We start from the raw sequence: 222,216 nt of genomic DNA, 5'->3' as shown, positions 1-222,216 counted from the left end.
GCAGCGCCGTCAGCGACTCCCCGACGGGCAGCCCGTTCTCGTCGCGGTGCGCGTACGGGAGCGTGATCGCGATGTGCTGGTCGAAGAGCGGATAGTCGACCGGCCGCAGCGGATAGCGGGCGGTGGCGACCAGCGGCGCGCCGGCCGCCGTCTGGCCCTCCAGCAGCGCCCACTGCTCCTGTTCGTAGCCGGAGGCCAGGTCGGCCACCACGGCGGGCAGGTGTACGGCGGCGACCGAGTCGATCGGCTGGAACGTCGCCGGGGTGATCTCGCCCACCCAGCGGGCCACATCGTCCTCGCCCAGCAGCCAGTCGAGGGCCAGCAGCGTGGTCTCCAGCCGGGTCTCCTCGTCGAGCTGGCCGAAGATCGGGTGGTAGGCGGCCACGTCCACGCGCGGCGAGTTGGGCGGCACCCGCAGCCCCAGCATCAGCTTGTCGAAGGCGAACTCGAAGCCGCCCACGTCGATCGTCAGCTCCAGCGCCTGCGGGTTGACCTGGCGCGACGGATGGAACTCCCACAGCAGGTCGGCGGGCGGCGCCCCCTTGACCAGGCGGTGCGCCAGCGAGCGCAGCTCGGCGTCGCCGGCGGCGGTCACGACCAGCGCGTGCGCCGCGTCCCTGCCGGGAGCCACCTCCCAGACCAGGCCGGGATGCACCGCGGCCACGGCCGGGGCGATCTTCTCCCACAGCAGCTCGGCGTCACCGGCGGCCACCAGCGAGTCGAGCTCCGGCCTGGTCTCCTCCCACCACGCCCAGAACGGCGCGATGCCGTCACTCGGCTCGATGGGCTCTTCGTCGTCGTCCTTGCGCCCGAACAGTCGCATGGCCTGAATACTCCCAGACGCGGAGCCCGGTTGTGCAGATGGCCGAGCAGGCTTGGCGGGACAGTACGCTGGAATGGTCATGGGATTGCGTGTGCTTGCCGCCATGTCGGGCGGCGTCGACTCCGCCGTGGCCGCCGCCCGGATCGCCGAGGCCGGTCACGACGTCACTGGTGTGCATCTGGCCTTGTCGGCCAACCCCCAATCCCACCGTACGGGGGCCAGGGGCTGCTGTACGGTCGAGGACTCCCGCGACGCGCGGCGCGCCGCCGACGTGATCGGCATCCCGTTCTACATCTGGGACATGGCCGAGCGCTTCCAGCGCGACGTGGTCGAGGACTTCGTGGCCGAATACGCGGCGGGCCGCACGCCCAACCCGTGCCTGCGGTGCAACGAGAAGATCAAGTTCTCGGCGGTGCTCGACCGGGCGCTCGCGCTGGGCTTCGACGCGGTCGCCACCGGCCACCACGCCAGGCTGGTCGACGGCGTGCTGTCGAGGAGCGCCGACCAGGGCAAGGACCAGTCCTACGTGCTGGGCGTGCTCACCCGCGAGCAGCTCGGCCACGCGATCTTCCCGTTGGGCGACTCGACCAAGGCCGAGGTACGCGAGGAGGCCGCCAGGCGCGGCCTGACGGTCGCCGACAAGCCCGACAGCCACGACATCTGCTTCATCGCCGACGGCGACACCCGCGGCTTCCTGGCCAAGCGGCTCGGCTCGGCCGAAGGGCCGATCGTCGACCAGGAGGGCGAGGTCGTCGGCAACCACCACGGCGCCCACGGCTTCACGATCGGCCAGCGCAAGGGCCTGCACATCGACCGGCCCGCCGCTGACGGCAGGCCGCGCTACGTGCTGTCGATCGAGCCGGTGTCCAACACGGTCACGGTGGGGCCGCGCTCGGCGCTGGAGGTCACCTCGATCACCTGCGGCCGGCCGGTCTGGAACGGGCCGACGGCCTCGACGGCCTCGCCGGGCGAGCTGAGGGTGCAACTGCGGGCCCACGGCGAGGTCTACGGGTGCCACTTCGAGGAGGTCGGCGACGGGCTGCGCATCACGCTCGACCGCCCCGCCACGGGGGTCGCGGCGGGGCAGGCGGCGGTGCTCTATTCGGGCGAGACCGTGATCGGCTCGGCCACCATCGCCTCGGCCGGCTGATCTAAAAGCAGCCCGGCTGATCTAAAGCAGCTCAGCTGATCTCAGGGCAGGTCGACCGACTCGCCGACCTTGAGCCGCCGCATGTCGGCGTGCTGCTTGTCGGACTCCAGCTTCAGGTAGTTGTCGATCAGGCTGAGGCCGATGTCGTTGAGCAGCCCGTCATGCGTGGAGAACGCCCTGGCCGGCCGGATCGTCCGCAGGTAGTCGACCATCTCCAGGAGCTTCAGCCAAGGGGCGTTCGTCGGCACCAGGAGGGTGGGCACCTCGACGCCCGGCACCGTCAGCGCGTCACCGGGGTAGAAGACCTCGTCATCGAGCATGAAGCCGACATTCTGCGCGATCGGCACGTCAGGGTGATTCTTGGCATGCCACTCGCCGAACACCTTCACCTCGAACCCCGCCGCGGTGAAGTCGTCGCCATGCCGTACGATCTGCACCTTCCCCGGAACCTCCGTCAACTGGGCGGCGACCGCCTCGCAGGTCCAGATCTCCAGGTCGGAAGAGGCGGCCTTGAGCCGCTCGACGTCGACGTGGTCCATGTGCTCGTGGGTGATGAGCACCGCGCCGGCACCGTCGAGGACGGGGCCCTCGGTGAAGGCGCCAGGGTCGACGACGAGGACGTTGCCGTCCTTCTCCAGCCGCACGCACGCGTGGCCGTATTTGGTCAGCTTCATATTCGAGAGCCTACGCTTGGCCCATGTCGATGTTCGAAGCCACCGGGGTTGGGTCGCATCCGGGTGAGGATCATTTCGAGGCCCTCCGAGTGGTATTCGGTGAGTTGCCCGGCCTGCCGTACCTGCCCGAGTTGCCAGGCCGCGGCGTGGGCGCCGACCTGGTGGGGCGGACGGCGGCGCTGCTCGTGGACCTGCCGGTGGAGGTGCAGCCGTCGGGCTGGCGGCTGTCCGACCGGCCCGGTCGCGACCACCATCGGGCGGTCGACCATCTCAGGCGTGATCTCGACGGCCTGGAGGAGGTCGGACACGACTACGCGGGGCCGCTCAAGCTGCAGGTCTGCGGGCCGTGGACGCTGGCGGGCGCCATCGAGCTCAAGTACGGCGACAAGATGCTCTCCGACGCCGGAGCCGTACGCGACCTGACCGCCTCGCTCGCTCAAGGCGTCGCCGACCACGTCGCGGAGGTGCGGCGGCGGCTGCCCGGGGTCACCGAGATCGTCCTGCAGCTCGACGAGCCCGGCCTGCCCGGCGTGCTCGCGGGTACCGTGCCGACCGCCTCGGGCTTCGGGCGGCTGGCCGCCGTGGAGGGCTCGCGGGTGGCGGAGTCGCTGCGCCTGTTCGGCGACCCGATCGTGCACTGCTGCGCGCCGTCGGTGCCGCTCCGCCTCCTTCGTACGGCCGGTGTCCGCGGCGTCTCGGTGGACGCCTCCCTGCTCAGCCGCAGGGACGACGACGCCGTGGGGGAGGCGCTGGAGGCGGGGCTGCTGCTGTTCCTCGGGGTGGTGCCGGGGACCGACACCCGGTTGCCCGATACCGGCGTCGTCGCCAGGCCGGCGGTGGATCTGTGGCGGCGGCTCGGGTTCCCGCCCGACAAGCTGGCCGGGCAGGTCGTGCTGACCCCGGCCTGCGGGCTCGCCGGAGCCTCTCCCGGCTACGCGCGGGCCGCCCTGGCCGCCTGCCGCAAGGGTGCCCAGGTGCTGCGTGACGATCCGGCAAGCGGGCTGCAAGCCGGATGAGTAGCCTCACGTTCATGATTTTTCGCACTGTGGCGGTCGGCGTCACGCTCCTGATCGCGTCCGCGTCGATCGCCGCTCCGGCCGCGGCCGCCGCCAACCCGGAGATCTGGAACTGGGGCTCCATCTACTCCTCCGACAAGGCGGGCAAGGCCAAGGGCAAGGTCGTCCTCGACCGGCCGGGGTTCGTGGTGAACGGCAAGCTTTACGACTTCCCCGGGCGGAGCGGGTGCTCGTGGCTGAAGTTCCGGTGGGTCAAGGATGACGGTGGCAGGGGCGCCAAGACGTTCCGCAATTGCTCGGGGACCAAGCCGCTGACGTTCTCCTTCCCGACCGGTTACATGCTCTCGATCGAGGGCCGGGTCTGCCGCGGCACGGCCGTGAAGGTCACCGGCAAGTGCTCGGGATGGGACGGCGTCTGGTCCCAGGGCGGCTGACCTCCGCCTCGGGCGTTGTGGAAGGTGCCCGTTGTCGGTGCTCGGCGATAGCGTTTGCCTAGGGTGTTTGACGGAAGGAGACCCTGGTGAGCGAGCCAAGCGTCGATGGCGTGCCCGTGGCCGCGCGTGAGCGGCACGCCGAGGTGAGCGAGCTGGTGGAAGAAGCCCGCTATCGCTATTACGTGCTCGACCGGCCCACGGTCAGCGACGCTCAGTTCGACGAGTGGTTCAACGAACTGCTCGCGCTGGAGGCGGCGCATCCGGGTCTCCAGACGCCCGACTCGCCGACGCAGAAGGTCGGCGCGCCGGTGGCCGGCGACTTCGCCAAGGTCGACCACCTGGCGCCGATGGAGAGCCTCGACAACGCCTTCGACCCGGCCGGGATGGCCGCGTGGCAGGCGCGGGCCGAGCGGCTGGCCGAGGGCGAGCCAGGCCCGTACCTCTGCGAGCTCAAGATCGACGGGCTGGCCATCGCGCTGGTCTACCGCGACGGCCGCCTGGAGCGCGGCGCGACCAGGGGCGACGGCCGGACGGGCGACGACGTGACGCCCAACGTACGCACCATCGAGGGCGTGCCCCACCGGCTCAAGGGAGCCGACGTCCCCAGCCTGATCGAGGTCCGGGGCGAGGTCTACATGCCGGTCGCGGAGTTCGGGCGGCTCAACGAGCAGCTGGTCGCGCAGGGGATCGCCCCCTTCGCCAACCCGCGCAACGCCTCGGCCGGCTCGCTGCGCCAGAAGGATCCGCGGATCTCCGCCCAGCGCCCGCTGCGCATGATCGTGCACGGTGTCGGCGTCTGGGAGGGCGCGGCCGAGCCCAAGGCGCAGTCCGAGGTCTACGAGCGGCTGCGCGAGTTCGGTCTGCCGGTCAGTGACCTCTACCAGGTGGTCGGCGGCCCCGCCGAGGTCGACGCCTTCATCGAGCACTACCGCGTGCACCGCCACGACCCGCCCTATGAGATCGACGGCGTGGTGGTCAAGGTCGACGACTTCAGCACCCAGCGCGAGCTCGGCTCCACCTCGCGGGCGCCGCGCTGGGCGATCGCCTACAAATACCCGCCAGAAGAGGTCAACACCAAGCTGCTCGACATCCAGGTGGGCGTCGGCCGCACGGGCCGCGTCACGCCGTTCGGTGTGATGGAGCCGATCAGCGTCGCCGGTTCCACGGTGGAGCGCGCCACGCTGCACAACGCCGCGGTGGTGGCCGCCAAGGGCGTGCTCATCGGTGACACCGTCGTGCTGCGCAAGGCGGGCGACGTCATCCCCGAGATCCTCAGCCCGGTCACCGACCTGCGTGACGGGTCCGAGCGGCCGTTCGTCATGCCGACCCACTGCCCCGAGTGCGGCACGGAGCTGGCCTACGAGCAGGAGGGCGACGCCGACCTGCGCTGCCCCAACGCCCGCGGCTGCCCCGCGCAGATCCGCGAGCGGTTGTTCTTCGCGGCCAGGCGCAGCGCGTTCGACATTGACGGGCTCGGCTACGTCGCGGCGACCGCGCTCAGCCAGCCGTTGCCGCCGCAGGAACCGGTCGTACGCACAGAGGCCGACCTGTTCGATCTGACGCTCGACCAGCTGATCCCGATCAAGTCGGTGGTCCGCGACAAGGACAGCGGCCTGCCCAAGATCGATCCGAAGACGGGCGAGCAGAAGGTCGTCTCGTTCTTCTCCAACATCAACGGCGAGCCCAGCCAGAACGCCCACAAGCTCATCGAGGAGTTGGCGCGGGCCAAGCAGGCGCCGCTGGCCAATGTCCTGGTCGCGCTGTCCATCCGCCATGTCGGGCCGCCCACGGCCCGCGACCTGGCCGCCGCCCTGCGCTCGATCGACGCCGTCATGGCGGCCTCGGAGGAAGAGCTGGCGGCCATCAAGGGCATCGGGCCGCGGGTGGCCGCCACGATCCGCGCCTGGTTCGAGGTCGACTGGCATCGCGAGATCATCACCCGCTGGCGGGCCGCGGGCGTCCGCATGGAGGACGAGCCCGCTCCCGAGAAGGGGCCGCAGACGCTCGAGGGCCTCACCTTCGTGGTGACGGGCACGCTGCCGGGCTTCACCCGCGACTCCGCCGCCGAGGCGCTCAGCGATCGGGGCGGCAAGGTCGCGAGCTCGGTGTCGAAGAAGACCTCGTTCCTGGTGGCGGGCGACAACGCCGGGTCCAAGTACGACAAGGCGGTCAGCCTGGGCGTGCCGATCCTCGACGGCGAAGGCTTCGGGGTGCTCCTCGCCGAAGGGCCGGAGGCGGCTTCGCGGGTGGCCGTCACTCCCCAGCCGTAGATCATATACGCACTGTTGATGGCGGGTATACTAAGAGTGATTTCGGGGTATATGTCCGAAGGATAAGTGACGGAACGTACGCGGTTGGTTTCGCGAAGTGGGGTGAAGGTCGTACCCTCCCATAGTGACCTAATGGGGGTTCTGTTACTGATGGCTGACCCAACCGACACCCGCGACACAGGGCCACGCGCCGGGACGCCTCTGTGGGCGTTCCTCGTTGGCATCACCGTGATCGGCTCCACCGCGCTGGCCGTGGCCATGCTCAGACTCGACCCGGCCGGCCTGGCGGAGCTCGCCCGTACACCCTTGTTCTGGGTGCTGACCGCGCTCGTGGTGCTGGGCGAGCTCAGGCCCGTCATGGTCTCCTCGGCGACCGCCGTCGGCGGCACGTACCCCTCCACCATGTTCACCTTCGCCGTGCTCCTGCACTTCGGCCTGCCCGTGGCGGTGCTGATGCAGGCGGTGGCCGTGGTCATGAACGGCATCGTCACCCGCAAGGCGTGGCATCGGGTGATGTTCAACATCGCCCAGTCGACGCTCGCGCTGACCTCCGCCGCCGTCGTGCTCGGCCTGTTCGGCATCGTGCCGAGCCCGGCCGCGCCGTGGGTGCCCAGGGGCGCCGACCTGCTGGCGATCTTCCTGGCCGGCATCGCCTACTTCACCGTCAGGGCCGCGCTGGTGAGCGGCGCGGTGGCGCTGCACGAGCGCCGGTCGATCACCCGCGTACTGAAGGCCAGTCTCGGCCCGCAGAGCCTCGTGTACGCCGCGCTGCTCGGCCTGGCGCCCCTGGTCGTCGTCGTGATGACCCATTCGCCCACTCTCGTACCGCTGTTCGTGGCGCCCCTGGCGGCGGTCTACTTCACCGCCACCCTGTCGATGCGCCGCGACCACCAGGCCATGCACGACGAGCTGACCGGCCTGCCCAACCGCAAGATGCTGATCGTGAGCACCGAGGAGGCGCTCGCCGAGGCCCGCCAGGACGAGCGGGTCGGCCTGTTCCTGCTCGACCTCGACCGGTTCAAGGAGGTCAACGACACGATGGGCCACCCGGTCGGTGACCGGCTGCTGCAGATGGTCGCCCACCGGCTCACCCATTCCGTACGCCCCGGCGACGTCGTGGCCAGGCTGGGCGGTGACGAGTTCGCCGTACTCCTGCCCTCGATCAGGGACGCCCACGCGGCCCGCGAGGTGGCCGCCCGGCTGCGCGCGGCGCTCACCGAGCCGGTACGCCTGGAGGGCATGTCGTTCGACCTGGACGGCTCGGTCGGCATCGCGCTCTACCCCGACCACGCCCCCGACTTCGAGCTGCTGCTCCAGCGCGCCGACGTGGCCATGTACCTCGCCAAAGAGGGCCGCACCGGCGTGGAGCTCTACCAGCCCGACAAGGACCGCAACTCGCCCGAACGGCTCAACCTCCTCGGCGACCTGCGGCGGGCCGTGGACAACCGCGAGCTCAGGCTGCACTACCAGCCCAAGGTCGGCATGGCCACCGGCGCCGTACACGGCATGGAGGCCCTGCTGCGCTGGCATCACCCGGTGCACGGCCAGATCCCGCCGTCGGAGTTCATCCCGCTGGCCGAGCAGTCCTACCTCATGCGCCAGCTCACCGAATACGTCATCGAGGCGGCCCTGGAACAGGCCGCCCGCTGGTGGCACAGCGGCCTGCGGGTGCAGGTCTCGGTCAACATCTCCGCCCGCGACCTGCTCGACTCGGCCCTGCCCGAGCAGCTGGAGGCGGGGCTGGCCAAGCTCCGGCTGCCGCCGTCGGCGATCCAGCTGGAGGTCACCGAGCGCATCCTGATGGGCGACCAGGCCTACACGCACGAGACGATCAAGGCGCTGGCCGTGCTCGGCGTGCCGCTGTCCCTCGACGACTTCGGCACCGGCTACTCCTCGCTGATCAGGCTGCAGCGGCTGGCGGTGTCGGAGGTCAAGATCGACGCGTCGTTCGTACGGCGCATCGCCGAGTCCGACGACGACTACCGGATCGTGCGCTCCATCGTCGACCTGGTCCGCTCGCTCGGCCTGAGTTCGGTCGCCGAGGGCGTCGAATCCGACGACGTGGCCATCCGCCTCACCGAGATGGGCTGCGACATGGGTCAGGGCTGGCTGTTCCACAAGCCCATGCCGCCCGCCGAGGCCACGGTCTGGCTGCGCGAACACATCGAGACCCAGCCGGAGATCGAGTACGGCTACCGCTCCGGGGTCACCCAGACCGCGTGACCCGGCGCAGCGGCCGCCGCGAGGGTGGAACCCCTGTGGCGAGGGTTAATGGGTTCGGTGCCGCTCCGTCAAGGCCCCTAGGATGACAGTGTCCCAACTCCATCCACGAAACGGGTTACACGACTCATGTCCGCCATAACCCGCGACGAGGTCGCACACCTGGCCCGGTTGTCCAGGCTGGCCCTCACCGACGACGAACTCGACCACTACGCCACGCAGCTCGATGCCATCATCGAGTCGGTCGCGAAAGTGGCAGAGGTCGCCGCCGAGGACGTTCCGCCTTCGTCGCACGCGCTTCCGCTGACCAATGTCTTCCGCGCCGACGAGGTGCGACAGTCCCTGACGCCCGAGCAAGCGCTGTCCGGCGCGCCGGCCGTCGAGGACGACCGCTTCCGGGTGCCGCGCATCCTTGGGGAGGAGGCATGAGCCTGATCCACAAGACCGCCGCCGAGCTGGGCGCGCTGATCGCCGGTGGCGAGGTCACGGCCGTCGAGGTGGCCGAGGCGCATCTCGACCGCATGGCCGAGGTCGAGCCCAAGATCAACGCGTTCCTGCACGTCGATCGCGAGACCACCGTCGAGCAGGCCAGGGCCGTCGACGCCCGGCTGGGCGCCGGTGAGCGGCTCGGCCCGCTGGCCGGGGTGCCGATCGCGCACAAGGACATCTTCGCCACCTCCGACATGCCGACGACGGCCGCGTCCAAGATCCTCGAAGGCTGGCGCCCGCCGTACGACGCGACCGTCACCAGCCGCCTGCGCGCGGCCGGGCTGGTCATCCTCGGCAAGACGAACCTCGACGAGTTCGCCATGGGCTCCTCCACGGAGAACTCCGCCTACGGCCCCACGCGCAACCCATGGGACCTGTCCAGGATCCCCGGCGGGTCGTCCGGTGGTTCCAGCGCCGCCGTCGCCGCGTACGAGGCTCCGCTGTCCACCGGCACCGACACCGGCGGCTCGATCCGGCAGCCCGCGTCCGTGACCGGCATCGTGGGCATGAAGCCCACCTACGGCGGTTCGTCGCGTTACGGCCTGATCGCGTTCGCCAGCTCGCTCGACACGCCGGGCCCGTTCGCCCGCAACGTGCTCGACGCGGCGCTGCTGCACGAGGCGTTCTCCGGGCACGACCCGATGGACTCCACCTCGATCGACGCGCCCGTGCCGTCCGTGGTCGAGGCCGCCCGGCAGGCCGACATCTCCGGCATGCGCGTCGGCGTGGTCAAGGAGTTCGGCGGCGACGGCTACCAGCCGGGCGTGCTGGCCCGCTTCCACGAGGCCGTCGAGCTGCTCGAATCGCTCGGCGCCAAGGTCGTCGAGGTCTCCTGCCCGTCGTTCTCGACCGCGCTGCCCGCCTACTACCTGATCGCGCCGTCGGAGTGCTCCTCCAACCTGGCGCGCTTCGACGCCATGCGCTACGGCCTGCGCGTCGGCGACGACGGCACTCGCAGCGCCGAGGAGGTCATGGCGCTGACCAGGGCCGCCGGCTTCGGGCCCGAGGTCAAGCGGCGCATCATGCTCGGCACCTACGCGCTGTCGAGCGGCTACTACGACGCCTACTACGGCCAGGCGCAGAAGGTCCGCACGGTCATCTCGCGCGAGTTCGAGGCCGCCTACCACCAGGTGGACGTGCTGGTATCGCCGACGACGCCGACGACGGCGTTCCCGATCGGCGAGCGCGCCGACGACCCGATGGCCATGTACCTCGCCGACCTGTGCACGATCCCGTCCAACCTGTCGGGCAACGCGGCCATCTCGGTCCCGTGCGGCCTGGCCGACGAGGACGCGCTGCCGGTCGGCCTGCAGATCATGGCCCCGGTGCTGGGCGACGACCGCTGCTACCGGGTCGGTGCCGCGGTCGAGCAGGCCCTGGAAAGCCGCTGGGGCGGCAGCCTGCTGTCCAAGGCGCCGGCGCTGTAGGGAATTTTGATTTTGTAGGGAGAGGGGACGGCGGCGTGCTCACGCGCATCGAGATCGACGGGTTCAAGTCCTTCCTGGACTTCGAGCTCGACGTGCCGCCGTTCCTTGCCCTGGTCGGTCCGAATTCGAGTGGTAAGTCCAACCTGCTGGACGCGTTTGGCTTCGCCCGTGCGGCGCTCGTGGCAGGCAGGCCAGGGCTGAGCACGTCAAACGACCCGCTGCCCGCAGTACCCCGTGGTAAGCCGCAGGAGTTGTTTCACCGGCCGGTGGGGTCTGCTTCCGTCTCCAGGTTCACGATTGGCGTGGAAGCAGACATGCGGGCGTCGGATGGGCGAGATAAGACCTATGCCAGTGTCACGGCGAGCAAGGAGCCCGCTGACTGGGCTCTGACGGCGGTGCCTGGGTGGTCCGACAAGATCTGGCCGCAGGAAGCAAGATCTTGGCACTTCCATCTGCCTGACTTGGCGGCCATCCGGAAGCCGGTTACGGCGCTCGACCGCGGGCCGCTGGCGGAGAATGGCGCAAATCTGGCCGCTGTGCTGGGCCGGATGTCCCTCACCGGTGAGCTCGGCGAGCTGATGGTCGACCTGGCGGCGCTTCTACCTGATGTGACGGGCGTCCGCCCGGTGCTCGACGAGCGGCAGCAGGAGTGGTCCTTCGACATCCTCGTGGACCGAGAGCCGATGCCTGGCAGGCTCGCGTCAGACGGCACGCTCAGGGTGCTCGCCCTGCTCGCGGCCCTCTATGACCGGACATCTTCGGGTCCGCTGATGGTGGAGGAGATCGAGAACGGCCTCTATCCGAGCAGGCTCGGGGAGCTTTTGATGAGGATCGCTCAGCGAGTCGGTGCCATTGCGAGCCCCTGGCAGCAGGTGATCCTCACCAGCCATTCGCCCGTGGTCGTCTCCACTTTGTACCGGACCGCCCCGGAATCGCTTGTCTTCCTGGAGGCGGCCTGGCGTGCCGGAGGTGGTCACCCGCGATCTCGGTTGACCCTCGCCAAGCCTGTTCGTGCTGAGGGCGAGCCGGGTACCTTCACATCTCCTCGCCAGGTTCGCTCCTATCTGAGCGCCGTTGAGCAGGCTGCATGAGCCGTCTCCTCATACCTGGGCTCGTCGTGGCGGGCGACATCGGTGAGCGAATGCGAGATCTGAGGCGCTGGGGAGCCGTGGATTCCTCTGTGCGCCTGATTGATAGCGTGAAATGCGACGATCTGAACTAAGGACTTCATCATGACTGTCGGTACGCACATGCCGTACGACGAAGCCCTCGCCCGGTTCGAGCCGGTGCTCGGGCTGGAGACGCACGTCGAGCTCGGCACCGCGTCGAAGATGTTCTGCGGGTGCAAGACGACCTTCGGGGCCCCGCCCAACACTCAGGTCTGCCCGACCTGTCTGGCGTTTCCCGGCTCGCTGCCGACGGCCAACGCCGTCGCGATCGAGTCGACGATCCGCATCGGCCTGGCGCTGAACTGCTCGATCGCCGAGTGGTGCAGGTTCGCCCGGAAGAACTACTTCTATCCGGACATGCCGAAGAACTACCAGATCTCCCAGTACGACGAGCCGCTCTGCTTCGACGGCTACCTCGACGTCGAGGTCGACGGCCGGACCGTGCGCGTCGAGATCGAGCGGGTGCACCTGGAGGAGGACACCGGCAAGTCCACCCACGTGGGCGGGGCGACCGGCCGCATCCAGGGCGCCGACTACTCGATCGTCGACTACAACCGCGCCGGCATCCCGCTGGTGGAGATCGTCACCAAGCCGATCGAGGGCACCGAGAGCCTGGCGCCCGACGTGGCCAAGGCCTACGCGACCGAGCTGCGCGAGATCATGCGCACGCTGGGCGTCTCCGACGTGCGCATGGAAGAGGGCTCGATGCGCTGCGACGTCAACGTCTCGCTCATGCCCCGCGGCTCGTCCGAGTGGGGCACCCGTACCGAGACCAAGAACGTCAACTCGCTGCGCAGCGTCGAGCGTTCCGTGCGGAGCGAGATCGAGCGGCAGGCGGCGATCCTCGCCGACGGCGGCCGGATCATCCAGGAGACCAGGCACTTCCACGAGGACACCGGCGTCACCACGCCCGGCAGGTCCAAGGAGGAGGCGCAGGACTACCGCTACTTCCCCGAGCCCGACCTGGTACCGATCGCGCCCGACCCGGCATGGGTGGCCACGCTGAAGGACGCGCTGCCCGAGCTGCCGTCCGTCCGGCGCAAGCGGCTGCAGGCAGAGTGGGGGGTGTCCGACCTCGACATGCAGGCCATGCACAACGCCGACGCGTTCGACCTGGTCGAGGCCACGGTCGCGGCGGGCGCGCCGGCCGCCGACGCGCGCAAGTGGTGGATGGGCGAGCTGGCGCGGCGCGCCAACGAGTCCGCTGTGGCCCTGGCGGACCTGCCCATCACGCCCGCGCAGATCGCCCGCGTCACAGAGCTGGTGGCCTCGGGGGCGCTCAATGACAAGCTGGCGCGCGAGGTGCTCGAAGGCGTGCTGGCCGGAGAAGGCTCGCCCGACGAGGTGGTCGAGCGGCGTGGCCTGAAGATCGTCAACGACGAGGGCGAGCTGTCGGCGATCGTCGACCAGGTCCTCGCCGCCAACGCCGACGCGGCCGAGAAGGTCCGCTCCGGGAAGATCGCCGCGGCCGGTGCGCTGGTGGGCGGCGTGATGAAGGCCAGCCGCGGCAAGGCCGACGCCGCTCGGGCCCGCGAGCTGATCCTGGAGAAGCTGGGCGTCTCCGAGTAGGGCGATCCGCTCGACTCAGGCCCCGTCACCGAGTGAGGTGGCGGGGCCTCTTTGGTGATACGCCAAGGAGAGCCGTTGGCCGGTCAAACGGTCAGATAGCGCCGCTCGGGGTCATCCCGGGGGTGGGCCGCTCAGGGGTCAGCGGTCAGGCGGGGCCAATGGGCGGTCGGCGTCGTTGGGGGCTGAGGTGGTCGTCACCAGGGCGAGCAGGCGGTCGATGAGGCCTTCGTCGTCGGGGGACTGCTCACTGGCCCAGCCGATCGCGTTGGCCAGCCGGAGGAGGTCCGTGATGTCCAACCCCTCGGGTGCGGAGCCGGCGCGGCGGGCGTGGTCGAGCAGCGCGGCGCCGGTGGCGGTGATCTCCTCGTGGCAGGCCGCCAGGGCACCGTCCGCGGGCCAGGAGGCCAGCTGCGTCGCGACCAGTCCGCGCATGGCCGTCGCGTGTACGGCCACCGCCCGCAGCCACGCCCTCAGCGCCGCATCCGCCGATGCCCCGGAAATCGCCGACGCCCCGGATGGCGCTGAGGCCTCGGATGGCGCCGAGGCCCCGGATGGCGCTGAGATCCCGGATGGCGCTGGCGCCCTGGACGGTGCCGACGCCCCGGACGATGTCGATGTCTCGGGAAGCGCGGACGCCTCGGAGAGCAGTGCCTGCCCCTGCGCGCAGAGCGCCGCCACGTCGTCTCTGATCACTGCCACCAGCAGGTCCTGCAGCGTCGGGAAATGCCGGTAGAGGGTGCCCGGCCCTACCTCGGCCTGTTGCGCCACCTGGTTGAGCGAGGCGTCGGGGCCGTGCTCGGTGAAGACGGCCCTGGCCACTCGTACGATCCGCTCGCGGTTGCGCAGCGCGTCGGCCCGCATCATCAGACGCTCCCTGGTTGCTAAGTGGAGAGGTTCTCCCTATCGTATCGAACCGGAGAAGTTCTCCGTTAATGGGGAGTTGAACACGTGAAGATCGGAATCGCCGTCGGCGACGTACGCGGTCCCGCGACGCTGGAGGAGCTGACCGAGCAGGTCAGGACCGCCGCCGAGCTCGGTTACAGCACCGCCTGGGCAAGCCAGGCGCTCGGCTGGGACGCGCTCACCGCGCTGACCGCCGTGGGCGGGCGGGTGCCGGGCATCCCGCTCGGTACGGCCGTCGTCCCGGTGCCGCAACGCCATCCGCTGGTGCTGGCCGGTCAGGCGCTCAGCGTTCAGGCCGCCACGGGTAACCGCCTCACGCTCGGGATCGGCGCGGGGATCGCGATGATGGTCGAGTCGATGTACGGCCTGCCCGCCGACCAGCCCGTACGGCGGATGCGCGAATACTTGTCCGTGCTGAGACCCCTCCTACGGGGCGAAACCGTGGCGCACCACGGCGAGCTGCTCACGGCCTCGGGCACGGCCGCCGTGCCCGGCGCGGAGCCGCCTCAGGTGCTGCTGGCGGCGATGGGTCCGGCCATGCTGTCGCTGGCAGGAGAGCTCGCCGATGGCGTGGTGACGTGGATGACCGGCCCGCGCACGCTGGCCGGGCACATCGTGCCGTCCGTCACCAAGGCGGCCGCGTCGGCTGGACGCGCCGCGCCGCGGGTGATCGCCGGGCTGGTGGTGTGCGTGACGGACGACGAGGCCGGAGTGCGCGGGCGCGTCGCGGAGCAGTTCGCGCTGGCGGGTCAGGTGCCGGAGTATCGCGCCATGCTCGACCGCGAGGGCGTGGCCGGACCGCAGGACGTGGTCATCGTGGGCGACGAGGCGGCGGTGGCCGAGGGGATCGGCAGGCTGGCGGACGCGGGCGTCACGGAGTATCTCGCCGCTCCGTTCGGCACTCCTGAGGAACAGCGCCGCACCATCGAGGCGGTCGCCGCCCTCGCCACGGGGACCTAGGACGGGGGCCACGAACTCTTAAGCGCCCTGCTGATCAAGGATCGGTGGGGCGCGCGTTCCCTGTCCTGGCCACAGCCCTCCGGCGTAACCTGGCAGTGGATACGGAACGAATCGAGAGTAGCCCTGATGCTCGACGACCTCGAAGGGAAGCGCACAGGCGAGCGGATCCAGACGATCCGGGAACGCAAAGGGATGAGCCGGTCTGTACTGGCCGGGCTTGTCGGCTACTCCGCGGAGTGGCTCAAGGGCATTGAGTCCGGCCGACGCCTGCCGCCCCGCCTGCCTGTGCTTATTCGCCTTGCCGAAGTGCTCGCCGTGGGCGACGTCGCCGTCCTCGCCGGAAGCGACATGGACCTCGGGGGGAACACCACCATCCCCATCAGCGCGTTCGCCCGGATACCGCACGAGGCGGTGCCCGCTATCCGCGAGGCCATCCGGGCACCCCAACTCACAGTCGACCAGCAGCCGCTCCCGGTCGCGATCCTGCGGACCCGTACGGCGGACGCCTGGCAGGTGTGGCACACCTCCCGCACCCACCGCACCGACGTGGGCCGGGTCCTGCCGTCCCTCGTCCGCGACGTGCGCGCATCCGCCCGCCAGACGGAAGGCCAGGAACGGCGCGACGCCCACGCCGTGCTCGTTGACCTGTGGGCGCTCGTACAGCACGTCATCGTGTGGGCGAGCGAGCCAGAGCTGATCTGGGTTGTCGCCGACCGGGCCATGGCCGCCGCCCAGGAGGCCGACCAGCCCGCCGCGCTGGCCGGGGCCGCCTGGACGTACGCCATAGTGCAACGCTCCGGAGGCGACACCGACGCAGCCCTCACGCTCGCCCTTGACGCGGCCGACCTGCTCCGCGACCGGCTCGACGACGGCGACGAGCATCGCGCCCTATACGGTGCGCTGCAACTGCACGCCGCCACCACCGCGGCTCGCGCCGGCCGTGAGGGCGACGCCTGGCGGTTCTGGGACGAGGCCGCCGCCGTCGCCCGCCGTCTGCCCGCCGGCTACCACCATCCGTGGACCCAATTCGGCGACTCGAATGTCGCCTTGCATGCTGTGTCGATCGGCGCCGACCTGACCAAGTCTGCCAGCGCGAAGGACCGCGCCGAGCAGATCGACGCCGACAGCATCCCTTCCCGCGAGCGGCGGGCCCGGCTCCACGTCGAGATCGCGCGCACCTACCACCAGCGGCGCGACTGGTCGTCCATGCTCGACTGGCTGCAACAGGCGTACGCCATCTCGCACGACTCGGTGCATTTCAGCCCGACCGGCCGCTTGATGGCCTCCGACGCGGTCGACCAGGGCGGCCCGCTGATCGAGCGTCGGGCCCGAGGTTTCGCCCAGGGGCTCGGACTGCCCCTGTAGAGCAGGGGTGCAGAGTGCACCCCTGCAACGAGGGGTGCGGACAGCACCGGTGCCCGATCTTGGCGCGCATACGGTGCGTGCATGACGGAAGTCCCCAGTCTGATAGTCGATAAGGGCGGGTTGGTCGGAGGAGCAATGACCGACGACGAGCTACTCACCCTCCTTCGCGCCACCAGCGAGAGCGCCCGAGATGTCATGGCACAGGCGGCGCTCCTGCAGGACTTGAGAGGCCGCCAGCTCTTGGTGCTGCGCAGCACCTACCCCGGATGGGACATCGACTTCGAGCGCGACTCGACCGGCCAGTTGTGGTGGACCGCCGAGCTGTACAAGGCCGTCACCCTCGAAATGGTGGCGGCCGGGGTTGTGCAGTGCGTCCGGCAACCGGATGCGATTGCGCTTGCGGCGACGCTCGCCTGGCAGTCGGCTCTCGTGCACAACTGCCGAGCACACAACATGTTCGGCACATGAGCTGCCTGGCCCGCTGCGCATCCCCCGTGGTGGCGGGTCGGGTTGGTGGCCCCGCGTTGTCGGTCGCGGTCCTCCGGGGCTGTGACCGTCGAGGCGAGCGCGGGGCCGCCCCAACACGTCCGGAGGAGCGCAGCCTCCGGGCTGGCCGGGGCCTACGCTGTGTCGCCTCGCGCGGCCCCGGCCTTAACTCAGTGGCCCTAGCTGATGCAGAACTCGTTGCCCTCCGGGTCGAGCAGGGTGATCGCGTAGTAGTCAGGCAGGCCCTCCACCACGAGCACCTTCGACAGCGTCGCCCCCAGCCCGACCAGGCGTTCGGCCTCGGCGTCGAGCTGGGCACGGCGGACCTCCACCGGCCGGTCCCCGGAGGTGACGGACAGGTCGAGGTGGAGGCGGTTTTTTAGCACCTTGCCCTCGGGCACCTTCTGGAACCACAGCCGTGGGCCCACACCGGCCGGGTCGATGACCGAGTCATAGCCGCCGTCGCCCGTCAGCTCCTCCTCGGGCAGCCCCCGGGAGCGCCAGTAGTCCTGCCAGGTGGTGAAGCCCTGCGGGGGCTCCTCCAGCTGGTAGCGGAGCGCCTCGGCCCAGAACCGGGCCAGTTTGTCGGGGTCGGCGCAGTCGAACGACACCTGTATCTTCACGGCCATGCCTGCCATGATGCCCGGCTGGCACGACATAAACGGGGCCCCACCGGTTCGGACAGGCCGGTGGAGCCCCAGAGGAAATCCCACAGGGCCGCCGCCTAGTCCTCCTCCCGGGACGCGGGCGTGGCCGGTTCGACGTGGCGCCGTTCCATCAGCTTCCTGAACAGTGGCGCGAGCAGGGCGGCCAGGGAGAGCAGCAGGAGGATCACCGCGATGGGGCTGCGCACCAGCGCTGTCACGTCGCCCCCGCCGATGGCCAGCGCTCGGCGCAGCTGGATCTCCGCCATCGGCCCCAGGATCAGGCCGATGACCGCCGGGGCGACCGGCAGGCCGAAGCGCCGCATCGCGTATCCCAGCAGGCCCAGCAGGAAGAGCGCGACCAGGTCCACCACCGAGCCGTTCAGCGCGTACACGCCGAGCGCGGCGAACAGCACGATCCCCGCGTACAGGTACGGCCGGGGGATGCGCAGCACGCGAGCCCACAGCGGCGCCAGCGGCAGGTTCAGCACCAGGAGCATGGTGTTGCCGATGAACAGCGACGCGATCATGCCCCACACCAGGGCCGGGTTGTGGTCGAACAGCTGCGGACCGGGCTGCAGGCCGTACTGCTGGAAGGCGGCCAGCAGGATCGCGGCCGTCGCGGACGTGGGCAGGCCCAGCGTCAGAAGTGGCACCAGGGTTCCGGCGGCCGAGGCGTTGTTGGCGGCCTCGGGGCCGGCGACGCCCTCGATGGCGCCCTTGCCGAACTCCTCCTTGGCGACGCCGCGCGCCAGCCGCTTCTCGGCCGCGTACGACAGGAAGGTCGGGATCTCGGCGCCGCCGCCGGGCAGCGCGCCGAACGGGAAGCCGAACGCGGTGCCGCGCAGCCAGGGCAGCCATGAGCGGCGCCAGTCGGTACGTCCCATCCAGGCCCGCCCGACCGGTACCACCTCGGGCAGCGAGTGGCGCAGCCGCGAGGCCACGTACAGGGCCTCGCCCAGCGCGAACAGCCCGACGGCCACGACCACCACGTCCACGCCGTCGAGCAGCTGGTCCAGGCCGAGCGTGAGCCGTGCCTGGCCGGTCTGCTGGTCGATGCCGATCAGCCCGATCACCAGGCCGAAGCCGAGCGAGGCCAGTCCGCGCACGACCGAGCGCGACAGCACCGACGACACGGCGGTGAAGGCCAGGATCGCCAGCGCGAAGTAGTCCTCGGGCCCGAACGAGATGGCGAAGCTCACCACCGCGGGGGCCGCCACGACCAGCAGCGCGGTCGCGATCGTGCCCGCCACGAACGAGCCGATGGCCGCCGTGGCCAGCGCCTGCGCCGCCCGCCCGCGCCGGGCCATCTTGTTGCCCTCCAGCGCGGTGATCATCGAGGACGACTCACCGGGGGTGTTGAGCAGGATGGAGGTGGTCGAGCCGCCGTACATGCCGCCGTAGTAGATCCCGGCGAACATGATGAACGCGCTGGTCGGCGGCACGGTGAAGGTGATGGGCAGGAGCAGCGCCACGGTCATGGCGGGCCCGATGCCGGGCAGTACGCCGACGAGGGTGCCGAGGGTGACGCCGATGAGCGCGTACATGAGGTTGATCGGCGTCAGCGCGCCGGCGAAGCCGTCGAGCAGCAGCTGGAACGATTCCACCTAGATCACCCCCCGCAGCAGCCCGCCCGGCAGCGACACGCCCAGGCCCTTGACGAACAGCAGGTACGTGGCGATCCCCAGGACCACCCCGACACCCGCCGCGCGCAGCTTGTGCTCCGCGCCGAGCACCACCGAGAGCCCGAAGAACAGCAGGCTCGCGGCGATGATCCAGCCGAGCACGTTCAGCACCGCGGTGAACGCCAGGAAGATCCCGCTCACCAGTCCGACACTGCGCCAGTCGGCGGGGGCGTCCACGTCGACGTCCTCGCTCTCCTCGGGGTCGCCGCTGCCGCCCCTGAGCACGTCGGCCACATAGAACAGGCCGATGGCGATCATGGAGCAGCCCACCAGCATCGGGAAGAAGCGCGGCCCGATGCCGAGCTGCGAGGCGGCGGCGGACACGTCGAGCGTCCCGAGCACGACGAACACGCCGAGCGCCAGCACGATGACGGCCAACCCCAGCTCGGGCCGCCACCGCCAGCGCTGCTTCTGGCCAGTGTTGTCAGCGGACATCAGGAGACGACACCCAGCTCGGCGATGATGCCCTTGACCTTGGCCTGCTCGGCGTTGAGGTAGTCGGCGAACTGCTGACCGGTCTGGAAGGAGTCGATCCAGCCGTTCTTGGCCACCGCGTCCTTCCACACCTGCGAGTCGTGCATCTTGGTCACCTGGTCGGTCAGCGACTTCTTGGCCGCCTCGTCGAGCCCGCCGGGCGCCACGAAGCCGCGCCAGTTGGTCAGCTCCACGTCCAGGCCGGACTCCTTGAGCGTGGGCGCGTCGAGGTCGGGCAGCCGCTGGGCCGAGGTCACGGCCAGCGCGCGCAGCTTGCCGGACTTCACGTGCTCGGCGAACTCACCGACGCCCGAGATGCCCGCGCTCACCTTGTTGCCGAGCAGCTCGTTCAGTGCCTCGCCGCCGCCGGAGTGGGCGATGTAGTTGACCTGCTTCGGGTCCACGCCCGCGGCCTTGGCCATCAGCCCGGCCGCGATGTGGTCGGTGCCGCCGGCCGAGCCGCCGGAGATGGACACCTTCTTCGGGTCGGCCTTCCAGGCGGCGACCAGGTCGGCCACCGACTTGAACGGGGAGGCCGCCGGGACCACGATGATCTCGTACTCCTCGGTCAGCTTGGCGATCGGCGTCGTCTGGGCCAGCGTGACCTTGGACTTGTTCTGCTCGATCGCGCCCACCATGACCAGGCCCATGGTCATCAGCAGGTTGCCGTTGCCCTTCTCGCCCGCCAGCTGGGCCAGGCCGATCGTGCCGCCCGCGCCGGGCACGTTGAAGACCTCGACCTTGCGCTTCGGGTCGACGGACTTGAGCGCCTGCTCGGCCGTACGGGAGGTCTGGTCCCAGCCGCCGCCCGGTGAGGCGGGAGCCATGATGCGCAGCGCGCCCGTGCCTCCGCCGTCAGAACCAGAGCCGGCGCCGCAGCCGGACACCGCGGCGACGGAGAGCGCCGCGACGGCGGCGAGTATGCGGAGACGCATGATCACTCCAAAGGGGGGATTTCACGTTACGGAATACTGGATGGTGAAGTCCGTTGCCGATGGAGTCGACCCTTTTCACGATAGCCGTCATATAGGTCGTATTGGTCGCAACCCCCCTCGCACCCCCTCGCAACCCCCCTGTGACCTCGGCATGTTTCCATGGTGCGGTGAGACGGGTACGTGACGCCTCCCTCGGAACCCAGCTGTTCGTGCTCCAGATGGTCATCGTGCTGCTAGCCGTCGGAGGCACCGGAGGCGTGTGGGCCGAGCACACGCGCGCGCAACTGGACTCGCTGCACCAGCAGCGGGCGCTGGCGATCGCCCAATCCGTGGCGGGCCTGCCTCAGGTCCGGGCCGCGTTCAACGTCAAGGATCCGCAAAATGTGCTGCAGCCGCTCGCGCTGAGCGTCCAGCAGTCGACCGGCGCCGATTATGTGGTCATCGCCAACCGCGAGCAGACGCGGTACGCCCACCCCAACGCCGCGCTGATCGGCAAGCGGCTGTCCACCGACGGCACTACGGTGCTGAACACCGGCAAGAGCTGGGTCGGCACCGAAACCGGCACGATAGGCACCACGGTCAGGGGCAAGGCCCCGATCTTCGACGAGTACGGCGACGTCATCGGCCTGGTCTCCGTCGGCGTGCTCCAGACCACGGTCACCGGCCAGCTGGCGGGCGCGCTGCCGCCCCTGGTGTGGACCGCGCTGGCCGTACTGCTGTCCGGTCTGGCCGCCGCGGCGCTGATCACCGCGCGGGTGCGCCGGCAGACGTTCGGCCTGGAGCCGCGCGAGATCGCCGCGCTGCTGGAGCAGCGCGAGGGCGTGTTGCACGGGGTTAAGGAGGGCGTGCTGGCGCTCGACCTCGCGGGCCGGGTGACGCTCGTCAACGACTCCGCCCGCGAACTGCTCGGCGAGGTGGGCGAGGACCTCACCCAGATGCCGGTCTCCGAGCGGATGCGCGACGTGCTCGGCGGCGCCGACCCGGGGGAGGACCGGATCGTGCTGCACGGCGAGCGGGTGCTGGTACTCAACCGCACGCCGATCTCCGTACGTGGCCAGCACCGCGGCTGGGTGGTCACCCTCAGGGATCGCACCGAGCTGGTCCGGCTGGCTCGCGAGCTGGACGACACCAGCAGTGCCACGGGGGCGCTCAGGGCGCAGGCGCACGAGTTCGCCAACCGTATGCACACCGTCGTCGGCCTGCTCGAACTGGGCGAGCACGAGGCCGCGATCGGTTTCATCACCAGCACCACCCGCGGCACGTACATCACCGACCTGCGCGAGCGCGTCCAGTGCCCGACGCTGGCCGCGCTGCTGCTGGCCAAGTCGGCGGAGGCGGCCGAGCGCGGCGTCCTGCTGGTCCTGTCCGAGGACTCCGCCGTGGAGCAGGGCGCGCTGGGCGATCCGCAGGACGCGGTCCTGGTGGTCGGCAACCTGGTGGCCAACGCGATCGACGCGCTCGACGGGGCCACGGGCACGATCGAGGTGTCGGTGCTGACCGACGCCGACGGGCTGCACGTCCGGGTCGGGGACTCCGGTCCCGGTATCGCTCCGGACCTGGTCGAAGAGGTGTTCAGGGAGGGGTTCACCACCAAGGCCGCCCATTCGGGGCCACGCGGGCTCGGCCTGGCGCTGACCCGGCAGGCGTGCCTGCGCAGGGGCGGCTGGGTGAAGGTGGGCAACGCGGACGGCGCGGTGTTCACGGCCCTGCTGCCGGCCTCGGTTCGCGAGCGGGTGCGATGAGCGAGATCCGGGTGCTGGTCGTGGACGACGACTTCATGGTGGCGCGCATCCACAGCGGCTACGTGGCGCGGGTGCCCGGCTTCCGGGTGGTGGCCGCCGCGCACACCGGGGCCGCCGCGCTCGCCATGGCCGCCGAGCTCCGGCCGGACCTCGTCCTGCTCGACATCTACCTACCTGACATGTCGGGACTTGAAGTGCTCAAGGCGCTGCAGGACGTGGACGTCCTCATGATCAGCGCCGCCCGCGACGTGTCCACGGTCAGGGAGGCGATGCGCGGCGGCGCGGTCAACTATTTGATCAAGCCGTTCACCGCCGCCGCGCTGACCGAGCGGCTCCAGCAGTACGTCGACACCCGCAAGCAGCTCACCGCCATCGGCGCGGAGGCCCGCCAGGACGACGTCGACCGGCTCTTCGGCACGCAGCCCGTCGCGGCGCCGCTGCCCAAGGGCCTGTCGTCGGCGACGTGCGCGCTGGTCGCCGACACCCTCCGGACTTGTGGCCGCGACCTGTCGGCGGCCGAGGCCGCCTCGCTCGCGGGGCTGTCCCGCGTCAGCGCCCGCCGTTACCTCGAATACCTCTGCGTCGCCGGGCATGCCGAACTCAGGCCCCGGTACGGTACGGCCGGACGCCCCGAACATCGCTACCGGTGGCTAGGTTGACACACTTCCGTAGTCATTTCTCGTGACATATCCCAATGCGCGTGCCTTACTGTTGCCTGAGGATGTGGCTGCGGAGCGGGAGGAGATTGAGGCGTGCGTAACGCCGGACCGATCGAATCGCCGACCGACCCTTTCGCTTCAGTGCCTCTGCCCATGTCAGGCGGTAGCAAGAAGCCACGGGTCGAGGGCTTGCCCCCGGGAGTTTCCCGTGACATCTTCGGGCCGCCCGGTCAGCCGGAACCCCGGCCGGCGACTCCGAGCGTTGCGAACGGGTCCAATGGGCAGAACGGTCAGAACGGCAGCGGCGCTCTGCCGCCGGTGGCGCCTCCGCCCCAGCCGTGGCCGGTGAACGAGGGGCGCCGGCAGGAACCGCCCGCCCCCGTGTTCGGCGCTTCCGGCTCCGAGCGGCTGCCCGCCTTCATCGACCCGGAGCCGCCCCGCCGCCGTCGCCTCCTGCCCGCGTTGGTGCTGCTCGTGGTGATCCTGGCCGTGCTGGCGTACCTCGTACCGGCCGTGCTCATGTCGGGGTCCGTACTGCGGGGCACGCGCGTGGCCGGGGTGGACATCGGCGGGCTCACCGTGACGCAGGCGGCGGACAAGCTCCGCACCGAGCTCGCGGCCAAGATGAACAAGCCCGTCGTCGTCGACATCGCCGGGCGCAAGGAGACCATCCAGGCCGACGAGGCCGGCCTTGAGCTTGACGTGGTGAGCACGATCGGGCAGGCGCCCAGCGGCTTCCCCGGCCCGGTCGAGGTGTGGAAGGGGCTCACCGGCACCACCGAGCTCCAGCCGAAGATGACCATCGACTCCTCTCAGCTGGCCAGGACCGTCGAGGGCCTGGCGGAGACCTATGACAAGAAGCCGCGTGACGGCCGGGTGGCCTTCAAGAACGGGCAGCCGGTCTCGTCGGAGCCGCGCGACGGCGTGGTGATCGACCGGACGGACGCCGTCCGCGTGATCACCGACGCCTTCCTGCGCGGCCGCGACTCCGCCGTCCTCACGCTCAGGCCAGCCAAGCCCGTCACCACGCCGACCGCCCTCAAGCAGGCCGAGGCCGCCGCCAAGCGGGCCGTCGCCGCGCCCCTCACGCTGAAGCTCGGCGCCAAGCAGGCCCAGCTGCTCCCGGCCGTGATCGCCGCCAACCTGACCTTCGTCTCCGACGACGAGGGCGGGCTGACCCCGCAGTTCAACGCGGCCGCGGCGCTCTCCTCGGTGGAGAGCAAGCTCGTCGACGCGGCGCAGGCGCCGCAGGACGCCACCTACCAGATCGTCAACGGCAAGCCGGTGCTGGTCCCCGCCCGCCGCGGCAGGGGGATCGACGCCAAGCAGCTGGCCCGCGACGTGGCCAAGGTGGTCAGCGGCAACGGCGCGCGGACCATCCCCGTGACCCTGTCGGTGGTCCCGCCGAAGGTGACCACCGAAGAGGTGACAGGGCTCGGCATCAAGACGAACATCGCCGAGTTCACCACGACCTTCGACTGCTGCCTGCCCCGCGTGACGAACATCCAGCGGATGGCGGCCCAGGTCGACGGCTACCTGGTGAAGCCGGGGGAGACGTTCTCGCTCAACGAGGCCGTGGGCGAGCGCACCGTCGAGGGCGGCTACGTCCAGGCGGGGCAGATCGTCGGCGGCCGGATGGTGTCCATCGTGGGCGGCGGTGTCTCGCAGTTCGCCACCACGATGTACAACGCGGCCTTCTTCGGCGGGTTCGACGACGTCTCCCACACGCCGATGGACTACCACGCCGCCCGCTACCCGGCCGGTCGTGACGCCGCCCTGCTGTACCCGGACCTGGACCTCAAGTGGCGCAACGACTCCGACTTCGGCGTGCTGATCAAGACGGCGTCGACCGGGACCTCGGTCTCCGTGCAGCTGTGGAGCAGCAAGCGGTACGACAAGATCGACGCTGTCGAGTCGGAGAAGCGGGACTTCACCCCGTTCCGTCGCGAGACCAGCTCCGCCCCCGGATGCATGGCCACGGTCGGGGAGCAGGGCTTCACGATCGACGTGACCCGCGTGTTCATCAAGGACGGCAAGGAAGTCAAGCGGGACAAGAAGCTGACCACGAAGTACCGGCCGCAGGCGCAGACCACGTGCGTCGCTGGTAACTAGCGCGGTGGATACCCCCTTCGGGGGAGCGGACGAAGGCGGTCCGTCGTTGCTGCGGGTTGGCGGCTAGGAGCGGCTTGGGTTCACGGACAGGATGCGGTCGTCGCCGTCCCTGGGGTCGCCGCGGCCGTCCTTGTTGCTGGTGGACAGCCACAGCGTGCCGTCGGGGGCCGTGGCCAGGCCGCGGAGCCGGCCGTACGTGTCGGTGAAGTGGGCGACCGGCGTGCCGGGCGAGCCGTCCTGACTGAGGGGGATCTGCCACAGGCGCTCCCCGCGCAGCGCGGCCACCCAGAGGGAGCCCGCCGCGTAGGCCGCGCCCGACGGTGAGGCCTCCGACGTGGGCCAGGTGATGATCGGGTTGACGAACCTCGGGTCGTCGCCCTTGCCCTCCACCTCGGGCCAGCCGTAGTTGGCGCCCGGCTTGATGAGGTTGACCTCGTCGAAGGCGTTCTGGCCGAACTCCGAGGCGTACAACCGGCCCGCCGGGTCCCAGGCCAGACCCTGGACGTTGCGGTGGCCGAGGCTGTAGACGAGCGTGCCGAACGGGTTGCCGGGCGCGGGGGCGCCGTCCACCGTCATGCGCAGGATCTTGCCGCCGAGGGAGTCGCGCCGCTGGGCGAGCTGCCGGTCGCCCGTCTCGCCCGTGGTGGCGTATAGGAAGCCGTCGGGCCCGAACGCCAGCCGGCCGCCGTTGTGGATGGCGCCCTTGGGGATGCCGCGCAGGATCACCTTCGGGTCGGACACGGTGTCGCCGGTGAAGCGGTAGCGGACGATCCGGTTGTCGTCGGCGGCGGTGAAGTAGACGAAGACCTGATCGCCCTTGACCGCCACGCCCATCAGCCCGCCCTCGCCGTCCGGGGTGACCCCGTCGATGCGGCCCACCTCGGTGACCTTGCCCGCCGGCGTCACGCGCAGCAGCCTGGCCGTGTCGCGCTCGGTCACCAGCGCGTCGCCGCCGGGGACGAAGGCGATCCCCCACGGCACCGCCAGATCACGCGCCACCGTCTTCGGCGCACCGGGCGGCGGCGCGGCGGCGACGGCCGCGTCCGGCACCGCCCCTCCGGCGCCGGAGCAGGCGGTCAGCACAGCGGTCAGCAGGGCGAGCGGCATCAGGGTCATGAGCTTTCTCATGTGTTCCATACTTCCTCCCTAGCCGTAAGGTTCTCGGCATGAAGATCTGGGTCCCGTCTGATGCCGTTGCCGGGGTTTTGACCGATCTGCCCGGGGTGGAATGCGATATTTATGACGGTACGGGGCCAGTTCCCGATGGCGTAGGCCAGGTGGAGGTGTGGATCCCGCCGCTGATCACCGTTCCGGACGTGCCGGGCCTGCTGGCCGCGATGACCTCGCTGCGTCTCGTACAGACCGTGAGCGCGGGCGTGGAACCGTACCGGCCCCACATGCCGGACGGCGCGGTGCTGTGCAACGCGCGCGGCGTGCACGACGCCGGGACCGCCGAGTGGGCCGTCGGCGCGATGATCGCGGTGCTGCGGGAGTTCCCGGGGTTCGTCGACGCGCAGCGTCAGGGGGAGTGGACCTACCACCACACGGACGTACTGGCCGACTCCACCGTGCTGATCGTGGGCTACGGCTCCATCGGGGCGGCGCTGGAGCGGCGGCTCGGCGGCTTCGAGGTCGAGGTCGTCCGGGTGGCCAGGAGCGCGCGTGACGGCGTGCACCCCCTCGACGAGCTGCCCGCGCTGCTCCCGGCCGCCGATGTCGTGGTGCTGCTCGTGCCCGCCACGTCGGAGACCGCCGGGATGGTCGACGCCGGGTTCCTGGCCCGGATGAAGGACGGCGCGGTGCTGGTCAACGCGGCGCGTGGCGGGGTCGTCGACACCGACGCCCTCGTCGCGGAGCTGAAGACCGGCCGGCTGCGCGCGGCCCTGGACGTGACCGCCCCCGAACCCCTGCCGGCGGGCCATCCCCTGTGGAGCGCGCCCGGCTTGCTGATCACCCCGCACATCGCAGGCAGCACCCCCGCGTCCGGGCGGCGCATGCTGCGCCTGATGCGCTCGCAGCTCCTCCGCTACCTGTCCGGTGAGCAGCTGAACAACATCATCACCGACACGTATTGAGAGGATTCCGGAACGTGGCTGGCCCGTGACCTTCGGTGCGTACGGTTGCCTCTAACCGAGGATTCCTGACTCGCTGTCAAGTGAATCTTCGGGGCAATTGGTCTGTGTGGTTATCAGATCGGTGACGACATCGCCGTTGTCACCACCCGCACACCCGCAAACGCACACACTGGCGATGTGATCGACCGGACTTCGGCGATCACTGGACAGTGTTCGAGACGGGATGGGCTAACGACTGTGATCCGCTGGCGTGATCCACGGGCACCGCTGACCGCCGCAGCGGCGTTCGGTGCGGCGGGGTTCGCGGCTGCGCTCCTTGCGGGCGGCCCGGCTCTGCTCACCGGCGCGATCTCCGGACTCCTCGCGGCGCTGCTCGCCGCGGTCTCCCTGCTCGTCGCCTCGGTCAAATTGGACGAGCACCGCTCGACCGCGCTGGGCGCTCGCTGGATGGGCAGCGGCGCCATCGTCTGGGCCGCCGGAGTCGGGGTGCGTCCGATCGCCGACACCTCCAGCGTCGCGGTGAGTTTCGCGGACCTGCTCGTGCTGCTCGGCGTGGTGCTCACCGCGGGCGGCGTCCTCATCGCGGCCCGGCGCAGGCTGCCCGCCACCGTGGTGCTGCGCCACGTCACCGGCGCCTACCTGTGCGCCGCCTCACTCTTCGTGATCGCCTGGGTGGTGGCGCTGCGGCAGGTCTACGCCGAGGCCGCAGACCCGGCGATGTTCACCTTCGCCATGCTGCCACCGATGATCGCGCTGCTGGTGACCTGCGCCGTGATCCCCTCCGTGATCACCAGCAGGACCGCGGCCTGGCCCCTCGGGCTCGCGGGCACCGGCGTGCTCGCCACCACCTCGATCGCCGGGGTGGCTGCCGCGACCGCGCGCCTCACCGGCGGAGTGCCGCCGACGTGGAGCATCATGATCACGCCCGTGGCGTTCCTGCTCCTGGCCGCCATGCCCTGGGGGCCGCGCCCCGCCGAGCCGCAGGCCCGCGCGAGCGGCAGCGGCATCGGCAACCTGATCGCGACGGTGCCGATGGCGCTGGTCGCGATCGCGACCTGCACGCTGCTCGTGCACCTGGTGGGCGGCCAGCCGCAGACACCGGTCACCGGCGTCGTCGTGCTCATCGCCTCGGTGGTCCTGCTCCTGGTCGTACGACTGTTCGTGCTCGCCGCCGCCAACATCCGGCTGCGCAGGAAGGTCTCGCTCGGCGACCGGCAGCTCAGGGAGCTGGCCGAGAGCACCGGCGACGTGGTGTTCATCTGCGACTACGACGGCCTCATGTACGAGATCGGCGCCGGGATGCAGGTGACCTACGGCTACCGCCCCGAAGACCTCGTCGGCGGGTCGATCTTCGACTACATCCACCCAGAAGACGTCCCCGGCATCCAGGCCGCGCTGAACGCGATGGGCCTCGACGACGAGGGCGCCACGTCCGGCGCCTGCCTGATCGCCTGCCGCGTACGCGCGGCCGACGGCACCTGGCGGCCCACCGAGTCCGTCGCCACCCGCCACGTGGGCGGTGAGGACCAGCTGCTGGTGACCACCCGGGACGTGAGCGACGAGGAGGCCCTGCGCAACCAGGTCGCCCACCTGACCTTCCACGACGGCGTCACCGGGCTGCCCAACCGCTCCTACTTCGAGGAGCGCACGCGCGAGGTGCTGTCCGGCCGGATGTCCGGTCACGTGGCGGTGATCTTCCTCGACCTCGACGGGTTCACCTCGGTCAACGACTCCGTCGGCCATGCCAGCGGCGACTACCTGCTCGGGCAGGCCGCGCGCCGGCTGCGCGGGGCCGTACGCCCCGACGACACGCTCGCCCGGTGGGGCGGCGACGAGTTCGCGGTGCTGCTGGAGACCGGCGGTGAGGCGCAACTGGCGGTCGATCTGGCCGAGCGGTTGGTCAGGGCGGTCTCGCAGGAGCCGTTCCGGGTGGCCGACCGCGACGTGGCGCTGACCGCGAGCGTGGGGGTGGCCTTCGCCGAGGAGGACATGCCCTCCGGGGATCTCATCCGCAACGCCGACGTGGCCATGGCCAGGGCCAAGGAGCTGGGCGGGCGCCGGGTGGAGGTGTTCGCCGCGCAGATGCACGCCGACGTGGTGCGCAGGCTGGAGTTGGCGGCCGACCTGCAGCGGGCGCTGATCGAGCACCAGTTCGCCATCGAATACCAGCCGGTCGTCGACCTGGCCACCTCCCGGGTGACCGCGGTGGAGGCGCTGGTGCGGTGGTGGCGCGGCTCGGAGTTCGTCCCGCCGGACCAGTTCCTCGGCCCGGCCGAGGACACCGGCCTGATCGTGCCGCTGGGCGAGTGGATCCTGCACGAGGCGTGCCGCGAGGTGGCCGCCTGGCGGGCCTCCTCCTGGGACATCGGGCTGTCGCTCAACCTGTCGGCCCGCCAGATCACCGCGCCGCGCTTCGTCGAGACGGTCGAGGAGGCGCTCGCCGAGAGTGGGCTGCCCGCCTCCGCCCTCACCCTTGAGGTGATCGAGGAGATGCTCGTCGAGGACGCCGAGGAGACGGTCAAGCGGCTGTCCGAGCTGCGCGCTCTGGGCGTACGTCTGGCCATCGACGACTTCGGCACCGGCTACGCCTCGCTGGCGTTCCTCAGGCAGCTCCCGGTCGACATGATCAAGATCGACCCGTCGTTCGTGTCCGGGCTGGGCCGCGACGAGACCCTGACCCTGCTCACCCGCACGATCGTCCGGCTCGGCCATGACCTGGGCCTCATCGTGGTGGCCGAGGGCATCGAACGCCCCGAGCAGCTCGAACTCCTGCGGGAAATGGGCTGCACCAGGGGCCAGGGTTTCCTGGTGGCACGCCCGATGGCGGCTCGCGGAGTGGACTCGCTGATGAGGACCAGTCTCACGGTTTGAGACATCTGTCCCAAGAAGTTGACATCAGGGCCCGCACAGGGGCTAAGGTGTGGCCATGCTTCGCAGTGAGATCCTCGTAGTACTTCGCCGGCGCGCAGGCCGATAGCGAAGCACTACAGCCTGCGCGCCGCCCCACTCCCACCCTCGGGTGGATGGGGCATTTTTTATGTCCTTAAGGTGTAGCCACGCAAGGAACGAGCCGATGACCGAACGGATGACAGGTGCACAGGCCCTGGTCAGGGCGCTGGAGCACGTGGGAGTCGACACTGTGTTCGGGATCCCCGGCGGCGCCATCCTGCCCGCCTACGATCCCCTGTACGACTCGACCAAGGTCCGGCACGTGCTCGTACGGCACGAGCAGGGCGCGGGCCACGCGGCCGAGGGATACGCGCAGGCCACGGGCAGGGTCGGGGTCTGCATGGCGACCAGCGGACCGGGTGCGACGAACCTGGTCACGCCCATCGCCGACGCCTACATGGACTCGGTGCCGATCGTGGCGATCACCGGCCAGGTGGCCAGCGCGGCGATCGGCACGGACGCCTTCCAGGAAGCCGACATCTCCGGCATCACCATGCCGATCACCAAGCACAACTTCCTGGTCACCGATGCGCTGGACATCCCCCGCACGATCATGGAGGCCTTCCACATCGCCTCCACGGGCCGTCCCGGTCCGGTGCTGGTCGACATCTCCAAGGACGCGCTGCAGGCCGACACCACCTTCAGCTGGCCGCCGACCATGCAGCTGCCCGGCTACCGGCCGGTGACCAGGCCGCACTCCAAGCAGATCCGCGAGGCCGCGAAGCTGATCGCCGAGGCCAGGCGCCCGGTGCTCTACGTGGGCGGCGGCGTGCACAAGGCGGGCGCCTCGCCCGAACTCCTCAGGCTGGCCGAGCTCGCCAACATCCCGGTCGTCACCACGCTGATGGCGCGCGGAACGTTCCCCGACAGCCATCCCCAGCACATGGGGATGCCGGGCATGCACGGCAGCGTCACGGCCGTCGGCGCGCTGCAGAAGTCCGACCTGCTCATCGGCCTGGGCGTGCGCTTCGACGACCGGGTGACGGGCCAGCTCTCGACGTTCGCGCCGCACGCGAAGGTCGTCCACGCCGACATCGACCCGGCGGAGATCTCCAAGAACCGCCACGCGGACGTGCCGATCGTGGGCGACTGCAAGGAGGTCATCACCGACCTGATCGCCGCCGTCGAGGCCAGTGGCCAGCAAGGCGACTACGCCGCCTGGTGGAAGCTGCTCAACAGTATGAAGGAGACCTACCCGCTCGGCTACGAGGAGTTCGAGGACGGGTCGCTGGCCCCCCAATACGTCATGGAGCGGCTCAGCGCCATCGCCGGGCCCGACACCTACTACGTGGCGGGCGTGGGGCAGCACCAGATGTGGGCCTCGCAGTTCATCGACTACGAGAACCCCGGCACGTTCATCAACTCCGGCGGCCTCGGCACGATGGGATTCGCCGTGCCGGCCGCGATGGGCGCCAAGATGGGGCAGCCGGGCAGCACGGTGTGGGCCATCGACGGCGACGGCTGCTTCCAGATGACCAACCAGGAGCTCGCCACCTGCGCCCTGGAGGGGGTGCCCATCAAGGTCGCGGTCATCAACAACGGTAACCTCGGCATGGTCCGCCAATGGCAGACGCTCTTCTACGACGAGCGCTACTCCAACACCAACCTCCAGACGACGCGCCGCATCCCTGACTTCGTCAAGCTGGCGGAAGCCTATGGTTGTGTCGGTCTGCGCTGCGAGCGGCCGGAGGACGTCGACGAGACCATCAAGAAGGCCATGGAGATCAACGACGTGCCCGTCGTGGTCGACTTCGTGGTCCACCAGGACGCGATGGTCTGGCCGATGGTCGCGGCGGGCACGAGCAACGACAGCATCAAGATCGCCCGTGACATGGCGCCGAAGTGGGAGAGCGAAGAATGAGCAGGCATACGCTTTCTGTGCTTGTCGAGAACAAGCCGGGCGTCCTCGCGCGCGTGTCCGCGCTGTTCAGCAGGCGCGGCTTCAACATCGACTCGCTGGCCGTCGGGCAGACCGAGCACGACGACATCTCACGCATGACCATCGTCGTGAGCGTCGAGGAGCTGCCGCTGGAGCAGGTCACCAAGCAGCTCAACAAGCTGGTGAACGTCCTCAAGATCGTCGAGCTCGACCCGACCCAGTCCGTGCAGCGCGAGCTCATGCTGGTCAAGGTCAAGGCCGACGCCGACAGCCGCTCGCACGTGCTGGAGCTCGTCCAGCTCTTCCGCGCCCGCTGCATCGACGTGGCGGCCGACGCCGTGACCATCGAGGTCACCGGCACTCCGGACAAGCTCGAGGCCTTCGTCAAGGTGCTCGAACCGTTCGGGATCAAGGAGCTCGTCCAATCGGGCATGGTGGCCATCGGCCGCGGCGCCCGTTCCATCACCGACCGGTCCCTCAGGGCACTGGACCGTACCGCCTGAAAGGTTTATGCAAGTGACCGAGATTTACTACGACGACCAGGCCGACCTCTCGATCATCCAGGGGCGTCACGTGGCCGTGCTGGGGTACGGCAGCCAGGGCCACGCCCACGCGCTCTCCCTGCGTGACTCGGGTGTCGACGTGCGCGTCGGCCTGCCGGAGGGCTCCAAGAGCCGGGAGAAGGCCGAGAACGACGGTCTGCGTGTCCTGACGCCTTCGGAGGCGGTCGAGGAGGCCAACCTCACGATGATCCTGGCGCCGGACCACATCCAGCGCCACCTGTACGCCGAGCATGTCGCGCCGAACCTCGTCGAGGGTGACGCGCTGTTCTTCGGCCACGGCCTGAACATCCGCTACGGCCTCATCGAGGCCCCCGAGGGCGTCGACGTCTGCATGGTCGCCCCCAAGGGTCCCGGTCACCTGGTGCGCCGTCAGTTCGAGGCCGGGCGCGGCGTGCCGGTTCTCGTGGCGGTGGAGAAGGACGCCTCGGGCAAGGCGCTGGACCTGGCTCTGTCGTACGCCAAGGGCATCGGTGGCACCCGGGCCGGGGCGCTGCGCACCACCTTCACCGAGGAGACCGAGACCGACCTGTTCGGTGAGCAGGCCGTGCTGTGCGGCGGCGTGTCGGAGCTCATCAAGGCCGGGTTCGAGACGCTGATCGAGGCCGGCTACCAGCCCGAGGTCGCCTACTTCGAGTGCCTGCACGAGATGAAGCTGATCGTCGACCTCATGTACGAGGGCGGCATCTCCAAGATGTACTGGTCCGTCTCCGACACGGCGGAGTACGGCGGCTACACCCGTGGCCCGCGCGTCATCACCGACGAGACCCGCGCCGAGATGCGCCGCATCCTGGGCGAGATCCAGGACGGCACCTTCGCCCGGCAGCTGGTGGAGGAGTTCGACGGCGGTCAGAAGGAGTTCACGCGTCACCGCGAGGAGCTGGCCGAGAACCCGATCGAGAAGACCGGCGCCAAGCTGCGCCCGATGATGAGCTGGCTCAAGGCCTGACAAGCTCGCTTTCCGAGCCCGTGGCGCGCTGGCGCCACGGGCTCGGCCTGTGCTTGGCCGGAAGTCGGTGAGAAGAGTTACGGAAGCCTTCTCTGCGACGCTCTTCGCATAACCGAGCGAAGGCGGGTTCTCCATGCGGAACAAGGTCATGAGCGTGGTGGTCTCAGCGGCCGCCCTGACTATGGCGGCGACACTCTGCACCAGCGTGTCCGCGAGCGCGGATGTCGCGACGACCAAGGTCGGCTACATCAGGAGCATCCACAGAACCCTCGCGGAGTGCGAGAAAGCAGGCTACAAGTACTCCGGGGACCACGAATACTGGGACTGCGATTGGGACAGCCCGTTCTGGGCGCTCTGGGTCCTGAAGTAGACGCGCCGGACCTTTCTTTGTGTCATGCGGGAGAGGGCGGCCGCAAGGGCGATAGCTGCCGAGATTGACTAGATCACTTGATATGTCTTGCCGCTCACTCGGCTCGTTCGCCCCTGGGATGATCTTCGTGCATTGCCCCAGTGGTGAAAGGGAGTCAAGAATGCGTGTACGGACTGCAATAGCGGGCGCGGGAATCGCCGTCCTGGCGGTCGTCGGACTCGGCTTGCCCGCACAAGCGGCCGACTGGGTGTCCTACGGGCAGTTCCCCACTAAGAAGAAGTGTGTCGACGCAGGCCAGCAGTATGTGCGTGAGAACTTCAACGCGTACAAGTGCACCGAGATACCCGGCGCCTGGGTCCTCTGGCTCAAGTAGGCCCGAGTGCCGGTCCCCTGCTCGCCGGGGACCGGCACTCGTTCGCCGCCGGTCGGCAAGGCAGGCGCCTGTCAGCAAGGCAGGCGCAGGTCAATAGGGTAGGCACATGTCGCCGCTCCGGACCCGCATGGCCGCTCGCGATCTGACAGAGCCGCATCGTGTCTCGAGCCCGCTCGAGCTGCTCTTCGATCTCACCTTCGTCGCCGCGGCGTCGCAGATCGTGGGCCGGCTCGCCCACGCCACCGAGCAGGGGCACGGCCTCGAAGCGGTCGGGCCCTTCCTCATGGTCTTCTTCGCCATCTGGTGGGCGTGGATGAACTTCACCTGGTTCGCCTCCGCGTACGACACCGATGACGTGCCGTACCGCGTCATGACGCTCCTGCAGATGGCCGGCGTGCTGGTGCTCGCGGCCGGGGTGCCCGCGGCGTTCGAGGGCGACTTCACCGTCGTGACGATCGGCTACCTCGTCATGCGCGTCGGGCTCGTCAGCCTGTGGCTGCGCGCGGCGGTCGCGCACCCCGAGGGACGGGCGACGGCGCTGCGCTACGCGATCGGCATCTCGTTCGTTCAGGTGCTCTGGGTGTCCAAGCTCGCGCTGCCGGGGGGCGGGCCGGTCTGGTTGTTCATCGTGTGCGCGGTCCTCGACCTCGCGGTGCCGCCGATCGCGGAGCGTACGGGCTCGACGAGCTGGCACCCGCACCACATCGCCGAGCGCTACGGGCTGTTCACCATCATCCTGCTCGGCGAGAGCGTGCTCGCGGCGACGAACGCGGTGCAGGGCGCGGTCGCCCACGGGCTGAGCGTCGAACTCGTCGTCATCGCGATGACCGGCCTGGTCATCCTTTTCGCGCTGTGGTGGATCTACTTCTCCGAGCCGGCCGGCGACGGGCTTGAGGAGCGACGGGAACAGTCCTTCGTCTGGGGATACGGGCACTATCTGATCTTCGCGGCGCTGGCCGCGCTCGGCGCGGGTCTCGAGGTCGCGGTGGCGTCGGCAGGGGAGGGGGAGCACCACATCGCGGCGGGTGCGAAGGCCGTGGTGGCCTCGGTCGCGATCCCGGTCGTCGTCATGCTCGTCCTGCTGTGGGCGCTGCATGCCCCCTTGGTGAGCAGGACCGTCGTGCGGCCGGAGGCGATCGGCGTGGCGGCGGTGCTCGTGGTGCTCGCCGTGTTCGCGGCGCCCAGCATCGGGGTGGCCGCGGGACTCACCGTCATCGCCGCGGTGCTCGTACTCCTGCTCGTGACGACACTCGCGCGCGAGGGGCGCAGGCCGCTCCCCTAGCGCATGTGCGTGCCCCCGCCCATGCCGCGCAGCAGGAGCGCGAGCCCGCCCCGGAACTCCTCGTCCGTGGTGACGTCGTGGGCGTGCCTGGCGGTCTCGGACAGGTAGGGGAGCTCGGCTCGGTCCGCGATGACCTGGGTGCCCGCTCCGGCCAGCGGTCCGAGCTGTTCGAGCTGGATCGCCCCCACCACGTACGCGAGCAGGGAGCGCAGCGCGATCACCCGCTCGCGTCCGTCCAGCCCGGCCTCGGCGAGGATGGCGGCCAAGGGCTCTGACCAGCGCAGTATGGCCACCGACCGGTGCCGATGGGCGATGATCAGCGGCACGAGCCACGGGTGGGAGCCCACGACGTCGCGCAGCCGCTCGACCATGATCTCGATTCGCTCGTGCCAGGTCCGGTCCTTGTCGGGCGGCATGGTGTCGACGGTGTCGAGGACGCGGTCGATGACGAGTTGTTCGAGCTCGCCGCGGTCGTCGACGTAGCGGTAGAGGCCCATGGTGCTCATGCCGATCTCCTGCGCGACCGCGCGCATCGACAGCCCGGCGAGTCCGTCGCGGTCGATGACGGCGAGGGCGGCCGTGGCCAGCTGGTCGGGAGTGAGTGAACGGGGTCGCGGCATGACAGTTGACAGCGTACGGCATACGCCTATCATCGTAAGCGTATGCCGTACGCCTATAGGGGGTTCACATGCGCGTCGTCGCTGCCAGAGAGCTGAGCGCGGTGTCCGGTGAGTCGGTCGCCATCCCTGACCCGGAGCGGCTGGTCCACCTGCAGTTCCGGCGGTTCGCCGGGTGCCCGGTCTGCAACCTGCACCTGCGGTCCATCGTGCGCAGGCACGACGAGATCGAGGCGGCGGGCGTCCGCGAGGTCGTGGTCTTCCACTCACCGGCAGAAGAGCTGGCCGAGCACACGCCCGATCTGCCGTTCCCGGTGATCGCCGACCCGGACAAGCTGCTGTACGTCGAGTTCGGCGTGGAGTCGGCGGCCCGTTCGCTGCTCGACCCGCGCGTGTGGGGAACGATCCTCCGCGTGGTCGCCGTGACCACGTGGCGGGTCCTGCGGGGTCGCGAACGCGGCCCGGCGGCCAAGCCGCACGGCGGTCGGCTGGGCCTGCCCGCCGATTTCCTGATCGGGCGGGATGGCCGGGTGCTCGCCGCCAAGTACGGCGAGCACGCCTACGACCAGTGGTCGGTCGACGAGATCATCGACCTGGCGTCCCACGCGCCGAAACCCGTCCAGAAATAGCTTCTCAAGACGGCAGCCGCACCACCGTGAGCACCCCGTCGCCGACCTCGTGGAGCTGTACGGCGAACCGTCCGTCCGCCGTCACCAGGTCACGAAAGGCCGCCACCTGCTCCTGATGGCTGAGCGCGTTGTCCACCGCGACGACACCCCGAGGGGTGAGCACCCGCTGCAACTGCGGCCAGTAACCCACGTACGCGGGCCGTTCCGCGTCGAGCACCACCAGGTCGACCGACCCGTCCGGACTGGCCGCCAGCACCTCCCCGCCATCCGCGTGGATCACGGTCACGTGGTCGGCCACCTCGGCCGCCGCGATGTTGGACCGCGCCTGGGCGACCCGTGAGGCGTCGATCTCCACCGTCTCCAGATGCCCGCCGGTGTCCCGTACGGCGTCGCCGAACCAGATGGCCGAATAGCCGTTGGACGTACCGATCTCCAGCACCCGCCGGCTCCCCTGGACGCGGATCAGCAGCGCGACGAGACCCGCCGCGCCCGGGGTCATGTTGCGCAGCCGCAGCAGCCGGTCGGCCAGGGGCGCGTCGTGGTCGCGGCCCAGCTGGTAGAGGCTGTCGAGGTAGTCGGCCAAGGATGTGTTCACCTGCGCTCCTTCCTTCTCCTACCGAACCTAGAGTCAGCTCGTCCGGCGCCGTCATCCGCCCCGCGGTTTCGGGTCCCCGAGCACATCAGTTCGTCCAGCGAGGCGAGGCCCTTGCGGATGCGCAGTTCGCCTTATTGACCGGCTGACGGAACCTCGACGAACGATGCCGCGAAGGAGTTGCGGGCGATCTCATCCAGCTGCGTCTCCGTCATGCCCAGCTCGTCGCGCAGCGCCCGGTAGTTGTCCTCGACGTAGCCGCCGAAGTACGCCGGATCATCGGAGTTGACGGTCACCATCAGGCCCTCGTCCAGCATCGCGGGCAGGATGTGGTCCCGCAGCGACGGCACCGTGCGCAGCCGGACGTTCGACAGCGGGCACACCGTCAGCGGGATCCGCTCCTCTCGCAGGCGGGCGACCAGCGAGGGGTCCTCCATGGCGCGGATGCCGTGGTCCACCCGCTCCACCTTGAGCACGTCCAGGGCCTCCCACACGTAGTCCGGGCCGCCCTCCTCGCCGGCGTGCGCGACCCGGCGCAGGCCCTCCGCGGCCGCCATGTCGAACACCCGGCGGAACAGCGCCGGCGGATGACCGACCTCCGCCGAGTCCAGCCCGACGCCGATGAAGTGGTCCCGGTACGGCAACGCGGCCCGCAGCACCTGCTCGGCCTCCTCAGCCCCCCGGTCACGCAGGAAGCACATGATCAGGGCCGCCGAGACGTCGCTGTCCTTGAGGGCGGCCGACAGCCCGCCGAACACCGCCTCCAGCGACACGCCCCTGCTCAGATGCGCCTGCGGGTCAAAGAAGATCTCGGCATGCCGTACGCCCTGCGCCCGGGCCCGCCCCAGGTAGGCGGTGGCGAGGTCGTAGAAGTCCCGGTCGGTGCGAAGGACCGCCATGTTCTCGTAGTAGATGTCCAGGAACGACTGGAGATCGGCGAAGTCGTAGCGCGCCCTGATGGCCTCCGCGTCGAAGGTCGGCAGCTCGATCCCGTTGCGCCTGGCCAGCTCGACGACGAGCTCGGGTTCGAGGGTGCCTTCGATGTGCAGATGGAGTTCGGCTTTGGGACGCATGTGATCGAGTAAACCTGACAAGACGCCGGCCACGGTATCGTGCGAACCTCCGAACTCTCGCCCGATGACCTGGCATAACATCACATTCATGAGGCTGGCGGATCTGGTGGCGCGCGAAGACCTGAGTCTCGTGCCGGTGACCGGACATGACGGGCTCGGCAGGGAGGTGGGGCGAGCCTATCCGACGGATCTGCCCGACCCACGACGCTACCTGCGCCCCGGCGACCTCGTCCTGACCAGCGGGGTCTGGTACACCCAGCCGTCCGACTGCGAGACGTTCGCCGACGCGCTGTGGACGAGCGACGCCGCCGGGTTGATCGTCGGGCTGGTCGTGCTGGGGGAGCTGCCGGAAGCGCTGGTCAAGGCGTGCGAGCGCCGCCGGTTGCCGCTGCTCCTGGCCGCGCCCGACCAGTCGTTCGGCGCGATCACCGAGGTGGTGATCGAGGAGGCGTTCGCGGCCGAGCGGCGCAGGGACGAGCGGGCCCGTGCGCAGACGCTGCTCGACCTGCTGGGCACGCAGCGGATCGCGCCCGGTGAGGTGTCGGCCCACCTGCGGCTGCTCGGCGCCGATCCAGGGCAGCCGACCACGGCCATGGTGGTGGCCAGGACCGGCGGGTCGGAGGACGACGACGTGCCCGCGATCATGTACGCGCTGGCCAGGAGAGGGCGGCAGCTGGTCGTCGGCGGGCGGTCCGACGAGGGGATCGTGCTGGTCAACGGCAAGGTGTCGCGCCAGGCGCTGACCGACGAGTTGCGCGCGCTGGTGACCAACCGGCCGGGGATGCGGGTGGCGGCCGGGATCAGCGACGCGACCGCCAGCGTGTCGCAGCTCGGCGAGGCGCTGGAGTCCGCGCGGCGGGGCATGGAGTCGGCCCGCTACGGCGAGGGGCCGGTGTCGGTCATGTCGGTCGCCGACGTGGACAGCCACGAACTCCTGCTGGCCCAGCTGCCCGTGAGCGTGCGGCGCTCGTTCCGGGAGCACCTGCTCGGGCCGATCATCGAGTACGACGCGCGGCACGGCTCCGAGTTGCTGCGCACGCTCGACGTCTTCCTGGAGACGTGCGGCTCCTGGCAGCGGACGGCCGACGAGCTGTATGTGCACGTCAACACGTTGCGCTACCGCATGCAGCGGATCGAGGAGCTGACCGGGCGGCGGATGTCGTCGATGCGCGACCGTACGGACCTCTATCTGGCCCTCAGATCAGGGCAGTCGTCCGACGGATAGCGGTCAGGGCAGCTCGCCCGCGACCAGGCGTCCTCGTGAGACCACGGCGATGATGTTCTCCACGGCCAGGTCCGCGATCCGTTCCCACGGGCGCCCGCGCAGCACGATGAAGTCGGCCCCGAGTCCGGGCTCGATCCGGCCCACCGGCACGCCGATCGAGTCGGCGGCATCCGAGGTGGCCGCGCGCAGCGCCTCCGAGGCGGACATGCCCAGGATCTCGGTCATGTGGACCACCTCGGCGAGCTGGTCGCCGAACTGGACGTGGTGCCCGTTGGCATCGGTGCCCAGAACGAAGCGGACACCCAGCCGCGCCGCCTCGGCGAGCAGCACGTTGCGCGTGGCCACGAGCTCGGCGGCCTTGGCCATCGACTCCGCGGTGACCGGGACCCGGCCTTCGGCGATGGCCTCGTTGATCAGCAGGGTCGGCGCGACGGGCGTGCGGCGGGCCGCGAGCACCTCGGCGAGATCCGCGCTCAGCAGCGTGCCGTGCTCGATCGAGTCGACGCGCTCCTCGACGGCGACGCGGATGCCCTCCTCGGAGTGGGCGTGGGAGGCCACCAGCATGCCGAGCGCGTGCGCCTCGTCGACGACGGCCCTGATCTCCTCGCGCGTGTAGTTGCGCCAGCCGTTCTTGTCGCCGATCGACAGCACGCCGCCGCTGGTGGTGAGCTTGATGCCGTCCATCCCGGCGCGGGCCCAGGTGCGTACCAGCTTGCGGCACTCGTCGGGCCCGTCGGCGGTGGGCTTGCGCTGCGGGATCGCCGGCGGCACGAACAGGTCGTTGTGCCCGGCGGTCATGCCGACCACGCCGTGGACCTGGACGCGCGGGCCGGGCAGCACGCCCGCGTCGAAGGCCCGGCGCAGCGCGATCTGCGCCTCGTCCCCGGCCAGGTCGCGCAGGGTCGTCACGCCATGGCGCATGGCCCGCTGGGCGTGGGCGACACCGTGCAGCACCTGCTCGTCGCGGGTCGTGACGAGCGGCCAGGTGGCGAAGTCGGGCATCGGTCCCGCACCGGCGTAGCCGATCAGGTGCACGTGCGTGTCGACCAGGCCGGGCAGCACGCACAGCTCGTCATACCGCTGCGTGGCGGGCCGCACCTCGCCGATCCGGTCCGGTTCCCAGCTCAGCTCGACCGGGCCGCGGAATTCGGTGCCGTCCCAAAGGGGGATTCCGTCCAGTTTCATGTCACCAAAAACGCTACCGGACGCCTTCTACCGCTGGAGGGATCTACGGACCTCGCCGAGCGCTCTCGTAGGGACCTACAGGGTCTGAAGCGCCGGTGCTGGGCTTTTCCACATCCGGGCCCCGCACCCCATGCGATGTCCGATTTTTCGTCACACGATGGTAATAATCGGTGTATAGCTTCCTGACCTGCAGGTTCACGGCTCTTCCAAGGAGAATTATGGCTACCCTCGACCGTCGCGCGTTCCTGCGGACGACGGGAATGGCCGGACTGGCGCTCGGCCTGGCCGCCTGTGGCGACAGCGGGACGTCCGGCGCGGGCGGAAGCGGGTTCGGCGCGGTCAAGATCCAGCTCTCCTGGAAGAAGAACGTCGAGTTCGCCGGCGAGTACTTCGCCGACAGCAAGGGCTACTACAAGGCCGCCGGGTTCTCCCAGGTGGAGCTGCTGTCGGGCGGCGGCTCCGGCACCTCGGTCGAGTCGGGCCTGACCACCGGCCGCTGCTGGATCGGCCTGTCGACGCCGACGATCACCGCGCCCGCCGTGCTCCAGGGCGCGCCGCTCAAGATCGTGGGCGCGACCTTCCAGAAGAACCCCTTCGCCATCGTCTCCCTCGGCAAGAACCCGATCAAGGACCCCAAGGACCTGGCCGGCAAGAAGATCGGCGTCCAGGACTCCAACGAGCTGGTCTGGAACGCGCTGCTCAAGTCCAACGGCATCGACCCGTCGAGCGTGACGCGGGTGCCGTTCCAGTCCGACCCGTCGATGCTGACCTCCGGCCAGCTCGATGGCTATGTCGGCTTCGTCACCAGCGGCCCGGTGCGGCTGAAGATGCAGGGCGTGGACGCGGCGCACATGCTGTTCGCCGACCACGGCCTGCCGCTGGTCGCCGAGACGTTCACGGTGACGCAGGAGACGATCGACAAGGAGCGCGACAAGCTCAAGGCGTTCCTCACGGCGGAGATCAAGGGCTGGAAGGACGCCGTCGCGGACCCGGCCAAGGCCGCCGAACTGGCCGCGAAGACGTACGGCAAGGATCAGAACCTCGACGTCGCCGAGCAGACCGAGGAGGCCAAGATGCAGAACGACCTCGTCGTCACCCCCGACGCCAAGGCCAACGGCCTGTTCACGATGACCTCCGAGCTGATCGAGCAGAACATCGCCTCCCTCGCCAAGGCCGGGCTGACCGTCAAGGCCGAGAACCTCTTCGACCTGTCGATCCTGGACGAGATCTACAAGGCCGACGCGAGCCTCAAGCTCTCATGACCGGCATCGGCATCACGGGGCTGAGCAAGACGTTCGGCAGCGGGCTGACCGCTGTCGAGCACGTCGACCTGGAGACGCCGAAGGGCTCCTTCCTGTCCCTGCTCGGCCCCTCGGGCTGCGGCAAGTCGACCGTGCTGCGCATCCTGGCCGGGCTCGAGAAGCCCACCACCGGCGAGATCCGGGTGAACGGCGAGACCCCCGAGGAGCTCCGCAGGAGCCACCACCTCGGCATCGCCTTCCAGGACTCGGCGCTGCTGGCCTGGCGCAGCGTCGCGGCCAACATCCGGCTGCCGCTGGAGGTCGCGGGGATCAAGCCGGAGCCCGGCGTGATCGACGACCTGATCAAGCTGGTCGGTCTGCAGGGCTTCGAGAAGGCGCGGCCCGCCGAGCTGTCGGGCGGCATGCGGCAGCGCGTGTCGATCGCCCGCGCGCTGGTGGTCAAGCCCAGCGTGCTGCTGCTCGACGAGCCGTTCGGCGCGCTGGACGACATGACCCGCCAGCGGCTCAACCTGGAACTTCTGCGCATCTGGACCGAGAAGCCCGCCACCACGCTGATGGTCACCCACGGCATCGGCGAGGCGATCTTCCTGTCGGACGTGGTGGCCGTCATGAGCCCGCGTCCTGGCCGCATCGAAGAGGTGGTCCCGATCGACCTGCCGCGCCCCCGGGTGCCCGAGATGATGCGTACACCGGAGTTCCACGCCATCCACGACCACCTCAGCGACCTGCTGTTCGGGCACGGCTCGTGAAGCGGATCCACGGCCTGCTCGGCGTCGTCGCCCTGATCGCCCTGTGGTGGCTGCTCGCCGTGACGGTCTTCGCCGACGGCGGCGCGGTCCCGACGCCGTGGGCGGTCCTGGCCGGGATGGGCCACGACGGCTGGGGCTTCTACGGCCCCAACACGACCGCCACCGTCAGCGCCGCGCTCCAGGGCTTCCTGTGGGGCAACGGCCTGGCCATCGGCGTGGCGCTGATCGTCCTGCTCGTCCCGCGCCTGGAGGCGGTGGCGACCCAGCTCGCGGTGATCAGCTACTGCATCCCGCTGCTGGCCATCGGCCCGATCGTCCTGGTCGTCTTCGGCGGTGAGGCCGCCGTGGTGTTCCTGGCGGCCGTCTCCGTCTTCTTCACCACGCTCATCGGCGCGCTGCTCGGGCTGCGCTCCGCCGACCGGACCAGCCTCGACCTCATCGCGGTGTACGGCGGCGGCCGCCTGGCCAAGCTGCGGCACGTCCAGGTCATCGCGGCGCTGCCGAGCACGTTCGCCGGACTGAAGATCTCCGCCCCCGGCGCGCTGCTCGGCGCGATCATCGGTGAATACCTCGGCAGCAACGACCAGGGCCTCGGCGTCTCCCTGATGATCTCCCAGCAGCAGTTCCAGGTCCCGCGCACGTGGGGGCTGGCGCTCGTGGCCGGCCTGGTCGCGGGCCTCGGCTACGCGATCGTCGCGCTGGTCGCCCGCGTGGTGACACCCTGGTCGTACGGCAGAGCGAGGTCCTCCTCATGATCGGCCGCATCGTGTTGCGCGTCGTCGGCCCGCTGCTGCCCTCCGTGGTCATCGTGGTGGCCCTCTGGTGGCTGTCCCTGGAGGCGTTCGGCATCAGCCCGCTGGTGGGCAAGCGGCCCCCGCAGGTCTGGGAGTACCTGTTCGGCTCGTCCCCGGCCCATCGCGACGCGGTCTTCGCCGCCCTGGGCATCACGATCAGGGACGCGGCCATCGGCTTCGTCAGCGGGATGGTCGCGGCGGTGGTCGTGGCGATGGCGTTCGTGCTGTTCAGGACCGTCGAGCAGACGTTCATGCCGGTCGCGATGCTGCTGCGCTCGGTGCCGCTCGTGGTGATGACGCCGCTGATCACGCTCGTCTTCGGCCGCGAGCTCCTCGGCGTCGCGGTCATCGGCGGCATCGTGGTGTTCTTCCCCGCCCTGGTCAACGTCGCCTTCGGGCTGCGCTCCGCCTCACCGCAGGCCACCGACCTGATCATGGCGTACGGGGGCGGGCGGCTGACCGTGCTGCGCAAGGTGGCCGTGCCGACGGCGATGCCCTCGGTGTTCGCCTCCATGCGGATCTCCGTGCCCGCCTCGATCATCGGCGCGCTCATCGCCGAATGGCTGGCGACCGGGCAGGGGATCGGCGCCGGGATCCTGCGGGCCATCGGCGGGTTCCGGTATGACGAGGTGTGGGCGGACATCGTGGTGGTCACCGCCGTGTCGATCCTGGCGTACGCGGTCGTGGGCGTCGTCGAATCCCTGGTCCTGGCCCGCTTCTCGGACAACCGGGACTGACCCGCGCCCGCGAGTCAGGGGCGGCGGATGGGGCAGGGGTGCGTGACGTGCCGGTTCGGGCAGCAGATCACGCTGATCGTGGCGAACCTGCCCCCGGTCAGCCACTCACCCCACTGCACGTCCACCCCACGGGGTAGCGCGTCGGCGGCGCCGTCGAGCCGGGCCGTCAGCCCGACGCGGTCCGGGCGCGGGAACGCACCCCTGATCTGCGCGTACTGCGTGGCCAGCCACTCCACCGCCCGCCCCGGGTCGTCGAAGCTGGCGCGGATCCGGGAGGCCGGTCGGGCCAGCCAGTCGCCGGTACGCATCGGCGGAAGGAGTGAACCGGCGAAGTCGGGCGAACCCGGACGCCGCTCGTCCTCCCTTTCCCGCTCCTCGCCGCTGCCCATCCACGTGTACGCGTGCCAGTGCATGAGATCCCCACAGTTCGGTTGCCCCGTACAGGGTCATTCCCCGCAAAAGGGTGCGGGCCCGGTCGCGGTCCGCTGTGCGGGGGGAGGCGCGACCGGGCCCGCCGGATGGGAGCGCCGTGGCGTTGCGGTGGGAACCGGCGCGGTGGCGCGCCTGGTGGAGGCCCGACGCTCCCTGGCTGGGTGGGGTTCTGTGGTCTAGTGGGCGGCGAAGTCCTGGGTCCAGTAGGGGCCCTTCGTGGACTGGCCGACGCCGATATGGGTGAAGGAGCAGTTCATGATGTTGGCGCGGTGTCCGGGGCTGTCGAGCCAGGCTCGTACGACCGCGGCGGCCGTCGGCTGGCCCATGGCGATGTTCTCGCCCCAGGTGCTGACCGGCGCGAAGCCGGCCGTCGATATGCGGTCACCCGGAGTCCGGCCGTCCTTGGAGTCGTGGTCGAAGTAGTCGCGGGCGGCCATGTCGGCGGAGTGCCGCTCGGCCGCCGCGTGGAGCTTGGGATCGTGGGTGAGCGGGCGGCAGCCCTTCTTGGCCCGCGCCTGGTTGGTGAGGCTGACGACCTGGTCCTCGGCGGCCGAGGCGGTGCCGGTCTTCGCCGGCGTCCGGGTCCCGCAGGACAGGGCCACCGGCCGTGACCGGCTCGGCTTGCCCTGGTAGTCCATGGCCAGGACGTAGTAGCGCCCGGGAGCCGCGCAGCCGGCGCGGACGCTGATCCTGCCGTTCAGCACGAGCTTGGCGCCGCTCTTCAGCGTACGGCCGGGACGACCGACCATGTCCCGGACGATCCGGACCCTGAGCGTGGCCTTGGCGTCGCAGCCGATCCTGCTTGCCGAGCCGACGATCACGCCCTTGGACAGGGACGGCTTGGCGGCCACGACCCGGCACGGAGCCTTCGTGGTCGCCGCCTGGGCGGCGGGCGTGGGGATGCTCAGTGCGGCCAGACTTCCGAGGCAGACGAGTGCCTGGAGTTGCCTGCGCATCCTGTCCCTCCGGTGCTGCTAGATACGGCGTCGATCCCGCATTCTGGTGTGCCCGCAACGGCCATGTCCCGAAAAACACCGCTATATCTGGAGTACCAGGTGACCCAATCGTAACGATTGCCCCATCGACCTCGGTAAACCTTCTCTGTCACCTGCGCGTCTTGTGCGAAAAAAAATAGGGCCGTGCGACGAAATGCCGCACGGCCAGGAGTGGAAAGAGGTCAGCAGGCGGCGGGCTTGAGCCAGGAGCACTCGAGGTCGCCGGTCGCGCTGTCATCCGCCGCGCGGAGCTGCGACACGGCGTCCACCGGCGCGGTCCGCGAGAACTGGGCGAGCCGGATGGCGATTTTGTCCTCGATGTCCTTCGGCGAGCCCGACAGGTACTGGTTGAGCATGATGGAGAACACCAGCGGCTCGCCCTCCGCGCTGTTCACATAGCCCGACAGCGACGTGACGCCGGTCAGCGACCCGGTCTTGGCGTGCACGTTGTTGGCGGCGGCGGTGTTGCGCATCCGGCTGCGCAGCGTGCCACCGGTGAACCGGTCGGCGTTGCCCGCGATGGGCAGCGCGTCGTACCAGGTCTTGAACCACGGCTTGGCGCGTACGGCGCTGAGCAGCTGGACGATCGAGCCCGGGGCGAAGCCGTCACGGCGCGAGAGGCCGGAGCCGTCCCGCATGTTGAGCACCTGTACGCCGTTGGCCTTGGCGAAGTCGGTGCTCACCTTGAGCCCGGCCGCCCAGGTGCCCTGGCCGGAGACCTTGCGGCCCATCGCCTTGGTCAGGATCTCGGCGTGGATGTTGTTGCTGAGCTTGAGGAAGGGCACCAGCAGCTCGCTCAGCGGCATCGACTGGTGCTCGGCCAGCGTGGTCGCGCCGGACGGGGCCGCGCCGGTGACGGTCGGGCCCGCCACGCGGACGCCGTGCTTGGCCAGCGACTTGCGGAACAGCGACGCCACATAGCGGGTGGGGTCGTCCACGGCCACCCACTCCTGGTACGGGTCGGCCACGGTGCCGGTGATGACCACGGTGTTCGTGGAGTGCTGCCGTTCGATGAGCACGTCGGTCGTGGTGCCCACGGTGGCCTTGTTGACGATCTTCAGGTAGTCGGTCACGGGCGTCGTCGACACCTTGACCTCGTTGCCGGCGGCCGCCACGGAGACGATCACTGAACCGGCGTCGTAGTCCCGGTCCGGGGAGGCGGTCAGCGCGGAGATCTGCGCCGCGTAGTAGGCCGTCTCGTCGTCCCAGGTCCAGTCGTTGCCGAGCCGTACGGAGTCGAACCACGTGTCGTCGGCGACCAGCTTGCCCGCGACCAGCTTGACGCCCGAGGCGGCGACCTTGGCGGCCAGCGCGTCGTAGTCCTCGGCCAGCATCGTCGGGTCGCCGGTGCCGCGCAGGACCAGGTCGCCGGTCAGCACGGAGCCGAGCTTGCGCCCGCCGCTCAGCACGGTGGTGGGGAAGCGGTAGTCCAGGCCGAGCGTGTCGACGGCGGCGGCGGAGGTGAACAGCTTGGTGTTGGAGGCCGGGATCATCAGCTTGCCGGCGTCCGTGGCGTACAGCTCGTCGCCGTTGGCCGCGCTCTTGACGACCACGCCGGCCCGCCCGACCGTGAGCCGCGAGTCGGCGAGTATCTGGTTGATGTCCTGGGTCAGGTCCGCGACGCCCGCCGTGGGTTCGAGCGCGACGGCGGGGGAGGAGGGGCTGGACGCCCAGGCGAGGGCCGCGACGAGCGCGCCCGCGACGAGGGATGCTGAAGTACGCCGCATGGGGTCTCCAATGAGGACTGGGGGTCTAGCTTGGGATCATGCGGCAGCGCACGCAGCCTGTAATCCGCAAATATCCGTATTTCTTGGGTCAGCCGTACGCACGCCGTCACGAAGGCGGGCCCGTGCCCGGGAAAGTGCTCAGGAGAGCTGGCCGGCGCTCACCATGAAGCCGCAGTCGCCGAAAGAGACCTCATCGCCCGACTTGATCTTGGCGGGTCCCACCAGTCGCCAACCGTTCAGCCGTGTGCCGTTGAGTGAGCCCAGGTCGACCAGCATCCATCCGCCGTCGTCCTCGCGCCGCAGCTCGGCGTGCACCCGCGAGACCGTCAGATCGGACAGCACCAGGTCGCAGGCCGACCCGCGACCGACCACGTAGCGCATGCGGTGGTCGTCGGGCAGGGCCAGCCTGGGCAGTCGCGGCCGGCGCCACGCGGCCTGGAGGCGGGTGGTGAAGTCGGAGACGTTCGACACCGCGTCGGTCACTCGCTGGCGGAACGTCCGGCGGCGGGGCAGATCGGCGACCAGTTCGTCGAGCTCGTGGCGGTTGCGCGCCCGCAGGGCCTGATCCACCCGGCCGACGAAGGTGTCGTGGGAGATCCGGCCTTCGACGGCGCGGTCGCGGAGCTCGTCGATCGCGCGATCGCGTTCCCCGTCGGACGCGCGGAACGGTGGATGCGTCGAGCTCATGCCCCGAGTATCGGCCTGAACGGCGTTCCCTGTCCAGAATATGCGAATCAGTTGCGTTGAGCATACTCAGTATGCATACTCAGTATCCATGTCGATCAGACACGGACTGCTCGCGTTGCTGAGCAGGGGGCCGCGTTACGGCTACCAGCTCCGGGTGGAATTCGAGGCGTCGACGGGGGCGACCTGGCCGCTCAATATCGGCCAGGTCTACACGACGCTCGCCCGGATGGAACGTGACGGCCTCGTCGAGCCCGGAGGGGCCGACGAACAGGGGAGGGCCGTCTACACGGTCACCGAGGCCGGTCGGGCCGAACTGGGGCGATGGTTCAGCACCCCCGTCGACCAGACCGACCGGCCTCGGGACGAACTGGTCATCAAACTCGCCATGGCCGTCGCCGCCGGGGACGTCGACGTGCCAGCGGTGATCCTGGCCCAGCGCACCGCCACCATGCGCGCGCTGCAGGAGCTGACCAAGGCGAAACGGGCGAACACCGAAGGGCTCGCGCAGCGGCTCGTCCTCGATTCATTGATCTTTCAGGCCGAGGCGGAACAGCGCTGGCTGGACCACTGCGAGGCCGTACTCAAGGAGAAGAACACATGACTGTGCTGAGACTGGACGAGGTGACGCGCGTGCACGGTCAGGTGCACGCGCTCAAAGGGGTGAGCCTCGAGGTCTCCAGCGGCGAGCTGGTCGCCGTCATGGGCCCGTCGGGCTCCGGCAAGTCGACCCTGCTCAACTTAGCGGGCGGCCTCGACCGGCCGACCTCGGGCAGCGTGACGATCGAGGGCACGGACCTGGCCGGCGTGACGGACCTGGCGGCGCTGCGGCGCGGCAGCGTCGGGTACGTCTTCCAGGACCTGAACCTGATCCCGTCACTCACGGCCGCCGAGAACGTGATGCTGCCGAGGGAGCTCGACGGCGTCCGCTCCCGGCAGGCCCGCGAGGAGGCGCTGGCCGCACTGGCCTCGGTGGGGGTGGACCATGTCGCCGACCGCTTTCCCGGGGAGCTGTCCGGCGGGCAGCGGCAGCGCGTGGCGATCGCCAGGGCGCTGGTCGGCGAGCGGCGTCTGGTGCTGGCCGACGAGCCCACGGGGGCGCTCGACACGGCGAGCGGCGACGAGATCCTGCGACTGCTGCGGGAGCGCTGCGACGAGGGCGCGGCGGTGCTGCTGGTCACCCACGAGCCCCGCTACGCCGGATGGGCCGACCGCGTGGTGTTCCTGCGCGACGGGGAGATCGCCGACTCGACGGCCGTACCTCTGGAGAGCGCCCGATGAGCGCCTTCGCCGCCGCGCTGCGGATCTCCCGCAGGGACGCGCTGCGGTTCAAGGGACGTACGGCGCTGATCATGGTGATGATCGGCCTGCCGGTGCTGCTCATCACCGGCGTGCTCACGGGGTACGCCACGCTCCACGTGGACATGCGGGAGGGACTGACCGCCGAGCTGGGCAGCGCGGACGCGCGGATCGCCACCTCGTCGGCGGGGCAGAGCCGGATCGAGCAGGACGTCTCGGGCAGGAGCTGGAGTAGCCGGGGAAACCCGTCCGAGGCCCCGCCGTGGACGACCGCGAGGGTGGCCGCGCTGGTCGACGGCCGGCTCATCCCGTACGACAAAGGCACCGTGGTGTTCGTGGGCAAGGACGGCTATCAAGGCGGGGACGCCAGTGAGGTGGACCTGCGGGACCCGATGACGCGGGGGATGCGGCGCCTGACGGAGGGCAGGCTCCCGGCCGCTCCCGGCGAGGCCGTAGTGACACCCGCGGTCGTAGAGCAGGGAGTCAAGGTCGGCGACACCGTCAATGTGATCCGCGCGAACAAGCGGGTGCGCGTGGTCGGTGTGATCGAGTTTCCGAACTGGCCGGGTGTGCGGGAGTTCGTCGGACTCCAAGGTGCGCTCCTGGCGGACAAGAACGACGGCAACGGCACCGGCTGGCTCGCCGACACCGCCGCGCCGTTCGGCTGGTCGCGGGTGGAGGCACTGAACGCCCAAGGGTTGCTGGTCCAGTCCAGAGCCGTCATCGAAAATCCGCCCGCCGATGTCCCCCAAGGCGCCCCGGACAGAGACCAGCTGCTCGCGATCGCGCTCGCCGTCGTCTTCATCGTCATGGAGACGGTCCTGCTGGCCGGGCCCGCGTTCGCCGTGGGACTGCGGCGCCGCCGGCGGGAACTGGCCGTGATCGCGGCACAGGGCGGTTCTGGCGCGCACCTGCGGACCATCGTGCTCGCCGACGGGCTGGTGCTCGGCGGCGCGGCGGCGCTGGCCGGGACGGCCCTCGGCGTCGGAGGCGCCTTGGCGGCGGTGCCGCTGGCCGATCGGCTGTTCGGTTCGCTCGGCCCGCGCGAGGTGCCGTGGGCGAGCGTCGCGGGCGTAGCCGCGCTGGGCGTGGTGAGCGGGCTGATCGCCGCCCTGGTGCCCGCCGTACAGGCCGCGCGGCAGAGCCCTGCCCAGGTGCTGGCGGGCCGTGAAGGCGAACTCCGCGACCGCGCGGGTCGTCCGGTGCTCGGTCTGCTGCTGGTGGTGGCCGGACTGGTCCTCCTCTGGCTGGCCCTGGTCAGGCTGAGCACGCGCGGCCAGGAATTGCCGCTCGTCGCGGCCTTGGGGCTGGTCGTGCTGGGGCTGGTCGCGTTAATGCCGTGGCTGGTGCGCCGGACGAGCCGCCTCGCCGCCCGGCTGCCGCTCCCGCTGCGCCTGTCGGTCCGCGACGCCTCGCGCCATCGATCCCGTACGGCCTCCGCGACGGCCGCCGTCATGGCGGCGACCACGGCGGCGGTCGCGTTCGGCACCGGGCTCGCCAGCTCCGACGCGGCCTACGACGCCGCCTACCATCCCTATGCCCCGACTGGCAGCATCAAGATCGAAGCCGTCAAGTTGGACGACAGCGGCTGGGCCAGGCTGCGGGCGGCGCTCGAGCGCGAGCTGCCGAAGACCCAGCTGCTTCCGGCTTCGAGTCCGGTGGACTCCCAGGGCCGTCAGGCGTGGATCGACCTCGACCGGCGCTGCGATGGGCGGTGCGAGGACTCCTACTACGGAGGTGAGCTTCCGGTCGGCGACGCGCGATTGCTCGCGTTCATCCAGGGACGTCAGGATCCGCAGGCCGCCGCGGCCCTGGCCGCGGGCAAGATCGTGGTGTTCGATCCAGCGCTGATCAAGGACGGCCTGGCCACTCTGAAGTCCTACGGCATGGATGGCAAGATCAGCCCCAAGCAGGTTCCCGCCGTGCTGGCGAGTGCCGCCGATCCGCGGGTCGGCGGCGGGGTCGTTCCACCGGCGGTGCTGCGGTCCGTCGGACTGCAGGTGAAGGAGCGGCGGTTGTACGCCATGTACCCGCCGGCGGGTGAGGGCCGCTTGAGACAGTACCTCTCGGTGGTCGGGAACGAGGTCGACCTCTACGTCGAGAGTCCCAGGGTAGGCTCGTTCGCGCAGGTGTTCTGGATCCTGCTGGGCGCCGCCATGGTGCTGGTGCTCGGCGGCACATTCGCGGCCACCGGGCTCGCCGCGGCCGACATGCGCCACGACCTGAACACCATGTCGGCGGTCGGCGCACCGCCGGGCGTTCGGCGGCTGGTGGTGGCCGGTCAGGCGGGTTACATCGCCGGGCTGGGCGCGCTGGTCGGCGTCGTGGCCGGGGTTGTGGGCGGAATCGCGCTGTCGTGGCCGATGAGCCGCCACAACGGGGTCCAGGGGGCGAGCTGGTTCACTCCCGGGCCCACGACGATCTCCATCCCCTGGCTGTTCCTCGTCGCGTTCGCGGTGGGACTGCCCCTGCTGGCGGCGCTGGTGGCCTGGGCGTTCGCCAGGACGCGGCTGGAGCTGACCCGCCGCCTGACGTAAGCCGTACCCGCGTGCTCGTGACCGCGGTCCGCTCGATGCGGGCCGCGGTCATGCGCGTCCGTGGCCCGGTGTCAGCCGGGCCACGGGTCGGGCCGGTTTCGGCCGCGCCAAAGGTCGAGCCGGTTTCGGGCCGCCGGGGGTTCGGGCCGCCAGGGTCGTGGCTAGTCGATCACGTCGGCGCAGACCACGTGGGCGCCGATCTCGATCATCCGGCGTTCGCTGCGCGAGTCCGCCACCCGGGCCATCAGGATGGGCGCCCCGCTCGCCGCGAACTGCGGCAGCCGGGCGCGGGCCCCACGGTGCAGGTCACGGACCACGTCCTCGGCGGCCGACATGTGCACCTTCACGTGCAGCATGATCCCCGGGGCCCCCGAGGCGGTGCGCGCCTCGGAGATCCAGACGTGGTGCACGAGCGGGTAGTCCATGAGCAGGTTCCCGATGGCCCGCCGCAGGGCGGGCAGGATCGGGTGCGTGCACCGGCGGTAGCCGGGGTCGACCTGCTGCATGGGCCCCGACAGGTGCGGTCGCGGCGCCGGTATCCACGGCAGCGCGGGCGCGTCCGGCGAGGGCGGCGCCACCTGGGCGAGCGCGGCTCCCCGTGACACCGTGGCCATCGCGCCCGTCGCGTACGCGGCGGGGACGGCTCCCGACAGCACTGGATGAGGCCCCGATCGCGTCGAAGCGAGGAAGCGCTGGAGGTCGTCGATGGGCACGGCCGCCGCTGCGGGCCCCGCCGCGTCGATCACGATCTCCCGCACACCCGTGACGCGCTGGATGTCGAGGATCGTGTCCGGATCGCAGGCGGAGAGGGAGTGACTGCCGCGGTGCCGGGCGTACGTAGCCGCGCCCGTGTATCCGAGCAGCACTCTGTCGCCGGCCTGGGTCGTACCCAGGACGACTGATCGGTCTGGTCGCACTGCCACCAGAACCCCACCATCAGCGAGCGCCGCCAGCAGGCGATGTGGATTGCCATGCTGGGCGAGCACGTCGGCAAGCGCAGGATTCCCGATGCTCATATGACGAACCATAGGTAGTCGGTCACGGCTTATCAGGCTAATAGCCAAGAAATCCCCCGATCAAGACAAAGATGGGAGCAGTGTGGATGAGTTTCCGGGAGCCGGGGTACGGAGGCGCTGTCTCAGATCCTGGGTCACTCGTGAACACGTTCACAAGCGCGGATAGACTCGGGGGGTCCGAGGGGCCCTCTGAGGTGTCCCTCAACGCCCGCCCGCATGCCCCTAAGGATTCACTTCCATGAGCAAGCCCGTCGTACTGGTCGCAGAGGAGCTGTCCGAGGCAGGCCTCGCCGTACTCGCCAACGATTTCGAGGTCCGCCACACCGACGGCGCCGACCGCTCGCAGCTGCTGCCCGCGCTCGCCGACGTGGACGCGCTCATCGTCCGCTCCGCCACGCAGGTCGACGCCGAGGCCATCGCCGCGGCGCCGAAGCTGCGCGTGGTCGCGCGGGCCGGCGTCGGGCTCGACAACGTCGACGTCGAGGCGGCCACCAAGGCCGGTGTGATGGTGGTCAACGCCCCGACCTCCAACATCACCAGCGCCGCCGAGCAGACCGTCGCGCTCATCCTGGCCAGCGCCCGCAACACGGCCCAGGCGCACGCCGCGCTGAAGAACGGCGAGTGGAAGCGGTCCAAGTACACCGGTGTCGAGCTCGACGAGAAGGTCGTCGGCATCCTCGGCCTGGGCAAGATCGGTCAGCTCGTGGCGCAGCGCCTGCAGCCGTTCGGCGTCGAGCTGATCGCCTACGACCCCTACCTGCCGCCGGCCCGCGCCGACCAGATGGGCGTCAAGCTGGTCAGCCTCGAAGAGGTCATCAAGCAGGCCGACTTCATCACCGTGCACCTGCCCAAGTCCAAGGAGACGCTCGGGCTGATCGGTGACAAGGAGCTGCACGAGGTCAAGCCGTCGGTGCGGATCGTCAACGTGGCCCGCGGCGGCATCGTCGACGAGGCCGCGCTCTACTCGGCGATCAAGGAGGGCCGCGTCGCCGGGGCGGGCATCGACGTGTTCTCCAAGGAGCCCTGCACCGACAGCCCGCTGTTCGAGCTCGACCAGGTCGTCGTCACGCCGCACCTGGGCGCCTCCACGCACGAGGCTCAGGAGAAGGCCGGCACCCAGGTCGCGCGGAGCGTCAAGCTCGCCCTCGCCGGTGAGTTCGTGCCCGACGCGGTCAACGTCCAGGGCGGAGCCGTCGCCGAGGACGTCAAGCCGGGCCTGCCGCTGGCCGAGAAGCTGGGCCGGGTCTTCACCGCGCTGGCGGGCGAGGTCGCCACGAAGCTCGACGTCGAGGTGCGCGGCGAGATCGCCTCGCAGGACGTCCGGGTGATCGAGCTGGCCGCGCTCAAGGGCATCTTCGCCGACGTGGTCGAGGACTCGGTCACGTACGTGAACGCGCCGCTCCTGGCCAAGGACCGCGGGATCTCCGTCAACCTGGTGACCAGCTCCGACAGCCCCGACTGGCGCAACGTGGTCACCGTGCGCGGTGTGCTCGCCGACGGCCGCCGCGTCTCGGTCTCGGGCACGCTGTCGGGCCCGCGCCAGATCACGAAGATCGTCGAGGTCAACGGCTACGAGATGGAGATCGAGCCGACCGCGCACCTGTCGTTCTTCACCTACACCGACCGGCCCGGCATCGTCGGCGTCGTCGGCCGCCTGCTCGGCGAGCACGGCGTCAACATCGCCTCGATGCAGGTGGCCCGTGACGCCAAGGGTGGCAAGGCGCTGATCGCGCTGACGGTCGACTCCGCCATCCCGGCCGACGTGGTCGAGCAGATCGGCACCGAGATCGGTGCCGAGAGCGGCCGCTCGGTCGACCTGGAGGACTGACCCCTTCTTCAGAGCGTTCCAGGATCAACGGCTGTCGCGTCCGCGGCAGCCGTTTTTCTGTCTCAGGATGCGAGATAGTAGGACGTCCAACGAGACAGCCAAACTACCGCCAGGTATTCTTTCGGAAGATGCGCCAGGTTCTCGTACTTATTACCTGCCGCGGCGGGGCCTGTTAGGGCAGGTCGACGACCCGCCGTGGTGTGCGGCGTTGCGTCGACCGGTAAGCCCCATCGTCCGGTCCGCGATCCGGACCCCACGAGCTCAGGCCCGGTCGGATTCGTGACCGGAATCCGACCGCACAGCACACGACGCCCCGCGAAATGAGATGAGACACACATGTACGAGATGTATGCCTGGAACTCCACCGACGAGACCGCTGACGAGGCGACCGAGGCCCTGCAGACCGCCCTGGACCGCAGGGACAACGGCGGCGCCCCGCAGAACACCAGCCGCTAGCCTCTCCAGCTCCGGCCGGAAGCTCTCAGCACTCCGGCCGGTTGCCCTCAGAACGCCAGCCGGTAGAAGGCCGCCATCCTCCTGAATCCGGGCACGACCTTGGCGAGCCCGACCGAGATCCGGTGCGACGCCGACAGACGGCCGTAGCCGGGCAGGTCGAAGGCGCTCATCGCGGTGACGAGGCGGAGCTTCGGACTGATCGACAGCAGGTCGGCCGGGCCGTCCATGCCCCAGTGCATCGTGGCCTCGGCCTTCCTGACCGGTTTGTTGAGCTTCTGCAGGCGCAGGCCGAAAGGGCTCAGCGCGTCGAAGACGAACTGGCCGCTGGGGAACCGATCGACGATCGCCCTGATCAGCGCGCGGCCCTCCGCCGGGTCGAGGTAGTAGAACAGGCCCTCGGCGATGACCAGCACCGGCTTGCCCGCGGGCACCTGGTCCAGCCAGCCGAGGTCGGTGACCGAGGTGCCGATCGTCCGGCGCTCCTCCGGATACAGCCGCCGCCGTAGGTCGATGACGTCTGGATAGTCCACGTCGTACCAGTCGACGCTCGGCGGCGGGTCCAGGCGGTGGGCCCGCGTGTCGAGACCGCAGCCCAGGTGCAGCACGGTCGCCTCGGCGTGCCGGGCGAGGAACTCCCTGGCCCAGCCGTCCAGGAAGCGGGCCCGGATCGCGACCGAGCCGGCCATGCGCTGGTCCATGCCGGTGTCGCTGAAGTCGTGGTCGATGCGCTCGACGGTCGCGGCCGCCAGGCGGTCGTCGAGTATGGGATGCGGTGAGCGGGCGTCCAGTGCCCTGCCGTACAGGGTGGCGAGGAGCGTGGCCTTCTCGGCGGCCAGTCGCACCTTTTCGGGAGCCATGCCGTCGAAGCTACACCTGTTTCACAAATTCATGAAGCCTGTGAAGCGGCGTGGGCGAGGGCCAGCGCGCCGAGCAGCGGGGCGTCGTCGGCGAACCGCGCCGGGCGTACCTCGGGCGGGAAGGGTACGGCCCGCCGCAGCTCGGCTGTCAGACGGGGCATGATCAGGTCGGCCGCGCCCATCATGCCGCCGCCGACCACCAGGCACTCGGGGTCGAAGGTCGCGCACAGGTTCGCCGCGTTCATGGCCAGCAGCCCGAGCGCCTCGTCCACCAGCTCCGCGACCGCCGAGCCGGGGGAAGATGCGGACAGGGCGAACAGGTCGGCCGCCGTGGTCTCGCGGCCCAGCAGGGCCGTGCCCCGGGCCGCGAGCGCGCCGCCCGAGACCCGCTCCTCCAGGGGAACGTGCCCGTCGGCGAAGGCGGGCTCGCCCGGAACGGCCTGCAGGTAGCCGATCTCGCCGGCCGCGCCGTGCGCCCCGGACACCACCTGACCGTTCACCACCAGCGCGGCCGCCAGCCCGGTGCCCAGGTTCAGGTAGACGCCCGCCGACACGCCGCGCAGCGCTCCCCAGCGCAGCTCGGCCGCGGCAGCCGCCTTCACGTCGTTGTCGATCGCCACCGGGATCGCGCCGTACTCCTCCCGCAGCAGCCGGGGCAGCTCCAGCCCCTCCCAGCCGGGCACATTGGGGGCCAGCCAGATCCGGCCGTCGCGGATGACGCCGCAGGTCGAGAAGCCCACGGCGGCCGGCGCGCCGTCCAGGTCCCGGGCCGCCGCCAGGGCCCGTTCCAGGGTGCCGGCGCCGGTGTCGAGCCGGATCCGCTCGACGATCTCCGGCCCGTCGGCGCTGGACACGCCGACGGCGACCTTCGTGCCGCCCACATCGATGCCCAGCACGCGGCTCACTGGGCGGCTCCCCGGCGGGCCAGCGAGTCGATCGCCACGGCCAGGGCCAGCACCGCGGCCGTCACCATGAAGCGTACGGAGGAGTCGACGCTGAGCAGGTACATGCCGCTGGTGATCGACTGGATCACCAGCACCCCGAGCAGCGCGTCATAGGCCCGCCCCCGGCCGCCGAACAGCGAGGTGCCCCCGATGACCGCCGCGGCGATCGCCATGAGCAGGATGTCGCTGCCACCCGACTGCTGGTTGACCGCCGACAGCCGGCTGGCCGCCAGGATGCCCCCGGCCGCCGCCAGCGTGGAGGCCAGCATGAACGCCAGGATCCTGATGCGCGTCACGTTGATCCCGGCCCGCCTGGCCGCCTCCGCGTTGCCCCCGACGGCGTACACATGCCTGCCGAACGCGGTATGCCTGAGCACGAGATCGAACACCACCACCAGCGCGCCGAAGATGATCAGCAGCAGCGGCACGCCCCGGTCGGCCGACATGATGACCACGCCCGCCGCGAGCAGGACGGCCAGCCCGCCCGTCCTGACCAGCAGCCACCACAGGGGAGTGACGGGCAGCCCGGCGGCCAGCCTGAGACGCCGGGTGAGCAGCGCCGCGCCGCCCGAGACGAGCACCAGGGCCGCCACCAGCAGCCACGACAGCCAGGACGGCAGCCAGGTGTCGCTCAGCTTCGAGATGAACCCGGTGAACGGCAGGTTGATGGTGCCGCCCTGCCGCAGCAGGAAGAGCAGCAGCCCGAGCCAGCCCATCAGCCCGGCCAGCGTGACCACGAACGACGGCATCCGCAGCTTGGTGAACATCAGCCCGTGGATCAGCCCGATCCCCGCCCCCGCGGCGAGGGCGATCAGGATGGCCGCCAGCGGGTTCCAGCCCTGCTTGACGTGCATGATGGTCATGATCGTCGCGCACAGGCCGCTGACCGAGCCGGCCGACAGGTCGATCTCGCCGAGCAGCAGCACCATGATGATGCCCAGCGAGATCGTGCCGGTCGCGGCCATCTGCAGGGCCAGGTTCGTGAGGTTCTCCGGCGCCAGGAAGCGGTCGTTGAGCGCGCTGAAGACGATCGCGATCGCCACCAGCCCGCCGACGACCGGCCACGCGCCGACGTCGCCCTGTCTCAGCCGCTCGACGGCGACCTTCGGTGTGTACGGCTTGCGCGCCAGCGTGTCGGTCATCGCCCCGCCCCCGTGATCGCGGCCACGATCTCCTCCTGCGTGGTGTCGGCCGTACCGAAGTCGCCGGCGTTGCGTCCCAGACGCAGCACCACCACGCGGTCGCTCACCTCCCGGACGTCGGCCAGGTTGTGCGAGATGACCAGGACCGCGAGCCCGCGGTCGCGCAGCCGCCCGATCAGCGCGAGCACCTGGGCGGTCTGCTCCACGCCCAGCGCGGCGGTGGGCTCGTCCAGGATGACCAGGCGCGGCTCGCCGATCAGCGCCCTGGCGATCGCCACCGACTGGCGCTGACCGCCCGACAGCATGGCGACGGGCACCCGGATGTCTCTGATGCGTACATCGAGCTGCTGGAGCAGATCACGGGTGGCGCGTTCCATCGCGATGTGGCGCAGCAGCGACCAGCGGCGGCGTTCCGTACCGAGGAACAGGTTGGCCACCACGTCCAGGTTCTCGCAGAGCGCGAGGTCCTGGTAGACGGTCGAGACGCCGAGCGCCTGCGCGTCGTGCGGGTTGGCGATTCTGACCGGCGTGCCGTCGAGCGTGATCGTGCCCTCGTCGGGGACGACCACCCCCGAGATGGCCTTGACCAGCGTGGACTTGCCCGCGCCGTTGTCGCCCATGAGGGCGGTGACCTCGCCGGGGCGCAGGTGGAGGCTGGCGCCGTCGAGCGCCTGGACCGCGCCGTAGCGCTTGGAGATGCCTGTCGCGGAGAGCACTACTGGATGCCCGCCTTCGCGCAGGCCGCCTTGACCTCGGCGGTGCAGATCTGGTCGGCCGTGTAGAACTTGTCCTTCACGATGGTGTCCTTGACCTTGTCCGCGGTGACGGCGATGGGGTCGAGGAGGAAGGCGGGGATGTCCACGGTGCCGTTGTTGACCTTGCTGGTCGCGGCGGGCTGCTCGCCCTTGGCCACGGCCACGGCCAGCTCGGCGGACTTCTCCGCCTCAGCCCTGATGTCCAGATATATGGTCATGTACTGCTCGCCGGTGAGGATGCGCTGCACGGCGGCCAGCTCGGCGTCCTGTCCGGTGATCGGCGGCAGCTGCTTGTAGCCCGCGCGCTTCATGGCCGCGATGGCGCCGCCCGCCATGCCGTCGTTGGCCGACAGCACGCCCACGATGTTGTCCCGGCCGATGGCGGTGATCGCCTGCTCCATCTGCTGCTGGGCCTTGTCGGGACTCCAGTCGGGCGTGTCGAACTCCCTGCCGACCTTGACCTTGCCGTCCAGGACGCTCTTGGCGCCCTTCTTGTAGTCGGCCGAGCTGGGGTCGGTCGGGGCGCCGTGGATCTCCACGATCTGTCCCTTGGCCGTCGTGCCCTTGGCGTTCATCGCGTCGAGCAGGGCCTGGCCCTGCATCTCGCCGACACGGACGTTGTTGAACGAGACGTAGTACGCGTAGTCGATGCCGGAGATCAGCCGGTCGTAGGCGATCACCGGGATCTTCTTCTGCTTGGCCTGGTTGACCAGCGGCGCCACCGCGTTGGCGTCGACGGCGTCCAGCACCAGGACGTTCGCGCCCTGGGTGAGGGCCGCCTCGACCTGTTGCTGCTGCTTGGCCGCGTCCTGCTCGGCGTTGCTGTAGAGGATCTTGCAGTCGGCGCAGAGCGACTTCACCTTCGCCTCGAACAGCGGGCGGTCGAACGCCTCATACCGCGTGGTCTTGGACTCGGGCAGGAAGAGGGCGATCGTCTTGGATGCCGCCCCGGCGCTCGCGCTCGCCGTGCCGCCGCCGGTGCCGGCGGAGTTTCCGCAGGCGGCGGCGGTCAGCAAGAGCGCTGCGGCCGGAATCAGTCGCCATGCTCGGTCCATCGCACATCGTCCTCTCGAGTGGCCCCGCCCGGCTGTTCGTTGTTTGGTAAGAAAGCTAATTTACTACCAGGGTTGTTGGCTAGAGTTTGGCGCGAGGAGGGCTGAAGATGCGAGGTGGGCTGGGAAATCCGCGGCTGCTGCGGGTGCTGAACGAGCGTCGGCTGCTCGACCAGCTCCACGCGAACGGCCCGGCGTCACGGGCGGATCTGGCCAAGATCACCGGACTGTCGAAGCCGACGGTCTCGGCGGCGCTCGCCGGGCTGGAGGAAGACGGGCTGGTGCACCTGGTCGGCGAGGTGTCGGGCCGGCCGGGCCCGGTGACCTCGCTCTACGACATGAACGCGGCCTCCACCCACGTGGCGGGCATCGACATCGGCCGCGACTGGATCCGCGTCGCCGTGGCCGACCTGCGCGGCACGTTCGCGGGCCGGACCGACGGGCGCAACACCGCCCGCGACTCGGCCGAGCTCGCGGTCCTCGTAGGCGACCTCTGCCGCGCCGCGGCCAGGGAGGCCGAGCTCGACTGGTCGGTGATCGCCTGCGCGGTGGTCGGCTCGCCCGGCGTCTACGACCCGGCCCAGGGCCGCCTGGACTTCGCGCCCAACCTGCCGGGCCCGCCCGACCTGGCGGGTCGCCTCCGGTCGGCGCTCGACGTAGAGCTGACCATCGAGAACGACATCAACCTGGCGGCGGTCGGCGAGCACACGTACGGGGAGGGGCGCGGCAAGGCCAACTTCGCCCTGGTCTCCATCGGTACGGGCGTCGGGATGGGCATCGTCATCAACGGCGAGCTCTATGTCGGAGCCAGGGGAGCGGCGGGAGAGGTTTCGTACGTCCCCACGGACTCGCCCCCTTACGTCCCACCCTTTACGGACGACGCCCTGGCCCACGGTGCCACGGAGACGGTGACCTCGGCCCCCGGCGTGGTCCGCGCGGCCAGAGCGGCCGGGCTGGACCTCGAGACGGCCAAGGAGGTCTTCGCGGTGGCGGCGGCCGGTGATCCGGCGGCCCGCTCAGTGGTGGAGGCCGAAGGGCGGCGCATCGGCGGTCTCCTGGTGGCGGTGGCGGCGGTCCTGGATCCGGAGGTCATCGTCCTGAGCGGCGGAGTGGGCCGCAACCTGGACCTTCTGGGCGCGGCGATAGAGGATCGGATAGCTGAGCTGGGCCCCCTGCGGCCGATGGTGGTCGCCAGCGCTTTGGGGGACAGCGGAGTATTGCTGGGCGCGGTCGCCCATGCCCGAACCAGGGCGTGGGACCTGATCTTCGACGCCAGACAGGGCTGAAAGGTCTTGTCCAAGACGTGAGATGTCGTGCTCGTCAGTCGAGACAAGCGGGTAAGGTACGCACATGGAGTCGCGGAATATTCGCCTGGCCGTCATCCCCGGAGACGGCATCGGCGCCGAGGTCGTCGCCGAAGGGCTGAAGGTCCTGGAGGCCGTCGGGACCAAGATCGAGGCCACCCACTACGACCTGGGTGCCGCCCGCTATCACCGTACCGGTGAGACGCTGCCCGACGCCGTGCTCGAAGAGCTGCGCGGCTATGACGCGATTCTGCTCGGCGCCGTGGGCGATCCCAGCGTGCCGCCCGGCATCCTGGAGCGCGACCTGCTGCTCCGCCTCCGCTTCGTCTTCGACCACTACGTCAACCTGCGCCCGGTCAAGCTGTTCCCCGGCGTCGAGACCCGGCTGGCCGACACACCCACCGAGAACATCGACATGGTCGTCGTCCGCGAGGGCACCGAGGGCCTCTACGCGGGCACCGGTGGCGTGATGCGCCGTGGCACATCTTACGAGATCGCCACCCAGGAGTCGCTCAACACCGCCTACGGCGTGGAGCGGGTCGTCCGCTACGCGTTCGAGAAGGCCAAGTCCCGCCCGCGCAAGAAGCTGACGCTCGTCCACAAGACCAACGTCCTGACCTACGCCGGCGACCTCTGGCAGCGCACGGTCAACCGCGTGGGGGAGGAATACCCCGAGGTCACCACCGACTACTGCCACATCGACGCGGCCTCGATGTTCTTCGTGAGCCAGCCCGAGCGGTTCGACGTGATCGTCACCGACAACCTCTTCGGCGACATCATCACCGACCTCGGCGCGGCGATCGCGGGCGGCATCGGCCTGGCGGCCAGCGGCAACATCAACCCAGAGCGCACCGCGCCCAGCATGTTCGAGCCGGTGCACGGCAGCGCCCCCGACATCGCCGGGCAGGGCAAGGCCGACCCGACCGCCACGATCCTGTCGGTCGCCATGCTCCTGGAGCACCTCGGTCTGTCCGCCGAGGCGGCCAGGGTCGAGCAGGCCGTCGCCGACGACATCGTCGAGCGCCTGGCCGGCTGGGCCGGCCGCACCACAAACGAGATCGGTGACGACATCACCGCGCGAGTATCGAGCTAGGGCCGCCCAGCTCCCCAAGCGCCTGGCGGTCCACATAAGGACCGCCAGGCGCTTTTTCACGTCTAAACGGCCAAAGCACCCCATTAGCCACTTGCAATCCCAAATAGCGAGACACTAGGAAGTACAGGCCTGCTCATAGCAGTGACTGTCCCGAACCGTAAAGTTTGTCCAGGACCGTAGAGAGAAGGACCTCCGTCATGACCATCGCTCAGAAGCTCAGCTTCGACGTGCAGCTATCCGACCACGCTCGCACTGCGGCCGAGCGGGAGCAGGTACTGGCGAACCCCGGGTTCGGGCAGACCTTCACCGACCACATGGTCTCGATCGACTACACCGAGGGCGAGGGCTGGCACGACGCCCGGCTTGAGCCGTACGGGCCGCTGTCGCTCGACCCGGCCACCTCGGTGTTCCACTACGCGCAGGAGCTGTTCGAGGGGCTCAAGGCGTACCGCCAGGCCAACGGCTCGATCGCGACCTTCCGCCCGTACGCCAACGCGGCCCGCTTCAACACCTCGGCCGAGCGCATGGCGATGCCGACGCTTCCGGAAGAGGTGTTCGTCGAGTCGCTCGAACTCCTCGTCCAGACCGACAAGGACTGGGTCCCCACGACCGAGGGCCACAGCCTCTACCTGCGCCCGTTCATCATCGCGACCCAGGTCGGCCTCGGCGTCAACTACCCGTCCCGCACCTACCGGTACATGGTCATCGCCTCCCCGGCGGCCTCCTACTTCACCGGCGGCGTCAAGCCCGTCTCCGTCTGGCTCTCCACCGAGTACACCCGCGCCGCCCCCGGCGGCACCGGCTTCGCCAAGTGCGGCGGCAACTACGCGGCCGCCTTCGTCGCCCAGCGGCAGGCCGTCGAGCAGGGCTGCGACCAGGTGGTGTGGCTGGACGCGCACGAGCACCGGTACGTGGAGGAGATGGGCGGGATGAACCTGTTCTTCGTCTTCGGCGACAAACTGGTCACCCCCGCGCTGACCGGCACCCTGCTGCCCGGCATCACCCGCGACTCCATCCTGTCCCTGGCTGCCGACCTGGGCCTGGAGGCGTCGGAACGCCTCATCTCGACGGAGGAGTGGCAGGCCGGCTGCGAGTCGGGCGAACTCACGGAGGTGTTCGCCTGCGGGACGGCGGCAGTGGTGACCCCGGTGGGCTCGGTCAAGGGCACGGACCGCGCGTGGACCGTGGGCGACGGCAACCCTGGGGAAGTGACGATGCGCATCCGGGAGGAACTGGTGGGCATCCAGTACGGCTCCCGCCCCGACACCCACAGCTGGGTCCACAAGATCAGCTAACACGCCTCCACCGGGCATCTTTCGCCACCCATCCGTTGCCCGATTCGGTGGTTGACCGTTTGACGCCCGCCCCTCTACAAAGGGCCTCCGCTTCGCTCCGGACGTTCTCCCAGGCGGGCTACCGCCCGCCCCCTGGAGGACCTCGCTCCGCTCGGACAGCCTTCCCAGCGCTCCGCCGGGTTGGCCGGTGGGAATGCGTGAGATGCCTGGCCGGAGGCCCATGGCGCGGTGAAGCCTCGCCGCATCAGAAGACTTCTCCGGGGTTCGCTCCGCTCGCTGGAGGCTTGATCCTCGCGTTTGTGCAGCTAAGAGGCTGTTAGAGAAGGCAGTAGCGACGTGCGGTGCAGCGACCTCGCTGCGTGCCGGGAGCGAGGCGCGGGAACAACGGTGATGTCGCAAGGCATGGTGGTTTCATTGAGGCGGTCTCGGTTGTGATGAAGTCGACATAACCGAGGCGCCCTCAGAGCTCGAGGCATGCGGCCTGGTGTCGCATCTTGTCATTGCGGGCGGCGTAGTCCGTCCAGTACAAGGGTGATGAGATCGTCGGCCTCGGCCCGCCAGTCGGGGCGGTCATGGGCCGCACCGATGCCGTGCAGCGCCATCATCACGGCGCCGGCGTCCACGTCGTCGCGAACGGCGCCATCCCGCACGGCGGCGGCTACCAGGTCGGTGACAGCCTGCTCCAGCGCCCGGCTGCCCTCGGCGAGGGCACCCGAGCGATCGGCCCATAGCGTGGCCAGCGTCCGGGCCAGGCCCTCGTGGGCATCGATGTGGTCGACCATGCCGCGTAGGAAGGTCGCCAAAGCCTCCGCTGCGGGCAGCGTGGCCTGGAGCTGGCGGGCGCGGTCGCACAGCGTGGCGACTTCCCCGTGGTAGACCGCCTCGGCCAGCGCCTCCCGGGTGGGGAAGTGGCGGTACAGCGTGCCCGTGCCCACCCCGGCCAGGCGGGCGAAGTCATCGAAGCGCAGGTCGAAGAAGCCTCCGGCGTCGAAGACCTCTCGCGCCTTGGCGATCAGGACATCGCGGTTGCGTCGGGCGTCGGCCCGCAGCGGCTTGTCGGCGGTCATGCGCTACCTCGCGTTGACAAATGGAGATGACCTCCATATTTTGAAAATGGAGATGACCTCCAAATCGATCGTACCCCACGAGGTGCAGCGTGAAGATCCTGATGTTCGGCCGAGGCGTGATCGCCACCATCTATGGCTGGGCCCTGGAACGGGCCGGGCATGAGATCGAGTTCTACGTCCGGCCGGGCCGCGCGGCGACGTACGGGGAAGCGATCGACCTCGACCTGCTCGATACGCGGCGCCGGGTGTGGGGGCAGCGCGTCGTCGAGCAGTGGCCGGTGCGCTACCGCGAGGCGCTGGAGCCGGATCACGACTTCGACCTGATCGTGCTCAGCGTGCCGCACCACCGCCTCGCGGAGGCGACGGCCTTCCTGGCCCCGCGGGTCGGCCAGGCCACGGTGCTGGTCTTCGGCAACATCTGGACCGAGCCGCCGGCCGCGATCGGCGCACTCCCCGTCGACCGGATCGCCTGGGGCTTTCCCCAGGCCGGTGGCGGTTTCGGCGCGGACGGCGTGCTCCGTGGGGGGATGCTGCCGTCGGCCATCTTCGGCACCCTCGGCCAGCCCCCGACCGACCGGGAGCGGGCCGTGCGCCAGGCGTTTCGCGAGGCCGGGTTCCGGCCTAAGGAGCGGCCTGACTTCCGCGGCTGGCTGTGGGTCCATTTCGTGTCGGATGCCGGCCTGTTCTCGCAGGGCTTGAGGCTGGGTTCCCTGTCCAAGCTGGCCGGGTCGACGAGGGACTTCCGCGAGGCACTGCTGACTGGCCGCGAGCTGCTGCCGCTCCTCAAGGCGCGCGGCATCGACCTGCGACGTCACCGCGGCGGTGTGCTGCTGTTCCGGGCGCCCACCTGGCTGATGGCGCCCGTGCTCGCCTGGCTGACTGCTCATGTCACGCCGCTGCGCGTGAATTTCGAGGCGCACTCCGACCCCGACGCCGAGGAGCCGCGTGAGATCTGCCGAGACACCCTCGCGGAAGCACGACGGCTGGGCATTGCGGTACCACGACTGGAAGCGGCGGAACCGAACTTTGCCCGTGAGGGGACGGGCCGAGTCTGAATTTACCGATGTTGTCGGTCCCTGTGGTCCATTGCGGCTCCTTGGTCCGCCGCATCCCAGAGCCAAACCCGGTCGCACTGTCGATCAACTGCCGTTCACACACGGCTTTCGGTGTCCAGCCTCTATCGCCTGTCCGTGACGTCGTGGAAGGAAAAAGTCATGACTACCGCCGAGAAGCATGAGTTCCCATGGCCCGTACGTGCCCGTTCGCGCCGTCGCCGGCGTACGAAGAGATCCGCGAAGAAGAGCCGGTCTCGCGGGTTCGTCTGCCCGACGGCGGGTGGGCCTGGGTGGTCAGCCGCCACGAAGACGTGCGAACCGTGTTGAACGACCGGCGGTTCAGCGCCGACCGGCAGCATCCGGACTTCCCGCAGCTGGTCAAGGGTGAGGCGGCGTCCCGGCGGCCGGACGAGGAGCGCACCCTGATCGAGATGGACGCACCCGAGCACGGGCCGGCGCGCAAGGCTGTACTCGGCGAGTTCACGGTGCGCCGGTTGGAGGCGCTGCGGCCGCGGATCCAGGAGATCGTCGACGGGCAGATCGACGCGCTGTTCGCGGCGGGCGAACGCTGCAACGACGGTGTCTTTGAACTGCTGTGGGGATCGGTAGTAGGAGTCGCGGCCGTACACCGACAGGGCGTCGATGTCGGTGGCGCGCCGAGCCCGGACTCGCGCCCGGCGTGCTCGCCGAGCGGTTCGGACGGTCAACTTGCGCGACGTAGGCAGCCAGAGGCGTTGCATTCCGAGACCGTCGATGTGTGCGTATTACTGTCTGGGTGCTTCAGGTCGGGCATGCGCAATCATGACCGGAATGGACACTCGTTTCCTTGGCATCACTGATCTGGTCGAAGCCCCGTCCGTGGCGGTCGTGGTCGACGTCATGCGTGCTTTCACCGTGGCCGCCTGGGCCTTTGCCCAGGGGGCGGAAAAGATCGTTCTTGCTGAGTCGCTGGACGAAGCCCTGGCGCTCAAGGCTCTCCACCCGGATTGGGTGGCGCTCAAAGACGGTCCGCCCGCGCCCGGGTTCGACACCGTCAACTCGCCGGGCCTGCTGCGGTCTATTGACCTTGGCGGACGGACTGTTGTGCAGAAAACCACGGCAGGGACGGTCGGCGCACTTGCGGTCAAGGAGGCGTCGCTGGTGCTGTGCGCCAGCTTCGTGGTGGCGGAGGCGACGGCTCGGCTCTTACGGACGCGCGAGAGTGACAGTGTCACGTTCGTGGTCACTGGCGAGGATGGGCAGGCCGATGAAGATCTGGCGTGTGCTCAATACATCGCTCGGAGGGCCACCGAGGCTGGGACGGATGCCGCCGAGTTCCTGCGCCGCGCTGCCGCGTCGCGCGCCGCCGCCGAGTTGGCAGAGGGGGTGCGTCAAGGAGTTCATCCTGATGACGTCGCACTCTGTCTTGAGCTCGACCGGTTTCCCTTTGCCATGGTGGCGGCCTTGGAAGGCTCCCTCATGGTCCTGCGTCCCCACCCGATGCCTTCGCTGGCTGACGAGGATCTGGTCTGATCGCTGCTTTCAGCGTGCGAGAGCCAGTGCCCGATGTGGCGGTGGCGGTGGCAGGCGGCTGCCCTGAGTTGTCGCGGCGGCGGCTGCGCGATGCCGCGACGTTCGCCCGCGTCCATCTGACCGGCCGGCAGCGGGCGCTGCTCTTGGCCCTGCTGCTGGACGCCAGTGGTGTGGTGGCCGAAGTGGAGTTCGTCGGCCACCACGACGAAGGCATGCAGTCGTGGCGGGGAAGTTCGGGACGGTCCATACGTCTACAGATATCAACTCATCGATCAGCGCGTATTGGACGTATCACCCCTGGTCCTCCTAGCGTTCGTCGGGTGACGGAGCGACGCGCGATCCTCAGCGGATCGACCTTCGGGGAACAGATCGGGTACGCCAAGGCCGTAGGCGACGGCGGCCGCGTACACGTGTCGGGGATCACCGGGTTCGACTACTCGACCAGGACGATTCGGCCGTGATCAGGGAACTCCATGCGAACGAGGAGTTCGAGCAGGTCGAGGAGCTGTTCGAGCGGATCTGGGGGTTCGAGCCGGACACCCGGCCGCCGCTCACCGCCGGGCTGATGCGGGCGCTGACCCACGCGGGCAACTACGTCTCCGGCGCCTTCGACGGCGACCGGATGGTCGGGGCGGCGGTGGGCTTCTTCGGGCAGGACTCGACCCTGCACTCGAACACCACCGGCGCGGCAGCGGGACAGGGCATCGGCTTCGAGCTGAAGCTGCACCAGCGGCTGTGGGCGCTGAACCGCGGGATCTCCCGGATCACCTGGACCTACGACCCGCTGGTCCGCCGCAACGCGCACTTCAACCTGGCCAAGCTGGGCGCGCGGCCAGCGGAGTACCTGCCGAACTTCTACGGCGTGATGGCCGACGCCATCAACCAGGACGACGAGTCCGACCGGATCCTGGCCGTGTGGCCGCTGACCGATCCGCTGGTCGAGGCAGCGGTCCGGCGGGTGCCGTACCTGCCGGCGGTGCCGGAGGACGCCGTGGTCGGGCTGGGCGACGACGGAGACCGCCCGGTCGAGGGTCGTGCCGACGGGCGCGTCGTGCTCGTCGCCGTCCCCGAGGACATCGAGCGGCTGCGCGCGGTGGACGCCGGCGCCGCCAAGGCGTGGCGGCACGCCGTGCGCGACGTGCTGGGCGGCCTCATGGAGGAGGGAGCCACGGTGACCGGCTTCCATCGCAAGACCTACTACGTGGTAGAGAGGGACACCTGAAGATCAGCCGCTGGAGCGACCCGCTGCCGCTCCCGGACCTATCCAGTCCCGACCGGCGCGGCAAGGTCCTGGAACTCCTGGCCGCGCAGCCCTGGCGGGCCTGGAGAAAGGCCGAGCCGGCTGCCATCCTCGGAATCGAGGACATCAACAGCTTCCGCGACCAACTGTCCCAATGATCACACCAGGGCTGCATCAACGAGATCGGACCAGCTCTCTACGGGCCCATGCCCACGAGCACTTTGAGGGTGTCTTCGATTCTGAGTGCAAGATCGTGATCTGGCCCGAGGGGGCCAACACCGCCGGAAAGACCTTGTTTGCAGAGGAATATCATCGAGGGCGATGGGCCCGTATATCCACAGGACGTCCATCGGGATCGCGAGCCGTCATCGTCCATTGCGTGGGCAGTGTCTCGATTTGTCCGACGGGCCGCCCGGCATCCAGAATCCGTTCGCGAAGCTCACACAGTTGTGTGTATGTGCCCACGCGCAGTCCCCAACCCGCCCGGTTCAGGGGATCAAGATCGAGGGCGGAGACGGTAGCGGTTTCGACGATCATCAGATGGTCGGCCCCACCGACATCGAGGACTGCGATCCGAGGATCAGCAGAGGTTGCAGCGCGCTCGAACGCGAGCGTTGCTCCGAGCAACTCCGTGTAGTACGCCACGAGCCGATCGAGTTCGGTCGTGGACAGTGTCAGATGGTTGATTCCGAGCAGATTGGTCATGATCGACCGACCGTAGCTCAGCCACATCACGATCTTGCACTCGGAAGTGCGATTTCGTGTCACTTCCTGATGGCCTCCAGCGGAAGTGAAACGAGCGGTGCCATAACTCAGTATTCAAGTCGCACAAAGTCCGCGAGATCACACATTTCATCGGTGAGAGAGCGCCGTCTGCCGATGATTCCCTTCAGGATGTCTCTGGCATAGCTCTGGTTGGTCATCCACTCCGGGGCATCGTGCCGAACACCCTGCAAGATCTCAAAGGCATCACTCTGCCGATGCATCCGGCGGTGTGCCTCGGCCACGTCGAGGAGATGCCGGTTCCGGTTGTTCGAGGTGGGACGCAGGTCGGTGAGGGGGATCGTCTGGGAGAGCTGGAGGACCTTGTCCGGCCGGTCCTCGATCATGGCGTTCTCCACCCGCTTCATCGCTACAGTCACTGGCCCGAAGGTGCGAAGGAAGTCATCGCCCGGCGTCAGGTCACGGCCCATGGCCACGGCCGCGGTGCGCGCGAGGCGGATCGTGTCGTCCGCCTCCCCGGGCCGGTTGTCGCGGATGGCAGCGGCAGAGGCCCGCAGCAGCAGCCAGCCCCAGGCGGACAGCTGGTGCGGGGTCGCGCGGGAGATGCGAGGTTCCACGTCATCGGCCCAGCGCGTCGCCATCTGGCGGGCTTCGTCGAGGCGGCCCTGACGCAGAAGAAGTCAGCAATGCGTGCTGATCGTTGCCGCCGCGTCCAGAGAGTCGTTCATGTCGTCCATGGCCCGGGACAGCGCGAACTCTGCCTCGTCGAATTGGCGTGTCTGGGTCATCAGCCAGCCGATGAGGTGCAGCAGCCTGCCTCGTACGTGACGCTGTGACAGGTCCACTTCTACCAGCGCGTCCGCGTCCCTGAGCATCACGGGCAGCATGGCGGCGATCTGCGAGTAGCGGTCCTGTTTCCACAGCGGCATGGACGCTTCCAAGGCGTCGCCCAAGCCCTCTCGCGTCGGCGCCTCTGTGGGCTGACCGTCGAGTCCGTAGAGTGCCCGCCGTACCGGCGCCCACAGGTCGAGTGTCTCTTCGTGCGCCGACTCGGCGTCCAGTCGGGTCATGAGTGACGTCGTCGGCACCTTGAGGGCCACCGCGACCTTGCGCAGCGTCTCCAGCCGCACGTCTTTTCGCGCGTCCTGTTCCAGTTTGCGGATAAGCGAGGCGGATATGCCGGCGAGGTCGGCCAGGCCCTGCTGAGTCAAGCCCCGGCGCTTCCGGACGCTGCGAATGCGTTCGCCTATCGTGGCCATGAATCCATGCTAAAGACGGGCCGCCGATCGGTGGGCTGACAGCGACGAGGAGATGCCGAGTGACAGCTCTGCTGGATGACAGTTGGCTTCTCAACATCCGTCCTCAGCCCACGCCGGTCACCGCCGAGGAGTATGATGCGCTCCCGGAGGAGATCGCCAAAGCCATCGAGATCGTCGACGGTTACGTGGTCCACTGCGCGACACCTACGCCAGATCATCAGACCGCCGCTCGGCGGCTGGCCAACATGCTCGAACGCCATGCTCGCGAGGCGATGAGCAAGGGCCACGAGTGTGTCACCGTGAACACCAGTGTGGATCTGCGCCTGGGAGACCAGCCGTTGCTCAACCGGCGCCCCGATGTCGCCCTTTATCGGTGCCTGGACCGCGAGCGGGACGAACAGCTCCGCGCCGAGCACGTACTACTGGTCGTGGAGATCGTTTCTCTGGGGACCGAGACGCAGGACACGACCGACAAGCTCGGGGAGTACGCGAAGGCCGGTATTCCGCACTACTGGATCGCCCGGCTTGACCGCTCTGGTCTGTCGATCATCGAGCGCTATCGGCTGGACAGGGCGGCCATGCTTTACCAGCACATCGGCACGTTCGTAAAGGACGAAGCGGGTGGCGCTCCCACTGTCAGCAACCCGATCCCTGTCGTGATCGGCTGGTCAGCGCTGCGGTTCTGAGCAAAGCCGCCAACCCTGATGCTTGCCTTCGATTTCCGAGCGGGTGATCCACGGAACAAGTGGCCCTCGCCGTCGATCACGTACGCTCAGCCGTTCGCGCCTCGACCAGGCCCTCAGGCGCTCTGCCGGCGTCACATCCGTCGCCTCAGACGTCGGTCTGTGGCCCGTGGTCTGTCGGTTTTTCTCCCTGTCAAATGTCGGTTGGCTCTCTGCAGTCTGTCGGTTTTTTTTACCGTCAAATGTCGGTTGGGCCTTACGCTGGTGTCGATCGTCGCAGGGAGGGGCTGCCATGTCCGAGTTGATCTCACGCCGGGTGACCGGCCATGCCGAGGAGTTCCTCGACGCCTTCAGAATCGTGATTGTCAACGGACCGAGGCAGTCAGGCAAGACCACCCTGCTTCACCAACTCAACAAGGGGGGAGGGGGCACCTACCTCACCCTGGATGACGGTCCGTTGAGATCGGCCGCGCAGGCCGATCCGGCTGTCTTCATCGCGGATGGGTCGCGTCCGATGATGATCGACGAGATTCAGCGGGGCGGAGACGACCTGATCCTGGCGATCAAGGCGGAGGTTGATCGGAAGGCTGAGCGGGGGCAGTTCTTGCTGGCGGGTTCCACGAGGTTTCTGTCCACGCCGTCGTTGAGCGAATCGCTTGCCGGCCGCGCGGGGATCCTTGAGGTCTGGCCCTTTGCCCAGGAGGAGCTTGCCGGAACGGGCGAGTCCTTTCTTGTGACGGCCTTCAATGATCCTGGAGCGTTGCGCTCTTCGTCACTCAGCGACTACAGCCGGAGGGACTACTTCGAACTGATCTGCCGAGGTTTCTATCCGGAGGCGGTCGCGATGAGATCGGAGTTCACCCGGGACAGGTGGTATCGGACCTACGTCCGGTCGGTCATCGACACGGACATCAGGGAGATGGCGAGAGTCGATGAGCCGAGCAGTCTCCGGCAACTTCTCAACCTCGCCGCGGCGAGTACGGCGCAAGAGCCGAACTTGGTCAAGGTCGGCAACGATCTCCAACTCCATCGGAGTACGGTCACCCGTTACATCGGCTTGCTGGAAACCGTCTTCCTGATCCGTCAGGTTCCGGCGTGGTCGCGGAATCTGGTGGCCCGGTCGATTCGTCGTCCCAAGCTCCACGTCACCGATACCGGCCTCGCCGCTCATCTGATCGGTGTCGACGCGGACGGCCTGGCTGCCAGGGTCTCGCCCGCGCGAGGCCCCCTTGTTGAATCGTTCATCGTCAATGAGATCGCGAAGCAGGCCACGTGGGCGCCGTTTCGCGTCGGACTCCATCACTGGAGGGTCAGCCAGGGCGCTGAGGTGGACCTTGTACTCGAACGAAACAATGGACGGGTTGTCGGTGTGGAGGCCAAGGCCACCGACTCTGTGAATCAGGATGATTTCAAGGGTCTTGTCGCTCTACGCGAGAGTCTCGGCGAAGATTTCGTACACGGGTTCGTCTTCTACACAGGAGTGAGGTCGCTCTCCTTCGGAGACCGGCTGACGGCATTGCCTCTCAGCGCCCTCTGGGACAGGTAGCACTTCCGGACTGCGATCACCCGCCGTGCCCCGCGCCGAGCACTCAACATCTCGCGCGGGTTTGGTCGATCGTCACGGCAGTACGTACCCAGCAGCGGCTAGAACGAAGTCGTATGGTGGCGGGCCCGGAACTCCGCCAAGAGCTCGTCGGTCACCTCCGCGCCACCCGCCACGGCCGCGTGCACCTCGCGGAAGTAGCCCTCGTACCCGGCCGGCGTGTAAAGGCACAATGCCTGGACCGGCTCGGTGCCGGCGTTGCGGAAGCCGTGCGGGGTTCCGCGCGGCGCGGCGAGCAGGTGTCCGGGGCCGACCGTCACCTCCCCGTCGCCGTGGTGCAGGGTCAGGTCGCCCCGCAGGACGTAGAAATATTCGTCGTGCTCTTGGTGTACGTGCGGGCGGGCCCCCATAACGCCTCCCGACAGGGTGAACTCCTCGAACGCGAATCGGCCGCCCGTGTGCTCACCCGTCAACCGGAAGAAGTGCGCCACGCCGGCCACGTCGATCAGCTCGCCGTCCTCGGGGCGGCGCAGAATGGGGCGCGGCTCCGGCATCTGCTTATCGATCATCTCAGCATTATCGGCTGACGGCACCAGAGCGGCCTTCAAGGACGCTCGCTGCAGAGACCGGAGTCGCCGATGAGTTTCGGATGGGGGAGTGGTCTCACTCTCGAAACAACGACTGGACGACGACGGGAAGGGGCGGCTTCGGTGGACTTGTACAGCGTCGTGTGCGTACGTGACCTGGCGACATCGCAGAAGTGGTTCGAGGTGTTCTTCGGGCGGCCGGCGGACGAGATCATCGGCGAGGAACTCCTGTGGCAGGTTGGTGAGAACGCGTGGGTCGTCATCGACGACCGGCACATGCGGGCCGCGCGGGTGGGCGGCACCATGATCACGTTCGGCGTGACCGACCTCGATGACATCCTGGCCCGGCTGGCCGCGTACGGCGTCCAGCACGAGCCCGTGGAGACCTACGGCAACGGTGTGCGCCACGTGGAAGTCCTCGACCCGGACGGCAACAGCCTGTCGCTCGCGCAGGCACCCGCCCACACCCTCAGTACGCCGCGAGCGTAAGCGCGTTGGCGGCCTCGTTGAGCGGCTTCATGATCGGCCGCATCGCCAGATCCTTCCATGGCAGGCGGTTGACCAGCCGCATCATCGTGGTCTGCATCTTGATCTGCATCGGGCTGCCCGCGACCATCTGCGCGGCGTTGCTCGCGCCGAGCGTCACGTTCACATCCACGTACTCGCGCATCGCTTCCCGATATCCGGCATAAGCCGCACGATGCTCGCCTGCCGCCGCGCTCAGTTCGCCGGCCAGCACGTACGCACCCACCAGCGCGAGGCTGGTGCCCTGCCCGGACAACGGGGACGGGCTGTAGGCGGCGTCGCCGACCAGGGCGGTCCGGCCGGTAGACCAGTCGTCCATGCGAACCTGGCTGACCGGCGTGAAGTAGAAGTCCGGCGAATGCGGCATCGCTCGTAGCAGCGTGTCACTCTCCCAACCGACGCCGGCGAATGCCTCGGTCAGTACGCGCTGCTGAGCGGCCCTGTCGGAGCGGCCGGGCAGGACAGCGGGGCTCGGGAAGACGAACTGCGCCTTCGCGGTGTCGGGCCGGGTGGCGTAGACGTTCACCACCTTGCCGGGCGTCGGATAGAGCAGTTCCCAGTGGTCGAGTCCGAGGTGGTTGGGGACGGTGAAGACGGCCGCGTGCATCCCGAGGGGGTGTACGTAGCGCTCCTCCGGACCGAAGGCCAGGCGGCGCACGGTCGAGTGCAGGCCGTCGGCGCCGATGACGAGGTCGAAGCGGCGTGGCGGGGCGTGTCGGAAGGTGACGTCGACTCCGTCGGGGCCTTCGCGGAGCGAGGTGATGGTGTCGCCGAACAGGTATTCGCAGCTGTCACGTGTCGCGTCGTAGAGGAGCCGGGCGAGGTCGCCGCGCATCACCTCGTCGTCGCCGGGAGCGCGCATGCCGATGAGGTCGGGGCCCAGGTTGGCCAGTGGCTTGCCGCTCTTGGCAACCCACGAGCCGCCGCGGATGGCGGTACTTGCCCGTCGTACGGCCTCCAGCATGCCCATCCGCTCGACGACCTGCATGGCCACGCCGCGCAGGTCGACCTTGTAGCCGCCCTCGCGCACCTCGGGCGCCAGTTCGACCACGGTAGGGGTGAATCCGTAGCGGCGCAGCCAGTAGGCCAGAGCGGGGCCGGCCACGCTGGCGCCGGAGATCAGGACGTTGCGGTTGGCGAGTCGCCGTGAGTTCGTCATGCCAAGAACCGTAACAGCCTTGCCAGACACTTGGCAATAGCTTTCCAATTAAGTTGCCGTCATGCTCTGACTGGCCTACTCGACCCTGCTAGAAGCTTTGGCAAGGATTTGCCAGGTGTATGTCACGTGGCTAACATGAACTGCGGCAGAGGGCCGGTCGGCCCGGCGCTTCGACCTGGCAAGGAGACGACAGGCAGATGTTGACGCAGCCAGCCTTCGGCCGACGGCTCAAACAGCTGAGGACCGAACGCGGCCTGACCCAGGCTGAGCTCGCGGGCGAGGGCATGTCCACCGGCTACCTCTCCCGCCTGGAGTCCGGGGCCCGGCCCCCCACCGATGAGGCCGTGACCCACCTGGCCCGCCAGCTGGGCGTCGCTCCCCAAGACCTGGCCGAACCGCCGGCCTGGTCGCTGGCGCGCAGCCTGGCCACCACCGTCGGACTCGACGTGGACGAGGCGGGCGAGCTGCTGGCCCGAGCTCTGCGTACGGCGGGCGGCGAGGACCCCCTGCTGCGTTGGCAAGCGCTCTGGCAAGTCGCCGAATGGCGACGTCTCAACAATGAGCCCACCGAGGAGCGCACCTGCCTGGACGAGCTGGTGGCGCTCGCCGACGAGCTCGACCTGCCCGAGCTGCGCGCCCGAGCCGGGGCGCGGCTGGCGCGCGCGCAACGCGGGGCGGGCCAGGTGCCGGCCGCGGTCGAGGCCGCGATCGGCGCCTACCGCCTGGCGGTCGACGAGGGCCTGCCACCGCATATCGTGGCCGACACCCTCTTGGCGCTGGTGTCCTCGCTGGCCGAGGCGGGCCGGATGGCCGAGGCTCGACAGCACGCCGACGAACTGCTCACCCTGGTCGCGGGCTTGCCCGCCGGCAGGCTCCTGGCGGAGGCTGCGTGGACCGTGGCCGGCGTCCGGCTCCGACAGGGCGAGCCCCAGGTCGCGCTGAAGCTGGTCAATGACGCACTGGAGCAACTCCAAGGCCGCCTCGACCCGGCCATGTGGGTACGGCTGCGCATCGTCGCGGCCCGCCTCCACCTCAATTTCACCCCGCCCGAGACCGAGCCCGCGCGGCGCCGTATCGAGGAGGTCGAGGCGTGCCTGCCGTTCGCCGGCACGCCCACGGTCGAGCAGGAACTACTCGCGCTACGCGCCCGACTGGCCTTCCACACCGGGCACACCGACGAAGCCCGCGCCCTGCTCGACCAGCTCGCCGACGCGCACGACCACCTGGCCTACCAGGAGCAGATCCGCTTGGACGTACTGCGCAACCAGCTCCTGCTGCTGGACGGGAAGCAGGACGAAGGCATGCGGGGCCTTCGAGCGCTGGCCGAGCAGGCGCAGGAGCGCGCCAACTTCGACCTTGCCGCGGAGATCTGGCGCCACGCCGCCGAATCACTGGCTCGAACCGGCGGCGAGAACCAGTAACGGGAACCCGCCACGTGGGCCGTCACGAGGAGGAGCACCAACAGAGCAGCGTAGGCTTGCACAACAGTCCATCAGCACTTACCGTCACATCCGCCCTACTCCCAGGATTGAGGCGAAGCGGGCTCAGCGGGCGATGCGTGCCGTGGCGCAGATCTCCCGCCACGTCTCAGGTGTCGACGCGGCTGTGCTCAACGCCGGAGCGGCCCGCGTCAAGGGAAAGTTCCGGGAGCGTCCGGTGTCGATGGGCCGGGTGTGTGACGTGCGGTCAGTCCCGTGTCGCCTGCTCCGTGATGACGGTCGCATCGAAGCCGGTCACGCGCCCAACGCCTCTTGCTTGATCTGCTCGAACTGCGCGCCCATCGCCTCGGCCAGCGCGTTGGCTCCTGACAGCGGCCGCACCATGACCGTTAAGTCGTCGATGAGGCCGTTGTCGTCCATGTGCAGAAAGTCGCAGCCGTGGACCTGCTTGCCGTTCACCTTCGCCTTGAACTCCAACGCGAGGTCATGGCCGTCCGCGTTGGCGATCTCCCGGACGTAGTGGAAGTCCTCGAACACCCTCGAGACGCCACGGATGATCGCCGCCGTGAGCGCCCTGCCCGGATAGGGCTGGTACGCGACCGGGCTGGTGAACACGACGTTCTCGGCGAGTAGCGCCTCGATCGCCGCCATGTCGTGGGCCTCGACGGCCTTACGGAACGGATGCACGCCTACCCCTACTCAATTTGTTGACTATACGCCGTTGACAGTAACTCCGACGTGGAGTGCCGTCCAGGGGATAGGCGAGTGTCGATAGTCACATCGTTGACTAGGAAACGGGACGGTTAATCAACCCGGCGATATCGTTGGCAGATGTCGTTGCGCCACGCGGTGATGGCCGCGCTCCTGGAGGGCGAAGCGTCCGGATACGACCTGGCCAAGGGGTTCGACGCGTCGGTGGCCAACTTCTGGATGGCCACGCCCCAGCAGCTGTACCGGGAGCTGGACAGGATGCGGGCCGAGGGCCTGGTCCAGGCGCGCGTCGTCGAGCAGGAACGCCGCCCCAACAAGCGGCTGTTCTCCCTGACCGAAGTCGGACGCCAAGCGCTGCGCGATTTCACCGCCGCACCGCCGCGTCCGGGCGCGATCCGCGACGAGTTGATGGTGAAGGTTCAGGCGGTGGACGCCGGCGACTCCGAGGCCGTGCGCGCCGCTGTGGAGGAACGCATGGTCTGGGCTCAAGCCAAGATCGCTCGATACGAACGGCTACGCGCCCGGTTGCTGAACGGCCGCAGCGAGGAGGAGTACCTGGCTCAAACCGACCACATCGGCCCCTACCTGACCCTGATGCGCGGCTTGGCCTTCGAACGCGAGAACCACCAGTGGGGCGAGTGGGCCCTGGCCGTACTGAAGCGGCGCTCGACCGCCACCACCTGAAGCCCCCGAACGCGGCCCCGTGGATTAGGTGCGTCCGTGGGGGAATTGAGGCATCTGTTCAGCTTGGCCCGGCTGGTCGGCCGAGCTTGGCCTCCCATCAGGGGCTTGATCAGGGCTCCAGCAGGCGGCGCGGGCCCGGGCCCTGCTGGGCGAGTGTGTCGCCCGGATTGACCAATACGCACTGCTCGAACGACAGGCACCCGCACCCGATGCACTCCGTGAACCGGTCCCGCATCCGTTCCATCCGCTCGATCCGGGCGTTGATCTCCTCGCTCCAGCACTCCGACGCCCTGACCCAGAACTCCCGCGTCGGCGGTACGCCCTCCGGCAGGAAGGCCAGCACGCTCCCGATCACCGACAGCGGTATGCCAACACTCTGGGACGCGCGGATGAACGCCACCCGCCGCAGCGTGGTGCGGTGATAGCGACGCTGGTTGCCAGTGGTCCGGCGGCTGTCGATGAGCCCCTGCCGTTCGTAGAAGCGCAGCGCGGACGCGGGTACGCCGCTGCGCTCGGACAGCTCACCGATGGTCAGTTCCTTGGCGATCGCTTTGGGCATGCCCCGAGCCTAGCTTGACTTAAACATTGGTTTAAGTACGAGCCTGCTCTCATGACTGATATTGCCGATGCGACGGCGGTCTGGATCAACCGTCACGCCCACCCGCTCGATCCACGAGACCCGCTCCCTGATCTACGGCCATTGCGGGACATCGTGCGTGATGCCACGGTCGTCGCCCTCGGCGCTTCGACCCGTCAGGCCCATGAGCTGTCGGTCTCCGCGCATCGGATGGTGCGGTTCCTGGTCGAGGAGCTGGGGTTCCGCTCGCTCGCGCTGGAGGGGGACGACCCGGCCCGCGTCGGGCTCGACGATTACGTCCGTACGGGGAAAGGCGACCCGCGCGCGTCGCTGGCCGGTGCGCGGGCCTTCTGGCGGACCGGGGAGATCCTCGACCTGGTCCACTGGATGCGGGCCTACAACGAGGACCATCCTGATGATCCGGTACGGTTCGCCGGCGTGCGGCCCCAAGCCGGGCCGGCCGTCGGTATGAAGGCCATCGAGCAAAGGATGGCCGAGGACACGATCTGGTGGCACGAGCGCACCGGAGACAAGATCGTCTACTGGGGCGGCCTCGCGCACACCAGCATGAGCCCCGGCAACGTGGGCGGGCATCTGCGCGAGCGCTTCGGAACCGGATACCTGTCGATCGGGCTGACCTTCGGACACGGCACGTTGCCGTTCGAGGTGCCCGCCCCGCCTCCGGACTTCGCCGAGACGGCCCTGAGCGCCGCCGATCTCGACGACTTCCTGCTGGACCTGCGCGTCGAAGCCCCGGCCGCCGTACGGGCCTGGCTCGACGCGCCGGCCAGGACGCGGCTCATCGGGCCCCGCTACGACCCGGCGGACGACGCCGCCTACCACCTGTCCGGAGGCTCGTTCGGCGGATGGTTCGACGCAGTCGTCCACCATGAGCGGGTGACGCCCGTCCGCGAGCTGTAGGCGGCTGGTCTGCGAGCCGCGGGTCGCCGGGCGGCAGGCGGCTGAAGCGTAGTCTGACGGGGTCTAGTGGCGGCGCACCATGGTGAGCCCGTCGGCGATCGGCAGGACGACCACGGTGACCCGGGGATCCTCCCGCACGAGGTCGTTGAACTCACGCATCTGCGCGGTCCGCTCATCCGTGACGGCCGGGTCGGCCACCCGGCCGCTCCACAGTGTGTTGTCCACCATGAGCAGGCCGCCCGGCCGCAGCCGGTCGATCAGCAGCTCGTAGTACGCCGGGTAATTGGGCTTGTCGGCATCGAGAAAGGCCAGGTCGATGGGCCCCTGGAAGGCGGCGAGCGTCTCGCGCGCCGGGCCCAGGGTCAGGGTGACGCGGTCGGTCACGCCGGCCTTCTCCCAGTAGCGGCGGGCGATGGACGTCCACTCGTCGCTGACGTCGAAGCAGTGCAGGGTGCCGCCGGACAGGCCCCTGGCGATGCAGAGCGACGAGTAGCCGGTGAACGTGCCCACCTCGACCGCCACCTCCGGCCGGGTGAGCTGGGTGATCATCGTGAGGAACGTGCCCTGATCGGGCGTGATCTGCATGCCCGCGCTGTCGCCTGTCGCCGCGATCGTCTCGGCGGCGAGCTCCTCCAGCAGGGGGTCGGGCGGGGTGGAACGGTCGAGGATGTACTGGGCCACGGCGGGGTCGAGAAATTCTGCTTTCATGATTCTATTCTTAATGGGCATGGGACCAGCTCCGGCCACTAGCCGGGCACAATGGGGAAAGTCATAATCCCCGATCCCTAAAGACATAAAACGTCCGATATGTCAAACGGGTACTCTTACGGGGTGGGTGAAACGGCGACCTCGGCGAGGGGCCTAGGGGCGACCGGAAAGGCTGCTCCGCGCGGGCGTATCGCCAAACGAGAAGCGATCATGACCGCTGCAATGAGGGTGTTCGTGCGCGACGGTTACTCAGGCGCGAGCATCGAAACCATCGCCGCTGAAGCGGCGGTATCCAAACAGACCATCTACAACCATCTGGGCGACAAGCAGCGCTTGTTCGAGTCCCTGATCGACGAGAACTTCGATCGGGTCAATGCCCAGCAATTCGCCATGATCGAGACTTTTCCCGATCGACCGGCGAACCTCATGGTGGAGCTGACGGCGTTCGCCGGTGCTCTCATGCGTGAATGTCTCATGGACGAGCGGGCGCGCGCCTTGCGCACACTCGTCCAGGCAGAGGGATCTCGGCGTCCCGACATCGCCAGGCAGTGGCGGCAGCGTGGTCAGGGCCAGCTCGCGGGGTCCCTGGCCGCCAGGTTCGCCAGGCTGGCGCTGGCCGGGAAGCTCTCCCTGGCCGACCCCGATCAGGCGGCGCGCGACTTCCTGGCGTTGATCACGTATGACGCCCAGGTCGGCTGGACCATCGGCGACGCGTCGATGCGAGACGACGAGCTCGACGCCTCCATTGCCGCCGGGGTCCGGACGTTCATGCGCGCGTACGGGAACGGCAACGGACACCACAACGGCAACGGCAACGGCAACGGACACCACAACGGCGCGGCTGGAGGCTGACAGACGCCCGCCCTTGCTCTTCGGGTAAGGTCTCGGCGATCAATGAGCTAAGGGCGGGCAAAATGAACAAAAGGGTGACGGCTGTCGTGGCCGTGGGCGTGGCGCTCGTCGTGCTGCTGACTGTCGTGGCGTTCTCCGAGCCCGGCACGTCGGCGGCGCAGGGAGTGCGACTCACCCGGCAACCCGACGGTTCCATGGTGCTCGCGGACAGGGGCGGCGACGCCCCTGTGCTCGACCTCTACGAGGACTTCGACTGTCCCGTCTGCAAGGAACTGCACACCAGGGTCAACGCGACGATCGAGCGGCTGGCCAAGGAGGGCAAGGTCAAGGTCGTCTTCCATCCGGTGACGGTCTTCGAGGACGAGCCCATGCGCTCCAACTCCGTCCGCGCCGCCGCCGCTGCCCGCTGCGTGCCCGAGGAGAGCTGGCTGGCGTTCAGGGAGGAGCTGTACGCCATGCAGCCCTCGCCACACGGACTGGCCTCGGGCTTCGACGTACAGGAGCTGGCCAAGGCGGCCAGGAAGGTCGGCGCGGACGTCGACCAGTGCGTGATCTCGCAGTCGTACGCCGACGCGCACCTGCAGGAGAGCGCGAAGGCGGGGATCGACGGGACACCGACGCTGCTCCTCGACGGCGAGGTGCTGGGCAACGAGGCGTTCGACCCGGTCACCCTGGAGCGGGCCATCACCGGCGGAACAGGCATCACCGTCTGACACGTCCCAAGGATTGAGATCGATGTGCCGACCAGTGGATAGGTGTGGCAGACTCACAAGCACCATGTTCTACGGTCTGCTCATTATCAGCAGGCGCGCTGGCTGACAAAGGGACACCGCCAGCGCGCAGACCTCTCACGTCCGTGAGGGGTCTTTTTGTTTTCCAGGGAGACGACACCATGGCCGACGACCGCTTTCACGTCTATGACACGACGCTGCGTGATGGCGCCCAGCAGGAGGGCCTCACCCTCACCGTCGCCGACAAACTCGCCGTCGCGCGGCAGCTGGACGGCCTGGGTGTCGGCTTCATCGAAGGGGGCTGGCCCGGCGCCAACCCCAAGGACACAGAGTTCTTCAGGCGCGCTCAAACAGAGCTCGACCTGAAGCACGCGCAGCTCGCCGCGTTCGGTGCGACCCGCCGAGCAGGTGTGAAGGCAGCCGACGACCCGTTGGTGGCCGCCTTGCGCGAATCCGGCGCGCCGGTCGTGACCCTTGTCGCCAAGAGCCACGACCGGCACGTGGAGCTGGCCCTCCGCACGACTCTCCAGGAGAACCTCGCGATGATCCGCGATACGGTCTCCCACCTTCGTGCGGGGGGACAGCGAGTCTTCCTCGATGCCGAGCACTTCTTCGACGGCTACAAGTCCAACCCAGCCTACGCGCTCGAGGTCCTGCGCACGGCGGCCGAGGCGGGGGCCGACGTCATCGCTCTGTGCGACACCAACGGCGGCATGCTTCCCGACGAGCTGGCGGACATCGTCCACGCCGCCGTCCAGACCAGCGCCCGTGTCGGCATCCACTGCCACGACGACACCGGCTGCGCGGTCGCCAACACGCTCGCCGCCGTCAAGGCCGGCGCCACGCACGTGCAGGGCTGCGCCAACGGCTACGGCGAGCGGTCCGGCAACGCCAACCTGTTCACCGTGGTCGCGAACCTCCAGCTCAAGCGGGGCTTCGACCTGGTGCCGCAGGAGTCGCTCGCCGACATGACGCGCATCGCCCACGCGATCACCGAGGTCACCAACGTCACGCCCAACTCCCACGCGCCCTATGTCGGCATGTCGGCGTTCGCGCACAAGGCCGGGCTGCACGCCAGCGCCATCAAGGTCGATCCGAACCTCTACCAGCACATCGACCCCGCCCAGGTCGGCAACGACATGCGCATGCTGGTCTCCGACATGGCCGGCCGCGCCTCGGTCGAGCTCAAGGGCCGCGAGCTGGGCTACGAACTCACCCCCGAGGCCACCAAGGCGCTGGTCGAGCGGGTGAAGGACATGGAGTCCAGGGGCTTCACCTTCGAGGCCGCCGACGCCTCCTTCGAGCTGCTGCTGCGCGACACCGTCCACGGACAGCGCAAGCGCCACTTCGAGGTCGAGTCGTGGCGGGTGATCGTCGAGCGCACCAAGGGTGGCGAACTGGTCAGCGAGGCCACGGTCAAGCTGCACGCCAAGGGCGAGCGCATCGTCGCCACCGGCGAGGGCAACGGCCCGGTCAACGCGCTCGACCGGGCGGTACGCCTGGCGCTGGAGAAGCTCTACCCCGAGCTGGCCAGGCTGGAGCTCATCGACTTCAAGGTGCGCATACTCGAGGGCACCCACGGCTCCGACGCCATAACCCGCGTGCTCATCACCTCCAGCGACGACACGGCCGAGTGGTCCACGGTCGGCGTCGCCGAGAACATCATCGACGCCTCCTGGCAGGCGCTGGAGCAGGCGGTGACGTACGGCCTGCTCCGCGCGGGCCACGAAGCCGGCTCGTAAGGCGCCTACTCCTGGACCTTGCCTCCGGTGAGCCGGGACAGGACCAGGGCGATGATGATGATGGCGCCGTTGAGGGCCTGGATCCACTGGGCGGGCACGCCGGCCAGGGTGAGGACGTTCTGGATCATGTAGAGGAGGAGGATGCCGGTGAACGCCCCGAACATCGTGCCTTTGCCGCCGTTGAGGCCGACACCGCCGATCACGGCCGCGGCGAACACGGTGAAGATGGCGCCATCGCCCTGAGCAGCGGCCACCGAGGCGAGGTGACCCGACATCAGCAGGCCGCCGAGCGCGGCGAGCAGGCTGGCGCCCACCAAGGCGGTCCACAGCACCCGGTCGGTACGGATGCCGGCCGCCTTGGCCGCGTCCACGTTGCCGCCGATGGCGTACAGGGCACGGCCGTACTTGGTGAAGCCGAGCAGCACGATGCCGGCGGCGAACAGCAGCAGGCACAGCCAGATCGAGGCGGGCACCCCCAGCCACATGGCCGAACCGAGGTAGAGCATCGACGACGGCAGGTTGAAGAAGGTCTGGCCGCCGGAGATGCCCGTGAGCAGGCCGCGCAGCACGATCAGCATGCCGAGGGTGACGATGAAGCCGTGGAGCCCGAACCGTACGATCAACAGGGCGTTGACCATACCGATCAGCACCCCGACGGCCAGGGTGATCGGAATCGACCAGGCGCCAGGCACCAGGCCGAGCCCGGCGCCCGAGCCGGCGGCGACGGTCAGCCAGGCGGCCACGCCCGGCGCAAGGCCGAACGTCGACTCTAGCGACAGGTCCATTTTGCCGGCGACCAGCACGATGGTCTGGGCCAGCACCAGGAGAGAGATCTCCGACATGGTCTGCAGGATGTTGATCAGGTTGTCGCCCTGCAGGAAGATCGGGTTGACGATCTGACCGACGACGGCGATCACGATGATCGCCGGGATCAGCGCGAAGTCGCGCAGCCGGGCGAGCCGCACCTGTGGCCGTGCCCGCTCCTGAGGGGCGCTCCCGGTGACGGGCGTGAGGGTTTTCTCAGGCATCGAGCCGGACTCCTTCCATGGCCGCCACCACGTCGTGGTCGTGCCACCCGGCGGCCATCTCCGCGACGATGCGACCCTGGAACATCACCAGCAGCCGGTCGCAGAGCCGCAGGTCGTCGAGTTCGTCGGAGGCGATCAGCACGCCGGTCCCCTCGGCGGCCGTCTCCTCGACCTTGCCCAGCAGGAACTCCTTGGACTTCACGTCCACCCCGGCGGTGGGGGTGATCAGTACGAGCAACCGGGGATCGGAGGCCAGCGCCCTGGCCATGACGACCTTCTGCTGGTTGCCGCCGGACAGGCCCATCACGGGCAGGCCGGGACCGGGCGTCTTGATCGCCAGGTTGGTGATCAGGGTGCCGGCCAGCCGGTCGCGCCGCCTGCCGCTGATCAGGCCGGCCTCGCCGAGCCGTTCGGGGACCGTCATGGTGGCGTTGTTGGCGATCGACATCATCGGGACGAATCCCTGATGGTGCCGGTCGCGGGGGACGAAGCCGACGCCCGCGGCGAGCGCGTCAGGCACGCTGCCGGGACGAGGGACCCGCCCGGCGACCTCGATCGTGCCTGAATCGGCCGCGCGCAACCCGGCGACGGTCTCGGCCAGCTCGGTCCGGCCGCTGCCGGCCGCCCCCGCCAGGCCGACGATCTCGCCGGCCTGGATCTGGAAGCCGACCTCTCTGTACGCGTCGCCGTACGACAGGCCGCGCACGCCGAGCACCACATCGGCGCCGGCGGGCACGGCCGTCCGGGAGGAGGTGCCGGCCAGGCCGGCGGCCTCTCCCGCCAGGGCCGCCACCAGCTCGGCGTGCGGCAGGCCGGCCACCGTGGTGGTCAGGATGTGCCGGGCGTCGCGGAAGACCGTGACCGTGTCGCAGATCTCGTAGATCTCCTGCAGGTGGTGGCTGATGAACAGGAAGGTCACTCCCTGCTCCTGCAGGGTGCGGATACGGGTGAACAGGCGGGCGATGGCGGCGGCGTCGAGCTGGGCGGTCGGCTCGTCGAGGATGATGAACCGGGCACCGAAGGACAGCGCACGGGCGATCTCCACGAACTGCCGCTGTTCGACGTCCAGTTCTCCGGCGGGCAGCCGTACGTCCACGTCCACCGACCACGTCTCCAGCAGGGCGGCGGCCTTGCGGCGCAGGTCCGGCCAGTTGACGAAGGCGGCGTGGCGGTTGAGGTAGAGGTTCTCGGCCACGGTGAGCTGGGGGATGATCGTGGACTTCTGGTAGACGCAGGCCACCCGCTGCCGCCAGGCGTCACGGTCGGCGAGGCGCGGGGCGGGTTCGCCGTCGAAGCGCACCTCGCCCTCATCGGGTGCCTGGAGCCCGGTGAGTATCGAGACCAGGGTGGACTTGCCTGCCCCGTTGCGGCCGACCAGAGCGTGGGTCTGGCCGGGCATGATCCGGATTCCGGCGCGGTCCAGCGCGACGGTCTCGCCGTATCTCTTGGTGACGTCCACCGCCTCGGCCAGAGGCGTGGGCGCCTGGTCAGCCGCCAAGATTGTTGCCCCAGAGCGAGGATTCGCCCGGCTTGACGCTCGTGACGCCCCCGTAGGTGCCGCCGTCGGCTGTGACCAGCGGCGCGGAGAGCTGGTCCTCCAGCAGGCCAGGGCGCACCTGGATGATGGTGCTGTCGTGATCGGTCGCGCCGGGCTTGAACGTCTTGCCGTCGATGGCGGCCTTGGCGTACTGCAGCGCGTACTTGGCGTACTGGTCGGCCGGCTGGGAGACGGTGGCGTCGATGTTGCCGGCGGCGATCTCCTTCAGCTCCTGGGGGATGCCGTCATTGGAGACGACGAAGACGTGCTTGGGGTTGTCCGGGGGGACCAGCAGGCCGCGCTGCTGGAGCACTTGGAGGGTGCCGGACAGGGCGAAGCTCGATTGCATATAGACGCCCTTGATGTCCGGATTGGCGGTGAGCCGCGTCTGGAGCTTCTGCGAGGCGATCGCGCCGTCCCAGTTGGCCGCCTCGCCGAACACCGTGATGCCGGGGTAACTCGCCTTCATGCATTCGTTGAACGCCTCGGTGCGGTCACGGCCGTTGATGGAGGCCAGGTCGCCCTGGAGCATCACGACCTTGCCCTTGCCGCCCAGCTTCTCGCCGAGGAACTTGCACGCCTTCTCGCCGTACGCCCGGTTGTCGGCACGCACCACCATGAAGGCCTGGCCCTGCTCGGGACGGGTGTCGACCATGACGACGGGGATCTTCTTGGCGTTGAGCTGCTGGAGGGTGGGGGCTACGGCAGCGGTGTCCTGCGGCGCCAGCACGATGCCCTTGACGCCCTGGCTGATGAGACTCTGCACGTTGGCGGTGAGCTTGGAGATGTCGTTCTGCGAGTTGGAGGTCTTCAGCTCCAGGCCGTTCTCGGCGCCGAACTTGGGGACGTACTTGATGAAGGAGTTCCAGAAGTCGGTGTCGGAGCGGGGGTAGTCCACCCCGACGACCGGCTTGCCGCCTCCTGAGGCGGTCGTGCCGCTGCCTCCGCCACCCCCGCAGGCCGCGGCCAGTCCGGCCGACAGGGCGATGGCCGCCCCCAGGGCGAGTCCTCGTTTCATGGCTGTTCCTTTCCTGCGCTGCTTCCGGGTCGCTGTTCTGGGTCACAGCCGGAGGTCGGCGGTCCACTGGGGACCGTGCGGGTAGGCGTACTCGGCGCGGGATTCCGGACGCATCTCGGCGCCCCCGCCCGGCCGTTCAGGGGCGAGGTATCGGCCTTCCCGGATCACGACCGGGTCGGCGAAGTGCTCGTGCAGATGGTCGATGTACTCGATGACGCGGTCCTCGGCGGTGCCGCTGACGGCCACGTAGTCGAACATCGACAGGTGCTGGACCATCTCGCACAGCCCGACGCCGCCCGCGTGCGGGCACACCGGGACCCCGAACTTGGCGGCCAGCAGCAGGATGGCGATGTTCTCGTTGACCCCGGCGACCCTGGCCGCGTCGAGCTGCAGGATGTCGATCGCGTCCGCCTGCAGGAACTGTTTGAACATCACCCGGTTGTGCGTGTGTTCGCCGGTGGCGACCTTGATGGGCGCCACCCGCTTGCGGATGGCGGCGTGGCCGAGCACGTCGTCGGGCGAGGTGGGCTCCTCGATCCAGTACAGGTCGTACCGCGCCAGCGGGGCCAGCCACTCGATCGCCTGGCCGACGTTCCACGCCTGGTTGGCGTCCACGGCGATGCGCACATCGGGTCCGACCGCCTCCCGGGCCAGCCGTACGCGCCGGACGTCCTCGGCTTGGTCGGCACCGACCTTCAGCTTGATCTGGCGAAAACCGTCAGCGACCGCTTCCTTGGCCAGCCGGACCAGCTTGTCGTCGGTGTAGCCGAGCCAGCCGGGGGTGGTGGTGTAGGCGGGGTAGCCCTCGGCTAGCAGACGGGCGTGGCGCTCGGCGCGGCCCGGCTCGGCGCGGCGCAGGATGGCCAGCGCCTCCTCCCGGGTGAGGGCGTCCTCCAGGTAGCGGAAGTCAACGACGTCGACGATCTCCTCCGGCGACAGCTCCGACAGCAGCCGCCACAACGGCTTGCCCGCCCTGCGCGCACGAAGGTCCCACAGCGCGTTGAGCACGGCTCCCGCCGCCATGTGGGTGACGCCCTTCTCCGGGCCGAGCCAGCGCAGCTGGCTGTCGCCGGTGAGCAGGCGGGACATCCCGCCGAGGTCGCCGAGCACCTCGGCCACCGGCCGCCCGGTGACCAGCGGTGCCAGCGACTCCACCGCGGCGACGGCGATCTCGTTGCCGCGCCCGACGGTGAAGGCGAGCCCGTGGCCTTCCTGCCCGTCGCCGGTCCGCACGATCACGTAGGCGGCCGAGTAGTCGGGCTCGGGGTTCATGGCGTCGGACCCATCGAGGTGCCGTGAAGTCGGGAACCGGATGTCGTGGGCCTCGACCGCAGTGATCAGCTCGGGCACGATGAGGTACCTCCATGGGATGTTTCCCAGCAAGTCAAATTTTTGACATGGGATGTCTTTGTAATCCCGGCCCTTGCTTCCTGTCTAGAGGTAGCCGAAAAGGACCTTAGACAGCCCATGTCTGTTCATCGCCAGATCTGGTTCTCGCTTAGACATGGGATGTCTGTTATGTTTCCCGTGTGGCTCGCGTGCCGATCGAGCCGCTCCACCTCGGGAGGCCGTACCCATGTCCCTGACCGACGAGGCGATCTCCCGCATCCGGGCGCTCATCCAGTCGGGCGAGCTGTCCCCGGGAGCGCGGCTGCCACCGGAGCACCAGCTCGCCGCCCAGCTCGGCGTCTCCCGTAACCCGTTGCGCGAGGCGGTCAAGGCGCTGGTCGTGGCCCGGGTGCTCGACATACGGCGGGGCGACGGCACCTTCGTGACCAGCCTGGAGCCACGGCTGCTGCTGGAAGGGCTGGGGCTGGCTGTCGAGCTGCTGCGCGACGACACCCTGCCGGAGATCGTCCAGGTACGGCGGATGCTGGAGCCCGCGGCGACCGGTCTGGCCGCGTCCCTGATCTCCAGCGAGCAACTTGAGGAGATCGCCGAGCACCTGAACGCCATGCGCGCCGCCAGTGACGACGTGGAGAAGCTGAATCACCACGACGCCGCCTTCCACCGCGCCGTGGTGCGGGCGACCGGTAACGAGACGCTGTCCACCCTGCTCGACGGCATCTCCGGCCGTACGCTGCGGATGCGGGTGTGGCGCGGCACCGTCGAGGCGGGCAGCTCGCACAAGACCGTCGCCGAGCACGAGGCGATCTACAACGCCCTGGCCGCCGGCGACGCGACTCTCGCCCAGGCCGCGGCGCTGATGCACATCAGCACGACCGAGAGCTGGCTCCGCTCGGTGCTGGGAGACGTCGAGGGCTCCCGTGACCAGGAGGAGTACACATCATGAAGGTCCGCCTGGCATGCGGGAAACCGGGCTGACGGCCGAGTTGCCCGAGAGGCCACTCTCGACGTGATACCTGGTTCTCTGCGACTGCGATCATTCCGCTGAAGGCTATGTAGGCCCTGAAACGGTCCCGAAACTCAAGTTTTCCGACCAAGATCATTAGTGCGTGTCAGTTTCCCAAGTCGTCTGCACGTGAGCCGCGCCTTCCAAGGGCATGTCGCTGATCAAGTCAGGCGTTGAGCGGGTCGTAGCTGTGGGTCGTGCATCGCGAACAGCTATGCCGGCGCCCGCGGGATGCTGTAGGCAGCGGTCTGACACGCACGCAGTTCGTGAGCGATGAGGTCCGGGATCGGGTATCAGTGCTTGTGTTCCAGCGCCGCCAGCCGTTCGGCTACTTTGTCGCCGATGGTGACGAGCATCGCCATCTCTGTCGCAGTGAGATGATCAATGAGCACGTCGCGGACGTCGGCCACGTGCTGCGGAGCCGCGATTTTGATCAGGTCGCTGCCCCGGGGAGTGATGGCGACTACCGCCCCCCGTTGGTCGGCGAGGCACCGCTCGCGGGACACCAGGCCGCGATTCTGCATCCGGCCCAGGTGCTGCGACAGGCGGCTCTTCTCCCAGCGCAACAACTGGCCGAGTTCGAACGACCTCAGCCGGCCTTCGGGCGCCTCAGAGAGATGGGCCAGGACCTGGTAGTCAGCGCCGGACAGCCCGCACCGGTTGCGCAGCTGCCGCTCGATGAACTCCGACAGTCCGTCCTGCATCTTCATCAAGCTGCGCCAGGCCTGCTGTTCTCGCTCGTCCAACCACCGCGGCTCGGTCACGCACGTCACTTTACCGTCTAGTTGACATGGTAACCAAGCGCCACGTACATTCTGGTTCACACGTTAACCAAATGGGTGTGTCGATGACACAGCCGTTGACAACGACGGGTGGGCATGGCGTCCTATCCAGCTCCAGAAAGCAGGCACTCCATGATCAGCATCAGCATTATCGGCCTGGGGAGTATGGGCCGCGCCATTGGCGCCCGCGCGGTCGAGGGCGGCCACGCCGTCGAGGTCGTCGGTCGCGACGCGGCCAAGGCCAAGGACCTGGCCCTCGCGCTCGGCGGCGGCGCCACGGCCGGGACATTCGGCACCGCCCCAGCCGGCGACATCGTCATCCTCGCCGTGCCGAACGCCAGCGCCGTGCCGGTCGTCGCCCAGTACGGCGACGCGCTAGCCGGCAAGGTCATCATCGACATCACCAACCCCATGAAAGCCGACGCCACCGGGCTGACCACCCCTGACGGCACTTCCGCCGCGCAGGAGATCGCCAAGGCCGCCCCGGCGAGCGCGCACGTCGTGAAGGCGTTCAACACCGTCTTCGGCCACGTCCTGACCCCGGGGCGCCCATTGGACGTGCTCTTCGCCGGCGACGACGCGCGGGCCAAGGCAAGCGTATCGGCCTTCATCGAGAGCCTCGGGTTGCGCCCGCTGGATGCCGGAGGCCTGGAGATGGCGCACTGGCTGGAAGGGACGGGCCTGCTGATGATCAACCTGGGCCGCCACGGCGTGGGGGACTTCAACTTCGCCCTCGGCGTCAGCAATCTCAGCTGAGCACACCCGCACCACCGATTCTCGCGCCAGCTCACTCATAAGGAACAGCAGAATGCGCGTTTTCGTCACTGGCGGGACCGGCCATTCCGGTTCGTACATCGTCCCCGAGCTCATCGCCGCCGGGCACGAGGTCACCGGCCTGGCCCGGTCGGACACTGCCGCGGCGGCGCTGTCCGCGCTCGGCGCGAAGGTGCGTCGCGGCGACCTCGGGGATCTCGACGGGCTCAAGGAAGCGGCTGCGGACTCCGACGGCGTCATCCACGTCGCGCACCGGCAAGACCTGCTTTTCTCCGGCGGGATCCACGCCGTGGCCGCCGCCGAGCTCCCGATCATGCTCGCCTACGGCGAGGCACTGGCGGGAACCGGAAAGCCGCTGGTCGCGGCGGGGAGCATCGGCTCGCCCGGGCAGGGATTCCTGGGCCGGACGGCCACCGAGGAGGACCCGGCCCTTCCCAGTGGCGATGAGCACAAGGGCACCCTGCGGGCTCGTAACGTCGTGGAAACCGCCGTAGTCGGCCTCGCCGAGCAGGGCGTGCGGTCTTCGGTCGTGCGGATCGCCAACATCGCGCACAGCACGACCGATCGTGCCGGCTTCCTCCCGACGCTGATCGCGCTCGCGAAGGAGAAGGGCTTCATCGGCTACCCCGGAGACGGCGCGAACCTGTGGAACGCCGTGCACATCCGCGATGTCGCCTCCTTGTTCCGCCTGGCGCTGGAGAAGGGCCCGGCCGGCAAATACTGGCACGCGGTCGACGACGGGGGCATCCCGTTCCGCGAGATCGCCGAAGCCATCGGCAGCCGTCTGGGCCTGCCCGCCGTGAGCGTTCCCGTGGACGAACTGGTGCTGCCGGGATACTTCGGGTTCCTCGCGCACATCGTCACGCAGAGCTACCCGGCGTCCAACCTCGTCACCCGCCGGACCCTCGGCTGGGAACCCGTTCAGCCCCGCCTGCTCGCCGATCTGGACAACGGCCACTACTTCCCCGCCGGCTGATGACAGGACCCGAGTCTCAACGAGTCCGGCACATGACAAGGAGGGCGGCTCAGAATATGACGACTGTGGGATTCATCGGCAGCGGCGCCATCGGCAGCACCATCGCGCGGCTCGCCGTCGAGGCCGGGCATCAGGTCGTGCTCAGCAACTCGCGCCGTCCCGAAACGCTCGCGGACACGGTCGCAGAACTGGGGCCGCGGGCGTCCGCGGCGACGAGCGGGGAGGCCGCGGCGGCCGGTGACATCGTCGTGGTCACGGTGCCGGTCAAGGCGTTCCCCAACTTGCCCGCCGTGCCACTGGCCGGGAAGACGGTCATCGACACGTGCAACTACGGCCCCGAGCGTGACGGGCACATCCCCGCGCTCGACAGCAACGGCTCCTGAGCGGGTCGGCCACCGCGCGGCCAAGCCCACGCCGTCGGCATCGCGACATCAGAACGCGGTCCTGCGCCGTCAGGTCCCACGGGAGCGTTACGAGCCGACCGATCGCCTGTGGTCGGCTGTCTCACCAGCCCAAGGTCATACCGTGATGGCGATCACCACGACAATCCGGCGATCTTCAATAAACCTGACGTGCGGAAAACCGGGCCAGCCGCTCCAGCCGGACCGGCTAGAGCAGTTTGGCGGGGAAGGTCAGGCCCTGGACCTTGACCTTCCCGCCCGAGCAGGACACCTTCGGCGAATCGGTGTCGGGCACGATGACCGTCAGCAGTGACTTGGCGGCGGGGGAGACGACGACGTTCGTCGGCACCTTGGACAGGTACGTCGGCGACACCCACCCCAGTTTCCCGCCGCGCTGCACCTGCTGCCCGCCCACCGGCTTGCACCCCGCCAGCTGGACCATCGTGACCCGGTACTTCCCGTCGCCCAGCACGACCCGGCCGCCGCCGTTGGAGATCACCTTGAGCGACGGGGCGAACCGCCACAGGTTCTTGACCTTCTTGCCGCCGGACGCGGTGTCGAGCACCGCCATCACGTCCTGGCCGTGGTTCACCAGCACCGATCGGGTACGGGAGGTGCCATAGGCCGTGTCGGTCAGCCGGAAGGCCTGCCGGTCCTTGCCGTACGAGGACTTGATGAGTTTGCTGGCCGTGCGCGGACGGAAGCGCCCGCCCACCACGGACGGCACGTTGTGGGCCTCGGGGGAGAGCGTCCAGTAGCGGTAGGAGCTCTTCTCGTAGGAGTTGAAACCGCCGTCGACCAGGATGTCGCGGCCCTGGGCGTAGTAGGTCACGCTCAGGTGGTCCTCGTGGCCGTGGAACTTCAGGCCGGGGCCGAACCTGATCGAGTAGAAGGCGGATTCGGGCTTGCCCCAGTCGGTCCGGCCGTACACGTAACCGGCCTTGTAGACCTTGACCTTCTCCTTGGGCGTGCCGGTCTCGATCTTGGGCTCGACCTCGGCGCTGCCGTCGCCGATCGGCACCATGAAGCCGTTGGGCTGGGTGGAGTGGGCCACGAACGTCTTGAGCGCGTCGGCCCGCCGGGTGATCTCGCCGGGCACCTTGCGGCCGCAGTCCTTCATGTTGGTCATCGCGACCATGAGCCTGCTGTGCACGTAGACGGCGTAGCGCGGCGCCTGCTCCATGAGCGCGCCCTGGGAGTCGACGTCGAGCTTGACCGTGCCGGTCAGCCGCTTGACGGCCAGGCTCAGCCAGTCCTTGCGGCCGTAGCGGCAGGCGATGCCCATGAGCGCGATGTCCTGGTCGATCCCGTGGTTGTGGCCCTTCTTGTACAGCCGCGAGTCGGTCAGGAGCTTGCCGTGCTCGGCCAGCGTCTGCTTGAGCCAGGCATCCTTGACGTGCATGCTCAGGCAGACCAGCGCCTGGGAGCGGAGGGAGACGGGGTGGTCCTTCCAGGCGTACGACGGGGTGCCGCGGGCGCCCCGCCTGTTGCTCTGGGCCCAGTCCTTGGTGATCTCCACGGCCCGGTCGAGGTAACGCTCCTCGCCGCTGTTCTCGTACGCCACGACGAGCGTGCCCATCCAGCGCAGCGACTGGAAGACGAACTCCCACGAACGGTTGTGGTACGGGCTCATGGCCCAGTTGATCTTCTTCCCGATCTTCACCGGAGGCTGCTCGACCAGGGGCAGCTCACCCCGCATGACCTCGTCCGCAGTGGGCGTACCGGGCAGCCAGTCGCCCTGGCACTGCGAGGTGCGCTTCACCGACGTGTCGGCGTGCGCGGTGCTCACCAGCCCGGTGGAAACGAGCATGAGAGCGAGGGGGATCGCAAGGCGGCGCACGCCGGTTCCTTCCGGGCAAAAAGATGGGGGCGGAACATGCTGACCGAATCACGATCAACTGGTCAAGTTGGGTGCCGGATCGTTAGCGGCTCGATGCGGCTCGGTTTCCGGGCCGGACATTTCACGACATGCTGAGGGCATGAGATACGACGACATCGTGATCCCGGACACCCCCGTCTGCCGGGGCGCCTTGGAGGTGGCGACCAGGTATCACTCGCCCTCGTTGCTCAACCACTCCGTCCGCGCCTACCTGTGGGCGGCGGCGTACGCGGGGCTGCACGAGATCGCCTTCGACACCGAGCTCCTGTACGTGTCGTCGATGCTGCACGACATCGGGCTGACCGCGGAGTTCGACAGCCACACGGTGCCGTTCGAGGAGGCGGGCGGGCATGTGGCCTGGGCGTTCGCGGCGGGGGCCGGGTGGCCGGTCGAGCGCCGGGTCCGGGCCGCCGAGGTGATCATCCGTCACATGTGGGACGCGGTGCCACTGGCGGAGGATCCCGAGGGACACCTGCTGGAGCTGTCGACCGGCATGGACATCTCGGGACGGCGTACCGAGGAGATCCCCGCGGAGTTGCGGCAGGAGGTGCTCGCCCGCCATCCGCGGCTGGAGATCGCCAAGGAGTTCGCGGCCTGCGTGACCGAGCAGGGCACCCGCAAGCCGTCCAGCCTCGCGGGCCGGTTCGTCCGGGCGGGCATCACCGACCGCATCGCCCGCAACCCGCTGGATGGCTAGCGCCGACCAGCGCCGACCAGCGCTTCAGCTGGAGCGACGTCTCAGTGGACGACGCGGTGTGCGGCAGGGGCGGGTTCCAGGGTCACCCGGGCCACCGCCGGTACGCGATCCTGATCCAGCGCGCTGCGCATGTGCGGGATCGCCACGCCCGACAGGTGGTCCCTGAGCTCGCTCATCGGCGCCTGCTCGTCCGCCACGAGGCGCAGCCGTACCAGCAGCCGGGCGCCGGAGCCGCCGAGGTCGGCCCCGGCGCTCAGCACGGCGGGGCTGGTCTCGACGTCCGCCGCGACCGCGGTCGTCATGCCCTTCGCGGTGAGGTCGGTGACGCCTCCGGGGCCGGTCTCCAGCCGCAGCGAGTCGCGGCTGTCGCGGCGCCCCTGGACGAACAGCCAGCGCAGGCCGAGCAGCGCCACGATCACGGCCACCAGCGCGATGGCCCACCAGATCCACGGGCTCCAGGCCGCGAAGAACGACCGCACGGAGAAGTTCACGATCGGCGTCAGCGCGCGGGCCCGCCCGAACGCCCCCAGGCCGCGGGCCAGCGCGTAGACGCCGAGCAGGAGCAGCACGATCCCGGTCAGGGCCAGACCCCAGCGGTTGCCGCGGCTCGTTCTGCGGTTCACTTGCGCTCCCTCACGTTGACCTTCACGTGGTACGCCTCGATGGGGCTCAGCGCCACGAGCCTGGACAGCACCGCGGTGTGTACGGCCGCACCGAACCGCTCCCGATCCCACCCGGCGGTGGTCGCGGTGACGGCGGCCGTGTGGCCGCGGACCGAGGCGCGGGCCGCGTGCACGCCCGGAACCCCTTCCGCGGCATGCGCCAGCGCCCTGGCGAAGCTCCTGCGCCGCATGCCGATGATCAGGTCCGCGTCCCCGGTACGTACCGGCACCAACCGCGGCCTGCCGGGCACCAGTGCGGCCACGATCAGCGCCAGCCCGACCAGCGCGACGATCGCGGCGCCGAACAGGAACAGCCCGTTGTTCCACGGAGTGGACGCCGCCCAGCTCAGCATCCGGTCCAGGCTAGCCCACCGCAGCGGCCGCCCGGCGAGCGCCGAGATCGTCTGCGCGGCCACCACCACGCCCAGGATCATGAGCAGCGCGGCCACCACGACGGCGGGCACGGTCCGCCGCGGCCTGAAGGCCCGCATCGCCGCCCGATCCGCCGCCCGCCCGGCGCCGCTCGGGGGCCGGTCCGTCACCTGGCCGATCGCACCGCCCAGCGGCGCCTCCATCGCCTGGTCGCCCAGGGTCGTCGTCACCGGTTCATCCGCCCCGTGGGCTCCGGTACTCATGGCGAAACCTCCGGACTCATGGCGAAACCTCCGGCGGTGTCCGCGGCGGCGGCTTCGGCGGTGCCTGTCGTGCGGTCTCCCGCGAGGTCTCCTGCGGTGCCTCCGGCAAGGACTCCCGCGAGAAGGTCTCCCGCGAGAAGGTCCCCCGCGAGGACCCCCACGTCGGCGCCGGTGGGGCCGTGAGTTCCGCCATCGTGATGTCCACATGGGACACCTGGAGTCCCGTCAGCGCGGCGATCCTGCTCGCCACGTGGCTCCTGATCGCGGCCGCCACCACGCGCAGCGGCATCGGATAGGCCACGGACACGGTCAGCCCGATCTCCACGGTGTCACCCCGCACCGTGGCGCTCGCCGGGCGCGTCCCGCGTAGCCCGCCGCGCTCGATCACCTCGCGCACCCCAGCCACCTCACCGGCGGCATGGCGGGCGATCTTGACCGCCACGCGGTCCGTGACCTCGGTACGGCCACGCCCCTCGGGAGGTACCGCCGGAGTAGGACGCTGCCCCGGCACCAGCACGGCGGACGCCTGAGACGCGGGCGTGTCCGTGGTCATCTCCGCCTCACGGTGAGGTTCGACAGGTTCACCTCGCCGCCCTCCATGATGCGGCCCACCAGAAGACCGATCGCGCCCAGGACGAGCACGAGGAGGAAGGCGCCGAGCCCGCCGATGGCGCCGACGATGCCCAGCACCATGCCTACGGCCATGCCGATCACGGGCAACCATGAGATGTTCATCTTGAGGTCTCCTTCACCGCGTCTTCGGGCCTCTTGTCTGTGGGCACCGTGTTGTCTGTGGACACCGTGTCTTCGGGCACCACGTCGTCGATCCGGATGTTCACCGGACGGTCGCCGGCCAGGTCGGCCACCGCCCGCCGCACCTCTTCCGCAGTCTCAGGCAGTGGGCGGCCGAGGCGCGCCACGATGGCGATGGTCACCTCGCGCTCGTCCACGGAGACGCCCATGAGGCGCTCGCCGGGCAGGTAGGTCGCCACCGTCCCGAAGAGACCGCCCGACAGCCCGGCCACCCCGGCGCAGGCGCGAACCCGCTCGGCGACCGACTGGGCCTCGCTCATCGGGGCCTCGGCCGTCCGGGCGCCACTCGGCTGAGCGTCGCTCGTCCGGGCATCACTCGCCGGGGCGCCGCTCGTCTGAGCGCCGCTCGTCTGGGCCTCGGTCATTGGACCCTGGGCCCCTGCTCCGACTTGCCGCGAGACTGCTCGCCCGCGGCGGTGCCCATCCCGCTCTCCTCCCCGGCGGGTGTGTCCCGCATGGGCATGTGTACGTCGTCGACCCTGATGTTCACCTCGGTGACCTCGAGCCCGCACATGCGCTCGATCGCGTTGATGACGTTCCTGCGCACGGCCCCGGCCAACTCCGGGATCGCGATGCCGTACTCGGCGACCAGGTCGAGGTCCACGGCCGCCTGCCGCTGGCCCACCTCCACCGAGACGCCCTGAGAAAGGCTCTTGTCGCCGCCGACCATGCCGCGCATGGTGCTGAGTGCTCTGGCGGTGCCGCCACCCATGTCGTACACGCCGGACACTTCGCTCGCCGCGATGCCGGCGATCTTCGCGACGACCACGTCCTCGATGGTGGTGGTGCCCTTGTCGGTCACCAGTGACCCGGACGGGCCGCCTTCCATCGTCCTGGCCCGCGGTACCGTGCCCTGCTGATTGACTACCGTGTCAGCCACGATCCGTCACCTCCTGACACTCGATGTGTCACAAAGCCCTCGTAACCTCCAGGCAACCGAAAATGCGCGACAAAACGGACTTTAGGTACGTTTGTGACCGATTCATGAGGCGGGCGGAGGGGGTGGCGGCGGCGATAGCCTTGTCAGGTGCGTATAGCGAGGTTCTCCACAGGCGAAGGCGTGTCGTTCGGCGTGGTCGAGGGTGGCCCGGGTGAGGAGTTCGTGTCCGCGATCTCCGGGCACCCGTTCGGGGACGTCCAGTTCACCGGCGAACGCCACCCGCTGTCCCAAGTGCGGCTGCTGGCCCCGATGCTGCCCAGCAAGGTGGTGGCCATCGGCAGAAACTACGCCGAGCACGCCCGTGAGCTGGGCAACGAGGTCCCGGACGAGCCGCTGATCTTCATCAAGCCGTCCACCTCCGTGATCGGCCACGGCGAGCCCATCGCCTACCCGACGTCGCTGTCCCACCGCGTCGACTACGAGGGCGAGCTGGCCCTGGTGATCGGCCGGCTCTGCCGCGAGGTGCCGGTCGAGCGCGCCAAGGACGTCATCTTCGGCTACACATGCGCCAACGACGTCACCGCCCGCGACCTGCAGAAGAAGGACGTCCAGTTCACCAGGGCCAAGGGCTTCGACACCTTCTGCCCGCTCGGGCCGTGGATCCAGACGGATCTCGACCCCTCCGACCTGGCGCTCACGACGACGGTCAACGGTGAGGTGCGCCAGAGCGGCCGTACCAACCAGCTCATCCACGACATCCCCGCGCTGGTCGCCTACGTCAGCGCGGTCATGACGCTGATCCCCGGCGACGTGATTCTGACCGGCACCCCGGCGGGCGTCGGCCCGGTCGAGGTCGGTGACGAGGTCAGCGTCGGCATCGAAGGCATCGGCACTCTGACGAACAAGGTGGTCTCCCGTGACTGATCTACGGGTGCGTTTCGCCCCGTCGCCTACCGGTATGTTCCACGTCGGCGGCGCCCGTACGGCGCTGTTCAACTGGGCGCTGGCCGAGCAGTCCGGCGGCCGCTTCGTGCTGCGCGTCGAGGACACCGACGCGACGCGCAACCGGCCCGAGTGGACCGAGGGCATCATCTCGGCGCTCGACTGGATCGGCATCAACGGCACCAACCCGGTGTTCGAGGGCCCCTATTTCCAGTCGGCCTACGAGCCGCAGCACCGCGAGGCCGTGGCCAAGCTGCTCGCCGACGGCAAGGCGTACTTCTGCGACTGCACCCGCGAGACGCTCGTCGCCCGCACCGGCTCCGAGCACAAGGGCTATGACGGGTTCTGCCGTGACCGGGGCCTGACCGAGGGCGCCGTCCGCTTCCGCACCTCCGACGAGGGCGTCACGGTCGTCGAGGACGTCATCAGGGGCCGGGTGGAGTTCCCCAACGACGCCCAGGAGGACTTCGTCATCGCCCGCACCGACGGCTCGCCGCTCTACGTGCTGGCCAACGCGGTCGACGACATCACCCAGGGCATCACCCACGTGGTGCGCGGTGAGGAGCACCTGGGCAACGCGGCCAAGCAGCAGCTCCTGTGGCCCGCGCTCGGCGCCAACCCGCCGGTCTGGGCGCACCTGCCGGTGATCGTCAACGAGCAGCGCAAGAAGCTGTCCAAGCGCCGCGACAAGGTGGCACTGGAGGACTACCGCGCCGAGGGCTACCTGGCCGAGGCCATGGTCAACTACCTCATGCTGCTCGGCTGGGGCCCCGGCGACGACCGCGAGATCATGCCGTGGGTGGAGATGATGCCGCTGTTCAAGCTGGAGAGCGTCAACTCCGCCAGCGCGTTCTTCGACGAGAAGAAGCTGCGGGCCTTCAACGGCGAGTACATCCGGGCCCTGCCCGTCGAGACGTTCGAGGAGCGCTGCTCGTCCTATCTCGAGGCCGACTGGGACCGGGAGATGTTCAGCAAGGTCGCGGCGCTGGCGCAGACCCGCATCACCGTGCTGTCCGAGATCAGGCAGAACGTCGACTTCCTCTTCCTCGACGAGCCCGTGTTCGACGAGGCATCCTGGGACAAGGCGATGAAGAACTCCCCGGTGGAGATCCTCGGTGGCTACCTGGAGCGGCTCCAGGGCGTCAGCTGGGACCCCGATTCGCTGAAGGAGGCGCTGGAGCAGGTCGGCGCCGCCCACGGACTCAAGCTGGGCAAGGCCCAGGCGCCCGTACGCGTCGCCGTCACGGGCCGGACGGTGGGCCTGCCGCTGTTCGAGTCGATCGAGGTGCTCGGCCGCGAACGCACCGAGGAGCGGATCCGCGCCGCCCTGGCCCGCCTCCAGGGCTGACGGCAACGATCCGGCGGGCACTCAGGGGTACGGCGCGCCGCCGCGCCCCTGAGCCGGTCGAGCACGCCGGACAGGGGGCAGCGGACAGACGCGGGGAGGTCAGAGGAGGCCGCGGCGCTCCAGCAGCGGCTGGATGCTGGGCTCCCGGCCGCGGAAGTTGCGGAAGGCGGTCAGCGGGTCGATGCTGCCGCCCCTGGACAGCAGCTCGCGGCGGAAGTGGTCGCCGTTCGCCCGTTCCAGACCGCCGTTCTCCTTGAACCACAGGACGCTCTCGGCGTCCAGCACCTCGCTCCAGATGTAGGAGTAGTAGCCGGCGCTGTAGCCCCCCGCGAAGATGTGCGCGAAGTAGTTGGTCCGGTAACGCGGCCGGACCGTCGGCAGGGCGATCCCGGCCGCCTCCAGCGCCGCGGACTCGAAAGCCTCGGCGTCGGCCACCGCCTCGCCCGCGGCCAGCTTGTGCCAGGCCCAGTCGAGGAGCGTCGCGGCCAGATATTCGACCGTCATGAAGCCCTGGTTGAACTTCTCCGCGGCCTTCATCTTCTCCACCAGCTCGGCGGGCATCGGCTCGCCGGTCTCGTGGTGCTTGGCGTAGTTGGCCAGGATCTCCGGCCAGGTCGCCCACATCTCGTTGACCTGGGACGGGTACTCGACGAAGTCGCGCGGCACGCTGGTGCCCGACACGCGGGGGAAGCGCACCTCGGAGAACAACCCGTGCAGCGCGTGCCCGAACTCGTGGAAAGCCGTGTTGACCTCGTCGTAGGTCAGCAGCGTCGGCCCGGAACCCGGCTTGGTGATGTTGAGGTTGTTCATCACGACCGGCAGCTCACCGAACAGGCCCGACTGGTCGACCAGGTTGTTCATCCACGCGCCGCCCCGCTTGTTGGGCCGGGCGTACGGGTCGAGCAGGAACAGGCCGAGCCGGCCGCCGTCCTCGTTGAACACCTCGTAGACGCGTACGTCCTCGTGGTAGCCCTTCAGGTCGGGCCGCTCGGTGAACGTGACGCCGTAGAGCCGCGTGGCCGCGTAGAACACGCCGTCGCGGTAGACGCGCCACAGCTCGAAGTAGGGTCGCATGGCCCCGGCGTCGAAGTCGTAGCGGGCCTGGCGCACCTTCTCCGAGTAGTAGGACCAGTCCCACGGCTCGACCGCGAACCCGGCCTGCTCGGTGAGCGCCTCCGCCTCTTTCTTCGCATTGCGTACGGCCGGCCCGACGAGCTGCCCCAGCATGGCCTCGACCGCCTCCACGGTCTTGGCCGTCTGGTCGGCGACCGTGTGGGCGGCGTGGTTGGGGAAGCCCAGCAGCGCGGCGCGTTCGGCCCGCAGCGTGGCCATCTTGATCGCCAGCTCGAAGTTGCGCGGCGCCCGCTCCACGCTCAGCGTGTAGAGCCTGCGGCGCACGTCGCGGTCGGTGAGCTGGGCCAGCGCCGGCTGGTTGGTGTAGTTGAGCAGCGGCAGGACGTAGCGCCCGTCCTTCGCCAGCGACTGGATCGTGGCCTCGTCGAAGCCGTCGAGATCCTTGGCGTCGTCGACGACCAGCGCGGACTCGCTCAGCGCTTTCAGCAGGTTCTGGGCGAACTCGGTGGACAGCCGGGACAACTCCTCGTTGAGCCGCCGCAGCTCGCCCTGCTCGACCTCCGTCAGGTCGGCGCCGGCCCTGACGAAGTCCTCGCGGTATTTCTCCAGCAGCCACGACTCCTCGGGGTCGTCCGTGGTCACCCGCTTGACGCGGGCCCAGAGCGCGCGGTTGAGCCGGATCGCGTCGCTGTGCTTGGCCAGCGCGGGCGAGATCTGCTTCTCCAGCTCCAGGACGCCCTCCGTGGAGTTGGAGGAGACGATGCTGAAGAAGGCCGCGGACACGCGCTCCAGGATGCGCCCGGAACGCTCCAGCGCGGCGATCGTGTTGTCGAAGGTGGGCGGCTCACCGCTGTCCGCGATCGCCTCGACCTCGGCCAGCCCTTCCGCCATCCCGCGCTCGAACGCGGGGAGGTAGTGCTCCTCGCGGATCTCCTCGAAGGGCGGCAGCTGGTAGGGCAGGCTGCTGGGGGCGAAGAAGGGGTTCTCTGCCAACGCTTGGGCTCCTCCACGTGGTGCTTTGTCCCCCTCAGCTTGGCACGCCCGGCTCTCTTCCGCGCCCTGGAAGAAGGCGGTTCGGCAATCGTTTTGGTCTTGGCGCCCAAGCTGGGCTATTCTTTCGGACGTCGCCTTAACGCACCCCACGGGGTTCGGGCCGGTGGGGTATGGTGTAATTGGCAGCACGACTGATTCTGGTTCAGTTAGTCTAGGTTCGAGTCCTGGTACCCCAGCGCTTAACGGATGTCTCATAGAGGCGTCCGTTTTTTGCTTATGGATGAATTTCGGATGCGGCCGGGGTCGTTCCTCGCCTTCCTGGCTCCCCTCCTGATGCCCCTCGTGCTCTTCTTCCCCGTGTGCCTGCTGCTCGGTGCGATCGTGACGGGCAGCACGGCCGCCGGAGTGCTGATCGGCGCCCTCGGCGTCGGCGCGCTCACCGGCGTGCTGGCGATCAAGCACCGCCGGATGGTGGCGGGCACCGTCGTGCGCTTCTCCCCGCAGGGCGTGGAGCTGGCCGACGCGCACGGCTTCCGCCTCCGGCTGGCGTGGGCCCGGATGGAGCGGATCGACGTCGTGGAGAGCCGGATGGCCAGCCCTCGTCCGATCGGCCGCCTCGGCGGCGTCCGGGTGCGGGCCGACGCCCTGCGGTCCGTCGGGCTGATCGGCTGGGGCGAGCGTGACGTGCCGCCGCGGATACCCCCGTGGATGCGGGCTCAGCTCGCCGCGGTGCCCGTCGATCCGGAGACCGGCCTCCAGTGGCTCGGCATTCCGCTCGGTGCCGTCGATCCACTCTGGGAACGCGGCCCGATGGGCGACTGGGTCCGCCGCCATAGGCCCGATCTGCTGGCCTGATAGTGGTTTGGTGGTGCTCCGAGGGTGCGGTAGAGTTACCTGCGTTGCCGGGGGAACCTGGCAAAATCGCTTGTGGACAGGGTCCCGTCGTCTAGTGGCCCAGGACGCCGCCCTCTCAAGGCGGTAGCGCCGGTTCGAATCCGGTCGGGACTACCACTGCCACAAGCTTACGAAGGTCCCGTCGTCTAGTGGCCCAGGACGCCGCCCTCTCAAGGCGGTAGCGCCGGTTCGAATCCGGTCGGGACTACATTTCATCACCGCTCTCGGTCGCATTTCGCGCCGGGGGCTTTTTCTTTTGCCCGCCCAAGCCGGTGGCCCGTCCAAGCCCGTTGCCCGTCCAAGCCGGTGGCCCGCCCAAGACGTCGCTGGAACGGCGATGGCGCCGCTCCAGCGACTGGAGCGGCGCCATCCCGTACGGAAAGTGCCTAGGAGTTGGAGCGGGCCTTGAACAGCGCCCGCCGCGCCGCCTTGGCGACCTGCTTGTCCGGGTGGACCTGAGAGATCAGGTCCAGCAACTCCTCCACGTGCGCGTGCGGGATCTTCCAGATCACCTCGAGCAGGTTGTTGAGCAGCTCCGGCCCGATGTCCCGCAAGCTCCCGATGAACTCCGACCGGCCGAGCCCGGCCGAGATCGTCCACATGTCGAGGATCAGCCAGTGGGTGTCGTCCTGCGTCGGCTCCGGCGCGCCCTCCACCTGGAGCTGGCTCAGGTGCGTGGCCGCGTAGGGGCGCAGCGAGGACTGCTTCAGCGCCTCCTGCCAGGCCGGGATCGCCGCCTCGCCGAGCGTGCCGACCACGCTGGCCGCCTGCACCCGGATGAGCGCGTCCGACTCGTCCTGGGCGGCGGCCTCCAGCAGCTCCTCGGCTGCCTTGCCGGGCTCGCGCAGCCGCATCCAGTCGGCGAACTCGGCGTCGGCCTCCTCCTCCGGCAGCTCGGCGCTGAGCGCGAGCAGCTCGTGGGCGCTCATCGACTCGATGGCCGGCCGCGCGTCGACCTCGATGTCGGAGTCGTCCACCAGGTGGACGACGCCCTCGGTGCCGAGCGGCGTGAGGCTGACCGTCTGACCGGTGACCTCGACCATGCCGTAGCCGGTCAGCCAGGCGAGCGCCCCGGCGAGCGGGTCGCCCGCCGCCTCCCAGGCGTCGGCGCCCAGCTCGTCGAGCTCCGCGGCCGCCTCGGCCAGCTCCTGGCCGAGCTCCGCGAGGTCGCGGGAGCCGCCACCGAGGAGCAGCCTGACCAGCGCCCCCCGCGTGAGGCCCGCCAGGGCCATGGTGAGGTCCTCGTCGGCCAGTTCGGGGTCGCCGTAGTCGACCGAGTGCAGGCCGAGCATCCAGGCGTCGAGCACGTCCTCGTCGTCGTCGAACGGCCACTCGGACGTGTCGTCCTGGACACCCACGGTGTTGGCGTCACCCGGCTCCAGGAACTCCAGGTCGACGGCGAGGTTCCAGACGTTCCACAGGTGCGGGACGGCCTCGGCGAGCGAGCCCTCGGTCTCCGGCCTGGGCAGTCCGACGGCGGTCAGCGCCTCGGCCACCTCGTCGTCGGAGAGCAGGGTGTCTTCCCCCACCCTGCGCCCGGAGCCCACCCACACGGCCAGGTCGCGCGCCTGGGCGATCAGCGGCACCTCGCGGGCGGCCGTGGCCAGCTCGGAGTCGGGGCGCAGCCTGATCGTGTCGAGGTCGGCCAGCGCGTCGGCGAACGGCTCGAAGTCGCCCAGGTCGCCGATCTCCTCCTCCTCGTCGTCGTCGCCTTCGGCGTCGTCGTCGAGGAGGTCCTCCATCAGCTCGACGAAGTCGTCCTCGACGTCGTCGAGCTCGGCCTGCAGGTCGGAGAGGGAGTCAGAACCCTCGGTGAGCCGTCCGGTCTGCGAGAGGAACGTCAGGTACGCGTCGACGGCCGGGAGCATCCCGTCGGCCGCGGCGTCGGGGTCCTCCACGACCTTGGGCATGCGGTCGAGCAGCAGGTTGCGCAGGTCGGCACGCTTCCACGTGCCGAGATCCTGGGAGAAGGCGAGGCGGTGCCACAGCGCCGCTGGTCCCACGAGCTCGGGGTCGCTCTCGGGCGCGTTGTCGCGCGCCCAGATGATGAACTCTTCGAGCAGGGGTCGCAGCTCAGTGGCGGCTACCTCGATGCGATCTGTCACGCACTCAGGCTAGTGCGCCCGCGAGGCACTCGGCTCCCCAAATAGGCGCTTTTGCTGATCATGACGTGCGGCGCATCGCTTCCGTGATGCGTTCGGCCGCCGCCATGACGGGCACCGCGTGCAGCCGGCCGGGGGCTCTCGTCAGCCGTTCGATGGGCCCGGAAACCGAGACCGACGCGATGACCTTGCCGCCGCTGCCCCTTATCGGCGCGGAGACGCTGGCCACCCCCTGCTCGCGCTCGCCGACACTGTGCGCCCATCCTCTGCGCCGCACCGACGCCAGCGTGGCGGCGGTGAACTTGGCGCCGCGCAGCCCCCGGTGCAGGCGGTCGGGCTCCTCCCACGCCAGCAATATCTGGGCGGCGGAACCCGCCGTCATCGGCAACGCCGAGCCCACGGGCACGGTGTCGCGCAACCCGCTGGACCGTTCGGCCGCCGCCACGCAGACCCGCTCGTCACCCTGGCGCCGGTAGAGCTGCGCGCTCTCGCCGGTGAGGTCGCGCAACTGCATCAGCACGGGCGCGGCCACCGCGAGCAACCGGTCCTCACCCGCCGCCGTGGACAACTCGGAAAGCCGTGGGCCGAGCACGAACCTGCCCTGCGTGTCACGGGTCACGATGCGGTGGTGCTCGAGTGCGACGGCGAGCCGATGGGCCGTGGGCCGGGCCAGGCCGGTGGCCTGGACCAGCTGTGCCAGCGAAGCGGGACCCGCTTCGAGGGCATTGAGTACCAGAACGGCCTTGTCCAGTACGCCGACTCCGCTAGAGTTGTCCATACACCGATACTGACGTCTCGACATATGAGAAGGCAAGTCGGAGGACACTCCCGCGAGGGAGCGCGATGGGGAGCATCGCATCAACCAGGAGGAGATCATGGCCCGCACATTGGCGGAGAAGGTCTGGGAGCAGCATGTCGTGCGCCGCGCCGACGGCGAACCCGACCTCCTCTACATCGACCTGCACCTCATCCACGAGGTGACCAGCCCGCAGGCGTTCGACGGTCTCCGTCTCGCCGGGCGGACCGTGCGCAGGCCTGAGCTCACCATCGCCACCGAAGACCACAACGTGCCGACCGTGCTCGGCCCGATCGCCGACCCGGTGTCCAAGACGCAGGTCGAGACGCTGCGCAAGAACGCCGCCGAGTTCGGCATCCGGCTGCATCCCATGGGTGACGCGGGTCAGGGCGTGGTGCACATCATCGGCCCGCAGTTCGGCCTGACCCAGCCGGGCATGACGATCGTCTGCGGTGACTCCCACACCTCCACGCACGGCGCGTTCGGCGGCATCGCGTTCGGCATCGGCACCTCCGAGGTCGAGCACGTGCTGGCCACCCAGACGCTGCCGGCCTACCGGCCGAAGACGATGGCCATCGAGGTCTCGGGCGAGCTGCCCGTCGGCGTCACGGCCAAGGACCTGATCCTGGCCATCATCGCCAAGATCGGCACCGGCGGCGGCCAGGGCTACATCGTCGAATACCGTGGTGAGGCCGTACGCAAGCTCTCCATGGAGGGCCGCATGACGGTCTGCAACATGTCGATCGAGGCCGGTGCCCGCGCGGGCCTGATCGCGCCCGACGAGACGACCTTCGACTACCTCAAGGGCCGTCAGCACGCGCCGACCGGCGAGGCGTGGGACCAGGCCGTCGAATACTGGAAGTCGCTGCGCACCGACGACGACGCCGTGTTCGACAAGGTGGTCGAGATCGACGCCTCGACGCTCACGCCGTACGTCACCTGGGGCACTAACCCGGGCCAGGGCCTGCCGCTGGACGCGTCCGTGCCCAGCCCCGAGGACTTCGCCGACCCGATCGCCCGCTCGGCGGCCGAGCGGGCGCTGGAGTACATGGGCCTCACGGCCGGCACGCCGCTGCGCGAGATCGAGGTCGACACGGTCTTCGTCGGCTCGTGCACCAACGGCCGCATCGAGGACCTGCGCTCCGCCGCCGAGATCCTGCGCGGCCGCCAGGTCACCACCCGCACGCTGATCGTGCCCGGCTCGATGCTGGTCAAGCTCCAGGCCGAGCAGGAGGGCCTGCACGAGGTGTTCAAGGCCGCCGGCGCCGAATGGCGCGAGGCGGGCTGCTCGATGTGCCTCGGCATGAACCCCGACACGCTCCAGCCGGGCGAGCGCAGCGCCTCCACCTCCAACCGCAACTTCGAGGGCCGCCAGGGCAAGGGTGGCCGCACCCATCTGGTGTCGCCGCAGGTCGCCGCCGCGACCGCCGTCACCGGCCGCCTGACCGCCCCCGCCGATCTCGTTTAGGAGAGCCTTCCGATGGACGCCTTCACCACCCACACCGGTACGGCGGTGCCGCTGCGCCGCAGCAACGTCGACACCGACCAGATCATCCCGGCCGTCTGGCTCAAGCAGGTCAGCCGGACCGGGTTCGAGAAGGGCCTGTTCGCCGCCTGGCGCGAGGACCCGGCGTTCGTGCTCAACGACCCGGTCTACAACGGCGCCTCGATCCTCGTCTCGGGCCCTGACTTCGGCACCGGCTCCTCGCGCGAGCACGCCGTGTGGGCCCTGCAGCAGTACGGCTTCCGCGCCGTGATCGCCGCCCGCTTCGGCGACATCTTCCGCAACAACTCCACCAAGATGGGCCTGCTCCCGGTCGTCCTGCCGGGCGACAAGGTCGAGGCGCTCCAGGCGGCCGTCGAGGCCGACCCGGGGCTGGAGGTGACCGTCGACCTCGTGGAGCGCCAGGTCCGCTGGGCCGGGGAGAGCGTCGGGTTCGAGATCGACGACTACACCCGCTGGCGCCTCATGGAGGGCCTCGACGACATCGGACTGACCCTGCGTCATGCCGACGATGTGGCGACGTACGAGAATGGTCGGCAGCCATGGCTGCCGACGACCGTCTAGAAGACGACGAACTGGCGCGGCGGCTGCGCGAAGCGCACCGCCGCGTCCGCATGCTGCCCGCAGCCGAGAAGGAACGGCTGGGCCGCCGTTACGTCGCGATCTGCGATCTGGCGAAGCGGGATCCGGAAAGGGCGGCGACCCGCCTCGACGCGTTTCTCGCCACACTCGACAGCGATTTCGACACGCCACGCGCACCCGAAAACACGCTCGGTGATTGAGTTCCCCCGCGATCCCGCCTACTTTCGAGCGCGTAAGGGGTTTCTAACGAGAACTCATGAGCTGGAACCCCGAGCCGTAACTGGGGGAGCAGACCTTTATGAACAAGCGGGAACTCGTCGACGCCATCGCAGACCGGGTGGGCGACAGGAGGACGGCCACGGAGGCCGTGAACGCGATCATCGACGCCATCCAGAAGGCGGTCGCCAGCGGAGACAAGGTCTCGATCACCGGCTTCGGCGCGTTCGAGATGGTCCACAAGGGGGCCAGGAGCGCCCGTAACCCGTCTACGGGTGCCGAAATCGCGGTCCCGGAGAGCTGGGGGCCCAAGTTCCGTCCGGGTTCGGACTTCAAGGAACTCGTGAACGTCGGCGGCAAGAAGCTCTCGAAGAAGAAGTAATCACAGGAAGTAGCCGGGCGCCCGGTCCCCTGTCGGGGGGCCGGGCGTTTCCTTATCTCTGGGGGATCCCGGGGATTCCTGGATTCCCGGCGAATCAGGGAGCGGAAAGGTCGACAGCGTTATGTAGGTGATCTCGTCACCCGTCATCGCGAGGCGGACCCGCTGCCCCGAGCGCAGGAGCCGCAGCGGCCCCGCGTCGAAGGCGGGCGTGCCGAACTCCAGCACGGTCCCGTCATCGAGGAAGACCGAGCCGGAACGCGTCACCGGATCGAAACTGCGTACCGTCGCCTGCATGCGGCCCAGCGTAAACGGTGCGTCCGCGCCCAGCGAGACCCCGGCGCGTCACGAAGACGATCACAACTCGCCGCGTCACGCAGGCGGCCACAGTTCGGCGACGACCGCCGCGGTGTGCCGTCCCAGTCCCAGGGCGATGGCGGCCCGCAGATCGTCGGGGGTGTCCACGTCGCGCCTGACCGAGTCGATGTCCTCCGTACACAGCTCCTTGGCGCCGCCCGCCAGGTGCCTGGCCCGCGACTCCCCGCCGAAGCGCGGCGTGAACGGGCGGCCCGGCCGTACCCCGTAGAAGGTGGTGCCGACGTCGAGCGCGTCGGGCACGAAGGACTGGTCGAACTCCGCGGCGCGGGCCAGCGCGGTGGCCAGCTCCGCCGGGCGCAGGGCGGGCAGGTCCGCCTGCAGGGCACCGATCCCGTCGCCGGGCGCGACGCGTACGGCGTGCGCCGCGCCCGTACGCAGAGCGGTGTTCAGGCCGCGGTCGGGGTCGTGCACCACCTCGGCCCCCAGCGCGGTCAGCGGCCCGGCGGCGGCCGGGTCGGCGGTCACCACGATTACCCGGGCCACCAGCGGGCAGGAGAGCGCCGCCGCGACGGTGTCGCAGGCGACGGCGACGGCCAGCCGGGTGCGGTGCGGACCCGTGGCGGCCGCCAGTCGAGTCTTGGCCGCGACCAGCGTCTTCACCGGAATGACCAGTGACCAGCGGATGCTCATAGGGTTAAGCATCGCGCCTCGACATCCCATGCGGCCAACCGGGAGACTTGGGGCGCAGACCGTAGGAGGAGATCATGAGCCGCCCCACGCGCCCATCGCGTTTCTGGGAGACCCTGGCCGTAGTGATCGTGAAACCACTGTCATGGCTCCTGATCAAGAAGGACTGGCGCAGGGGCGAGCGCATTCCTCGCACAGGCGGCATCATCATCGCGACGAACCACCTCTCCTGGACCGACCCCGTGCTGCTGGCGCACTTCCTCTACAACAACGGGCGGTGGCCGGTCATCCTGGCCAAGGCCACGCTGTTCAAGGTGCCGTTCCTGGGCAACGCCGTCCGCTCCCTGCGGGCCATCCCCGTCGAGCGGGGCAGCGACGAGGCGGCCAAGTCGCTGCACGAGTCGGCGGCGCGGCTGAAGGACGGCGCCGCGATCCTCTTCTATCCCGAGGGCACCTGCACCCGGGATCCCGACCTGTGGCCGATGGTCGGCAAGACGGGCGCGGCCAGGCTGGCGCTGGAGAGCGGCGCACCGGTGATCCCGGTGGCCCACTGGGGCGCGCACGAGCTGCTGCCCTATGGGGAGAAACGGCCAAGGTTGTTCCCGCGCAAGACGTTCCGCGTGATGGTGGGGCCGCCGGTCGACCTGTCGGCGTACACAGGGCAGGAGCCGCAGGCCGACGTGCTGCGCGCGGCCACCCACGACATCGTGATGGCGATCACCGAGCAGCTCGCCGCGTTGCGCGGGCAGCAGGCTCCCGCGGCCCCCTACGACCCGGCCGGACGGTGATGGCATGACGAAGGTCGCGGTGTTCGGCACCGGATCGTGGGGCACCACGTTCGCGATGATCCTGGCCGAGGCGGGCAACCACACTGTGCTGTGGGGCCGCCGGCCGGAGCTGGTCGCGGGGATCGAGCGCGGTCACGCCAACCTCGACTACCTGCCCGGCGTGGCGCTGCCCCCGTCGCTGCGCGCGACGACGGACCCGGCCGAAGCGCTCGACGGCGCCGACTTCGTGGTGCTCGCCGTGCCGTCGCAGTCCCTGCGGCCCAACCTGGCCGCCTGGCGTGAGCACATCCCGCGCGACGCGGTCCTGGTCAGCCTGATGAAGGGCATCGAGCTCGGCACGACCAAACGGATGAGCGAGGTCATCCGCGAGGTGGCGGGGGTGCACGAGGATCGGGTCGCCGTCGTCTCGGGCCCCAACCTGGCCAAGGAGATCGCCCAGCGCCAGCCCGCCGCCACGGTCGTGGCCTGCGTGGACGAAGGGGTCGCCGCGCGCCTGCAGGCGGTCTGCCACCTGCCGCCGTGGTTCCGCCCCTACACCAACACCGACGTGGTCGGCGTCGAGCTCGGCGGTGCGGTCAAGAACGTGATCGCGCTGGCCGTCGGCGTGGCCTCGGGCATGGGTATGGGCGACAACGTCGGCGCCATGCTGATGACCAGGGGACTGGCCGAGATCTCCCGGCTGGGCGCGGCGCTCGGGGCCGACCCGCACACGTTCGCCGGTCTGGCCGGGATGGGTGACCTGGTGGCGACCTGCACCTCACCGCTGTCGCGCAACCGTACGTTCGGCGAGAACCTGGGCCGCGGCATGACGCTCGCCGAGGTCATCGCCGCCACCAGGCAGACCGCCGAGGGCGTCAAGTCCTGCGAGTCCGTGCTGGAGCTGGCCAGGAAGCACGACGTGGAGATGCCGATCACCGAGGTCGTGGTCGGCGTGGTGCACGACGGCATGTCGCCGAGCGAGGCCGGAATGCTGCTCATGTCCCGCTCGCCCAAGCCCGAGCGTTACGGCGTATGACACGTCTTCCGCTTGCCTGATTTGTGGTCCGGCGTGCGTATGGCGACGTCATCCGCGCGCTTGACTCGCTGTGCGGCGTACGCGCCGGTAGATTCGGACCTCATGAGCAAGCCACGCGTCGCCGTCGTTTTCGGAGGTCGCAATTCCGAGCACGCCGTGTCCCTGATGGGAGCCGGCAGTGTCCTGGAGGCGATCGACAGGAGCAAGTACGAGGTGATCCCCATCGGGATCGCCCAGGACGGCAGGTGGGTGCTGGCCGCGTCGGACCAGCGGTTCGCCATCGAGGCGGGCGAGCTGCCCGCCGTCGACACCACGGGCGCGGCCCTGGCGTTGCCCTCCGGCAGCGCCTCGCTGGTTGCCTACGACCCGGGCAGCATCCCGGTCGAGCTGGGCAGCGTCGACGTGGTCTTCCCCGTCATGCACGGCCCGTTCGCCGAGGACGGCACGATCCAGGGCCTGCTGGAGATGGCCGGCGTGCGTTACGTCGGCTCCGGCGTGCTGGCCAGCGCGGTGGGCATGGACAAGGCCCACATGAAGACGGTCATGGCCGCCGCCGGACTGCCGATCGGACGCCATGTGGTGGTGCGCGAGCGCGACTGGCGGCTCTACCGGGAGCGGGTGCTGAAGGAGGCCGAGGAGCTCGGCTGGCCGGTGTTCGTCAAGCCCGCCAGGGCCGGGTCGTCACAGGGCATCTCCAAGGCGCACGACCGGGCCTCGCTGGAGCGGGCCGTCGAGGTCGCCCGCGAGCACGATCCCAAGGTGCTCATCGAGGCCGCCATCGAGGGGCGCGAGATCGAGTGCGCGGTGCTCGAGTCACTCGGCGACGAGCCGGCGATCGCCTCGACGCCGGGCGAGGTCAAGGTCCAGGGCGGTCAGGAGTTCTTCGACTTCGAGGCCAAGTACTACCCCGACCAGATGTCGCTCACCGTGCCCGCCGACCTCCCGGAGGCGGTGGCCGAGGAGCTGCGGGAGATGGCCGTACGCGCGTTCGAGGCGCTCGACTGCGAAGGGCTGTCGCGGGTCGACTTCTTCTACACGCCCGAGGGGAAGCTGATCTTCAACGAGATCAACACCATGCCCGGGTTCACCTCGCTGTCGGTGGCGCCGCAGCTGTGGGCCGCCTCGGGGCTGTCGTACCCGGCGCTGGTCGACCGGCTCATCCAGCTCGCCCTGCACCGTTCACCCGGGCTGCGCTGACTGACTACGGGGTGGGCTTCTGGGAGGCCGACGCCTGGCTGATCGGCCCCGAGAGGTCCGCGAGGACCGAGGGGGCGACGTGGGTGCCCGCGATCGTGACCTCGACATAGGCGGGGTCTGCGATCGCGGTGTACAGGGTCGGCTTGTCGGGGTCGGCGAACCAGCCCACGCCGTCGATCTCCTGCAACGTGTCGGTCGGGGACATCCGCGCCGGGCGCGGCACACCGCAGCGGAGCGCGATCTCCGCCTCCCCCCAGACCGTGACGTACGGGGACGCGGGCGTGGACTCACCGCGTGCGGCGCCGTCAAGCGTCTTGGGCAGCCGCCCGGCCAGCCTCTCGCAGGCCGCCGCCGCCTCCCCCTGAGGCTTCGGCGGCTCCACGCGAACGGCGCCGCCACACCCCGCGAGGATCAGCAGGGCGAGCAGGACAGTGGTGCGGCGCATGAACTAGATTTACCTCAAATATGGACGATCGGGCACGTCAGAGTACGTGTGATGCCCTCCACGGCCTGAATCTGGGCGACCACCAGCTTGCCCAGTTCGTCGACGTTGTTGGCCTCCGCGCGCACGATCACGTCGTAGGGGCCGGTGACGTCCTCCGCCTGCGTGACTCCGGGAATGCCGGAAATCTCGCGGGCCACGCTCGCGGCCTTGCCGACCTCGGTCTGAATAAGGATGTAGGCCTGCACCATTACGTCCTCCCGGGCGATTCGATCACGCCGAAGGGCCACCGTACCCTGTGTGCGTCAGGAGGTGCGTCATCACAGTCGGAGATCTCGGCGAATTCGGAGCGGTGTCTCGTATTTCCGGGCGTTTGCCGCAAGGTGCGACGGTTCTCCTCGGACCGGGCGACGACGCCGCAATGGTAAGGGCGCCCGACGGGCGCGTCGTGGTGTCTACGGACCTGCTACTCGAGGGTAGGCACTTTCGCCGCGATTGGTCCAGCGGCTATGACGTGGGGCGCAAAGCCGCAGCTCAGAACCTTGCCGACGTGGCCGCGATGGGGGCCGTGCCGACGTCCATCGTGGTCGGCCTGGGGATGCCCGCGGACCTGCCGGTGGAGTGGCTCGACGCGCTCGCCGACGGGTTCCGCGACGAGTGCGCGATCGTGGGAGCGAGCGTCGTGGGCGGCGACATCGCGCGCGGCGACCTGGTCGTCATCGGGGTGACGGCGCTCGGCGATCTGGGCGGCCGAGCGCCGGTGACCCGGTCGGGCGCGCGCCCCGGGCAGGTGGTGGCGGTGGCCGGACGCCTTGGGTACGCCGCCGCGGGGCTGGCACTGCTCGAATCCGGCTGGCCGCCCAGCCAGCCTTCGGAGCCGAGCCGTGTGGAGGGGATGCCCCTCTCTCCGCCCTTCTCTCCGCAGGGAGAGGCGCTCTGGGAGGCCGTGGCCGCGCATCGGCGGCCGTGTCCGCCGTACTCCTCGGGGCCCCAAGCCGCGGAGCTGGGGGCGAGCGCGATGCTCGACGTGAGTGACGGCCTGCTTCAGGACCTCGGGCACATCGCGGCGGCCAGTGGCGTACGCGTCGAGCTGGACCCGGCCGCGTTCGTCGTTGGGGAGCCGGTGGCGGCGGTGGCCGAGCGGCTGGGGGCCGATCCGCTGGACTGGGTGCTGTCGGGCGGTGAAGATCACGCGCTCGCGGCGGTGTTCCCCGCCGGAGTGGCGCTGCCGCCTCCGTGGCGAATCGTGGGGGACGTAGTGGCAGGTCAGGGAGTTCACGTCCGAGGGCGTGAAATTGGTCACGCCGGATGGGATCACTTTGCGTGACAAGCCGCCGCGATTTGTGTAAGGTTTGGCGGATTTGGGGTGTGACTACCGGGATTACTGGGACAAAGCCGTAGTAAAGGTGTTATGAAGATTGGCGGCCACTGTAACCTGCAGAAAGGGCAGCCATATGGGCCGCCACGGCACAGGTGGATCCGACGACGAGGATGAATGGGGGAACGAGGGCTCCGACGATTCACAGGAGGACCCCAGGTTCACCACCGACCCCGCCGCGAGGTGGGCCGCCGTCCCGGATCCGACCGCCAAGAGCGCCTTCTGGGGCCCGGACGAGCCAGGAGCCGAGCCACCCGGCTGGCCCTCGCCGCCCGACCAGGTGGAGGTGACGGGCCAGTGGGCGCCGATGCCGAAACGGGAAGGCGGACCGGCCCCGACCGGGCCTGCTCCCGGCGTACGGCCTGACCCGTTCGAGACGACGGGCGCGTTCGCGCCGCCGCCGCGGTCGAAGGCCGCCGGCCGGCCCCCGGAGTCGTCCTCCGAGCCCCCGAGCATGTTCAGCCGCCCAGAAGGACCCACGGGCGGTTTCACCCGCCCCGAAGGACCCGCAGGGGGCTTCACCGGGCCCGAAGGGCCCGCACGCGGCTTCACCCATCCGGAAGGGCCCTCAGGCGGCTTCACTCGCCCCGAAGGGCCCTCGGGCGGCTTCGCTCACCCGGAAGGACCCGCGGACGGCTTCACCCGGCCCGAAGGAGCTTCGGTCCTCCCCTTCATGCGTCCCGACGGGTCAGCCACGCGGCCCCAGGGGCGTCCTGAGGGCTCTGGGGCGTTCCCAGAGGGGCCTTCCGAGACCACGGGGGCCTTCATCATGCCCCCCGAAGGTGGGTTCAACCAGCCGCAGCAGCCGCCGGCGGGCGGTGCCGGACAGTCCGACCGTCCCGAGGGGCCGTTCGAGACGACCGGCGCCTTCACGCGTCCGGAATGGGACACCCCCGGCCGGCCATCGGGACCCGCCGGCGAGCCCGGCTCGAACGAGACACGTGACTTCAACGAGCCCTTCGGCGCCACCCAGGTCTTCGGTTCCACCGAGGTGTTCGGGCCGCCGTCGAACGAGCCGCCCGCGCCGGGCGACATCAAGGTGTACGGCGCGCCGACCATGGTCGACGCGCCCACGCCCGCCTGGGCGGACAGCGCCGACAACGGCTTCCTCGGCTCGGGCTGGTCGTCGGACGAGCCGATCGACGAGCCCGAGCCGCGCCGCCGCCGTGGCCGCAAGAAGCCGCCCGCCGACCCCGACGTGCTCGCCGCGCCTCCCAGTGGCGGGCGGGGCAAGGTGGCGCTGCTCTCGGTCGCCGCCGTGGCGGTCGTCCTCGGCGGTACTGTCGCCGGCGTCAAGATGATGAGCTCCTCGAACGATCCGGCCAAGTGCGCCGGCGCCACCTGCGCCGCCGTACAGGTGACCAACCAGCCGGGTGCGAAGCCCAGCGAGTCCCCGGCGGATGAGGAGCCCACGGAGGAGCCCTCCGAGGAGCCGACCAAGGAGGAGACCAAGGCCGCCGACACCCCGAAGCCGTCGGCCACGGTCAACGTGCACACGCCGCACCGTAGCGCCTCCCCGACACCGACGCCGACCAAGACGAAGACGAAGAAACCGGTCAAACCCACGAGGGAGCCGGCCGACCCGAGCCCGACGGAGAGCCCCACGGAGGAGCCGACCGAAGAGGCCACGACGGTCAACAACCCCGACACCCAGACCGGCACTGTCACGACGGCCCCCGTACCCACCGACCCGGCCCAGGCCGCGGGCGGTCAGTCGGTGAGCCTGAACTTCGACGTGACCAACCAAGGGCTGGTCGGCTACACCGCGCACCTGGACGTCGTCAATTCCTCCCTGGCGGCGCTGCCGTCGCTCACGGTCTCCCTGCCGATCCGCGGCCGGGTACTGGACGTGAAGGGCGCCGGGTGGACGCAGGACGGGGATCAGCTGATCATCGACCTGCCCGAGTCGCTCGCCGAGGGCGGCACCGCCCAGCTGACGATCTCGGCCACGGGCCGGGGCGCCGCGCCGGCGAACTGCGGCCTGGTGGGCGGGGACTGCGCCGTCAGCTAAGCAGCCATGCCGGTGGGGGAGGGGCCGTCAGTTGATCGGCCCTCCTGCCGGGGACGGCCCTCAGCCAACCGGCCCTCTCACTGGGGACAAGCCGTAGCTACCCGGCCCTCCCGCTGGGGATGGGCCGTTGGCTAGCCGGCCGTCCCGGCGGGGGATGGTTGGATGGGGGATATGACGGTTACGACCCCTCCATGCGTGCTGACCGTCGCCGGGTCCGATTCCGGCGGCGGGGCGGGTATTCAGGCCGACCTCAAGACCATGCTCGCCTTGGGCGTCCACGGCATGAGCGTCATCGCCGCGGTCACCGCGCAGAACTCGCTCGGCGTCCAGGGCTACTGGGAGCTGCCGCCCGAGGCCGTACGGGCGCAGCTCGACTCGGTGCTCGGCGACATCGGCGCCCGGTCGGTCAAGACCGGCATGCTGGCCTCACCCGGACTGGTCGAGGTCGTGGCGGCGGCGCTGGGCGCGTACTCGGCGCCGGTGGTGGTCGATCCGGTCGGCGTGTCGAAGCACGGCGACCCGCTGCTCGCGCCCGAGGCCGTCGAGACGGTCAAGACGCGGCTGCTGCCGGTCGCCACCGTCGTCACGCCCAACCTGTGGGAGGTCGAGCAGCTCACCTCGGTCAAGGTCGAGGACGAGGACGGCCTGCGCCGCGCGGCCGACGCCATCCTGGAGCTGGGCCCCGCCTGGGCCCTGATCAAGGGTGGCCACCTGCCCGGCGAGCCCGTGGACCTGCTCACGGACGGCACGAGCGAATATCGCTTCTCCGCGCCACGCCTGGACAACCGGCACACGCACGGCACAGGCTGCACGCTCGCCTCGGCCATCGCCTCCCACCTCGCGCTGGGGGACGACGTGCCGACGGCGGTGGGCAAGGCGAAGGAGTACGTGACGGGCGCCATCGCCAAGGGCTTCCCGCTCGGCGACGGCATCGGCCCGGTCGACCACGCCTGGCGCTGGCGCTGACCCGAGCCATCCCGGACACGGCGAAAGCCCGCCGCTCGGTGTCGAGCAGGCGGGCTTTGGCGAAAGTCGGGACCGGCTAGCGGGTGACCTTGCCGGCCTTGATGCACGAGGTGCACACGTTGAGCTTCTTCGGCGTGCCGCCGATGACCGCGCGGACCGTCTGGATGTTGGGGTTCCAGCGACGGCGGGTGCGGCGGTGCGAGTGGGACACGTTGTTGCCGAAGGTCGGCCCCTTGCGGCAGACATCGCAGACGGAAGCCACGGTATCGCTCCTTAAAACAGTCGATGTAGCCCTGTCCGCGTGATGCTTTCCGGGCGAAGGGCATGCCGGGACAACCGGCCAGCCTGACGAGGATATCCGATCCGCGCCACTGGGCGCGAACCACGAGCACTAGACGGGCTCAAATGCGGAGATATCCTCCTGCATTAACGGTAGCGCATGCGGGGAGGTCGGAGCGCGCAGATGGAGGTTCTCGACCCGCCCGCGGTACGCCGCTGGGCCCGCCTGGCCGCCGACGCTCTGGGCGGCGCCAGAGCGGAGATCGACGCGCTCAACGTGTTCCCGGTCGCGGACGGCGACACCGGCACCAACCTGCACCTGACCGTGCTCTCCGCGGCCGAGGCCGTCGAGGCGCTGCCGGACGACGTGGACGCCGCGGTGATGTGGCAGACGCTCTCCTACGGCGCGCTGATCGGCGCCAGGGGCAACTCGGGGGTCATCGTCAGCCAGGCGCTGCGCGGGCTCGCGGAGGTGCTGAAGGACGGCGCCGACTTACGCGCCGGGCTGCTGCGGGCCGCCACCTTGGCCAGGGAGGCCGTGGCCAGGCCGGTCGAGGGCACCGTGCTGAGCGTGCTGGAGGCGGCGGCACAGGCCGTACAGGAGATGCCCGTACAGGAGGTGCGCAGCCAGGAAGTGCGCGCCCACGAGGTGCCCGGCCAGCAGGATGAGCAGCAGGAAGTGGTCGGCCAGGAAGTGACGGGCGATCTCGCGGCGGTCGCGCGGCGGGCGGCCGGTGCGGCTCGGGCGGCGCTGCGGCGTACGCCCGAGCAGCTGGACGTGCTGGCGCGCAGCGGCGTCGTGGACGCCGGCGGCGCCGGGCTGGCGATCATCCTGGAGTCGCTCGAACGGGTGATCACCGGCTCCTACAGCGACCGCTACGACGTGCCCGCGCCGACCTCACGGATCTCGCCGATGAGCGAGGTGGGGGCCGGCTATGAGGTGATGTACCTGCTCGACGCCGACGACGCCGCGGTGGCCAAGCTGCGCGAGGAGCTCGACGCGATGGGCGACTCGCTCGTAGTGGTCGGTGGCGAGGGCCTGTGGAACGTCCACGTCCACGTCGGCGAGGCGGGCCCCGCGGTCGAGGCGGCGCTGCGCGCGGGGCGGCCGCACCGGATCAGGATCACCTACCTGGCCGAGCGTACGCACCGGGCCAGCGCGGGTCGGGGCGTGGTGGCGGTCGCGGCGGGCGACGGGATCGCGGCGCTGTTCGAGGAGTGCGGCGCGGTGGTGGTGCGCCGCGCCCCCGGCACGCGGCCCACGCTGCCCGCGATGCTGGCCGCCATCCGGGAGGCGGGCGGCGAGGTGGCGGTGCTGCCGAACGACGAGGGCGCCGGGGCGGTGGCGACCGCGGCGGCCGAGGTCGCCCGTGAGGACGGCGTCGTGGTCAGTGTGCTGCCCACCAGGGCCACCGTGCAGGGGCTGGCCGCGCTGGCCGTGCACGATCCGCTGCGCCGCTTCGACGACGACGTGGTGGCCATGACCGACGCGGCCGGGCACACGCGCCACGGGCACCTGGTGGTGGCCGACCGCGAGGCGGTGACGAGCGCGGGCGTGTGCCGTCCCGGTGACGTGCTCGGGCTGATCGACGGCGACGTGTCGGTGATCGGCGGGACGCTCGAGGAGGTGGCCACGCTCGTCGTGGACCGGATGGTGGCGGGCGGCGGCGAACTGGTCACCCTGGTCACGGGGGCCGACGCGCCGGTACGCCTGGCCGCGCACGTCGAAGCCCACCTCAGGGTCATCAGGCCCGACGTGGACCTGGTCGTCTACGACGGAGAGCAGGGCGGTTATCCACTGCTCATCGGTGTCGAATGATTCCTGTCGGCCGCAGGCGGTAGAACATAGTCCCGTGAGCCGTTTCGACGAGCCCCTGACGAAAGCGCTCGACCCCAAGACCGCCAAGCTGCTGCACAGCGTGCTCGGCCTGGAGACGGTCGGCGACCTGCTGCGCCACTACCCGCGCCGCTACGCCGAGCGCGGGGAGCTGACCTCGCTCGACGCGCTGGAGGTCGACGAGCACGTCACCGTGGTCGGCGAGGTCACGAGGCTGATGCGCAAACCCATGCGCAACCGCGGCGGCACCTGGCTGGAGGTCGAGGTCGTCGACGGCGGGCGCAACAAGATCTACCTGTCTTTCTTCGGCAAGGGCTCCCACGTGGCCGAGTCGCGGCTCAAGCCGGGGCGGCGGGGGATGTTCGCCGGGAAGGTGGGCATGTTCGGGTCCAGGACGACGCCGCGGTGGCAGCTGTCGCACCCGGAGTTCGAGCTGTTCGAGGAGGGCGAGGCGAGCGCCGAGGACTTCGCGGCGGCGCCCGTCCCGATCTATCCGGCGGGCAAGGACCTGACGCCATGGGCGATCAGGCGGGCGATCGGCGTGGTGCTCGACACGCTCGGGCCCCTCGACGATCCGCTGCCCGCCGAGCTGCGGGACCGGCGCGGGCTGGAGGGGCTGGGCGAGGCGCTGGAGTCCATCCACCGGCCGAAGGACTTCGCCGACATGCGGCGGGCGCGTGAGCGGCTGAAGTTCGACGAGGCGTTCGTCCTGCAGGCCGTGCTGCTGCAGCGCAGGCAGGCGGCGACCGCGTGGCCCGCCAGGTCCCGGCCCCGGCGGGCCGACGGCCTGCTGGCCGACTTCGACGGGCGGCTGCCGTTCTCGCTCACCGAGGGGCAGGCGCTCGTCGGCGAGGAGATCGCGGCCGACCTGGCGCTGGAGCATCCCATGCACCGGCTGCTGCAGGGCGAGGTGGGCGCGGGCAAGACCGTGGTGGCGCTGCGCGCGATGCTGCAAGTGGTCGACGCGGGTGGCCAGGCGGTGCTGCTGGCGCCCACCGAGGTGCTGGCCCAGCAGCACCACCGCTCGATCAGCGGCATGCTGGGCGACCTCGCGCAGGGCGGCATGTTCGGCGGCACGGCCGTCACCCTGCTCACCGGCTCCATGGGCGCCGCCGCGCGCAGGTCCGCGCTGCTCGACGCCGCCTCCGGCACCGCGGGCATCGTCGTGGGCACGCACGCCCTGCTCCAGGAGCATGTCCAGTTCGCCGATCTGGGGCTGGTCGTGGTCGACGAGCAGCACCGGTTCGGTGTGGAGCAGCGTGACGCGCTGCGCGAGAAGGCCGGCGGCGGCCGTCCGCACGTGCTGGTCATGACCGCCACCCCGATCCCGCGTACGGTGGCCATGACGGTGTTCGGCGACCTGGAGGTCTCGACGCTGTCGCAGCTGCCGTCGGGCCGCGCGCCGATCACCACCCACGTCGTGCCCGCCGCCGAGAAGCCGCACTTCCTGGAGCGCACCTGGGAGCGGGTCCGCGAGGAGGTCGCCCTCGGCAGGCAGGCCTACATCGTCTGCCCGCGCATCGGCGACCTGGAGGGCGACGAGGGGGATCTGCAGGCGCCGCCGTCCGACGACGAGCGGCGCCCGCCGCTGGCCGTCCTCGACGTGGCCGAGCTGCTCTCCAGCGGCCCCTTCCGCGACCTGCGGCTGGGCGTCCTGCACGGCAAGCTCCCGCCGGAGGAGAAGGACGCGATCATGCGCGCGTTCACCCGTGGCGAGCTCGACGTCCTCGTCGCCACCACGGTCATCGAGGTCGGCGTCGACGTGCCCAACTCGTCAGTCATGATCATCATGGACGCCGACCGCTTCGGCGTCTCCCAGCTCCACCAGCTCCGCGGCCGGGTCGGCCGGGGCGGTCTGCCCGGCCTCTGCCTCCTGATCTCGGACTTCCCCGAGGGCACCCCCGCCCGAGCCCGCCTGTCGGCCGTGGCGGCGACCCTCGACGGCTTCGAGCTGTCCCGCGTGGACCTCGAACAACGCCGCGAAGGCGACGTCCTGGGCGCGGCCCAGTCAGGCAAACGCTCGTCCTTGAAGCTGCTCCAGCTCCTGCGCGACGAGGACGTCATAGAGGCGGCCAGAGACGAAGCCGCGGCCCTGCTGGCCGCCGACCCGGACCTGAAGTCCAACGACGCCCTGCGCGCGGAGATAGACCGCCTGCTGGCGGACGAACGGGCCGAATACTTGGAGAAGACCTGATCCAAGGGCAGCTCCGGGCATGAGATGCCACGGAATCGAGTAAGGATCGCACGTAACGGCGCCCGGCTCTGTGCGGGTTCAGCGGCCGTTTTCCTGGAGGCCCCCAGCCACGTATGGCGGGTGGCGGCCAACCCGGCCGTGCCGTAAAAACAAAAAAGCCCTTGATCTTGATGTGGGCCCCAGCCGCGGGGACGGCCTCCCCCCGAATGCCGTCCCCGGCTGGGCCCACCCTCGGGTCAGGTGCCGAGGGAACCGGCGTGCGGAAGGGCTCACGATCACGCCGGTCGGCCTCCAACTGGGTCACCTTGAAGGCCGCAGGACCCATCATGCGAGACCCTCCCCGCGATGGGAATCACCCTTGCGTACTCGAGGCCGACACTTGTCCACTCTTGACCTGCGTCGACATGCGGAACAATGGTCCTCATGACTCGGATCATCGCGGGGAGCGCGGGTGGCAGGCGGCTGGCCGTGCCGCCGGGGCGCGGGACGAGACCGACCAGTGACAGGGCGCGAGAAGGGATCTTCTTGACCCTTGACTCGCTGCACGGGCTGGCGGGCGCCCGGGTGATCGATCTGTACGCGGGGTCGGGGGCCGTCGGGCTGGAGGCGCTGTCCCGGGGGGCCGCCCACGCGGTGCTCGTCGAGTCCGACCCGAAGGCCGTCCGCACGATCAGGGCGAACGTCGAGACGCTGGCGCTCGACGGGGCGCGGGTGGTGGCCGACAAGGTCGAGCGGTTCCTGGCGAAGCCCGAGGAGGAGGGCTTCGACATAGTTTTCGCGGATCCGCCCTATGCCGTCACTGACGACGAGGTCACACGCGTACTGGAGTCACTGCGCGACAACGGCTGGCTGACGGATGGGGCTTTGGTGGCGTTCGAGCGGGAAAGCAGGGGAAAAGCCCTGGTGTGGCCCGAAGGCTACGCAGAGGAGAGGGTCCGTCGCTACGGCGAAGCATCCGTTTGGTACGGTCGCGCCGCCGGGAACCCGTAGACCTGGGGAGGCGTTTTGCGCCGCGTTGTCTGCCCGGGGTCATTCGACCCCATCACCAACGGCCACCTCGACATCATCGGCCGGGCTGCCCGGCTGTACGACGAGGTGACCGTGGCAGTGCTCATCAACCTCGAGAAGAGCGGCCTGTTCACGGTCGACGAGCGGATCGAGGTCCTGCACACCGTGACCAAGGAGTACGCGAACGTCAAGGTGCAGAAATTCCATGGCCTGCTCGTAGACTTCTGCAAGCAGAACGACATCCCCGCGATCGTCAAGGGGATCAGGGTGGTCAGCGACTTCGACTACGAGCTGCAGATGGCACAGCTCAACTACCGGTTGTCGGGGGTCGAGACGCTGTTCATGCCGACCAACCCCGAATACTCCTTCCTGTCCTCCAGCAGGGTCAAGGAGATCGCCCGATACGGTGGTGACGTGTCCGGACTGGTGCCTGACCTGGTGCACGAGCTCCTCATCGAGCGGCTCAGGAGCTGACACCGACCTGCTATCCTTTGATTTCGGCCTTGTACGACGGCGACATTTCGCCATGCCTAGCGAGAGCAGATGACTCAGCACCTCGACCCCCGCTCCCCTTGGGTGATCTCCACTCACGACCTGGGTAGGCGACCGGGCTCGATGAAGCGGATGACCCTGTCCCTCCCGGCACCGGTGGATCTCGGCGTCGACATGATCGGTGTCCCCAAGGACGCCGAAGTCGAGCTGGATCTCCGGCTCGAAGCAGTGATGGAAGGCGTGCTCGTCTCGGGCACGGCGCAGGCCCCGCTCGCCGGGGAGTGCGCGCGGTGCCTCGACCCGGTCACCTCGGAGATCGAGGTCGACCTGCAGGAGCTGTTCTTCTACTCCGACGAGGACGCCTCGGAGGAGGATTCACTGCTCGACGGCGAGCTGCTCGACCTCGAGCCGACGTTCCGCGACGCGGCGGTGCTCGCACTGCCGCTGAGCCCCGTCTGCGGTGAAGACTGCGCGGGTCTCTGCACGGAATGCGGGGTCAAGCTGGCCGAGGCCGGCGACGATCACCGGCACGAGAAGATCGACGCTCGCTGGGCGTCGTTGCAAGGTCTGGTTACCGAGAACGATAACGATCAGGAGAAGTGACGTGGCCGTCCCGAAGCGAAAGATGTCGCGGAGCAACACCCGCGCCCGTCGCTCCCAGTGGAAGACGACTGCTGTCGCCCTGGTGAGCTGCCCGCAGTGCCGTTCGCCGAAGCAGCCGCACATCGCGTGCCCCACCTGCGGCACCTACAACCGCCGCCAGGTGATCGAGCCGTCCGCCTGATCGCACCACCTGGTGAGCGGACCATGACCGCTCGAAGGGTTGACGCACTGCCGACCGGGTGCCATTGTGCCCCGGTCGGCGTTACCGTCTGACGCGTGCGGTGGCGGTTCGCCCGCGGCCGTGGTGGACGCCGGGGTTTGATCCCCCCGACGCCCACCACGTTTTCGGGCATCTTCCGCAGCCGTCGCGCCATGTGAAGATGTCCGAGGAGGAAGCACGTGGGCACAGGTCCTAAGCCGGTGGCCGTCGAGGTCGCCCGAGAAGAGCTGGAGCGGGTGCTGCTGGTCGGCCTCGGCTCCGACATCCTGGAGCGGGCGCTGACCCACCGCTCCTACGCGTACGAGAACGGTGGCCTGCCCACCAACGAGCGCCTGGAGTTCCTCGGCGACTCGGTGCTCGGCCTCGTCGTGACCGACACCCTCTACCGCAACCACCCCGACCTGCCCGAAGGCCAGCTGGCCAAGCTGCGGGCCGCGGTGGTCAACATGCGTGCCCTGGCCGATGTGGCCCGCACGCTCGGCCTGGGCCGGTTCCTGCGGCTCGGCAGGGGCGAAGAGGGCACCGGCGGCCGCGACAAGTCCTCGATCCTGGCCGACACGCTGGAGGCGCTGATCGGCGCCGTCTACGTCGACAAGGGTCTCGACGAGGCGTTCCGGGTCGTGCACCTGCTGTTCGACCCGCTGATCGTCCGCTCGGCCTCGCTGGGCGCCGGCCTCGACTGGAAGACCTCGCTGCAGGAGCTCACCGCCTCAGAGGCGCTCGGCGTGCCCGAATACCACGTCGAGGAGAGCGGCCCCGACCACGCCAAGTCGTTCACCGCCGAAGTGCGGGTGGGCGGCGAGTCCTACGGCGCGGGCACCGGCCGCAGCAAGAAGGAAGCCGAGCAGCAGGCGGCCGAGGCGGCGTGGACCCGCATCAGGGCCCGCCGCGAGCAGCGCGAGAGCCAGCCGGCGGGCTAGGTGCCAGAGCTGCCGGAGGTCGAGGTCGTCCGCCGCGGCCTCGCCGAATGGGTCACCGGCCGGGAGATCGCCTCAGCCGAGGTGCTCCATCCCCGTGCCACCAGGCGGCATGTGCCGGGCGTCGAGGAGTTCTGCGCGCGTCTGAGAGGCCGTACGGTGCTCTCCGCGGAGCGCCGCGGCAAATACCTGTGGCTTCCGCTCTCGGGCGACGACGAGGCGCTCCTGGCGCACCTGGGCATGAGCGGTCAGCTGCTCATCGTGCCGCCCGACTCGCCGCTGGAGAAGCATCTACGCGTACGCCTCAGCTTCGCCGACGGCGGCTCCGACCTCCGCTTCGTGGACCAGCGGACTTTCGGCCACGTCATGCTCACCCCCCTGGTCGAGGGCATCCCCGCGCCGATCGCGCACATAGCCCCCGACCCGTTCGAGAAGGCGTTCGACGAGGCCGCCTTCGCCACGAACCTGCGCAAGAAGAAGACCGAGATCAAACGGGCCCTGCTCGACCAGTCCTTGATCAGCGGAGTCGGCAACATCTACGCCGACGAGGCGCTCTGGCTGGCGAAACTCCACTGGGCCCGGCCCACCCAGACGCTCACCCGCCCCAAGATCGCCGAGCTGCTGGCCGCGGTCCGCCAGGTCATGGGCGCCGCCCTCCTGCAAGGCGGGACATCCTTCGACAGCCTGTACGTCAACGTCAACGGGGAGAGCGGCTACTTCGAGCGCTCCCTGGAGGTCTACGGCCGGCGCGACCAGCCCTGCTCCCGCTGCGGCACCCCGATCAGGCGCGACCCGTTCATGAACCGCTCGTCCTACAGCTGCCCGACCTGCCAGCGCAAGCCTCGCTGAGCGGAGTCCTGCGGAGGACCGTGTGGTGGCCTGGGTTCGGCTTGCGTAAAGGAAAAAGGGGGATCCCATGGTGCGGTTGACGGTGTGGGTGCGGGGGCGAGTGCAGGGCGTGGGCTTCCGATGGTGGACGCGCGCACGGGCTCTGGAGCTCGGACTCACGGGCTGGGCGAGGAACGCGACTGACGGCCGGGTGGAGATAGTGGCGGAAGGCACACAAGAGTCCTGCGTCAAGCTGCTGGAGCTGCTCAGAGGTTGCGACACGCCGGGCAGAGTCGATGGAGTGGTGGAACGATGGAGCGAAGCCCGAGGTAGTTTGGTGGGGTTTGTGGAGAGGTAAGGGGTTTCGTTAAACAGCTCAAATAGGGTATAGTTGTATGTCGGGAGTGCCCGAGGGAAGGTCTATGCGGTTCGTTCGACTTGACCGCCCACACTGCCGGTGCGACTCTTGTTAGGTACCACGCGCACCCCTCCCGCAGAATAAGAAGTGCGCGAACCAGTCTGGTCACTCAGCGTGGAGGACCCTTTACCATGGCGAAGGCTCTACTCGGCCACGTCGGCGGTCCTGACCCTCGAATGGTCTCGGAGATGCGCCGTCTGCAACAGCGGATCCGGGATTTGGAGGCAGAACTCATCCGACTCCAGGCCACGAATGACGCTCTTGCGGCGCAAACCCGCGACGAGGCGCTCAGCCGTATGCAAGAGCGCGAGCCGGCACTCACCTAAGAGTGTCCGGAGCGCACGACACCCCAGGGACGTCTCGAAGAGGCGTCCCTTGTTATTTGCATATTCCCTAGAGTTTTGTGCCTCCTTTACCAGACCGGCGCGGCCTCGACCGCACCCGCCCTCGTAGGGCAGGGAAGACCAGTAGGCTTTCCCGAAGTCGGTTCTCGCAGAAGGGGGCGTGGTCTTGCACCTGAAGACCCTCACCCTGCGCGGCTTCAAGTCGTTCGCCTCCGCGACCGCCCTCCGCTTCGAGCCCGGCATCACCTGCGTGGTGGGCCCCAACGGCTCCGGCAAGTCCAACGTCGTCGACGCCCTGGCCTGGGTCATGGGCGAGCACAGCGCCAAGTCGCTGCGCGGCGGCAAGATGGAAGATGTCATCTTCGCCGGCACCTCCTCCAGGCCGCCGCTCGGCCGCGCCGAGGTGACGTTGACCATCGACAACTCCGACGGCGCGCTCTCGATCGACTACACCGAGGTCACGATCAGCCGCCTGATGTTCAGGTCGGGCCAGAGCGAATACGCGATCAACGGCGACACCTGCCGCCTGCTTGACATCCAGGAGCTGCTGTCCGACTCGGGCATCGGCCGTGAGATGCACGTCATCGTCGGTCAGGGCCAGCTCGACGCCGTGCTCCACGCGGGCCCCGAAGACCGGCGCGCCTTCATCGAAGAGGCCGCGGGCGTACTCAAGCACCGCAAACGCAAGGAGAAGGCGCTCCGCAAGCTCGACGCCATGCAGGCCAACCTCACCCGCGTCCAGGACCTCGCCACCGAGCTGCGCCGCCAGCTCAAGCCGCTCGGCCGCCAGGCGGAGATCGCCCGCAAGGCCGCCGTCATCCAGGCGGACCTGCGCGACGCGCGGCTGCGCCTGCTGGCCGACGACGTGTGCGTGCTACGCGACACGCTGGAGCGCGAGGCGGCCGACGAGGCGGCGATCCTGGCCCGGCGCACCAGGGTAGAGTCCGAGCTGGCCGAGGGCCAGCAGCGGGAGGCCGCTCTGGAGAGCGCCGAGGCCGAGGCCCAGCCCCGGCTGAGCGCCGCCCAGGAGACCTACTTCCGGCTCTCCTCCCTGCGCGAACGCATCACCGGCCTCGAACAACTGGCCGCCGAACGGCACCGCCACGCGCTCGACGCGGCCGCCATCGAGCGGCGCGGACGCGATCCGGAGGAGCTCGAACGCGAGGCGGCCGAGGTACGCGAGCACGAGCTGATCCTCCGGGCGGAGCTTGAGCAGGCCCAGGACCTGCTGGAAGAGGCGGTCCAGCGGCGTGCCGAGTCCGAGGCCGAGCTGAGCGCCGAGGAGCAGCGGCTCGCGATGGCCTCGCGGGCCGCCGCCGACCGGCGCGAGGGCCTGGCCAAACTGCGCGGCCAGGTCGATTCCGTACGCAGCAGGGCCCGTGCCGCCGAAGACGAGATCGGCCGCCTCACCCGCGCCGTGACCGAGGCCGCCGGACGTGAGCGCCAAGCCCGCGAGGACCTGGAGGCGCGGCGGCTGGAGGAGCCCGCCGTCGACCCGGCGCTGGCCGCGGAACTGGTCACCGCGCAGTCGCTGGTCGACGAGGCCAAGGCGGCGGCCGACGAGGCCCGCGCGGCGGTCGAGCAGGCCAAGTCCGCGCTCGACGCGCCGCGAGCGGCCCTTCAGTCCGCCCGGTCGGGCATCGGCACGGCCCGCGCCACCGACCAGGAGGCCCAGCGGTCCGTGGCCGCTCTCCGGGCCCGCTGCGAGGCCCTGGAGCTCGGCTTGGCCAAGGGCGACGGCGGGGCGGCCCTCCTTGAGACCGACCTGGCCGGGGTGCTCGGTCCGCTGGCGGCCTCGATGCAGGTAACACCGGGCGCCGAGCCGGCGGTCGCGGCCGTGCTCGGGCCGATCGCCGACGCGATCGCCGTCAAGACGGTGGACACCGCGATCGGCGCCCTCGAACTGCTCCGCGTCAAGGAGGCGGGCCAGGCGACCCTCCTGGTGGCGGGTTCCGGCGGACAGGTCGCCGACCAGGTACGCGCGGCCGCGCCTGAGGGGAGTCGCTGGGTCGCCGCGCTGGTGACGGTGCCCGGACACCTCAGGGCCGCCCTCGACCATGTGCTGGCCGGCGTCGTCGTCGTGGACGACCTCGAGGCCGCCCGCGCGATCGTGGCCGCCCATCCCGAGCTGCGGGCCGTGACCAAAGGCGGCGACCTCGTCGGCGCCCATCTGGCCAGCGGCGGCTCCGAGGGCGGCACCTCGGTGCTGCAGGTGCGGGCGGCGCTCGACGACGCCGTCGCGGACCTGGAGGAGGCCGAGGGCAGGGCCGAGGAGACTGCCGCCGCCCTGGAGGAGGCCGCGGCCGCCGAGCAGGCCGCGCAGCTGGCCCTGGAGTCGGCCCAGAGCCAGGTCAACGAGGCACAGACCGCCGCGGGCACCGCCCAGGCCGGGGTCAACGCCGCCCAGGGCGCGCTCGACCAGGTCAGAGCCAGGCAGCGGGAGGCCGACCAGCGCAACGCCGCGGCGGCCAAGCGGCTGGCCCAGCTCGAAGCCGCCGCCGACGCAGCGCGCGCCGAGGCCCAGCGCCTAGCCAAGAGCGTCACGACGGCTGAGGAGTCCCGCGCCGAGGGGCTGGAGGAGCTGGCCGAGCTGGAGATCCGGCTGGCCGAGGCCGAATACGCGCAGGAGCTGGAGACCGAGCCGACCACCGAGGTCCGCGACGAGCTGGCCGCCACCTGCCAGGTCGCCAGGCAGCGCGAAATGGAGACCCGCCTGCAGGTCCGCACCGCGGAGGAGCGGGTCAAGGGCATCGAGGGCCGGGCCGACGGCCTGATCAGGGCGGCCCAGCGCGAGCGCCACGAACGCGCCGAGGCCGCCGCTCAGCGGGCTAGGCGCAGACGGCAGGCCGCGGTGGCCGAGGCCGTGAGCAGCGGCGCCAAGCAGGTGCTCACGGTCCTGGCGACGTCCATCCAGCTCGCCGCCCGCGAACGCGACGAGGCCGACCTGGCCCGCGTCGCGATCGACGCCGAGCTCAAGCAGGTCCGCCTGCACGTACGCGAGCTGGGCCAGGAGCTCGACAAGCTGGTCAACCGGGTCCACGGCAGCGCGGTCGCCCGCACCGAGCAGCGGCTCCGCCTCGAACAGCTCCAGCAGCGCGCCCTGGAGGAGTTCGGCGTCGAGCCCGAGTCGCTGATCTCCGAGTACGGCCCGGAGGCCCCGGTCCCCGGCGACCCGCCCGTCCCCTACGTACGGGAGGAGCAGGAGAAGCGGGCCAAGATCGCCGAGAAGCAGATGAACCAGCTCGGCAAGGTCAACCCGCTGGCCCTGGAGGAGTTCGCGGCGCTGGAGGAGCGGCACGCCTTCCTCAACTCGCAGCTCGAAGACCTCAAGAAGACCCGGCGCGACCTGCTGCTGGTGGTCAAGGAGGTCGACGACCGGGTGGAGCAGATGTTCTCCTCCGCCTACGAGGACGTGGCGCGGGAGTTCGAGCAGATCTTCACCAGGGTGTTCCCCGGTGGCGACGGCCGCCTGGTGCTGACCGAGCCCGGCGACATGCTGACCACCGGCATCGAGGTCGAGGCCCGGCCGCCCGGCAAGAAGGTCAAGCGGCTGTCGCTGCTGTCGGGCGGGGAGCGGTCGCTGACCGCGGTGGCGTTCCTGATCTCCATCTTCAAGGCGCGGCCCTCCCCGTTCTACGTGATGGACGAGGTGGAGGCGGCCCTCGACGACACCAACACGCAGCGGCTGCTGCGGCTCTTCGAGGAGCTGCGGCAGAGCTCCCAGCTGATCGTCATCACCCACAACAAGCGGACGATGGAGATCGCCGACGCCCTCTACGGCGTGTCGATGCGCGGCGACGGCGTCACCCAGGTGGTCAGCCAGCGACTCCGGGAGCGCGAGTCCGCCTGACATCGGCCTGATCGTCCGGGCCCCGATCGGGCCGGTCCGCGCGGCGCGGGTCATCAGCATGCCGGTCCATCTGGAAAACTGACCTGTTGTGGATGGTTACCTCGGCGTCATCGTGATCGTGGTCGTCGTCGCCCTGCTGGCGGCCGGCGGCCTTTTCCTGCTCTTCAGGCCCGGTGGCAAGGGCGCGCCGCCGGTCGAACCGCCCCAGATGCCCCAGGCGCCCACGCTCCCCGAGCAGCGTCCGGCGCCCAGCGCGGAGGAGGGTGAGGGGGGAGGGGCGACCACCACGCTCCCGCCGCCCGCGCAACCCGCTGTCGTCACGCCCGAGATCGAGGTGCCGCCGCCGTCCGCCGGCCGGATGGTGCGGCTGCGCTCCCGGCTGGCCCGCTCGCAGAGCACGCTCGGGCGCGGCCTGCTGGAGCTGTTGTCCCGCGACCGCCTCGACGACGAGGTCTGGGACGAGATCGAGGAGAGCCTGATCACCGCCGACGTCGGCGTGGCGCCGACGCGCGCCATGGTCGAGGAGCTGCGGACGAAGGTCAAGGTGCTCGGCAGCCGCACCCCCGAGGAGGTGCGCAAGCTGCTCCGGGAGCAGCTGCTCGCCCAGATCAACCCCGATCTGGACCGTACGCTGCACGTCCAGAAGCACGGCGAGCGGCCCGCCGTCGTGCTGGTCGTCGGCGTCAACGGCACCGGCAAGACCACCACCACGGGCAAGCTGGCTCGCGCGCTGATCGGCGACGGCAAGAAGGTCGTGCTCGGCGCGGCGGACACGTTCCGGGCCGCCGCCACCGACCAGCTCCAGACCTGGGGAGATCGGGTCGGCGCCGATGTCGTACGCGGGCCGGAGGGCGGCGATCCCGCCTCTGTCGCCTTCGACGCTACGGCCAAGGGCATCGAGGAGAAGGCCGACGTCGTCATCATCGACACCGCCGGCCGCCTGCACACCAAGACCGGCCTCATGGACGAGCTGGGCAAGGTCAAGCGGGTCATCGAGAAGAAGGCCACGGTCGACGAGGTGCTCCTCGTCCTCGATGCCACCACCGGCCAGAACGGGATGCGGCAGGCTCAGGTGTTCGCCGAGGTCGTCAACATCACCGGCATCGCGCTGACCAAGCTCGATGGCACGGCCAAGGGCGGCATCGTCATCTCGGTCCAGCGGGAGCTGGGGGTTCCGGTCAAGCTGGCGGGGCTCGGCGAGGGTCCCGACGACCTGGCGCCTTTTGATCCCGAGGTGTTCGTGGACGCCATTCTCGGCGACGACAATTCCAAGTAAATCGGGATATGAGGATGTGCGGCGGGTTGCGTGCCGACCGGCCGTCAGGGAGGCGTGCCGCCAGGGGGTTCAGGCGTGAGTGCCCTCAGCGGTGTGTGCCGATGGGGATGACGAGTGGCGTGCCTGCCACCGGGTCGGCGATGATCTTGGCGTCCAGTTCGAACACCTCCCGCAGCAGGTCCTCCGTCAGCACCTCATGCGGGTCGCCCGCGGCCACCACGCGGCCCTCCCGCATGGCCACCAGCCGGTCGGTGTAGCGGGCCGCCAGGTTGAGGTCGTGCAGGACCATGACGATGGTCCGGCCCGCCGCCCCGTGCAGGTGCCGTACCAGCTCCAGGACCTCCACCTGGTGCGCCAGGTCCAGGAACGTGGTCGGTTCGTCGAGCAGCAGCAGGTCGGTGCCCTGAGCCAGCGCCATGGAGATCCAGGCCCGCTGACGTTGCCCGCCTGAGAGTTCGTCCAGGGGGCGTTCGGCGAGGTCCGCCAGGCCGGTCATGGCCAGCGCCTCGTCCACGGCCGACTCGTCGTCCGACGACCACTGCCGGTACCAGGTCTGGTGCGGGTGCCTGCCCCTGGCGACCAGGTCGGCGACCGTCAGCCCTTCCGGCGCGGTGGGCGCCTGCGGCAGTACGCCGAGGATCTTGGCCACCTCGCGGGTGGGGGTCCGGTCGATGCGCTTGCCGTCGAGCAGCACCTCGCCGCCCTGCGGCCGGAGCAGCCGGCCGAGCGCGCGCAGCAGGGTGGATTTGCCGCAGCCGTTGGGGCCGATGATCGTGGTGACCGTGCCCGCCTCGATGCCGAGGTCGAGCCCATCGACGATGGTGCGATCGCCGTACCCGAGCTTGACGTCGACGGCCTGGAGCCTCATTTGCGCGCCTTCCAGATCAAGTGGATCAGGTACGGGGCGCCGAGGACCGCGGTCACGACGCCGACGGGCAGTTCGATCGGGGAGAAGACGGTACGCGCGATCAGGTCGGCCGCGGCGGTCAGCACGGCGCCGACCACCGCCGACGACAACAGCGGCGGCTGGCCGTAGCGGGTCAGCCGGAGCGCGACCTGCGGCGCGGCCAGCGCGACGAACGCGATCGGGCCCGCCGAGGCCGTGGCGACGGCGGCTAGGAGCACCGCGGCGAGGATCATCAGCGCGCGCGCCGGGTTCATGCGCAGGCCGAGTGCGGTGACCGTGTCGTCGCCGAAGCGCAGCGCGTCGAGCGAGCGGGTGCCGAGCAGCGTCAGCGGCACGAGTACGGCCAGCGCGAGCGCCACGGGCAGCACGTGCTCCCAACCCCGGCCATTGAGCGAGCCGCTGATCCAGACCATGGCCCGGCCGGTGTCGTTGACGTCGCCGACGGTCAGCAGCCAGTACTTGACGTTGGTGAACACCGCGGCCACGCCGATGCCGACCAGGACCAGCCGGTAGCCGTCGAGCCCGCGCCGCCAGGCCAGCGCGTACACGATCACGGCTCCCGCCAGGCCGCCCACCAGGGCCAGCAGGGGGATGCCGAGGGTCGAGAGCAGCCCGCTGACCCCGCCGTACGCGCTGCCGCTGGCCACCACCCCGGCCACGACCGTGACGGAGGCGCCGGTGGTGACACCGAGGATCTCGGGGCTGGCCAGCGGGTTGCGCGCGATGGACTGGATGATCGCGCCGGACAGCGCCAGCGCCGCGCCCACCAGGGCGCCGGTCAGGGCGCGCGGCAGGCGAAGCTCCATGATCACGAAGTGTTCGGCGCTGTTGACGTCGAACGTGCCGCCCAGCACCTGGGACAGGCTCATCGGGATGTCGCCGATGCGCATGTTCAGGGCCATGAGCAGGCCGAGGAGCGCCAGGCCGCCCAGCGTGAGGGCGACGGCGCGCGGCCGTACCCGCCAGGACAGGCCCGCCACCCGCAGCGGGATCGTCGTCATCACGGCCCAACCGGTCTTCCTGAGCGGGGTCGTCGTCACAGCCGCACCGGCTTTCTGCGGCGGACCAGGACGACGAAGAAGGGGGCGCCGAGCAGCGCGAGCACCACACCGACCTCCAGCTCGCCCGGCGGGGCGACCACGCGGCCGATCACGTCCGCGAGCAGCAGCAGCGCGGCGCCGACCAGCCCGGAGTACGGCAGCAACCACCGATGGTCGGTGCCGGACAGCGGGCGGACCAGGTGCGGCACGATCAGCCCGACGAACGCCAGCGACCCGCAGGCGGCCACCGAGGCGCCGGTGAGGAGGGTGACGGCGGCGACACCGACGGTGCGGGTGAGGGCGATGTTCTGGCCGAGGCCGCGGGCAACGTCCTCACCCAGGGCCAGCGCGTTCAGCCCCGGGGCGTTGACCATCGCCAGCACCAGGCCGGCCAGGATGAACGGCAGCACCTGCCAGACCACCTCGGAGCCCCGGGCGGCGATGGAGCCGGCCTGCCAGAACCTGAACACGTCCATCGCCTGCTCGTCCAGGAGCACGATGGCCGAGGTCAGCGCGTACAGGAAGGCGCTCACGGCGGTGCCCGCCAGGGCGAGCGTGACCGGCGTCGGGCCGCCGCGCCCGCCGACCATGCCGAGCGCGAAGACGCCGACGCTGGCGATCAGCGCGCCGGCCAGGCCGAACCAGACGTAGGCGAGCAGGCTGGAGGCGCCCAGCAGGATGATCGAGGCGACCATCGCGAACGCCGCCCCCTGCGTCACGCCGAGCAACCCTGGGTCGGCGAGCGGGTTGCGGGTGTGGCCCTGCATGAGCGCGCCCGCGACGCCCAACGCTAACCCGGCCAGTACGCCGAGCACGGTCCTGGGGACGCGTAGCGAGCGGATGACGATGTCGTTCTCGGTGCCGGTCGGGGCGGTGAGCGCGTGCCAGGCGTCGGCCGGCGGTACGGACTTGGCGCCGATCGTGATGCTCAGCACCACGCCGATCACGACGGCCCCGAGCAGAGCCAGGAGAACCGTGAGCCGCCGATGCTGAACGCCGTGCGGCCGCGGCGTCACAGCCGTAACGGTCACGCTGGTTTCCTTTCCTGCCAATTTGCCGCACTCCGTGCGGCGGGCTCGGTCGTCCGATGCCGTCGTCTTCCTCCGTCGCTCTGGTCGCTTCGCTCCCGACGCTCCCTCTCCTGTTTGCCTGACCTTGGTGAAGTATGCCAGGTTAGGCAGGGCTAACCTTAATTAGGGTTACCTAACATTTGCTGGGAAGGGATCAGATGAGACCGTTGCGCGCTCTGGTGGGGGTCGTATTCGTGGCGGTGCTCGCCGCCTGTGGTTCTTCGACTCCGGCTGCGCAGAAGCCGGCGGAGCCGTTCCGTACCGTCAAGCACGCGATGGGTGAGACCAAGATCCCGGCGCAGCCCAAGCGGGTGGTGGCCCTGGACCAGAGCTTCGTCGACGCGGTGCTGACACTGCGGACGCCGGTGGTCGGCTACACCACATACCGGTCCATCGACACGAAACTACCCGATTACCTGGGCTCCGTCGCCGCCGAGTACGGCAAGGAGGCCACCCCGGTCGGCACCCTGGAGCAGCCCAGCCTGGAGAAGATCATCGCGCTCAAGCCCGACCTGATCGTCTCGGCCAAGGTCCGCCATGAGGCCCTCTACGACAAGCTGTCCAAGATCGCCCCGACTGTCTTCAGCGAGACCACCGGTGCCATCTGGAAGGACAACATTCGGCTCATGGGGCAGGCCCTGGGTCAGGAGCAGCTCGCCGATACGACGATCAAGTCGTACGAGGAGCGCGCCACGAAGATCGGCACTGCGATCAAGGAGAAGGACGGGAAGCTGCCCACCATCTCCATCGTCAGGTTCGCCGGTGAGCCGACGACGCGGCTGTACGTCGAGAACTCCTACTCGGGTGTCGTGATGAAGGACGTCGGCTTCCCGCGCCCGGAGGGCCAGCCCACCAAGCAGGACGCGATCGTGGTGGACGTGAGCCAGGAGCGCATCGGGGACCTGGACGCGGATCACCTGTTTGTCGCGACATATCCGGATCCGTCGTCTGAGGGGCCCAAGGAGAAGTTCGTGGGCAACCCGCTGTGGGGGAAGCTCAAGGGTGAGAAGCACGAGGTCAGTGACCTGACCTGGATGAGCGCGGTCGGCATCCAGGGCGCCCATGCGATCCTCGACGACGTGGCGAAGCTCTTCGCCGTCGATCCCGCCAGAACCACGTCCTAGCCCGCCAGAACCCGTCCTAGCCGGCCAGAACCACTTCCGGGGCCGATCCGGCCGGCGCCTCTTCCTGAGTCGATCCGGCCGGAACCGCTTCCTGAGCCGATCCGGCCGGAGCCGCTTTCTGGTCGGCCGTGACCAGGTCAGCCCGCGGACAGGAACGTACGCAGGTCTGCCAGGTGGGGTGTGAGGTCCAGGCCCTGGGCGGTGAGCCAGTCCTGGTCGCAGTAGGTGCCCCGGTAGCGCTCGCCCCCGTCGCAGATCAGGGTGACGATGCTGCCCTGGGCGCCGGACTGGCGCATCTCGCGGATCAGGTCCACGCAGGCGGCCATGTTCGTGCCGGTGGAGCCGCCCACGTCGCGGCCCGTCACCTCGTGGACCCAGTGCATCGCGGCGATCGAGCGGGCGTCCGGAACGGTGATCATGCGGTCGATGACCATCGGCTGGAACGAGGGCTCCACCCTCGGCCGGCCGATGCCCTCGATGCGGGAGCCCCGCGCGGTGACGGACGTGTCGCCCGACACCCAGCTCGGATAGAAGGCGGAGCCCTCCGGGTCGGCCACCGCGAGACGCGTGGGATGGCGGCGGTAGCGGATGTAGCGGCCGATCGTCGAGGAGGTGCCGCCGGTGCCCGCGCCCACCACGATCCAGGTGGGCTCCGGGTGGGGCTCCATGGACATCTGCGAGTAGATCGACTCGGCGATGTTGTTGTTGCCCCGCCAGTCCGTGGCCCGCTCGGCGTAGGTGAACTGGTCCATGAAGTGGCCGTTCGTCTCGGCCGCCAGGCGGTAGGACTCGTCATAGATGGTGCCGGGGTCGTCGACCAGGTGACACTTGCCGCCGTAGAACTCGATCAGCGCGATCTTCTCCGGTGACGTGGACGCGGGCATCACCGCGATGAAGGCCAGACCGAGGAGCCGGGCGAAATATGCCTCGCTGACCGCCGTCGAGCCGCTCGACGCCTCCACGACCGTGGTGGCCGGCCCGATCCAGCCGTTGGCCAGGCCGTACAGGAAGAGAGATCGAGCAAGTCGGTGTTTGAGTGAACCAGTGGGGTGGACTGACTCGTCTTTCAAGTAGAGGTTTATGCCCCAGTGCGAGGGAAGCGGGAAGACGTGGAGGTGCGTATCACAGCTCCGGTTGGCGTCGGCTTCGACCTTACGAATCGCCTCCGTCACCCACAGTCGCGTCTCCATGTCATGCCGATCCACGAAATCCATGGTCTATACGCTATCCCATGTGACTCTGACCACATTAAGTGCGAAATTGGGGGTATAGTGTTATGCTAATGAGACTGGTCCCGCCGTGGACGTGATGACGCACGCCGCGAGCAGGTGGACCTTTAACCTCTCTGACCTGGCGGAACCGTTAACGCGGCCCTTACGTGCCGATTGCGAAACTGGTACCGAGGCCAGCGGCTTGGCCGAGATGGGGGATAGCGCAAGGGGGAATGATTTGATCACCATGACCGATGAACAGCGACAAGACTGGTTCGAGCGCGACGTCGTGCCCGTGACGTCGCAGCTGTTCGCCTCCGCCATGCGCCTGACCCGCAACTCCGCCGACGCAGAGGACCTGGTCCAGGAGACCGTGGCCAAGGCGTATACCTCGTACCACCAGTTCCGTGAGGGCACCAACCTGAAGGCCTGGCTGCACCGGATCCTCACCAACAACTTCATCAACGACTACCGCAAGAAGCAGCGCTCGCCCAAGCTGGCCGCCGCCGAGGAGATCGAGGACTGGCAGCTGCACGCCGCCGAGTCGCACAGCTCCACCGGCCTGAAGTCGGCCGAGACCGAGGCGATCGAACGGCTGCCCGACAACGTCGTGATGAACGCGCTGCGCTCCCTGCCGGAGGACTTCCGCGTCGCCGTCTACCTGGCCGACGTCGAGGGGTTCGCCTACAAGGAGATCGCCGAGCGCATGGGCACGCCGATCGGCACGGTCATGTCCCGGCTGCACCGGGGCCGCCGCCAGCTGCGCGGCATGCTGGAGGGCTACGCCCGCGAAGAGGGCGCCCTGCGCGTGCCGGCCCAGAGCGCCGCATAGCAGCCCAACCCCTATACCCAGGTGCCGTCTAGCCGTCCAACCCCATATGGAGCCGTACGCGGAGTGTTCCGTTCTCGGCGCGTAGGTCGACGTAGTCGCAGAGCTGTCGGCTGATCCAGAGCCCGTATCCTCTAGGGGATTCGGGCTCAGGTGGTATATAGCCCGGTAAAGGGTCATCGAGCGCGCCGCCCGGGTCGGCGATCTCGCAGATCATCTCCCCTCCGCTCACCCACATCTTGATCATGCCGTGGCCGGCGCCGTGCTCGACGCTGTTCGCGGCGATCTCGGAGACGCTGAGGACCAGGGAGCCGATGAGGTTCACGTCCATCCCCGCGGCGCTGGCGTAGTCGCGTACCGTGTGCCTGAGCCCCTTGATCTCCCGCGCGGTGAAACTGACCGTCGCCACCCGCCCGCTCGGCGCGGGCAGCGGCTCCAGGTCGCCGTTCAGTACGAGCTCGTGCGGCCGGACGAAGCCCGTGCTGACCGTCTCGCCGGTGGCGTCCAGCAGCAGGGGATGGATCGCCGGTTGATACTCCAGCACCGCCGCCGGGGTGGTTCGCGGGTTGTAGAGGCACAGCGCGACCGCTTTGGCGTCCTCCAGGGCGGCGTTCAGCACCGATTCGTACCGGATCCACTCGCGGGTCTCGCGCTCGCCACGCTCGGGCCAGGGAATCTCGCCGATGACGAGCGTGCGCCGCCCCCGGGTGTACTCGTGGTAGGCGGCCAGGGTCCGGGGCGGGTGGATGTACCAGGTGCGGGAGTCTCTGCGGTCGATCTGCCGGGCTTCGTCGCCCAGCGCCTCGTCGAGCAGCCGGAGCTTGTCCGCCGAGGTCGCCACGATGACCCGCCTGTCGTGGGCGAGGGCCGCGCGCACGCGCGGCACGGTCAGCCTCAGGAAGGCGGCATTCGAGTCGTACGACACCGCAACGTGCTTGAACGACTCGTGGTCTGGACGAGCCCGATCAGGGCGCACGGCCGAAACGTAGCAAGCGCTTGCAATCTGCGCAACGGCTGCGGTCAGCACCGCGCCGGACGGCCGAATTGACGCGCCAAGCGACCGCAACTGTCGCGCAGAGACCTCACACGACCTCGCACCAAGCGACTGGAGAGACCTCACGCGAGCCGTGCCAAGCGGCCGCGGAGACCCCGGGCGAAGCGCAGCCGCGTCAGGCGACCGCGATGAGCGCCACCGCGCCGAGCGCGCACGCGACGCCCGCCACCTGGATCGCGTGCAGCCGCTCGCCCAGCACCCGCCTGGCCAGCAGTAGCGTGCTCGCCGGATAGAGGGACACCAGCACCGCCACCAGGCTCAGCAGGCCCTGCTGCTTGGCCTCCAGGTACAGGACGTTGGCCAGCATGTCGAGCACGCCCGCCAAGAGGATGATGTGCAGCGACCGGCCGCTCGGCTTCAGCGTGCGCCGCGTCGCCACCGCGAGGGCCACCACCAGCGCCACCGAGGACAGTCTGGCCCCCACCAGGGGCCACAGCCCGCCGTCGGCGGGAGCCAGGGCGAGCAGGATGAAGAAGCCGCCGAACCCGGCGCCCGCGGACAGTGCGATGAGCACCGAGCCGATCGAGCCGCTCTTGGCGGCGGAGCGATCCTGGCTGACCAGGAGTACGGAGCCGAGGGCCAGCACCACCCCGACCAGCGCCACGGGCTCGGGGCGCTCGCCGGTCGCCAGGCCGTACATGACAGGGAGTGCCGCAGACGTGACCGCGGTCGTGGGCGCCACCACCGACATGACGCCGACGGCGAGCGCCCGGTAGAAGAGCACCAGCCCGGCGGCGCCCGCCACGCCCGCGCCCAGCCCCCAGAGCAGCGCCGCGTCGCTGAACACGCCCGGAAGCAGCGGCAGCAGGACGAGGATCACGGCCAGGCCGGAGAGCTGCGAGAGCGCCACGACCGAGAACACCCGCGATCGGCGGGTGGCCAGGCCGCCGAAGAAGTCGGCCGTGCCGTAGACCACCGCGCTGGCCGTCGCGAGGATCACCGTGAGCATGCTCCACCGTCCAGTTCATCAGAGTGTACTGCTAGTACAACTCATTAGAGTACAACACAGTGCAAATCGCCTTCACTACACTGCACTGCATGGAGGATCCGGAGACGATCACGCAGGCCATCGCCAACAACGTGCGCGCTCAGCGCGCGCACCGCGGGCTCACCCTCGACGCGCTGGCCGCCAGATCGGGAGTGAGCAGAGGCATGCTGGTCCAGGTCGAGCAGGCCCGGACGAACCCCAGCGTCTCCACGCTCACCCGGATCGCCTCCGCGCTGGGCGTGACCGTGGCCAGGCTGGTGGAGGTCTCCGACGTGCCGGTGGTGCGGATCGTCGAGAAGGCCGACGTGGTCACGTTCGACCAGGGCGAGGTGCAGGCGAAGCTACTGGTCGGGGCCGATACGCCGATGATCCTCGAGCTGTGGGACTGGCGGCTGCCGCCCGGCCGGCACCACGACGGCGACGCCCACCCGCCGGGCACCCGCGAGATGCTGACGGTCCTGGAAGGCGAGCTGACACTCACGGTGTACGGCAGGAGCCACGTGATCAAGGCCGACTCCGCCGTGCTCTTCACCGCCGACAGACCCCATCGCTACGCCAACCAGGGATCCGAGGAGCTCCGGCTGGTGATGGTGGTCGCCGAGCCCAGAGAGGCGCCTGACCAATAACGTCGAACAACCTCTGGATCACCTTCTGGAGTTTCATCTGAATGGTGACGCGGAAACCCGGTCCTCCAGGGCCGGGAGGAAGCGCCACCCTTCTTTCGAAAACGGCATGGAAAGGCTCGGTGACGTTAGGTAATATGTGCGGTGGGTGATGGCGCTGTGACAGGAGGTGCGCGATGGCGATCCGCCACTCCGCCACCAAACGCCACGGCCTGCCCATGGTCGTGCGGTTGCGGCTCACGCCTACCCCGGTCCAGGCTGAGGCGCCGGCGGCGGCGGTGTCGCTGTGGACCCCCACCGGCCGCGTCACCGTGCCCTACACTGGCCGGCCGGAAGACCTCAAAGCCGTGGACACGCTGCCGGTCGCCGGCAACGGCCACGTCCGCACGCTGCGGGAGCGGCGGCACCGGCAACGCTGCCGCATGCAGAAGAAGGGGACTTCTGCGGCGCGGCGGGTGCCGCGCCGTCTGTCCGGGCGTGAGCACCGGATGATGACCGACCTCAACCACCAAATCTCGAAGTTTGTGGTGCGTGAAGCCGAACGCACCGGCCGTGGCGTCGCCTTGGAGGACCTTCAGGGCATCCGCGATACAGCATGTCCTTGACGGCTGATGCCGGATGGTGGGTACATCCCGGTGTGTGCGACGTAACGTCAGCTGGGGGTGGCGCGTGACCGAAGGGCGCACGGCGACGGAGAAGCTCCACGCGGAGCTGCACGGTCTCGGTGTCACCAGCGCCTACGAGGTGGGCGACGACGCCACCCTATCGGTGTGGATCGGCCTGGTCGTGCATTACCGAGACGGGTTTTACCGCTGGCAGGAAGGGCCCGTGAAACGTCGGCATTTGGGTACGGATCCGGTTGGATGTGCCATACGAGTGGCGCGTCGATACACCGAACTGCAGGCCGATATCCCACTCTGGTGGGAGGACCTGGCCAAGGAGCTGCGGGGTAACCCGGTACAGGAATATCCGTAAACCCCGCTCTCAGGGGGGCGGCATGCGGGGCTGGGCGGTATCTCTGGCATTGCTCGTCTTCGTGGCGGGATGCGGGACCCGGCCGATGATCCAACCCCAGCTGACCCGCCCACAGGCGCCCATCGACCCGAAGAAGCTGGCCAGGCGGCTCGAAGCCATGCAGCCCGGCTGGCCGGCGGCCCGCAGGATCAACTGCAGGCGCATGAAGTGCGTCGCGCTCACCTTCGACGACGGGCCCGGCGACTACACCGCAAGGCTGCTGGACCTGCTGAGCGCCCGGAAGGTCAGGGCCACCTTCTTCGTCGTGGGGCAGATGGTCGCCGCGCACGGGGGCGCCCAGCTCGTACGCCGCATCGTGGCCGAGGGGCACGAGCTCGGCAACCACACGTGGAACCATCCACCGCTCACCGGCTTGACGGACCGAGGTCTGCGCTTCCAGCTGAAGCACACGAACGACCTGGTGGAGCACGTGACCGGGGTCCGGATGCGGGTGATGCGCCCGCCGTATGGGGCGACGAACCGCCGGGTGGCCGCCGAGGCGCGGCGCCTGGGGCTGGCGCAGGTCCTGTGGAGCGTCGACACCCTGGACTGGCAGGACCGGGTGCCCGCCCTCGTGGCCAGGCGCGCGGGCAAAGCGGCAGTGGGGTCGATCGTGCTGATGCACGACATCCACCGCAGCACCATCCAGGCGGTCCCTACCCTGCTCGACCTGCTGGCGAAGAAGGGCTGCGTGCCGGTGACGATCTCGGAGCTGTACGGCAGGACGCCGGCGCCGGGCCGGATGTACGCGGCCCGGGCGTACACGGCCCGAATGTACAAAGCCCGATGAGCCCGTACGGCCATGTGGCGCGTCAAACCGTCGGCCGGCCGTGGCACTCTTGACCACATGGGTTTCACCGGTTTCCCCGACGAGGCGTTCGTGTTCTACGAGGGCCTTGAGGCGGACAACAGCAAGACATATTTCACCCGGCACAAGCACTTCTACGAGGACGCGGTGCGTGCGCCGATGCTCGCCCTCACCGAGGAGCTGGCGGCGGAGTTCGGCCAGGCCCAGCTGTTCCGCCCCTACCGTGATGTCCGCTTCGCCAAGGACAAGTCACCGTACAAGACCCATCAGGGCGCCTTCGTCGACCTCACGCCCGGCATCGGGTTCTACGTCCAGATCGGCGCCGACGGACTGTTCACGGCGGGCGGCTGCTACACCCAGGCGTCCGACCAGGTGGCCCGCTACCGCGCCGCGGTCGACGAGGACCTGACGGGCAAGCCGCTGGCCGACATGGTGACGGCCTTGCGGGCCGAGGGCTACGTCATCGGCGGCGACCGGCTCAAGACCCGTCCCCGTGGCATCGCGGAGGACCATCCCCGCCTCGACCTGCTGCGCCACAGGTCCCTGCACGCGGGCCGCCGGTGGGAGCCCGAGCCGTGGGTCCACACCGCCGAGGTCCTCGACCGGGTCCGCGCCACCTGGCGTGCCTTCGGGCCGCTGGTGGACTGGATGTGCGCCCACGTACGCGCCAGCGAGTTGCCGCGCCGCTGACCATGGGAGGTCAACCGAGCGTGACGGTGCGCGGGGACGACGCGGCGTCGGTCATCGCCGAGACGGGGGATCGGACGCGCCGCGATCGCGTCACGCTGGCGGCGATCACCGCCACGGCGGCCGCCCTCTACACCACCCTTTCCCTCACCAAACTGGCGAACTTCAAGGCCGGCGCCTACGACCTGGTGATCTTCGACCAGGCCGTACGCTCCTACTCCCAGTTCCGCCTGCCCATAGCCATCGTCAAGGGCGTCCACAACGGCTTCGGCCCGGACTTCTCCACCCTCGGCGATCACTGGTCGCCCATCCTCGCCCTCGTGGCCCCGCTCTACTGGCTGTTCGACGGCCCGGTGACGCTGCTGGTCGCCCAGGCGGTGCTGCTGGCCGCGGCGGTGGTCCCGCTGTGGGTGTTCACGCGGCGGGCGCTGGGGCCGGGCGCCGCGCATCTCGTCGCCGTGGCCTACACGCTCTCGTGGCCCGTGGTGGAGACCGTCGCGTTCGACTTCCACGAGGCGGCGTTCGCGCCGCTGCTCACCGCCGTGCTGCTCGAACGCCATCAGGCCGGCAAACGGGTCGGCGTGGTGACGGCCGCCCTGGCGCTGCTGTGCGTCAAGGAGGACATGGGGCTGCTGGTCGCCGGGTTCGGGCTGGTCCTGCTCACCCAGCGCGGCTGGCGGGTCCTGGGCGGCGCGTTCGTGGCCGGCGGGGCGGCCTACACGTGGCTGGCGTCGCAGGTGCTCATCCCGCTGTTCGGGGGGCGGGCCGACTACTACTGGGCGTACGGCGCGCTGGGGCCGGACATGCGAGGCGTCGCGCACACCGCCCTGACCGATCCGCTCGCGGTGCTCGCCCAGCTCGGCAGCCCACCGGTCAAGCTCGTCACGCTGGCCCTGCTGCTCGGCATCACGCTGCTGACGGCGCCGCTGTCGCCGCTGCTGATCATGGCGGTGCCGCTGCTGGCCGAGCGGATGCTGGCCAGCTCGTTCCCCAACTGGTGGGTGGCCGGCTACCACTACAACGCCTTCGTCGTGGTGGTGGTCTTCGCGGCCGGAGTGGACGGCGTCCGGCGCCTACGCGCCCGCCACGCGCCCATCGGGGACCGGGTGACGCGGGTCTGGGCTCTGGGGGTGGTCGGGTTCGCGCTGGTCTCCGTGCCGTTCTTCTCCCTGGCCGGGCTCGCCGACCCCGACTCCTACCGGCACGACGCCCGCGAGCGGGCCGCGGCCGCCGCCGTCGCCGTGGTGCCCGACGGGGTGCTCGTGGAGGTGGCCAACAACCTGGCGCCGGCCCTGTCGGGGCGGAGCAGGGTGCTGCTGTGGGACCGCACTCAACGCGGGGCGCCGTGGGTCGTGGCCGACGTGGGGCGCAAGACCTTCCCGTTCGTGAACGTGGCCGAGCAGCGGGAGCGAGTACGGCTCCTGGTCGGCAGCGGCTACGAGGTCCGGTTCTCCCGGGACGGCTACGTGGTCCTGGCGGCTACGGCCCGGACGACGACGACACCTGGTCCCCTTTGAGGATGCGGTCCACGGTCTGGCCCGCCGCCGACGTCGCCGCCGTGGTGCCCGCCGCGATGACGACGGCCAGCAGCGGCGTGGCCAGGCTGCGTACGCTGCGTATGTTGCGCACCCGCGCCCACGGCTCCCCGGCCAGATGCATGACGCGCCACTCCCAGTACAGTCCGAGCCCGATGCAGACCAGCGCCACCTCGCCCACCACGATGGCCACCACCTGCACCTTGACCGCCATCCCGATGTCCGGCTCGAACAGCGTGGGCAGGTACGCCGACAGCTCCGTGACCAACGCAGCCGCCATCAGGTGGAGCGCCTTGGTCATCGGCTGGGTGCCCCGGACGCGCGGGTAGAAGTAGCCGAACACGAAGCCGAAGGCGGGCAGCGTCAGCAGGTACCGGGAGTCGAACACGAAGCTGCTCAGGTCGGCCCCCGTCGGCCAGCCGAACACGAGCACGAAGGGCAGGCTCAGCAGCAGGCTGATCACGAACGCGTACACGCCGTTGTGCCAGGGCGTGCAGCCGGCGGCGGTCGCCAGGGCCGTCTCGGGGTGCCGCCCGTGCTCCTCCAGCGCGGCCTCCAGTTCGTGGCGCCGCGTGTCGAACTCGGTCATCGTCAGCTCGCCGGCGCCCAGCTTGCCCCGGCCGATGCGATAGAGCTCCTGCTCGGAGATGAGCAGGAGCCGCTTGTGCAGGGCGGCCCTGACCAGCTGCCGGTGTTCCTCGGCGGTGGCGGGCTCGACGACGGCCGGGTGGGGGCGTACGAGGAGCCAGCGGGCCGTCACCCAGGCGGCGATCGAGGTGATCGTCAGCTGCGGCAGCGCCACGTTGGCGTCGGTGAGCGTGGTGCTGCCCCGAGGGGTGAGGTAGAGCACCATCAGGCAGGCGATCACCGTGGGGTGCGTCGCCGGGTGGTCGAGCGCGGCCAGCGAGCCGCCGAGCCGCCGGAGCCGGAGCACCAGCAGCGCGAACGCCAGCAGCAGTAACCCGAGCACTCCGCGTACGAGCGGGTCGAGCGGCAGGATGCCGATCTTCGGTATGTTCGACATGTCCGTGCCGTCGAAGGGCAGGTTCCACGACCCGCTGTCCAGCCATTCGGTCGGCCAGCCCTGCACCAGCAGGCTCACCAGCACGGCGCCCACGACCGCGGTGCGGGTCCACATCTTGGTGGCCACGGCGATGGCGGCGACCGGGATCACCGCCCAGCCGAGGGCCAGCACCAGCCGGATGCTGTCCGGCGGGTACACCCCGGTCAGCAGCGCCCGGCCCCACAGGGCGAGCGCCAGCAGGCCGATCGCCGCCTCGGCCGCCAGCACCGCCAGTCGTACGATCACCACGCGGACCCCCAGGTCCACGCTGAACACCACCGCCGCCGCGGCGGCCGTCACGGCCGCGACCACGGAGCCGATCAGCAGCGTCTGGGCGGGCAACTGCTCGTGCAGCCAGGACCAGGACAGCATGCCGATGCCGACGAGGCAGGCGAGCCCGGTGACCACGAGCATGTCGCGGGTGGTCCACGGCGGGCTGGTCGGAAGGACCCGGCTCGCGTGCCGCGCCGTGAGCGCCGGCAGCGCGAGGAACAGGGCCACGTACGCCACGGGCCGCCAGTCCGGCGCCAGGAGCGGGAGCAGCACCAGGGGCGTGATCAGGGCGATCCCCAGGAGGAGTTCGCGGTTGGGCTGCCGGTTCCACCAGGCCAGGCCGAGCGAGCGGGCCAGGAAGGCGGCCAGCGCGATCGCGGTGAGCACGCCGAGCCCGGCCGTCCACGAGAAGTCGTCGGTCTCCTCCGCGTCCGGGAACCCGTAGGAGTCCTGGGCCAGCGTCACCTTCACCAGGTACGACCCGACGGTGAATTGCAGACGCTCCGACTCCTCCCGCTCGGGATCGAGCCCTTGGGCCTGCAGCACGGTCCAGTCGCCCGGCAGCAGGCTGATCGTCCGCTGGCTCACGATGAGCGGCTTGGCGCTGGGGGCGGTGAAGTCGAGCGTCATCAGATCGCTGGGCTCGAACTGCCGCAGCAACGTCACCCGGAACTCGGCCGTGGTCAGCCCGCCGGTTGTGGTGAGGATCGGTGCCGGCCGTGTGGTCGGGGCCAGCCAGTCGCCACCCACCTTGATGGCCCCGAACCCGTCGTCGGTGAATTGCTGGATGCCGCCGGGGAAGCTGCCGCCCTGCCGCAGCGTCTCGACCAGGGGGTCGGCCCGGTTCATGCGCAGCCGGTGCGTGATGGTCACCTTCACCTGGCGCTGCCGCTCGTCGAGCCGCCCCTGGGGCACAGCGCTCAGGTCACCCGGGAGGGCCCTGGTCACCACGACCTCGGTCGTCGCCTGCCGGGCGAGCTTCACCTGCGGGTCGCCCCGGTCCTCCAGCTCCCATGGTTCGGGCACAGTGGGACCCGCGGACCGCGTGGACAGCGGCACGGGCCTGGCCGCCACCGTGCACCAGACGATCGCTCCCGCCGAGACCATCGCGAGCCCGAACGCGATGAACATCCGGAGCTTCCCCACAAGTGGATGATTCACTCACGGAGGGAGTTGTTCTCGCCACTCCGGTCACGGTGTGGTCACACCTGACTTCTACCGAATGTCAGGAAGAAGTCAGGTGTGGTCGGTGAGTGCCTGAATCAGGCGCGCTTGGCGCGAGCCGCGGAGCGGCCACGCGTGGAGGCGTCGAGGACCACCTTGCGGATGCGCACGTGGTCAGGGGTGATCTCCACGCACTCGTCCTCGCGGATGAACTCCAGCGCCTGCTCCAGCGACAGGTTGCGCGGCGGGATCACCTTCTCGGTCTCCTCGCTGGTGGAGGAGCGCATGTTGGTGAGCTTCTTCTCCTTGGTGATGTTGACGTCCATGTCGTCGGACCGGGAGTTCTCGCCGATGATCATGCCCTCGTAGACCTCGGTGGTCGGCGACACGAACAGCGTGCCGCGCTCCTGGAGGTTGAGCATGGCGAAGGCGGTCACGGGACCGGAGCGGTCGGCCACCAGGGAGCCGTTGTTGCGGGTGCGCAGCTCGCCGAACCACGGCTCGTAGGAGTCGAAGACATGGTGCACCAGGCCGGTGCCGCGCGTCTCGGTGAGGAACTCGGTGCGGAAGCCGATCAGGCCACGCGCCGGCACCACGAACTCCATCCGGATCCAGCCGGTGCCGTGGTTGGTCATGTGCTCCATGCGGCCCTTGCGGACGGCGAGCAGCTGCGTGATCGCGCCCAGGTATTCCTCCGGGCAGTCGACCGTGAGGCGCTCGACCGGCTCGTGCACCTTGCCGTCGATGGTCTTGGTGACCACCTGCGGCTTGCCGACGGTCAGCTCGTAGCCCTCGCGGCGCATCTGCTCGACCAGGATGGCCAGCGCCAGCTCGCCGCGGCCCTGCACCTCCCAGGCGTCGGGCCGGTCGGTGGGGAGCACGCGCAGCGACACGTTGCCGACGAGCTCCTTCTCCAGCCGGTCCTTGACCATGCGGGCGGTGACCTTCGAGCCCTTGGACTTGCCGACCAGCGGCGAGGTGTTGGTGCCGATGGTCATCGAGATGGCGGGCTCGTCGACCGTGATGAGGGGCAGCGGGCGCGGGTCCTCGGGGTCGGCCAGCGTCTCACCGATCATGATCTCGGGAATGCCGGCGATCGCGATGATGTCGCCGGGACCGGCCTCCTCGGCCGGCTTGCGCTCCAGGGCCTCGGTCATGAGCAGCTCGGTGATCTTCACCCGCTGGATCGTGCCGTCGGTACGGCACCAGGCCACCTGCTGGCCCTTGCGCAGCACACCCTGGTGCACCCGGCAGAGCGCGATGCGGCCCAGGTAGGAGGAGGCGTCGAGGTTGGTGACGTGCGCCTGCAGCGGGGCGCTGGGGTCGTAGGTGGGCGCCGGGATCGTCGACTTGATGATGTCGAAGAGCGGCTCCAGGTCCTCGGCGTCCGGCATGCCGCCGTCCTCGGGACGGTTCAGGGAGGCGCGGCCCGCCTTGGCGGAGGCGTAGACGATCGGGAAGTCGATCTGCTCCTCGGTCGCGTCGAGGTCCATGAAGAGCTCGTAGACCTCGTCCACGACCTCCTTGATGCGCGCGTCGGGCCGGTCGACCTTGTTGATGCAGAGGATGACCGGCATCTTGGCGCCGAACGCCTTGCGCAGCACGAAGCGGGTCTGCGGCAGCGGCCCCTCCGACGCGTCGACCAGCAGCACGACGCCGTCGACCATCGACAGGCCGCGCTCGACCTCGCCGCCGAAGTCGGCGTGGCCCGGGGTGTCGATGATGTTGAGGGTCATGCCGCCGTGACTCACGGCGGTGTTCTTCGCGAGAATGGTGATGCCCTTCTCGCGCTCGAGGTCGTTGGAGTCCATGACGCGGTCGTCGACATCCTGGTTGGCGCGGAACGCCCCGGACTGCCAGAGCATGGCGTCGACCAACGTGGTCTTGCCATGGTCGACGTGCGCGATGATCGCGATGTTCCGCAGGTCGTCGCGGCTGTTCAAAGGCATGATGACGTCTCGCTCTGTGATCGTGGGGTCGGCCACGCGAAGTCGCGGCCTTATAAGTCTAGTTGATCCCCTCTGATGGCAGGAGCGGGACGAGATGCCGCCTGGCGTAGGCACGGGCTTCGTCGTCGCTGTCCAGCGGAATCGCACTGTCCGGAGTGAGCACGAACGACAGCGCGATGCGGATGAACATCTCGGCCACTGCCTCGGCGTCCGGGGCGTCTGAGGCATTGAGATGGCCGGCGAGATACGCCCTGGCGGCCGCGAGGTAGGGGCCCGCCTGCACAGTAAGGTGCGGCAGGATCATGTCGGGCTCGGTCGCCAGCAGCCTGCTCAGCAGCGGATGCCCCCGCACCAGGCGCAGCGTGACCGCGAACCCCTCCGTCACCCGGTCGGCCATGGTCGGCAGCGGCCCGACCTCCTGCTCGAACGCCCGCAGGAACCGGTGGAGCTCGCGCAGCATCACGCCCTGGATCAGGTCGCTCCTGCGGGCGAAGCGCCGGTAGACGGTGATCCGCGACAGGCCCGCCTGCCGGGCGACGTCGTCGACGGTCAGGCGGCGCAGGCCGTGCTCCAGCATCCGCGCGTAGGCCGCGTCGAGGATGCGCCCAGCCGTGGTCGGCTCGCCGGAGTCGTCCTGCATGGATCAAGACTATGGGCGGCTCGCCGGGCACCGGACGTACATAGCGGGTTGCACATTTCTACGCATGTCCCGGCCGGTGCCGGATGCCTACATTGGCGGCATGACCTGGACAGAGCTGGTGCTGGGCGCCTCTCCCGTACAGGGCGACCAGCCCGCGGTCAGTGACGTCAGAACCGGCGAGGTGCTGTCCTACAACGCGTTCGCGCGGAAGGTCACGCACGCGGCGGCGGGGCTGCGCCGTCACGGTCTGCGCTACGGCGACCGCGTGATCGTCGACATGCCGCTCGGGGTGGGATTCGCCATCGCCGTCCACTCCGTCGCCTGGTCCGGGGGAGTGGCGGTGCTCGGAGACTCCGGGACCGCCCGCATGATGATCGCCCAGCGCGGCTACGACCCGCTCGCGGTGGATGTTCAGAAGGTCTTCACCTTCGAGCCGACGCCGGGGGAGCTCCCGTTCAGCGACCTGCTGGGTGAGCGTTCGGTCCAGTTCGGGCCGCTGGCCGGCCCCGCGCTGAGCGTCGGCGGCGAATACGTCTACGACCACGACGAGCTGGCGTCGGACCTGCGCAGTCTGTCGTCCCGGCTGCTGGTCAACGAGGACGACGTCGTGCTCGCCGCGGTCAGCGATCCGCTCAAGGGGCTGCGGGTGCTCGATCTGGCGTTGATGTCGGGCGCCCACGTGGTCATCGCGCACGAGCCGAGCCTGATCGGCTGCCGCGTGCTCGCGCACGTGCATGCGGCCACCCTGGTGATCGCGCCGAACGAGGTGGTCAGACGCCTGCTCGGCGATCCGACATTGCGCGTTGTGGACGAAAGGGCCGTCGTCAGCTCGCTCAGCCGGTGAAAAGTGCGACACTGTGGGAGAGTGTGATCCTTCCGCGACGCAGGGTAACCACAATGTCCGAGCCCCCCAGGCACAATCTTCCGGCCGAGCCCAACAGGTTCGTCGGTCGCGAGCGCGACGTCGACGACCTGTGCGGGCTGCTGGGTGAGACGCGCGTGGTCACGTTGTGCGGGGTCGGCGGCATCGGCAAGACCCGCCTGGCGCTGCGGGTCGCCGCGCGTCTGGTGCCCTCCTATCCGGGCGGCGTGTGGCTGGTCGAGCTGGCCAGGCTCACCCGGGGCGAGCTGATCCTGCAGGCGATCGGCCGGGCCGTCGGCATCCACGAGGAAGGCACCCGCCCGCTGCTCGACACGGTGGCGGCCCGGCTGCGTGACACGCCCGCCCTGCTGCTGCTGGACAACTGCGAGCACCTGGTCGACCAGTGCGCGGAAGTGGCCGCCGAGCTCATCGCGGCGTGCCGGGGCCTCGGCATCCTGGCCACCAGCCGCGAGCCGCTGCGCATCGCCAGTGAGCTGGTCTGGCGGGTGCCGCCGCTCGACCTGCCCGACGAGCGGCATCCCGACGCCGAGTCCGTGCTCCTCTTCGTCGACCGCGCCACCGCCGCGGGCACCAGGCTGAGCCCGGCGAGCCTGGACGATGTCGTACGGCTGTGCCGGGCGCTCGACGGACTGCCGCTCGCGCTGGAGCTGGCCGCGGCCCGCACCAGCCTGCTCAGTCCCGGGCAGATCGTCGATCGGATCGACGGCCGCTTCTCGCTGCTGACCACCGGCGGCCGTACGGCTCCGCCCAGGCAGCGCACGCTGCTGGCCGCGGTCGAATGGAGCTACGACCTGCTGTCGGCCAAGGAACAGGTGCTCCTGCGCAGGCTGTCGGTGTTCGCCGGGTCCTTCGACCTCGAACTCGCCGAGCAGATCTGCGCCGACCGGCCCATCTCCGAGACGGAGATCGTCGACCTGCTCGGCGCCCTGGTCGACAAGTCTCTCGTGCTGTGCGACGAGGAGCGCAGGCGCTACCGGCTGCTGGAGACCATCAAGCACTACGCGGCCGAGCGGCTGGCGGAGGCGGCCGAGCGCGAGGTGCTGCGCGATCGGCACCTGGAGGTGCTGTGCGAGCTCCAGCTGCGCCACTTCGGCACCGAGATGGTCGAGCCCGACCTGCCGTGGCCGGTGCGGCTGGCCGCGCTGGAGGCCAGCCGGAGCCTGGTGGACGACCAGCGGGCCGCGCTCGACTGGGCGATCGAGTCCGGCAACGCGCCGCTGGGCCTGCGCCTGTGCGCCTACAGCACCAGCCTGCTCCCGGTCAGCAGCGCCAATCCGGCCGAGATCGTCGGCTGGGTCGAGCGGCTGCTGGCCCTCGACCTGACCCAGGTGTCCGACGAGCAGATCGCGCATGCCCACGCGTACCTGGCCTATGGGCTGGAGGGTCGCGACGAGCTGGCCCGCTCGCTGGAGTACGCCATGGCCAGCCTGGCGGGCCTGGGCGCCGACAACGTCTTCCCCAGCTGCGTCATGCACAGCCTGACGGTCGTGGTGCTGCTGCGCATGGGACGAGGCGACGAGGCGCTGCACCACGCCGAGACCGGCCTGGCCCTGGCCACCGCCTCCGGCGACCAGTGGAACCAGGCGGCCGGGCTGGCCGGGCTGTCGGCGGTCGCACTCACCCGCGGCCGGCTGCGCGAGGCCCAGTGTCACGGCGAGGAGGCCCTGGCCAAGGCCCGTCAGCACGGGCACCGCTGGCTGCTGGCCAGGACCGCGACCCAGCTCGGCGCGGTCGCCGAGGCGCGCGGCGACCTGGTGAAGGCGATGGCCCAGTACGAGCTGGCGGTCCCGTGGCTTGAAGAGCTCAACGGCACCATCGAGCTGGCCCGCTGCCTGGCCAGGATCGGCCGGGTCGCGGCGCTGCTGCACGAGTTCGAGGTGGCCAGGGAGCGGCTGGCCGCGAGCCTGAAGCTGAGCAGGCTGACCGGGCAGCGCCAGAGCGTGGCCCGCTGCCTGGTGAGCCTGTCGGTGCTGGCGGAGACCGAAGGAGACCTGGAGAGCTCCGTACTTGCCGCCGCCTCGGCCACCGCGCTGCGCGAGTCGATGGGCCAGCACTCCGCCACGATCCGCATCGAGGAGCTGCTCACCCGCGCCCGCGCCAAGCTCGGCGAGGGCCGCACCGCGACGCTCTGGTCGCGGGGCAGGACGATGAGCCCCGACGACGCCGCCCGCCAGGTCCTCGCGGGCGAGCGGCCGGTCCCGGCCGGTCCGGTGGCGACCGAGCCCGTCAGGCACTCGCTGCTGACCGCCCGCGAGCAGGAGATCGCGGCCCTGCTGACCAGGGGCCTGTCCAACCGGGCCATCGCCGAGGAGCTCGTCATCAGCCCCGCGACCGTGGCCAGGCACATCGCCAACATCATGGAGAAGCTCGGCTACACCTCGCGCGCTCAGATCGCGGTGTGGGCGGCCGAGCAGCCGCGCGGTTCTGCATAGCGATCTGCATATTCCGCCCCATGTGTGCATGAGATGCCCTCCATAGCGTGGGCGCCATGGAGGAGCGCATCGTGATGGTGGACTCTGGCACCGGCCTGTGTCTCACCGAGGGGGAGCTGGACGAGAGGTCGGCCGCCGCGACCGTCCAGCTGCGACGCCGGGGCGTGCGCGCGGGCGACACGGTGCTCATCTGCCTGACCGTCGGTCCCGACCTGCTGGTGGCCACCGACGCGGTGATAGCCGCCGGCGGGATCGTCTGGCCGGTCCCACCGGAGCTCGACGAGGGCAAACTGCGGGATCGGATCATGGCCAGCCGGGCCCGCCTGATGATCTCCGACCTGCCGCGGGCGATGAACGCGGCGAGAGAGTCACGCGTACGCATGGTGGTGAGCGTCGCGGAGCTACATTCGTATCCGGTCAGTCGCGAACTCTGCACGGAAAGTGATCCCACCGGGCGGCGAACCAAGGGAGACTGTGAGGGAGTGTGATCCTCCCGCCAACACTTGGACCTCCGCCATGACTCCGCAAGTCCAGCACAACCTCCCCGCCGAACCCAACCGTTTCGTCGGACGGGCGCGCGACGTGGCCGAGCTGTGCGCGCTGGTCCGCGGTGAGCGCGTGGTCACGCTCAGCGGAGTGGGCGGCATCGGCAAGACCCGCCTGTCGCTGCGGGTGGCGGCCAGCGCCCTGTCCGGCTTCGCCGACGGCGTGTGGCTGGTCCAGCTCGCCCGCGTCAGCGACCCCGAGCTGATCGTGAAGGAGATGGCCGACGTGCTCGGCGTCCGCGAGGAAGGCTCCGAGCGGCTGCTCGACGGGCTGCGGATCCGGCTGCGCGGCACCAGGACGCTGCTCCTGCTCGACAACTGCGAGCATCTCGTCGAGCCGTGCGCCGAACTGGTCGCCGGCCTGCTCGCCGACTGCCCCGAGCTGAGATTCCTGCTCACCAGCCGCGAGCCGCTGCGCATCCCCGGCGAGCTGATCTGGCGGGTGCCGCCGCTCGACCTGCCCGACGAGCGGCATCCCGACGCCGAGTCCGTGCTGTTCTTCGTCGAGCGGGCGGCCGCGGCCGGGGCCCGCGCCGTGACCGACAGCATGCCCGACGTCATCCGGCTGTGCCGGGCGCTCGACGGGCTGCCGCTCGCCCTTGAGCTGGCCGCGGCCCGCAGCAGCCTGCTCAGCCCGGGGCGCATCGCCGACCGGATCGGCGACCGGTTCAAGCTGCTGACCACCGGTGACCGAACCGCCCACGCCCGCCAGCGCACGCTGCTGGCCACGGTCGAGTGGAGTCACGACCTGCTCGCCCGTAAGGAGCGGGTGCTGCTGCGGCGGCTGTCGGTGTTCGCCGGGCGCTTCGATCTCGACCTGGCCGAGCAGGTGTGCGCCGACGGTGACCTGCTGCGCCGCGGCGAGGTGCTCGACGTGCTCAGCGGCCTGGTCGACAAGTCGCTGGTGCTCCACCATGGCGACGGCGGCCGCTACCACCTGCTGGACACCATCAGGCACTACGCCGCCGAGCGATTGTGCGAGGCGGGCGAGGAAGCGCGGCTGCGCGGCGGCCACCTCAAGGTGATCTGCGCCGAGATGGAGCGCTGCAACGAGGCCGGTTCGCTCCACCGCCGGTTGTCGTGGCCGGCCCGCGCCGTCCACTTCGCCAGGGGGCGCCGCCTGCTCGACGACTGCAGGGCGGCGATCGACTGGGCCGTCGAGTCCGGTGGTGCCGAGCTGGGGCTGCGCCTGGCCCACGCGGCGCTGACCATCCTCGCGGTGCGCGGCGATCTGCGGGAGAGTGTCGGCTGGTACGAACGGCTGCTCGGCCTCGACCTGTCGGGCGTGCCCGACCAGCTGATCGGCGTGGCCAAGGGCGGCCTCGCCTACGGGCTCGAGACGCGCGACGAGCTCGACCGGGCCGCGGCGCTCATCGAGGAGAGCATCGAGGAGCAGCGGCGCCACCCCTATACGCACTGGCTCGGCGTCACCTACGGCGTGGCCCTGACCGTCTTCTTCCGCACCGGCCAGACCGGCACGGCCCTGCGCCACCTGCGCGAGCTCGAAGTGGCGGCCGCCGAGCACGACGACCTGTTCAACCTGACGACCGCCCGCATCGCCCGGCTCAACCTGGCGCTCTTCCAGGGACAACCGCGTCAGGCGCAGCGGTTCGGCGAGGAGGCGCTGGCCCTGGCCATGGAGACCGGCCACCACTGGACCCTGGCCAGGGCCCTGACCCACCTGGGCGCGGTGGCCGAGGCCAGGGGCGACCTGGCGGCAGCCATGCGGCACCACACGGCCGCGCTGCCCATCCTCGAGGAGCTCGACAACCGGGTCGAGCTGGCCCGCTGCCAGGCCAAGGTCGGCAGGGTGGCGGCCAGACTGCACGACTTCCCCGCCGCCCGGCGCAGCCTGGCCGCCAGCCTGGTGCTGAGCACGCAGACCGGCCGGCGCAGCGGCGTCGTCCGCGCGCTGGTCGCCCTGTCCGTCCTGGCGCAGGCCGAGGGCGATCTCGACGGGGCGGTCGTCGCGGCCGCGGCGGCGAGCGCGTTGCGCGAGTCGATCGGCCAGCACGACGCCCCGGCCCGCACCCAGGAGCTGCTCTCGCTCGCCCGCGACAAGCTCGGCGAGGGCCGGGTGGCGCTGCTCTGGGCCAGCGGCATCGCGCAGGATCCCGGCGCGGTGGCCCGGCGGATCCTCGACCAGAAGGCCGACGCCGGAGACGTGCACGAGCCCGCCGACCTGCTCCCGTCCCTGCCCGCCACGCTGTTCGTGTCCTCGTCGGGCCCGGCCGCCCGCGAGCCGCGCTACGCGACGCTGACGGCGCGCGAGCGGGAGATCGCCGGGCTGCTCACCGAGGGCCTGAGCAACCGGGCCGTCGCGGCGCAACTGGTGATCAGTCCCGCCACCGTGGCCAGGCACGTGGCCAACATCATGGAGAAGCTGGGCTTCGGCTCGCGCGCCCAGATCGCGGTATGGGCAGCCGAGCACGGCCTCGACAATCGGTGACCATAAGCTCGGAAACATGGCGCTCGCTCCAAACTTCCCGGTCATGCTCCGCACCGAGGACGGCGTCCGCATCGACGCCGCGCACACCCCGTCCACCCGCTCCGGCCTCGGCATCGTGGTGGCGCACGGGTTCACCGGCTCATGGCGCGACCCGGCCACGCGGCGCATCGCGCACGTGCTGAGCGGCTACGGCGGCGTGGTCGCGTTCGACTTCCGGGGGCACGGCCGTTCCGGTGGTGAGTCGACCGTGGGTGACAAGGAGATCCTCGACGTCGACGCCGCCGTACGGCACGCGCGGGTGATCGGCTATTCCAAGGTCGCCGTGGTCGGCTTCTCCATGGGCGCCGCCGTGGCCGTACGCCACGCGGGACTGCTCGGCGGCATCGACGCGGTGGTGTCGGTGAGCGGCCCGGCCCGCTGGCACTACCGCGGCACCAAGCCGATGCGTCAGGTGCACTGGGCCATCGAGCGGCCGATCGGCAGGTGGGCGGCCAGGGTGGCCAAGCGCACCAAGATCGCTCGCGGCGAGTGGGACCCGATCCCGGTGCCGCCCCACGAGGCCGCCGCGCTGATCTCTCCGACGCCGCTGCTGATCGTCCACGGCGACGCCGACGGGTTCTTCCCGCTGGAGCACGCGCACCAGCTCTACGAGGGCGCCCGCGAGCCCAAGAAGCTCTGGATCGAGCGCGGCTACGGTCACGCGGAGTCCGCGGCGACCCCGGAACTCATCCGCCGAATCGGAAAGTGGATCAGTACGAACCTTTTCTGAGTAATAGACGTCTATCTAGGGCGTAAGGAAGAAATCCGCCGGGAGAAAGTCCTACGGGAAGGAAACCGTCGAGGCGGTGGACGTAGGACATACTTCGTGGAGTAGCGGAGACCACACCAAGCGTTGCGGGGGCGCGCTGGGTGCGGGGCGCCGTGAGAAGGGCTCCGGTACGTCGTACCGGAGCCCTGTTCCTTAACCCAGGCGGGCGATCGTCTTGTATTCCAGGTAGCTGCTGAGGCCCTCGGGGCCCAGTTCGCGGCCCACGCCGCTGGCCTTGTAGCCGCCGAAGGGCGCGTTCGACTCCAGCATGAAGCAGTTGATCCCGTAGGTGCCCGTGCGGACCTGGCGGGCCACCTCCATGCCGTGGTCGGCGTCGGCCGTCCAGACCGTACCGGCCAGGCCGTAGTCGCTGTCGTTGGCGATGCGGATCGCGTCCGCCTCGTCCTCGTACGGGATCACCGACAGCACCGGGCCGAAGATCTCCTCGCGGGCGATGCGCATCTCGTTGGTGACGCCCGCGAAGACGGTCGGGGCGACGTACCAGCCGCGGTCCATCGGCCGGTCCAGGCCGCCGACGACGACCTTGGCGCCCTCGTCCATGCCGGCCTGGATGTAGCCCTCGACGCGGTCCTGCTGCCGCTTGGCGACCAGCGGGCCGATGCCGGTGCCGGGGTCGGCGGGGTCGCCGACGGGCTGGGAGGTGACCATGTTCGCGACCGCGTCCACGACCTCGTCATAGCGGGTCCGTGAGGCCAGGATGCGGGTCTGGGCGACGCACGCCTGGCCGTTGTTCATCAGCGAGGCGATGGCCAGCATGCCCATGCTGGAGGGCAGGTCCGCGTCGTCGAGGATGATCGCCGCCGACTTGCCGCCGAGCTCCAGGCTGACCCGCTTGAGCTGCTCGCCGCAGATGGCGGCGATGCGGCGGCCCGCGGCGGTCGAGCCGGTGAAGGCCACCTTGTCCACGTCCGGGTGGGAGACCAGGTGCTCACCGGCCTCGCGGCCCGCGGGCACGATGTTGAGCACCCCGGCCGGGATCCCGGCCTCGACCACCATCTCGGCGAGCAGGTACGCGTCGAGCGGCGTCTCCGGCGCGGGCTTGAGCACGATCGCGCAGCCGGCCAGCAGCGCGGGCGCGATCTTGGTCATGGCGACGAACTGCGGGACGTTCCACGGCACGATGGCCGCCACCACGCCCACCGGCTCCCGCCGCACGGTCGTCGGCCCGAACAGGCCGGGCCGCTGCTCCTCCTGGGCGAAGGTCTTGCCGTAGTCGGCGTAGTACTGCAGCATGCCGAGCGGCTGGGGCGCCTGCGCCAGGTTGGAGAAGGTGATCGGTGAGCCCATCTCCTCGGTGATGAGCGCGGCCATCTCGCCCTGACGGGCGGCGTAGATCTCGGCCAGCCTGCCGATCACCTCGGCCCGCTCGGCGAACGTCATGCGCGGCCACGGACCGTGGTCGAACGCCTGCCGCGCCGCGGCCACCGCGCGGTCCATGTCCTCGGGCGTGCCGTCGGGCACGCGGCCCACGACCTCTTCGGTGTGGGGGGAGATGACGTCGATGGTGCCGGTCCCGGCCGGGGCCACCCATTCGCCCCCGATGAACAGCGTGTCGTGCTGGCGCATGTCGTGAGCCTCCTGCTTGACCGAATGCTTGCTTGGCTACGGTGCTCCTCAAGGTGACCGAACCATGTTCTGTCCACGCGCGCAAGAGGGGTCCGGCACGCGCGTACGCGTACCGGACCCCTCCGGTCGATCAGCCGAGCAGGTGCCGCAAGGACCGCTTGACCAGGTCCGTGCGCATGGCCTGGGTCGTCAGGCTCTCCACGCCGAAGCCGAGGTAGACGGTGTCCTTGGTGGCGATGCCGCCGCCCTCCTCGAACACCTGGTCTGTGCGGGCCCAGGTGTTGATCGAGGGCGAGGTGCCCTCAGGAGGCGCCGCCGCGCTCCAGCCGCCCAGGTCGCTCTCGAACGAGGTCTGCTCCGCCGTCGCGCCGTTCAGCGTGACGGTGAAGTCGTCGAGGAAGACGCCCGCGCCCTGGGTGCTCCAGTCGCTGATGTACGAGACGGACAGCTCCACCTTCTTACCCGCGTACGGGGTCAGGTCGACCTTCCACTGCTGCCAGCCGGCCGAGTTGCCCGAGGCCGCGTTCCACGAGCCGGAGGTGCCGGTCGGCTCGCAGTTGGCGCCCTGGTAGCGCTGGGTGAACGGGTGGAGCGCGCGCCAGCCCTCGCCGCCGCTGGGCGGGTCACAGCTGCTGCCCGTGCTCTGTGAGGTGTGACCGTTGACGTCCGGCAGGGTCGTCCAGTCGTCGCCGCCCACGGTGTGCGCCTCGACGGTCAGGAAGTCCCAGTCGGCCTCGGTGTCGTACGAGGTCCAGAACGACAGGTCGCCGCTGGTCTTGCCGGTCAGGTCGACGGTCTTGGTCAGCCGCTTCCAGGAGGCGTCGGCGATGCCGCTGTAGACGTCCCAGGAACCGGTGTGCGGGTCGAACGGTCCGCCGGGCCGTGCCCACTTGACCGGCGCGGAGCTGGCGAACTGCGGGAACTGGGCGGCCGGCAGGATCGCCGAGGTCGCCACGAACGAGTTGGTGTGGCTCGGCTCCAGCGTGCCGGCGAAGCCCTTGAACCGGCCGCTCACGCCCTGCAGCGCGTACGGGAGGCCCGTGTCGGGGTTGATGCCCGAGTCGTCGAAGAAGACGTAGGCGCCCAGCCAGTACTGCTGGAAGTCGTTGAACACCTGGATGCACGGCGGGTCGTTGGGGGTCGCGCATTCGGGCTGGGCCGGCTGGTCGGGCTGGTAGTAATAGGCGCCGTTGTTGTTGGCCGCGTATGACGGGTACTTGCCCGAGTGCAGGAGCTTGCCGCCCTCGTTCAGGTAGTCGCGCACGGCCAGCTCGGTGTCGACGCCGCCCTTGGAGGTGGTGCCGGCCACCTGGCCGACCGATCTCGGGATGATGTCGTCGCCCGTCTCCCAGACCACCGCCTTGTAGTGGCTGAGCACGCCGAGCGCGTGCGGAGCCTTGCGGCCCATCTTGTCCATGTCATAGACGTCGGAGCTGTAACCGGCCTCGTCGAGCGCCTTGACGTAGTCGTCGGCGTACTTGGCCTCGGTCACGCCCTGGACGGGGCTGAGGCCCGTGACGTCCTCGGTGGCCAGCACCAGCACCTTGCCGCCGATGTCACTGGCGACCTGGTAGGTGAAGTCTCCGCTCTTCCTGCCGATCGAGCTGAACCAGACCTTGACCTTGTCCCCGGGCCTGGTGCCGGTGATCTTGCCGCGCATCCAGTGGTAGTAGGTGTCGTAGCCCTTGCCGTAGCGCTCGCCGCCCCGCCACTCGCCGGTCAGTACGGTCTTGGTCCGGCCGCCGTTGACCTGGTAGTTCAGGAAGATCGGGCCGAGCTTGCGCTTGGCGTCGACCTGGACCACCTGGTCCCGGCCGTAGCTGACCTCGAACGGGTCGAGCACGAAGTCGGCCGTTGCGTTGCCGAGGTGGTTGACCGGCTCGGACCAGTTGGTGGCCGACTTGGCCACGTCCAGGGCAAACGGGATGTTCTTCTCGAACTCCGCCTGGACCAGCGCCTCGTCGTCGGGGAAGACGAACCCGCAGCCGTCACAGCCCTCGTCGAGCTCCGGCGTCCAGGCCAGCGTGCCGTACGAGGCGTGGGCGTGGTCGGTCGTCTCGCCGTTGGTGGTGTAGAGCTCCGCCGACAGGTCCGGGTCGAAGCCCGGGATCGCCGGCTTGGCGTCGTTCCCGGAGATGGCCTCGTAGATCGGGTTGTCCGCGGTCTTGGTGGCGACCTGCCAGCCGATCGGATAGAGCAGCAGCGGGCCGAAGGAGTGGTAGTTCACCTGGCCCTTGAACCTGATCCGCTTGAGCAGCCCGTCGAGCGCCCTGGTCTCGGGCTCGCTGGCGGGCGCCGCGCCGCGGTAGGTCTCGCTGCTCGGGATCGACGAGGAGCCCTCCTCGTCGTAGTGGAAGTTGGTGGGGTAGTTGCGGTTCGGATCGACGCCGTCGCCGGTGGTGATCCGCCCGTCGCCGTCGTTGTCACGCAGATTCTTGCGCCACAGGCGGTTGCCCTCGGTGAAGGTGAAGTCGTAGCCGTCGGGGTTGGCGACCGGCACGAACCAGAGCTCGGTCCTGTTCAGCAGGTCCTTGAGCGCGACCCGGTTGGCGATCACGTGCTTCAGCAACCGCATGTCGACCTCGGTGGAGATCCACTCGCGGGCGTGCTGCGTCGCCGAGTACAGCGTCGCCGGCTTGATGCCGTCGGGCAGCACCCTGGCCAGGGCGGTGACCTTGACGGCGAGGATGTCCTGGCCCTTCAGCGTCTTGCCGAGGGACTCGATCTTCACTATGTCCTTGTTCGCGTTGGCGATGGCCTTGAGCTGGTCGGCGATGCCGCCCGGCTCGGAGTAGGACTTCCAGACGGTGTAGCCGCCGGTGGCCTGCGCCTTGGCGGCCTCCAACTGGGTCTGGCCCTGCGGGTTGCGTACGGGCTCCGGCTTGTAGCCGAGTTTGCGCAGGCCGTCGAGGTCGGTCTGGGCGGCGGTCACCTCGACGTGCTCCTTGCCGCCCTTGGTGTCCTGCTGGACGACGTCGAAGCCCTTCTCCTTGAGGGCCTGCCCGGTGCCGGGCGTGCTCTCCAGTTGGTAGAGCTCGATCCTGTCGCGGGGTGGTAGGGGGTCCACCGACGCCTGGGCCTCCAGGGCGACGAGGGACGTGCCGAGGCCGAGGACGACGGCGGTGGACAGGGTCAGTAATCGAGACACGAGGTCTGCCCCTTCGCAGAGACGAGTTTCGTCGCCATCTCAGACCGATACGTCGCGCTCGGCAAGGCCCAATCTTTATGCCTGCCTTAGATCGGACAATCTTCAGATAATTCGCCAAAGGGGCGCGACTTGCCGTGTTCAGGTGACAATATTCAAGATCATCTTCTATAGTTTCGGTCCGTCGATGAGGGGAGGACGGACGTGAAAATCAGTCGCTTCGCCCTATTCGCCATCGTCCTGGTGGGGCTGTTCGCGTTCCCTCTCCCGGTCTCCGCGGCTCCCAACCCGGCCGAGTTGCGCAAGCTGACCAAGCAGGCGTCCCAGCTCAACGACCTCTATCGCGGCCAGATCCAGAGCCTGGAGGAAGTACGGATCCAGGCCAAGAAGGCCACCGACAACTCCGGCGACCTGGAAGCCCGGCTCGCCAGCGCCAAGGCCGAAGTGACCTCGATCGCCCAGAGCACCTACATCGCGGGCCCGCTCGACGGCGTCCAGTTGATCGCCCCGGGCGTCGACCCCACTGTCGCGCTCGGCCAGGCGGCGAACATGACCTATCTGGCCAACGAGCGCATCAGCAAGGTGCAGAGCATCCAGGCGTTGATCGACAAGGCGGCGGACGCCAAGCGGACCGCCGCCGAAAAGATCGACAAGCTGAAAAAAGAGATCAAGACCATGCAGGGTAAGCGCCGCGAGATCGAGCGGCTCCTCGCCAAGTACGGTTTCCAGCAGCCGGGCGGCTCCTCGGGGCTCACGCCGCGCATGATCGCGGTGCGCGCCGAGATCATGCGGAACTTCCCCATGCCGTACGGGGTGGGCTGCCTGCGGCCTGGTGACCCCGGTGAGCACGGCAAGGGGCGGGCCTGCGACTTCATGATGTCGAGCGGCGGGCGGGCGGCCTCGGGGGCCGACGGCGACCGGGGTGACGCGCTGGCCGAGTGGCTGATCAAGAACGGGCCCCGGATCGGGGTGATGTACATCATCTGGAAGCAGCGGTATTACGACATTCGGTCGGGGGGTGGCTGGGACCCGATGTCGGATCGGGGTGGGGTCACCGCCAACCACTACGACCATGTGCATGTGTCGGTGTTCTAGCGGCTGTGCGGAACGACGGTCCGTTGGGGCTGGGGTCCCTACAGGGAGATACCCCCTCCGGGGGAGCGGGAGAAGGCTGCGATGAGGTCGCGGAGCCAGGCGTATGACGCCTTTGGCGTGCGGTGCTGGGTGGTGAAGTCCACGTGGACCAGGCCGAAGCGCTGGTGGTAGCCCTCGGCCCACTCGAAGTTGTCCAGCAGTGACCAGACGAAGTAGCCCCGGACGTCGACGCCCTCCGCCGCCGCCTGTTCCACCGCTCTGATGTGGCCGTCCAGGAAGGCGATGCGGCCCTGGTCGTCGATCGTGCCGTCCGGGCCGGGGACATCCTCCTGGGAGCAGCCGTTCTCCGTTACGTACACCGGCGGCAGCGCGGAGCCGTACCTGGTGCGCAGGCCCGTCAGGAGTTCGCGCAGGCCGTCGGGGACGACCGGCCAGCCGAAGGCGGTGGTGGGGTAGCCGGTGATGCCGTGGTCGGTGAAGGGCAGGCCGTCGTCCGTGGGCGCGCCGATGCGGGTGGGGTTGTAGTAGTTGATGCCCAGGCCGTCCAGGGGCGCGGAGATGACGGCCAGGTCGCCGTCGCGGACCACGTCCATGGCGCCGATGGCCTTCAGGTCCGGATACTCGCCCAGCAGGATCGGGTCGTTGAACAGGCGGTTGTGGAGCGTGTCGTACGCGTCGGCCGCCGCCAGGTCCGCGGGCTCCGCCGAGGCGGGCCAGACCGGGGTGCAGTTGTTCGTGATCAGCACCTGCCGCGCCCCGGCCGCGCGCAGCGCCTGTACGGCCAGGCCGTGGCCGAGCAGCTGGTGGTGGGCGACGGGCAGGGCGTCGAACAGCAGGGCCTGGCCGGGGGCGTGGACGCCCATGCCGTACCCGAAGGCCATGTGCACGAACGGCTCGTTCAGCGTGATCCACATGGGCACCCGGTCGGCGAGGCGCTCGGCCACTATCGCCGCGTATTCGGCGAAGTAGTAGGAAATATCGCGGTTCATCCACCCGCCCATGTCCTGCAGCGCCTGCGGCAGGTCCCAGTGGAACAGGGTCGGCACTGGCGCGATCCCCGCCGCCAGCAGGCCGTCGACCAGCCGGTCGTAGAAGTCGAGGCCCCTCGGCTCCACCCGGCCCGTGCCCAGCGGAAGCACGCGGGGCCAGGCGATCGAGAAGCGGTAGGCGTTGACGCCCAGGCCGGCCATGAGCGCGAGGTCCTCGGGCCAGCGGTGGTAGTGGTCGCACGCGACGTCCCCGGTGTGCCCGTCCCGGATGCGGCCCGGCTCGTGGGCGAAGGTGTCCCAGACGGAGGCGCCCCTGCCGTCATCCTTGACGGCGCCCTCGATCTGGTAGGCGGCTGTGGCCGTACCCCACAGGAACATGCGCACTCCTAAGCGATCATCCGAGTGGGACTCATGTTAACTCGCGGAGGCTCGGGGGAGCCTACCTGGCGGTAATACGCCAAGATGGGGGGCATGACGAGTACCCTGCGCCGGCGTCCAGCCCAACGCCGCAGCGTGGAGCGAGTCGAACGGATGCTCGACGAGTGCGCACATTTGCTCGACGAGGTCGGTTACGAGGCACTGACCACCAAAGAGGTCGCGCGCCGGGCCGAGGTGCCGATAGGCACGTTCTACCAATTCTTCTCCGACAAGCAGGGTCTGGTGCGAGCGCTGGCCCTGCGCAACCTCGATGCCTTCCTGCAGCGCATCACCGAGCGGCTCACGGAGCGGATCGCCGAGTCCGGTCTCGACCACTGGACCGACCTGGTCGACCTGGCCATCGACGAGTTCGTGGTGATGAAGCGGACCACTCCGGGATTCGCGGTGGTCGACTTCGGGGAGGTGCTGACGGCGCCGGGCGGGCCGGCGCTCAAGGGCACCGACCGGATGCTCGACGCCGCCCTGGAGAACAACGTCGTGGTCGCCGACCGGCTGCGAGCCCTCACGGTCGACCTGCTCGACGCTCCTGTCGGGCCGGGGCTCGACCGCGCCCTGCTGGTGGCGGTCGAGGCCACGGACGCGGTGCTCAAGCTGGCCTTCCGGGTGCGTCCCGACGGTGATTCCGACCTGATCGCCGAGTGCAAGCAGCTGGTCCACCGCTACCTGGCCGACCACCTGCCCTGACGGTCCGTCTGTCGCTGACGGACCGCCTGCTTCTGTGTCTGCGGCACTTCGCGGGAGCGCTCCCGCAACACGCCGGGCCGCGGTGCCGGTCTCAGCACGCCGCGTCCAGCCGGGCGCGTAGCTCGTCGTCCAGCCGTACGTCCGCCGCGCCCAGAGCCTCCTCGAGCTGGGCCATCGTGGAGACGCCGACGATCGGGACGTGCCCGTCGGCCAGCAGCCAGGCCAGCACCACCTGGTTGGGCGTCGCCCCCACCTCCGCCGCCACCGCACGCAGGACCGCGAGCCGCCGGGTCGTACCCGGATGCTGGTAAATGTCGGGGATCGGGCGGTCGGGCCGTGTGTAGGCGCCCGCCATCAGCGTGTTGTACGCCCACAGCGTCACGTCGGGCTCGGCGCGTACATACTCCAGCGTCTCGTCCGTCGCCAGCGCGTGGCCCGACTCGGCCAGCCGCGTGAGCGGTCGCGGGCGCAGGTAGGTGTGCCGGAGCTGCAGGCATGTGTACGGCAGCCAGCCCCGCGCCGCCGACAGGTTCCTGGCCCGCTCGGCCCGCCAGGTGGCCAGGTTGCTGGCCCCTACGCTGCGGATCCTGCCCTGCCGGGCCAGGTCGTCGAATGCCCCCAGAGTCTCCTCCAGGGGTACGGAGCGGTCCTCGATGTGCGACCAATACACATCGATGTAGTCCGTCCGCAATCTCCGCAGGCTGCCCTCGATCGCCTTGCCGATGGAGGCGGCGGACAGTCCCTCCGCCGAGGCGAGCGTGTCGTCGCCGGGTACGGTGGGCCGGGCGCCGGTCTTCGTGCTCAGGAAGATCCGGTCCCGGTTGCCGCGCGCCGCGAGCCAGGAGCCGATGGCCAGCTCGCTCTCGTCGCCCGTGCACCCCGGCACCCAGAACGGATAGTTGTTGGCCGTGTCCAGCATGGTGCCCCCGGCCTCGACGAACCGGTCCAGAATGGCGAAGGTGTCCTTCTCGTCGACCGCGGTGCCGAACGGGATCGTGCCCAGTGCGATGTTCATGGCCGTGATCGTGAAAGCTGGAGTGCGCTCCATGTCAAGCCGGTCTCTGCTGAGAAGTGGTTGACCTGGAGTCGGCTCCAGGTGCGATGCTTCTGCCGTGAGCGTCTACACACCCGCGGAAGTGGTCGAGGAGACCGGCTTCACCCTGGACACGTTGCGCTACTACGAGAAGATCGGCCTGCTGGAGCCTGTCGGCCGCAACGCCGCAGGTCAGCGCCGGTTCACCGAGGAGGACGTCGGCTGGCTCGGCACGATCCGCTGCCTGCGCGACACCGGCATGCCGATCGCCGAGATGCTCCGCTTCGCCGACCTGGTGCGGCAGGGCGACCACACGATCGCCGACCGCATCAAGCTCCTGGAGGAGCACGACGGCCGCGTCCGGGAGCAGATCGCCAACCTCACCGAGCGTCAGCGCTACATCCACAACAAGATTTCCTACTACCGCAGAGTCGTCTAGCCCTGTCTTTGGGGTCCGGTTGTTAGACCGGGACCATGGCCGGGCCCAGGGCGAGACGGATCAACATCCCGCTGCGCCGCGTCGCCAAGGGGTGCGCGATGCTGCTGTTCGCGGTGCTGGCCAACATCACGGTGATCCAGGGGTTCGGGGCGCGGGGGCTCAACGCCGATCCGCGCAACCAGCGCTCCGCCATCGCCAGGTTCGACCATCCGCGCGGCGACATCCTCACCTATGACGGCACGACCGTCGCCGTGAGCCGTCCGACGGCCCGCGGGCCGTACGCGTATCGCCGCGTCTACCCCCACGGCGAGCTGTACGCCCCAGTGACCGGGACGGCGTCGCTCAGCCGGACCACGGGCATCGAGGGGGCCGCGGACGACGTCCTGTCCGGCGACGACTCGAGGATCCAGGTCCGTTCGCTCGTCCGGCACGGCAGGGCCCGCGGCGCCGACGTCCGGCTCACGATCACCGACCGCGCGCAGACGGCCGCGTACGAAGGCCTCAGGGCGGCGGGCCGGCCGGGCGCCGCGGTCGCCGTCAACCCGGCGACCGGCGCGATCCTCGCCCTGGCCAGCTACCCGTCGTACGACCCCAACGCCTACACCACCACCGACCCCGCCGAGCTGGCCAAGACGGACCGGCGTCTGCGCGGCGACCCCGCCGGGCCGCTGGTCAACCGGGCGGTCAGCCAGAGATATCCGCCCGGCTCCGCGTTCAAGCTGGTCACCACGGCCGCCGCGCTGTCGTCGGGCGAGTACTCGCCCACCTCACGGGTCGATGCCCCCGCCCGGCTGCGGCTGCCCGGCAGCACGGCCTACCTGCCTGACACGGGCGGGTCCTGCGGCGATGCCCGTCCGACGCTGCCGGACGCCTTCCGGTCCTCCTGCGACACCGCCTTCGCCGGCATCGGCCTCCAGCTGGGGCAGGACATCCTGCGTGACCAGGCGGAGGCGTTCGGCTTCAACGACCGCGACCTCACGATCCCGCTGCAGGTCACCGCCAGCACCTACCCCCCGAACATGAACCGGGCCCAGACCGCCCTGTCGGCCATCGGGCGGCATGACGTCCGGGCCACGCCGCTGATGATCGCCATGCTGTCGGCCGCCGTCGCCAACCACGGCGTCCTCATGCGCCCGTACCTGGTGGAGGATGTACGTCTTCCGGACGGCTCGCTCATCGATCGGGCCGACCCGGCGCCGTACCGGGTGACCATCCCCGCCACCCTGGCCCGCCAGCTCACCTCGATGATGCTCACGGTCACCGGTGCCGGCGGTTCCGGTACGGCGTCCGCCATCCCGGGGGTGGAGGTGGCGGCCAAGTCGGGGGCAGGGGAGGACCACGCGCTCTTCACGGCGTTCGCCCCGGCGGACACGCCGGAGGTGGCCGTGGGCGTGGTCCTGGAGCACGCCGCGCCGTCGACCGCCGCCCTCATCGCCCGCGCCGTCCTGGAGGCGGCACTCTCCTGAAGTGGTACGCCAACACGCGCTCACCGGGATGACCTCGGCACTCTTCTCCTCCTACATATGGCGCTGCACAGACCTCTCTACACATCTCCGGGGTCGAACGGTTACATCCTCGAATGGCCATCTCGACGCATGCGGTGTCCCGTCCACATGTCTAACGTTCTGCATGTGATCGACCGCACCTTGCGATCTCGCCTCTCAGTCAGGGGGCGTCGTGGCTCGATCCAATGGGGCGTCGCGTGTCCAGGCGGAGCTTGGCCTCCTCGGAGGGGTGGGGGTCTGGTTCCGGACGCGTGACAGCGGGCTCGAGCCGCGCAGGGCTCGGGCCCGCCCACCATCTGCTGGTCGTCGCGCCTATGCGGACCTGTTATCAGCACATGCCTTGACGGCTCCAAGTGCGAAGTGGGTTGATTGCCCTACTGACAACGTTGTCAACCTTCACCACTCGGGGTTTCGAAGGGACGGTGTGCGATGCGACGACGGTGGTTGGCGGCCGTCGCGATCACTATGGCGAGCGTGCTCGGCCTGGCCGGCTGCGGTGGTAGCGGCGGCGGCGCAACGGCGAGCCCGCAGGCCACGGGTGGCGGCGAGAAGAAGCAGGTCGAGGTGTTCTCGTGGTGGACCGGGCCGGGTGAGGCCGACGGTCTGAAGGCGATGCGGGAGATCTTCGAGAAGGAGAACCCGAACTACACCTTCTTCGACGCGGCGGTGGCGGGCGGCTCCGGCGACAAGGCCAAGGCGCTGCTGCAGTCGAAGTTGCAGGCGGACACCCCGCCGGACACTTTCCAGGGTCACGCGGGCGCCGAATTGCAGGGCTACATCAAGGCGGGCGACCTGGAGGACCTCAACTCCCTCTATGACGAGTTGAAGCTGAAGGACGTCTTCCCCTCCCAGCTGATCGACCAGATCAGCGTGGACGGCAAGATCTATTCGGTGCCGGTCAACATCCACCGGTCGAACGTGCTGTGGTTCAACCCGAAGCTGCTGAAGGAGGCGGGGATCGCGGCCGCGCCCAAGTCGGTCGACGAGTTCATCGCCGACCTGGGCAAGGTCAAGGCCAAGGGCAAGATCCCGCTGTCCATCGGCTCGGAGTGGACCGTGGTGCACCTGATGGAGAGCGTGCTGCTCGGCTCGCTCGGCACCGACGCCTACAACGCGCTGTTCAAGCCGGGCGCCAACTGGGGCAGCCCCGAGGTGAAGAAGGCGCTGGAGAGCTTCAAGACGATCATGTCGTACGCGGGCGACCCGCAGGACGACTGGCAGCCCGCGGCCAAGCAGGTGGCCGACGGCGAGGCCGCGTTCAACGTCATGGGCGACTGGGCCTACGGCTACTTCCACAACCCGCCGGACGGCGGCCTGGGCAAGAAGTCGAAGGAGGACTTCGACTGGGCGCCCTCTCCCGGCACCGAGGGCACCTACCTGTGGCTGTCCGACAGCTTCACGCTGCCCAAGGGCGCCAAGAACCGTGACGGGGCCATCGCCTGGCTCAAGGTCGCGGCCAGCAAGGAGGGACAGGACGCCTTCAACCCGAAGAAGGGCTCCATCCCCGCCCGTAAGGACGCCGACCAGTCGCTCTACACCGACTACCTGGCGGACGCGCTGAAGGACTGGTCGAGCAACAAGCTGGCCGGCTCCATCCAGCACGGGGTGTCGGTGAACCAGCCGTGGCTGGCCTCGATCACCGAGGCGGTCGGCCTGTTCATCGGCAGCAAGGACGTCGCGGCCCTGCAGAAGGGGCTCGTCGACGCGGCAACGGCCAACGCGCAGTAATTGCGGTCACCCGGGTACGGCAGGCGTTTCGCGCCTGCCGTACCTCTTGGAGGGGATGTTGTGAGGCGGGCACGCACCTGGCTGCCTGGGTTACTCCTCGTCACGCCGTCCATCATCGCGATCGGCGTGTTCGTGTACGGCATGCTGGGCTGGAACTTCCAGCTGGCCATGACCGACAAGCACGACGAGGTGTCCGAGGGCAAGTTCGTCGGGCTGAAGAATTTCGTCGACATCTGGGACCTGCCTCGATGGCACATCTCGGTGCAGCACGCGATCATGTTCACGCTCGTGTTCGTGCTGGGCGCGCTGGTGCTCGGCTGGTTCCTGGCCTTCCTCATGGAGAAGGGGATCAGGGGCGAGGGGACGTTCCGGGCGATCTACCTGTTCCCGATGGCCATCTCGTTCGTCGCGACCGGCATCGTGTGGCGGTGGTTGATGAACTCGGGGATGGAGCAGCGGGCGGTCGGGCTCAACCGGCTCTTCGACTGGATCGGGCTGCCGCAGTGGCAGTGGTTCCGGGATCCGGACTGGGGGATGGCCGCGATGGCCCTTCCGGCAGTCTGGCAAATGTCCGGATATGTCATGGCACTGTTCCTGGCGGGGTTCCGTGGTGTGCCGGAGGAGCTGCGCGAGGCGGCGCGGGTCGACGGGTGCAACGAGTGGGGCGTCTACCGGTACGTCGTGCTGCCGATGCTCCGGCCCGTGACGCTGTCGGCGCTGATCATCCTCGGGCACATCTCGCTCAAGGTGTTCGACCTGATCGTGGCGGTGTCGGGCAAGCAGATCATCACCGACGTGCCCGCCGTGTTCATGTGGGTGGCGGTGTTCGACTCCCACGACCCGGCCAAGGGCGCCACCATCGCCTCGTACATCGTGCTGAGCGTGGCCGTCTTCGTCATCCCGTACCTGATCTGGTCCGTGCGTAAGGAGAGGCGTTCATGACCGCGGTGATCGGGCGCCGGCGGGTGTCCACCGGGGTGCGGCTCGTCCTGCTGATCGCCTTCGTGGTGATCTTCCTGATCCCGATCTACGTCCTGCTGGTCACCAGCTTCAAGCCGCTGACCGAGGCGGACCCGAGCCAGGCGTGGAACCTGCCGCGGACCTGGACCTTCGAGGCGTGGCACGTGGCGTGGGAGAAACTGGCCCCGGGCCTGTGGAACTCCGTCCTGCTGGCCGTGCCGGGCTCGCTGCTGTCCTGCGTGCTCGGCTCCATGAACGGCTACGTGCTGTCGAAATGGCGCTTCCCGGGCGCGGATGTGCTGTTCACGCTGTTCCTGTTCGGCATGTTCATCCCCTACCAGGGGGTGATGATCCCGCTGGTGCAGCTCCTGGTGAACCTCAACGAGCTGACCGGGCTGCAGGGCGTCTTCTACGGCGGCATCCCCGGGCTGACGCTGGCGCACGTGGTCTACGGCATCCCGATCTGCACGCTGATCTTCCGCAACTACTACGTCACCATCCCGGACGAGCTCATCGAGGCGTCTCGGGTGGACGGCGCGGGGATGCTGCGTACGTACTGGTCGGTAGTGCTGCCGGTGTCCGCGCCGGCCATCGCGGTGGTGATCATCTGGCAGTTCACCTCGATGTGGAACGACTTCCTGTTCGCCGTCTTCCTCACCGGGCCGACCAGTTGGCCGACGACCGTCATGCTCAACAACATCGCCGGCGCCCAGGCCACGCCGTACAGCCAGCAGATGGCGGCGGCGATTCTGGCGTCGGTGCCGACGATGCTGATCTACGTGCTGCTCGGCCGGTTCTTCATGCGCGGGCTGATGGCCGGCGCGCTCAAGGGATGAGCGCCGCCGGGTTGGCCCAGTGCTTGAGCGGCTCCTTGCGGACATAGCGGGCCACGTCCTCGGCGACGATCTCGGCGGCCTTCATGGCCGTCTCCTTGCTGGCGCCGGCCAGGTGCGGGGTCATCACCAGGTTGGGGGTCGTGAGGAGCCGCGACCCCGCCGGGATGGGCTCCTCGGGGAAGACGTCCACCGCGGCGCCGAACAGGTGACCCGACTCCAGCGCGTCGCACAGGGCGTCGTAGTCGAGCAGCGAGCCGCGCGCGCAGTTGACGATGACGGACCCGCGAGGCATCGCGGCGATCTGCGGCGCGCCGATCATGCCGATGGTCTCGGGGGTGGCCCGCGCGTGCAGGGAGAGGAACTGGGAGCGTTCGAGCAGCTCGTCCAACTCCACCTGTCCTGAAATTTCCACGTAAGGGTCGTAGACCAGGACCTCCGCCCCGAAGCCCTCCAGCATGCGGGCCACCCGGCGGCCGATCGCCCCATAGCCGACCAGGCCCGCCGTGGAGCCCTCCAGCTCGGGCCCGACGTTGTCATAGGTGTAGTAGTCGCCCCGCCAGACGCCCCCCGCCAGGTCGGCGTGCGTCTGGGGGATGCGGCGGGTGGCCGCGAGGAGCATGGCCAGCGTGTGCTCGGCGGTGGCCACGGCGTTGCGTCCCGGCGCGAACGTGACCGCGACCCCCGCCTCGGTGGCCGCGTCCAGGTTGGCGTTGACCGGGCCGCCCCGGCTGACACAGAACAGCTTGAGCTCCGGCGACGCGTCCAGCACCCGCTTCGTCAGGGGGGCCATCTGGGTCACGCAGACCTCGACGCCGCGCAGCGCCTCGATCAGCTCGTCCTCCACATCGGACGCCTCGTCCACCTCGCTCACCCGGCCGAACGGCACCTCCGGCCACGGCAGCGTCAGCTCGCTGATCTCCACCTCACCGGGAACCGCGTGCCGGAGCGCGTCGATGAAGAGGCGGTTCTGGACGAAGTGGTCGCCGGCGGCGAGGACTCGGATGGTCAACGAAGAGCTCCAATCGGGGAGTTGTACCGCAGGATCGCCACCTGGCCGTTCCGCGGGCGGATCTCGGTGATGGCGCAGTTGTCCAGGCTCGGGAAGAGCCGCCGGTACTCGTCCAGCGGCACGCCCATGAGCCGGCACAGCGCGATCCTGATGACGGTCGTGTGGGCGACGACCATCACCCGGCCGTCGGGATGGGCCGCGGCGATGTCCCGCAGACACTCGGTGAACCGGTCGGCCGCGAGCTTGGGGTCCTCGCCGCCCGGCAGTGGGTTCGTGGCGGGGTCGGCCTCGAAGGCGGCGCGGGCCTCGGGGAAGAGCTCGCGCATCTCCGCCGCGGTCAGCCCGTCGGCCTGGCCGAAGTCGAGCTCCCGCAGCCGCTCGTCCACCCGCAGGTCGACGCCCGCCGCCTCGGCGCTGGCGGCGGCGGTGATGCGGGCCCTGCTCAGGGTGGACGCCCAGACGGCCGCAAGCCCGGCCCGGCCCGCCCAGGAGGCCAGCTGCCCGGCCTGGTCGAGGCCGCGCGGGGTCAGCTCGACGTCGCTGAGCCCGGCGTAGCGGTTCTCGGCATGCCAGACGGACTCGCCGTGGCGCACCAGTGCGATGTTGGTCATGGCGCGGTCCTCTCACGGGCGTGGTCGGCGGCGCTCGCGGGCAGCCAGCCGCGTCCTTCCAGTTCGGTGACGAAGCGTAGGTAGGTCTCGTCCATGCGGGGTCCGGCCGGGTCCACGACCGCGCGGGTGCGGATCATCCCGGCCGCGTCGCCCTTGTCTCCCGCGGCCAGTACAGCCATGCCGAGCGCGGGCTCGGCGTTCTCCCGCAGCGTGACGGGCCGCCCGAGGACGTCGGCGCGCAGTTGGTTCCAGTACGCGCTCCTGGTGGCTCCGCCGGTGAGCACGATCTCCCCGTCCACCGGGGCGCCCAGCAGGTCGAGATAGTCGAAGCAGAGCCGCTCGACGAACGCCGCGCCGCGCAGGATCGCCACGTAGCGCTCGACGTCGTCGGCGGGCCGGCCGAGCGTGAACCCCTCCGCCTCGGGCGCCACGAACGGGAACCGCTCCCCGCGCGACACGAGCGGATAGGTGACGACCGGTTCCGTGGCGGCGGGACCGAAGTGGGTGGCGGGACCGAAGCTGGCGGTGGGGCCATAGCGGGCGGCGGCCCGGGCGCTCAGCGCGTCGAGGTCCTGTCCGGCGAACTCGCGGGTCAGCACCCCCGCGCCCGTGCTCGACGCGCCACCCGGCAGCCACGAGCCGTCCGGCGCGCGGTGCGAGTAGACGACGCCCAGCGGGTCGTGGATCAGCTCCCTGGTGACGCCCTTGAGCACCAGGGTGGTGCCCATGACGGAGTTCCAGCTGCCCGGCGTCATCGCTCCGGCGCCGAGCTGCGCCGCGCACCCGTCGGTGGTCCCGGCGATCACCGGGGTGCCGACCGGGATGCCGGTGCTCGCGGCGGCCTCGGCGCAGACCGTGCCGAGCGTGGTGCCGGGCCGTACGACGTCGGGCAGTGTCTCGGCGGGCACCCCCAGCTCGTCGAACACCTCGTACGGCCACCGCTCCTCGATCAGGTCCACGCCGGTCTTGAGCGCGTTGCTCAGATCGGTGGCCACGTCGCGCCCGACCAGGCGCCGGTTGACGAAGTCGTTCTGGTGCGCCAGCCGCGCGCCCGGCGGGGCGTCAGGCAGTAGCCACAGCAGCTTGGGCAGCGCCCAGTTGGCCTGCATGCGCTGGTAGCCGAGCCGCTGCCAGACGGGCGCGCCGACCGAGTCGATCCGGGCCACCTCAGCCGCCGCCCGCCGGTCGTCGTACATCAGACCGGGGGTCAGCGCGGTGCCGTCGGGGCCGGTCAGCAGGATCGTGCCCGAGGTCGCGGCCACGGCGACGCCGCGGATCCGCTCCGGCGGCACCTCGCGCAGCGCCTCGCTGGTGGCGGCGGAGAGCTGCCGCCACCACTCCTCGGGGTCCTGCTCGTGCCGGGGCCCGTCGCGGTGGCTGGTCAGCGGCCTGCTCGCCGCGCCGAGCACTTCGCCGCCGTCCGTGACGGCCATCGCCCGGACGCTCTGCGTGCCCAGGTCCACACCGATCCAGACGCTCACGAGCGCCCCCGCATCTCGGCGAGCAGCGGCCATGATCGGGCGCTGGTCTCGCGCAGGGCCAGGAAGTCCTGGTACGCCGTGCCGTACGCGCCGGACTCGGGTCGTACGGCATCCCGCAACCGGACGTACCGGTCGGCCGCGGCCTCGATGCTCGTGGCCGCGCCCGTGGCGGCCAGGCCGACCAGGAAGGCGCCCCTGGCGCCGACCTCGGCGTCTCCCGATCGGAAGACCGGCAGGCCGGTGACATCGGAGATCATCCGCAGCCACAGCGCGCTGGCCGAGCCGCCGCCGCACACCCGCAGCTCGTGCGGCCCGTCACCGGAGGCGGCCAGGCAGTCCTGGATGACGAGTGTGAGCCCTTCGAGCACGGCTCGGGCGACGTGCTCGCGCCCATGCTCGAAGGACAGGCCGAGGAAGGCGCCCCTGGCCAGCGGATCGGAGAACGGCGCGCGCTCACCGGCGGGGGAGAAGTAGGGCTGGAACGACAGCCCGCCCGCGCCCGGCGGGCCGGTGGCGGCCAGCTCGCCCAGCTCGGCCGGGCCGTCCAGGCCGAGCAGCCGGCAGGCCCACTGCAGAACCTCGGTCCCGGCGAAGGTGGGGAAGGCGCGCAGGTAGCCGTCGGGCATCGCGATCGTGATGCCGACGGGCTCGCCGTCCAGGTCGGGCCGCTCGACGACGGTCTCCGTGCAGAGCGTGGTGCCCAGGATGCTGCACGCCTGGCCGGGGCCGACGGTGCCGGCGCCGATCGCGGTGGCGGCGATGTCGTAGGGCGCCATCACGACCGGTGTCCCGGCGGGCAGCCCGAGGAGCTCGGCGGCCTCGCGGGTCAGGGCGCCCACCCGGCGCGTGTCGTCGCGCAGCTCGGGCAGCAGGCGATCGGCCCACTCCAGGCCGAACATGGCCAGGAGCGCGGGGGAGTAGGCGCGGGTGCGCAGGTCCATGAAGGGGGCCGAGCCGTCGGATTCGTCGGCGGCCAGCTCGCCGGTCAGCCTGGAGAAGATCCAGCCGCCGCACGACAGGTTGGCGGCCGAGCGGGCCAGCCGGTCGGGGTCGTGCTCGTTCAGCCAGGTCAGGATCGCGTGGGGGAGCCCGGAGGCGGCGGAGGAGCCGTTGACGCGGAAGGCGTCGGCGGCCAGCCCCGAGCGGTTCCAGTGGTCGACCGTGGCGGCGGCGCGGCCGTCGTTCCACAGGATCGCCGGACCGGTGGGGCGGCCCGCCCCGTCGACCAGCCAGCAGCCGTCACCCTGCGCGGTCACAGCCACGAAGTCGGGCGCGGTGCCGAGCCGGGACGCGACCTCGCGGACCGTGCCGGCGACCGCGTCCCAGACGGAGTCCATGTCCTGCTCGGCCTGGCCGGGCGCGGGCCTGGAGACGGTGGTGCCGTGCCGGGCGACGGCCGTCTCGGCGCCCGTCTCGTCGTATCCGACGGCTTTGATGACCGTGGTCCCCGCGTCGACGCAGATGACCGCCATCAGGCGCGTCCGTGGGAGGTCCGCGACTTGCGGGCGATCGAGTCGACGACGACCGCGAGCAGCAGGACGATGCCCGTGACCACGAAGCGGATGGAGGAGTCGAGGTTGAGCAGGGTCAGCCCGCTGGAGATCGACTGGATGACGATGATGCCGAGCAGCGCGCCGAAGGCCGTGCCGCGCCCGCCGAACAGGCTCGTCCCGCCGATCACGGCCGCCGCGATGGCGTTGAGGTTGACGTCGCCCGCGCCGCTGCTCTGGTTCGCCGCGGCCAGCCGGGCCGCCGCGAGGATGCCGCCCACCGCCGCGAACGACGAGCAGAGCACGAACACCGAGGTGTAGATGGCCCTGACGTTGATGCCCGCGCGGCGCGCGGCCTCCACGTTGCCGCCGACCGCGTAGACGGCCCGGCCCCACTTGGTACGCGACAGCATGTAGTGCATGATCAGCACCAGCGCCACGAAGAAGATGAACATCCAGCCGATGCCGCGGGTCTGCCCGAGGTAGTAGACCACGAAGGCCAGCACGGCCAGCAGCGCCAGGCTCCTGACCAGCAGCATGGACAGGCTCCTGGCCGACAGCCCGGCGCGCCGCCGCTCCTGGGCGTGCAGGTAGCCGCTGGCGAACAGCCAGACGGCCGCGATCACCGCGAAGCAGTACGACAGCCAGGCCGGTACGAAGTCGAGCTGCGCGAAGTTCACCAGGCCCGAGTCGAACGGCAGGTTGATCGAGCCCTTGGTGCCCAGCACATAGAGCTGCAGTCCGAGGAAGGCCAGCAGCCCGGCCATCGTGATGACGAAGCTCGGCACCCCGAAGCGGTTGAACAGCTGCGCGTACACCCAGCCGATCGCCGCGCCCATGATGACCGCGGCCAGGATGGCCAGCCAGACCGGCAGCCCCTTGACCACGAAGAGCACGGCGAGCACGGCCCCCGACAGGCCGCTGACCGAGCCGACCGACAGGTCGATCTGGCCGACCAGCAGCACGCAGACGATGCCCAGCGCGATGATGCCGGTCGCGGCCGACTCCAGGGTGAGGTTCACCAGGTTCGCGCTGGACAGGAAGATCGGGTTGAGGATCTGCAGCACCGTCCAGATGACGATGAGCCCCACCACGACGGGGATCACGCCCAGGTCGCCGCCACGGGCCCGCTCGACCACGTCGGCGATCGCGCCGCGCACCCCTTCGTTCGCGCTCAGCCGCTCGTCCTGGCGGTCCGTGAGCGTGCTGTTCATGAGGGCAGACCTTCCTTGCGGCGCGCCTGGCGCTGGGAGACCGCATTGTCGGTGGCGCCGGTGATGGCGGCGATGATCTCTTCGGTGGAGACCGCGCCCACGTCGAACACCCCGTTGTTGCGGCCGAGCCGCAGCACGGCCACGGTGTCGGCCACGGCCTGCACGTCGGCCATGTTGTGGCTGATCATGATGACGCCGAGGCCGTTCTCGCGCAGCCGCTCGACCAGGTTGAGCACCTCCGCCGTCTGGGCGACGCCCAGGGCGGCGGTCGGCTCGTCGAGGATGATCACCTTGGGGTCGCCGAGCAGCGACCTGGCGATGGCCACCGTCTGGCGCTGGCCGCCGGAGAGCGCGGCCACCGGCACGCGGACACTTGGGATCTTCGCCGACAGCTGGCGGAGCAGGTCCCAGGAGCGGGTCTCCATCGCCACGTCGTTCAGCCGGAGCGGGCGGACCTCCTGGCCCAGGAACAGGTTCTGGATCACGTTGAGGTTCTCGCACAGGGCGAGGTCCTGGAACACGGTGGCGATGCCGAGCTTGTGCGCCGCCGCCGGCGTCGGGATGTGGATGTCCCGCGACTCGAAGGTGATCGTCCCCGAATCGGGCGGATGCACCCCCGACAGGATCTTGACCAGCGTCGACTTGCCCGCGCCGTTGTCGCCGACGATGGCCATGACCTGGCCCGCCGCGACATCGAGGTCGATGTCGGTGAGCGCGGCGACCGCTCCGAACGTCTTGCTGATCCCTCGCAGGGACAGAACGCTGTCCGCTTGCTGTGTGGGCGACAAGGCCGCTCCTCCCTAGCCTTACTTGATGCCGAGCTCGGCGCAGCCCTTGGCGTATTCGCCGGTGCACACTTCGCCGGCCTTCATGATGCCGCTGTCGAACAGGACCGCCTTGATGTTCTCCTTGGTCACGACCGTGGGGACGAACAGCTGGGACGGGGTGTTGTAGAGCGTGGTCTTGCCCGCGGGCTTCTTGCCCTGCATGAACTGGTAGGCGACGTCGGCCGATGCCTCCGCCACGATCTTGATCGGCTTGGAGATCGTGTTGTACTGGTCGCCGGCGATGATCCGCTGGGCGGCGGCCGGCTCGGCGTCGTTGCCCGTGACCGGCGGCACCTTCACGCCGGCCGCCTTGAACGCGGCGATCGAGCCGCCGCCGGTGCCGTCGTTGGCCGCGACCACGCCGGCGATCTGGTCCTTGAACTGCGTGATCTGGCCGCTGACCCAGGTCTGGGCCTTTTCCGGCTGCCAGTCGGGAGTGTCGTACTCGGCCAGCAGCTTGAAGCCGCTCGGGTCGATCGCGCTGTGGATGCCCTTCTTGATCAGGCCGGCCGCCGCGTCCGTGGGCGAGCCGTTGACCTCCAGGAGGCCGCCCTGGATGTTCTCCTTCTTGAGGTGGTCGACCAGGGACTGGGCGATCATGTTGCCGATCTTCTCGTTGTCGAACGAGATGTAGTAGTCGGCGGGCGTGGCCGGGATCGGCCGGTCGTAGGCGATGACCGCCACTCCCTGCGACTGCGCCGTCTTGACCATCGTGGCCGCGGCGGCCGAGTCGACCGGGTCGAGCACGATGGCCTTGACGCCCTGCGCCAGGGCCGAGTTCGCCTGTTGCTGCTGCTTGGCCGCGTCGGAGTCGGCGTTCTGGTAGATGACCGTGCAGCTCGGGCAGAGCTGCTTCATCTTGGCCTCGAACAGCGGCTTGTCCTGCAGTTCGTACCTGGTGGAGGCGAGGTCGGGCATGAGGAAGGCCACCTTGGCGTTCTCCGCGCCGCCGCCGGCCTTGGTGCCGCTGTCACCACCGGTGGAGCCGGAGCCGCAGGCGGCCAGCGCCGACCCTGCGATGACTACAACCGCGGCGAACGCGGAGGTCCGCATCTGAACTCTCTTCACGGGATATTTCCTCACTCACTACGTCCTCACGGACTCGCTGATCGCGTCGCTCCCCCGAAAACGCCACGGGAGACAAGCCGCTCACAACCGGCCACGTCCTGTGGTGTGGCTCACGCTAGCGCGAGGTCTGAATAATTGTCCAGCAAAAGTGTTCAGGGCCTAGGCCTGGTTTTGGGCAAGAAGTGGTCGTTTGGGGTTCGTTCCCGGTTTGTCGGGTGTTTATCAAGCCGTCGCTGTCAGGAGCGTCGGCTGCTTGTCAGGAACGGCGTGCCGCGGCGAGCAGGCCCTCGGCGGTCAGGACGTCGGTGACCAGCTGGTTGAAGTAGCCGCCCTTGGCGCCCGCGATGATCGACAGCACCTTCTCGGCGCCCACCGCGACGGCGATCGACGACGGGATGCGGCGTAGTTCGTGCAGGCCGGGGGCCACCAGGCGCTCGCTGCCCGGGTAGGAGACCGGCTCGCCGGCGCGGTCGTACACACGCATGCAGACGTCGCCCACGGCCTCGCGCAGGCTCTCCGCGTCGCGCGGCATGAAGGCGGGCACGACCTGCCGCATCAGCGGCGCGGAGCCGACGCCGACGATGGCGCACTTGGCGTGCGCCCACAGGTCCATGACCTTGCGTACCGACGGCTCGTGCTGGAGCGAGTAGAACAGCTCGGGCCCCGGCAGCGCGGGCGCGTACAGGTAGCTGGGCACGCCGCCGACGCGTTCGGCCAGGATGCGGGTGGTCTCGTTGGTCTGGAACCACGGCTGCGGCTCCTCCTGCCCGCCGACAGCCGGTGCGATGGTGACGCCGGGGAACTGCCCCAGCCCCTCGCGCGCGCACTCGTACACCGTGCTGCCGGACGAGACCAGCACCACGTCACCCGACTCCAGCCCGACCCCGGCCAGGGCACGGGCCAGCCCCGGCGCCAGCCAGGGGCCCAGCGCCGGGCCGCTCACCTTGGGGACCAGGTGGACGCGCCGCAGCCGCAGCGCCTCGGCCACGCTGGCGGCCAGGGGGCCGTCCTCGAGAGTGGCGGGCCGGTGCACCTTGATCTCGACGATGCCCTGGCGGCGGGCCTCGGTGAGCAGCCGGCTCACGGTCGCCCTGCTGACGCCCAGCCGCTTGGCGATGTCGGCCTGGGTGGCGTCTTCGAGGTAGTACTGGGTCGCCGCAGCGTACATGAGATCGTGCGGGAACCGGGCCTGCGCCTCTGGCGCGACATCGGCGGCCTTCATGCGCGCGCTCCCTCGGCCTGAACAGTTGTGCTGGACAGATGTGACTATACCTTCGTGCCCTCGGATCACGGGGGTATCGAGTCTGCCGAACTATCATCGGTCCTCGCGCGCGTACCCGTGCTTCAGTTGTTTCCCGCTACGAGGGCGTCGCCGAGTGGAGTGCGGGCGTACAGGACGGCGCGGCCGGTACGGGTGCCCGCGATGAGGCCGGTGCGGCGCAGGGCGGCCAGGTGGCCGCCGGTGGTGCCGAGGCTGTGCCCGAGCAGGGCCGCGAGGTGGGTGGTGGTGGCGGGCACGGCGAGCTCGGCGAGAATGCGGGCCCGGGTGCGGCCGATCAGCACCGCCAGGCCCGCCCCCGCACCCGCCGCGGGCACCTCGACGGCCGTGCCGCGGGCCGGGTACGTGAGCGCGTACGGCCAGGCGTCCTCCAGGTAGGCGCCCACGGCGGGCACGAACGCCGACGGCAGGAACAGCAGCCCCTTGCCGCCGAGCCGGTGCCGCTCGTCGCTCTGGCCCATCCGGACCTCGATGTACCCGTCGCCATGCCACCGGACCTGCTCGCTCAGGTCGTCGAGCGCGGCCGCCCAGCCGTACGCGGCGAGCCGGCCCGCCCGCTGCACCACGTCGCGTTCCAGGATCGCCTGGAAGCGCGGCCAGTCCTTGGAAAGGATCTCCGTCCACAGCGTCTCGTAGGCGTCGGCCAGCACCTGGACGACGTCGGGTCCGAGCAGCAGCTCCCTGGTCCACTCCGGCACGGGTGGCCGCTGGGCCAGGACCGAGGCGATCTCGGCGTGCGCCTGCTCGACCGGAGTCGTGCGCATGGCGGCCAGCTCGGTCTCGAACGGCACGCTCATCCCGGCGGGCGGCGGCGCGATGAAGTCGACGTTGCCGGTGCCCTTGTTGCCGGTGATCGCCGCCATGGCGCGCAGGGCGGGGAGGCGGCCGGCGAGCTCCTTGTACCGCTCGTGCCACCTGTCCACCCACCGCCGGTGCGCGCCCGCCCTGGTCCGCCCTTCGAGCACCCACTGCGCGTGCATGGTCTCGATCAGCGGCGAGATGGCGAACCGGCTGGCCACCACGTCCTGCGGAGTGACCTCGATCCTGAACACCTTTCGTTTATATCCGAAAGATTCGCCCTGGCCGGGCGTGGTCCCGCAGCATCGTGACCGGCGGCTCCGAGACCTCCCTCCGGAGCCGCCCTTTCACGATGGGGGTGCGGGTTGACCGAGCGTGGGGCCACCTTCGGGCAGGTGTTCGCGGTACGGGAGTTCCGGGTGCTGTTCGGCAGCTTCGCGCTGCTGATCTCCGGGGACTCGATCAAGATGCTGGCGCTGTCGGTGCTGGTGTACGCGGAGACGGGGTCACCGGGGCTCTCGGCCGCCGCGTACATGGTCGGGTGGCTGCCGTACATCCTGGGCGGGATGTTCCTGCTCTCGCTGGCCGATCGGCTGCCGCCTCGGGCGGTGATGGTCGCGGGGGAGCTGGTCAGGGTGGTGGTGTGCCTGCTGCTGGCCTTCGCCGGACTGCCGGTGCCGGTGATGCTCGGGCTGGTGCTGGTGACGGGGTTGTTCGCGCCGGTGTTCGGGGCGGCGCGCAGTGCGTTGCTGCCGGACGTACTGCCCGGGGACGCGTTCGTGCTGGCCCGGTCGCTCATGGGGGTTACTTCGGCGGGCGCCCAGATCGCCGGGCTGGCCGTAGGGGGTGCCTTCCTGGCGGTCACGGGGCCGCGCGGGGCGCTGGCGATCACGGCAGGGCTCTCGGCGGTGGCCGCCCTGGTGCTCCGGTACGGCCTGCCTTACCGGCCCGGCCGGGGCGCGGCTGCCGGTAGTACGGCGGCTGGTGGCGCGGCGGTGGGTGGTGCGGAGGCGGCTCGCGGCGCGGGCGGCGGGGCCGTGCGGGTGACTCTGCGGGTGAATCGGTCACTGCTGGTCGATCGGCGGGTGCGGGGGCTGCTGCTGGCGAGCTGGCTGCCGAGCACGTGCATGGCCGGGGCCGAGGCGATGGTCGTGCCCTATCTGGGCGGTCAGGGGCAGGCGGGGGCGGTGCTGGCGGCGGCGGCCGGTGGGATGGCGGTCGGGGAGTTCGCGGTGGGGCGGTTCGCGGCTCCGGCGGTCAGGGAGCGGCTGTCGCTGCCGCTGGCGGTGCTGATCGGGCTGCCGTGGCTGGCCTTCCTGGCGGCGCCCGGCGTGGCGTGGGCGGCGGTGCTGGCCGCCGTGTCCGCCGCCGGGGTGTCCTACCAGCTCGGGTTGCAGCGGCGCTTCGTGGATTCGGTGCCGGAGGAGGCGCGCGGCCAGGCGTTCGGGCTGCTGTCGGCCGGGCTGATGACCGGGCAGGCGATCGGCGCGGCGCTGATCGGTGTCCTGGGGGAGGCGATCGGCCCGGGACCGGCGATCTTCGCGGCGGGCATCGCGGGCGTCCTCGTCGCCCTGGCCCTGTCCGGCGCCCTACGCCCGGAAGCTCGCCCCGTCTCCGCCTCGGAGGTCACGGAGGTAGTTCGCCCGAGCCGCGGGGGATGAGGCGTACCGGCAGCTCGACGTGCTCCGACGGCCCGCCGTCCCCCGCCAGGCGGCGGAACAGCAGCTCGGCGGCCACCCGGCCCATCCCGGCCGGGTCCTGGGCCACCACCGTCACGCCGGGCGTCAGCAGGTCGGCCAGCTCGAAGTCGTCGAACCCGACCAGCCCCATCCGCCGCCCGCCCAAGGCACGCAGCGCCGTCACGGTGAGCCGCCCGTTGCCGGTGAACAGGGCGGTCGGCGGCGCGTCGAGCGCCAGCATGCGCTCCAGGTCGTCCCGGACCGTCTCGGGCGTGGGGGCACGCATCGCCACCAGCCGGGGATCGAAGAGCGGGCCGAGGGCCGCGCGGTAACCCGCCAGCCGCTCGGCCGCCGTGTAGATCGACGGATGGTCGCCGAGCATGGCGATCCGCCGGTGGCCGTGCGCCAGGAGGTGGCCGACGGCCTCCCTGGCGCCGCCCGCGTTGTCGCTGAGCACGGTGTCGACGTCCAGCCCTGGTCCGGGCGGCCGGTCGGCGAACACCGCGGGCGTCCCGGCGTCGAGCTCGGGACGCAGATAGGAGTGGTCGTCACCGGCCGGCACCACGATCAGACCGTCGACCCGGCGGGCGCAGAAGGTGCGTACCAGCTCGCGCTCCCTGGTCGGCTTCTCGCCGGACGAGCCGCTCAGCAGCAGGCAGCCCTCGACGATGACCACGTCCTCGACCGCCCGGCTCAGCCCCGCGTAGAACGGGTCGGCGACGTCCTCGATGACCAGCCCGACGGTCGCGGTGCGGCCCCTGCGCAGCACGCGGGCGCTCTCGTTGCGGCTGTAGCCCAGCCGGTCGATGGCCTCGCGCACCCGTTCGGCCGTCGCCGGGTTGACGCCCGGCTCGCCGTTCACGACGCGCGAGACCGTCTTGAGCGCCACCCCGGCTGCCGTGGCGACATCCTTCATCGTCGGTCTCACCCTTGGATCCTTTCCCAAGTAGGACGGCCAGACAACGTTGTCAGAGCGTTATGCGAGAGTAGAGGTTCTATGCCCCTGAGATCCGCACTCCTCGTCGCCGGGTTCGTGCTGGCCGCGCTGAACCTGCGGCCCGCGATCGCCGGCATCTCCCCGCTCCTCGACGAGATCATGAACGACGTGGGCCTCACGCCCGCCGCCGGCGGCGGGATCACCACGGTGATGGTGGTCTGCCTGGGCGTGTTCGGGCCGATCGCGCCGCTGCTCGCGCGCCGGATCGGGCTGGACCGCACGCTGCTTGCCGGGCTCCTCGTGCTGGCCGCCGGCGTGGTGCTGCGCGGTCTCGACGACATCCCCGCGCTGTACGCGGGCTCGGCGATCGCGGCCACCGCCATCGCCGTGATGAACGTGGCCATGCCCGGCATCACCAAGGAATATTTCCCCGACCGGGTCAATCTGATGACCGGCGTCTACAGCTCCGCGATCGTGGGCGGCGCCGCGACCGCCTCGGCACTGGTCATCCCCGTCGAGCACGCCACGGGCTACGGCTGGCGCGGTATGTCGGCGCTGATGGCCGTACCCGCGCTGCTGGCCGCGTTGCTCTGGCTGCCGCAGGCGCTGCGCGGGCAGGCGGGGCCGCAGGGCGGGCCGCGGCCGTTCGGGGTGGTGCTGCGCAGCCGGGTCACCTGGTACGTGACCGCGCTGATGGGCCTGCAGTCGTTCACCTTCTACGTGCTGCTGGCCTGGCTGCCGACGATCTTCCATGACGCCGGGCTGCCCGCCGACCAGGCCGGCTACCTGCTCAGCGTGACGAACCTGGTCCAGGTGGGCGCCACGCTCGGCGTGCCGATCCTGGCCGGGCGGCGGCCGTCGCAGGTGCCGTTCGTGATCGGGGCGGGGCTGCTGACCGTGGCCGGGTACCTCGGCATGTTGCTGGCCCCGGTCGCCGCGCCGTGGCTGCCGTGGCTGTGGATGGTCGTGCTCGGGGTCGGGCAGGGGGCCTCGTTCGCGCTGGCGCTGCTGCTGATCGCGCTGCGTGCGCCCGACCCGGCGTCGGTGACCGCGTTGTCGTCGGTGGCGCAGTCGGTGGGGTACGCGGTGGCCGCGCTGGGGCCGGTGCTGTTCGGGCTGCTCAGGCAGGTGTCCGGCGGGTGGACGGTGCCCTTGCTGACGGGGCTCGGGGTGCTGGGGGCGCAGCTCCTGGCCGGCTGGTTCGCGGGACGCCCTGCTACGTTGGGTAAGGCTTACCGGTAGTGGAAGGACTTCACGTGCTCACGGAGGCGCTCCAGCGGTTGGCCGACGAGCGCGGCGGGGTGATCGGGGTCGAACCCGGCCTGGTCATCACGCCGGACGAGACCTGGACGGCCGCCTCGGAGCTGCTGCGCCCGCCGTACACCCTGCTGGAGGAGCTGGTCGACCAGACGGCGGCGCGCTGGAGCGCCCCGCGCCACGTCGGTGCCGCGCTGTTCTGGAAGACCTACGGCTACTGGCACACGCTGCCGATGGCGCTCGGCTGGGCGCTCGACGGGCGGGTGCCGACCATGCGGCCGGCCGAGACGTACTTCAAGGTGTCCGGGGCGGGGGTGACGATCGCGGCCTCCCGCGTGAGCTGGGGCTCCGGCGTCGCGCCGATCAGGCGGGCGCTGGCCGAGTCGCAAGAGCCGCTCGTACGCGTGCTCAGCCGGATGGCCAGAGTGGGTGAGCGGACGCTCTGGGGTTCGACCGCGGAGGCGTTCGCCCACCCGTTGACGCAGTTCGTGGCGGGTGACTACATGGCGCTGCTGGCCGAGATCGGCAAGCCGGTCGACGGGCTGATCGAGCCCGCCGACGACGGCTACTTCCGCAGGACCTGCTGCCTGTGGATCGCGCTGCCCGACGTGGAGCCCTGCGCGAGCTGCTGCGTGCTCAGGCCACCACGCCGTTCCTAGCCACTACGGCCTCTCCTAGGCCACCACGGCGTCGTCCATCGGACGAAGCTCGTCCGCGTAGCTGACCGAGACGCGGCGCATGACGCCGGTGTCGTCGATGGAGTACTGGCCGAGCCGCCACAGCGGCGGCGAATAGGCGTGGATCGAGACGCTGTTGTCCACGGCGCCGTTGAGCCGGTGGATGTGGTCCGGGCCGAACGAGAACGACTGACCCTCCGACACCACGGTCTCCAGGTGCTCGCCGCCGATGCGCGGGTTGCACTCCAGCAGCGCCCCCTGGACCACGTGGACCGCGCCCGAGGAGATGTCGTGGTCGTGCCAGCCCGTGTCGTCCTCGGGCCGCCAGCACAGGAGCCAGACGTCGACGTAGGCGTCACGGTAGAGCGAGGCGTAGTGCCGGCCGCCGTCGGCGGGGAACTCCACCTGTTCGCGCCACTCGGCCGGGTTGGCCGCCAGCTCGTTCACCAGCTGGCGCAGCTCGCGCCGGTCCAGTGTGCGCTCCGGGAGCTGAGCACAGGCACCCCCGTCCTGGGTCTGGTTAATGCCGGGGTGCTCGATGGTCTGCTCGCTCACGTACGGGTCTCCTTTCGGCCGAGTAGACGACGGGGATTGGTGACCCGGATGGCGTGGGCGGCTGCCTCGCCGAGTCCCGGGTCTGGTGCGGTGGCGTAGGGGGCGTCGGAGCCGTTGACCACGACGTCGACGCCGAGCTCGCGGACGATCGCGTCGATCGCGCGCGGGCCGTACGAGGAGGTCTCCACGAAGCAGCCGGGGTCCACCAGGCCGCGGCCCGTGCCGCCCCTCGCGATCAGTCGCTCCGAGTGGAGCGGGGCCAGCCCGGCCAGCAGCGCGAAACACACGCGCAGCCTGGGGTGGCGCGGTCTGACGACCGCGTGGAAGTAGTGCCACGACGCGTGCATCTGCTGGACGTACGGCACGAGCGCGGGCCACCAGGACGGTGTGCCGGGCGTGGCCGCGGCCGGGCCCGGATGGACGAACAGCGGCAGGTCCCGCTCCGTGAGCACGTCCAGCAGCCGGTCGTCGGGCAGGGCCGTCGCCGGGATCTGCAGCCCGGCGAACCCGCGGTCGAGGTCCTTGGCCAGGCGCTCGGGGTCGGGCTCGCTGTGGCAGGTCGAGGCCCACGCGCCGAACGGCTCGGGCAGCCCGAGCGCGCCCTCGTGGTAGGCGTCGAGCAGCGGCCACGCCTCCTCCGGAGGCAGGAACTCGATGCCGAGCGGGCTGGACAGCGAGACCAGGGCCAGCTCCAGCCCGGTGACGTCCCGGTCGGTGTGGTCTGCGGGGTCGACCTCGTAGGGCGGTTCGCCGTCGAGGATCAGCGTCCAGCCGTCGAGGTAGGGGGGTGCGGTCCGATCGCGGAGCGCTTCGACGAATGTTCCGGTCCACAAATGCTGATGGATGTCGATGATCACGACCACACCTCCCTCTATTTCCTACTAGTATTGCAGGTAAACCTATCACGCTGGAACTTCGAGACTGTGAACCGTTTCAGTGATACGGTTCAGTGAACCGTTTCACCGGACAAATGTCAACGGTTGGCCGCATGCCCCACGAGGGGGACAAACCCCGCCGGCGGCCTCTTCGGCATGCGAGCTTCTGTCGGTGCCACGCAATAGGCTGACTAGATGCCACGGAAGAGAGCGACGATCCGGGAAGTGGCCCAGGCGACCGGTCTGTCGCCGGCCGCTGTCTCCTACGCGCTGCGTGGCATGCAGGTCTCCGAGGAGACCATGGAGCGGGTCCGCGCCGCCGCCGCCGAGCTCGGCTACGAGGCCGACCCCATCGCCAGGGCCCTGGCCAGCGGGCGCACCAACATGATCGGGCTGCTCTGCGGCTCGCTCGAGGACCTCTGGCAGCAGTCGCTGGCCGTCGGCATCAGCAGGGGCCTGCGGGAGAAGGACCGCTACGCGCTGATCCTCGACGCGGTCGGCGACCCGGCCCGCGAGCGGGCGCTGGCCCAGCAGCTGCGCGACCAGCGGGTCGACGGCATGATCGTGCAGCCCGTCGATCCGGCGGCGCCGTTCTGGTCGGAGCTGTGCGAGTCGCTGCCGGTGGTGGCGATCGGTGACTCACTGGCGGGCACGGCCGGCGAAGTGGTCTTCGACAACCGCGGTGGCGTCACCCTCGCGCTGGAGCACCTCCACGCGATGGGCCACCGGCGGATCGCCCTCCTGACGCCGACCATGACCAGCACTCCCGACCGCCCCGCCGACGTGCTCGTCACCGCCGAAGCCGACCGCCTCGGCCTCGACATCGTGGTGGCCACCGCGCCCCACGGCCTGGCGGCGGCCACCGACGCGGCCCACCGCATCCTCGACGCGCACCGGCCCAGCGCGGTGTTCTGCTTCGCCGACTCGATCGCCTATGGCGTCTACGCGGCGGCGGCGGAGCTGGGGCTGTCGATCCCGGGCGACGTCTCGGTCATGGGTTACGACAACCACCCGATGTCGGGCCTGCTCACACCGGGGCTCACAACGGTCGACTGGGACATCGACGGCATCGTGCGGGCTGCGGTCCGCCTCATGTCGGCGGCGGCCGACGGGGGGACGCGGCGTCGGCGGGTGGTGCAGCAGCCGACGCTTCGCGAACGCGGCTCGGTGGGGCAGCTGCCGGTCGTGGGCGGTCCGTAGCGGCGGGACTGCCTGTCTTCGGCGGGTCGGCGGCTGTGGGGGCGGGCGGGGTGTTGTCGTCGGTGGGTCGTGGTGACTGGCTGCCTGTCTACTGGCCGTGGGCCGGGCTGTGGCGGTGAGCAGACGGGGTCTTCCGCGGGCCGTAACGGCGGGATGTCTGTGCCGGTCAGCGGCCGTCTTCCTGGAGGTCCTCAGCCCCGTACGGTGGGTGGCGGGTGCCCACCGCTTGCCGTACAAGATCGAAAGGTTGTGAGATCAGCGCCCGTGCGGCGTCGAGGTCATCCGAGAGGGGACGGTCGGGGACATCGGGGCCTCTTGTGGCGGCGACGCGCTCGCAGGCGAGCACGATCTCCAGCGGCTCCACGCAGCGCAGGGCATAGCGCGCGGCCTGCGTCGCGAACCCCGCGTGATCCTCTGTCCCCCGGGAGATGACGGCGGTCGCGGCCGTGACCGGGTTCGCCAGGTGGCGCAGCTCGGCCAGCGCGTCCTGGGCCACGTACTCCAGGATCAACGCCCCCGACCCGCCCGGCCGCGCCGCCAGGAACGGCAGCCGCCCCGTGTAGGCGGGCTCCATGAGCGTCGCCAGCCTGGCCACGCTGAGCTGGGCCGTCGGTACCAGCGCCGCGCGCAGCGCGTCGAGGGCCAGCGCGACCGGCGCCGAGTGGAAGTTTCCGTTGTGCCAGGCCAGCGAGTCGGCGATGAGCGGGTTCTCGGTGGCGGCGTTGAGGTCGGTCTCGACGACGCTCTCGGCGCGGCCGAGCGCGTCCAGTGCGGCACCGTGCACCTGGGCGAACGCGCGGTAGCCGTACGGGTCCTGGAGGCGGGCGGCGAACTCCCGCGAGAGCAGCCCGCGCAGGCGGGTGGCCGTGGCGGCCTGGCCGGGGTGGGGTCGGGCCTCCTGTACGGCGGCGGCCAGCGGCTCGGCCGAGGCCGCTACGGCGACGAAGCTGAAGGCCGCCACGTCGACGGCGGCGTCGAGCAGGACGCGCAGCCGGTGCACGGCGATGGCGGCGTCGGCCAGCGTCGCGGCCCCGGAACTGATGAACGGCAACGCGTCACTGGAGGCCAGCGGATAACGGGGCCCGCTGACCGAAACCGTCGTTCCCTCCGCCGTCGCTCCCTCCGCGGCGGTCGGTCCGTCTGTGGTCGCCGATCCCTGCCCGGCCGTCGCTCGTTCCCCAGCAGCCGACCTGTCCGTGACCGTCGGTTCCTGTCCGGCTATGGGTCCCTGCCGGGAGGTGGGTTCCTGGGGAGAGGTGGGTCCCTGCCAGGGAACTTCGCCCAGGAGGCACAGCGCGGTGGTGGCGAGGGCGGTCAGGTCGCCGGTGCCGATGGCGCCGTACGTGCGGATCGGGGGTGTGAAGCCGTCGTTGATCGCCTCCGCCAGCACCGGCAGCACGCCGGGATCGACGCCCGAGCCGCCCGCCAGCAGCTGATTGAGCCGTACCACCAGCATCGCCCTGGCCTGTTCTGGCGCCACGAGCGGCCCCGCCCCGCCCGCGTGGCTGCGCAGCAGGTCGAACCCGCCCTCCTCGACGGCCACGTCCTTGTTGGCCCCGACCCCGGTGCTCTGCCCATAGACGGGGCCGGTCAGCTCCTGGGCGGCCCGCCACGCGGCCCGGGCCCGATCCAGTGAGGAGATCGTGACCCGGGCCGCGCCGTACGCCGCCGCATGGACCTGCGCGCAGGTCAGACCGGCACCGTCGAGCTCCACCGAGCTCAATCGTTGTCGGGGATGAACAGGCCGAGCAGCCAGCTGACGACGCTGATGATGATCGCGCCCCAGAAGGCGGCCGGATAGAAGTTGGCGACATGGAAGGGGATGTCGAGCTGGCCGGAGATCCAGCTCGTCAGTAGCAGCATGGCCGCGTTGATCACGAGGAGGAACAACCCCAGCGTCAGCACGATCAGCGCGCAGCCCAGCGTTTTGATGATCGGCTTCACGATGGCGTTGATGAGGCCGAAGATCAGGGCGACGATGAGCAGGGTGCCCCAGTATTTGGGGGTGTTCGACCCGGCGATCTGAATGCCAGGGACGAACTGGATGGCGACCCAGAGGGCGACCGCGGCCGCCAGGGTTCTGATGATGAATCTCACGCTGGTTGATCCTCCCATTACCGATCGGTGCTCCGATAGAGGCACTCCGTGATGAGCGGATATGTGCCACCCAGCCACCCACTGTGATAGGCGTTGTCGATAGGCGTTACCGAGGGCCAACGCTGGGAAGAGGCAGTCGGGGGAAGGGAGCGAGATGGACTCGGATGGATTCGAATCGCTGTCGGCCAGCGAGCTGCACGATCGCGCGGTCAGCTACGCCGTACGCCACGGCGATCTGGGCTTTCTGTGGAATCTGTTGCGGGTGATCCCGGCGGCCGAGGCCGCCAGCGGTCACGACACGGAGACCGCCAACGACCTCAGCCGGGTGTCCGCGCTGCTCAGCGATGCCCTGGCGGCCGGCGAAGGCGAGCTCGGCGAGGCTCTGCGGCCGGTCTACATCGAATATCTGAGCAAGCATCCCGAGGCCTAGCGCTTCCAACCCACAGCTGTTCTGTTCCACACCAATCGAAAGCCGCGCGACCGGCAAAGCCGCGCGACCGGCAAAGCCGCGCGACCGGCGAAGCCGCGCGAGCGGCGAAGCCGCGCCGCCCGAAAGGCCGCCTCAGCCCGCCAGGAGGGCTTCCGGGCTGCTGTAGGCGGCGAAGCCGGGTGTGGTGATGACCTCCTGGCCGTCACGGCCGATGATCATCGTCTGGTACGGCCCGGCCGCCGCGAGTTCCATGGCGAAGCGCCTGCCCAGCACCGGCCCCATGGCGTACATCGCCGTCGCGTAGGCGTCGGCGGCGCCCAGGTCGGGGCCGAGCACGGTGACCGACCCGAGGGTGTCCTGCTTGATTCCGGTGCGCGGATCGACGACCTTCGCGCCGCCCGTGGTGGCGATGCCCAGGTCGTGGGTGAACACGACGGTGCGCACCCGATCGGTACGCGGATCGCGCACGCCGATCTGCCAGCGCTTGCCGGGGGCGGCCGAGCCGCGCACCCTGATGTCCCCACCGGCGTTGATGCGGTGATCGACGGCGCCGGCGTTGGTCAGCGCGCGGGAGAGCCGTTCGAGCGCCCAGCCCTTGATGTAGCCGGAGGCGTCTATGACGCCGTTGATGCGGGACTCGAACCACCCGCCGGTCGCCTCGCTGAGTTCGTCGCAGCGATGCAGCACCTCGATGAGCTCCGGGACCTGCCGGATGGTCCCGCCGCGGTTCAGCGCGCTGATCTGGCTGCTCTCCCTGTCGGGGTTGAACGTCTCGTCCACCCAGCGCAGCCAGGCGAAGGCGTCGTCGAGTACGGGGGCCAGCTCGCGCCGTGGCAGGGCAGTACGGATGTCCACGCTGACCGGTATGCCCATGACCATTTCGACACGGGCGCTTCCGGGGAAAGTCGTCACCTTGCCTCCTTGTTCGCAGCAACCGTCCCACGGCGCGCGTAATGCCTGGTTAAACCCTAGGCTTGCGTTTGAACCGAGTTGTTCTGACCTGCGCCTTTGGTACGGATAGCCGGGTCAGGGCGCCCCGGACGTACCGCTGGAAGGGCCGGGGTCCGGCGACGATCACGGTGCGTTCGGCGATGTCGGGCACCTGGCGCCGCAGCCCCGAGGCGCTGAGCCGCTCCTTGGCCCGGGGGTCGTGCTCCTCGCCCTCGACGAGTACCAGGCCGTGCTCGGCCTCCAGCTCGCGCAGCTCGTCGGTCACCCGGTCGGTCCGGTAGACGGTCACGGTGTCGCCCGTGCGGGTGGCGAGCAGGTCGCGCAGCCCGGCGGGTTCGAGGTCGGCGACGATGAGCAGGGAGCCCCGTGTGGTGGCCCGTACGCCGTGGTGCCAGACGGCCATCACGGCCGCGATGCCGTACAGGAGGAGCGAGCCGGTGCGGCTGGCGCTGGTCACATAGGCGGTGGAGCTGAGCTGGTGCGTCACCAGCAGCGTGCCCGCCACGTACCCGGCCAGGCGCAGGCGCCGCCTGACCTGCTCCGAACGGAGGAGTTCCGGCGCCCTGGCGGACAGCAGCCCGAGCGTCACCAGCAGTCCGGCGACGGCCCACGCGGAGGGGCGCCACGGGTAACCGAACCCCGGTTGGATCGCCCCGAACTCCGCGACCGCCACACCGCACCAGAACACGATGAGAGGCTGATTCGCCTTTGCCTCGCTAGCCATGGGATAGACGATGCTCGCCGAACATGAGAGTCGTCTGAGTAGTGTCTAAAACATGGCTAACGTACGTGTTGAGCGGACCGAAGACGGCGGATTCCGGGCGACGAACGCCCGTGGCGCGGAGGTACGGATCGGGACCGGCGACGAGGAGGGCGCGTTCACGCCCGTCGAGCTGCTGCTCGCGGCGGTGGGCGGGTGCAACATCGTGACCGTGGAGCCCCTGACCGCCAAGCGCGGGCAAAGGCTGATCCGTCTGGCGATGACCGTCGAATCGGAGAAGGTCGAGCCGAACCTGCTGGGTCCCGTCACGGTGACCTATGACGTCGAAGTCCCCTCTGAGCAGGCGGATGAGGTCTTCCGGGCGGTAGCGGATCGGGTGCACGCGAAGTACTGCACGGTCAGCCGCTCCCTCCAGGAGGGTACGGAGGTCCGTTTGGTAATCCCGTAACCGGATTAGGCGGACATTCGACCCCCCCTATGGCACGTTCGTTGCATTCGTCTCGGTAGTGTCGAGGCAGGTCAAGAGTCCTGCGACTGACTTGCAGACTTTTACCGAAGAGCGGACGCGGAGGGGGACCGTCGTTCGCAGTGCGGGACCGCCGACGTTTTTGGGGGAAAGCGTCGGCCTGGACCGCCCTCGGTCGGGGCCGGACAGTTGGGGGACTGTCCGGCCCCGATTCATGCGTATTGTTCGGTTCTGTGACAAAGGTCCTCATTGACTGCGATCCCGGCATCGACGACGCGCTGGCCCTGGCGCTGGTGGCGGGCACCCCGGCCCTCGAACTCGTGGGCATCACCACGGTAGGCGGCAACGTCGACCTCGCGCTGACCACGGCCAACGCGCTGGCACTCAGGGAATTTCTCGACCTCGGCGACGTTCCGGTCGTTCCGGGCAGCGCGGGCGCGCTGGTGTGCCCCACGGTCCGCGCCGCCGACATCCATGGCCTGTCCGGCCTCGGCGACGCCGTCCTCCCACAGGCGACGCGCCCCGTTTCCGACGGCCACGCCGTGGACTTCATCGTGCAGAGCCTGCGAGCCGCTCCGGGCGAGATCACGCTGGTCGCCATCGGCCCGCTGACCAACATCGCGCTGGCCGTACGCCGGGAGCCACGCGTCGTGGAGTGGGCCCGCGACTTCGTGATCATGGGCGGCTCCTTCACCCGCGGCAACACGACCCCCGCGGCGGAGTTCAACATGAAGGCCGACCCGGAGGCGGCCGCCATCGTCTTCGACGCCGGCTGGACGGTGAAGATGCTCGGCCTCGACGTGACCCTCACGGCCGCGGTGACCACCGAGGTCCTGGACCGGATGCGTCCGCTCGGCCGGCTGTCCGACCTGCTGGTCCCGGCCGCCCAGTCCTACGGCGAGGTCAAGGCCGACTCCGGACCGGCCATCCATGACGCGTGCGCCGTGGCGTACGTGCTCGACCCCACGCTTTTCACCTGCGTACCGGCGCGGGTGGACGTGGAGACGATCGGCCGGCACACCTCGGGAATGACGGTCACCGACTTCAAGCTCCGTGACGCGCGGCCCAACGCCCTGGTGGCCACATCGCTGGATGTGAAGCGGTTCTGGGAGACGGTGCTGGAGGCCTACGAGGGGCTGGGCGAGCGGCTCGGATGATGTGCTGGGTGGTGCGCGGTGGCTGCTAGAGTTACTTCTGTTGCGGGCGCCGCTAGCTCAGTTGGTTAGAGCAGCTGACTCTTAATCAGCGGGTCCGGGGTTCGAGTCCCTGGCGGCGCACCAGCGAAGGTCTTCTGGCCAGGTAAAACCGCCTAGTTCGCTAGGCGGTTTTACTGTTTTCTGGGCCGGGACCGACTTCTTCAGGCGGTGACACTCCACACCCATAACCCCGCCGTCGCTGAAAAAGACCGGCTCTACCGGGTGGTTCGCTGGAATCTCCATGTCGCCAGCGGGATGAAGACGACGAGGATGGCGATGGACCAGGCCAGGGTGGCGGTGAGGGGGTGCTGCAGCGGCCATGATCCCTCTGCGGGGGTGATGGTGGGGTTTCCGAAGAGTTGGCGGCTGGCGGCGACGAGGGCGCTGATGGGATTCCAGTCGGCGATGAAGCGTAGCCAGGCGGGCATGCCGTCGGTGGGGACGAAGCTGTTGGACAGCGCCGAGATCGGGAAAAGGATGGGGATGAGCGCGTTCGCGGTCTCGGGGCTGATGGAGAGGCCGACGGTGACGCCGATCCAGCTGACCGCGAAGCGGACGAGAAGGATGAGGCCGAATCCGGCCAGTGTGGCGGCCAGGCCGTTGTGGGCTCGCCAGCCGACCAGGAGTCCCACGCCGGCCATCATGGCGGTGGTGACGATGCCGGTGGCCAGATCGGCGAGGGTGCGGCCGAAGGGGATGGCCGATCGTGCCATGGGCATGGAGCGGAATCGGTCCATGACGCCTTCGGCGATGTCCTTGGAGATGAGCAGGGCGCTGGCGATGACTCCGGTGATAGCGGTCATGGCGAACAGCCCCGGCATGAGATATTCGCGGTAGCTGCCGCCGCCCGGCACGTTGATGGCGCTTCCGAAGACGTAGCCGAACAGAAGCACCATGATGACCGGGACGATCATCGCGCCGACCAGTTCGCCGGGGTGGTGGCGGAGTTGGCTGAACTCCCGGCCGGCCACCGCCCATCCGTCGCGGATGGCCCAGCCCAGCCGGGAGAGCGGGCCCGCGACCGCGGGCGCTGCGGATGTGGACGTCACGGTGTCTCCTGCTCTTCGGTGGTGGTGTGGCCGGTCAGACGGAGGAAGACGTCGTCGAGAGTCGGTCTGCGCAGGGTGATGTCCTCGACGGTGACGTCTGCCGCGTCCAGCGCGCGGACGGCGGTCAGCAGGTCGTCCCTGGCGCCTTCGGTCAGCGCGCTGACCCGGCGGGCACCCGGGGTGATGTGGGGTTCGGTGGTGAACGCCCGGGCGAGTGCCGCTGCGGCGGCCGGCAGGGTGGCCGGATCTTCGACCACGACCTCGATGCGTGCGCCGCCGATGCCGGCTTTGAGGTCGGTAGGGGTGCCGTCGGCGATCAGCCGGCCGCGGTCGATGACCGCGATCCGGTCGGCGAGCTGGTCGGCCTCGTCGAGATATTGCGTCGTCAGGAGCACCGTGGTCCCGTCGCGGACCAGGCCGCGGACCAGGTCCCAGACCTGGTTGCGGCTGCGTGGGTCCAGCCCGGTGGTCGGCTCGTCGAGAAACAGCACGGCCGGCTCGATCATGAGGCTGGCCGCCACGTCCAGGCGGCGCCGCATGCCGCCGGAGTAGGTCCGCACCACCCGTCCGGCGGCCTCTAACAGGTCGAACCGAGCCAGCAGTTCCTCGGCACGCTGCCGGATCAGTTGTCCCGGCAGATGGTAGAGGCGGCCGAACAGGCGTAGGTTCTCTCGTCCCGTCAACTTCTCGTCCACGGCGGAGAACTGGCCGGTCAACCCGATCTGATAGCGCACCGCGGTGGCCTGGCGGACGACATCGTGTCCGGCCACCCGGGCGGTGCCGGCGTCCGGCCGCAGAAGGGTCGACAAGATCCGGATCATCGTCGTCTTGCCCGCGCCGTTGGGGCCGAGCAGGCCGTAGACGGTGCCGGTCGGAACGGACAGATCAACGTCCTGCAGGGCGGTCGTCGAGCCGAAGCGTTTCACGATGCCGCGCGCTTCGACAACGGGCTGCATTGTCATACCTGCTCCCAGAGAGTTGCGAGTGGCGGAGGGCTTCTCCGGCGGCGGAGCCACTACTCGGATGGTGTTTCCGATCCGCCGAGGCCGGTGTCCAGGATGTCCAGTGCGCGGCCGACCGTCTCGGTGAGGGCGGCAGTGATCTGCTCGGCCGGTTGGCCTTCGGCCCGTAGCCGCATCGCCTCTTCGACCATGGCGGTGACCGTGGTCAGGATGAAGGCGGCGAGTGCGCGCGCCGCGACGGGTCCCAGGCGCGCGGGCACCCGGTCGGACAGGATCGCCGCCAGGTCCTCCTGGTAACGGCTGCCGCGCCGCCGCAACGCGTCCTGTATCGAGGGGCTCTTCATGATGATCGCCCCCACGCGGGCGAGGCGCGGGTCGCCCCCGGCCCGCCCGCCGCCGCCTTGCGGGTCGCCCGCGGCCCGTCCGCCACCGCCTTGGGGGGCCTTCGGTGTCTCCGGCAGTTTCGCGAACATACGCGGCAGTTCCTCCTTGAGGAACTCCGGTAGCGGGGTGCTCAGGGGAAGCTGGTCGATCAGGTCGATCACGTCGGCCTCCACCGGGCGGTGCCAGGCGAGGAGGAGGTCCTCCTTGGCCGGGAAGTGGTTGACGACGGTCTGTTTCGCGACGTCCGCGGCCTCGGCGATCTCGGCGATGGTCACCGCGTCGTAGCCGCGCTCGCTGAACAGGGTCAGGGCCGTGTCGGCGATCCGTTCCCTGGTCTGGATCCGCCGCCGTTCGTGTCGGGTCTTCACGGTCTCTTGGTGAGGCTGGTCTGTACTCATACAAGTACCGTACCAAAGTTGGCCTCATATCAATATTGGGATCAGTCTTATTTTCCCGGAGTCGATGGCGTTCCGATGGCGGCCTGGTGAGGTTGCCCTCAGTACTCGCGGATCCTTAAGACCGACGATGAGGACAAAGCATGGGCAGCAAGGTGCAGATCGGCCTGGCGGTGAGCCGGGGCACGGGTGCCGAACTGGCGAGCGCGTTCGAGCAGGTCATCGGGAAGCTCGGGGACATCTACGCGGTGCGGCCCGTGATCAGCCGATCACCTCGGATCTACGGCTCGTACTTCTCGCTGCTTCCAGAGCTCGACCGCCGGGCGCATCAAAGAGGCGACGGCCGAGGACGCGCGCCACTATGAGGAGTTCTGCCGCGGTCAGGCGAGCCGGGGAGTCACGGCGATATTCCGGACCGCGATCAACGCCCAGTCGCTGTACATCGTGCGAGAGCGCCTGCACTCGGTCAAGGTCGACGCCCTCGACACGGATCTCGTGTCACTCCTCCTGGTTCGCGACCAGGCCCAGGGTTTCTACACCGGCTTCAACACGCACGACGACGGTGTCGTGACGCGCACGTTCCAGTTCAGCAGGCACACCACTGAGAAGGTCGTCTCGTTCGCGCTGGTCCTCGCCCGTGGCACGGGGGGTTTCCACTCCGCCCTGGTGCTGACCGCGTCCGACGACTGACCAGACCAGACCCCACTCAGACGGCGACTGACCAGGTCAGACCCCACTCAGACGACGGCCGACCAGGTCAGACCCCCACCCAGAGACGAGGAGCGCCATGGACCGCATCGACGTATCGACTGTCCTCCGGATCCTGTGCGAGGCGGCGGGGGAGGAAGGAACGGCCAGCGGTGCACGAACTACTGGGGATCCTGATGGGCTTCAGGGGCGCCTTCGACGGTCTCCGGCGTGATCAGCTCTACCTCGTTCTCCTTCAGCGCCGCCAAAAGATCAGGCGGCGGGGTGGAGTCCGTGACGAGGTAGTCGGCGCCCCCGAGCTCGGCCACCTGGGCGAAGAGTCGGCGACCGAACTTGGAGGAGTCAGCCAGTATCGCCACGCGCGCCGCCCGAGAGATCATCTCTCGCATCATCGCCGCCTCGGCGAGGTTGCTCGTGGTGTAGCCGGCGGCCGCCGAAACGGCGCCGACCCCGATCAACGCCAGATCGCAGCTGATGTCCAGCTCGCTTCCGCCGGACGCCCGGAAGCTGACGGGGCCGATGGTGGCCAGCGTGAGAGTGCGGACCGCGCCGCCGACGACGTACACGTCTCGGACCGCCGAGGACGGCAGCGCCGGGGGTACGAGCAGGCTGTTCGTCACCACTGTCAGGTCCCGGTGGTTACGCAGGTTCCTGGCCACGGCGAGAGTGGTCGTACCGCCATTGATCATGACGATGGACCCGTCTTCCACCAGCGACCCGGCGAGTACCGCGATCTTCTCCTTCTCGCGTTCCTCCATCTTGAGCCGCACGTCCACGGCCCGGTCGACCCGGGAGAGGGTCGACTGACTGACCGCTCCGCCATAGGTGCGGACCAGGACGCCGTCGGCGCTCAGCTGGTCCAGGTCCCGGCGGATCGTGTCGATGGAGACGCCGAAGCGTTCCGCGAGCGCGCTGACCGTGACCTGCCCGGTCTCTGCGACGTATGCCGCCAGTTGGGCTTTACGTCCTGCAGGTAGACGACGCTGCCGATCCTCTTCGTCAAGGGTCACTGACCCTCCCATCTCTGCGGTAGTTGCGTTGTGGATCAACGCAACAGAGGGGTGATACAGGTCCTAGAACTGCAGACTACCGCATAACACGGCTTCTTCCAGGCGAGATGCTGCTTACTCCGCGGGCTCGAGGGCTGCGATCCACCCGCAACTGTGCGTCTCTTCCCTTTTCTTTGCCGAACTGTGCGGTTTCTAGCGGAACTTTGCTGTTGCTAGGTCTTGTGAGGCGACGTCACGCGTTGTTAATGTGGCGGAAACCGGCAAAGAGCGGTAACACCTGTACAGCAAGGAGGTCGCGATGACCGGAGGCAGCACCCGGTTGCAGGGCCGGACACGGCGACTACTCGGGGTGGTGGCGGTGGCGGTGCTCAGCGCCACGGCCGTGGGGTGTGGTTCCAATTCGGGAACCAGCGCGGGATCAAGCGGCGGCGGCCCTGTCACGCTGGAGTTCGCGCAGTGGTGGGCGCCGGAGCTACCGGCGGGATCGTTCGACAAGCTCATGACGGAATTCACCGCCCAGAACCCGAACATCAAGGTCAAACTGCTGAGCGGTCCGTACGCGTCCACCAAGCAGCAGTTGGTGTCCGGAGCGGCGTCGAGGACGTTGCCTGATGTCGTGGGCCTCGACGGCGCATGGGTGAGCGACTTCGCCAAGCAGGGTGCCATCGCCGACCTGTCCGAGCTCATGGCGAGTGCGAAGTACGACTCGAGCCAGCTCGCCAGCCAGATCCAGGTCAAGGGCAAGACCTACATGATCCCCGTGGTGAACTTCGTCTACCCCCTGTTCGTCAACAACGATCTGCTCGAGAAGGCGGGGGTCAAGAAGCCGCCGAGCACACGCACGGAGTTCCTGGACGCGGCCAAGAAGATCAGCGCGCTCGGCGGCAACGTCAAGGGCTGGGCCCTGCCACTCGACACCGCCGTCCCCAACGGCATTCAGAATGACGTGATGTCATGGCTGTGGGCATCGGGCGGCAGCATGCTCACCAAGGACGGCAAGCCCGACCTGACCGGCCAGGGCGTCAAGAGTACCGTTGAGTACGTCAAGAGCTTGAACGACGCGGGTGTCATCGCCCCCGGATCGCTCACCATGAAAGAGCAGGACAAGGTGGAGAAGTTCTCCACCGGCCAGGTCGGCATGATGATCGATTCCTTGGCTCACATCACGCTGATCAAGAAGAACAATCCCAAGCTGAACTTCACGGTGGTGCCGATCCCGGCCCAGGACGGCTACACCGGCAAGCGCGGCATCCCGTACGCGTCCTGGGGCATCGGCGTCGCCGACTCCTCGGAACACAAGGCCGAGGCGTTCAAGCTGGTCCAGTTCTTGATGGACAAGAAGGCGAACGCGGAGCTGAGCACGTTGGCGAAGGGCTTCCCCGGCAACAAGACGGCCGAGCCGGACTTCAGCAAGAGTGACTCGCTGTTCAAGACGGCCTTCGACATCTACAAGGCGGGCTACCCCGCCAACGAGTTCGTGGGCTTGCCGAAGGCCGAAGACCTCATGCGCAGCTTCGACGAGCAACTGCAGCTCCTGCTCACCGGCAAGCAGAGCATCGACGACACCCTCAACAAGGCGCAACAGGCCTGGGCGCCGGTGCTCTGACCTTCCGCACTTCGTGGGCCGCGCCGACCGTGCGGTGCGGCCCCGAACCAAGGAGACATCGATGGACACCGCGAAACTCGATCCCGCGGCCTCCCCGGGAGCCGCACCATCGGCATCGGAATCCCCTGTGGGCCGACGAAGAAGTACGCGGCCTTTCCCCGTACAGCGTGTTGTCCCGTACGGCTATCTCTCGCCGACGCTGATATTGATCTTTGTGCTGATGATCATCCCCATCGCGATGGTGGTCAGCTATTCGTTCAAGGACAACGTGATCGTCGAGCAGAATCCGGTCTTCGCCGGTCTCGCCAACTACACCACGGTGCTCACCGATCCCAACTTCCTGGCCGCGCTGAAGAACACGTTCATCTTCATCACTCTGAGCACGGTCGCGCACCTGGGCCTCGGGCTGGCCTTCGCGACGATGCTCAACACGCCGTTGCTGGGCGGAGTGACGAAAGCCATCTTCCGCATCGTCTACATCCTGCCCTGGCTGTTCACGGTCGCCGTGATCGCGGTCATCTGGCGGCTCATGCTGGACCCGTCCGGGGTGGTCAACTACATCCTGACCACGATCGGCGTACTGCGCGCGGAAGTGAGCTGGCTCTCCGACCCGAACATGGCGCTCTGGGCGTTGACCTTCATCAACATCTGGGCCGGCTTCCCCTTCTTCATGATCAGCATCCTGGCCGGGTTGCAGGGAATCTCGCCCGTTCTGTACGAGGCGGCCTCCGTGGACGGCGCGACCACTTACCGCAAGTTCCGCAATGTGACGCTTCCCCAGCTGAAGCCGGTGCTCCTGAGCATGGCCGTGCTCGATCTCATCTGGACCTCGCAGCAGTTCGCCCTCATCTGGATGACCACCGGCGGCGGCCCGCTGAATGTCACCGAGATGCTCAGCACCTACACCTACAAGCAGGCCTTCAGCAGTTACGAGTTCGCCACCGCGTCCGCCGCCGCCGTCATAGTCCTGCTGCTCACGATGATTCTGGCCGTCTTCTACGTTCGCCTGCAAAAGGAGAGGTGATCACCCGTGCTCACCCGTCAAAGGCGGCGCCTCTACGCGAAGATCGCCGTGCTCGCAGGCTTGATCGTCGGCGCGCTCTTCGCCGGCCTGCCGGTCCTGTGGATGCTGTCGACGTCGTTCAAGACCAATGGGGAAGTCTTCCAGGTTCCGCCACGGCTGATCACCGACAACTTCTCGTTCGACGCCTACGCGAAGATCCTGGGCGACGCGGCCGAGTTGCGGTTTTTCATCAACAGCTACATCGTCGCGCTGTCGGTGACGGTGCTGACATTGTTCGTGGCGATACTCGCGGCATATGGATTCAGTCGCTACAACTTCCCGTTGAAGCGATCCATCAACGTCGTGATCGTCAGTGTTCAGGCTGTGCCGCCGATCACGCTCGTCATTCCCTACTTTGGTCTCGTGGTGGGGCTCGGCCTGTATAATACTTATGCGGGGTTGATTCTCACGCACATGGTCTTCACCTTGCCCTATGCGATCATCATGATGACCGCTTATTTCAATACCCTGCCCCGGGAATTGGATGAATCCGTCAAGGTGGACGGGGCGTCGAGCTGGACGGCTCTCTGGCGGATCCTGGTGCCCATTTCGGTTCCCGGGCTGGTCGCCGTGGGCGTCTACACCTTCATGATCTCGTGGAACGAATACCTGTTCGCGCTGACCCTCACCCGTACCGACGACATGCGAACCGTCCCCATCGGCATTCAGTTGTTGATGGGCCAGCACTCCTACGAGTGGAACCAGATGATGGCCATGAGCATTCTGGGATCCATTCCGGTGCTGCTGTTGTTCCTCATCTTCCAGCGGCGATTCATCGGCGGCCTCACCTCGGGTGCCGTCAAGACCTGACGCATCATGCCCGTCCCGCGGCATAATCAACTATTCAGAGGAGAAATACAGTAATGCTGACGACCGGCAAGGTGCTCCTGGCCGCCGCGCACGAAAACAACTTCGCGGTGCCCGCCTTCAACATCAGCGACTACGCCATGTTCAACGGCATCGTGGACATCAGCGAAGAGAAGAACGCGCCGCTCATCGTCGGGATCCATCCCGACGAGGTGCGGCACCTCGGAGTGGACGTGATCGCCGCGATCACCCAGCGGGCCCATCGCTCGTCCGTGCCGATCGCGATTCACTGGGACCACGGCGCGACCTATGAGGAGATGCTGACCGCGATCAGGATCGGCTTCACCTCGGTGATGATCGACGCCTCGATGAAGTCCTTCGAGGACAACGTCGCGCTCTCCAAGAAGGTCACCGAGACCGCGCACGCGGTCGGCCTGTCGGTCGAGGCGGAGCTGGGGACGATCGGCAAGACCGACAACGAGGCCGAAGACGGCAGCGACGCGATCATCTACACCGACCCGGCGGACGCCGTGACCTTCGTACGGGAGACCGGGGTGGACAGCCTCGCCGTGGCCATCGGCACCTATCACGGCATCTACCCGAAGACCCTGAAGCCGGAGCTCAAGCTCGACCTGCTGAAGGAGATCAAGGACCGGGTCAGGATCCCCCTGGTGCTGCACGGCGGCTCGGGCAACCCCGACGAGGAGATCGCGGAATCGGTCAAGCTCGGCATCAACAAGATCAATATCTCCAGTGACATCAAGCTCGCTTACCACATGAAGATGCGCGAAGTCCTGGCCGATGAGAGCCTGCGTGAGCCGAACTCCATCCAGCCGCCGTGCATCGAGGCGATGAAGGTCGTGGCCGCGCAGAAGATCGACCTCTTCGAAGCGACCGGCAAGGCGTCTCTCTACTGACATGGCCAGCCATGTGGTCCTGGGTTTGGGGGGATGCGTCGACTACGAGCTCAAGCTGTCCTCGGCGGTCTTGGAGCAGCTGGTCGACGAGTATGAGATCCACAATGCCGAGCTGACGTCATCGGTCACCGTGACCGATGAGCGCGAGCTGGTCATCTCGATTCTCACCTACCTCAAAAAGGGCGGAGGAGGCGAGCACTTCGTCGCCTCCTCCGAATGCCTGAGCGCGTTCGCGGGGCGGTTCCCCAAACGAACGACTCTGGGCGGCACCTCCGTCCGGGCGGCGCTGGAGATGAGCCGGCTCGGCGTACCCTCCACCCTGCACCTGGTCAGTCTCAACGACATCGTCCGCCGCCTGCTGCCGGCAAGCTGCGACTACATCTGCAGCGGCGACCGGGACACCCTCTATCCGCACCTGATCGTGCAGTACGACCAGGACCTGCGGGTTCGAGCAGGCGACATCGACATCCGGGCGCCGTTCCCGAACAGGTTGATCTACGTCAATGACCCGGCGAACGAGTCCATGCTGCTGAGTGATGAGCTGGGCTCGTTGCTCCGCGACGCACGGGTCTTTCTGATCTCGGGATTCAACGCGATCAGGGACCAGCAGAAACTCGACCGGCGTCTCACCACGCTGAGAAAGCACATGCGACAGCTGCCGGCCGAGGCGGTCGTCTACTACGAGGACGCCGGATTCCACGAGCCGGGCCACAGCCAATTGGTCCGCGACGCGCTTCTGGAAGTCATCGACGTCTACGGACTGAACGAAGACGAGCTGCAGCTGCACCTGGGCTACGCCGTCGACCTGCTCTCCGTGACGGAGGTGGCCCGCGCCCTCGAATCGCTGCGCGCTCTCATCCCCGCGCCGACCCTAGTCGTGCACACCAAGTACTGGTCGGCGGCATTCGGCGAGAGAGCCGGCGAGTACGCGGAGCCGCTGAACGAGGGCATCGTGATCGCCAGCACCCGTTACTCCCACGGCGATGGTTACACAGAGCACCAGTACGAACTCATGCGCAACCGGCCAAGGCGACCGGAGTCGGTGGAGTTCGCCGCGGCGCTGGAAGACCGAATGGGCGAGGTCGTTCGCTGCCTGCCCGGCTTCGACCTTGACGTCGCCGCACCCACGACCATCGGGCTCGGCGACGCGTTCGTCGGTGGTTTCCTGGCCGCGGTCGCCCAGGGCCGGTCAAGCACATGAGCTGACCCGCGCCTACGAAGCCGCGGCGAGCGTGTCCCGTACGGACATCAGGCCGAAGCCGAGAAGGTTCAGGCCCTGCCAAGTCACCGGGGAGGCGGCGCGCTCGTCGGCGGCGGTGAGCCCGTACGTGTCCATGGTCTTCGGTGATCGAGGCGTTGTCTGGAGGGGCCAGGGCCTGCAGTGTGAGCCGGGCGAACTAACGTGATGACCATGCTGTACGCAACCACTCCGAACCGGCCAGACACGAAGAGTGACGGAGGCCATACTGAGTGGATGCGTGCCCCCAAACGCCGTCGTCCGCTTCCGCGTAGCCTCGTGACTCCACCGGAAGGCGTCTGCCTGGACGAACTCGCAGAGCGGGTCTCCTATATGTCGGCAGCGGTGAGCACAAGTCCTACCCCTCGTTCGCGGACAGCCCAGGCTGCGGGCTGATGCCAGCAAGTGCGATCCCAAGTTCACTGATCCGGTGGAGATCACGGATTGGCTGAAGACGACCATCGCGTGCGGGAACATCGGCGCGCCGTGGGAAGGAGATTTTCCACGGTACGCATGGCGTCGATTGGATGATGTCGTCTACGAGGCCAGGTTGGTGAACCGGGAGCTGGGCCAGTACAAGGGATATCCGCTTGATCGCAGTGAGTGGCCGGAGAAGCTCTACGAGGTCGGCGAGGGCGAGGACCAATGAATGCCGTTCCGGAGTTGGCTATTCGGTGGGAATGGGAGGCCGCACCGTCGGTCAAGGCGCCCGAGCATCGAGCCACCTGGGCGCGGATCGAGATCACTGTCGGTGCCGAGCACGTCACTCTGGTCGAGGACCAGGAGTCCGGTAGTTCGCGCCGGTCGATCTACTGCCCCCTTTACCCGCTCGCGGAGTGGGCTGCCTACAACTGGTGGCTGCTGCGCGCGGACGCGCGCCCGGCACGCAGCTTGGATTTGTGGGGCCTGGAGCACTACGACTCCCGGCAGTTCAGGCGGCATTCGTTGCGCGGCATCGGAGACGGTTTCCTCTGGCCCAACCTGGCGCTCATCCCCGAGGGGGAGCACAAGCGGCTGATCTGGCAGCGCGACCGATTCCCGACATCAGGCAGGCCGATCAGGTTCCTGGCGGACGGTGAGGCGTTTGTCGACCGCGATTCCGTCGACCGCGAGCTCATCTCCGTCATCTCTGCCGTCCTTACTCGTCTGGCCGAGCAAGGGGTCACTGATACGCCGCTGGAAAAAGAGTGGGCGGAGATTCAGAGAGCCGACCCTGATGAGGTCGAATTCTGCCTGGCCGCCGCGCGCCTCGGTCTCGACCCTTACAGCGAGGCCGGCCCGTACCAGCAACTGATCATGCGAGCCGCGGCTGAATTGCGGGGGGACCTTCTCGGTGACTTCCTGGACGCGGTGGAACCTGCCCGCATTGGTCAGGCCCTGGATTGGATCCGTGGCGCACGAACTGAGATCGAACAGGCGCCGGAAGCGGAAGCAGCGAGAACGCTGCGCGAAGAGCTCCGGCGATCTCGGGCGGCGCCGGGGAACCGGTCGTGGGAGAAAGGGTGGAATCAGGCACGAGTGGTGCGTCGGATCCTGGGACTCGCCGACCAGGATGTCTTCGATCTCTCTGCCTATATGAACAGCATCGACCAGCCCACTGCGGACAGAGGGCTGCAGGCCGTTGGCGGATCAACCGGTGTCTCTGGTCCGTTGGCGGTCGTCGAGCCTGGCCGACCAGGAGGTTCCCGGCGGTTCACGCTCTCGCGAGCGCTCTGGCACTACTTGTGGGAGTCGGAGCCCCTCTTTCTGGTCACCACCGCCTACACGGAACGTCAGAAGGTCGAGCGAGCCTTCGCCGCCGAACTTCTGGCGCCCGCGCAAGGTATCGGTGAGTTGCTGAGCGTCCCTCCTGAGATCGCGATTCAGGACGACCTCGATGGGATCGCTGCTCATTTTCAGGTGTCACCGATGGTGATCAAGCATCAACTGGACAACCAACTGCTTCCGATTTAGTGGGCCGAGCGTGGTGACGGACGTCATGGCGCTGCGGATCTTCGAGGCTGGGGTGAGGTTCGGCGGTTAGGAAGCCGCGGCGAGCGTGTCCCGTACGGACATCAGGCCGAAACCGAGAAGGTTCAGGCCCTGCCAAGTCACCGGGGAGGCGGCGCGCTCGTCGTTGGCGGTCAGGCCGATGCCCCAGATCCGGTCGTGGGGGCTGGCCTCGACCAGGACCCGGTTCCGGGTGCCGAGCAGGAAGTCGGCCAGTTCGGGGTGCTGGGCGAACTTGGCGAGGTTGCCGCGGACCACGATGTCGAAGCGGTGGGCGTTCCAGACGTCCTCCTCGAAATCGCGCACGCCCCGGCCGAGTTTCTTGGCTTCGCCGGGATGATCTGCGGCGAGGATCTCGGCGGCGGTCTGGTGGTCGTCGAACAGCCACGCCTTGTGAGCCATCATGTAGTGCTCGGCGGAGGCGAAGGTGTGGCCGTCCTCGCTGAACGTGACCGGCCACCATTGGGACAGGCAGCCGGGGCCGACGCCGCCGTCGCGGGCCGGGCGATGGCCCCAGAAGAACAGATAGCGCAGAACCTGGCCCGCCTGCTCGGCGGCGATCGCCTCGGCCACGGTCTGGGGAAGCGCGATGCGGGGGAGTTCGTCGGACACGCCCACACCGTCCCACAGTCGCGCGCGGATCCGCCAACGGCCGAGGCGTGCCGCGTGCGGACGCGTTCCTTGGAGCGGCTGAAAAGCCCGGGGAAGATCGTGATCTGTTGACGGGGCTTTACCGCATCGGCCCGGACCGCCGGGTCCGTGAAGATCCACGCGGCCGTGTGGAAGCCGAGGTGGCGCAGGAAGTCGCGCTCCTCGCCGAACACCAGGCCGCGGACCGTCGAGTGGATGCCGTCGGCGCCCACCAGGAGGTCGGCCTCCAGCGTGTCGCCGCCGACGGTCACCCGGACGCCGTCCGGGTGGTTCTCGACGCCGGTGAGCGCGGCGCCGTAGCGGAGGTCGACGCGGTCCGAGAGGTATTCGCGCAGGGATCGTTCGAGGTCGGGACGCATGATGCTGATCAGGCGGCCGTCCACGACCTTGGCGAACTGGTCGAAGCCGAGCCCGGAGCGGCGGCGGCCTTCCTCGTCGCGGTAGGTCATCTCCGTCACCACGTAGCCCACCTCGTGCAGGCGAGGCAGTACGCCCATGGCCTCCGCGGCGTCGAATCCCGGACCGAAAAAGTCGATCATGTAGCCCTGGGTGCGGGGGCCGGGGGACCGCTCCAGCACCACCACGTCCCAGCCGATGGCGTCGAGGCGCTGGGCCAGAGCCAGCCCGCCGATGCCGGCACCGCAGATCACGGCTTTCATGAGAGCTCCCTTCTGTCGAGAAGTCGTCTGAGTACGGGGGCGACGGCCGGGGCGGTCAGGCCGGGAGTGAAGGCCCGGTGCAGCATGAGGCCGTCGATGGCGGCGGCGACCACCGCCGCCGTCTGGTCCGGCGCGGCCACGCCCTGGGCGGCCAGCCGCGAGGCCAGCCGGTCGCGGAAGGCGGTGATCACCTCGGCCAGCGATCGGCGCAGCGTCTCGTCGCGGGTGGCCGCCAAGTACGTCTCGGTGAACAGCAGCGACATGGGGTCGCGGCCGTCGTGCTCGTCCAGCGTGGCGAGCATGAGGTCCAGCGCCTCCTCCGCCGTGCCGGCCTGCTCCAGCAGCGGGCCCACCCCCTCGACCAGGCCCCGCATGGTGCCGATGGCGGCCTCCGTGAGCAGCGCGTGCACCGAGGAGAAGTGGTAGTGCACCAGTCCGGGCGTGACCCCGGCGCGCTCGGCGAGCATCCGCGTGCTCACCGCCGACCAGCCGCGCTCGGCGATCAGCTCCGTGGCCACGCGTAGCAGCCGCCCGCGCACCTCGCGCCCCTGGTCCGCCGACTTGGGTCCCGGCATGGATTCCTCCGTTTGGACGTACGCCCTGGGCGATCGTCCAAGGCGATTGACCAGAGGATAGCATCCGAGGCATGACTGAGATCTTCACGAGCTGGAAATCCTGGCGGGACGCCGAGCGACCGCTGGCCGCGGCGCTGCCGGGGGAGACGGTCGTGATGCTGGAGGAGGCCGTGGCCTTCGCCGAACTGCGGCACGGGGATCAGTTGCGGCCGACCGGCGTGCCCTACCTGGAGCATCTGCTGGAGGCATTGGAGGTCGCGGTGCGCGGGGCGGCGGTGCGCGACCCGGACGTGCTGGTGGCGATCGTGCTGCACGACGTGGTCGAGGACACCCCGTGCACCCGCGCGGAGATCGCCGAGCGGTTCGGAGAGCACGTCGCCGAGCTGGTCGCCTGGGTGACCAAGCCCGACGTGGCCGCCTCACAGGACGAGCCGGGCGTGGCCGCCGGGCAGGACAAAGCAGCGGCGAGGGCGGCGGCGAAGGCGGCGGTGAAGGCGGCCTACCTGCGGGGGCTGGCGGCAGCGCCGCCGCAGGCCGTGCTGGTCAAGCTGGCCGACCGGGTGAGCAACGTGCAGGAGCTGCACCGGGTGCCGGTGGACTTCCAGCGGCGATACCACCGGGAGACGGTGGAGCACATCGTGCCGCTGGCGGCGACGTCACCGTGGTTCGCCCGCTGGTTCGCCGACTGGCGGGACGACTGGCGGGCCTTCGAATCGGAGTAACCCCTCAGCGGGTGTGCAGGCGGGCCAGCCGGTTGCGGACGCCGTCGAAGTGGGCGAAGACCGCCGCCACCGCCGCGGTCTTGTCACCGGCCTGCACGGCCGTGTAGATGTCGCGGTGCCGCTTGGCCACGTCGGCCGGGGGCTCGTCGGGCGTGCCGAGCTGGTCGCGCAGCTGGTGGTAGACGTCCCAGAACGCCCCGAGCAGCTGGCTGACCAGCGGGTTGCCGAGCGGGCGGTAGAGCAGGTCGTGGAAGAGCCGGTCCGTCTCCGGTGAGACGTCGCCGACCAGCGCCTCGCTCTCCATGCGGGCCATCACGTCGGCCACCGGTGTCAGGTCGGCCTCGGGGCCCAGGTCGATGAGCCGCTGGACCAGGCCGGCCTCCAGGATCTCGCGGATCTCGGTGAGGTGGGTGAGGTGGCTCTTGCTGTCCTGGAGGGTGATGCGGCTGTGGAAGGCCAGCTCGTCGACCAGCCCGGCCAGCGACATCCGGCCCACGAACATGCCGAAGCCGTGGCGGATGTCGACGATCCCGACGGCCTGGAGCGCCTTGAGCGCCTCCCGGACGGAGTTGCGGCTGACCTGGAGCTCTTCCATGAGCTCGGTTTCGGTGGGCAGGGGATCACCCGCCACGAGCCCGCGCCGGAGGATGAGCTCTTTGACGCCCTCCTGGGCCTCGACGGCACGGCTGGGCCGCGGGCGCGGGACAGTGGTCATGAAAAATCCCTTCGTCGTAAGCGCTTAGGTAACATTCCGGAAATCTCCTGTTGACCTCAACCGGGTCCGGCCCATAGCGTCCACCCTACGCACAACATAGGACATGGGATGTCCCACGTTCTACATTAGGACCGTAACGAAGCGGCCTAATGCGGATCGCAGGATCTGCACCAACCCCCAGGAGGCATCCGTGAGCTCTGAGTTCAGCCGCCGTGATTTCCTGCGCTACAGCGGGGCCACGGGTGCGGCGGCGTTCATCGCCACCACCCTCTCCGCCTGCTCGGGTGGCCCGGCCTCGACCGGTTCGGTCGGCGCCGGATCCAACAAGGACCTGATCACCGCCGTGATCGGCTATGGCAACGACCAGAGCTGGGATCCGACGCAGACGGCCTCGGCCTTCGCGATGGCCGGCATCCAGCACGTCTACGAGGGCCTGCTCGACACCGACCCGATCACCCGCGAGCCGTACCCGGCCCTGGCGACCGCGCTGCCGACGGACCTGAACGCCACCTCGTGGAAGTTCACCCTCCGCGACGGCGCGAAGTGGCACGACGGCCAGCCGGTGACCGCCGACGACGTGGTCTTCACCTTCCAGCGCATCCTCGACCCGGAAGCCAACGTGCTGACCGGCAACTTCTTCAAGTCCTGGCTTCAGGAAGTGAAGAAGATCGACGACAAGAACGTCGAGCTGGTCTTCAAGTTCGCCTTCCCCGACGCGGCGCCCAGGCTGACCATCGCCAAGATCATGCCCAAGCACGTCTTCAGCCAGCCGGGCGCCTGGGACCAGGCCAAGACCGGCAAGGCCGTCGGCTCGGGGCCGTACAAGCAGACCGCGCACAACCCCAAGAGCAACACCACCTTCGAGGCGTTCGCCGACTACAACGGGCCGCGCCCGGCGACCGTCAAGAAGATGAACTGGCTGACGATCGTGGACGCGGCGGCCCGTGTCGCGAAGATCTCCGGCGGCTCGGCCGAGGCGCAGATCGCCGACAACATCCCGTACGCCAACGTCGAGCAGCTCAAGCAGCAGGGGCTGAGCGTCGAGGGCGGCGCGGGGATGAACCACATGTTCCTGATGTTCAACACCGGGACCAAGCCGTTCGACGACGTCCGCGTACGCCAGGCGCTGCACTACGCCATCGACAAGAAGAAGCTGATCGACGTGGCCCTCAAGGGGCACGGCACCGCCTCCAGCTCCTTCCTCAACGAGGGCCACCCCGACCACAAGCGGGCCTCGGTCGTCTACGACTACGACCAGGAGAAGGCCAAGGCGCTGCTCAAAGAGGCGGGCGTGACCAACCTGACGGTCAACCTGATGGCCGTCAACGTGAGTTGGATCGCCGACTGCCTGCCGACCATCGCCGCCTCCTGGGAGGCGATCGGCGTCAAGACGACGCTGGAGCCGCAGGACACGGCCGCGCTGTTCGCCAAGATGGACCAGTTCCAGGACTACCAGGTGGTCGCGGCGGCCTCGAACCCCAACCAGTTCGGCATGGACGCCGACCTGATCATGCGCTACAACTACGTGGCCGGCGGCCTGTGGATGAAGTACAGCCACTGGGGCGACAGCAAGGACGCCAAGGCCCTGTTCACCCAGATGGACGAGGCCACCAAAGAGCCCGACAAGGCGGCCAAGACCGCGAAGGTCCAGAAATATCTGGATCTCATCGCGGAGCAGGCGGTTCTCTACCCCGTCGTCCACACCGAGCTGATGACCGCCTGGGACCCGAAGAAGCTGACCGGGATCCGTGCGCAGGCATACCCGGGCATCAACGTCCTCCAGGCCAAGCGCACCTGAGCCCATGGCCTTCATCGTCAGAATGCTTCTCCGGCGGATCCTCGTCCTGGTCCCGCTGGTGCTCGGGGTCGCCGCGTTCGTGTTCATCGTGATGCGCTTCTCCAACAGCAAGCCGGAGTACGCCTACTTCCAGGGCGCGAACCCGACCCCCGAGCAGATCCACCAGTTCCAGGTCGAGAACGGCCTGCTCGACCCGCTGCCGCTGCGCTACCTGCGCTTCGTCGGCGACCTGGTCCGCGGCGACCTGGGCACCAGCGTGCTCACCAAGAAGCCGGTGCTCGAATCGGTCACGACCGCGCTGCCGCTGACGCTCCAGCTCACGCTGCTCGGCCTGCTCGTCGCGGTGGTGCTGGCGCTGATCTTCGGCGTCACCGGGGCGTTGTTCCGTGACCGCTGGCCCGACCAGGTGATCCGCGTCGTGTCCCTGGTCGGGGTGGCGGCCCCGGCCTTCTGGCTGGCGCTGCTGATGATCCAGTGGCTCGCGGTGGGGGAGGGGCTGTTCCCGACCGGCGGCTACATCAACCCCGCCGACTCGACGAGCGGCTGGCTGCGCTCGATGACGCTGCCCGCGCTGTCGCTGTCGCTGCCGGTCGCGGCCCAGCTCACCAGGATCATCCGCACCTCGATGGTGGAAGAGCTCGACCGCGACTACGTACGCACCGCGATCGGCAGCGGGCTGCCGCCGATCGTGGTGGTGGGCCGCAACGTGCTGCGCAACGCGCTGATCAACCCGCTGACCGTGCTCGGCCTGCGCATCGGCTACCTGATCGGCGGCGCGGTGGTCATCGAGCAGATCTACGGCCTGCCCGGCATGGGCCAGCTCATGATCAACGCGGTGCGTGACGGCGACCCCGCGGTCGTGCAGGGCGTCGTGCTGACCGTCGCGGTCGGCTTCATGGTCGTCAACCTGCTGGTCGACGTCCTGTACCTGCTGGTCAACCCCAGGCTCAGGAGCGCCACCTGATGAGACGTGGACTGACCGAACGCCTCGCCAAGCCCGGCGTCAACCTCAGACGGCTGCGGCCGCTGTCGTGGATCGCCGTGGGCGTCGTCGCCGTGATCGTGCTGGCCGCGCTGCTCGCGCCGGTGATCGCGCCGCACTCGCCGTACTTCCAGGAGATCGCCGGCGGCGGCCCGTCCGCGAGCCACTGGATGGGACTGGACAGCGCCAACCGCGACATCCTGTCCAGGCTCCTGTACGGCGCGCGCTGGTCGCTGCTCATCGGCCTCGGCGCGACCGTCCTGGCCCTGGTCGTGGGGGCCGTCATCGGCGCCGCCGCGGCCACCTCCCGCCGGGCCGTCGACGAGACGATCATGCGCTTCCTCGACGTGATCATGGCCTTCCCCGGCATCGCGCTGGCCGCGGTGCTGGTGGCGGTGTTCGGCGGCAGCATCCCGGTGCTGGTGATGGCGATGGCCTTCCTCTACATGCCCTCGGTGGCGCGGGTCGTACGGGCCAACGTGATCGCCCAGTACGGCGAGGACTACGTCGCGGCCGAGCGGATCATCGGCGCCCGCACCCCGCACATCCTGATCCGGCACATCGCCATCAACTGCGCCGCGCCGGTGCTGGTGTTCTGCACGGTGATGGTGGCCGACGTGATCGTGTTCGAGGCGTCGCTGTCGTTCATCGGCGCCGGAGTACGCCCCCCGAACCCGTCGTGGGGCAGCGTCATCGCCGACGGCAAGAACATGGTGCTCCTCGGCGGCTGGTGGGCCACGGTCTTCCCCGGCCTGCTCATCCTGATCACCGTGCTGGCCCTGAACATCCTCTCCGAGGGCATCTCCGACGCCTGGGCCGCGCCCGCGACCCGCAAGGCCGCCATCAAGAAGGACGACGCGTTCGAGGCGGCCCGGCCGGGCTCGGGCGAGGTCGTCGAGCTGCCGGGACTGGCCGAGGCCGCCCGCAGACTGGCCGAACGGGCCCGCCCCCTGCCCTCGGGCCCGCCGATCCTCGCGGTGGAGCGGCTGCGCATCGGCTTCGCCGAGGGCGTGGACATCGTCGACGGCATCGCCTTCGAGGTACGTCCGGGCGAGGTCCTCGGACTGGTCGGCGAGTCCGGCTGCGGCAAGTCGCTGACCGCGCTGACCATCATGGGCCTGCAGCCCCGCGACGCCCGAGTCAGCGGCCACGTACGCTTCGACCAGCAAGAACTCCTCTCGCTGCCGCGCCGCGCCCGCCGCCGCCTGCTCGGTCACGAGATGGCGATGATCTACCAGGACGCGCTGTCGTCGCTGAACCCGGCCATGACCATCAAGGCCCAGCTCAAGCAGGTCACCCGCCGTGGTGGCCGCCGGACACCGGCCGAACTGCTCGAGCTGGTCGGCCTGGACGCCCGCCGTACCCTGTCCTCCTACCCGCACGAGCTGTCCGGCGGGCAGCGGCAGCGGGTGCTGATCGCGATGGCGCTGTCGCGCGAGCCCAAGCTGATCGTCGCCGACGAGCCCACCACCGCGCTCGATGTGACCGTCCAGGCGCAGGTCATCGAGCTGCTGCTGGAACTGCGCGCGGAGCTCGGGTTCGCGCTGATCCTCGTCTCGCACGACCTCGCGCTGATCGCCGACGTCACCGACCGCGTCGTGGTCATGTACGGCGGGCAGATCGTGGAGACCGGCGCCACGGCGACGCTGGTCGGCGCGCCCGCCCACCACTACGCGCGCGGGCTGCTCGGCTCGGTGCTGTCGCTGGAGTCGGGGGCCGAGCGGCTGACGCAGATCCCCGGCGTGGTGCCCGCGGCGGCGGACTTCCCGGCCGGTTGCCGCTTCGCCGACCGGTGCCCGATGGCCACGGACGTGTGCCGTACCGACACTCCGATGCTGGAGGGGGACACCCAGCGGCACGCCGTGGCGTGCCACCATCCCGCCGTCGTCCTCGTGGGGAGTGATCAGCATGCTTGAGCTGAAGGACGTGCACGTCGTGCACAAGGCCCGCTCGGGCGGGGTGTTCTCGCGGGACCGCGTCTACGCGCTGACCGAGGCGAACCTCTCGGTCAGTCCCGGTGAGACGGTCGGCGTCGTGGGGGAGTCGGGCTGCGGCAAGTCCACGCTGGCCAAGGTGCTGGTGGGCCTGCAACGGCCGACCTCGGGCACCGTGACCTTCCGGGGCAAGGACCTGTGGGCGCTCAAGGAGGGGGAGCGGCGCGGGCTGATCGGATCCAGCGTCGGGATGATATTTCAGGATCCGTCCACGGCGCTCAACCGGCGGCTGCCCGTCAGCAAGGTGCTCCGCGACCCGCTCAACGTGCATGGGCGCGGCACCCCGGCCGAGCGGGACGCCCGCGTCCGCGAGCTCCTCGACCTCGTCGGCCTGCCCGCCGGCGCCGCCGACCTGCTGCCCGGCCAGCTGTCCGGCGGGCAACGGCAGCGCGTGGCCATCGCCAGGGCGCTGGCCCTCGAACCCGACCTGCTCATAGCCGACGAGCCGACCAGCGCCCTTGACGTCTCGGTACGGGCGCAGATACTCAACCTGCTGCTCGATCTGAAGGAGCGGCTCGGGCTGGCGCTGGTGTTCGTCTCGCACGACATCCAGACCGTCCGGCGGATGAGCGACCGGGTGGTGACCATGTACCTGGGCAGGATCGTCGAGCAGACCCCCGCGCACGCCGTACCCCTGAATGCCCGGCACCCCTACACGCGGGCGCTGTTCTCCGCCACGCCGGGACTGATCTCCCCGATCAACCCGATCCCGCTGGTCGGCGCCGTGCCCTCGGCCACCAGGCCGCCGAGCGGCTGCCCGTTCCGCACCCGATGCTGGCGGGCGGACGAGGAGTGCGCCGCGGCCTGGCCCGCGGCGCGCAGCGACGCCGACCACCTCTTCCACTGCTACCACCCGGTGGCGGCGGGAGCCACCGACCTCGAACTGATCCAGGAGCGCCCATGACATTGACCGGTGTGATCCCCCCGGTGTGCACCCCGATGACCGCCGACGGCCAGGTGGACGCCGCGTCGCTGATCCGGCTGGTGGATCACCTGCTCGACGGCGGGGTGGACGGGCTGTTCGTGCTCGGGTCGTCGTCGGAGGTGGCCTACCTGCCCGACGCCCAGCGTCGGGTGGTGCTCGACACCGTGGTCGGTCATGTGGGCGGACGGGTGCCGGTGCTGGCGGGGGTGATCGACATGACGACGCCGCGGGTGCTCGAACACGTGCGTGTCGCCGTCGAGGCCGGGGTGTCGGGGCTGGTGGCGACGGCGCCGTTCTACACGCGCACCCATCCCACCGAGATCCGCACCCATTTCCGGACCATCAGCGCGGAGAGCGGCTTGCCGGTCTACGCCTATGACCTGCCGGTCGCCGTGCACACCAAGCTGACCGCCGAACTGCTGCTGGGGCTGGCCGCCGAAGGGGTGCTGGCCGGGGTCAAGGATTCGAGCGGGGACGACGGCGGTCTGCGGCAGGTGATCCTGGGCCGCGAGGCGCCGTTCAGCGTGCTGACCGGTTCCGAGGTGACGGTGGACTCCGCCCTGTGGATGGGCGCCGACGGGGTGGTGCCCGGTCTGGGCAACGTGGATCCCCACGGGTACGTCCGGCTCTACCAGGCGGCCCGGCGGGGCGACTGGGAGGCGGCCCGGCTTGAGCAGGAGCGGCTGGTCCGGCTGTTCGAGATCGTCACGGTCGGCGGCGGCCGGATGGGCGGCAGCTCGTCGGGGCTCGGCGCCTTCAAGGCCGCGCTGCACCTGCGCGGCGTCATCGACCACCCGGCCACCGCGCTGCCGCAGGTCCCGCTGAACGACGAGGAGACCGGCCGCATCGGCAAGCACCTGGCTGCCGCGGGTCTGTTGTAACAGACTGGTCGGCGGCTTGGATCAGTGGACAATCGTATGGCAATCGGCCTCCGCCATCCTGTCACGGTGACTACTGACAACGCCCCTGCCATCTGGGAGATGGTGGTCGTCCACCGCGTGTTCCGCCGCGAGTTCAGGCTGGCCCCCGAGCTGATCCGGCAGGCGGCCCCCGGCGACACCGAGCGGGCCGCCACGCTGGCCGCGTACCTGGGCGAGATCCTGGCAGGCCTGCACCACCACCACGAGGCCGAGGACAAGCTGCTCTGGCCGGTGCTCCTGCGCCGCGTACGGCTGGAGGGCGCCCTCATCCGCACGATGGAGGAGCAGCACGAACGCGTCGCCGGCCACATCTCCGTGCTGGAGGAGCTGCTGCCCGCCTGGCGGGCCGAGGCCGACGCCGACCGGAGGGACCGGCTGGCCGACACGCTGACGCTGCTCCACGACGAGCTGCTCGTCCACCTCGACCAGGAGGAGGAGCGCATCCTGCCGCTCGTCGCCGCGCACCTGACCAAGGCCGAATGGGACACGCTCTCGGAGTACGCCCGCGCCCAGCTGCCCAAGGACCGGCTGCTGGTCAACCTGGGCGCGCTGCTGGAGGACGCCACGCCATGGGAGCGCGAGGCCTTTCTCCGCCTGATGCCGATGGCCGCCCGTGTCCTGTGGAGACTGATCGGCCAGCGGCAATACCGGCGCGAATGCCAGAAAGTCCGGCTTAGAACTTTTGGTGTGGTGCACGCGTCAAAAAGCCCATGAAGACGTTCAGGATCGCCGCACTCGTGGGCGGGCTGCTGCTGATCGGCGGTGCCGCGCCCGCGCTGGCGCAGGAGACCGGGCAGCTGGCCGCGGCTCCGCAGCGCTGCTCCACCACCCAGCTCCAGGTGCGCTTGGGCCGGGTGGACGCGGGGGCGGGCAACCGCAACGCGCCGCTGGTGTTCACCAACCGGTCGCGCGCCACGTGCACCCTGCAGGGCTATCCGGGGCTGGTGATGTTCGACAAGCAGGGTGACGCCCTGCGGACCCGCGTCCGCCGGACACCGGGAGCGCGGCCGAAGGTGACGCTCAAGCCTGGCGGCAGTGCCCGCGCCGTCCTCCACTGGACGGTCGTGGAGACCGGCACCGAGACCGCCTGCCCGGGTGCGGCCCGGCTCATGGTCATCCCGCCGGACGAGCGTGCGCACACGGAGATCGCGTTCGCCGTCGACCGCGTGTGCGACCAGGGCCGACTCGACGTCACACCGATCAAGTGACCGACTGGCGGCCCTGATGGCATGCCGGTCAGGTGTCCGACCGGCGCAGGCGCGGCCGTGCCGGGGTGGGGTGACTAGCGGCTGACCCCGTCGGCGGGCCGCTGGAGCAGATTCAGGTCGGCCCGGCTGGGCAGGCTCTCCCAGTCGCCCTGCGAGGTCACCGCGAAGGCCCCCGCCGCGCACGCCGTGCGCAGCCGTTGGTCGGCGTCCGCGCCGGCCAGCCAGTCGGCCAGCCACCCGGCCGCGAACGCGTCCCCGGCGCCGACCGGGTCCACCTCCGTCACCTGGTACGGCTGAGCCTGCCGCACGGAGCCGCCCGAGAACTCCAGGGCCCCCTTGGCGCCGGACTTCACCAGCACGTGGGCGGGACCGAGCGAGCTGAGCGCCTTGGCCAGGTCGGCGCCCCCTTCGACGTCGGTGACCAGCCGGCCTTCCGCCTCGGTCGCGAACAGCACGTCCACGTCGCCGATCGTCTCGCGCAGCCAGGCGCCGGCCTCCTCGGGCGTCCACAGCGCCCGGCGGTAGTTGATGTCCAGCGACACGAACACCCCGGCGGCGCGGGCCACGGCGATCGACCGCCGTACGGTCTCGCGGGCCGACGCCGACAGGGCCGGGGTGATCGCGGAGACGTGCAGCACCCGGGCGGCCTGGATGAGCGCGGGGTCGACGTCTTCGGGCGTGATCCGGGAGGCGGCGCTCCTCGCGCGGTAGTAGCGGACGTCGACGAGGTCGGCCGTCCGACGGCCCTTGATCATCAGGCCGGTGGGCGCCCCCGGATCCGTGACGGTCCGGACGTCGACGCCCTCGCCCTGGAGCGTGAAGCGGATCAGCTCGCCGAACTCGTCGGCGCCGACCCGGCTGATCCAGGTGGCGCTGTGACCCAGGCGGCTGACGCCGATGGCCACGTTCGACTCGGCGCCGCCGACACCCAGGTCGAAGTCGCGGGCGAAGCGCAGCGGACCGGTGCGCCGGGCCGCGAACAGCGCCATGGTCTCACCGAAGGTCACCAGATCGGTCATCGAGTCGAGCTCCCAGCTATTCGAAGATGCGCGGTGCCGTCGTAGGGATGTTCGGCCGCCCCACAGGCTACCTGCCGACCAGGAGCGGCATCACGGTGGCGCCCGTGAAGCGCCGGCCAAGCATCGGGCCGGCCAAGCGCCGGGTTAGCCGAAGATCTGACGCTCGCGCCGGGTGTAGCCCGGTCTGGTGGCGGCCGCGAGCAGGCGCAGCGGCCGGCCCGCTCTCTTGAGCAGGCGCGCGGCCTCCTCGGGCGTGGCGTGGCGGAGCAGCCACGGAGTGGTGAAGGCCAGTTCGCGGAGGGTGGCCCGCCTGGCGACCTGCCGCTCCACCCGTACATAGGCGTCGAACGGCACGAAGCGGAAGACGATCGGGAACAGCTCGGACTCCTCCTCGGCGAGGTGCTCCTCGAGCGGCTCCAGCAACTCGCCCAGCTCCCGGCCGAGCGCGCCCGGGTCGCCGCTCAGCGCGGCGCGGCAGCGGTCCAGCAGCGGGCCGAACGTCTGGCGGCCGACGCTGTAGGAGGTCAGGTCGACGGACTGGCCCGCCGCGCGCTCGATGGCCGGCCACAGCAGTTCGCGCTCGTTGGCGTGGTGGTGGTCGACCTGGGTCAGCAGCGAGGCCGTGTAGCCGCGCACCGCCCTGCCCTTGGCCGCGCCGAGCTCGGCGGGCCCGGTCAGCAGCTCGGCGAGCCGCCGCAGGTCGGTCAGCATGGCGCGGTGGACGACGTACATCGAGGTGAGGTCCGGCATCGAGGTGAGGTCGGCCATCGAGGTGAGGTCCGGCATCGGGCTTGAATCGGTGTGGGGCGCGTCGGCTTCGCGGGCGCCGGCCGCCCGCCGGGCCGCCGGGCCGTTCGTCCGCCGGGCCGGCGCGTCGCCTGAGCGGCGGGTCGCCGCGTCGTGCGCCGCCCAGTCGCGCAGCCGGGGCCAGGCGCGGAAGAGCGCGGCGCTGGCCGGGGCGACCCGGTCGTCGCTGATCGCCACCAGCTTGCCCACCTCGGTCGTGACGGGCTCGACCCGGACGCTGAGCCGTACCAGCAGGCCGGCGGCGACCAGGCGGGTCAGCACGCCCCCCTCCTCGCCGTCGTCCTTGACCTCCTCGCCGTCGAGCAGGCGCAGCAGCAGGCCGGGCAGCTCGCCCTGCTGCGCCGGGGTGAGTGAGGCGTACACCTTCTCGGCCACCTCGCCGAGCGAGCGCGGGCCGGTCAGCCCGCCGGGCGGGCGCAGCTCGGCCGGACCGCGGGCCGGCAGCTCCGTGGCGGAGGGGCGGTCGGCCGGGTTCTTCGACAGGGCGCGCCCCACCAGGTCGCGCAGCCGCGGCGGCAGCTCGCCGAGGTCCGGGTCGACGGTCAGCAGCCGGTGCATGATCGCGCCGAGGCTCTCGCCCTGGAACGGGTCGCGGCCGGTGGCCGCGTAGAGCACGACCGCGCCCCAGGCGAACACGTCGGCGGCCGTCCCGGCCCGCTGACCGGTGAGCACCTCGGGCGCCAGGTAGGTGTGCCGCCTGCCGACCGGATCGCCGGCCGCCATGCCGTAGTCGATCACTCGCGGGCCGTCGGGGGCCAGCAGCACGTTCTCGGGCTTCAGGTCGCGGTGGGTGATGCCCGCCTCGTGCAGCGTCCTGAGCGCGGTCGCCAGGGCGAGCGCGAGCGCGAGCAGCTCGTCACCCGCGTACGGCCCGTGGACCGCCACCGCCTGCCGCAGATCGGGCCCGTCGGCGAACTCGCTGACGATGTAGGGGCTCTCACTGTCGAGCCCGACACCGACCACCCGGGCCAGGTGGCGCGGCTTGATCAGGCCGACGGCCTCGGCGAGCTGTCTGGTGACCTCGCCCCGAGGCACCTTGATCGCGAACCGGCGGCCTTCGTCGTTGTAGGCGTCGTAGACCACCCCGCGCCCGCCCGCGCCAAGCCGCCCGGCCAGCCAGTAGCCGCCAAGTCTCTCGGGGTCACCGGGCACCAAGCGCATCGTCACTGCTGCTTAGATGCACGAAATCGTGATTTGGTTGCAAGACGTCACAGGTCCCCCGCGCGCCCCGGAGGACCCGTGCGTCATGATCATTATGTCAGGCTTTCCGATCTTGGCCGCCATTCGGTCCGCAGCACCGACATGGTGATGGCATCATGCCACTCGCCGTCCCAGAGCAGCGCGTCACGTTGTACGCCCTCCTCGACGAATCCCACCTTCTTGTAGACGTGCCTGGCACGGTCGTTGAAGGCGAAGACCTCCAGGGCGATCCGGTGCAGCGGAGTCGTCGTGAAGGCATGGTTCAGCAGCAGGTCGATGGCCTCCGTGCCGTAGCCCTTGCCGAACGCGCGAGCGCCGATCAGCGCGATCCGCATGCTGCACGAGAGATTGCCCGCGTCGAGCTCGTTGAGCACGATCTCGCCCACGAAGCCGCCTTCCGCGATGATCGCCAGGTCGAGGCGGTCGGCGTGCTGACTCCTCGTCGCGTACCAGTGGCGGCTGGCCTCCCGGTCGAACTCGCCGTGCGAGCCGGTCAGCCGCCGCACCTCGGGGTCGGTGACCAGCTCGAACAGATCGTCGGCGTATTCGGGACCGACCGGGCGCAGGGTCACTCGATCGCCCTGGAGAGTGGGCTTTTCAGCGAACATCCCCCCTCACTATCAAGCCTGGTCAGCAGGGGCAAACCCGACCCGGCCATGACCGCTGGTTTGTTTTTCGACATGGGGATAGAGGTTCATCTTGTCAAGGAGGTAAAAACATGACCATCGCCGGAAGCATCATCCTCATCATGCTGGGTGCGATTCTCACCTGGGCCGTCGAATTCGATCTTGCCGGTATCGACATCAACGTGGTCGGCGTCATCCTCATGCTCGGTGGCGTGGTCGGCCTGCTGTTCGGGATCTACCGGATCAGTGTGACCCGCAGGGCTGTGGCCCCCATCGACGAGCCGGTAGTCCGTCAGGACGTCTACGAGGAGCCCCAGGCTCGCCGGACCACCGTGTACGAGGAACGTCGCCGCTATGACGAGCCGCCCCTGTAAATCCTCCGGCCACAAGAAGGTCAACCCGCGGGCCGGCGCCAAGGCCCGCGGCTTACCCCCACAACCCAGCTCACAGCACCCGCTTGACCGCCTCGGCTATCGCGTGGCGGTCAATGCGGGCGTCTGCCAGCTGCTCCTGCGGCGTCGCCGACCCGGGCAGCTCCCGTACCGCCAGCTTCACCACGCGCGGCCCGAGCTCGCTGACGGCGTCCTGCACGGCGTCACCCAGCCCGCCCTCCGGCCGGTGGTCCTCCACCGTGATGAGGGTGCCGGTGGTGGTGGCCGCCTCCATCAGCGCGGCCGTGTCGATCGGCTTGATCGAGTACATGTCGAGCACGCCCACGGGGATCCCCTCGCGGCTCAGCTCGTCGGCCGCCGCGAGCGCCTCGTGCACGGTGATCCCGGCCGCCACGATCGTGGCCCGATCCGCCGCCGACTGCCGCAACACGGACGAGCCGCCCACGGGGAAGCGCTCGCCCGGCTCGTAGATCACCGGCAGATCGCCACGGGTGGTACGCAGGTACGACACCCCTGAGATGTCGGCCATCGCGGCCGTCAGCGCGGCGGCCTGGTTGGCGTCGCACGGGT

At 69.5% G+C, this 222,216-nt stretch carries 218 protein-coding genes and 4 tRNA genes (2 of these 222 cut by a window edge); 129 read left to right on the top strand and 93 right to left on the bottom strand.

Going from position 1 to position 222,216, the window contains the following annotated elements:
• A protein-coding gene (locus ACGFJ2_RS14485) for a DUF695 domain-containing protein (RefSeq protein ID WP_357950137.1) crosses the window boundary here: on the bottom strand, positions 1-823 show its 5' portion. 230 nt of this gene lie to the left of the window's left edge; 823 of the gene's 1,053 nt are visible here — the first part of the coding sequence; its start codon is at positions 821-823; the stop codon falls past the left edge of the window.
• A 79-nt stretch (positions 824-902) separates the two neighbouring features.
• Here ACGFJ2_RS14485 and mnmA point away from each other — a divergent pair, with 79 nt between their 5' ends.
• On the top strand, positions 903-1,973 hold the full coding sequence (gene mnmA, locus ACGFJ2_RS14480; protein WP_357950140.1) for a tRNA 2-thiouridine(34) synthase MnmA: 1,071 nt from the start codon (positions 903-905) through the stop codon (positions 1,971-1,973).
• Between the two features lie 41 nt (positions 1,974-2,014).
• Here the strand turns inward: mnmA and ACGFJ2_RS14475 are convergent, their stop codons facing one another.
• The gene (locus ACGFJ2_RS14475) at positions 2,015-2,647 is read right to left on the bottom strand and encodes an MBL fold metallo-hydrolase (RefSeq protein ID WP_393468098.1); all 633 of its coding nucleotides are present in this window, start codon (positions 2,645-2,647) and stop codon (positions 2,015-2,017) included.
• A 23-nt stretch (positions 2,648-2,670) separates the two neighbouring features.
• Here ACGFJ2_RS14475 and ACGFJ2_RS14470 point away from each other — a divergent pair, with 23 nt between their 5' ends.
• The 8 genes from ACGFJ2_RS14470 (at position 2,671) to gatB (ending at position 13,241) form a co-directional block, all read left to right on the top strand.
• Positions 2,671-3,663: a methionine synthase gene (locus ACGFJ2_RS14470; protein WP_357950146.1), complete on the top strand. Its 993-nt coding sequence runs from the start codon at positions 2,671-2,673 to the stop codon at positions 3,661-3,663.
• Positions 3,664-3,677: 14 nt separating this feature from the next.
• Complete coding sequence (locus ACGFJ2_RS14465) at positions 3,678-4,097, top strand: hypothetical protein (RefSeq protein WP_357950149.1); 420 nt, start codon at positions 3,678-3,680, stop codon at positions 4,095-4,097.
• Between the two features lie 86 nt (positions 4,098-4,183).
• Positions 4,184-6,367, top strand: coding sequence for an NAD-dependent DNA ligase LigA (gene ligA, locus ACGFJ2_RS14460; RefSeq protein ID WP_393468095.1), 2,184 nt, complete (start codon positions 4,184-4,186; stop codon positions 6,365-6,367).
• Positions 6,368-6,517: 150 nt separating this feature from the next.
• The gene (locus ACGFJ2_RS14455) at positions 6,518-8,590 is read left to right on the top strand and encodes an EAL domain-containing protein (RefSeq protein WP_357950155.1); all 2,073 of its coding nucleotides are present in this window, start codon (positions 6,518-6,520) and stop codon (positions 8,588-8,590) included.
• Between the two features lie 126 nt (positions 8,591-8,716).
• Positions 8,717-9,016 (top strand): Asp-tRNA(Asn)/Glu-tRNA(Gln) amidotransferase subunit GatC, encoded by a 300-nt coding sequence (gene gatC, locus ACGFJ2_RS14450; RefSeq protein ID WP_101787882.1) that lies wholly within the window; start codon positions 8,717-8,719, stop codon positions 9,014-9,016.
• Positions 9,013-10,503, top strand: a complete 1,491-nt coding sequence (gatA, locus tag ACGFJ2_RS14445; protein WP_358178517.1) for an Asp-tRNA(Asn)/Glu-tRNA(Gln) amidotransferase subunit GatA — start codon at positions 9,013-9,015, stop codon at positions 10,501-10,503. Before gatC ends, gatA begins: the two co-directional genes overlap by 4 nt.
• A gap of 35 nt (positions 10,504-10,538) precedes the next feature.
• On the top strand, positions 10,539-11,594 hold the full coding sequence (locus ACGFJ2_RS14440) for an AAA family ATPase (protein ID WP_393468092.1): 1,056 nt from the start codon (positions 10,539-10,541) through the stop codon (positions 11,592-11,594).
• Positions 11,595-11,735: 141 nt separating this feature from the next.
• Positions 11,736-13,241, top strand: a complete 1,506-nt coding sequence (gene gatB, locus ACGFJ2_RS14435) for an Asp-tRNA(Asn)/Glu-tRNA(Gln) amidotransferase subunit GatB (RefSeq protein ID WP_393468089.1) — start codon at positions 11,736-11,738, stop codon at positions 13,239-13,241.
• Positions 13,242-13,379: 138 nt separating this feature from the next.
• Here gatB and ACGFJ2_RS14430 read toward each other — a convergent pair whose 3' ends face one another.
• Positions 13,380-14,105: a TetR family transcriptional regulator gene (locus tag ACGFJ2_RS14430; protein ID WP_393468086.1), complete on the bottom strand. Its 726-nt coding sequence runs from the start codon at positions 14,103-14,105 to the stop codon at positions 13,380-13,382.
• Between the two features lie 84 nt (positions 14,106-14,189).
• On the opposite strand from ACGFJ2_RS14430, the gene ACGFJ2_RS14425 reads away from it, so the two are divergent.
• From ACGFJ2_RS14425 to ACGFJ2_RS14415, 3 genes are all read left to right on the top strand, one after another.
• On the top strand, positions 14,190-15,104 hold the full coding sequence (locus ACGFJ2_RS14425; RefSeq protein ID WP_393468084.1) for a TIGR03564 family F420-dependent LLM class oxidoreductase: 915 nt from the start codon (positions 14,190-14,192) through the stop codon (positions 15,102-15,104).
• 126 nt (positions 15,105-15,230) lie between these two features.
• On the top strand, positions 15,231-16,469 hold the full coding sequence (locus ACGFJ2_RS14420; RefSeq protein ID WP_393468081.1) for a helix-turn-helix domain-containing protein: 1,239 nt from the start codon (positions 15,231-15,233) through the stop codon (positions 16,467-16,469).
• 135 nt (positions 16,470-16,604) lie between these two features.
• A complete protein-coding gene (locus ACGFJ2_RS14415) occupies positions 16,605-16,937 on the top strand; it encodes a hypothetical protein (RefSeq protein WP_393468078.1) in 333 nt (110 codons plus the stop codon).
• A 197-nt stretch (positions 16,938-17,134) separates the two neighbouring features.
• Here the strand turns inward: ACGFJ2_RS14415 and ACGFJ2_RS14410 are convergent, their stop codons facing one another.
• From ACGFJ2_RS14410 to ACGFJ2_RS14395, 4 genes are all read right to left on the bottom strand, one after another.
• Positions 17,135-17,584: a VOC family protein gene (locus ACGFJ2_RS14410; protein WP_358178503.1), complete on the bottom strand. Its 450-nt coding sequence runs from the start codon at positions 17,582-17,584 to the stop codon at positions 17,135-17,137.
• A gap of 95 nt (positions 17,585-17,679) precedes the next feature.
• Positions 17,680-19,206, bottom strand: a complete 1,527-nt coding sequence (locus ACGFJ2_RS14405) for a tripartite tricarboxylate transporter permease (protein ID WP_357950181.1) — start codon at positions 19,204-19,206, stop codon at positions 17,680-17,682.
• Positions 19,207-19,719: a tripartite tricarboxylate transporter TctB family protein gene (locus ACGFJ2_RS14400; protein ID WP_357950184.1), complete on the bottom strand. Its 513-nt coding sequence runs from the start codon at positions 19,717-19,719 to the stop codon at positions 19,207-19,209.
• Positions 19,719-20,693, bottom strand: coding sequence for a Bug family tripartite tricarboxylate transporter substrate binding protein (locus ACGFJ2_RS14395; RefSeq protein WP_393468074.1), 975 nt, complete (start codon positions 20,691-20,693; stop codon positions 19,719-19,721). Before ACGFJ2_RS14395 ends, ACGFJ2_RS14400 begins: the two co-directional genes overlap by 1 nt.
• A 167-nt stretch (positions 20,694-20,860) precedes the next feature.
• Between ACGFJ2_RS14395 and ACGFJ2_RS14390 the strand changes: the two genes are divergently transcribed.
• The 3 genes from ACGFJ2_RS14390 (at position 20,861) to ACGFJ2_RS14380 (ending at position 25,206) form a co-directional block, all read left to right on the top strand.
• Positions 20,861-22,435 carry an ATP-binding protein gene (locus tag ACGFJ2_RS14390; RefSeq protein WP_393468071.1) on the top strand — a complete coding sequence of 525 codons (1,575 nt, stop codon included), beginning with the start codon at positions 20,861-20,863 and terminating at the stop codon, positions 22,433-22,435.
• Positions 22,432-23,094, top strand: coding sequence for a response regulator (locus tag ACGFJ2_RS14385; RefSeq protein WP_358178501.1), 663 nt, complete (start codon positions 22,432-22,434; stop codon positions 23,092-23,094). Before ACGFJ2_RS14390 ends, ACGFJ2_RS14385 begins: the two co-directional genes overlap by 4 nt.
• 345 nt (positions 23,095-23,439) lie before the next feature.
• Entirely contained in the window at positions 23,440-25,206 is a 1,767-nt protein-coding gene (locus ACGFJ2_RS14380; RefSeq protein ID WP_393468069.1) for a VanW family protein, read from the top strand.
• 63 nt (positions 25,207-25,269) lie between these two features.
• Here the strand turns inward: ACGFJ2_RS14380 and ACGFJ2_RS14375 are convergent, their stop codons facing one another.
• Entirely contained in the window at positions 25,270-26,343 is a 1,074-nt protein-coding gene (locus tag ACGFJ2_RS14375; RefSeq protein WP_393468066.1) for a PQQ-dependent sugar dehydrogenase, read from the bottom strand.
• Between the two features lie 29 nt (positions 26,344-26,372).
• On the opposite strand from ACGFJ2_RS14375, the gene ACGFJ2_RS14370 reads away from it, so the two are divergent.
• From ACGFJ2_RS14370 to ACGFJ2_RS14335, 8 genes are all read left to right on the top strand, one after another.
• A complete protein-coding gene (locus ACGFJ2_RS14370) occupies positions 26,373-27,281 on the top strand; it encodes a 2-hydroxyacid dehydrogenase (RefSeq protein ID WP_357950199.1) in 909 nt (302 codons plus the stop codon).
• A gap of 237 nt (positions 27,282-27,518) precedes the next feature.
• Positions 27,519-30,152 carry an EAL domain-containing protein gene (locus ACGFJ2_RS14365; RefSeq protein WP_358178495.1) on the top strand — a complete coding sequence of 878 codons (2,634 nt, stop codon included), beginning with the start codon at positions 27,519-27,521 and terminating at the stop codon, positions 30,150-30,152.
• A 202-nt stretch (positions 30,153-30,354) separates the two neighbouring features.
• Positions 30,355-32,091, top strand: coding sequence for an acetolactate synthase large subunit (locus ACGFJ2_RS14360; RefSeq protein WP_357950204.1), 1,737 nt, complete (start codon positions 30,355-30,357; stop codon positions 32,089-32,091).
• Complete coding sequence (gene ilvN / locus ACGFJ2_RS14355; RefSeq protein ID WP_225292071.1) at positions 32,088-32,612, top strand: acetolactate synthase small subunit; 525 nt, start codon at positions 32,088-32,090, stop codon at positions 32,610-32,612. Before ACGFJ2_RS14360 ends, ilvN begins: the two co-directional genes overlap by 4 nt.
• A 22-nt stretch (positions 32,613-32,634) precedes the next feature.
• Complete coding sequence (gene ilvC, locus ACGFJ2_RS14350) at positions 32,635-33,618, top strand: ketol-acid reductoisomerase (RefSeq protein ID WP_357950756.1); 984 nt, start codon at positions 32,635-32,637, stop codon at positions 33,616-33,618.
• Between the two features lie 133 nt (positions 33,619-33,751).
• Positions 33,752-33,988 carry a hypothetical protein gene (locus tag ACGFJ2_RS14345; protein WP_393468061.1) on the top strand — a complete coding sequence of 79 codons (237 nt, stop codon included), beginning with the start codon at positions 33,752-33,754 and terminating at the stop codon, positions 33,986-33,988.
• A gap of 160 nt (positions 33,989-34,148) precedes the next feature.
• Positions 34,149-34,361 (top strand): hypothetical protein, encoded by a 213-nt coding sequence (locus ACGFJ2_RS14340; RefSeq protein WP_358539403.1) that lies wholly within the window; start codon positions 34,149-34,151, stop codon positions 34,359-34,361.
• A 106-nt stretch (positions 34,362-34,467) separates the two neighbouring features.
• A complete protein-coding gene (locus tag ACGFJ2_RS14335; RefSeq protein WP_393468057.1) occupies positions 34,468-35,643 on the top strand; it encodes a low temperature requirement protein A in 1,176 nt (391 codons plus the stop codon).
• On the opposite strand, the gene ACGFJ2_RS14330 is transcribed toward ACGFJ2_RS14335, so the two are convergent.
• Positions 35,640-36,263, bottom strand: a complete 624-nt coding sequence (locus ACGFJ2_RS14330; RefSeq protein ID WP_357950218.1) for a TetR/AcrR family transcriptional regulator C-terminal domain-containing protein — start codon at positions 36,261-36,263, stop codon at positions 35,640-35,642. The genes ACGFJ2_RS14335 and ACGFJ2_RS14330 overlap by 4 nt on opposite strands.
• Before the next feature lie 68 nt (positions 36,264-36,331).
• On the opposite strand from ACGFJ2_RS14330, the gene ACGFJ2_RS14325 reads away from it, so the two are divergent.
• On the top strand, positions 36,332-36,889 hold the full coding sequence (locus ACGFJ2_RS14325) for a peroxiredoxin-like family protein (protein WP_393468054.1): 558 nt from the start codon (positions 36,332-36,334) through the stop codon (positions 36,887-36,889).
• 4 nt (positions 36,890-36,893) lie between these two features.
• Here the strand turns inward: ACGFJ2_RS14325 and ACGFJ2_RS14320 are convergent, their stop codons facing one another.
• Both ACGFJ2_RS14320 and ACGFJ2_RS14315 read right to left on the bottom strand, forming a co-directional pair.
• Positions 36,894-37,484 (bottom strand): O-methyltransferase, encoded by a 591-nt coding sequence (locus ACGFJ2_RS14320; protein ID WP_393468052.1) that lies wholly within the window; start codon positions 37,482-37,484, stop codon positions 36,894-36,896.
• Between the two features lie 131 nt (positions 37,485-37,615).
• Positions 37,616-38,554: an adenosine deaminase gene (locus tag ACGFJ2_RS14315; RefSeq protein WP_357950226.1), complete on the bottom strand. Its 939-nt coding sequence runs from the start codon at positions 38,552-38,554 to the stop codon at positions 37,616-37,618.
• A gap of 88 nt (positions 38,555-38,642) precedes the next feature.
• Between ACGFJ2_RS14315 and ACGFJ2_RS14310 the strand changes: the two genes are divergently transcribed.
• Positions 38,643-39,779 (top strand): PucR family transcriptional regulator, encoded by a 1,137-nt coding sequence (locus tag ACGFJ2_RS14310; RefSeq protein ID WP_393468049.1) that lies wholly within the window; start codon positions 38,643-38,645, stop codon positions 39,777-39,779.
• Positions 39,780-39,782: 3 nt separating this feature from the next.
• Here ACGFJ2_RS14310 and ACGFJ2_RS14305 read toward each other — a convergent pair whose 3' ends face one another.
• On the bottom strand, positions 39,783-40,964 hold the full coding sequence (locus ACGFJ2_RS14305; protein WP_393468046.1) for an amidohydrolase family protein: 1,182 nt from the start codon (positions 40,962-40,964) through the stop codon (positions 39,783-39,785).
• Between the two features lie 218 nt (positions 40,965-41,182).
• On the opposite strand from ACGFJ2_RS14305, the gene ACGFJ2_RS14300 reads away from it, so the two are divergent.
• The 4 genes from ACGFJ2_RS14300 to ACGFJ2_RS14285 are packed head-to-tail and all read left to right on the top strand — an operon-like array spanning position 41,183 to position 44,506.
• Positions 41,183-42,226 (top strand): ABC transporter substrate-binding protein, encoded by a 1,044-nt coding sequence (locus tag ACGFJ2_RS14300; RefSeq protein WP_357950232.1) that lies wholly within the window; start codon positions 41,183-41,185, stop codon positions 42,224-42,226.
• Entirely contained in the window at positions 42,223-42,975 is a 753-nt protein-coding gene (locus ACGFJ2_RS14295; protein WP_357950235.1) for an ABC transporter ATP-binding protein, read from the top strand. The genes ACGFJ2_RS14300 and ACGFJ2_RS14295 overlap by 4 nt, the downstream gene beginning before the upstream one ends.
• Entirely contained in the window at positions 42,972-43,730 is a 759-nt protein-coding gene (locus ACGFJ2_RS14290; protein ID WP_393468043.1) for an ABC transporter permease, read from the top strand. The genes ACGFJ2_RS14295 and ACGFJ2_RS14290 overlap by 4 nt, the downstream gene beginning before the upstream one ends.
• Positions 43,727-44,506 (top strand): ABC transporter permease subunit, encoded by a 780-nt coding sequence (locus ACGFJ2_RS14285; protein ID WP_357950241.1) that lies wholly within the window; start codon positions 43,727-43,729, stop codon positions 44,504-44,506. Before ACGFJ2_RS14290 ends, ACGFJ2_RS14285 begins: the two co-directional genes overlap by 4 nt.
• 14 nt (positions 44,507-44,520) lie before the next feature.
• Here ACGFJ2_RS14285 and ACGFJ2_RS14280 read toward each other — a convergent pair whose 3' ends face one another.
• From ACGFJ2_RS14280 to ACGFJ2_RS14265, 4 genes are all read right to left on the bottom strand, one after another.
• Positions 44,521-44,919 carry a hypothetical protein gene (locus ACGFJ2_RS14280; RefSeq protein ID WP_393468040.1) on the bottom strand — a complete coding sequence of 133 codons (399 nt, stop codon included), beginning with the start codon at positions 44,917-44,919 and terminating at the stop codon, positions 44,521-44,523.
• Positions 44,920-45,114: 195 nt separating this feature from the next.
• On the bottom strand, positions 45,115-45,894 hold the full coding sequence (locus ACGFJ2_RS14275) for a CAP domain-containing protein (protein ID WP_393468037.1): 780 nt from the start codon (positions 45,892-45,894) through the stop codon (positions 45,115-45,117).
• A gap of 221 nt (positions 45,895-46,115) precedes the next feature.
• Positions 46,116-47,660 carry a D-alanyl-D-alanine carboxypeptidase/D-alanyl-D-alanine-endopeptidase gene (gene dacB / locus ACGFJ2_RS14270; RefSeq protein WP_393468034.1) on the bottom strand — a complete coding sequence of 515 codons (1,545 nt, stop codon included), beginning with the start codon at positions 47,658-47,660 and terminating at the stop codon, positions 46,116-46,118.
• Between the two features lie 138 nt (positions 47,661-47,798).
• Complete coding sequence (locus ACGFJ2_RS14265; RefSeq protein ID WP_357950249.1) at positions 47,799-48,347, bottom strand: DUF1707 and FHA domain-containing protein; 549 nt, start codon at positions 48,345-48,347, stop codon at positions 47,799-47,801.
• An 88-nt stretch (positions 48,348-48,435) separates the two neighbouring features.
• On the opposite strand from ACGFJ2_RS14265, the gene ACGFJ2_RS14260 reads away from it, so the two are divergent.
• The 3 genes from ACGFJ2_RS14260 to ACGFJ2_RS14250 are packed head-to-tail and all read left to right on the top strand — an operon-like array spanning position 48,436 to position 52,180.
• On the top strand, positions 48,436-48,948 hold the full coding sequence (locus tag ACGFJ2_RS14260) for a PadR family transcriptional regulator (RefSeq protein ID WP_357950251.1): 513 nt from the start codon (positions 48,436-48,438) through the stop codon (positions 48,946-48,948).
• On the top strand, positions 48,945-49,625 hold the full coding sequence (locus ACGFJ2_RS14255; RefSeq protein WP_393468030.1) for an ABC transporter ATP-binding protein: 681 nt from the start codon (positions 48,945-48,947) through the stop codon (positions 49,623-49,625). Before ACGFJ2_RS14260 ends, ACGFJ2_RS14255 begins: the two co-directional genes overlap by 4 nt.
• Entirely contained in the window at positions 49,622-52,180 is a 2,559-nt protein-coding gene (locus ACGFJ2_RS14250; protein WP_393468027.1) for an FtsX-like permease family protein, read from the top strand. The genes ACGFJ2_RS14255 and ACGFJ2_RS14250 overlap by 4 nt, the downstream gene beginning before the upstream one ends.
• 161 nt (positions 52,181-52,341) lie before the next feature.
• On the opposite strand, the gene ACGFJ2_RS14245 is transcribed toward ACGFJ2_RS14250, so the two are convergent.
• Complete coding sequence (locus tag ACGFJ2_RS14245; protein ID WP_358428958.1) at positions 52,342-53,196, bottom strand: hypothetical protein; 855 nt, start codon at positions 53,194-53,196, stop codon at positions 52,342-52,344.
• 238 nt (positions 53,197-53,434) lie between these two features.
• Between ACGFJ2_RS14245 and serA the strand changes: the two genes are divergently transcribed.
• Complete coding sequence (serA, locus tag ACGFJ2_RS14240; protein WP_357950263.1) at positions 53,435-55,024, top strand: phosphoglycerate dehydrogenase; 1,590 nt, start codon at positions 53,435-53,437, stop codon at positions 55,022-55,024.
• Positions 55,025-55,527: 503 nt separating this feature from the next.
• On the opposite strand, the gene ACGFJ2_RS14235 is transcribed toward serA, so the two are convergent.
• The 5 genes from ACGFJ2_RS14235 to ACGFJ2_RS14215 are packed head-to-tail and all read right to left on the bottom strand — an operon-like array spanning position 55,528 to position 60,233.
• Entirely contained in the window at positions 55,528-56,337 is an 810-nt protein-coding gene (locus ACGFJ2_RS14235) for a class I SAM-dependent methyltransferase (protein WP_393468024.1), read from the bottom strand.
• A 29-nt stretch (positions 56,338-56,366) separates the two neighbouring features.
• Complete coding sequence (locus ACGFJ2_RS14230; protein WP_393468021.1) at positions 56,367-57,242, bottom strand: ROK family protein; 876 nt, start codon at positions 57,240-57,242, stop codon at positions 56,367-56,369.
• Positions 57,239-58,423 carry a sugar ABC transporter permease gene (locus ACGFJ2_RS14225; RefSeq protein WP_363995534.1) on the bottom strand — a complete coding sequence of 395 codons (1,185 nt, stop codon included), beginning with the start codon at positions 58,421-58,423 and terminating at the stop codon, positions 57,239-57,241. Before ACGFJ2_RS14225 ends, ACGFJ2_RS14230 begins: the two co-directional genes overlap by 4 nt.
• Positions 58,420-59,139, bottom strand: a complete 720-nt coding sequence (locus tag ACGFJ2_RS14220) for an ATP-binding cassette domain-containing protein (RefSeq protein ID WP_225292028.1) — start codon at positions 59,137-59,139, stop codon at positions 58,420-58,422. Before ACGFJ2_RS14220 ends, ACGFJ2_RS14225 begins: the two co-directional genes overlap by 4 nt.
• Positions 59,139-60,233 (bottom strand): sugar ABC transporter substrate-binding protein, encoded by a 1,095-nt coding sequence (locus ACGFJ2_RS14215; RefSeq protein ID WP_393468017.1) that lies wholly within the window; start codon positions 60,231-60,233, stop codon positions 59,139-59,141. Before ACGFJ2_RS14215 ends, ACGFJ2_RS14220 begins: the two co-directional genes overlap by 1 nt.
• A gap of 107 nt (positions 60,234-60,340) precedes the next feature.
• On the opposite strand from ACGFJ2_RS14215, the gene ACGFJ2_RS14210 reads away from it, so the two are divergent.
• From ACGFJ2_RS14210 to ACGFJ2_RS14200, 3 genes are all read left to right on the top strand, one after another.
• A complete protein-coding gene (locus tag ACGFJ2_RS14210) occupies positions 60,341-61,516 on the top strand; it encodes an ROK family transcriptional regulator (protein ID WP_357950280.1) in 1,176 nt (391 codons plus the stop codon).
• Positions 61,517-61,580: 64 nt separating this feature from the next.
• On the top strand, positions 61,581-62,627 hold the full coding sequence (locus ACGFJ2_RS14205) for a 3-isopropylmalate dehydrogenase (protein ID WP_393468014.1): 1,047 nt from the start codon (positions 61,581-61,583) through the stop codon (positions 62,625-62,627).
• Between the two features lie 197 nt (positions 62,628-62,824).
• Positions 62,825-63,922: a branched-chain amino acid aminotransferase gene (locus tag ACGFJ2_RS14200; protein WP_357950286.1), complete on the top strand. Its 1,098-nt coding sequence runs from the start codon at positions 62,825-62,827 to the stop codon at positions 63,920-63,922.
• 497 nt (positions 63,923-64,419) lie between these two features.
• Here the strand turns inward: ACGFJ2_RS14200 and ACGFJ2_RS14195 are convergent, their stop codons facing one another.
• Entirely contained in the window at positions 64,420-64,989 is a 570-nt protein-coding gene (locus tag ACGFJ2_RS14195) for a TetR/AcrR family transcriptional regulator (protein WP_393468011.1), read from the bottom strand.
• Positions 64,990-65,078: 89 nt separating this feature from the next.
• Between ACGFJ2_RS14195 and ACGFJ2_RS14190 the strand changes: the two genes are divergently transcribed.
• The 5 genes from ACGFJ2_RS14190 (at position 65,079) to ACGFJ2_RS14170 (ending at position 68,778) form a co-directional block, all read left to right on the top strand.
• The gene (locus ACGFJ2_RS14190) at positions 65,079-66,044 is read left to right on the top strand and encodes a ketopantoate reductase family protein (protein ID WP_393468009.1); all 966 of its coding nucleotides are present in this window, start codon (positions 65,079-65,081) and stop codon (positions 66,042-66,044) included.
• Positions 66,045-66,232: 188 nt separating this feature from the next.
• Positions 66,233-66,883, top strand: coding sequence for a hypothetical protein (locus tag ACGFJ2_RS14185; RefSeq protein WP_393468007.1), 651 nt, complete (start codon positions 66,233-66,235; stop codon positions 66,881-66,883).
• On the top strand, positions 66,855-67,556 hold the full coding sequence (locus ACGFJ2_RS14180; RefSeq protein ID WP_393468004.1) for a 2-phosphosulfolactate phosphatase: 702 nt from the start codon (positions 66,855-66,857) through the stop codon (positions 67,554-67,556). The genes ACGFJ2_RS14185 and ACGFJ2_RS14180 overlap by 29 nt, the downstream gene beginning before the upstream one ends.
• A 320-nt stretch (positions 67,557-67,876) precedes the next feature.
• Positions 67,877-68,017, top strand: coding sequence for a hypothetical protein (locus ACGFJ2_RS14175; protein WP_393468002.1), 141 nt, complete (start codon positions 67,877-67,879; stop codon positions 68,015-68,017).
• Positions 68,014-68,778 (top strand): GNAT family N-acetyltransferase, encoded by a 765-nt coding sequence (locus ACGFJ2_RS14170; RefSeq protein ID WP_393467999.1) that lies wholly within the window; start codon positions 68,014-68,016, stop codon positions 68,776-68,778. Before ACGFJ2_RS14175 ends, ACGFJ2_RS14170 begins: the two co-directional genes overlap by 4 nt.
• 327 nt (positions 68,779-69,105) lie before the next feature.
• Here the strand turns inward: ACGFJ2_RS14170 and ACGFJ2_RS14165 are convergent, their stop codons facing one another.
• From ACGFJ2_RS14165 to ACGFJ2_RS14155, 3 genes are all read right to left on the bottom strand, one after another.
• Positions 69,106-69,501, bottom strand: coding sequence for a VOC family protein (locus ACGFJ2_RS14165; protein ID WP_393467997.1), 396 nt, complete (start codon positions 69,499-69,501; stop codon positions 69,106-69,108).
• 107 nt (positions 69,502-69,608) lie between these two features.
• Positions 69,609-70,160: a hypothetical protein gene (locus ACGFJ2_RS14160; RefSeq protein ID WP_393467994.1), complete on the bottom strand. Its 552-nt coding sequence runs from the start codon at positions 70,158-70,160 to the stop codon at positions 69,609-69,611.
• A 39-nt stretch (positions 70,161-70,199) separates the two neighbouring features.
• On the bottom strand, positions 70,200-70,778 hold the full coding sequence (locus tag ACGFJ2_RS14155) for a helix-turn-helix domain-containing protein (RefSeq protein WP_393467991.1): 579 nt from the start codon (positions 70,776-70,778) through the stop codon (positions 70,200-70,202).
• 59 nt (positions 70,779-70,837) lie between these two features.
• Between ACGFJ2_RS14155 and ACGFJ2_RS14150 the strand changes: the two genes are divergently transcribed.
• Entirely contained in the window at positions 70,838-71,464 is a 627-nt protein-coding gene (locus ACGFJ2_RS14150) for a Uma2 family endonuclease (protein ID WP_393467988.1), read from the top strand.
• Positions 71,465-71,753: 289 nt separating this feature from the next.
• Positions 71,754-73,007 carry an ATP-binding protein gene (locus tag ACGFJ2_RS14145; protein ID WP_393467985.1) on the top strand — a complete coding sequence of 418 codons (1,254 nt, stop codon included), beginning with the start codon at positions 71,754-71,756 and terminating at the stop codon, positions 73,005-73,007.
• A gap of 98 nt (positions 73,008-73,105) precedes the next feature.
• Here the strand turns inward: ACGFJ2_RS14145 and ACGFJ2_RS14140 are convergent, their stop codons facing one another.
• Positions 73,106-73,573, bottom strand: a complete 468-nt coding sequence (locus ACGFJ2_RS14140; RefSeq protein WP_393467982.1) for a cupin domain-containing protein — start codon at positions 73,571-73,573, stop codon at positions 73,106-73,108.
• A gap of 141 nt (positions 73,574-73,714) precedes the next feature.
• Here ACGFJ2_RS14140 and ACGFJ2_RS14135 point away from each other — a divergent pair, with 141 nt between their 5' ends.
• A complete protein-coding gene (locus tag ACGFJ2_RS14135; protein ID WP_358178428.1) occupies positions 73,715-74,080 on the top strand; it encodes a VOC family protein in 366 nt (121 codons plus the stop codon).
• Here ACGFJ2_RS14135 and ACGFJ2_RS14130 read toward each other — a convergent pair.
• The gene (locus ACGFJ2_RS14130; RefSeq protein WP_393467979.1) at positions 74,061-75,275 is read right to left on the bottom strand and encodes an FAD-dependent monooxygenase; all 1,215 of its coding nucleotides are present in this window, start codon (positions 75,273-75,275) and stop codon (positions 74,061-74,063) included. The two genes, ACGFJ2_RS14135 and ACGFJ2_RS14130, sit on opposite strands and share 20 nt — an antisense overlap.
• Positions 75,276-75,472: 197 nt before the next feature.
• On the opposite strand from ACGFJ2_RS14130, the gene ACGFJ2_RS14125 reads away from it, so the two are divergent.
• Positions 75,473-76,696, top strand: a complete 1,224-nt coding sequence (locus ACGFJ2_RS14125) for a helix-turn-helix domain-containing protein (RefSeq protein WP_393467976.1) — start codon at positions 75,473-75,475, stop codon at positions 76,694-76,696.
• A gap of 312 nt (positions 76,697-77,008) precedes the next feature.
• On the opposite strand, the gene ACGFJ2_RS14120 is transcribed toward ACGFJ2_RS14125, so the two are convergent.
• Positions 77,009-77,401: a nuclear transport factor 2 family protein gene (locus ACGFJ2_RS14120; RefSeq protein ID WP_393467974.1), complete on the bottom strand. Its 393-nt coding sequence runs from the start codon at positions 77,399-77,401 to the stop codon at positions 77,009-77,011.
• Positions 77,402-77,545: 144 nt separating this feature from the next.
• Between ACGFJ2_RS14120 and ACGFJ2_RS14115 the strand changes: the two genes are divergently transcribed.
• A complete protein-coding gene (locus ACGFJ2_RS14115) occupies positions 77,546-78,109 on the top strand; it encodes a PadR family transcriptional regulator (RefSeq protein WP_357950322.1) in 564 nt (187 codons plus the stop codon).
• A gap of 109 nt (positions 78,110-78,218) precedes the next feature.
• Here ACGFJ2_RS14115 and soxR read toward each other — a convergent pair whose 3' ends face one another.
• Positions 78,219-78,668 (bottom strand): redox-sensitive transcriptional activator SoxR, encoded by a 450-nt coding sequence (soxR, locus tag ACGFJ2_RS14110; RefSeq protein ID WP_393467971.1) that lies wholly within the window; start codon positions 78,666-78,668, stop codon positions 78,219-78,221.
• Positions 78,669-78,719: 51 nt separating this feature from the next.
• On the opposite strand from soxR, the gene ACGFJ2_RS14105 reads away from it, so the two are divergent.
• Positions 78,720-79,607: an erythromycin esterase family protein gene (locus ACGFJ2_RS14105; protein WP_357950328.1), complete on the top strand. Its 888-nt coding sequence runs from the start codon at positions 78,720-78,722 to the stop codon at positions 79,605-79,607.
• A gap of 63 nt (positions 79,608-79,670) precedes the next feature.
• Here ACGFJ2_RS14105 and ACGFJ2_RS14100 read toward each other — a convergent pair whose 3' ends face one another.
• Positions 79,671-80,315 carry an O-methyltransferase gene (locus ACGFJ2_RS14100; protein WP_357950331.1) on the bottom strand — a complete coding sequence of 215 codons (645 nt, stop codon included), beginning with the start codon at positions 80,313-80,315 and terminating at the stop codon, positions 79,671-79,673.
• A 123-nt stretch (positions 80,316-80,438) separates the two neighbouring features.
• Between ACGFJ2_RS14100 and ACGFJ2_RS14095 the strand changes: the two genes are divergently transcribed.
• From ACGFJ2_RS14095 to cimA, 3 genes are all read left to right on the top strand, one after another.
• On the top strand, positions 80,439-81,167 hold the full coding sequence (locus tag ACGFJ2_RS14095; RefSeq protein WP_393467967.1) for a TetR/AcrR family transcriptional regulator: 729 nt from the start codon (positions 80,439-80,441) through the stop codon (positions 81,165-81,167).
• Positions 81,168-81,229: 62 nt separating this feature from the next.
• A complete protein-coding gene (locus ACGFJ2_RS14090; RefSeq protein WP_357950337.1) occupies positions 81,230-81,880 on the top strand; it encodes a thioredoxin domain-containing protein in 651 nt (216 codons plus the stop codon).
• 179 nt (positions 81,881-82,059) lie between these two features.
• A complete protein-coding gene (gene cimA, locus ACGFJ2_RS14085) occupies positions 82,060-83,640 on the top strand; it encodes a citramalate synthase (RefSeq protein ID WP_357950340.1) in 1,581 nt (526 codons plus the stop codon).
• A 5-nt stretch (positions 83,641-83,645) separates the two neighbouring features.
• On the opposite strand, the gene ACGFJ2_RS14080 is transcribed toward cimA, so the two are convergent.
• The 4 genes from ACGFJ2_RS14080 to ACGFJ2_RS14065 are packed head-to-tail and all read right to left on the bottom strand — an operon-like array spanning position 83,646 to position 88,573.
• The gene (locus ACGFJ2_RS14080; protein ID WP_357950343.1) at positions 83,646-84,668 is read right to left on the bottom strand and encodes an ABC transporter permease; all 1,023 of its coding nucleotides are present in this window, start codon (positions 84,666-84,668) and stop codon (positions 83,646-83,648) included.
• Positions 84,661-86,166 carry a sugar ABC transporter ATP-binding protein gene (locus tag ACGFJ2_RS14075; protein WP_393467963.1) on the bottom strand — a complete coding sequence of 502 codons (1,506 nt, stop codon included), beginning with the start codon at positions 86,164-86,166 and terminating at the stop codon, positions 84,661-84,663. The genes ACGFJ2_RS14080 and ACGFJ2_RS14075 overlap by 8 nt, the downstream gene beginning before the upstream one ends.
• Entirely contained in the window at positions 86,156-87,223 is a 1,068-nt protein-coding gene (locus ACGFJ2_RS14070; protein ID WP_393467960.1) for a sugar ABC transporter substrate-binding protein, read from the bottom strand. The genes ACGFJ2_RS14075 and ACGFJ2_RS14070 overlap by 11 nt, the downstream gene beginning before the upstream one ends.
• Before the next feature lie 42 nt (positions 87,224-87,265).
• Positions 87,266-88,573 (bottom strand): enolase C-terminal domain-like protein, encoded by a 1,308-nt coding sequence (locus ACGFJ2_RS14065; RefSeq protein ID WP_393467957.1) that lies wholly within the window; start codon positions 88,571-88,573, stop codon positions 87,266-87,268.
• Between the two features lie 226 nt (positions 88,574-88,799).
• On the opposite strand from ACGFJ2_RS14065, the gene ACGFJ2_RS14060 reads away from it, so the two are divergent.
• Positions 88,800-89,516, top strand: a complete 717-nt coding sequence (locus tag ACGFJ2_RS14060; RefSeq protein ID WP_393467955.1) for a FadR/GntR family transcriptional regulator — start codon at positions 88,800-88,802, stop codon at positions 89,514-89,516.
• 353 nt (positions 89,517-89,869) lie between these two features.
• On the opposite strand, the gene ACGFJ2_RS14055 is transcribed toward ACGFJ2_RS14060, so the two are convergent.
• On the bottom strand, positions 89,870-90,340 hold the full coding sequence (locus tag ACGFJ2_RS14055; RefSeq protein ID WP_363996997.1) for a MarR family winged helix-turn-helix transcriptional regulator: 471 nt from the start codon (positions 90,338-90,340) through the stop codon (positions 89,870-89,872).
• Between the two features lie 150 nt (positions 90,341-90,490).
• On the opposite strand from ACGFJ2_RS14055, the gene ACGFJ2_RS14050 reads away from it, so the two are divergent.
• Genes ACGFJ2_RS14050 through ACGFJ2_RS14040 form a run of 3 tightly spaced genes read left to right on the top strand, consistent with a single transcriptional unit; the run spans position 90,491 to position 92,491 of the window.
• Entirely contained in the window at positions 90,491-91,114 is a 624-nt protein-coding gene (locus ACGFJ2_RS14050) for an NAD(P)-binding domain-containing protein (protein WP_357950361.1), read from the top strand.
• A gap of 52 nt (positions 91,115-91,166) precedes the next feature.
• Positions 91,167-92,108, top strand: coding sequence for an SDR family oxidoreductase (locus ACGFJ2_RS14045; protein WP_393467952.1), 942 nt, complete (start codon positions 91,167-91,169; stop codon positions 92,106-92,108).
• A 56-nt stretch (positions 92,109-92,164) separates the two neighbouring features.
• On the top strand, positions 92,165-92,491 hold the full coding sequence (locus ACGFJ2_RS14040; protein WP_393467949.1) for an NADPH-dependent F420 reductase: 327 nt from the start codon (positions 92,165-92,167) through the stop codon (positions 92,489-92,491).
• Between the two features lie 226 nt (positions 92,492-92,717).
• Here the strand turns inward: ACGFJ2_RS14040 and ACGFJ2_RS14035 are convergent, their stop codons facing one another.
• Complete coding sequence (locus tag ACGFJ2_RS14035; protein WP_393467946.1) at positions 92,718-94,349, bottom strand: heparinase II/III family protein; 1,632 nt, start codon at positions 94,347-94,349, stop codon at positions 92,718-92,720.
• Positions 94,350-94,488: 139 nt separating this feature from the next.
• Between ACGFJ2_RS14035 and ACGFJ2_RS14030 the strand changes: the two genes are divergently transcribed.
• Positions 94,489-95,085, top strand: coding sequence for a cyanamide hydratase (locus ACGFJ2_RS14030; protein ID WP_393467944.1), 597 nt, complete (start codon positions 94,489-94,491; stop codon positions 95,083-95,085).
• Positions 95,086-95,126: 41 nt separating this feature from the next.
• On the opposite strand, the gene ACGFJ2_RS14025 is transcribed toward ACGFJ2_RS14030, so the two are convergent.
• Genes ACGFJ2_RS14025 through ACGFJ2_RS14000 form a run of 6 tightly spaced genes read right to left on the bottom strand, consistent with a single transcriptional unit; the run spans position 95,127 to position 98,024 of the window.
• A complete protein-coding gene (locus ACGFJ2_RS14025) occupies positions 95,127-95,708 on the bottom strand; it encodes an alkaline shock response membrane anchor protein AmaP (protein WP_393467941.1) in 582 nt (193 codons plus the stop codon).
• Entirely contained in the window at positions 95,705-96,382 is a 678-nt protein-coding gene (locus ACGFJ2_RS14020) for a DUF6286 domain-containing protein (RefSeq protein ID WP_393467938.1), read from the bottom strand. The genes ACGFJ2_RS14025 and ACGFJ2_RS14020 overlap by 4 nt, the downstream gene beginning before the upstream one ends.
• A gap of 16 nt (positions 96,383-96,398) precedes the next feature.
• Positions 96,399-96,935 (bottom strand): Asp23/Gls24 family envelope stress response protein, encoded by a 537-nt coding sequence (locus ACGFJ2_RS14015; RefSeq protein WP_393467935.1) that lies wholly within the window; start codon positions 96,933-96,935, stop codon positions 96,399-96,401.
• The gene (locus tag ACGFJ2_RS14010; RefSeq protein WP_357950385.1) at positions 96,932-97,117 is read right to left on the bottom strand and encodes a hypothetical protein; all 186 of its coding nucleotides are present in this window, start codon (positions 97,115-97,117) and stop codon (positions 96,932-96,934) included. The genes ACGFJ2_RS14015 and ACGFJ2_RS14010 overlap by 4 nt, the downstream gene beginning before the upstream one ends.
• On the bottom strand, positions 97,114-97,560 hold the full coding sequence (locus tag ACGFJ2_RS14005) for a hypothetical protein (RefSeq protein ID WP_393467932.1): 447 nt from the start codon (positions 97,558-97,560) through the stop codon (positions 97,114-97,116). The genes ACGFJ2_RS14010 and ACGFJ2_RS14005 overlap by 4 nt, the downstream gene beginning before the upstream one ends.
• Positions 97,557-98,024 (bottom strand): Asp23/Gls24 family envelope stress response protein, encoded by a 468-nt coding sequence (locus tag ACGFJ2_RS14000; RefSeq protein WP_357950760.1) that lies wholly within the window; start codon positions 98,022-98,024, stop codon positions 97,557-97,559. The genes ACGFJ2_RS14005 and ACGFJ2_RS14000 overlap by 4 nt, the downstream gene beginning before the upstream one ends.
• Positions 98,025-98,222: 198 nt before the next feature.
• On the opposite strand from ACGFJ2_RS14000, the gene ACGFJ2_RS13995 reads away from it, so the two are divergent.
• On the top strand, positions 98,223-98,999 hold the full coding sequence (locus tag ACGFJ2_RS13995) for a fumarylacetoacetate hydrolase family protein (RefSeq protein ID WP_225291995.1): 777 nt from the start codon (positions 98,223-98,225) through the stop codon (positions 98,997-98,999).
• Positions 98,992-100,365, top strand: coding sequence for a glutamate--tRNA ligase (gene gltX, locus ACGFJ2_RS13990; protein ID WP_357950391.1), 1,374 nt, complete (start codon positions 98,992-98,994; stop codon positions 100,363-100,365). Before ACGFJ2_RS13995 ends, gltX begins: the two co-directional genes overlap by 8 nt.
• A gap of 99 nt (positions 100,366-100,464) precedes the next feature.
• Here gltX and ACGFJ2_RS13985 read toward each other — a convergent pair whose 3' ends face one another.
• Positions 100,465-102,432, bottom strand: coding sequence for a M3 family metallopeptidase (locus ACGFJ2_RS13985; protein ID WP_393467929.1), 1,968 nt, complete (start codon positions 102,430-102,432; stop codon positions 100,465-100,467).
• A gap of 164 nt (positions 102,433-102,596) precedes the next feature.
• On the opposite strand from ACGFJ2_RS13985, the gene ACGFJ2_RS13980 reads away from it, so the two are divergent.
• The 4 genes from ACGFJ2_RS13980 to ACGFJ2_RS13965 all read left to right on the top strand — a co-directional run bounded on the left by ACGFJ2_RS13980 (position 102,597) and on the right by ACGFJ2_RS13965 (position 103,534).
• A tRNA-Gln gene (locus ACGFJ2_RS13980) sits at positions 102,597-102,668 on the top strand.
• A 40-nt stretch (positions 102,669-102,708) separates the two neighbouring features.
• Entirely contained in the window at positions 102,709-103,287 is a 579-nt protein-coding gene (locus tag ACGFJ2_RS13975) for a hypothetical protein (RefSeq protein WP_357950397.1), read from the top strand.
• A gap of 80 nt (positions 103,288-103,367) precedes the next feature.
• A tRNA-Glu gene (locus tag ACGFJ2_RS13970) sits at positions 103,368-103,443 on the top strand.
• An 18-nt stretch (positions 103,444-103,461) separates the two neighbouring features.
• Positions 103,462-103,534, top strand: a tRNA-Glu gene (locus ACGFJ2_RS13965).
• Between the two features lie 178 nt (positions 103,535-103,712).
• Here the strand turns inward: ACGFJ2_RS13965 and ACGFJ2_RS13960 are convergent.
• Together ACGFJ2_RS13960 and ACGFJ2_RS13955 are read right to left on the bottom strand one after the other, a co-directional pair.
• On the bottom strand, positions 103,713-105,431 hold the full coding sequence (locus ACGFJ2_RS13960) for a hypothetical protein (RefSeq protein ID WP_358178404.1): 1,719 nt from the start codon (positions 105,429-105,431) through the stop codon (positions 103,713-103,715).
• 58 nt (positions 105,432-105,489) lie between these two features.
• Positions 105,490-106,206 carry an IclR family transcriptional regulator gene (locus ACGFJ2_RS13955; RefSeq protein ID WP_357950403.1) on the bottom strand — a complete coding sequence of 239 codons (717 nt, stop codon included), beginning with the start codon at positions 106,204-106,206 and terminating at the stop codon, positions 105,490-105,492.
• Between the two features lie 97 nt (positions 106,207-106,303).
• Between ACGFJ2_RS13955 and leuC the strand changes: the two genes are divergently transcribed.
• The 4 genes from leuC to ACGFJ2_RS13935 all read left to right on the top strand — a co-directional run bounded on the left by leuC (position 106,304) and on the right by ACGFJ2_RS13935 (position 108,908).
• Positions 106,304-107,692: a 3-isopropylmalate dehydratase large subunit gene (gene leuC, locus ACGFJ2_RS13950; RefSeq protein WP_357950406.1), complete on the top strand. Its 1,389-nt coding sequence runs from the start codon at positions 106,304-106,306 to the stop codon at positions 107,690-107,692.
• A 12-nt stretch (positions 107,693-107,704) separates the two neighbouring features.
• The gene (leuD, locus tag ACGFJ2_RS13945; RefSeq protein WP_357950408.1) at positions 107,705-108,292 is read left to right on the top strand and encodes a 3-isopropylmalate dehydratase small subunit; all 588 of its coding nucleotides are present in this window, start codon (positions 107,705-107,707) and stop codon (positions 108,290-108,292) included.
• On the top strand, positions 108,271-108,510 hold the full coding sequence (locus tag ACGFJ2_RS13940; protein WP_357950411.1) for a hypothetical protein: 240 nt from the start codon (positions 108,271-108,273) through the stop codon (positions 108,508-108,510). The genes leuD and ACGFJ2_RS13940 overlap by 22 nt, the downstream gene beginning before the upstream one ends.
• 98 nt (positions 108,511-108,608) lie before the next feature.
• The gene (locus ACGFJ2_RS13935) at positions 108,609-108,908 is read left to right on the top strand and encodes an HU family DNA-binding protein (protein ID WP_225291986.1); all 300 of its coding nucleotides are present in this window, start codon (positions 108,609-108,611) and stop codon (positions 108,906-108,908) included.
• Here ACGFJ2_RS13935 and ACGFJ2_RS13930 read toward each other — a convergent pair whose 3' ends face one another.
• Positions 108,909-109,202 (bottom strand): hypothetical protein, encoded by a 294-nt coding sequence (locus ACGFJ2_RS13930; RefSeq protein WP_393467922.1) that lies wholly within the window; start codon positions 109,200-109,202, stop codon positions 108,909-108,911.
• A gap of 75 nt (positions 109,203-109,277) precedes the next feature.
• Positions 109,278-109,913, bottom strand: coding sequence for a 2-phospho-L-lactate guanylyltransferase (gene cofC, locus ACGFJ2_RS13925; RefSeq protein WP_393467919.1), 636 nt, complete (start codon positions 109,911-109,913; stop codon positions 109,278-109,280).
• A 74-nt stretch (positions 109,914-109,987) separates the two neighbouring features.
• Between cofC and ACGFJ2_RS13920 the strand changes: the two genes are divergently transcribed.
• The 3 genes from ACGFJ2_RS13920 to ACGFJ2_RS13910 all read left to right on the top strand — a co-directional run bounded on the left by ACGFJ2_RS13920 (position 109,988) and on the right by ACGFJ2_RS13910 (position 112,910).
• Positions 109,988-110,698: a lysophospholipid acyltransferase family protein gene (locus ACGFJ2_RS13920; RefSeq protein WP_393467916.1), complete on the top strand. Its 711-nt coding sequence runs from the start codon at positions 109,988-109,990 to the stop codon at positions 110,696-110,698.
• A gap of 4 nt (positions 110,699-110,702) precedes the next feature.
• Positions 110,703-111,713, top strand: a complete 1,011-nt coding sequence (locus tag ACGFJ2_RS13915; protein WP_393467913.1) for an NAD(P)H-dependent glycerol-3-phosphate dehydrogenase — start codon at positions 110,703-110,705, stop codon at positions 111,711-111,713.
• A gap of 102 nt (positions 111,714-111,815) precedes the next feature.
• Positions 111,816-112,910 (top strand): D-alanine--D-alanine ligase family protein, encoded by a 1,095-nt coding sequence (locus tag ACGFJ2_RS13910; protein ID WP_357950426.1) that lies wholly within the window; start codon positions 111,816-111,818, stop codon positions 112,908-112,910.
• Positions 112,911-112,914: 4 nt separating this feature from the next.
• Here ACGFJ2_RS13910 and ACGFJ2_RS13905 read toward each other — a convergent pair whose 3' ends face one another.
• Both ACGFJ2_RS13905 and ACGFJ2_RS13900 read right to left on the bottom strand, forming a co-directional pair.
• Positions 112,915-113,355 carry a DUF3515 domain-containing protein gene (locus tag ACGFJ2_RS13905; RefSeq protein WP_393467910.1) on the bottom strand — a complete coding sequence of 147 codons (441 nt, stop codon included), beginning with the start codon at positions 113,353-113,355 and terminating at the stop codon, positions 112,915-112,917.
• A 14-nt stretch (positions 113,356-113,369) separates the two neighbouring features.
• Positions 113,370-113,603 (bottom strand): Lrp/AsnC family transcriptional regulator, encoded by a 234-nt coding sequence (locus tag ACGFJ2_RS13900; RefSeq protein ID WP_225291979.1) that lies wholly within the window; start codon positions 113,601-113,603, stop codon positions 113,370-113,372.
• A gap of 101 nt (positions 113,604-113,704) precedes the next feature.
• On the opposite strand from ACGFJ2_RS13900, the gene ACGFJ2_RS13895 reads away from it, so the two are divergent.
• The 3 genes from ACGFJ2_RS13895 (at position 113,705) to thiD (ending at position 117,707) form a co-directional block, all read left to right on the top strand.
• Positions 113,705-114,679, top strand: a complete 975-nt coding sequence (locus ACGFJ2_RS13895) for a thiamine-phosphate kinase (RefSeq protein ID WP_393467907.1) — start codon at positions 113,705-113,707, stop codon at positions 114,677-114,679.
• A 127-nt stretch (positions 114,680-114,806) separates the two neighbouring features.
• Entirely contained in the window at positions 114,807-116,741 is a 1,935-nt protein-coding gene (locus ACGFJ2_RS13890) for a hypothetical protein (protein WP_357950435.1), read from the top strand.
• A 162-nt stretch (positions 116,742-116,903) separates the two neighbouring features.
• Entirely contained in the window at positions 116,904-117,707 is an 804-nt protein-coding gene (gene thiD, locus ACGFJ2_RS13885; protein WP_393467904.1) for a bifunctional hydroxymethylpyrimidine kinase/phosphomethylpyrimidine kinase, read from the top strand.
• 76 nt (positions 117,708-117,783) lie between these two features.
• Here the strand turns inward: thiD and rpmB are convergent, their stop codons facing one another.
• Positions 117,784-117,969, bottom strand: a complete 186-nt coding sequence (gene rpmB, locus ACGFJ2_RS13880; protein ID WP_049556934.1) for a 50S ribosomal protein L28 — start codon at positions 117,967-117,969, stop codon at positions 117,784-117,786.
• Positions 117,970-118,170: 201 nt separating this feature from the next.
• Here rpmB and ACGFJ2_RS13875 point away from each other — a divergent pair, with 201 nt between their 5' ends.
• The 12 genes from ACGFJ2_RS13875 (at position 118,171) to ftsY (ending at position 131,973) form a co-directional block, all read left to right on the top strand.
• Positions 118,171-119,805 (top strand): DAK2 domain-containing protein, encoded by a 1,635-nt coding sequence (locus ACGFJ2_RS13875; RefSeq protein WP_393467901.1) that lies wholly within the window; start codon positions 118,171-118,173, stop codon positions 119,803-119,805.
• A gap of 34 nt (positions 119,806-119,839) precedes the next feature.
• Positions 119,840-122,017, top strand: a complete 2,178-nt coding sequence (gene recG, locus ACGFJ2_RS13870; RefSeq protein ID WP_358178394.1) for an ATP-dependent DNA helicase RecG — start codon at positions 119,840-119,842, stop codon at positions 122,015-122,017.
• Between the two features lie 423 nt (positions 122,018-122,440).
• On the top strand, positions 122,441-123,007 hold the full coding sequence (rsmD, locus tag ACGFJ2_RS13865; RefSeq protein ID WP_358178392.1) for a 16S rRNA (guanine(966)-N(2))-methyltransferase RsmD: 567 nt from the start codon (positions 122,441-122,443) through the stop codon (positions 123,005-123,007).
• Positions 123,008-123,022: 15 nt separating this feature from the next.
• Positions 123,023-123,499, top strand: coding sequence for a pantetheine-phosphate adenylyltransferase (coaD, locus tag ACGFJ2_RS13860; protein ID WP_219530151.1), 477 nt, complete (start codon positions 123,023-123,025; stop codon positions 123,497-123,499).
• A gap of 174 nt (positions 123,500-123,673) precedes the next feature.
• The gene (locus ACGFJ2_RS13855) at positions 123,674-124,120 is read left to right on the top strand and encodes a YceD family protein (protein WP_357950450.1); all 447 of its coding nucleotides are present in this window, start codon (positions 123,674-123,676) and stop codon (positions 124,118-124,120) included.
• A gap of 1 nt (position 124,121) precedes the next feature.
• Entirely contained in the window at positions 124,122-124,301 is a 180-nt protein-coding gene (rpmF, locus tag ACGFJ2_RS13850; RefSeq protein ID WP_033409409.1) for a 50S ribosomal protein L32, read from the top strand.
• A gap of 239 nt (positions 124,302-124,540) precedes the next feature.
• A complete protein-coding gene (rnc, locus tag ACGFJ2_RS13845; RefSeq protein WP_357950763.1) occupies positions 124,541-125,260 on the top strand; it encodes a ribonuclease III in 720 nt (239 codons plus the stop codon).
• The gene (gene mutM, locus ACGFJ2_RS13840; RefSeq protein ID WP_357950453.1) at positions 125,261-126,106 is read left to right on the top strand and encodes a bifunctional DNA-formamidopyrimidine glycosylase/DNA-(apurinic or apyrimidinic site) lyase; all 846 of its coding nucleotides are present in this window, start codon (positions 125,261-125,263) and stop codon (positions 126,104-126,106) included.
• A 67-nt stretch (positions 126,107-126,173) separates the two neighbouring features.
• Positions 126,174-126,443 carry an acylphosphatase gene (locus ACGFJ2_RS13835; RefSeq protein WP_357950456.1) on the top strand — a complete coding sequence of 90 codons (270 nt, stop codon included), beginning with the start codon at positions 126,174-126,176 and terminating at the stop codon, positions 126,441-126,443.
• A gap of 191 nt (positions 126,444-126,634) precedes the next feature.
• Complete coding sequence (locus tag ACGFJ2_RS13830; protein ID WP_090938435.1) at positions 126,635-126,829, top strand: hypothetical protein; 195 nt, start codon at positions 126,635-126,637, stop codon at positions 126,827-126,829.
• 184 nt (positions 126,830-127,013) lie between these two features.
• Entirely contained in the window at positions 127,014-130,697 is a 3,684-nt protein-coding gene (gene smc / locus ACGFJ2_RS13825; RefSeq protein WP_393468530.1) for a chromosome segregation protein SMC, read from the top strand.
• A gap of 88 nt (positions 130,698-130,785) precedes the next feature.
• On the top strand, positions 130,786-131,973 hold the full coding sequence (gene ftsY / locus ACGFJ2_RS13820; protein ID WP_357950458.1) for a signal recognition particle-docking protein FtsY: 1,188 nt from the start codon (positions 130,786-130,788) through the stop codon (positions 131,971-131,973).
• An 85-nt stretch (positions 131,974-132,058) separates the two neighbouring features.
• Here ftsY and ACGFJ2_RS13815 read toward each other — a convergent pair whose 3' ends face one another.
• From ACGFJ2_RS13815 to ACGFJ2_RS13805, 3 genes are read right to left on the bottom strand one after another with little or no spacing between them, the layout of a single operon-like run.
• Positions 132,059-132,841 (bottom strand): ABC transporter ATP-binding protein, encoded by a 783-nt coding sequence (locus ACGFJ2_RS13815; protein ID WP_357950460.1) that lies wholly within the window; start codon positions 132,839-132,841, stop codon positions 132,059-132,061.
• On the bottom strand, positions 132,838-133,920 hold the full coding sequence (locus tag ACGFJ2_RS13810) for a FecCD family ABC transporter permease (RefSeq protein ID WP_393467896.1): 1,083 nt from the start codon (positions 133,918-133,920) through the stop codon (positions 132,838-132,840). Before ACGFJ2_RS13810 ends, ACGFJ2_RS13815 begins: the two co-directional genes overlap by 4 nt.
• Positions 133,917-134,951, bottom strand: a complete 1,035-nt coding sequence (locus tag ACGFJ2_RS13805) for a FecCD family ABC transporter permease (protein WP_393467893.1) — start codon at positions 134,949-134,951, stop codon at positions 133,917-133,919. Before ACGFJ2_RS13805 ends, ACGFJ2_RS13810 begins: the two co-directional genes overlap by 4 nt.
• Before the next feature lie 197 nt (positions 134,952-135,148).
• On the opposite strand from ACGFJ2_RS13805, the gene ACGFJ2_RS13800 reads away from it, so the two are divergent.
• A complete protein-coding gene (locus tag ACGFJ2_RS13800) occupies positions 135,149-136,114 on the top strand; it encodes an ABC transporter substrate-binding protein (RefSeq protein ID WP_393467891.1) in 966 nt (321 codons plus the stop codon).
• A gap of 137 nt (positions 136,115-136,251) precedes the next feature.
• Here ACGFJ2_RS13800 and ACGFJ2_RS13795 read toward each other — a convergent pair whose 3' ends face one another.
• A complete protein-coding gene (locus tag ACGFJ2_RS13795; protein ID WP_393467888.1) occupies positions 136,252-137,328 on the bottom strand; it encodes a PLP-dependent cysteine synthase family protein in 1,077 nt (358 codons plus the stop codon).
• A gap of 244 nt (positions 137,329-137,572) precedes the next feature.
• Between ACGFJ2_RS13795 and ACGFJ2_RS13790 the strand changes: the two genes are divergently transcribed.
• The gene (locus ACGFJ2_RS13790; RefSeq protein ID WP_225291958.1) at positions 137,573-138,157 is read left to right on the top strand and encodes a sigma-70 family RNA polymerase sigma factor; all 585 of its coding nucleotides are present in this window, start codon (positions 137,573-137,575) and stop codon (positions 138,155-138,157) included.
• 28 nt (positions 138,158-138,185) lie between these two features.
• Here the strand turns inward: ACGFJ2_RS13790 and ACGFJ2_RS13785 are convergent, their stop codons facing one another.
• Together ACGFJ2_RS13785 and ACGFJ2_RS13780 are read right to left on the bottom strand one after the other, a co-directional pair.
• Positions 138,186-139,130, bottom strand: coding sequence for an anti-sigma factor RsbA family regulatory protein (locus tag ACGFJ2_RS13785; RefSeq protein ID WP_393467886.1), 945 nt, complete (start codon positions 139,128-139,130; stop codon positions 138,186-138,188).
• A gap of 193 nt (positions 139,131-139,323) precedes the next feature.
• A complete protein-coding gene (locus tag ACGFJ2_RS13780) occupies positions 139,324-140,157 on the bottom strand; it encodes an EamA family transporter (protein ID WP_393467883.1) in 834 nt (277 codons plus the stop codon).
• An 89-nt stretch (positions 140,158-140,246) separates the two neighbouring features.
• Between ACGFJ2_RS13780 and ACGFJ2_RS13775 the strand changes: the two genes are divergently transcribed.
• From ACGFJ2_RS13775 to ACGFJ2_RS13750, 6 genes are all read left to right on the top strand, one after another.
• Positions 140,247-140,822 (top strand): XRE family transcriptional regulator, encoded by a 576-nt coding sequence (locus ACGFJ2_RS13775; protein ID WP_357950478.1) that lies wholly within the window; start codon positions 140,247-140,249, stop codon positions 140,820-140,822.
• 173 nt (positions 140,823-140,995) lie between these two features.
• On the top strand, positions 140,996-141,424 hold the full coding sequence (locus tag ACGFJ2_RS13770) for a hypothetical protein (protein WP_357950481.1): 429 nt from the start codon (positions 140,996-140,998) through the stop codon (positions 141,422-141,424).
• Between the two features lie 64 nt (positions 141,425-141,488).
• Positions 141,489-141,794 (top strand): hypothetical protein, encoded by a 306-nt coding sequence (locus tag ACGFJ2_RS13765; protein ID WP_357950483.1) that lies wholly within the window; start codon positions 141,489-141,491, stop codon positions 141,792-141,794.
• An 85-nt stretch (positions 141,795-141,879) separates the two neighbouring features.
• A complete protein-coding gene (locus ACGFJ2_RS13760) occupies positions 141,880-142,623 on the top strand; it encodes a polysaccharide deacetylase family protein (protein WP_393467879.1) in 744 nt (247 codons plus the stop codon).
• A gap of 57 nt (positions 142,624-142,680) precedes the next feature.
• A complete protein-coding gene (locus ACGFJ2_RS13755) occupies positions 142,681-143,331 on the top strand; it encodes a DUF2461 domain-containing protein (RefSeq protein WP_357950488.1) in 651 nt (216 codons plus the stop codon).
• Positions 143,332-143,351: 20 nt separating this feature from the next.
• The gene (locus ACGFJ2_RS13750; RefSeq protein ID WP_393467876.1) at positions 143,352-144,845 is read left to right on the top strand and encodes a DUF2079 domain-containing protein; all 1,494 of its coding nucleotides are present in this window, start codon (positions 143,352-143,354) and stop codon (positions 144,843-144,845) included.
• On the opposite strand, the gene ACGFJ2_RS13745 is transcribed toward ACGFJ2_RS13750, so the two are convergent.
• The 3 genes from ACGFJ2_RS13745 to ACGFJ2_RS13735 form a co-directional block, all read right to left on the bottom strand.
• Positions 144,808-147,345, bottom strand: coding sequence for a hypothetical protein (locus ACGFJ2_RS13745; protein WP_393467873.1), 2,538 nt, complete (start codon positions 147,343-147,345; stop codon positions 144,808-144,810). The genes ACGFJ2_RS13750 and ACGFJ2_RS13745 overlap by 38 nt on opposite strands.
• A 116-nt stretch (positions 147,346-147,461) precedes the next feature.
• On the bottom strand, positions 147,462-149,312 hold the full coding sequence (gene typA, locus ACGFJ2_RS13740; protein WP_393467870.1) for a translational GTPase TypA: 1,851 nt from the start codon (positions 149,310-149,312) through the stop codon (positions 147,462-147,464).
• A 58-nt stretch (positions 149,313-149,370) separates the two neighbouring features.
• Entirely contained in the window at positions 149,371-149,952 is a 582-nt protein-coding gene (locus tag ACGFJ2_RS13735) for a TetR/AcrR family transcriptional regulator (RefSeq protein WP_357950499.1), read from the bottom strand.
• A 100-nt stretch (positions 149,953-150,052) separates the two neighbouring features.
• Here ACGFJ2_RS13735 and ACGFJ2_RS13730 point away from each other — a divergent pair, with 100 nt between their 5' ends.
• Genes ACGFJ2_RS13730 through ACGFJ2_RS13710 form a run of 5 tightly spaced genes read left to right on the top strand, consistent with a single transcriptional unit; the run spans position 150,053 to position 157,030 of the window.
• Positions 150,053-150,796: an AMP-binding protein gene (locus ACGFJ2_RS13730; protein ID WP_357950501.1), complete on the top strand. Its 744-nt coding sequence runs from the start codon at positions 150,053-150,055 to the stop codon at positions 150,794-150,796.
• A 53-nt stretch (positions 150,797-150,849) separates the two neighbouring features.
• On the top strand, positions 150,850-153,267 hold the full coding sequence (locus tag ACGFJ2_RS13725; protein ID WP_358178373.1) for a LuxR C-terminal-related transcriptional regulator: 2,418 nt from the start codon (positions 150,850-150,852) through the stop codon (positions 153,265-153,267).
• Between the two features lie 56 nt (positions 153,268-153,323).
• Positions 153,324-153,755: an AMP-binding protein gene (locus tag ACGFJ2_RS13720; protein WP_393467866.1), complete on the top strand. Its 432-nt coding sequence runs from the start codon at positions 153,324-153,326 to the stop codon at positions 153,753-153,755.
• Positions 153,756-153,783: 28 nt separating this feature from the next.
• Positions 153,784-156,261 (top strand): ATP-binding protein, encoded by a 2,478-nt coding sequence (locus ACGFJ2_RS13715; protein ID WP_393467863.1) that lies wholly within the window; start codon positions 153,784-153,786, stop codon positions 156,259-156,261.
• 16 nt (positions 156,262-156,277) lie between these two features.
• Positions 156,278-157,030 carry an alpha/beta fold hydrolase gene (locus ACGFJ2_RS13710; RefSeq protein WP_357950511.1) on the top strand — a complete coding sequence of 251 codons (753 nt, stop codon included), beginning with the start codon at positions 156,278-156,280 and terminating at the stop codon, positions 157,028-157,030.
• A gap of 192 nt (positions 157,031-157,222) precedes the next feature.
• On the opposite strand, the gene ACGFJ2_RS13705 is transcribed toward ACGFJ2_RS13710, so the two are convergent.
• Positions 157,223-158,656, bottom strand: a complete 1,434-nt coding sequence (locus ACGFJ2_RS13705; RefSeq protein WP_393467860.1) for an aldehyde dehydrogenase — start codon at positions 158,654-158,656, stop codon at positions 157,223-157,225.
• Positions 158,657-158,786: 130 nt separating this feature from the next.
• Positions 158,787-161,804: a M14 family zinc carboxypeptidase gene (locus ACGFJ2_RS13700; protein WP_393467857.1), complete on the bottom strand. Its 3,018-nt coding sequence runs from the start codon at positions 161,802-161,804 to the stop codon at positions 158,787-158,789.
• Between the two features lie 201 nt (positions 161,805-162,005).
• On the opposite strand from ACGFJ2_RS13700, the gene ACGFJ2_RS13695 reads away from it, so the two are divergent.
• Complete coding sequence (locus ACGFJ2_RS13695) at positions 162,006-162,896, top strand: hypothetical protein (protein ID WP_357950518.1); 891 nt, start codon at positions 162,006-162,008, stop codon at positions 162,894-162,896.
• A gap of 38 nt (positions 162,897-162,934) precedes the next feature.
• On the opposite strand, the gene ACGFJ2_RS13690 is transcribed toward ACGFJ2_RS13695, so the two are convergent.
• On the bottom strand, positions 162,935-164,263 hold the full coding sequence (locus tag ACGFJ2_RS13690) for a GH1 family beta-glucosidase (protein WP_393467855.1): 1,329 nt from the start codon (positions 164,261-164,263) through the stop codon (positions 162,935-162,937).
• A 93-nt stretch (positions 164,264-164,356) separates the two neighbouring features.
• Here ACGFJ2_RS13690 and ACGFJ2_RS13685 point away from each other — a divergent pair, with 93 nt between their 5' ends.
• A complete protein-coding gene (locus ACGFJ2_RS13685; RefSeq protein WP_357950523.1) occupies positions 164,357-165,007 on the top strand; it encodes a TetR family transcriptional regulator in 651 nt (216 codons plus the stop codon).
• A 91-nt stretch (positions 165,008-165,098) separates the two neighbouring features.
• Here the strand turns inward: ACGFJ2_RS13685 and ACGFJ2_RS13680 are convergent, their stop codons facing one another.
• The gene (locus ACGFJ2_RS13680) at positions 165,099-166,022 is read right to left on the bottom strand and encodes an aldo/keto reductase (RefSeq protein ID WP_357950526.1); all 924 of its coding nucleotides are present in this window, start codon (positions 166,020-166,022) and stop codon (positions 165,099-165,101) included.
• A 97-nt stretch (positions 166,023-166,119) separates the two neighbouring features.
• Here ACGFJ2_RS13680 and ACGFJ2_RS13675 point away from each other — a divergent pair, with 97 nt between their 5' ends.
• The 5 genes from ACGFJ2_RS13675 (at position 166,120) to ACGFJ2_RS13655 (ending at position 171,508) form a co-directional block, all read left to right on the top strand.
• Positions 166,120-166,479, top strand: a complete 360-nt coding sequence (locus ACGFJ2_RS13675) for a MerR family transcriptional regulator (RefSeq protein WP_357950528.1) — start codon at positions 166,120-166,122, stop codon at positions 166,477-166,479.
• A gap of 35 nt (positions 166,480-166,514) precedes the next feature.
• A complete protein-coding gene (locus ACGFJ2_RS13670) occupies positions 166,515-167,945 on the top strand; it encodes a penicillin-binding transpeptidase domain-containing protein (protein WP_357950531.1) in 1,431 nt (476 codons plus the stop codon).
• A gap of 468 nt (positions 167,946-168,413) precedes the next feature.
• Positions 168,414-169,712: an ABC transporter substrate-binding protein gene (locus tag ACGFJ2_RS13665; RefSeq protein WP_357950534.1), complete on the top strand. Its 1,299-nt coding sequence runs from the start codon at positions 168,414-168,416 to the stop codon at positions 169,710-169,712.
• Positions 169,713-169,772: 60 nt separating this feature from the next.
• Positions 169,773-170,654: a carbohydrate ABC transporter permease gene (locus ACGFJ2_RS13660; protein WP_393467849.1), complete on the top strand. Its 882-nt coding sequence runs from the start codon at positions 169,773-169,775 to the stop codon at positions 170,652-170,654.
• A complete protein-coding gene (locus tag ACGFJ2_RS13655; protein ID WP_393467846.1) occupies positions 170,651-171,508 on the top strand; it encodes a carbohydrate ABC transporter permease in 858 nt (285 codons plus the stop codon). The genes ACGFJ2_RS13660 and ACGFJ2_RS13655 overlap by 4 nt, the downstream gene beginning before the upstream one ends.
• Here the strand turns inward: ACGFJ2_RS13655 and ACGFJ2_RS13650 are convergent.
• The 9 genes from ACGFJ2_RS13650 to ACGFJ2_RS13610 form a co-directional block, all read right to left on the bottom strand.
• A complete protein-coding gene (locus tag ACGFJ2_RS13650; protein ID WP_357950542.1) occupies positions 171,498-172,517 on the bottom strand; it encodes a 2-hydroxyacid dehydrogenase in 1,020 nt (339 codons plus the stop codon). The two genes, ACGFJ2_RS13655 and ACGFJ2_RS13650, sit on opposite strands and share 11 nt — an antisense overlap.
• Positions 172,514-173,128 carry a histidine phosphatase family protein gene (locus ACGFJ2_RS13645; protein ID WP_358178358.1) on the bottom strand — a complete coding sequence of 205 codons (615 nt, stop codon included), beginning with the start codon at positions 173,126-173,128 and terminating at the stop codon, positions 172,514-172,516. The genes ACGFJ2_RS13650 and ACGFJ2_RS13645 overlap by 4 nt, the downstream gene beginning before the upstream one ends.
• Positions 173,125-174,609 (bottom strand): FGGY-family carbohydrate kinase, encoded by a 1,485-nt coding sequence (locus ACGFJ2_RS13640; protein WP_393467841.1) that lies wholly within the window; start codon positions 174,607-174,609, stop codon positions 173,125-173,127. Before ACGFJ2_RS13640 ends, ACGFJ2_RS13645 begins: the two co-directional genes overlap by 4 nt.
• Positions 174,606-176,081: an FGGY-family carbohydrate kinase gene (locus ACGFJ2_RS13635; protein ID WP_358178355.1), complete on the bottom strand. Its 1,476-nt coding sequence runs from the start codon at positions 176,079-176,081 to the stop codon at positions 174,606-174,608. Before ACGFJ2_RS13635 ends, ACGFJ2_RS13640 begins: the two co-directional genes overlap by 4 nt.
• The gene (locus ACGFJ2_RS13630) at positions 176,081-177,313 is read right to left on the bottom strand and encodes a sugar ABC transporter permease (RefSeq protein WP_357950554.1); all 1,233 of its coding nucleotides are present in this window, start codon (positions 177,311-177,313) and stop codon (positions 176,081-176,083) included. The genes ACGFJ2_RS13635 and ACGFJ2_RS13630 overlap by 1 nt, the downstream gene beginning before the upstream one ends.
• A complete protein-coding gene (locus ACGFJ2_RS13625) occupies positions 177,310-178,101 on the bottom strand; it encodes an ATP-binding cassette domain-containing protein (protein WP_225291926.1) in 792 nt (263 codons plus the stop codon). The genes ACGFJ2_RS13630 and ACGFJ2_RS13625 overlap by 4 nt, the downstream gene beginning before the upstream one ends.
• An 18-nt stretch (positions 178,102-178,119) precedes the next feature.
• Complete coding sequence (locus ACGFJ2_RS13620) at positions 178,120-179,208, bottom strand: sugar ABC transporter substrate-binding protein (RefSeq protein ID WP_357950557.1); 1,089 nt, start codon at positions 179,206-179,208, stop codon at positions 178,120-178,122.
• 256 nt (positions 179,209-179,464) lie between these two features.
• Positions 179,465-180,430, bottom strand: a complete 966-nt coding sequence (locus ACGFJ2_RS13615; RefSeq protein ID WP_225291924.1) for a sugar-binding transcriptional regulator — start codon at positions 180,428-180,430, stop codon at positions 179,465-179,467.
• Between the two features lie 122 nt (positions 180,431-180,552).
• Complete coding sequence (locus tag ACGFJ2_RS13610) at positions 180,553-181,539, bottom strand: ArsR/SmtB family transcription factor (RefSeq protein WP_393467836.1); 987 nt, start codon at positions 181,537-181,539, stop codon at positions 180,553-180,555.
• A 111-nt stretch (positions 181,540-181,650) separates the two neighbouring features.
• Here ACGFJ2_RS13610 and ACGFJ2_RS13605 point away from each other — a divergent pair, with 111 nt between their 5' ends.
• Positions 181,651-182,946 carry an MFS transporter gene (locus ACGFJ2_RS13605; RefSeq protein WP_393467833.1) on the top strand — a complete coding sequence of 432 codons (1,296 nt, stop codon included), beginning with the start codon at positions 181,651-181,653 and terminating at the stop codon, positions 182,944-182,946.
• On the opposite strand, the gene ACGFJ2_RS13600 is transcribed toward ACGFJ2_RS13605, so the two are convergent.
• Positions 182,912-183,892: a LacI family DNA-binding transcriptional regulator gene (locus ACGFJ2_RS13600; RefSeq protein ID WP_393467830.1), complete on the bottom strand. Its 981-nt coding sequence runs from the start codon at positions 183,890-183,892 to the stop codon at positions 182,912-182,914. The two genes, ACGFJ2_RS13605 and ACGFJ2_RS13600, sit on opposite strands and share 35 nt — an antisense overlap.
• A 69-nt stretch (positions 183,893-183,961) precedes the next feature.
• Here ACGFJ2_RS13600 and ACGFJ2_RS13595 point away from each other — a divergent pair, with 69 nt between their 5' ends.
• Both ACGFJ2_RS13595 and ACGFJ2_RS13590 read left to right on the top strand, forming a co-directional pair.
• Positions 183,962-185,143, top strand: a complete 1,182-nt coding sequence (locus ACGFJ2_RS13595; protein ID WP_393467828.1) for a CynX/NimT family MFS transporter — start codon at positions 183,962-183,964, stop codon at positions 185,141-185,143.
• A gap of 14 nt (positions 185,144-185,157) precedes the next feature.
• On the top strand, positions 185,158-185,817 hold the full coding sequence (locus ACGFJ2_RS13590) for a hypothetical protein (RefSeq protein WP_393467825.1): 660 nt from the start codon (positions 185,158-185,160) through the stop codon (positions 185,815-185,817).
• A 15-nt stretch (positions 185,818-185,832) separates the two neighbouring features.
• Here the strand turns inward: ACGFJ2_RS13590 and ACGFJ2_RS13585 are convergent, their stop codons facing one another.
• The gene (locus tag ACGFJ2_RS13585; RefSeq protein ID WP_357950575.1) at positions 185,833-186,390 is read right to left on the bottom strand and encodes a cysteine dioxygenase family protein; all 558 of its coding nucleotides are present in this window, start codon (positions 186,388-186,390) and stop codon (positions 185,833-185,835) included.
• A complete protein-coding gene (locus ACGFJ2_RS13580; protein ID WP_358539735.1) occupies positions 186,387-187,247 on the bottom strand; it encodes an amidohydrolase in 861 nt (286 codons plus the stop codon). The genes ACGFJ2_RS13585 and ACGFJ2_RS13580 overlap by 4 nt, the downstream gene beginning before the upstream one ends.
• Positions 187,248-187,460: 213 nt before the next feature.
• Between ACGFJ2_RS13580 and ACGFJ2_RS13575 the strand changes: the two genes are divergently transcribed.
• Positions 187,461-188,465, top strand: a complete 1,005-nt coding sequence (locus tag ACGFJ2_RS13575; RefSeq protein ID WP_358178344.1) for a LacI family DNA-binding transcriptional regulator — start codon at positions 187,461-187,463, stop codon at positions 188,463-188,465.
• A gap of 166 nt (positions 188,466-188,631) precedes the next feature.
• On the opposite strand, the gene ACGFJ2_RS13570 is transcribed toward ACGFJ2_RS13575, so the two are convergent.
• Both ACGFJ2_RS13570 and ACGFJ2_RS13565 read right to left on the bottom strand, forming a co-directional pair.
• A complete protein-coding gene (locus tag ACGFJ2_RS13570; protein ID WP_393467822.1) occupies positions 188,632-190,179 on the bottom strand; it encodes an aromatic amino acid ammonia-lyase in 1,548 nt (515 codons plus the stop codon).
• 5 nt (positions 190,180-190,184) lie between these two features.
• Complete coding sequence (locus tag ACGFJ2_RS13565) at positions 190,185-190,562, bottom strand: phage holin family protein (protein WP_357950586.1); 378 nt, start codon at positions 190,560-190,562, stop codon at positions 190,185-190,187.
• A gap of 154 nt (positions 190,563-190,716) precedes the next feature.
• Between ACGFJ2_RS13565 and ACGFJ2_RS13560 the strand changes: the two genes are divergently transcribed.
• Entirely contained in the window at positions 190,717-190,992 is a 276-nt protein-coding gene (locus ACGFJ2_RS13560) for a hypothetical protein (protein WP_225291914.1), read from the top strand.
• A gap of 132 nt (positions 190,993-191,124) precedes the next feature.
• Here the strand turns inward: ACGFJ2_RS13560 and ACGFJ2_RS13555 are convergent, their stop codons facing one another.
• Both ACGFJ2_RS13555 and ACGFJ2_RS13550 read right to left on the bottom strand, forming a co-directional pair.
• Complete coding sequence (locus ACGFJ2_RS13555; protein WP_357950589.1) at positions 191,125-191,904, bottom strand: FAD:protein FMN transferase; 780 nt, start codon at positions 191,902-191,904, stop codon at positions 191,125-191,127.
• A gap of 49 nt (positions 191,905-191,953) precedes the next feature.
• Complete coding sequence (locus ACGFJ2_RS13550; RefSeq protein ID WP_358178338.1) at positions 191,954-192,667, bottom strand: hypothetical protein; 714 nt, start codon at positions 192,665-192,667, stop codon at positions 191,954-191,956.
• A gap of 52 nt (positions 192,668-192,719) precedes the next feature.
• Between ACGFJ2_RS13550 and ACGFJ2_RS13545 the strand changes: the two genes are divergently transcribed.
• The 3 genes from ACGFJ2_RS13545 to ACGFJ2_RS13535 all read left to right on the top strand — a co-directional run bounded on the left by ACGFJ2_RS13545 (position 192,720) and on the right by ACGFJ2_RS13535 (position 194,410).
• Complete coding sequence (locus ACGFJ2_RS13545) at positions 192,720-193,112, top strand: OsmC family protein (protein ID WP_358178336.1); 393 nt, start codon at positions 192,720-192,722, stop codon at positions 193,110-193,112.
• Positions 193,113-193,363: 251 nt separating this feature from the next.
• Positions 193,364-194,287, top strand: a complete 924-nt coding sequence (locus ACGFJ2_RS13540; RefSeq protein ID WP_393467815.1) for a nucleoside hydrolase — start codon at positions 193,364-193,366, stop codon at positions 194,285-194,287.
• A gap of 46 nt (positions 194,288-194,333) precedes the next feature.
• Positions 194,334-194,410: transfer RNA gene (locus ACGFJ2_RS13535), tRNA-Lys, on the top strand.
• 131 nt (positions 194,411-194,541) lie between these two features.
• Here ACGFJ2_RS13535 and ACGFJ2_RS13530 read toward each other — a convergent pair.
• From ACGFJ2_RS13530 to ACGFJ2_RS13520, 3 genes are read right to left on the bottom strand one after another with little or no spacing between them, the layout of a single operon-like run.
• Positions 194,542-195,375, bottom strand: coding sequence for an ABC transporter permease (locus tag ACGFJ2_RS13530; RefSeq protein ID WP_357950600.1), 834 nt, complete (start codon positions 195,373-195,375; stop codon positions 194,542-194,544).
• Positions 195,372-196,337 (bottom strand): ATP-binding cassette domain-containing protein, encoded by a 966-nt coding sequence (locus tag ACGFJ2_RS13525; protein ID WP_393467812.1) that lies wholly within the window; start codon positions 196,335-196,337, stop codon positions 195,372-195,374. The genes ACGFJ2_RS13530 and ACGFJ2_RS13525 overlap by 4 nt, the downstream gene beginning before the upstream one ends.
• A gap of 53 nt (positions 196,338-196,390) precedes the next feature.
• On the bottom strand, positions 196,391-197,089 hold the full coding sequence (locus ACGFJ2_RS13520) for a TetR/AcrR family transcriptional regulator (protein ID WP_393467809.1): 699 nt from the start codon (positions 197,087-197,089) through the stop codon (positions 196,391-196,393).
• 170 nt (positions 197,090-197,259) lie between these two features.
• Between ACGFJ2_RS13520 and ACGFJ2_RS13515 the strand changes: the two genes are divergently transcribed.
• Both ACGFJ2_RS13515 and ACGFJ2_RS13510 read left to right on the top strand, forming a co-directional pair.
• Positions 197,260-197,481, top strand: a complete 222-nt coding sequence (locus ACGFJ2_RS13515; protein ID WP_358178334.1) for a hypothetical protein — start codon at positions 197,260-197,262, stop codon at positions 197,479-197,481.
• A gap of 79 nt (positions 197,482-197,560) precedes the next feature.
• Complete coding sequence (locus ACGFJ2_RS13510) at positions 197,561-197,806, top strand: hypothetical protein (RefSeq protein ID WP_393467806.1); 246 nt, start codon at positions 197,561-197,563, stop codon at positions 197,804-197,806.
• A gap of 179 nt (positions 197,807-197,985) precedes the next feature.
• Here ACGFJ2_RS13510 and ACGFJ2_RS13505 read toward each other — a convergent pair whose 3' ends face one another.
• Positions 197,986-198,834: a DeoR/GlpR family DNA-binding transcription regulator gene (locus ACGFJ2_RS13505; RefSeq protein WP_357950612.1), complete on the bottom strand. Its 849-nt coding sequence runs from the start codon at positions 198,832-198,834 to the stop codon at positions 197,986-197,988.
• 298 nt (positions 198,835-199,132) lie between these two features.
• Here ACGFJ2_RS13505 and ACGFJ2_RS13500 point away from each other — a divergent pair, with 298 nt between their 5' ends.
• From ACGFJ2_RS13500 to ACGFJ2_RS13480, 5 genes are all read left to right on the top strand, one after another.
• Entirely contained in the window at positions 199,133-200,440 is a 1,308-nt protein-coding gene (locus ACGFJ2_RS13500; RefSeq protein ID WP_357950615.1) for a sugar ABC transporter substrate-binding protein, read from the top strand.
• A 220-nt stretch (positions 200,441-200,660) separates the two neighbouring features.
• Positions 200,661-201,464, top strand: a complete 804-nt coding sequence (locus tag ACGFJ2_RS13495; protein WP_357950617.1) for a sugar ABC transporter permease — start codon at positions 200,661-200,663, stop codon at positions 201,462-201,464.
• Positions 201,465-201,470: 6 nt separating this feature from the next.
• On the top strand, positions 201,471-202,313 hold the full coding sequence (locus ACGFJ2_RS13490) for a carbohydrate ABC transporter permease (protein WP_393467802.1): 843 nt from the start codon (positions 201,471-201,473) through the stop codon (positions 202,311-202,313).
• A gap of 53 nt (positions 202,314-202,366) precedes the next feature.
• Entirely contained in the window at positions 202,367-203,227 is an 861-nt protein-coding gene (locus tag ACGFJ2_RS13485) for a ketose-bisphosphate aldolase (protein WP_357950624.1), read from the top strand.
• A 1-nt stretch (position 203,228) separates the two neighbouring features.
• Positions 203,229-204,428, top strand: a complete 1,200-nt coding sequence (locus ACGFJ2_RS13480) for an ADP-dependent glucokinase/phosphofructokinase (RefSeq protein ID WP_357950627.1) — start codon at positions 203,229-203,231, stop codon at positions 204,426-204,428.
• A gap of 12 nt (positions 204,429-204,440) precedes the next feature.
• Here the strand turns inward: ACGFJ2_RS13480 and ACGFJ2_RS13475 are convergent, their stop codons facing one another.
• On the bottom strand, positions 204,441-204,563 hold the full coding sequence (locus ACGFJ2_RS13475) for a hypothetical protein (protein ID WP_393467798.1): 123 nt from the start codon (positions 204,561-204,563) through the stop codon (positions 204,441-204,443).
• Positions 204,564-204,894: 331 nt separating this feature from the next.
• Between ACGFJ2_RS13475 and ACGFJ2_RS13470 the strand changes: the two genes are divergently transcribed.
• Both ACGFJ2_RS13470 and ACGFJ2_RS13465 read left to right on the top strand, forming a co-directional pair.
• Positions 204,895-205,113: a hypothetical protein gene (locus ACGFJ2_RS13470; protein ID WP_393467796.1), complete on the top strand. Its 219-nt coding sequence runs from the start codon at positions 204,895-204,897 to the stop codon at positions 205,111-205,113.
• The gene (locus ACGFJ2_RS13465) at positions 205,110-206,417 is read left to right on the top strand and encodes an ImmA/IrrE family metallo-endopeptidase (protein ID WP_393467794.1); all 1,308 of its coding nucleotides are present in this window, start codon (positions 205,110-205,112) and stop codon (positions 206,415-206,417) included. The genes ACGFJ2_RS13470 and ACGFJ2_RS13465 overlap by 4 nt, the downstream gene beginning before the upstream one ends.
• 66 nt (positions 206,418-206,483) lie before the next feature.
• On the opposite strand, the gene ACGFJ2_RS13460 is transcribed toward ACGFJ2_RS13465, so the two are convergent.
• Genes ACGFJ2_RS13460 through ACGFJ2_RS13450 form a run of 3 tightly spaced genes read right to left on the bottom strand, consistent with a single transcriptional unit; the run spans position 206,484 to position 208,338 of the window.
• Complete coding sequence (locus ACGFJ2_RS13460; RefSeq protein WP_393468527.1) at positions 206,484-206,924, bottom strand: NADAR family protein; 441 nt, start codon at positions 206,922-206,924, stop codon at positions 206,484-206,486.
• Positions 206,855-207,763 carry an FAD-dependent monooxygenase gene (locus tag ACGFJ2_RS13455; protein ID WP_393467791.1) on the bottom strand — a complete coding sequence of 303 codons (909 nt, stop codon included), beginning with the start codon at positions 207,761-207,763 and terminating at the stop codon, positions 206,855-206,857. Before ACGFJ2_RS13455 ends, ACGFJ2_RS13460 begins: the two co-directional genes overlap by 70 nt.
• On the bottom strand, positions 207,760-208,338 hold the full coding sequence (locus ACGFJ2_RS13450; RefSeq protein WP_393467788.1) for a TetR/AcrR family transcriptional regulator: 579 nt from the start codon (positions 208,336-208,338) through the stop codon (positions 207,760-207,762). Before ACGFJ2_RS13450 ends, ACGFJ2_RS13455 begins: the two co-directional genes overlap by 4 nt.
• Positions 208,339-208,409: 71 nt before the next feature.
• Here ACGFJ2_RS13450 and ACGFJ2_RS13445 point away from each other — a divergent pair, with 71 nt between their 5' ends.
• Positions 208,410-209,060, top strand: a complete 651-nt coding sequence (locus ACGFJ2_RS13445; RefSeq protein WP_393467785.1) for an HD domain-containing protein — start codon at positions 208,410-208,412, stop codon at positions 209,058-209,060.
• A 4-nt stretch (positions 209,061-209,064) separates the two neighbouring features.
• Here ACGFJ2_RS13445 and ACGFJ2_RS13440 read toward each other — a convergent pair whose 3' ends face one another.
• Positions 209,065-209,775, bottom strand: a complete 711-nt coding sequence (locus ACGFJ2_RS13440; protein ID WP_393467782.1) for a FadR/GntR family transcriptional regulator — start codon at positions 209,773-209,775, stop codon at positions 209,065-209,067.
• 190 nt (positions 209,776-209,965) lie between these two features.
• Between ACGFJ2_RS13440 and ACGFJ2_RS13435 the strand changes: the two genes are divergently transcribed.
• The 7 genes from ACGFJ2_RS13435 to ACGFJ2_RS13405 all read left to right on the top strand — a co-directional run bounded on the left by ACGFJ2_RS13435 (position 209,966) and on the right by ACGFJ2_RS13405 (position 217,602).
• A complete protein-coding gene (locus tag ACGFJ2_RS13435) occupies positions 209,966-211,573 on the top strand; it encodes an ABC transporter substrate-binding protein (RefSeq protein ID WP_357950641.1) in 1,608 nt (535 codons plus the stop codon).
• Between the two features lie 22 nt (positions 211,574-211,595).
• Complete coding sequence (locus ACGFJ2_RS13430; RefSeq protein ID WP_358428639.1) at positions 211,596-212,537, top strand: ABC transporter permease; 942 nt, start codon at positions 211,596-211,598, stop codon at positions 212,535-212,537.
• Positions 212,537-214,471 (top strand): dipeptide/oligopeptide/nickel ABC transporter permease/ATP-binding protein, encoded by a 1,935-nt coding sequence (locus ACGFJ2_RS13425; protein WP_393467779.1) that lies wholly within the window; start codon positions 212,537-212,539, stop codon positions 214,469-214,471. Before ACGFJ2_RS13430 ends, ACGFJ2_RS13425 begins: the two co-directional genes overlap by 1 nt.
• Positions 214,464-215,453: an ABC transporter ATP-binding protein gene (locus ACGFJ2_RS13420; protein ID WP_393467776.1), complete on the top strand. Its 990-nt coding sequence runs from the start codon at positions 214,464-214,466 to the stop codon at positions 215,451-215,453. Before ACGFJ2_RS13425 ends, ACGFJ2_RS13420 begins: the two co-directional genes overlap by 8 nt.
• The gene (locus ACGFJ2_RS13415; RefSeq protein WP_358539922.1) at positions 215,450-216,355 is read left to right on the top strand and encodes a dihydrodipicolinate synthase family protein; all 906 of its coding nucleotides are present in this window, start codon (positions 215,450-215,452) and stop codon (positions 216,353-216,355) included. Before ACGFJ2_RS13420 ends, ACGFJ2_RS13415 begins: the two co-directional genes overlap by 4 nt.
• A gap of 66 nt (positions 216,356-216,421) precedes the next feature.
• Positions 216,422-217,108, top strand: coding sequence for a hemerythrin domain-containing protein (locus tag ACGFJ2_RS13410; protein ID WP_393467773.1), 687 nt, complete (start codon positions 216,422-216,424; stop codon positions 217,106-217,108).
• On the top strand, positions 217,105-217,602 hold the full coding sequence (locus ACGFJ2_RS13405) for a DUF4232 domain-containing protein (RefSeq protein WP_357950657.1): 498 nt from the start codon (positions 217,105-217,107) through the stop codon (positions 217,600-217,602). The genes ACGFJ2_RS13410 and ACGFJ2_RS13405 overlap by 4 nt, the downstream gene beginning before the upstream one ends.
• A 74-nt stretch (positions 217,603-217,676) precedes the next feature.
• Here the strand turns inward: ACGFJ2_RS13405 and ACGFJ2_RS13400 are convergent, their stop codons facing one another.
• From ACGFJ2_RS13400 to ACGFJ2_RS13390, 3 genes are all read right to left on the bottom strand, one after another.
• Positions 217,677-218,621: a sugar kinase gene (locus ACGFJ2_RS13400; RefSeq protein WP_357950660.1), complete on the bottom strand. Its 945-nt coding sequence runs from the start codon at positions 218,619-218,621 to the stop codon at positions 217,677-217,679.
• A 144-nt stretch (positions 218,622-218,765) separates the two neighbouring features.
• Positions 218,766-220,589, bottom strand: coding sequence for a protein kinase (locus ACGFJ2_RS13395; protein ID WP_393467770.1), 1,824 nt, complete (start codon positions 220,587-220,589; stop codon positions 218,766-218,768).
• Between the two features lie 92 nt (positions 220,590-220,681).
• Positions 220,682-221,236 carry a GNAT family N-acetyltransferase gene (locus ACGFJ2_RS13390; RefSeq protein ID WP_393467767.1) on the bottom strand — a complete coding sequence of 185 codons (555 nt, stop codon included), beginning with the start codon at positions 221,234-221,236 and terminating at the stop codon, positions 220,682-220,684.
• Between the two features lie 110 nt (positions 221,237-221,346).
• Here ACGFJ2_RS13390 and ACGFJ2_RS13385 point away from each other — a divergent pair, with 110 nt between their 5' ends.
• Positions 221,347-221,628, top strand: coding sequence for a hypothetical protein (locus ACGFJ2_RS13385; protein ID WP_357950666.1), 282 nt, complete (start codon positions 221,347-221,349; stop codon positions 221,626-221,628).
• Positions 221,629-221,698: 70 nt separating this feature from the next.
• Here ACGFJ2_RS13385 and ACGFJ2_RS13380 read toward each other — a convergent pair whose 3' ends face one another.
• Positions 221,699-222,216, bottom strand: partial view of a transketolase gene (locus tag ACGFJ2_RS13380; protein WP_357950668.1) — the 3' end only. Its footprint extends 1,309 nt past the window's final position; 518 of the gene's 1,827 nt are visible here — the last part of the coding sequence; its start codon lies off the right edge, out of view; it ends in the stop codon at positions 221,699-221,701.

The organism is Nonomuraea sp. NPDC049028 (assembly GCF_043197735.1).
GTDB lineage: Bacteria > Actinomycetota > Actinomycetes > Streptosporangiales > Streptosporangiaceae > Nonomuraea.
This window is presented reverse-complemented; position numbering and strand designations above follow the sequence as displayed.

Excerpts from the sequence above, each read along its gene's own strand:
- mnmA (WP_357950140.1), top strand. The coding sequence starts at position 903 with ATGGGATTGCGTGTGCTTGCCGCCATGTCGGGCGGCGTCGACTCCGCC.
- ACGFJ2_RS14475 (WP_393468098.1), bottom strand. The coding sequence starts at position 2,647 with ATGAAGCTGACCAAATACGGCCACGCGTGCGTGCGGCTGGAGAAGGAC.
- ACGFJ2_RS14470 (WP_357950146.1), top strand. The coding sequence starts at position 2,671 with ATGTCGATGTTCGAAGCCACCGGGGTTGGGTCGCATCCGGGTGAGGAT.
- ACGFJ2_RS14465 (WP_357950149.1), top strand. The coding sequence starts at position 3,678 with ATGATTTTTCGCACTGTGGCGGTCGGCGTCACGCTCCTGATCGCGTCC.
- ACGFJ2_RS14455 (WP_357950155.1), top strand. The coding sequence starts at position 6,518 with ATGGCTGACCCAACCGACACCCGCGACACAGGGCCACGCGCCGGGACG.
- gatC (WP_101787882.1), top strand. The coding sequence starts at position 8,717 with ATGTCCGCCATAACCCGCGACGAGGTCGCACACCTGGCCCGGTTGTCC.
- gatA (WP_358178517.1), top strand. The coding sequence starts at position 9,013 with ATGAGCCTGATCCACAAGACCGCCGCCGAGCTGGGCGCGCTGATCGCC.
- gatB (WP_393468089.1), top strand. The coding sequence starts at position 11,736 with ATGACTGTCGGTACGCACATGCCGTACGACGAAGCCCTCGCCCGGTTC.
- ACGFJ2_RS14430 (WP_393468086.1), bottom strand. The coding sequence starts at position 14,105 with ATGATGCGGGCCGACGCGCTGCGCAACCGCGAGCGGATCGTACGAGTG.
- ACGFJ2_RS14420 (WP_393468081.1), top strand. The coding sequence starts at position 15,231 with ATGCTCGACGACCTCGAAGGGAAGCGCACAGGCGAGCGGATCCAGACG.
- ACGFJ2_RS14415 (WP_393468078.1), top strand. The coding sequence starts at position 16,605 with ATGACCGACGACGAGCTACTCACCCTCCTTCGCGCCACCAGCGAGAGC.
- ACGFJ2_RS14410 (WP_358178503.1), bottom strand. The coding sequence starts at position 17,584 with ATGGCCGTGAAGATACAGGTGTCGTTCGACTGCGCCGACCCCGACAAA.
- ACGFJ2_RS14400 (WP_357950184.1), bottom strand. The coding sequence starts at position 19,719 with ATGTCCGCTGACAACACTGGCCAGAAGCAGCGCTGGCGGTGGCGGCCC.
- ACGFJ2_RS14395 (WP_393468074.1), bottom strand. The coding sequence starts at position 20,693 with ATGCGTCTCCGCATACTCGCCGCCGTCGCGGCGCTCTCCGTCGCCGCG.
- ACGFJ2_RS14385 (WP_358178501.1), top strand. The coding sequence starts at position 22,432 with ATGAGCGAGATCCGGGTGCTGGTCGTGGACGACGACTTCATGGTGGCG.
- ACGFJ2_RS14375 (WP_393468066.1), bottom strand. The coding sequence starts at position 26,343 with ATGGAACACATGAGAAAGCTCATGACCCTGATGCCGCTCGCCCTGCTG.
- ACGFJ2_RS14370 (WP_357950199.1), top strand. The coding sequence starts at position 26,373 with ATGAAGATCTGGGTCCCGTCTGATGCCGTTGCCGGGGTTTTGACCGAT.
- ACGFJ2_RS14360 (WP_357950204.1), top strand. The coding sequence starts at position 30,355 with ATGACCGAACGGATGACAGGTGCACAGGCCCTGGTCAGGGCGCTGGAG.
- ilvN (WP_225292071.1), top strand. The coding sequence starts at position 32,088 with ATGAGCAGGCATACGCTTTCTGTGCTTGTCGAGAACAAGCCGGGCGTC.
- ACGFJ2_RS14345 (WP_393468061.1), top strand. The coding sequence starts at position 33,752 with ATGCGGAACAAGGTCATGAGCGTGGTGGTCTCAGCGGCCGCCCTGACT.
- ACGFJ2_RS14340 (WP_358539403.1), top strand. The coding sequence starts at position 34,149 with ATGCGTGTACGGACTGCAATAGCGGGCGCGGGAATCGCCGTCCTGGCG.
- ACGFJ2_RS14335 (WP_393468057.1), top strand. The coding sequence starts at position 34,468 with ATGTCGCCGCTCCGGACCCGCATGGCCGCTCGCGATCTGACAGAGCCG.
- ACGFJ2_RS14330 (WP_357950218.1), bottom strand. The coding sequence starts at position 36,263 with ATGCCGCGACCCCGTTCACTCACTCCCGACCAGCTGGCCACGGCCGCC.
- ACGFJ2_RS14325 (WP_393468054.1), top strand. The coding sequence starts at position 36,332 with ATGCGCGTCGTCGCTGCCAGAGAGCTGAGCGCGGTGTCCGGTGAGTCG.
- ACGFJ2_RS14315 (WP_357950226.1), bottom strand. The coding sequence starts at position 38,554 with ATGCGTCCCAAAGCCGAACTCCATCTGCACATCGAAGGCACCCTCGAA.
- ACGFJ2_RS14310 (WP_393468049.1), top strand. The coding sequence starts at position 38,643 with ATGAGGCTGGCGGATCTGGTGGCGCGCGAAGACCTGAGTCTCGTGCCG.
- ACGFJ2_RS14305 (WP_393468046.1), bottom strand. The coding sequence starts at position 40,964 with ATGAAACTGGACGGAATCCCCCTTTGGGACGGCACCGAATTCCGCGGC.
- ACGFJ2_RS14300 (WP_357950232.1), top strand. The coding sequence starts at position 41,183 with ATGGCTACCCTCGACCGTCGCGCGTTCCTGCGGACGACGGGAATGGCC.
- ACGFJ2_RS14295 (WP_357950235.1), top strand. The coding sequence starts at position 42,223 with ATGACCGGCATCGGCATCACGGGGCTGAGCAAGACGTTCGGCAGCGGG.
- ACGFJ2_RS14285 (WP_357950241.1), top strand. The coding sequence starts at position 43,727 with ATGATCGGCCGCATCGTGTTGCGCGTCGTCGGCCCGCTGCTGCCCTCC.
- ACGFJ2_RS14280 (WP_393468040.1), bottom strand. The coding sequence starts at position 44,919 with ATGCACTGGCACGCGTACACGTGGATGGGCAGCGGCGAGGAGCGGGAA.
- ACGFJ2_RS14275 (WP_393468037.1), bottom strand. The coding sequence starts at position 45,894 with ATGCGCAGGCAACTCCAGGCACTCGTCTGCCTCGGAAGTCTGGCCGCA.
- dacB (WP_393468034.1), bottom strand. The coding sequence starts at position 47,660 with ATGCGGCGTACTTCAGCATCCCTCGTCGCGGGCGCGCTCGTCGCGGCC.
- ACGFJ2_RS14265 (WP_357950249.1), bottom strand. The coding sequence starts at position 48,347 with ATGAGCTCGACGCATCCACCGTTCCGCGCGTCCGACGGGGAACGCGAT.
- ACGFJ2_RS14260 (WP_357950251.1), top strand. The coding sequence starts at position 48,436 with ATGTCGATCAGACACGGACTGCTCGCGTTGCTGAGCAGGGGGCCGCGT.
- ACGFJ2_RS14255 (WP_393468030.1), top strand. The coding sequence starts at position 48,945 with ATGACTGTGCTGAGACTGGACGAGGTGACGCGCGTGCACGGTCAGGTG.
- ACGFJ2_RS14250 (WP_393468027.1), top strand. The coding sequence starts at position 49,622 with ATGAGCGCCTTCGCCGCCGCGCTGCGGATCTCCCGCAGGGACGCGCTG.
- ACGFJ2_RS14245 (WP_358428958.1), bottom strand. The coding sequence starts at position 53,196 with ATGAGCATCGGGAATCCTGCGCTTGCCGACGTGCTCGCCCAGCATGGC.
- serA (WP_357950263.1), top strand. The coding sequence starts at position 53,435 with ATGAGCAAGCCCGTCGTACTGGTCGCAGAGGAGCTGTCCGAGGCAGGC.
- ACGFJ2_RS14235 (WP_393468024.1), bottom strand. The coding sequence starts at position 56,337 with ATGGCTCCCGAAAAGGTGCGACTGGCCGCCGAGAAGGCCACGCTCCTC.
- ACGFJ2_RS14225 (WP_363995534.1), bottom strand. The coding sequence starts at position 58,423 with ATGACCGACACGCTGGCGCGCAAGCCGTACACACCGAAGGTCGCCGTC.
- ACGFJ2_RS14215 (WP_393468017.1), bottom strand. The coding sequence starts at position 60,233 with ATGGACCGAGCATGGCGACTGATTCCGGCCGCAGCGCTCTTGCTGACC.
- ACGFJ2_RS14210 (WP_357950280.1), top strand. The coding sequence starts at position 60,341 with ATGCGAGGTGGGCTGGGAAATCCGCGGCTGCTGCGGGTGCTGAACGAG.
- ACGFJ2_RS14205 (WP_393468014.1), top strand. The coding sequence starts at position 61,581 with ATGGAGTCGCGGAATATTCGCCTGGCCGTCATCCCCGGAGACGGCATC.
- ACGFJ2_RS14200 (WP_357950286.1), top strand. The coding sequence starts at position 62,825 with ATGACCATCGCTCAGAAGCTCAGCTTCGACGTGCAGCTATCCGACCAC.
- ACGFJ2_RS14195 (WP_393468011.1), bottom strand. The coding sequence starts at position 64,989 with ATGACCGCCGACAAGCCGCTGCGGGCCGACGCCCGACGCAACCGCGAT.
- ACGFJ2_RS14185 (WP_393468007.1), top strand. The coding sequence starts at position 66,233 with ATGGCCCGTACGTGCCCGTTCGCGCCGTCGCCGGCGTACGAAGAGATC.
- ACGFJ2_RS14180 (WP_393468004.1), top strand. The coding sequence starts at position 66,855 with ATGGACACTCGTTTCCTTGGCATCACTGATCTGGTCGAAGCCCCGTCC.
- ACGFJ2_RS14165 (WP_393467997.1), bottom strand. The coding sequence starts at position 69,501 with ATGACCAATCTGCTCGGAATCAACCATCTGACACTGTCCACGACCGAA.
- ACGFJ2_RS14160 (WP_393467994.1), bottom strand. The coding sequence starts at position 70,160 with ATGGCGACGCGCTGGGCCGATGACGTGGAACCTCGCATCTCCCGCGCG.
- ACGFJ2_RS14155 (WP_393467991.1), bottom strand. The coding sequence starts at position 70,778 with ATGGCCACGATAGGCGAACGCATTCGCAGCGTCCGGAAGCGCCGGGGC.
- ACGFJ2_RS14145 (WP_393467985.1), top strand. The coding sequence starts at position 71,754 with ATGTCCGAGTTGATCTCACGCCGGGTGACCGGCCATGCCGAGGAGTTC.
- ACGFJ2_RS14140 (WP_393467982.1), bottom strand. The coding sequence starts at position 73,573 with ATGATCGATAAGCAGATGCCGGAGCCGCGCCCCATTCTGCGCCGCCCC.
- ACGFJ2_RS14130 (WP_393467979.1), bottom strand. The coding sequence starts at position 75,275 with ATGACGAACTCACGGCGACTCGCCAACCGCAACGTCCTGATCTCCGGC.
- ACGFJ2_RS14125 (WP_393467976.1), top strand. The coding sequence starts at position 75,473 with ATGTTGACGCAGCCAGCCTTCGGCCGACGGCTCAAACAGCTGAGGACC.
- ACGFJ2_RS14115 (WP_357950322.1), top strand. The coding sequence starts at position 77,546 with ATGTCGTTGCGCCACGCGGTGATGGCCGCGCTCCTGGAGGGCGAAGCG.
- soxR (WP_393467971.1), bottom strand. The coding sequence starts at position 78,668 with ATGCCCAAAGCGATCGCCAAGGAACTGACCATCGGTGAGCTGTCCGAG.
- ACGFJ2_RS14105 (WP_357950328.1), top strand. The coding sequence starts at position 78,720 with ATGACTGATATTGCCGATGCGACGGCGGTCTGGATCAACCGTCACGCC.
- ACGFJ2_RS14100 (WP_357950331.1), bottom strand. The coding sequence starts at position 80,315 with ATGAAAGCAGAATTTCTCGACCCCGCCGTGGCCCAGTACATCCTCGAC.
- ACGFJ2_RS14090 (WP_357950337.1), top strand. The coding sequence starts at position 81,230 with ATGAACAAAAGGGTGACGGCTGTCGTGGCCGTGGGCGTGGCGCTCGTC.
- cimA (WP_357950340.1), top strand. The coding sequence starts at position 82,060 with ATGGCCGACGACCGCTTTCACGTCTATGACACGACGCTGCGTGATGGC.
- ACGFJ2_RS14080 (WP_357950343.1), bottom strand. The coding sequence starts at position 84,668 with ATGCCTGAGAAAACCCTCACGCCCGTCACCGGGAGCGCCCCTCAGGAG.
- ACGFJ2_RS14070 (WP_393467960.1), bottom strand. The coding sequence starts at position 87,223 with ATGAAACGAGGACTCGCCCTGGGGGCGGCCATCGCCCTGTCGGCCGGA.
- ACGFJ2_RS14060 (WP_393467955.1), top strand. The coding sequence starts at position 88,800 with ATGTCCCTGACCGACGAGGCGATCTCCCGCATCCGGGCGCTCATCCAG.
- ACGFJ2_RS14050 (WP_357950361.1), top strand. The coding sequence starts at position 90,491 with ATGATCAGCATCAGCATTATCGGCCTGGGGAGTATGGGCCGCGCCATT.
- ACGFJ2_RS14045 (WP_393467952.1), top strand. The coding sequence starts at position 91,167 with ATGCGCGTTTTCGTCACTGGCGGGACCGGCCATTCCGGTTCGTACATC.
- ACGFJ2_RS14040 (WP_393467949.1), top strand. The coding sequence starts at position 92,165 with ATGACGACTGTGGGATTCATCGGCAGCGGCGCCATCGGCAGCACCATC.
- ACGFJ2_RS14030 (WP_393467944.1), top strand. The coding sequence starts at position 94,489 with ATGAGATACGACGACATCGTGATCCCGGACACCCCCGTCTGCCGGGGC.
- ACGFJ2_RS14020 (WP_393467938.1), bottom strand. The coding sequence starts at position 96,382 with ATGAGTACCGGAGCCCACGGGGCGGATGAACCGGTGACGACGACCCTG.
- ACGFJ2_RS14015 (WP_393467935.1), bottom strand. The coding sequence starts at position 96,935 with ATGACCACGGACACGCCCGCGTCTCAGGCGTCCGCCGTGCTGGTGCCG.
- ACGFJ2_RS14010 (WP_357950385.1), bottom strand. The coding sequence starts at position 97,117 with ATGAACATCTCATGGTTGCCCGTGATCGGCATGGCCGTAGGCATGGTG.
- ACGFJ2_RS14005 (WP_393467932.1), bottom strand. The coding sequence starts at position 97,560 with ATGACCGAGGCCCAGACGAGCGGCGCTCAGACGAGCGGCGCCCCGGCG.
- ACGFJ2_RS14000 (WP_357950760.1), bottom strand. The coding sequence starts at position 98,024 with ATGGAAGGCGGCCCGTCCGGGTCACTGGTGACCGACAAGGGCACCACC.
- ACGFJ2_RS13975 (WP_357950397.1), top strand. The coding sequence starts at position 102,709 with ATGGATGAATTTCGGATGCGGCCGGGGTCGTTCCTCGCCTTCCTGGCT.
- ACGFJ2_RS13955 (WP_357950403.1), bottom strand. The coding sequence starts at position 106,206 with ATGGACAACTCTAGCGGAGTCGGCGTACTGGACAAGGCCGTTCTGGTA.
- leuC (WP_357950406.1), top strand. The coding sequence starts at position 106,304 with ATGGCCCGCACATTGGCGGAGAAGGTCTGGGAGCAGCATGTCGTGCGC.
- leuD (WP_357950408.1), top strand. The coding sequence starts at position 107,705 with ATGGACGCCTTCACCACCCACACCGGTACGGCGGTGCCGCTGCGCCGC.
- ACGFJ2_RS13940 (WP_357950411.1), top strand. The coding sequence starts at position 108,271 with ATGGCTGCCGACGACCGTCTAGAAGACGACGAACTGGCGCGGCGGCTG.
- ACGFJ2_RS13935 (WP_225291986.1), top strand. The coding sequence starts at position 108,609 with ATGAACAAGCGGGAACTCGTCGACGCCATCGCAGACCGGGTGGGCGAC.
- ACGFJ2_RS13930 (WP_393467922.1), bottom strand. The coding sequence starts at position 109,202 with ATGCAGGCGACGGTACGCAGTTTCGATCCGGTGACGCGTTCCGGCTCG.
- cofC (WP_393467919.1), bottom strand. The coding sequence starts at position 109,913 with ATGAGCATCCGCTGGTCACTGGTCATTCCGGTGAAGACGCTGGTCGCG.
- ACGFJ2_RS13920 (WP_393467916.1), top strand. The coding sequence starts at position 109,988 with ATGAGCCGCCCCACGCGCCCATCGCGTTTCTGGGAGACCCTGGCCGTA.
- ACGFJ2_RS13915 (WP_393467913.1), top strand. The coding sequence starts at position 110,703 with ATGACGAAGGTCGCGGTGTTCGGCACCGGATCGTGGGGCACCACGTTC.
- ACGFJ2_RS13910 (WP_357950426.1), top strand. The coding sequence starts at position 111,816 with ATGAGCAAGCCACGCGTCGCCGTCGTTTTCGGAGGTCGCAATTCCGAG.
- ACGFJ2_RS13905 (WP_393467910.1), bottom strand. The coding sequence starts at position 113,355 with ATGCGCCGCACCACTGTCCTGCTCGCCCTGCTGATCCTCGCGGGGTGT.
- ACGFJ2_RS13900 (WP_225291979.1), bottom strand. The coding sequence starts at position 113,603 with ATGGTGCAGGCCTACATCCTTATTCAGACCGAGGTCGGCAAGGCCGCG.
- ACGFJ2_RS13890 (WP_357950435.1), top strand. The coding sequence starts at position 114,807 with ATGGGCCGCCACGGCACAGGTGGATCCGACGACGAGGATGAATGGGGG.
- thiD (WP_393467904.1), top strand. The coding sequence starts at position 116,904 with ATGGGGGATATGACGGTTACGACCCCTCCATGCGTGCTGACCGTCGCC.
- ACGFJ2_RS13875 (WP_393467901.1), top strand. The coding sequence starts at position 118,171 with ATGGAGGTTCTCGACCCGCCCGCGGTACGCCGCTGGGCCCGCCTGGCC.
- rsmD (WP_358178392.1), top strand. The coding sequence starts at position 122,441 with ATGACTCGGATCATCGCGGGGAGCGCGGGTGGCAGGCGGCTGGCCGTG.
- ACGFJ2_RS13835 (WP_357950456.1), top strand. The coding sequence starts at position 126,174 with ATGGTGCGGTTGACGGTGTGGGTGCGGGGGCGAGTGCAGGGCGTGGGC.
- ACGFJ2_RS13830 (WP_090938435.1), top strand. The coding sequence starts at position 126,635 with ATGGCGAAGGCTCTACTCGGCCACGTCGGCGGTCCTGACCCTCGAATG.
- ACGFJ2_RS13815 (WP_357950460.1), bottom strand. The coding sequence starts at position 132,841 with ATGAGGCTCCAGGCCGTCGACGTCAAGCTCGGGTACGGCGATCGCACC.
- ACGFJ2_RS13800 (WP_393467891.1), top strand. The coding sequence starts at position 135,149 with ATGAGACCGTTGCGCGCTCTGGTGGGGGTCGTATTCGTGGCGGTGCTC.
- ACGFJ2_RS13795 (WP_393467888.1), bottom strand. The coding sequence starts at position 137,328 with ATGGATTTCGTGGATCGGCATGACATGGAGACGCGACTGTGGGTGACG.
- ACGFJ2_RS13790 (WP_225291958.1), top strand. The coding sequence starts at position 137,573 with ATGACCGATGAACAGCGACAAGACTGGTTCGAGCGCGACGTCGTGCCC.
- ACGFJ2_RS13780 (WP_393467883.1), bottom strand. The coding sequence starts at position 140,157 with ATGCTCACGGTGATCCTCGCGACGGCCAGCGCGGTGGTCTACGGCACG.
- ACGFJ2_RS13775 (WP_357950478.1), top strand. The coding sequence starts at position 140,247 with ATGGAGGATCCGGAGACGATCACGCAGGCCATCGCCAACAACGTGCGC.
- ACGFJ2_RS13770 (WP_357950481.1), top strand. The coding sequence starts at position 140,996 with ATGGCGATCCGCCACTCCGCCACCAAACGCCACGGCCTGCCCATGGTC.
- ACGFJ2_RS13760 (WP_393467879.1), top strand. The coding sequence starts at position 141,880 with ATGATCCAACCCCAGCTGACCCGCCCACAGGCGCCCATCGACCCGAAG.
- ACGFJ2_RS13755 (WP_357950488.1), top strand. The coding sequence starts at position 142,681 with ATGGGTTTCACCGGTTTCCCCGACGAGGCGTTCGTGTTCTACGAGGGC.
- typA (WP_393467870.1), bottom strand. The coding sequence starts at position 149,312 with ATGCCTTTGAACAGCCGCGACGACCTGCGGAACATCGCGATCATCGCG.
- ACGFJ2_RS13735 (WP_357950499.1), bottom strand. The coding sequence starts at position 149,952 with ATGCAGGACGACTCCGGCGAGCCGACCACGGCTGGGCGCATCCTCGAC.
- ACGFJ2_RS13730 (WP_357950501.1), top strand. The coding sequence starts at position 150,053 with ATGACCTGGACAGAGCTGGTGCTGGGCGCCTCTCCCGTACAGGGCGAC.
- ACGFJ2_RS13725 (WP_358178373.1), top strand. The coding sequence starts at position 150,850 with ATGTCCGAGCCCCCCAGGCACAATCTTCCGGCCGAGCCCAACAGGTTC.
- ACGFJ2_RS13720 (WP_393467866.1), top strand. The coding sequence starts at position 153,324 with ATGGAGGAGCGCATCGTGATGGTGGACTCTGGCACCGGCCTGTGTCTC.
- ACGFJ2_RS13715 (WP_393467863.1), top strand. The coding sequence starts at position 153,784 with ATGACTCCGCAAGTCCAGCACAACCTCCCCGCCGAACCCAACCGTTTC.
- ACGFJ2_RS13710 (WP_357950511.1), top strand. The coding sequence starts at position 156,278 with ATGGCGCTCGCTCCAAACTTCCCGGTCATGCTCCGCACCGAGGACGGC.
- ACGFJ2_RS13705 (WP_393467860.1), bottom strand. The coding sequence starts at position 158,656 with ATGCGCCAGCACGACACGCTGTTCATCGGGGGCGAATGGGTGGCCCCG.
- ACGFJ2_RS13690 (WP_393467855.1), bottom strand. The coding sequence starts at position 164,263 with ATGTTCCTGTGGGGTACGGCCACAGCCGCCTACCAGATCGAGGGCGCC.
- ACGFJ2_RS13685 (WP_357950523.1), top strand. The coding sequence starts at position 164,357 with ATGACGAGTACCCTGCGCCGGCGTCCAGCCCAACGCCGCAGCGTGGAG.
- ACGFJ2_RS13680 (WP_357950526.1), bottom strand. The coding sequence starts at position 166,022 with ATGAACATCGCACTGGGCACGATCCCGTTCGGCACCGCGGTCGACGAG.
- ACGFJ2_RS13670 (WP_357950531.1), top strand. The coding sequence starts at position 166,515 with ATGGCCGGGCCCAGGGCGAGACGGATCAACATCCCGCTGCGCCGCGTC.
- ACGFJ2_RS13665 (WP_357950534.1), top strand. The coding sequence starts at position 168,414 with ATGCGACGACGGTGGTTGGCGGCCGTCGCGATCACTATGGCGAGCGTG.
- ACGFJ2_RS13655 (WP_393467846.1), top strand. The coding sequence starts at position 170,651 with ATGACCGCGGTGATCGGGCGCCGGCGGGTGTCCACCGGGGTGCGGCTC.
- ACGFJ2_RS13645 (WP_358178358.1), bottom strand. The coding sequence starts at position 173,128 with ATGACCAACATCGCACTGGTGCGCCACGGCGAGTCCGTCTGGCATGCC.
- ACGFJ2_RS13635 (WP_358178355.1), bottom strand. The coding sequence starts at position 176,081 with ATGGCGGTCATCTGCGTCGACGCGGGGACCACGGTCATCAAAGCCGTC.
- ACGFJ2_RS13630 (WP_357950554.1), bottom strand. The coding sequence starts at position 177,313 with ATGAACAGCACGCTCACGGACCGCCAGGACGAGCGGCTGAGCGCGAAC.
- ACGFJ2_RS13615 (WP_225291924.1), bottom strand. The coding sequence starts at position 180,430 with ATGAAGGCCGCCGATGTCGCGCCAGAGGCGCAGGCCCGGTTCCCGCAC.
- ACGFJ2_RS13595 (WP_393467828.1), top strand. The coding sequence starts at position 183,962 with ATGCCCCTGAGATCCGCACTCCTCGTCGCCGGGTTCGTGCTGGCCGCG.
- ACGFJ2_RS13575 (WP_358178344.1), top strand. The coding sequence starts at position 187,461 with ATGCCACGGAAGAGAGCGACGATCCGGGAAGTGGCCCAGGCGACCGGT.
- ACGFJ2_RS13560 (WP_225291914.1), top strand. The coding sequence starts at position 190,717 with ATGGACTCGGATGGATTCGAATCGCTGTCGGCCAGCGAGCTGCACGAT.
- ACGFJ2_RS13550 (WP_358178338.1), bottom strand. The coding sequence starts at position 192,667 with ATGGCTAGCGAGGCAAAGGCGAATCAGCCTCTCATCGTGTTCTGGTGC.
- ACGFJ2_RS13545 (WP_358178336.1), top strand. The coding sequence starts at position 192,720 with ATGGCTAACGTACGTGTTGAGCGGACCGAAGACGGCGGATTCCGGGCG.
- ACGFJ2_RS13525 (WP_393467812.1), bottom strand. The coding sequence starts at position 196,337 with ATGACAATGCAGCCCGTTGTCGAAGCGCGCGGCATCGTGAAACGCTTC.
- ACGFJ2_RS13515 (WP_358178334.1), top strand. The coding sequence starts at position 197,260 with ATGGGCAGCAAGGTGCAGATCGGCCTGGCGGTGAGCCGGGGCACGGGT.
- ACGFJ2_RS13500 (WP_357950615.1), top strand. The coding sequence starts at position 199,133 with ATGACCGGAGGCAGCACCCGGTTGCAGGGCCGGACACGGCGACTACTC.
- ACGFJ2_RS13495 (WP_357950617.1), top strand. The coding sequence starts at position 200,661 with ATGATCATCCCCATCGCGATGGTGGTCAGCTATTCGTTCAAGGACAAC.
- ACGFJ2_RS13485 (WP_357950624.1), top strand. The coding sequence starts at position 202,367 with ATGCTGACGACCGGCAAGGTGCTCCTGGCCGCCGCGCACGAAAACAAC.
- ACGFJ2_RS13480 (WP_357950627.1), top strand. The coding sequence starts at position 203,229 with ATGGCCAGCCATGTGGTCCTGGGTTTGGGGGGATGCGTCGACTACGAG.
- ACGFJ2_RS13475 (WP_393467798.1), bottom strand. The coding sequence starts at position 204,563 with ATGGACACGTACGGGCTCACCGCCGCCGACGAGCGCGCCGCCTCCCCG.
- ACGFJ2_RS13465 (WP_393467794.1), top strand. The coding sequence starts at position 205,110 with ATGAATGCCGTTCCGGAGTTGGCTATTCGGTGGGAATGGGAGGCCGCA.
- ACGFJ2_RS13455 (WP_393467791.1), bottom strand. The coding sequence starts at position 207,763 with ATGAAAGCCGTGATCTGCGGTGCCGGCATCGGCGGGCTGGCTCTGGCC.
- ACGFJ2_RS13450 (WP_393467788.1), bottom strand. The coding sequence starts at position 208,338 with ATGCCGGGACCCAAGTCGGCGGACCAGGGGCGCGAGGTGCGCGGGCGG.
- ACGFJ2_RS13445 (WP_393467785.1), top strand. The coding sequence starts at position 208,410 with ATGACTGAGATCTTCACGAGCTGGAAATCCTGGCGGGACGCCGAGCGA.
- ACGFJ2_RS13440 (WP_393467782.1), bottom strand. The coding sequence starts at position 209,775 with ATGACCACTGTCCCGCGCCCGCGGCCCAGCCGTGCCGTCGAGGCCCAG.
- ACGFJ2_RS13430 (WP_358428639.1), top strand. The coding sequence starts at position 211,596 with ATGCTTCTCCGGCGGATCCTCGTCCTGGTCCCGCTGGTGCTCGGGGTC.
- ACGFJ2_RS13425 (WP_393467779.1), top strand. The coding sequence starts at position 212,537 with ATGAGACGTGGACTGACCGAACGCCTCGCCAAGCCCGGCGTCAACCTC.
- ACGFJ2_RS13420 (WP_393467776.1), top strand. The coding sequence starts at position 214,464 with ATGCTTGAGCTGAAGGACGTGCACGTCGTGCACAAGGCCCGCTCGGGC.
- ACGFJ2_RS13415 (WP_358539922.1), top strand. The coding sequence starts at position 215,450 with ATGACATTGACCGGTGTGATCCCCCCGGTGTGCACCCCGATGACCGCC.
- ACGFJ2_RS13405 (WP_357950657.1), top strand. The coding sequence starts at position 217,105 with ATGAAGACGTTCAGGATCGCCGCACTCGTGGGCGGGCTGCTGCTGATC.
- ACGFJ2_RS13400 (WP_357950660.1), bottom strand. The coding sequence starts at position 218,621 with ATGACCGATCTGGTGACCTTCGGTGAGACCATGGCGCTGTTCGCGGCC.
- ACGFJ2_RS13395 (WP_393467770.1), bottom strand. The coding sequence starts at position 220,589 with ATGCGCTTGGTGCCCGGTGACCCCGAGAGACTTGGCGGCTACTGGCTG.
- ACGFJ2_RS13390 (WP_393467767.1), bottom strand. The coding sequence starts at position 221,236 with ATGTTCGCTGAAAAGCCCACTCTCCAGGGCGATCGAGTGACCCTGCGC.
- ACGFJ2_RS13385 (WP_357950666.1), top strand. The coding sequence starts at position 221,347 with ATGACCATCGCCGGAAGCATCATCCTCATCATGCTGGGTGCGATTCTC.